The 230,686-nt window shown below is 51.9% G+C and carries 207 protein-coding genes, 1 pseudogene, 1 riboswitch and 1 other annotated feature (1 of these 210 cut by a window edge); of the genes and pseudogenes, 122 read left to right on the top strand and 86 right to left on the bottom strand.

Going from position 1 to position 230,686, the window contains the following annotated elements; genetic code table 11:
- Window positions 1-370, top strand: partial view of a multifunctional transcriptional regulator/nicotinamide-nucleotide adenylyltransferase/ribosylnicotinamide kinase NadR gene (gene nadR / locus FEK46_RS12295; RefSeq protein ID WP_130204790.1) — the 3' portion only. The gene continues 863 nt to the left of window position 1, outside the view; 370 of the gene's 1,233 nt are visible here — the last part of the coding sequence; its start codon lies beyond the left edge, outside the window; its stop codon occupies window positions 368-370.
- 235 nt (window positions 371-605) lie between these two features.
- On the opposite strand, the gene ettA is transcribed toward nadR, so the two are convergent.
- Window positions 606-2,273 (bottom strand): energy-dependent translational throttle protein EttA, encoded by a 1,668-nt coding sequence (gene ettA / locus FEK46_RS12290; RefSeq protein WP_135560102.1) that lies wholly within the window; start codon window positions 2,271-2,273, stop codon window positions 606-608.
- Between the two features lie 335 nt (window positions 2,274-2,608).
- Between ettA and sltY the strand changes: the two genes are divergently transcribed.
- Both sltY and trpR read left to right on the top strand, forming a co-directional pair.
- Window positions 2,609-4,546, top strand: a complete 1,938-nt coding sequence (gene sltY / locus FEK46_RS12285; protein WP_135560101.1) for a murein transglycosylase — start codon at window positions 2,609-2,611, stop codon at window positions 4,544-4,546.
- A gap of 89 nt (window positions 4,547-4,635) precedes the next feature.
- The gene (gene trpR, locus FEK46_RS12280; protein WP_064530383.1) at window positions 4,636-4,962 is read left to right on the top strand and encodes a trp operon repressor; all 327 of its coding nucleotides are present in this window, start codon (window positions 4,636-4,638) and stop codon (window positions 4,960-4,962) included.
- Window positions 4,963-5,046: 84 nt separating this feature from the next.
- On the opposite strand, the gene yjjX is transcribed toward trpR, so the two are convergent.
- Entirely contained in the window at window positions 5,047-5,568 is a 522-nt protein-coding gene (gene yjjX, locus FEK46_RS12275) for an inosine/xanthosine triphosphatase (protein ID WP_135408859.1), read from the bottom strand.
- Between the two features lie 50 nt (window positions 5,569-5,618).
- Between yjjX and gpmB the strand changes: the two genes are divergently transcribed.
- A complete protein-coding gene (gene gpmB, locus FEK46_RS12270) occupies window positions 5,619-6,266 on the top strand; it encodes a 2,3-diphosphoglycerate-dependent phosphoglycerate mutase GpmB (RefSeq protein WP_059216559.1) in 648 nt (215 codons plus the stop codon).
- Here the strand turns inward: gpmB and robA are convergent.
- A complete protein-coding gene (robA, locus tag FEK46_RS12265) occupies window positions 6,263-7,132 on the bottom strand; it encodes an MDR efflux pump AcrAB transcriptional activator RobA (RefSeq protein ID WP_130204798.1) in 870 nt (289 codons plus the stop codon). The genes gpmB and robA overlap by 4 nt on opposite strands.
- A 210-nt stretch (window positions 7,133-7,342) precedes the next feature.
- Here robA and creA point away from each other — a divergent pair, with 210 nt between their 5' ends.
- From creA to creD, 4 genes are read left to right on the top strand one after another with little or no spacing between them, the layout of a single operon-like run.
- Entirely contained in the window at window positions 7,343-7,816 is a 474-nt protein-coding gene (gene creA / locus FEK46_RS12260; protein WP_000875488.1) for a protein CreA, read from the top strand.
- Window positions 7,817-7,828: 12 nt separating this feature from the next.
- Window positions 7,829-8,518, top strand: a complete 690-nt coding sequence (gene creB / locus FEK46_RS12255; protein ID WP_130204800.1) for a two-component system response regulator CreB — start codon at window positions 7,829-7,831, stop codon at window positions 8,516-8,518.
- Entirely contained in the window at window positions 8,518-9,942 is a 1,425-nt protein-coding gene (gene creC / locus FEK46_RS12250) for a two-component system sensor histidine kinase CreC (RefSeq protein ID WP_130204802.1), read from the top strand. The genes creB and creC overlap by 1 nt, the downstream gene beginning before the upstream one ends.
- A 57-nt stretch (window positions 9,943-9,999) precedes the next feature.
- The gene (gene creD, locus FEK46_RS12245; RefSeq protein ID WP_135560100.1) at window positions 10,000-11,352 is read left to right on the top strand and encodes a cell envelope integrity protein CreD; all 1,353 of its coding nucleotides are present in this window, start codon (window positions 10,000-10,002) and stop codon (window positions 11,350-11,352) included.
- A gap of 48 nt (window positions 11,353-11,400) precedes the next feature.
- Here the strand turns inward: creD and arcA are convergent, their stop codons facing one another.
- Window positions 11,401-12,117: a two-component system response regulator ArcA gene (gene arcA / locus FEK46_RS12240; protein WP_001194358.1), complete on the bottom strand. Its 717-nt coding sequence runs from the start codon at window positions 12,115-12,117 to the stop codon at window positions 11,401-11,403.
- A gap of 95 nt (window positions 12,118-12,212) precedes the next feature.
- Between arcA and yjjY the strand changes: the two genes are divergently transcribed.
- From yjjY to FEK46_RS12205, 7 genes are all read left to right on the top strand, one after another.
- Window positions 12,213-12,353 (top strand): protein YjjY, encoded by a 141-nt coding sequence (yjjY, locus tag FEK46_RS12235; RefSeq protein WP_057696375.1) that lies wholly within the window; start codon window positions 12,213-12,215, stop codon window positions 12,351-12,353.
- A gap of 399 nt (window positions 12,354-12,752) precedes the next feature.
- Window positions 12,753-13,439, top strand: a complete 687-nt coding sequence (locus FEK46_RS12230) for a tRNA/rRNA methyltransferase (RefSeq protein ID WP_130204806.1) — start codon at window positions 12,753-12,755, stop codon at window positions 13,437-13,439.
- A 213-nt stretch (window positions 13,440-13,652) separates the two neighbouring features.
- On the top strand, window positions 13,653-13,718 hold the full coding sequence (thrL, locus tag FEK46_RS12225) for a thr operon leader peptide (protein WP_001386572.1): 66 nt from the start codon (window positions 13,653-13,655) through the stop codon (window positions 13,716-13,718).
- Window positions 13,654-13,773, top strand: a sequence feature (Thr leader region). (Overlaps the previous gene by 65 nt.)
- Before the next feature lie 25 nt (window positions 13,774-13,798).
- Window positions 13,799-16,261: a bifunctional aspartate kinase/homoserine dehydrogenase I gene (gene thrA / locus FEK46_RS12220; protein WP_135560099.1), complete on the top strand. Its 2,463-nt coding sequence runs from the start codon at window positions 13,799-13,801 to the stop codon at window positions 16,259-16,261.
- A gap of 1 nt (window position 16,262) precedes the next feature.
- Entirely contained in the window at window positions 16,263-17,195 is a 933-nt protein-coding gene (thrB, locus tag FEK46_RS12215; protein ID WP_131161271.1) for a homoserine kinase, read from the top strand.
- Window positions 17,196-18,482, top strand: a complete 1,287-nt coding sequence (gene thrC / locus FEK46_RS12210; RefSeq protein ID WP_135560098.1) for a threonine synthase — start codon at window positions 17,196-17,198, stop codon at window positions 18,480-18,482.
- 205 nt (window positions 18,483-18,687) lie between these two features.
- On the top strand, window positions 18,688-19,002 hold the full coding sequence (locus FEK46_RS12205; protein WP_130217502.1) for a DUF2502 domain-containing protein: 315 nt from the start codon (window positions 18,688-18,690) through the stop codon (window positions 19,000-19,002).
- A 38-nt stretch (window positions 19,003-19,040) separates the two neighbouring features.
- On the opposite strand, the gene yaaA is transcribed toward FEK46_RS12205, so the two are convergent.
- The gene (yaaA, locus tag FEK46_RS12200) at window positions 19,041-19,817 is read right to left on the bottom strand and encodes a peroxide stress protein YaaA (protein ID WP_131161269.1); all 777 of its coding nucleotides are present in this window, start codon (window positions 19,815-19,817) and stop codon (window positions 19,041-19,043) included.
- Between the two features lie 69 nt (window positions 19,818-19,886).
- Entirely contained in the window at window positions 19,887-21,317 is a 1,431-nt protein-coding gene (locus FEK46_RS12195; protein WP_130204819.1) for a sodium:alanine symporter family protein, read from the bottom strand.
- 279 nt (window positions 21,318-21,596) lie between these two features.
- On the opposite strand from FEK46_RS12195, the gene tal reads away from it, so the two are divergent.
- Both tal and mog read left to right on the top strand, forming a co-directional pair.
- Window positions 21,597-22,550, top strand: coding sequence for a transaldolase (gene tal / locus FEK46_RS12190; RefSeq protein WP_000130187.1), 954 nt, complete (start codon window positions 21,597-21,599; stop codon window positions 22,548-22,550).
- A 114-nt stretch (window positions 22,551-22,664) separates the two neighbouring features.
- A complete protein-coding gene (gene mog, locus FEK46_RS12185) occupies window positions 22,665-23,252 on the top strand; it encodes a molybdopterin adenylyltransferase (protein WP_130204821.1) in 588 nt (195 codons plus the stop codon).
- 204 nt (window positions 23,253-23,456) lie between these two features.
- On the opposite strand, the gene satP is transcribed toward mog, so the two are convergent.
- From satP to FEK46_RS12170, 3 genes and pseudogenes are all read right to left on the bottom strand, one after another.
- On the bottom strand, window positions 23,457-24,023 hold the full coding sequence (gene satP / locus FEK46_RS12180; RefSeq protein ID WP_064530367.1) for an acetate uptake transporter: 567 nt from the start codon (window positions 24,021-24,023) through the stop codon (window positions 23,457-23,459).
- A gap of 148 nt (window positions 24,024-24,171) precedes the next feature.
- Window positions 24,172-24,885 (bottom strand): annotated as a pseudogene (gene msyB / locus FEK46_RS12175) (acidic protein MsyB).
- A 25-nt stretch (window positions 24,886-24,910) separates the two neighbouring features.
- Window positions 24,911-25,315 (bottom strand): DUF2541 family protein, encoded by a 405-nt coding sequence (locus tag FEK46_RS12170; RefSeq protein ID WP_130259604.1) that lies wholly within the window; start codon window positions 25,313-25,315, stop codon window positions 24,911-24,913.
- 375 nt (window positions 25,316-25,690) lie between these two features.
- On the opposite strand from FEK46_RS12170, the gene dnaK reads away from it, so the two are divergent.
- Window positions 25,691-27,607 (top strand): molecular chaperone DnaK, encoded by a 1,917-nt coding sequence (gene dnaK / locus FEK46_RS12165; RefSeq protein ID WP_000516137.1) that lies wholly within the window; start codon window positions 25,691-25,693, stop codon window positions 27,605-27,607.
- 88 nt (window positions 27,608-27,695) lie between these two features.
- Entirely contained in the window at window positions 27,696-28,826 is a 1,131-nt protein-coding gene (dnaJ, locus tag FEK46_RS12160) for a molecular chaperone DnaJ (RefSeq protein ID WP_001118464.1), read from the top strand.
- Between the two features lie 104 nt (window positions 28,827-28,930).
- Here dnaJ and mokC read toward each other — a convergent pair whose 3' ends face one another.
- On the bottom strand, window positions 28,931-29,083 hold the full coding sequence (mokC, locus tag FEK46_RS12155; RefSeq protein WP_000809168.1) for a type I toxin-antitoxin system toxin MokC: 153 nt from the start codon (window positions 29,081-29,083) through the stop codon (window positions 28,931-28,933).
- 584 nt (window positions 29,084-29,667) lie between these two features.
- On the opposite strand from mokC, the gene nhaA reads away from it, so the two are divergent.
- Together nhaA and nhaR are read left to right on the top strand one after the other, a co-directional pair.
- Window positions 29,668-30,834, top strand: a complete 1,167-nt coding sequence (gene nhaA, locus FEK46_RS12150; RefSeq protein ID WP_130204827.1) for a Na+/H+ antiporter NhaA — start codon at window positions 29,668-29,670, stop codon at window positions 30,832-30,834.
- A gap of 59 nt (window positions 30,835-30,893) precedes the next feature.
- The gene (gene nhaR, locus FEK46_RS12145; protein WP_130204829.1) at window positions 30,894-31,799 is read left to right on the top strand and encodes a transcriptional activator NhaR; all 906 of its coding nucleotides are present in this window, start codon (window positions 30,894-30,896) and stop codon (window positions 31,797-31,799) included.
- Window positions 31,800-31,895: 96 nt separating this feature from the next.
- On the opposite strand, the gene rpsT is transcribed toward nhaR, so the two are convergent.
- Window positions 31,896-32,159 (bottom strand): 30S ribosomal protein S20, encoded by a 264-nt coding sequence (gene rpsT, locus FEK46_RS12140; protein WP_001274019.1) that lies wholly within the window; start codon window positions 32,157-32,159, stop codon window positions 31,896-31,898.
- A gap of 102 nt (window positions 32,160-32,261) precedes the next feature.
- Between rpsT and FEK46_RS12135 the strand changes: the two genes are divergently transcribed.
- From FEK46_RS12135 to caiF, 12 genes are all read left to right on the top strand, one after another.
- Window positions 32,262-32,480 (top strand): DUF2575 family protein, encoded by a 219-nt coding sequence (locus tag FEK46_RS12135; protein ID WP_064525381.1) that lies wholly within the window; start codon window positions 32,262-32,264, stop codon window positions 32,478-32,480.
- Window positions 32,481-32,487: 7 nt separating this feature from the next.
- Window positions 32,488-33,429 carry a bifunctional riboflavin kinase/FAD synthetase gene (gene ribF, locus FEK46_RS12130; protein ID WP_130204831.1) on the top strand — a complete coding sequence of 314 codons (942 nt, stop codon included), beginning with the start codon at window positions 32,488-32,490 and terminating at the stop codon, window positions 33,427-33,429.
- A 42-nt stretch (window positions 33,430-33,471) separates the two neighbouring features.
- Complete coding sequence (gene ileS, locus FEK46_RS12125) at window positions 33,472-36,300, top strand: isoleucine--tRNA ligase (protein WP_135560097.1); 2,829 nt, start codon at window positions 33,472-33,474, stop codon at window positions 36,298-36,300.
- Window positions 36,300-36,794 (top strand): signal peptidase II, encoded by a 495-nt coding sequence (gene lspA / locus FEK46_RS12120; RefSeq protein ID WP_000083381.1) that lies wholly within the window; start codon window positions 36,300-36,302, stop codon window positions 36,792-36,794. The genes ileS and lspA overlap by 1 nt, the downstream gene beginning before the upstream one ends.
- A gap of 106 nt (window positions 36,795-36,900) precedes the next feature.
- Window positions 36,901-37,350, top strand: a complete 450-nt coding sequence (gene fkpB, locus FEK46_RS12115; RefSeq protein ID WP_000004655.1) for an FKBP-type peptidyl-prolyl cis-trans isomerase — start codon at window positions 36,901-36,903, stop codon at window positions 37,348-37,350.
- Between the two features lies 1 nt (window position 37,351).
- Window positions 37,352-38,302, top strand: a complete 951-nt coding sequence (gene ispH, locus FEK46_RS12110; protein ID WP_130204835.1) for a 4-hydroxy-3-methylbut-2-enyl diphosphate reductase — start codon at window positions 37,352-37,354, stop codon at window positions 38,300-38,302.
- Window positions 38,303-38,367: 65 nt separating this feature from the next.
- Window positions 38,368-39,282, top strand: a complete 915-nt coding sequence (gene rihC / locus FEK46_RS12105) for a ribonucleoside hydrolase RihC (protein WP_135560096.1) — start codon at window positions 38,368-38,370, stop codon at window positions 39,280-39,282.
- Window positions 39,283-39,304: 22 nt separating this feature from the next.
- Complete coding sequence (locus FEK46_RS12100; protein WP_130204839.1) at window positions 39,305-39,670, top strand: DUF805 domain-containing protein; 366 nt, start codon at window positions 39,305-39,307, stop codon at window positions 39,668-39,670.
- A gap of 160 nt (window positions 39,671-39,830) precedes the next feature.
- Window positions 39,831-40,652, top strand: a complete 822-nt coding sequence (dapB, locus tag FEK46_RS12095) for a 4-hydroxy-tetrahydrodipicolinate reductase (protein WP_135560095.1) — start codon at window positions 39,831-39,833, stop codon at window positions 40,650-40,652.
- A gap of 455 nt (window positions 40,653-41,107) precedes the next feature.
- Window positions 41,108-42,256: a glutamine-hydrolyzing carbamoyl-phosphate synthase small subunit gene (carA, locus tag FEK46_RS12090; RefSeq protein ID WP_001589662.1), complete on the top strand. Its 1,149-nt coding sequence runs from the start codon at window positions 41,108-41,110 to the stop codon at window positions 42,254-42,256.
- A gap of 17 nt (window positions 42,257-42,273) precedes the next feature.
- Window positions 42,274-45,495, top strand: coding sequence for a carbamoyl-phosphate synthase large subunit (carB, locus tag FEK46_RS12085; RefSeq protein ID WP_130204843.1), 3,222 nt, complete (start codon window positions 42,274-42,276; stop codon window positions 45,493-45,495).
- Window positions 45,496-45,754: 259 nt separating this feature from the next.
- Window positions 45,755-46,150 (top strand): carnitine metabolism transcriptional regulator CaiF, encoded by a 396-nt coding sequence (caiF, locus tag FEK46_RS12080; protein WP_135560094.1) that lies wholly within the window; start codon window positions 45,755-45,757, stop codon window positions 46,148-46,150.
- 208 nt (window positions 46,151-46,358) lie between these two features.
- Here caiF and caiE read toward each other — a convergent pair whose 3' ends face one another.
- The 6 genes from caiE to caiT all read right to left on the bottom strand — a co-directional run bounded on the left by caiE (window position 46,359) and on the right by caiT (window position 53,508).
- The gene (gene caiE, locus FEK46_RS12075; RefSeq protein ID WP_131161266.1) at window positions 46,359-46,949 is read right to left on the bottom strand and encodes a carnitine operon protein CaiE; all 591 of its coding nucleotides are present in this window, start codon (window positions 46,947-46,949) and stop codon (window positions 46,359-46,361) included.
- Window positions 46,950-46,954: 5 nt separating this feature from the next.
- Window positions 46,955-47,740, bottom strand: coding sequence for a crotonobetainyl-CoA hydratase (gene caiD / locus FEK46_RS12070; protein ID WP_130259614.1), 786 nt, complete (start codon window positions 47,738-47,740; stop codon window positions 46,955-46,957).
- A gap of 109 nt (window positions 47,741-47,849) precedes the next feature.
- Window positions 47,850-49,403 (bottom strand): crotonobetaine/carnitine-CoA ligase, encoded by a 1,554-nt coding sequence (caiC, locus tag FEK46_RS12065; protein ID WP_135560125.1) that lies wholly within the window; start codon window positions 49,401-49,403, stop codon window positions 47,850-47,852.
- 72 nt (window positions 49,404-49,475) lie between these two features.
- Complete coding sequence (gene caiB / locus FEK46_RS12060; RefSeq protein WP_130204851.1) at window positions 49,476-50,693, bottom strand: L-carnitine CoA-transferase; 1,218 nt, start codon at window positions 50,691-50,693, stop codon at window positions 49,476-49,478.
- 127 nt (window positions 50,694-50,820) lie between these two features.
- Entirely contained in the window at window positions 50,821-51,963 is a 1,143-nt protein-coding gene (gene caiA, locus FEK46_RS12055; protein ID WP_130217474.1) for a crotonobetainyl-CoA dehydrogenase, read from the bottom strand.
- Between the two features lie 30 nt (window positions 51,964-51,993).
- Window positions 51,994-53,508 carry an L-carnitine/gamma-butyrobetaine antiporter gene (caiT, locus tag FEK46_RS12050; RefSeq protein WP_130221654.1) on the bottom strand — a complete coding sequence of 505 codons (1,515 nt, stop codon included), beginning with the start codon at window positions 53,506-53,508 and terminating at the stop codon, window positions 51,994-51,996.
- A gap of 472 nt (window positions 53,509-53,980) precedes the next feature.
- Here caiT and FEK46_RS12045 point away from each other — a divergent pair, with 472 nt between their 5' ends.
- From FEK46_RS12045 to folA, 8 genes are all read left to right on the top strand, one after another.
- A complete protein-coding gene (locus tag FEK46_RS12045) occupies window positions 53,981-54,751 on the top strand; it encodes an electron transfer flavoprotein FixA (protein WP_135493444.1) in 771 nt (256 codons plus the stop codon).
- Window positions 54,752-54,765: 14 nt separating this feature from the next.
- Window positions 54,766-55,707: an electron transfer flavoprotein subunit alpha/FixB family protein gene (locus FEK46_RS12040; RefSeq protein WP_135560093.1), complete on the top strand. Its 942-nt coding sequence runs from the start codon at window positions 54,766-54,768 to the stop codon at window positions 55,705-55,707.
- A 50-nt stretch (window positions 55,708-55,757) separates the two neighbouring features.
- Complete coding sequence (locus FEK46_RS12035) at window positions 55,758-57,044, top strand: FAD-dependent oxidoreductase (protein ID WP_135560092.1); 1,287 nt, start codon at window positions 55,758-55,760, stop codon at window positions 57,042-57,044.
- Window positions 57,041-57,328, top strand: a complete 288-nt coding sequence (gene fixX, locus FEK46_RS12030; protein ID WP_000203741.1) for a ferredoxin-like protein FixX — start codon at window positions 57,041-57,043, stop codon at window positions 57,326-57,328. The genes FEK46_RS12035 and fixX overlap by 4 nt, the downstream gene beginning before the upstream one ends.
- A gap of 58 nt (window positions 57,329-57,386) precedes the next feature.
- Window positions 57,387-58,718 (top strand): MFS transporter, encoded by a 1,332-nt coding sequence (locus FEK46_RS12025; protein WP_130204863.1) that lies wholly within the window; start codon window positions 57,387-57,389, stop codon window positions 58,716-58,718.
- Window positions 58,719-58,828: 110 nt separating this feature from the next.
- Window positions 58,829-59,359, top strand: a complete 531-nt coding sequence (kefF, locus tag FEK46_RS12020) for a glutathione-regulated potassium-efflux system oxidoreductase KefF (protein ID WP_000600725.1) — start codon at window positions 58,829-58,831, stop codon at window positions 59,357-59,359.
- Window positions 59,352-61,211: a glutathione-regulated potassium-efflux system protein KefC gene (gene kefC / locus FEK46_RS12015; protein ID WP_135409455.1), complete on the top strand. Its 1,860-nt coding sequence runs from the start codon at window positions 59,352-59,354 to the stop codon at window positions 61,209-61,211. The genes kefF and kefC overlap by 8 nt, the downstream gene beginning before the upstream one ends.
- A gap of 193 nt (window positions 61,212-61,404) precedes the next feature.
- A complete protein-coding gene (folA, locus tag FEK46_RS12010) occupies window positions 61,405-61,884 on the top strand; it encodes a type 3 dihydrofolate reductase (protein ID WP_135409456.1) in 480 nt (159 codons plus the stop codon).
- Between the two features lie 77 nt (window positions 61,885-61,961).
- Here folA and apaH read toward each other — a convergent pair whose 3' ends face one another.
- Genes apaH through lptD form a run of 6 tightly spaced genes read right to left on the bottom strand, consistent with a single transcriptional unit; the run spans window position 61,962 to window position 68,694 of the window.
- The gene (apaH, locus tag FEK46_RS12005) at window positions 61,962-62,804 is read right to left on the bottom strand and encodes a bis(5'-nucleosyl)-tetraphosphatase (symmetrical) ApaH (RefSeq protein WP_130204871.1); all 843 of its coding nucleotides are present in this window, start codon (window positions 62,802-62,804) and stop codon (window positions 61,962-61,964) included.
- A 6-nt stretch (window positions 62,805-62,810) separates the two neighbouring features.
- Entirely contained in the window at window positions 62,811-63,188 is a 378-nt protein-coding gene (gene apaG / locus FEK46_RS12000) for a Co2+/Mg2+ efflux protein ApaG (protein ID WP_130204873.1), read from the bottom strand.
- A 2-nt stretch (window positions 63,189-63,190) separates the two neighbouring features.
- Entirely contained in the window at window positions 63,191-64,012 is an 822-nt protein-coding gene (rsmA, locus tag FEK46_RS11995; protein ID WP_135560091.1) for a 16S rRNA (adenine(1518)-N(6)/adenine(1519)-N(6))-dimethyltransferase RsmA, read from the bottom strand.
- On the bottom strand, window positions 64,009-64,998 hold the full coding sequence (pdxA, locus tag FEK46_RS11990; RefSeq protein WP_135560090.1) for a 4-hydroxythreonine-4-phosphate dehydrogenase PdxA: 990 nt from the start codon (window positions 64,996-64,998) through the stop codon (window positions 64,009-64,011). The genes rsmA and pdxA overlap by 4 nt, the downstream gene beginning before the upstream one ends.
- On the bottom strand, window positions 64,998-66,284 hold the full coding sequence (gene surA, locus FEK46_RS11985; protein ID WP_105289210.1) for a peptidylprolyl isomerase SurA: 1,287 nt from the start codon (window positions 66,282-66,284) through the stop codon (window positions 64,998-65,000). The genes pdxA and surA overlap by 1 nt, the downstream gene beginning before the upstream one ends.
- A 52-nt stretch (window positions 66,285-66,336) precedes the next feature.
- Complete coding sequence (gene lptD / locus FEK46_RS11980) at window positions 66,337-68,694, bottom strand: LPS assembly protein LptD (RefSeq protein WP_130204879.1); 2,358 nt, start codon at window positions 68,692-68,694, stop codon at window positions 66,337-66,339.
- A 254-nt stretch (window positions 68,695-68,948) separates the two neighbouring features.
- On the opposite strand from lptD, the gene djlA reads away from it, so the two are divergent.
- Complete coding sequence (djlA, locus tag FEK46_RS11975) at window positions 68,949-69,764, top strand: co-chaperone DjlA (protein WP_130204881.1); 816 nt, start codon at window positions 68,949-68,951, stop codon at window positions 69,762-69,764.
- Window positions 69,765-69,881: 117 nt separating this feature from the next.
- On the opposite strand, the gene rluA is transcribed toward djlA, so the two are convergent.
- From rluA to araB, 6 genes are all read right to left on the bottom strand, one after another.
- Window positions 69,882-70,541, bottom strand: coding sequence for a bifunctional tRNA pseudouridine(32) synthase/23S rRNA pseudouridine(746) synthase RluA (gene rluA / locus FEK46_RS11970; protein ID WP_000525176.1), 660 nt, complete (start codon window positions 70,539-70,541; stop codon window positions 69,882-69,884).
- 11 nt (window positions 70,542-70,552) lie between these two features.
- Window positions 70,553-73,459: an RNA polymerase-associated protein RapA gene (gene rapA, locus FEK46_RS11965; protein ID WP_135560089.1), complete on the bottom strand. Its 2,907-nt coding sequence runs from the start codon at window positions 73,457-73,459 to the stop codon at window positions 70,553-70,555.
- Between the two features lie 163 nt (window positions 73,460-73,622).
- On the bottom strand, window positions 73,623-75,974 hold the full coding sequence (polB, locus tag FEK46_RS11960; RefSeq protein ID WP_135560088.1) for a DNA polymerase II: 2,352 nt from the start codon (window positions 75,972-75,974) through the stop codon (window positions 73,623-73,625).
- Window positions 75,975-76,048: 74 nt separating this feature from the next.
- A complete protein-coding gene (gene araD / locus FEK46_RS11955; RefSeq protein ID WP_130204885.1) occupies window positions 76,049-76,744 on the bottom strand; it encodes an L-ribulose-5-phosphate 4-epimerase in 696 nt (231 codons plus the stop codon).
- 114 nt (window positions 76,745-76,858) lie between these two features.
- A complete protein-coding gene (araA, locus tag FEK46_RS11950) occupies window positions 76,859-78,361 on the bottom strand; it encodes an L-arabinose isomerase (protein ID WP_000151750.1) in 1,503 nt (500 codons plus the stop codon).
- A gap of 10 nt (window positions 78,362-78,371) precedes the next feature.
- On the bottom strand, window positions 78,372-80,072 hold the full coding sequence (araB, locus tag FEK46_RS11945; protein ID WP_135560087.1) for a ribulokinase: 1,701 nt from the start codon (window positions 80,070-80,072) through the stop codon (window positions 78,372-78,374).
- A 338-nt stretch (window positions 80,073-80,410) separates the two neighbouring features.
- On the opposite strand from araB, the gene araC reads away from it, so the two are divergent.
- Window positions 80,411-81,289 (top strand): arabinose operon transcriptional regulator AraC, encoded by an 879-nt coding sequence (araC, locus tag FEK46_RS11940; protein WP_130205064.1) that lies wholly within the window; start codon window positions 80,411-80,413, stop codon window positions 81,287-81,289.
- An 85-nt stretch (window positions 81,290-81,374) separates the two neighbouring features.
- Window positions 81,375-82,139, top strand: a complete 765-nt coding sequence (locus tag FEK46_RS11935) for a DedA family protein (RefSeq protein ID WP_135493451.1) — start codon at window positions 81,375-81,377, stop codon at window positions 82,137-82,139.
- Between the two features lie 76 nt (window positions 82,140-82,215).
- Here the strand turns inward: FEK46_RS11935 and thiQ are convergent, their stop codons facing one another.
- From thiQ to sgrR, 4 genes are all read right to left on the bottom strand, one after another.
- Complete coding sequence (gene thiQ, locus FEK46_RS11930; protein WP_135560086.1) at window positions 82,216-82,914, bottom strand: thiamine ABC transporter ATP-binding protein ThiQ; 699 nt, start codon at window positions 82,912-82,914, stop codon at window positions 82,216-82,218.
- Window positions 82,898-84,508: a thiamine/thiamine pyrophosphate ABC transporter permease ThiP gene (thiP, locus tag FEK46_RS11925; protein ID WP_135560085.1), complete on the bottom strand. Its 1,611-nt coding sequence runs from the start codon at window positions 84,506-84,508 to the stop codon at window positions 82,898-82,900. Before thiP ends, thiQ begins: the two co-directional genes overlap by 17 nt.
- A complete protein-coding gene (gene thiB, locus FEK46_RS11920; protein ID WP_135493453.1) occupies window positions 84,484-85,467 on the bottom strand; it encodes a thiamine ABC transporter substrate binding subunit in 984 nt (327 codons plus the stop codon). Before thiB ends, thiP begins: the two co-directional genes overlap by 25 nt.
- Window positions 85,468-85,497: 30 nt before the next feature.
- Window positions 85,498-85,597: riboswitch (TPP riboswitch) on the bottom strand.
- 33 nt (window positions 85,598-85,630) lie between these two features.
- Window positions 85,631-87,286, bottom strand: coding sequence for a DNA-binding transcriptional regulator SgrR (gene sgrR, locus FEK46_RS11915; protein ID WP_135560084.1), 1,656 nt, complete (start codon window positions 87,284-87,286; stop codon window positions 85,631-85,633).
- Window positions 87,287-87,374: 88 nt separating this feature from the next.
- Between sgrR and sgrT the strand changes: the two genes are divergently transcribed.
- Window positions 87,375-87,506: a glucose uptake inhibitor SgrT gene (gene sgrT / locus FEK46_RS11910; RefSeq protein WP_130204898.1), complete on the top strand. Its 132-nt coding sequence runs from the start codon at window positions 87,375-87,377 to the stop codon at window positions 87,504-87,506.
- Window positions 87,507-87,613: 107 nt separating this feature from the next.
- On the opposite strand, the gene leuD is transcribed toward sgrT, so the two are convergent.
- The 5 genes from leuD to leuL all read right to left on the bottom strand — a co-directional run bounded on the left by leuD (window position 87,614) and on the right by leuL (window position 92,472).
- Window positions 87,614-88,219 carry a 3-isopropylmalate dehydratase small subunit gene (leuD, locus tag FEK46_RS11905; protein WP_135560083.1) on the bottom strand — a complete coding sequence of 202 codons (606 nt, stop codon included), beginning with the start codon at window positions 88,217-88,219 and terminating at the stop codon, window positions 87,614-87,616.
- 10 nt (window positions 88,220-88,229) lie between these two features.
- Window positions 88,230-89,630 (bottom strand): 3-isopropylmalate dehydratase large subunit, encoded by a 1,401-nt coding sequence (gene leuC, locus FEK46_RS11900; RefSeq protein ID WP_131161252.1) that lies wholly within the window; start codon window positions 89,628-89,630, stop codon window positions 88,230-88,232.
- Between the two features lie 2 nt (window positions 89,631-89,632).
- Window positions 89,633-90,724, bottom strand: coding sequence for a 3-isopropylmalate dehydrogenase (gene leuB, locus FEK46_RS11895; protein ID WP_135560082.1), 1,092 nt, complete (start codon window positions 90,722-90,724; stop codon window positions 89,633-89,635).
- Window positions 90,724-92,295 carry a 2-isopropylmalate synthase gene (gene leuA / locus FEK46_RS11890; RefSeq protein ID WP_097291249.1) on the bottom strand — a complete coding sequence of 524 codons (1,572 nt, stop codon included), beginning with the start codon at window positions 92,293-92,295 and terminating at the stop codon, window positions 90,724-90,726. Before leuA ends, leuB begins: the two co-directional genes overlap by 1 nt.
- 90 nt (window positions 92,296-92,385) lie before the next feature.
- Window positions 92,386-92,472 (bottom strand): leu operon leader peptide, encoded by an 87-nt coding sequence (gene leuL / locus FEK46_RS11885; protein WP_001300467.1) that lies wholly within the window; start codon window positions 92,470-92,472, stop codon window positions 92,386-92,388.
- Window positions 92,473-93,132: 660 nt separating this feature from the next.
- Between leuL and leuO the strand changes: the two genes are divergently transcribed.
- The 24 genes from leuO (at window position 93,133) to mutT (ending at window position 120,205) form a co-directional block, all read left to right on the top strand.
- Window positions 93,133-94,077 (top strand): transcriptional regulator LeuO, encoded by a 945-nt coding sequence (gene leuO, locus FEK46_RS11880; protein ID WP_130204908.1) that lies wholly within the window; start codon window positions 93,133-93,135, stop codon window positions 94,075-94,077.
- Between the two features lie 317 nt (window positions 94,078-94,394).
- Window positions 94,395-96,119: an acetolactate synthase 3 large subunit gene (gene ilvI / locus FEK46_RS11875; RefSeq protein WP_135560081.1), complete on the top strand. Its 1,725-nt coding sequence runs from the start codon at window positions 94,395-94,397 to the stop codon at window positions 96,117-96,119.
- A 2-nt stretch (window positions 96,120-96,121) separates the two neighbouring features.
- On the top strand, window positions 96,122-96,613 hold the full coding sequence (gene ilvN / locus FEK46_RS11870; RefSeq protein WP_001252744.1) for an acetolactate synthase small subunit: 492 nt from the start codon (window positions 96,122-96,124) through the stop codon (window positions 96,611-96,613).
- A gap of 11 nt (window positions 96,614-96,624) precedes the next feature.
- Window positions 96,625-96,711, top strand: a complete 87-nt coding sequence (locus tag FEK46_RS11865; protein ID WP_032160836.1) for a hypothetical protein — start codon at window positions 96,625-96,627, stop codon at window positions 96,709-96,711.
- Window positions 96,712-96,792: 81 nt separating this feature from the next.
- Window positions 96,793-97,797 (top strand): catabolite repressor/activator, encoded by a 1,005-nt coding sequence (gene cra / locus FEK46_RS11860; RefSeq protein ID WP_064525210.1) that lies wholly within the window; start codon window positions 96,793-96,795, stop codon window positions 97,795-97,797.
- A gap of 599 nt (window positions 97,798-98,396) precedes the next feature.
- Window positions 98,397-98,855: a division/cell wall cluster transcriptional repressor MraZ gene (gene mraZ, locus FEK46_RS11855; protein ID WP_064525207.1), complete on the top strand. Its 459-nt coding sequence runs from the start codon at window positions 98,397-98,399 to the stop codon at window positions 98,853-98,855.
- A 1-nt stretch (window position 98,856) separates the two neighbouring features.
- Window positions 98,857-99,798, top strand: a complete 942-nt coding sequence (rsmH, locus tag FEK46_RS11850) for a 16S rRNA (cytosine(1402)-N(4))-methyltransferase RsmH (RefSeq protein ID WP_064525204.1) — start codon at window positions 98,857-98,859, stop codon at window positions 99,796-99,798.
- On the top strand, window positions 99,795-100,160 hold the full coding sequence (gene ftsL, locus FEK46_RS11845; RefSeq protein WP_000625658.1) for a cell division protein FtsL: 366 nt from the start codon (window positions 99,795-99,797) through the stop codon (window positions 100,158-100,160). Before rsmH ends, ftsL begins: the two co-directional genes overlap by 4 nt.
- Window positions 100,161-100,175: 15 nt before the next feature.
- Window positions 100,176-101,942 carry a peptidoglycan glycosyltransferase FtsI gene (gene ftsI, locus FEK46_RS11840; RefSeq protein WP_000642222.1) on the top strand — a complete coding sequence of 589 codons (1,767 nt, stop codon included), beginning with the start codon at window positions 100,176-100,178 and terminating at the stop codon, window positions 101,940-101,942.
- Window positions 101,929-103,416, top strand: a complete 1,488-nt coding sequence (gene murE, locus FEK46_RS11835) for a UDP-N-acetylmuramoyl-L-alanyl-D-glutamate--2,6-diaminopimelate ligase (protein ID WP_130204912.1) — start codon at window positions 101,929-101,931, stop codon at window positions 103,414-103,416. The genes ftsI and murE overlap by 14 nt, the downstream gene beginning before the upstream one ends.
- Entirely contained in the window at window positions 103,413-104,771 is a 1,359-nt protein-coding gene (gene murF, locus FEK46_RS11830) for a UDP-N-acetylmuramoyl-tripeptide--D-alanyl-D-alanine ligase (protein WP_138194685.1), read from the top strand. Before murE ends, murF begins: the two co-directional genes overlap by 4 nt.
- Entirely contained in the window at window positions 104,765-105,847 is a 1,083-nt protein-coding gene (gene mraY / locus FEK46_RS11825; RefSeq protein WP_094337176.1) for a phospho-N-acetylmuramoyl-pentapeptide-transferase, read from the top strand. The genes murF and mraY overlap by 7 nt, the downstream gene beginning before the upstream one ends.
- Window positions 105,848-105,849: 2 nt before the next feature.
- Window positions 105,850-107,166: a UDP-N-acetylmuramoyl-L-alanine--D-glutamate ligase gene (gene murD, locus FEK46_RS11820; protein ID WP_131161247.1), complete on the top strand. Its 1,317-nt coding sequence runs from the start codon at window positions 105,850-105,852 to the stop codon at window positions 107,164-107,166.
- A complete protein-coding gene (gene ftsW / locus FEK46_RS11815; RefSeq protein WP_130204918.1) occupies window positions 107,166-108,410 on the top strand; it encodes a cell division protein FtsW in 1,245 nt (414 codons plus the stop codon). The genes murD and ftsW overlap by 1 nt, the downstream gene beginning before the upstream one ends.
- The gene (murG, locus tag FEK46_RS11810; RefSeq protein ID WP_130259634.1) at window positions 108,407-109,474 is read left to right on the top strand and encodes an undecaprenyldiphospho-muramoylpentapeptide beta-N-acetylglucosaminyltransferase; all 1,068 of its coding nucleotides are present in this window, start codon (window positions 108,407-108,409) and stop codon (window positions 109,472-109,474) included. The genes ftsW and murG overlap by 4 nt, the downstream gene beginning before the upstream one ends.
- A 53-nt stretch (window positions 109,475-109,527) precedes the next feature.
- Entirely contained in the window at window positions 109,528-111,003 is a 1,476-nt protein-coding gene (gene murC / locus FEK46_RS11805; RefSeq protein ID WP_130204922.1) for a UDP-N-acetylmuramate--L-alanine ligase, read from the top strand.
- Window positions 110,996-111,916: a D-alanine--D-alanine ligase gene (gene ddlB / locus FEK46_RS11800; protein WP_130204924.1), complete on the top strand. Its 921-nt coding sequence runs from the start codon at window positions 110,996-110,998 to the stop codon at window positions 111,914-111,916. The genes murC and ddlB overlap by 8 nt, the downstream gene beginning before the upstream one ends.
- Window position 111,917: 1 nt before the next feature.
- Window positions 111,918-112,748, top strand: coding sequence for a cell division protein FtsQ (ftsQ, locus tag FEK46_RS11795; protein WP_000075731.1), 831 nt, complete (start codon window positions 111,918-111,920; stop codon window positions 112,746-112,748).
- A complete protein-coding gene (ftsA, locus tag FEK46_RS11790; RefSeq protein ID WP_000588474.1) occupies window positions 112,745-114,007 on the top strand; it encodes a cell division protein FtsA in 1,263 nt (420 codons plus the stop codon). Before ftsQ ends, ftsA begins: the two co-directional genes overlap by 4 nt.
- Window positions 114,008-114,067: 60 nt before the next feature.
- Complete coding sequence (ftsZ, locus tag FEK46_RS11785; RefSeq protein WP_064525175.1) at window positions 114,068-115,219, top strand: cell division protein FtsZ; 1,152 nt, start codon at window positions 114,068-114,070, stop codon at window positions 115,217-115,219.
- Between the two features lie 100 nt (window positions 115,220-115,319).
- Window positions 115,320-116,237: a UDP-3-O-acyl-N-acetylglucosamine deacetylase gene (gene lpxC, locus FEK46_RS11780; protein ID WP_000595482.1), complete on the top strand. Its 918-nt coding sequence runs from the start codon at window positions 115,320-115,322 to the stop codon at window positions 116,235-116,237.
- A gap of 230 nt (window positions 116,238-116,467) precedes the next feature.
- A complete protein-coding gene (secM, locus tag FEK46_RS11775; protein WP_135560080.1) occupies window positions 116,468-116,980 on the top strand; it encodes a secA translation cis-regulator SecM in 513 nt (170 codons plus the stop codon).
- Window positions 116,981-117,041: 61 nt separating this feature from the next.
- Window positions 117,042-119,747, top strand: a complete 2,706-nt coding sequence (gene secA, locus FEK46_RS11770; protein WP_130204928.1) for a preprotein translocase subunit SecA — start codon at window positions 117,042-117,044, stop codon at window positions 119,745-119,747.
- 59 nt (window positions 119,748-119,806) lie between these two features.
- Complete coding sequence (mutT, locus tag FEK46_RS11765; RefSeq protein ID WP_130204930.1) at window positions 119,807-120,205, top strand: 8-oxo-dGTP diphosphatase MutT; 399 nt, start codon at window positions 119,807-119,809, stop codon at window positions 120,203-120,205.
- A gap of 437 nt (window positions 120,206-120,642) precedes the next feature.
- Here mutT and yacG read toward each other — a convergent pair whose 3' ends face one another.
- The 3 genes from yacG to coaE are packed head-to-tail and all read right to left on the bottom strand — an operon-like array spanning window position 120,643 to window position 122,213.
- Window positions 120,643-120,840 (bottom strand): DNA gyrase inhibitor YacG, encoded by a 198-nt coding sequence (gene yacG / locus FEK46_RS11760; protein ID WP_000005046.1) that lies wholly within the window; start codon window positions 120,838-120,840, stop codon window positions 120,643-120,645.
- 9 nt (window positions 120,841-120,849) lie between these two features.
- Complete coding sequence (zapD, locus tag FEK46_RS11755; RefSeq protein ID WP_130217398.1) at window positions 120,850-121,593, bottom strand: cell division protein ZapD; 744 nt, start codon at window positions 121,591-121,593, stop codon at window positions 120,850-120,852.
- The gene (gene coaE / locus FEK46_RS11750) at window positions 121,593-122,213 is read right to left on the bottom strand and encodes a dephospho-CoA kinase (protein WP_130221628.1); all 621 of its coding nucleotides are present in this window, start codon (window positions 122,211-122,213) and stop codon (window positions 121,593-121,595) included. Before coaE ends, zapD begins: the two co-directional genes overlap by 1 nt.
- Window positions 122,214-122,437: 224 nt before the next feature.
- Here coaE and guaC point away from each other — a divergent pair, with 224 nt between their 5' ends.
- A complete protein-coding gene (gene guaC, locus FEK46_RS11745; protein ID WP_130204936.1) occupies window positions 122,438-123,481 on the top strand; it encodes a GMP reductase in 1,044 nt (347 codons plus the stop codon).
- Between the two features lie 34 nt (window positions 123,482-123,515).
- Here guaC and hofC read toward each other — a convergent pair whose 3' ends face one another.
- From hofC to nadC, 4 genes are all read right to left on the bottom strand, one after another.
- Window positions 123,516-124,718, bottom strand: coding sequence for a protein transport protein HofC (gene hofC, locus FEK46_RS11740; protein WP_135560079.1), 1,203 nt, complete (start codon window positions 124,716-124,718; stop codon window positions 123,516-123,518).
- On the bottom strand, window positions 124,708-126,093 hold the full coding sequence (gene gspE, locus FEK46_RS11735) for a type II secretion system protein GspE (protein ID WP_135493461.1): 1,386 nt from the start codon (window positions 126,091-126,093) through the stop codon (window positions 124,708-124,710). Before gspE ends, hofC begins: the two co-directional genes overlap by 11 nt.
- 9 nt (window positions 126,094-126,102) lie before the next feature.
- On the bottom strand, window positions 126,103-126,543 hold the full coding sequence (ppdD, locus tag FEK46_RS11730; protein WP_135560078.1) for a prepilin peptidase-dependent pilin: 441 nt from the start codon (window positions 126,541-126,543) through the stop codon (window positions 126,103-126,105).
- 202 nt (window positions 126,544-126,745) lie between these two features.
- Window positions 126,746-127,639, bottom strand: coding sequence for a carboxylating nicotinate-nucleotide diphosphorylase (gene nadC, locus FEK46_RS11725; RefSeq protein ID WP_130204942.1), 894 nt, complete (start codon window positions 127,637-127,639; stop codon window positions 126,746-126,748).
- Window positions 127,640-127,726: 87 nt separating this feature from the next.
- Here nadC and ampD point away from each other — a divergent pair, with 87 nt between their 5' ends.
- Both ampD and ampE read left to right on the top strand, forming a co-directional pair.
- On the top strand, window positions 127,727-128,278 hold the full coding sequence (gene ampD / locus FEK46_RS11720) for a 1,6-anhydro-N-acetylmuramyl-L-alanine amidase AmpD (RefSeq protein ID WP_135560077.1): 552 nt from the start codon (window positions 127,727-127,729) through the stop codon (window positions 128,276-128,278).
- The gene (gene ampE, locus FEK46_RS11715) at window positions 128,275-129,129 is read left to right on the top strand and encodes a beta-lactamase regulator AmpE (protein ID WP_000171986.1); all 855 of its coding nucleotides are present in this window, start codon (window positions 128,275-128,277) and stop codon (window positions 129,127-129,129) included. The genes ampD and ampE overlap by 4 nt, the downstream gene beginning before the upstream one ends.
- Before the next feature lie 42 nt (window positions 129,130-129,171).
- Here ampE and aroP read toward each other — a convergent pair whose 3' ends face one another.
- On the bottom strand, window positions 129,172-130,545 hold the full coding sequence (aroP, locus tag FEK46_RS11710; RefSeq protein WP_165383261.1) for an aromatic amino acid transporter AroP: 1,374 nt from the start codon (window positions 130,543-130,545) through the stop codon (window positions 129,172-129,174).
- A 540-nt stretch (window positions 130,546-131,085) separates the two neighbouring features.
- Here aroP and pdhR point away from each other — a divergent pair.
- The 4 genes from pdhR (at window position 131,086) to lpdA (ending at window position 138,030) form a co-directional block, all read left to right on the top strand.
- On the top strand, window positions 131,086-131,850 hold the full coding sequence (gene pdhR / locus FEK46_RS11705) for a pyruvate dehydrogenase complex transcriptional repressor PdhR (RefSeq protein WP_062892733.1): 765 nt from the start codon (window positions 131,086-131,088) through the stop codon (window positions 131,848-131,850).
- 160 nt (window positions 131,851-132,010) lie between these two features.
- On the top strand, window positions 132,011-134,674 hold the full coding sequence (aceE, locus tag FEK46_RS11700) for a pyruvate dehydrogenase (acetyl-transferring), homodimeric type (RefSeq protein ID WP_130204947.1): 2,664 nt from the start codon (window positions 132,011-132,013) through the stop codon (window positions 134,672-134,674).
- A 14-nt stretch (window positions 134,675-134,688) separates the two neighbouring features.
- On the top strand, window positions 134,689-136,281 hold the full coding sequence (gene aceF / locus FEK46_RS11695) for a pyruvate dehydrogenase complex dihydrolipoyllysine-residue acetyltransferase (RefSeq protein ID WP_135560076.1): 1,593 nt from the start codon (window positions 134,689-134,691) through the stop codon (window positions 136,279-136,281).
- Window positions 136,282-136,605: 324 nt separating this feature from the next.
- Window positions 136,606-138,030: a dihydrolipoyl dehydrogenase gene (lpdA, locus tag FEK46_RS11690; RefSeq protein WP_135560124.1), complete on the top strand. Its 1,425-nt coding sequence runs from the start codon at window positions 136,606-136,608 to the stop codon at window positions 138,028-138,030.
- A 242-nt stretch (window positions 138,031-138,272) separates the two neighbouring features.
- Here lpdA and FEK46_RS11685 read toward each other — a convergent pair whose 3' ends face one another.
- Window positions 138,273-140,126, bottom strand: coding sequence for a DUF3300 domain-containing protein (locus tag FEK46_RS11685; protein ID WP_135383397.1), 1,854 nt, complete (start codon window positions 140,124-140,126; stop codon window positions 138,273-138,275).
- 354 nt (window positions 140,127-140,480) lie between these two features.
- Between FEK46_RS11685 and acnB the strand changes: the two genes are divergently transcribed.
- Both acnB and yacL read left to right on the top strand, forming a co-directional pair.
- Window positions 140,481-143,078 (top strand): bifunctional aconitate hydratase 2/2-methylisocitrate dehydratase, encoded by a 2,598-nt coding sequence (gene acnB / locus FEK46_RS11680; RefSeq protein ID WP_135560075.1) that lies wholly within the window; start codon window positions 140,481-140,483, stop codon window positions 143,076-143,078.
- Window positions 143,079-143,253: 175 nt separating this feature from the next.
- Window positions 143,254-143,616, top strand: a complete 363-nt coding sequence (gene yacL / locus FEK46_RS11675) for a protein YacL (protein ID WP_000384304.1) — start codon at window positions 143,254-143,256, stop codon at window positions 143,614-143,616.
- 37 nt (window positions 143,617-143,653) lie between these two features.
- Here the strand turns inward: yacL and speD are convergent, their stop codons facing one another.
- The 3 genes from speD to FEK46_RS11660 form a co-directional block, all read right to left on the bottom strand.
- Window positions 143,654-144,448 carry an adenosylmethionine decarboxylase gene (gene speD, locus FEK46_RS11670; protein ID WP_000734287.1) on the bottom strand — a complete coding sequence of 265 codons (795 nt, stop codon included), beginning with the start codon at window positions 144,446-144,448 and terminating at the stop codon, window positions 143,654-143,656.
- A 15-nt stretch (window positions 144,449-144,463) separates the two neighbouring features.
- Window positions 144,464-145,330 carry a polyamine aminopropyltransferase gene (speE, locus tag FEK46_RS11665; RefSeq protein WP_130204953.1) on the bottom strand — a complete coding sequence of 289 codons (867 nt, stop codon included), beginning with the start codon at window positions 145,328-145,330 and terminating at the stop codon, window positions 144,464-144,466.
- Window positions 145,331-145,435: 105 nt separating this feature from the next.
- Entirely contained in the window at window positions 145,436-145,783 is a 348-nt protein-coding gene (locus tag FEK46_RS11660) for a YacC family pilotin-like protein (RefSeq protein WP_014639061.1), read from the bottom strand.
- Window positions 145,784-145,947: 164 nt separating this feature from the next.
- Here FEK46_RS11660 and cueO point away from each other — a divergent pair, with 164 nt between their 5' ends.
- Window positions 145,948-147,498, top strand: a complete 1,551-nt coding sequence (cueO, locus tag FEK46_RS11655) for a multicopper oxidase CueO (protein WP_135560074.1) — start codon at window positions 145,948-145,950, stop codon at window positions 147,496-147,498.
- 46 nt (window positions 147,499-147,544) lie between these two features.
- Here cueO and gcd read toward each other — a convergent pair whose 3' ends face one another.
- Window positions 147,545-149,935, bottom strand: a complete 2,391-nt coding sequence (gene gcd, locus FEK46_RS11650; RefSeq protein WP_135560073.1) for a quinoprotein glucose dehydrogenase — start codon at window positions 149,933-149,935, stop codon at window positions 147,545-147,547.
- A gap of 205 nt (window positions 149,936-150,140) precedes the next feature.
- On the opposite strand from gcd, the gene hpt reads away from it, so the two are divergent.
- A complete protein-coding gene (gene hpt, locus FEK46_RS11645) occupies window positions 150,141-150,677 on the top strand; it encodes a hypoxanthine phosphoribosyltransferase (protein WP_000683335.1) in 537 nt (178 codons plus the stop codon).
- 40 nt (window positions 150,678-150,717) lie between these two features.
- Here hpt and can read toward each other — a convergent pair whose 3' ends face one another.
- Window positions 150,718-151,380 (bottom strand): carbonate dehydratase, encoded by a 663-nt coding sequence (gene can / locus FEK46_RS11640; RefSeq protein ID WP_130204959.1) that lies wholly within the window; start codon window positions 151,378-151,380, stop codon window positions 150,718-150,720.
- A gap of 108 nt (window positions 151,381-151,488) precedes the next feature.
- On the opposite strand from can, the gene FEK46_RS11635 reads away from it, so the two are divergent.
- The 4 genes from FEK46_RS11635 (at window position 151,489) to FEK46_RS11620 (ending at window position 155,010) form a co-directional block, all read left to right on the top strand.
- Window positions 151,489-152,415: an ABC transporter ATP-binding protein gene (locus FEK46_RS11635; RefSeq protein ID WP_000150638.1), complete on the top strand. Its 927-nt coding sequence runs from the start codon at window positions 151,489-151,491 to the stop codon at window positions 152,413-152,415.
- A complete protein-coding gene (locus FEK46_RS11630) occupies window positions 152,412-153,182 on the top strand; it encodes an ABC transporter permease (protein WP_064525104.1) in 771 nt (256 codons plus the stop codon). The genes FEK46_RS11635 and FEK46_RS11630 overlap by 4 nt, the downstream gene beginning before the upstream one ends.
- Window positions 153,183-153,286: 104 nt before the next feature.
- Entirely contained in the window at window positions 153,287-153,727 is a 441-nt protein-coding gene (locus FEK46_RS11625; protein ID WP_130260735.1) for a PTS sugar transporter subunit IIA, read from the top strand.
- A gap of 56 nt (window positions 153,728-153,783) precedes the next feature.
- Window positions 153,784-155,010 (top strand): polysaccharide deacetylase family protein, encoded by a 1,227-nt coding sequence (locus FEK46_RS11620; protein ID WP_130260736.1) that lies wholly within the window; start codon window positions 153,784-153,786, stop codon window positions 155,008-155,010.
- Window positions 155,011-155,013: 3 nt separating this feature from the next.
- On the opposite strand, the gene panD is transcribed toward FEK46_RS11620, so the two are convergent.
- Window positions 155,014-155,394 carry an aspartate 1-decarboxylase gene (gene panD, locus FEK46_RS11615; protein WP_000621508.1) on the bottom strand — a complete coding sequence of 127 codons (381 nt, stop codon included), beginning with the start codon at window positions 155,392-155,394 and terminating at the stop codon, window positions 155,014-155,016.
- A gap of 273 nt (window positions 155,395-155,667) precedes the next feature.
- Between panD and FEK46_RS11610 the strand changes: the two genes are divergently transcribed.
- Window positions 155,668-156,600 carry an Rpn family recombination-promoting nuclease/putative transposase gene (locus tag FEK46_RS11610; protein ID WP_135560072.1) on the top strand — a complete coding sequence of 311 codons (933 nt, stop codon included), beginning with the start codon at window positions 155,668-155,670 and terminating at the stop codon, window positions 156,598-156,600.
- Window positions 156,601-156,681: 81 nt separating this feature from the next.
- Here FEK46_RS11610 and panC read toward each other — a convergent pair whose 3' ends face one another.
- The 15 genes from panC to thpR form a co-directional block, all read right to left on the bottom strand.
- Window positions 156,682-157,533 carry a pantoate--beta-alanine ligase gene (panC, locus tag FEK46_RS11605; protein WP_001561429.1) on the bottom strand — a complete coding sequence of 284 codons (852 nt, stop codon included), beginning with the start codon at window positions 157,531-157,533 and terminating at the stop codon, window positions 156,682-156,684.
- An 11-nt stretch (window positions 157,534-157,544) separates the two neighbouring features.
- The gene (gene panB, locus FEK46_RS11600) at window positions 157,545-158,339 is read right to left on the bottom strand and encodes a 3-methyl-2-oxobutanoate hydroxymethyltransferase (RefSeq protein WP_135406063.1); all 795 of its coding nucleotides are present in this window, start codon (window positions 158,337-158,339) and stop codon (window positions 157,545-157,547) included.
- A gap of 112 nt (window positions 158,340-158,451) precedes the next feature.
- Entirely contained in the window at window positions 158,452-159,735 is a 1,284-nt protein-coding gene (locus FEK46_RS11595) for a fimbrial-like adhesin (protein WP_276608985.1), read from the bottom strand.
- A gap of 22 nt (window positions 159,736-159,757) precedes the next feature.
- Window positions 159,758-160,354, bottom strand: a complete 597-nt coding sequence (locus tag FEK46_RS11590) for a fimbrial-like protein (RefSeq protein ID WP_135560071.1) — start codon at window positions 160,352-160,354, stop codon at window positions 159,758-159,760.
- A gap of 26 nt (window positions 160,355-160,380) precedes the next feature.
- Window positions 160,381-160,986, bottom strand: coding sequence for a fimbrial-like protein YadL (yadL, locus tag FEK46_RS11585; RefSeq protein ID WP_130204973.1), 606 nt, complete (start codon window positions 160,984-160,986; stop codon window positions 160,381-160,383).
- 14 nt (window positions 160,987-161,000) lie between these two features.
- Entirely contained in the window at window positions 161,001-161,570 is a 570-nt protein-coding gene (locus tag FEK46_RS11580; protein WP_135560070.1) for a fimbrial protein, read from the bottom strand.
- Between the two features lie 16 nt (window positions 161,571-161,586).
- Entirely contained in the window at window positions 161,587-164,187 is a 2,601-nt protein-coding gene (gene htrE / locus FEK46_RS11575) for a Yad fimbria usher protein HtrE (protein WP_135560069.1), read from the bottom strand.
- A 34-nt stretch (window positions 164,188-164,221) separates the two neighbouring features.
- The gene (locus FEK46_RS11570; RefSeq protein ID WP_130204979.1) at window positions 164,222-164,962 is read right to left on the bottom strand and encodes a fimbrial chaperone; all 741 of its coding nucleotides are present in this window, start codon (window positions 164,960-164,962) and stop codon (window positions 164,222-164,224) included.
- A gap of 104 nt (window positions 164,963-165,066) precedes the next feature.
- Window positions 165,067-165,651, bottom strand: coding sequence for a fimbrial protein (locus tag FEK46_RS11565; RefSeq protein ID WP_135560068.1), 585 nt, complete (start codon window positions 165,649-165,651; stop codon window positions 165,067-165,069).
- A gap of 346 nt (window positions 165,652-165,997) precedes the next feature.
- The gene (folK, locus tag FEK46_RS11560; RefSeq protein ID WP_130204983.1) at window positions 165,998-166,477 is read right to left on the bottom strand and encodes a 2-amino-4-hydroxy-6-hydroxymethyldihydropteridine diphosphokinase; all 480 of its coding nucleotides are present in this window, start codon (window positions 166,475-166,477) and stop codon (window positions 165,998-166,000) included.
- Window positions 166,474-167,871, bottom strand: a complete 1,398-nt coding sequence (pcnB, locus tag FEK46_RS11555; RefSeq protein ID WP_205712810.1) for a polynucleotide adenylyltransferase PcnB — start codon at window positions 167,869-167,871, stop codon at window positions 166,474-166,476. Before pcnB ends, folK begins: the two co-directional genes overlap by 4 nt.
- A 59-nt stretch (window positions 167,872-167,930) precedes the next feature.
- The gene (gene gluQRS / locus FEK46_RS11550; protein WP_135409481.1) at window positions 167,931-168,827 is read right to left on the bottom strand and encodes a tRNA glutamyl-Q(34) synthetase GluQRS; all 897 of its coding nucleotides are present in this window, start codon (window positions 168,825-168,827) and stop codon (window positions 167,931-167,933) included.
- Window positions 168,828-168,893: 66 nt separating this feature from the next.
- A complete protein-coding gene (gene dksA, locus FEK46_RS11545) occupies window positions 168,894-169,349 on the bottom strand; it encodes an RNA polymerase-binding protein DksA (protein ID WP_001155227.1) in 456 nt (151 codons plus the stop codon).
- A gap of 177 nt (window positions 169,350-169,526) precedes the next feature.
- Window positions 169,527-170,231 carry a DNA/RNA nuclease SfsA gene (gene sfsA, locus FEK46_RS11540; RefSeq protein ID WP_130204989.1) on the bottom strand — a complete coding sequence of 235 codons (705 nt, stop codon included), beginning with the start codon at window positions 170,229-170,231 and terminating at the stop codon, window positions 169,527-169,529.
- 14 nt (window positions 170,232-170,245) lie between these two features.
- The gene (thpR, locus tag FEK46_RS11535) at window positions 170,246-170,776 is read right to left on the bottom strand and encodes an RNA 2',3'-cyclic phosphodiesterase (RefSeq protein ID WP_135560066.1); all 531 of its coding nucleotides are present in this window, start codon (window positions 170,774-170,776) and stop codon (window positions 170,246-170,248) included.
- 73 nt (window positions 170,777-170,849) lie between these two features.
- Here thpR and hrpB point away from each other — a divergent pair, with 73 nt between their 5' ends.
- The 6 genes from hrpB (at window position 170,850) to fhuB (ending at window position 182,143) form a co-directional block, all read left to right on the top strand.
- Entirely contained in the window at window positions 170,850-173,279 is a 2,430-nt protein-coding gene (gene hrpB, locus FEK46_RS11530) for an ATP-dependent helicase HrpB (RefSeq protein WP_135560065.1), read from the top strand.
- 162 nt (window positions 173,280-173,441) lie between these two features.
- Entirely contained in the window at window positions 173,442-175,964 is a 2,523-nt protein-coding gene (gene mrcB, locus FEK46_RS11525) for a bifunctional glycosyl transferase/transpeptidase (RefSeq protein ID WP_130257830.1), read from the top strand.
- A 218-nt stretch (window positions 175,965-176,182) separates the two neighbouring features.
- On the top strand, window positions 176,183-178,426 hold the full coding sequence (gene fhuA / locus FEK46_RS11520) for a ferrichrome porin FhuA (protein WP_135406072.1): 2,244 nt from the start codon (window positions 176,183-176,185) through the stop codon (window positions 178,424-178,426).
- A gap of 50 nt (window positions 178,427-178,476) precedes the next feature.
- Complete coding sequence (gene fhuC, locus FEK46_RS11515; RefSeq protein ID WP_135560064.1) at window positions 178,477-179,274, top strand: Fe3+-hydroxamate ABC transporter ATP-binding protein FhuC; 798 nt, start codon at window positions 178,477-178,479, stop codon at window positions 179,272-179,274.
- Window positions 179,274-180,164, top strand: a complete 891-nt coding sequence (gene fhuD / locus FEK46_RS11510) for a Fe(3+)-hydroxamate ABC transporter substrate-binding protein FhuD (RefSeq protein WP_130204999.1) — start codon at window positions 179,274-179,276, stop codon at window positions 180,162-180,164. Before fhuC ends, fhuD begins: the two co-directional genes overlap by 1 nt.
- On the top strand, window positions 180,161-182,143 hold the full coding sequence (fhuB, locus tag FEK46_RS11505) for a Fe(3+)-hydroxamate ABC transporter permease FhuB (RefSeq protein WP_135560063.1): 1,983 nt from the start codon (window positions 180,161-180,163) through the stop codon (window positions 182,141-182,143). Before fhuD ends, fhuB begins: the two co-directional genes overlap by 4 nt.
- A 235-nt stretch (window positions 182,144-182,378) precedes the next feature.
- Here fhuB and hemL read toward each other — a convergent pair whose 3' ends face one another.
- The gene (gene hemL / locus FEK46_RS11500) at window positions 182,379-183,659 is read right to left on the bottom strand and encodes a glutamate-1-semialdehyde 2,1-aminomutase (protein ID WP_130260753.1); all 1,281 of its coding nucleotides are present in this window, start codon (window positions 183,657-183,659) and stop codon (window positions 182,379-182,381) included.
- A gap of 162 nt (window positions 183,660-183,821) precedes the next feature.
- On the opposite strand from hemL, the gene FEK46_RS23685 reads away from it, so the two are divergent.
- The 4 genes from FEK46_RS23685 to erpA are packed head-to-tail and all read left to right on the top strand — an operon-like array spanning window position 183,822 to window position 185,728.
- Complete coding sequence (locus tag FEK46_RS23685; protein ID WP_214251109.1) at window positions 183,822-183,884, top strand: hypothetical protein; 63 nt, start codon at window positions 183,822-183,824, stop codon at window positions 183,882-183,884.
- A complete protein-coding gene (gene clcA, locus FEK46_RS11495) occupies window positions 183,881-185,302 on the top strand; it encodes a H(+)/Cl(-) exchange transporter ClcA (RefSeq protein WP_135560062.1) in 1,422 nt (473 codons plus the stop codon). Before FEK46_RS23685 ends, clcA begins: the two co-directional genes overlap by 4 nt.
- Before the next feature lie 23 nt (window positions 185,303-185,325).
- Window positions 185,326-185,391: a small protein YadW gene (gene yadW / locus FEK46_RS11490; RefSeq protein WP_120795373.1), complete on the top strand. Its 66-nt coding sequence runs from the start codon at window positions 185,326-185,328 to the stop codon at window positions 185,389-185,391.
- Window positions 185,384-185,728, top strand: a complete 345-nt coding sequence (gene erpA, locus FEK46_RS11485; RefSeq protein ID WP_001295564.1) for an iron-sulfur cluster insertion protein ErpA — start codon at window positions 185,384-185,386, stop codon at window positions 185,726-185,728. Before yadW ends, erpA begins: the two co-directional genes overlap by 8 nt.
- A gap of 46 nt (window positions 185,729-185,774) precedes the next feature.
- On the opposite strand, the gene FEK46_RS11480 is transcribed toward erpA, so the two are convergent.
- Genes FEK46_RS11480 through mtnN form a run of 3 tightly spaced genes read right to left on the bottom strand, consistent with a single transcriptional unit; the run spans window position 185,775 to window position 187,927 of the window.
- Complete coding sequence (locus FEK46_RS11480; RefSeq protein ID WP_064525034.1) at window positions 185,775-186,398, bottom strand: TRIC cation channel family protein; 624 nt, start codon at window positions 186,396-186,398, stop codon at window positions 185,775-185,777.
- 37 nt (window positions 186,399-186,435) lie between these two features.
- Window positions 186,436-187,236, bottom strand: a complete 801-nt coding sequence (btuF, locus tag FEK46_RS11475; protein ID WP_130205008.1) for a vitamin B12 ABC transporter substrate-binding protein BtuF — start codon at window positions 187,234-187,236, stop codon at window positions 186,436-186,438.
- Entirely contained in the window at window positions 187,229-187,927 is a 699-nt protein-coding gene (mtnN, locus tag FEK46_RS11470; RefSeq protein ID WP_135560061.1) for a 5'-methylthioadenosine/S-adenosylhomocysteine nucleosidase, read from the bottom strand. The genes btuF and mtnN overlap by 8 nt, the downstream gene beginning before the upstream one ends.
- 83 nt (window positions 187,928-188,010) lie before the next feature.
- Here mtnN and dgt point away from each other — a divergent pair, with 83 nt between their 5' ends.
- The 3 genes from dgt to cdaR all read left to right on the top strand — a co-directional run bounded on the left by dgt (window position 188,011) and on the right by cdaR (window position 192,397).
- Window positions 188,011-189,528, top strand: coding sequence for a dGTPase (gene dgt / locus FEK46_RS11465; RefSeq protein WP_130205010.1), 1,518 nt, complete (start codon window positions 188,011-188,013; stop codon window positions 189,526-189,528).
- Window positions 189,529-189,657: 129 nt separating this feature from the next.
- Window positions 189,658-191,085 carry a serine endoprotease DegP gene (gene degP, locus FEK46_RS11460; protein ID WP_130205012.1) on the top strand — a complete coding sequence of 476 codons (1,428 nt, stop codon included), beginning with the start codon at window positions 189,658-189,660 and terminating at the stop codon, window positions 191,083-191,085.
- Between the two features lie 154 nt (window positions 191,086-191,239).
- Complete coding sequence (gene cdaR / locus FEK46_RS11455; RefSeq protein ID WP_130235962.1) at window positions 191,240-192,397, top strand: DNA-binding transcriptional regulator CdaR; 1,158 nt, start codon at window positions 191,240-191,242, stop codon at window positions 192,395-192,397.
- Window positions 192,398-192,459: 62 nt separating this feature from the next.
- Here cdaR and FEK46_RS11450 read toward each other — a convergent pair whose 3' ends face one another.
- The 5 genes from FEK46_RS11450 to map all read right to left on the bottom strand — a co-directional run bounded on the left by FEK46_RS11450 (window position 192,460) and on the right by map (window position 198,373).
- Entirely contained in the window at window positions 192,460-192,846 is a 387-nt protein-coding gene (locus tag FEK46_RS11450) for a DUF3461 family protein (protein WP_000272188.1), read from the bottom strand.
- Window positions 192,847-193,005: 159 nt separating this feature from the next.
- Window positions 193,006-193,818: a phosphodiesterase YaeI gene (gene yaeI, locus FEK46_RS11445; protein WP_130205018.1), complete on the bottom strand. Its 813-nt coding sequence runs from the start codon at window positions 193,816-193,818 to the stop codon at window positions 193,006-193,008.
- 53 nt (window positions 193,819-193,871) lie between these two features.
- Entirely contained in the window at window positions 193,872-194,696 is an 825-nt protein-coding gene (gene dapD / locus FEK46_RS11440; protein ID WP_001186656.1) for a 2,3,4,5-tetrahydropyridine-2,6-dicarboxylate N-succinyltransferase, read from the bottom strand.
- Window positions 194,697-194,726: 30 nt separating this feature from the next.
- A complete protein-coding gene (gene glnD, locus FEK46_RS11435; RefSeq protein ID WP_135560060.1) occupies window positions 194,727-197,399 on the bottom strand; it encodes a bifunctional uridylyltransferase/uridylyl-removing protein GlnD in 2,673 nt (890 codons plus the stop codon).
- A 179-nt stretch (window positions 197,400-197,578) separates the two neighbouring features.
- A complete protein-coding gene (map, locus tag FEK46_RS11430; protein WP_001018190.1) occupies window positions 197,579-198,373 on the bottom strand; it encodes a type I methionyl aminopeptidase in 795 nt (264 codons plus the stop codon).
- A gap of 367 nt (window positions 198,374-198,740) precedes the next feature.
- Between map and rpsB the strand changes: the two genes are divergently transcribed.
- The 20 genes from rpsB to tilS all read left to right on the top strand — a co-directional run bounded on the left by rpsB (window position 198,741) and on the right by tilS (window position 220,845).
- Window positions 198,741-199,466, top strand: coding sequence for a 30S ribosomal protein S2 (gene rpsB / locus FEK46_RS11425; RefSeq protein ID WP_000246884.1), 726 nt, complete (start codon window positions 198,741-198,743; stop codon window positions 199,464-199,466).
- 258 nt (window positions 199,467-199,724) lie between these two features.
- On the top strand, window positions 199,725-200,576 hold the full coding sequence (tsf, locus tag FEK46_RS11420) for a translation elongation factor Ts (protein WP_000818112.1): 852 nt from the start codon (window positions 199,725-199,727) through the stop codon (window positions 200,574-200,576).
- A 146-nt stretch (window positions 200,577-200,722) separates the two neighbouring features.
- A complete protein-coding gene (gene pyrH, locus FEK46_RS11415; RefSeq protein ID WP_000224573.1) occupies window positions 200,723-201,448 on the top strand; it encodes a UMP kinase in 726 nt (241 codons plus the stop codon).
- Window positions 201,449-201,739: 291 nt separating this feature from the next.
- Window positions 201,740-202,297 carry a ribosome recycling factor gene (gene frr / locus FEK46_RS11410; RefSeq protein ID WP_000622419.1) on the top strand — a complete coding sequence of 186 codons (558 nt, stop codon included), beginning with the start codon at window positions 201,740-201,742 and terminating at the stop codon, window positions 202,295-202,297.
- A gap of 92 nt (window positions 202,298-202,389) precedes the next feature.
- A complete protein-coding gene (ispC, locus tag FEK46_RS11405) occupies window positions 202,390-203,586 on the top strand; it encodes a 1-deoxy-D-xylulose-5-phosphate reductoisomerase (RefSeq protein WP_131161218.1) in 1,197 nt (398 codons plus the stop codon).
- A gap of 188 nt (window positions 203,587-203,774) precedes the next feature.
- Window positions 203,775-204,533: a (2E,6E)-farnesyl-diphosphate-specific ditrans,polycis-undecaprenyl-diphosphate synthase gene (gene ispU / locus FEK46_RS11400; protein ID WP_112014149.1), complete on the top strand. Its 759-nt coding sequence runs from the start codon at window positions 203,775-203,777 to the stop codon at window positions 204,531-204,533.
- A gap of 12 nt (window positions 204,534-204,545) precedes the next feature.
- Window positions 204,546-205,403, top strand: coding sequence for a phosphatidate cytidylyltransferase (gene cdsA / locus FEK46_RS11395; protein ID WP_130205024.1), 858 nt, complete (start codon window positions 204,546-204,548; stop codon window positions 205,401-205,403).
- A gap of 11 nt (window positions 205,404-205,414) precedes the next feature.
- A complete protein-coding gene (gene rseP / locus FEK46_RS11390) occupies window positions 205,415-206,767 on the top strand; it encodes a sigma E protease regulator RseP (RefSeq protein WP_135560059.1) in 1,353 nt (450 codons plus the stop codon).
- A gap of 29 nt (window positions 206,768-206,796) precedes the next feature.
- Complete coding sequence (bamA, locus tag FEK46_RS11385) at window positions 206,797-209,229, top strand: outer membrane protein assembly factor BamA (protein ID WP_130205028.1); 2,433 nt, start codon at window positions 206,797-206,799, stop codon at window positions 209,227-209,229.
- Between the two features lie 121 nt (window positions 209,230-209,350).
- The gene (gene skp / locus FEK46_RS11380; RefSeq protein WP_000758958.1) at window positions 209,351-209,836 is read left to right on the top strand and encodes a molecular chaperone Skp; all 486 of its coding nucleotides are present in this window, start codon (window positions 209,351-209,353) and stop codon (window positions 209,834-209,836) included.
- Between the two features lie 3 nt (window positions 209,837-209,839).
- Window positions 209,840-210,865, top strand: a complete 1,026-nt coding sequence (gene lpxD, locus FEK46_RS11375) for a UDP-3-O-(3-hydroxymyristoyl)glucosamine N-acyltransferase (protein ID WP_064524990.1) — start codon at window positions 209,840-209,842, stop codon at window positions 210,863-210,865.
- 104 nt (window positions 210,866-210,969) lie between these two features.
- Complete coding sequence (gene fabZ / locus FEK46_RS11370) at window positions 210,970-211,425, top strand: 3-hydroxyacyl-ACP dehydratase FabZ (protein ID WP_000210739.1); 456 nt, start codon at window positions 210,970-210,972, stop codon at window positions 211,423-211,425.
- Between the two features lie 3 nt (window positions 211,426-211,428).
- Window positions 211,429-212,217: an acyl-ACP--UDP-N-acetylglucosamine O-acyltransferase gene (gene lpxA, locus FEK46_RS11365; protein ID WP_000565966.1), complete on the top strand. Its 789-nt coding sequence runs from the start codon at window positions 211,429-211,431 to the stop codon at window positions 212,215-212,217.
- Window positions 212,217-213,365 carry a lipid-A-disaccharide synthase gene (lpxB, locus tag FEK46_RS11360; RefSeq protein WP_130205030.1) on the top strand — a complete coding sequence of 383 codons (1,149 nt, stop codon included), beginning with the start codon at window positions 212,217-212,219 and terminating at the stop codon, window positions 213,363-213,365. Before lpxA ends, lpxB begins: the two co-directional genes overlap by 1 nt.
- Window positions 213,362-213,958: a ribonuclease HII gene (rnhB, locus tag FEK46_RS11355; RefSeq protein ID WP_135560058.1), complete on the top strand. Its 597-nt coding sequence runs from the start codon at window positions 213,362-213,364 to the stop codon at window positions 213,956-213,958. Before lpxB ends, rnhB begins: the two co-directional genes overlap by 4 nt.
- A gap of 36 nt (window positions 213,959-213,994) precedes the next feature.
- Entirely contained in the window at window positions 213,995-217,477 is a 3,483-nt protein-coding gene (gene dnaE / locus FEK46_RS11350) for a DNA polymerase III subunit alpha (RefSeq protein WP_130205034.1), read from the top strand.
- Window positions 217,478-217,489: 12 nt separating this feature from the next.
- The gene (gene accA / locus FEK46_RS11345) at window positions 217,490-218,449 is read left to right on the top strand and encodes an acetyl-CoA carboxylase carboxyl transferase subunit alpha (RefSeq protein ID WP_000055746.1); all 960 of its coding nucleotides are present in this window, start codon (window positions 217,490-217,492) and stop codon (window positions 218,447-218,449) included.
- A gap of 224 nt (window positions 218,450-218,673) precedes the next feature.
- Window positions 218,674-218,928: a DUF4282 domain-containing protein gene (locus FEK46_RS11340; RefSeq protein WP_130205036.1), complete on the top strand. Its 255-nt coding sequence runs from the start codon at window positions 218,674-218,676 to the stop codon at window positions 218,926-218,928.
- Between the two features lie 164 nt (window positions 218,929-219,092).
- The gene (locus tag FEK46_RS11335; protein WP_130205038.1) at window positions 219,093-219,482 is read left to right on the top strand and encodes a VOC family protein; all 390 of its coding nucleotides are present in this window, start codon (window positions 219,093-219,095) and stop codon (window positions 219,480-219,482) included.
- A gap of 64 nt (window positions 219,483-219,546) precedes the next feature.
- A complete protein-coding gene (gene tilS / locus FEK46_RS11330) occupies window positions 219,547-220,845 on the top strand; it encodes a tRNA lysidine(34) synthetase TilS (RefSeq protein ID WP_135560057.1) in 1,299 nt (432 codons plus the stop codon).
- A gap of 48 nt (window positions 220,846-220,893) precedes the next feature.
- On the opposite strand, the gene rof is transcribed toward tilS, so the two are convergent.
- Together rof and FEK46_RS11320 are read right to left on the bottom strand one after the other, a co-directional pair.
- Window positions 220,894-221,154, bottom strand: coding sequence for a Rho-binding antiterminator (gene rof / locus FEK46_RS11325; protein ID WP_000062312.1), 261 nt, complete (start codon window positions 221,152-221,154; stop codon window positions 220,894-220,896).
- The gene (locus FEK46_RS11320) at window positions 221,141-221,341 is read right to left on the bottom strand and encodes a YaeP family protein (RefSeq protein ID WP_000417058.1); all 201 of its coding nucleotides are present in this window, start codon (window positions 221,339-221,341) and stop codon (window positions 221,141-221,143) included. Before FEK46_RS11320 ends, rof begins: the two co-directional genes overlap by 14 nt.
- Window positions 221,342-221,506: 165 nt before the next feature.
- On the opposite strand from FEK46_RS11320, the gene FEK46_RS11315 reads away from it, so the two are divergent.
- From FEK46_RS11315 to nlpE, 3 genes are read left to right on the top strand one after another with little or no spacing between them, the layout of a single operon-like run.
- Window positions 221,507-222,052 (top strand): YaeQ family protein, encoded by a 546-nt coding sequence (locus FEK46_RS11315; RefSeq protein ID WP_001185282.1) that lies wholly within the window; start codon window positions 221,507-221,509, stop codon window positions 222,050-222,052.
- Window positions 222,049-222,471 (top strand): alternative ribosome rescue aminoacyl-tRNA hydrolase ArfB, encoded by a 423-nt coding sequence (gene arfB / locus FEK46_RS11310; RefSeq protein ID WP_130205042.1) that lies wholly within the window; start codon window positions 222,049-222,051, stop codon window positions 222,469-222,471. The genes FEK46_RS11315 and arfB overlap by 4 nt, the downstream gene beginning before the upstream one ends.
- Window positions 222,472-222,484: 13 nt before the next feature.
- Window positions 222,485-223,195, top strand: coding sequence for an envelope stress response activation lipoprotein NlpE (gene nlpE, locus FEK46_RS11305; RefSeq protein WP_135560056.1), 711 nt, complete (start codon window positions 222,485-222,487; stop codon window positions 223,193-223,195).
- 154 nt (window positions 223,196-223,349) lie between these two features.
- Here nlpE and FEK46_RS11300 read toward each other — a convergent pair whose 3' ends face one another.
- From FEK46_RS11300 to metN, 7 genes are all read right to left on the bottom strand, one after another.
- Window positions 223,350-224,174, bottom strand: a complete 825-nt coding sequence (locus FEK46_RS11300; RefSeq protein ID WP_135560055.1) for a YaeF family permuted papain-like enzyme — start codon at window positions 224,172-224,174, stop codon at window positions 223,350-223,352.
- A 52-nt stretch (window positions 224,175-224,226) separates the two neighbouring features.
- A complete protein-coding gene (proS, locus tag FEK46_RS11295; RefSeq protein WP_001260707.1) occupies window positions 224,227-225,945 on the bottom strand; it encodes a proline--tRNA ligase in 1,719 nt (572 codons plus the stop codon).
- Between the two features lie 110 nt (window positions 225,946-226,055).
- Window positions 226,056-226,763 carry a tRNA (N6-threonylcarbamoyladenosine(37)-N6)-methyltransferase TrmO gene (gene tsaA / locus FEK46_RS11290; RefSeq protein ID WP_130205048.1) on the bottom strand — a complete coding sequence of 236 codons (708 nt, stop codon included), beginning with the start codon at window positions 226,761-226,763 and terminating at the stop codon, window positions 226,056-226,058.
- Window positions 226,760-227,164, bottom strand: a complete 405-nt coding sequence (gene rcsF, locus FEK46_RS11285) for an Rcs stress response system protein RcsF (RefSeq protein ID WP_001202329.1) — start codon at window positions 227,162-227,164, stop codon at window positions 226,760-226,762. The genes tsaA and rcsF overlap by 4 nt, the downstream gene beginning before the upstream one ends.
- A 117-nt stretch (window positions 227,165-227,281) precedes the next feature.
- Entirely contained in the window at window positions 227,282-228,097 is an 816-nt protein-coding gene (metQ, locus tag FEK46_RS11280; protein ID WP_000874224.1) for a methionine ABC transporter substrate-binding lipoprotein MetQ, read from the bottom strand.
- Between the two features lie 39 nt (window positions 228,098-228,136).
- Entirely contained in the window at window positions 228,137-228,790 is a 654-nt protein-coding gene (locus FEK46_RS11275; RefSeq protein WP_135560054.1) for a methionine ABC transporter permease MetI, read from the bottom strand.
- Window positions 228,783-229,814, bottom strand: coding sequence for a methionine ABC transporter ATP-binding protein MetN (gene metN / locus FEK46_RS11270; protein WP_000593990.1), 1,032 nt, complete (start codon window positions 229,812-229,814; stop codon window positions 228,783-228,785). The genes FEK46_RS11275 and metN overlap by 8 nt, the downstream gene beginning before the upstream one ends.
- A gap of 187 nt (window positions 229,815-230,001) precedes the next feature.
- On the opposite strand from metN, the gene gmhB reads away from it, so the two are divergent.
- Window positions 230,002-230,574, top strand: a complete 573-nt coding sequence (gmhB, locus tag FEK46_RS11265) for a D-glycero-beta-D-manno-heptose 1,7-bisphosphate 7-phosphatase (protein WP_130205052.1) — start codon at window positions 230,002-230,004, stop codon at window positions 230,572-230,574.
- Window positions 230,575-230,686 lie beyond the last annotated feature (112 nt).

The following is a 230,686-nucleotide window of genomic DNA, read 5'->3' as shown; positions in this document are numbered from 1 at the left end:
GCTGGGACACGCACAATATATTGATTTTGCAGTAAAATATGCCAATAAAGTGGCGTTTATCGACACTGATTTTGTGACTACTCAGGCGTTCTGCAAAAAGTACGAAGGACGCGAGCATCCGTTCGTGCAGGCGCTGATCGATGAATACCGTTTTGATCTGGTGATCCTGCTGGAGAACAACACTCCGTGGGTGGCGGATGGTTTACGCAGCCTCGGCAGTTCGGTGGATCGCAAAGAGTTCCAGAACTTGCTGGTGGAGATGCTGGAAGAGAACAATATCGAATTCGTGCGGGTTGAAGAGGACGATTACGACAGCCGTTTCCTGCGCTGCGTGGAGCTGGTGCGGGAGATGATGGGGGAGCAGGGATAAGACCCTATGCCTGATGCGACGCTTACCGCGTCTTATCAGGCCTACTGTTTCGCAACGTATTGAAATCGCTGAGTTTGTAGGCCGGAAAAGGCGTTTACATCGCATCCGGCATTCGGTGCTCAATGCCTGATGCGACGCTGGCGCGTCTTATCAGGCCTACTGTTTCGCAACGTATTGGAATCGCTGGTTTTGTAGGCCGGATAAGGCGTTTACGCCGCACCCGGCATTTTACGCATTACTTCGCAATACGCTTGTACTTGATACGCTTCGGCTCCAGCGCGTCTGCGCCCAGCGTGCGTTTTTTGTACTCTTCGTATTCGGTAAAGTTACCTTCGAAGAACTCAACTTTACCTTCATCCTGGTAGTCCAGGATGTGCGTGGCGATACGGTCGAGGAACCAACGGTCGTGCGAGATAACCATCGCGCAGCCCGGGAACTCCAGCAGGGCGTTTTCCAGCGCGCGCAGGGTTTCGATATCCAGGTCGTTGGTTGGTTCGTCGAGCAGCAGCATGTTGCCGCCAACCTGCAGCAGCTTCGCCAGATGCAGACGACCGCGCTCACCACCGGAAAGTTCACCAACGCGTTTACCCTGATCAACCCCTTTAAAGTTAAAGCGGCCAACGTAGGCGCGGCTTGGCATCTCGGTGTTACCGATCTTCATGATATCCAGCCCGCCGGAAACTTCTTCCCAAACGGTTTTGCTGTTATCCATTGAGTCACGGAACTGATCAACAGACGCCAGTTTCACCGTTTCACCTAAAGTGATGGTGCCGCTGTCCGGCTGTTCCTGACCGGAGAGCATACGGAACAGGGTCGATTTACCCGCGCCGTTCGGACCGATGATCCCGACGATTGCCCCTTTCGGGATCGAGAAGCTCAGGGAGTCAATCAGCAGGCGATCGCCATAGGATTTACGCAGGTTACTGACTTCCAGCACTTTATCGCCCAGACGCGGTCCAGGTGGAATAAACAGTTCGTTGGTTTCGTTACGTTTCTGATATTCGGTGCTGTTCAGCTCTTCAAAGCGTGCCAGACGTGCTTTACCTTTCGACTGACGGCCTTTAGTACCCTGACGTACCCACTCCAGCTCTTTCTCGATCGACTTACGACGCGCCGCTTCTTGAGAAGCTTCCTGCGCCAGACGCTGATCTTTTTGCTCCAGCCAGGAGGAGTAGTTGCCTTCCCACGGAATACCTTCACCGCGGTCCAGTTCGAGGATCCAGCCCGCAACGTTATCGAGGAAGTAACGGTCGTGGGTAATCGCCACAACGGTGCCTTCGAAGTCGTGCAGGAAGCGTTCCAGCCAGGCCACGGATTCGGCATCCAGGTGGTTGGTCGGTTCGTCGAGCAGCAGCATGTCTGGTTTTTCCAGCAGCAGACGGCACAACGCCACGCGACGACGCTCACCACCGGAGAGGTTAGCGATTTTCGCGTCCCAGTCCGGCAGACGCAGCGCATCCGCCGCACGCTCCAGCTGTACGTTCAGGTTATGACCGTCGTGAGCCTGAATGATCTCTTCCAGACGGCCCTGTTCAGCGGCCAGTTTGTCAAAATCGGCATCTGGATCGGCATACAGCGCGTACACTTCATCCAGACGTTTCAGGGCGTTAACCACTTCAGAAACGGCTTCTTCAATGGATTCACGCACGGTGTGTTCCGGGTTCAGCTGCGGCTCTTGCGGCAGGTAACCAATCTTGATGTCTGGCTGCGGACGCGCTTCACCTTCGATGTCTTTATCAATGCCCGCCATAATGCGCAGCAGGGTGGACTTACCGGCGCCGTTCAGGCCCAGGACACCAATTTTTGCCCCAGGGAAGAAACTCAGAGAGATGTTTTTCAAAATATGACGTTTCGGCGGAACAACTTTGCCGACACGATGCATGGTATAAACGAATTGAGCCACGTTGGACTTCGCCTCTATGTTTATCGTGATGATGAGTTTTCAAAGCCGAAGTGTAGCCTTTTTCCCCGCCTAATCCCAGTTGGTCGATCACCTTCGCAGTATACTCGTCATACTTCAAGTTGCATGTGCTGCGCTTACGCTCGCTCACCCCAGTCACTTACTTCTGTAAGCTCCTGGGGACTCACTCACTTATCGCCTTCCTGCAACTCGAATTATTTAGAGTATAAAAGTAAAAAAGTGTCCGTAACGTGGCGTAAACGGCAATGACTGGTTAGCATAAATCTATTACGCGGCATGATGCTGCATTGATGTATTTACACTTAGAGGGTGCGCTTGTGGAAAAAGCCAAACAAGTTACCTGGCGGCTGTTGGCTGCCGGTGTCTGTCTGCTGACGGTCAGCAGCGTGGCGCGAGCCGACTCACTGGATGAGCAGCGTAGCCGTTACGCGCAAATCAAGCAGGCCTGGGATAACCGACAAATGGATGTGGTCGAACAAATGATGCCATCCCTGAAGGATTACCCGTTATACCCCTACCTGGAATATCGCCAGATCACCGATGACCTGATGAATCAACCGGCGGTGACGGTCACTAACTTTGTTCGCGCTAACCCCACGCTTCCTCCCGCTCGCACGCTGCAATCTCGTTTCGTCAATGAACTGGCGCGGCGTGAAGACTGGCGTGGCTTGTTAGCCTTTAGCCCGGAAAAGCCAGGCACAACCGAAGCCCAGTGTAATTACTACTATGCAAAATGGAACACCGGGCAGAGTGAAGAAGCCTGGCAGGGGGCGAAAGAGCTGTGGCTAACCGGAAAGAGCCAGCCTAACGCTTGTGACAAGTTATTTAGCGTCTGGCGAGCGTCCGGCAAACAAGAATCCCTGGCTTATTTAGAGCGTATCCGCCTTGCGATGAAAGCAGGCAATACCGGGCTGGTGACGGTGCTGGCAGGGCAAATGCCTGCCGATTACCAGACTATTGCTTCGGCAATTATTTCGTTGGCGAATGATCCTAATACTGTGCTGACCTTCGCGCGTTCCACCGGCGCGACCGATTTTACCCGTCAGATGGCGGCGGTGGCATTTGCCAGCGTGGCGCGTCAGGATGCTGAAAACGCACGACTGATGATCCCTTTACTTGCCCAGGCACAGCAGCTTAATGAGGATCAGATTCAGGAGCTGCGTGATATCGTCGCCTGGCGTCTGATGGGCAACGATGTTACCGACGAACAGGCGAAATGGCGTGATGACGCGATTATGCGTTCGCAATCCACGTCGTTAATTGAACGCCGCGTGCGGATGGCGCTTGGCACTGGCGATCGCCGTGGTCTGAATACCTGGCTGGCGCGTCTGCCAATAGAGGCGAAAGATAAAGATGAATGGCGCTACTGGCAGGCGGATATACTGCTGGAACGCGGGCGTGAAGCTGAAGCAAAAGAGATTTTGCATCAACTCATGCAACAGCGTGGATTTTACCCGATGGTCGCTGCGCAACGTATTGGCGAAGAGTATCAACTAAAGATTGATAAAGCGCCGCAGAACGTTGACAGCGCCCTGATCCAGGGGCCGGAGATGGCGCGCGTGCGCGAGTTGATGTACTGGAATATGGATAACACCGCACGTAGCGAGTGGGCCAATCTGGTGAAGAGCAAGTCAAAAACAGAGCAGGCGCAATTGGCACGCTATGCCTTTAATAATCACTGGTGGGATCTCAGTGTTCAGGCGACGATCGCCGGGAAATTGTGGGATCATCTGGAAGAACGATTCCCCCTGGCCTACAACGATCTCTTCGAACGTTACACCAACGGCAAAGATATCCCACAAAGCTATGCAATGGCGATTGCCCGTCAGGAGAGCGCCTGGAATCCGAAAGTGAAATCACCGGTAGGAGCCAGCGGCCTGATGCAGATTATGCCCGGTACGGCGACTCAGACGGTGAAGATGTTCTCTATTCCTGGTTATAGCAGCCCTGGGCAATTGCTGGATCCGGAAACGAACATCAACATTGGCACCAGTTACCTGCAATATGTTTATCAGCAATTTGGCAATAACCGCATTTTCTCCTCGGCAGCTTATAACGCCGGTCCAGGGCGGGTGCGCACGTGGCTTGGTAACAGCGCCGGGCGTATCGACGCGGTGGCGTTTGTCGAGAGTATTCCGTTTTCCGAGACGCGCGGTTATGTGAAAAATGTGCTGGCTTATGACGCTTACTATCGCTATTTCATGGGCGATAAACCCACGCTTTTGAGCGCTACGGAATGGGGACGTCGTTACTGATTTGAACCTTTATGATATGCTATCGTACTCTTTAGCGAGTACAACCGGGGGAGGCATTTTGCTTCCCCCGCTAACAATGGCGACACACTATGGCCCAACAATCACCCTATTCAGCAGCGATGGCAGAACAGCGTCACCAGGAGTGGTTACGTTTTGTCGACCTGCTTAAGAATGCCTACGAAAACGATCTCCATTTACCGTTGTTAAATCTGATGCTGACGCCAGATGAGCGCGAAGCATTGGGGACTCGCGTGCGTATCGTCGAAGAGTTGCTGCGTGGTGAAATGAGCCAGCGCGAGTTAAAAAATGAACTCGGCGCGGGCATCGCGACCATTACGCGTGGATCTAACAGTCTGAAAGCCGCCCCCGTCGAGCTGCGCCAGTGGCTGGAAGACGTGTTGCTGAAAAGCGATTGATTTTGTAGGCCAGATAAGACGCGTCAGCGTCGCATCAGGCATTGTGCACCGAATGCCGGATGCGGCGTGAACGCCTTATCTGGTTTACAATGGCTGATACACGGCATTATGAAACGGACTTAGCGCCAGAATCACCGCCTGATGATAAACGCTGGCGCGAGTGAGTTTCCCGGCGGTAAACACGCCGATGGCTCCTTCCTTACGACCAATCTCATCAATACCGGTATAACGCGACATCACGGGGCCGAGCGCCTCGCCTTCACGCACTTTCTCCAGAATTACCGCAGGCAACGGCAAAGTAGCCGAACGCGCCTCGCCGCGCTGGCTGGCGTTTTCAATGACCACCCAACTGAAGGTGCTGTCACCATCAATGCCCGCTTCAATCGCCACCCAAAAATCGGCCTCTGGATGTAAACGGCGGGCATTTTCTACCCGATTTCGTGCGCCAGCGCGCGTTTCCTCACTGCCAAAGGGTTGTTCCGGTACGCCGCTCTCGACGGCAACGGACTCAATGTGGCAGGATCCTTCGCCGAAGATCTCGTGAAATGCCTGCAGAATGGCCTGAATTTTAGCGGGATTGGTGGTCGCACAGACAACATGGTGCATAATCAGGATTACTCAAAAATTAACGTTACAGCAGTATACGGAAAAAAAGCATGTTACAGGTATACCTAGTCCGCCACGGTGAAACGCAGTGGAACGCCGAGCGACGTATTCAGGGTCAGTCTGATAGCCCACTGACTGCCAAAGGTGAGCAACAAGCAATGCAGGTGGCGGCACGTGCCAAAGAGCTTGGAATCACACATATCATCAGTAGCGATTTAGGTCGCACCCGGCGCACGGCGGAAATCATCGCTCAGGCTTGCGGCTGTGACATAATCTTTGATTCCCGCCTGCGTGAATTAAATATGGGCGTGCTGGAAAAAAGACATATCGACTCTCTGACCGAAGAAGAAGAGAACTGGCGTCGCCAACTGGTAAATGGCACTGTTGACGGGCGTATTCCTGAAGGCGAGTCAATGCAGGAACTGAGTGAGCGCGTCAATGCTGCACTGGAATCTTGTCGGGATTTGCCGCAGGGAAGTCGACCGCTACTGGTGAGCCACGGTATCGCGCTGGGATGCCTGGTGAGTACTATTCTGGGCCTACCTGCATGGGCAGAACGCCGCTTACGTCTGCGTAACTGTTCTATTTCGCGCGTGGATTATCAGGAAAGCCTGTGGCTGGCGTCTGGTTGGGTCGTTGAAACCGCAGGGGATATCTCGCATCTGGACGCCCCTGCATTAGACGAGCTGCAGCGTTAACGACGTACTGGAATCAGCAGTTCGCAGCGCAGATTAATTGGGCGATCTCCCGCTTTGGCATCTTCTGCCGGATAGTATCGCTCAATATCCTGACCTTTACGGCGCGTCAGGTTCAGCATCGGCATACAGGTTCCGTACACCGTCAGGATAAATTCCTGTACGCCTGTCCCCAGCCCTTCATAGGTAAACATCACATATTCGCCGCCCTGCAACAGCACCGGATGCCCCGTCAGTACATAGCCGTCTGCTTGCTCCTGAGCCAACGCAGTCGTGTAGAACACCTCTTGCTCGTCGTCTTTATCCTGGCTTGGACGCGTTTCATTCAGGCCGTAAAGTACTGGCGGAATAGTCGGCGCATTACCGAGAAAATCGTGCCAGAACTGATAACGCATTTCATGGCGGAAATCAGAGATTTGCTCCAGTGAACAGGAGTAACTCTGAGTTACGCCAATCAGCGGCGTGTCTTCCAGCGTGACAAATTTGTGCTCTGGCATGGTGAATTCACCCAGACGCAGCGGTGGGCGAATACCAAAGGCGCTCCATTCAGGAGAACGGCGGTAAAGTGCGGGAGTCTGGGCAAACTGCTTCTTGAATGCACGAGTAAATGTCTGTTGAGAGTCGAAACGGTATTGCAGCGCAATATCCAGAATTGGGCGCGCGGTCAGGCGTAGTGCAACCGCCGATTTCGACAAACGACGAGCACGAATATACGCGCCAATAGCATGGCCAGTGACATCTTTAAACATTCTCTGTAAGTGCCACTTGGAATAACCTGCTTTCGCCGCTACATTGTCGAGCGACAGTGGCTGATCCAGATGACCTTCCAACCAGATTAAAAGGTCGCGAATAATGCCGGCCTGATCCATAAAATATCCTCATCCTTTCACAACGAGCACCTGACATCAGGTAATTGGATAATAGCATTTTTTGCTGTTTTAGCATTCAGTGTTTTTTTCTTAGTAGAGTATGTTTTAGGTCTTGACGGAAATAAAAGTGTTGAGATTTTGTTCTTAATCAATATGTTATTTACCGTGACGAACTAATTGCTCTGTGTAACTTATAAAAATGGTAACAATATGAAATACAAGCATTTGATCCTGTCTTTAAGCCTGATAATGCTGGGGCCATTGGCACATGCGGAAGAAATTGGTTCGGTCGATACCGTATTTAAAATGATCGGCCCGGATCACAAAATTGTCGTAGAAGCCTTTGACGATCCCGATGTGAAAAATGTCACCTGTTATGTGAGTCGGGCAAAAACCGGCGGTATTAAAGGGGGATTGGGCCTGGCGGAAGATACTTCCGATGCGGCTATTTCCTGCCAGCAAGTCGGGCCGATTGAACTGTCAGAGCGCATTAAAAACGGCAAAGCTCAGGGCGAAGTGGTATTCAAAAAACGTACGTCGCTGGTCTTTAAGTCGTTACAGGTCGTACGCTTCTATGACGCCAAACGCAACGCGCTCGCTTACCTGGCCTACTCCGACAAAGTTGTAGATGGGTCGCCGAAAAACGCGATTAGCGCGGTGCCTGTCATGCCTTGGCGGCAATAACAGAGGCGATATATGCAACGGGAAACGGTCTGGTTAGTGGAAGACGAGCAAGGGATAGCCGACACGCTGGTCTACATGTTGCAGCAGGAAGGTTTTGCCGTCGAGGTCTTTGAGCGAGGCTTGCCGGTGCTGGATAAAGCACGCCAGCAGGTTCCCGACGTCATTATTCTCGATGTAGGTCTGCCGGATATCAGCGGCTTTGAATTGTGCCGTCAGTTGCTGGTGATCCATCCGGCGCTACCTGTACTGTTCCTGACAGCCCGTAGTGAAGAGGTGGATCGCCTGCTTGGACTGGAAATTGGCGCTGACGACTACGTGGCTAAACCGTTTTCACCCCGCGAAGTGTGCGCCAGAGTGCGCACTTTACTGCGTCGGGTGAAGAAGTTCTCAACGCCGTCTCCCGTCATCCGTATTGGTCATTTTGAATTGAATGAACCCGCGGCGCAGATCAGCTGGTTTGACACGCCGTTAACGCTAACACGGTATGAGTTTTTGTTGCTGAAAACGTTACTCAAGTCGCCGGGCCGCGTCTGGTCCCGTCAGCAACTGATGGATAGCGTCTGGGAAGATGCGCAGGACACCTACGATCGCACTGTCGATACTCACATTAAAACGCTGCGTGCCAAACTGCGCGCTATTAATCCCGAGCTTTCGCCGATCAATACCCATCGCGGCATGGGATACAGCCTGAGGAGCCTGTAATGCGTATCGGCATGCGGCTGTTGCTGGGGTATTTTTTACTGGTGGCGGTAGCCGCCTGGTTCGTACTGGCTATTTTTGTCAAAGAAGTTAAACCGGGCGTGCGAAGGGCGACGGAAGGGACGTTGATCGATACGGCAACGTTGCTGGCGGAGCTGGCGCGTGCCGATTTGCTCTCTGGTGACCCAACGCATGGGCAGTTGGCGCAGGCATTTAACCAGCTACAAAATCGCCCGTTTCGCGCCAATATCAGCGGCATCAACAAAGTGCGCAATGAATATCATGTCTATATGACTGATGCGCAGGGCAAAGTATTGTTTGATTCGGCCAATAAAGCCGTCGGGCAGGATTATTCGCGCTGGAATGACGTATGGCTAACGTTGCGTGGTCAGTATGGTGCGCGCAGTACGTTGCAAAATCCTGCCGATCCCGAAAGTTCTGTGATGTATGTTGCCGCACCTATTATGGACGGCACGCGGCTGGTTGGCGTTTTGAGCGTAGGCAAACCGAACGCGGCGATGGCGCCGGTGATTAAACGCAGCGAGCGGCGAATTTTATGGGCGAGCGCCATTTTGCTGGGAATTGCGCTGGTAATCGGCGCAGGAATGGTTTGGTGGATCAACCACTCCATTGCCCGACTCACTCGTTATGCTGATTCCGTTACCGACAATAAGCCCGTTCCGCTTCCTGAACTCGGCAGTAGCGAGCTGCGTAAGTTAGCGCAGGCGCTGGAAAGTATGCGCGTGAAGCTGGAAGGGAAAAACTATATTGAGCAGTATGTCTACGCGTTAACTCATGAGTTGAAAAGTCCGCTGGCGGCAATTCGTGGCGCGGCGGAAATTTTACGCGAAGGTCCGCCACCGGAAGTGGTAGCCCGTTTTACCGACAATATTCTGACGCAAAATGCGCGAATGCAGGCGCTGGTGGAAACGCTATTACGCCAGGCAAGACTGGAGAATCGCCAGGAGGTCGTTCTTTCTGCGGTTGCTGTGGCGGCTTTATTTCGCCGCGTCAGCGAAGCGCGCACCGTGCAGTTGGCAGAAAAGAATATCACTCTTAATGTTATGCCCACCGAGGTTAACGTTGCTGCTGAACCTGCGTTGCTGGAACAGGCACTGGGGAATTTACTGGATAATGCTATCGATTTTACTCCCGAGAATGGCCGCATAACGCTTAGCGCTGGGGTGGAGCAGGAACACGTTACGCTTAATGTGCAGGATACCGGCAGCGGTATTCCTGACTACGCACTGTCACGTATTTTTGAGCGTTTCTACTCTTTGCCGCGTGCGAATGGGCAAAAAAGCAGTGGTCTGGGGCTGGCGTTTGTCAGTGAAGTTGCCCGTTTGCTTAATGGCGAAGTCACGTTGCGCAACGTGCCGGAAGGCGGCGTATTGGCCTCGCTTCGACTTCACCGTCACTTCACATAACTTCAAATTCTTCCCACATAGCCTTCATATCCTGTCGCCATTGCAAAGGAGAAGACTATGTTGAAATCCCCCCTGTTCTGGAAAATGACCACCCTGTTTGGTGCAGTATTGCTGTTGTTGATTCCGATAATGCTGATTCGGCAGGTGATTGTCGAACGTGCCGATTACCGTAGCGATGTGGAAGATGCGATTCGCCAAAGTACCAGCGGGCCGCAAAAACTCGTTGGGCCGCTCATCGCTATTCCTGTGACCGAGCTTTATACGGTGCAGGAAGAGGATAAAACCGTGGAGCGGAAACGAAGTTTTATCCATTTCTGGTTACCTGAGTCGTTGATGGTTGATGGTAATCAGAATGTGGAAGAACGCAAGATTGGTATTTATACCGGTCAGGTCTGGCACAGTGATTTAACGCTAAAAGCCGATTTCGATGTTTCGCGTCTTAACGAACTCGACGCACCAAATATCACCTTAGGCAAGCCATTTATTGTGATTAGCGTCGGGGATGCGCGTGGTATTGGCGTGGTGAAAGCGCCTGAAGTTAACGGAACAGCGCTGACCATTGAACCCGGTACCGGGTTGGAGCAAGGCGGGCAGGGCGTGCATATCCCTTTACCCGAAGGGGACTGGCGGAAGAAGAACCTGAAGCTGAATATGGCACTGAATTTAAGCGGTACCGGCGATCTTTCTGTGGTGCCTGCCGGGCGTAATAGCGAAATGACCTTAACCAGCAACTGGCCGCATCCCAGTTTTTTAGGTGATTTTTTGCCAGCGAAACGAGAAATAAGTGCATCCGGTTTTCAGGCGCAATGGCAAAGTAGCTGGTTTGCCAATAATCTCGGTGAGCGTTTTGCTTCAGGCAATGATACCGGCTGGGAAAACTTCCCGGCGTTTAGCGTCGCAGTCACTACGCCTGCCGATCAGTATCAATTAACGGACCGGGCGACTAAGTACGCTATTTTGCTGATTGCCCTGACTTTTATGGCCTTCTTTGTTTTTGAAACGCTCACCGCGCAACGTTTGCACCCGATGCAATATTTGCTGGTGGGGCTGTCATTGGTGATGTTTTATTTGCTCTTGCTGGCGCTTTCTGAACACACCGGTTTTACCGTGGCATGGGTAATTGCCAGCTTGATAGGGGCATTAATGAACGGTATTTACTTGCAGGCGGTATTAAAAGGTTGGCGCAATAGCATGTTGTTTACCCTCGCGCTGTTGTTGCTGGATGGTGTGATGTGGGGACTGCTCAACTCTGCCGATAGCGCACTGTTGTTGGGAACCAGTGTGCTGGTGGTGGCGCTGGCAGGCATGATGTTTGTGACGCGGAATATCGACTGGTATGCATTTTCACTGCCAAAAATGAAAACCAGTAAAGAAGTCACAACGGACGATGAGTTACGTATCTGGAAATAAAAAAACGGCGCTAAAAAGCGCCGTTTTTTTTGACGGAGGTAAAGCCGATTAATCTTCCAGATCACCGCAGAAGCGATAACCTTCACCGTGAATGGTGGCGATGATTTCCGGCGTATCCGGCGTAGATTCGAAGTGTTTACGAATACGACGGATCGTCACGTCTACAGTACGGTCGTGCGGTTTCAGCTCACGGCCGGTCATTTTCTTCAGCAGTTCAGCACGAGACTGAATTTTGCCTGGGTTTTCACAGAAGTGAAGCATGGCGCGGAACTCGCTACGCGGCAGTTTGTACTGCTCGCCATCAGGGCCGATCAATGAACGGCTGTTGATGTCCAGTTCCCAACCATTGAACTTGTAGCTTTCAACGCTACGACGTTCTTCGCTGACAGTACCCAGATTCATGGTACGAGACAGCAGGTTGCGCGCACGGATAGTCAGTTCACGCGGGTTGAACGGTTTGGTGATGTAGTCATCTGCGCCAATTTCGAGGCCGAGAATTTTATCGACTTCGTTGTCACGGCCAGTCAGGAACATCAACGCAACATTTGCCTGCTCACGCAGTTCACGCGCTAACAGAAGACCGTTCTTACCCGGCAGATTGATATCCATGATCACCAGGTTGATGTCATATTCAGAGAGGATCTGATGCATTTCCGCGCCATCTGTCGCTTCGAAAACATCATAGCCTTCCGCTTCGAAAATACTTTTCAACGTGTTGCGTGTTACCAACTCGTCTTCAACGATAAGAATGTGCGGGGTCTGCATGTTTGCTACCTAAATTGCCAACTAAATCGAAACAGGAAGTACAAAAGTCCCTGACCTGCCTGATGCATGCTGCAAATTAACATGATCGGCGTAACATGACTAAAGTACGTAATTGCGTTCTTGATGCACTTTCCATCAACGTCAACAACATCATTAGCTTGGTCGTGGGTACTTTCCCTCAGGACCCGACAGTGTCAAAAACGGCTGCCATCCTAACCATTTTAACAGCAACATAACAGGCTAAGACGTGCCGGACACCCAATAAAACTACGCTTCGTTGACATATATCAAGTTCAATTGTAGCACGTTAACAGTTTGATGAAATCATCGTATCTAAATGCTAGCTTTCGTCACATTATTTTAATAATACAACTAGTTGCCTTATACAACTAATAAACGTGGTGAATCCAATTGTCGAGATTTATTTTTTATAAAATTATCCTAAGTAAACAGAAAGATATGTAGCAATTTTTAACAATTGCACCGTTAGTATAGTCAAGAAATAGTTTAGCTTTTTTTAAGTTAAGTGAAGGGCTTTTTCTGCGACTTACGTTACGAATTTGTAAATTCTCTCCGCGTAATAAGTTGACATTCATCACCCTGTGCGCGGTTATTTGATCAAGAAGAGTGGCAACATGCGTATAACGATCATTCTGGTAGCACCTGCCAGAGCTGAAAATATTGGTGCAGCGGCCCGGGCGATGAAAACAATGGGATTTAGCGAGCTGCGCATTGTCGATAGCCTGGCACACCTGGAACCAGCTACCCGCTGGGTGGCACATGGTTCTGGTGATATTATTGATAATATTAAAGTTTTTCCAACGCTGGCTGAATCACTACACGACGTTGATTTTACCGTTGCCACCACTGCGCGCAGTCGGGCGAAATACCATTACTACGCCACGCCGATAGAACTGGTGCCACTACTGGAGGAAAAATCGACATGGATGAACCACGCGGCGCTGGTCTTTGGTCGCGAAGATTCCGGCTTGACTAACGAAGAGTTGGCGCTTGCTGATGTCCTCACCGGCGTGCCAATGGTGGCGGATTATCCATCACTGAATTTGGGACAGGCGGTGATGGTCTATTGCTATCAATTAGCAACATTAATACAACAACCGGTGGAATCTGCCGCAACGGCGGACCCATTTCAACTGCAGGCTTTACGTGAACGTGCCATGTCATTGTTAACGACTCTGGCGGTGGCAGATGACACCAAACTGGTCGACTGGTTACAACAACGCATCGGGCTGTTGGAGCAACGAGACACGGCCATGTTGCATCGTTTATTGCATGATATTGAAAAAAATATCACCAAATAAAAAACGACAAGGAAGAGCGTTTTCAGATTTTTATTCTGACTGCAATGGGCAATATGTCTCTGTGTGGATTAAAAAAAGAGCATCTACCAGCACTCTATGAACTGGTAACTTGCCGTGAGCAAATTAAAATTTTATTGACTTAGGTCACTAAATACTTTAACCAATATAGGCATAGCGCACAGACAGATAAAAATTACAGAGTACACAACATCCATGAAACGCATCAGCACCACCATTACCACCACCATCACCATTACCACAGGTAACGGTGCGGGCTGACGCGTACAGGAAACACAGAAAAAAGCCCGCACCTGACAGTGCGGGCTTTTTTTTCGACCAAAGGTAACGAGGTAACAACCATGCGAGTGTTGAAGTTCGGCGGTACATCAGTGGCAAATGCAGAACGTTTTCTGCGGGTTGCCGATATTCTGGAGAGCAATGCCAGGCAGGGGCAGGTGGCCACCGTCCTCTCTGCCCCCGCCAAAATTACCAACCATCTGGTCGCAATGATAGAAAAAACCATTAGCGGTCAGGATGCTTTACCCAATATCAGCGATGCCGAACGTATTTTTGCCGAACTTCTGACAGGACTCGCCGCCGCCCAACCGGGATTTCCACTGGCGCAATTGAAAGCGTTCGTTGATCAAGAATTTGCCCAAATCAAACATGTCCTGCATGGCATTAGCTTGTTGGGGCAATGCCCGGACAGCATCAACGCCGCGCTGATTTGCCGTGGTGAAAAAATGTCGATCGCCATTATGGCCGGGGTACTGGAAGCGCGTGGTCACAACGTTACCGTTATCGACCCGGTCGAAAAGTTGCTGGCAATCGGTCATTACCTCGAATCTACGGTTGATATTGCTGAGTCCACCCGCCGTATTGCGGCAAGCCGCATTCCGGCTGACCATATGGTGCTGATGGCTGGTTTTACCGCCGGTAATGAAAAAGGTGAGCTGGTGGTGCTGGGACGTAACGGTTCTGACTACTCCGCCGCGGTACTGGCCGCCTGTTTACGCGCCGATTGTTGCGAGATCTGGACGGATGTCGACGGTGTCTATACCTGCGACCCGCGTCAGGTGCCCGATGCGAGGCTGTTGAAGTCGATGTCGTACCAGGAAGCGATGGAGCTTTCCTACTTCGGCGCTAAAGTTCTTCACCCTCGCACCATTACCCCTATCGCTCAGTTCCAAATCCCTTGCCTGATTAAAAATACCGGAAATCCTCAAGCACCAGGTACGCTCATTGGCGCCAGCCGTGATGAGGACGAATTACCGGTCAAGGGCATTTCCAATCTGAATAACATGGCAATGTTCAGCGTTTCTGGTCCGGGGATGAAAGGAATGGTCGGCATGGCGGCGCGCGTCTTTGCGGCAATGTCACGCGCCCGCATTTCAGTGGTGCTGATTACGCAATCATCTTCCGAATACAGTATCAGTTTCTGCGTACCACAAAGCGACTGTGCGCGTGCTGAACGCGCGATGCAGGAAGAGTTCTACCTGGAACTGAAAGAAGGTTTGCTGGAGCCGCTGGCGGTCACTGAACGGCTGGCCATTATCTCGGTGGTGGGCGATGGTATGCGTACCTTACGTGGGATCTCGGCGAAATTCTTTGCTGCGCTGGCCCGCGCCAATATCAACATTGTCGCCATTGCTCAAGGGTCTTCTGAACGCTCAATCTCTGTCGTGGTAAATAACGATGATGCGACCACTGGCGTACGCGTTACCCACCAGATGCTGTTCAATACCGATCAGGTTATCGAAGTGTTTGTGATTGGCGTCGGTGGCGTTGGCGGCGCGCTGCTGGAGCAACTAAAGCGTCAGCAAAGCTGGCTGAAGAACAAACACATCGATTTACGCGTTTGCGGCGTTGCTAACTCGAAGGCGCTGCTGACTAATGTGCATGGCCTTAACCTGGATAACTGGCAGGAAGAACTGGCGCAGGCCAAAGAGCCGTTCAACCTTGGGCGCTTAATTCGCCTGGTGAAAGAATATCATTTGCTGAATCCGGTGATTGTCGATTGCACTTCCAGCCAGGCGGTGGCGGATCAATATGCCGACTTCCTGCGCGAAGGTTTCCATGTGGTGACCCCGAACAAAAAGGCCAACACCTCGTCGATGGATTTCTACCATCAGCTGCGTTACGCGGCGGAAAAATCACGGCGTAAATTCCTTTATGACACCAACGTCGGTGCGGGGTTGCCGGTCATTGAGAACTTGCAAAACCTGCTAAACGCGGGTGATGAATTGATGAAGTTCTCTGGCATTCTTTCTGGTTCGCTTTCTTTCATCTTCGGTAAGTTAGACGAAGGGATGAGCTTCTCCGAGGCCACCACGCTGGCAAGAGAAATGGGCTATACCGAACCGGACCCGCGAGATGATCTTTCTGGTATGGATGTGGCGCGCAAGCTGTTGATTCTCGCTCGTGAAACAGGACGATCACTGGAACTGGCGGATATCGAAATCGAATCTATGCTGCCCGCAGAGTTTAACGCGGAAGGCGATGTTGCGACTTTTATGGCGAATCTGTCACAGCTCGACGATCTCTTTGCCGCGCGCGTAGCGAAGGCCCGTGATGAAGGAAAAGTTTTGCGCTATGTTGGCAATATTGATGAAGATGGCGTCTGTCGCGTGAAGATTGCTGAAGTGGATGGCAACGATCCGCTGTTCAAAGTGAAAAACGGCGAAAACGCATTGGCCTTCTATAGCCACTATTATCAGCCACTGCCGCTGGTCCTGCGCGGATACGGTGCGGGTAATGACGTTACAGCTGCCGGTGTCTTTGCCGATCTGCTGCGCACCCTCTCATGGAAGTTAGGAGTCTAAAATGGTTAAGGTTTATGCTCCGGCTTCCAGTGCCAATATGAGCGTCGGGTTTGATGTGCTCGGGGCGGCGGTGGTGCCTGTTGATGGTTCCTTGCTGGGAGATGTAGTGACGGTTGAGTCAGCAGAGCGCTTCAGTCTCAACAATCTTGGACGGTTTGCAGGCAAGCTGCCGTCAGAACCGCAGGAAAATATCGTTTATCAGTGCTGGGAGCGTTTTTGCCAGGAAGTGGGTAAGCAAATTCCGGTGGCGATGACCCTGGAAAAGAATATGCCGATCGGTTCTGGCTTAGGTTCCAGCGCCTGTTCGGTGGTCGCGGCGCTGGTGGCGATGAATGAACACTGTGGTAAGCCGCTCAATGATACCCGCCTGCTGGCCTTGATGGGCGAACTGGAAGGGCGTATCTCCGGCAGCATTCATTACGACAACGTAGCACCGTGTTTTCTTGGCGGCATGCAGTTGATGATCGAAGAAAACGGCATCATCAGCCAGCAGGTACCAGGATTTGATGAGTGGTTATGGGTGTTAGCGTATCCGGGGATTAAAGTCTCGACGGCAGAAGCACGGGCTATTTTACCGGCGCAGTATCGCCGCCAGGATTGCATTGCTCACGGGCGACACTTGGCGGGCTTCATTCATGCCTGCTATTCCCGCCAGCCTGATCTGGCCGCAAAGCTGATGAAAGATGTTATCGCCGAGCCGTATCGTGAACGTTTACTGCCAGGTTTCAGACAGGCACGACAGGCGGTCGCGGAAATCGGTGCGCTAGCGAGCGGTATCTCTGGCTCGGGGCCGACCTTGTTCGCCCTGTGCGATAAACAGGATACCGCCCAGCGAGTTGCCGACTGGTTAGGTAAGAATTACCTGCAAAATCAGGAAGGTTTTGTTCATATTTGCCGGCTGGATACGGCGGGCGCACGAGTACTGGAAAACTAAATGAAACTCTACAATCTGAAAGATCACAATGAGCAGGTCAGTTTTGCGCAAGCCGTAACGCAGGGATTGGGCAAAAATCAGGGGTTGTTTTTCCCTCATGAGCTACCGGAATTCAGCCTGACCGAAATTGATGAGATGCTGAAACTGGATTTCGTCACTCGCAGCGCGAAGATCCTCTCGGCGTTTATTGGTGATGAGATCCCACAGGAAGTTCTGGAAGAGCGCGTGCGCGCGGCATTCGCTTTCCCGGCTCCGGTTGCCAAAGTTGAAAATGACGTCGGTTGTCTGGAGTTGTTCCACGGGCCAACGCTGGCATTTAAAGATTTCGGCGGTCGCTTTATGGCGCAAATGCTGACCCATATTGCGGGCGATAAGCCAGTGACTATTCTGACTGCGACTTCCGGCGACACCGGAGCGGCTGTGGCTCACGCTTTCTACGGTTTACCGAACGTTAAAGTGGTCATCCTTTACCCGCACGGCAAAATCAGTCCACTGCAAGAAAAACTGTTCTGTACGCTGGGTGGCAATATTGAAACCGTCGCCATCGACGGCGATTTTGATGCCTGCCAAGCTCTTGTTAAACAGGCATTCGATGATGAAGAACTAAAAGTGGCGTTGGGACTGAACTCTGCTAACTCTATTAACATCAGTCGTTTGCTGGCGCAGATTTGCTATTACTTTGAAGCCGTGGCGCAGTTGCCGCAGGAAGCGCGTAACCAGCTCGTTGTTTCAGTGCCGAGCGGAAACTTCGGCGATTTGACGGCAGGATTGCTGGCGAAATCACTCGGTCTGCCGGTGAAACGTTTTATCGCTGCTACTAACGTTAACGATACGGTGCCGCGTTTCCTGCACGACGGGCACTGGGCGCCTAAAGCTACCCAGGCGACATTATCTAATGCGATGGATGTCAGCCAGCCAAACAACTGGCCGCGAGTGGAAGAGTTGTTCCGCCGTAAAATCTGGCAACTGAAGGAGCTGGGTTATGCGGCGGTGGATGATGAAACCACCCGGCAGACAATGCGTGAGTTAAAAGCACTGGGCTATACCTCGGAACCGCATGCTGCCGTGGCTTACCGTGCGCTGCGTGACCAGCTTCATCCGGGAGAATATGGTCTGTTCCTCGGCACCGCGCACCCGGCGAAGTTTAAAGAGAGCGTGGAAGTGATTCTTAGTGAAACGCTGGAATTGCCAAAAGAGCTGGCAGAACGTGCTGATTTACCCTTACTTTCACATAGTTTGCCTGCCGATTTTGCTGCGCTGCGCAAACTCATGATGAATCATAATTAATATCTATTAAATTCCGAAAAAATAGCCGGGCTTGTGTTTATACAGCTCGGCTTTTTTGTGGAGAAAATATGAGAAAAATCGACAGAAAAAAAGGAGAAATTTTCAATAAATGCGGTGACTTAGATTGGATAATGACAACGAGGATTCTTTTACCGTAAGCTCCTTATATCGGCCCATAACTGGCAATGATAATAAGGAGTCACCTGTGAAAAAGATGCAATCTCTCTTACTCGCATTTTCCCTGATTCTGGTTGCTCCTATGGCAGCGCAGGCTGAGGAAATAATGCTGGTGCCATCAGTAAAGTTACAGATTGGCGATCGTGATTATCGCGGTTTCTACTGGGATGGCGGTTACTGGCGTGACCACGACTGGTGGCACAGAAATTATGAATGGCGAGGCAATCGCTGGCACCCATACGGACTGCAGCCGCACTATAATAATCATCGCGATCATCGTGACGATCATCGTCATGATCACCGGGATGATCATTATCCGGGGCCTGGCAGACATCACCGCTAAATATAAATGCCGGATGACCTCCGGCATTTACCGCAAACTTAACGCAGTTCGTAGCGTTTAAACACCAGTTCGCCATTGCTGGAAGAGGCTTCATCGAAGAAGTAACCTTCACTGTTAAAACCTGTCAGTTGCTCTGGCTTGGTCAGGCGATTTTTAATGATAAACCGACTCATCAGGCCACGCGCTTTTTTAGCATGGAAGCTGATGACCTTAAACTTGCCGTTCTTCTCATCGAGGAATATCGGCTTGATTATCTCGGCATTCAATTTCTTCGGCTTCACTGATTTAAAATACTCATCTGACGCCAGGTTAATCACCACCTGATCGCCTTGTGCTTCGAGCGCTTCGTTTAGCTTGTTGGTGATCACATCCCCCCAGAACTGGTACAGGTCTTTACCCCGCGCATTCTCAAGACGGATCCCCATCTCCAGACGGTATGGCTGCATTAAATCGAGCGGGCGCAGTACGCCGTACAAACCGGAAAGCATACGTAAATGCTGCTGGGCAAAAGCAAAATCTTCTTCACTAAAGGTTTCGGCTTGCAAGCCGGTATAGACATCGCCTTTAAATGCCAGAATTGCCTGCCGGGCATTCTCTGGCGTGAAATCTGGCTGCCAGTCATGAAAGCGGGTAGCGTTGAGATCGGCCAGCTTGTCACTGATTTTCATCAGTTTGCCAATCTGCGGTGCCGTTAGTTTTCGCGCTTCATGGATAAGCTGTTGGGAGTTGTCTAACAGCTCCGGCAGCGTGTAGCGTGTGGTGGCCAAAGGGCTTTGATAATCAAGTGTTTTAGCAGGTGAAATCAGAATCAACATATCCAGTCCTTGCAGGAAATTTACTGCGACTGTAGCAAAAAAAGTGGATGAGTTGATCGATAGTTGTGATTACTCCTGCGACAAATCATCCCACGCGTCAGGGGAAAGTTGCTGACTGATATCCGGGTAGCGCAGCGGATCAAACACCGGACGTACGCCGAGTTTACGCTGGCGCAGATAATCGCTGGCAATGATATGCACCACAGGGGAAAGCAGCAAAATCGCTGTCAAATTGGTGATTGCCATGCAGGCCATAATAATATCGGCCAGTTGCCACATCATCGGAAGGCTCAGTAGGGTGCCGCCAATGACTGTAACAAAGATACAGATACGCAGACTCCAGATAGCTTTCCGGTTGTTCAGCCGTAAAAAGAAGAGATTATTTTCGGCATAAATGTAGTTGGCGACGATCGAGCTGAAGGCAAATAGAATCACTACTATCGTGACAAATTCTGCCCCCCAGGAACCCATTAATACACGCATCGCTTTCTGAATGAGTTGGATACCTTCCAGTGGCAAATAGGTGGTGCCGTTACCAGCCAGCAATATCAGCATGGCGCTTGCCGTACAAATCACCATCGTGTCGATAAAGATGCCGATCATCTGGACAATACCTTGCGCTGCCGGATGCGGTGGCCATGATGCCGCCGCCGCCGCTGCGTTCGGTGTTGATCCCATCCCCGCCTCATTGGAAAACATACTGCGCTGAAAGCCGTTAGTAATCGCCTGACTCAGGGTATAACCCGCCGCGCCGCCTGCCGCTTCCTGCCAGCCAAAGGCGCTTTCAAAAATAGACCAAATAACGTGTGGAAGTTGCCCGATATTCATTGCGCAAATGACCAGGCTGGCGAGTACCCAGATTAACGCCATAATAGGGACAAACCATTGCATTAACCGGGCGACGCCATGAATGCCGTGAGTTATCGCCAACAAGGTAAAAATGGCGAGAATGACACCCGTTACTAACGGAGGGAAATCAAATGCAAAACTCATCGCGCGAGCGACAGCATTTGCCTGAACACCGCTGAAAATCAGTCCGTAGGCGATGAGCAAAAAGACGGCGAACAGAACGCCCATCCAGCGCATCCCTAACCCACGCGCCATATACCATGCCGGTCCGCCGCGAAACTGCCCATTGACGTCACGTTCTTTATAAAGCTGGGCAAGGGAACATTCAGCAAAAGAGGTCGCCATGCCAATAAACGCGGCAACCCACATCCAGAAAACAGCACCCGGTCCACCGGCGGTGATAGCCAGCGCAACGCCTGCCAGGTTGCCGCTGCCGACGCGCGCGGCGAGACTGGTACACAATGATTGAAAAGAAGTTAAACCGCCTCGTTGCGGATGAATGCTATTTTTAAGACTTTTGCCAAACTGACGAATATAGCGAAATTGAACGAACCCAGAACGAAAAGTGAACCAACAGCCTGCGCCGAAGAGCAGGTAGATCATCACTGATCCCCATAGTACGTTGTTAATAAAAGAGAAAAAATCAGGCATTCGTATCCCTCTTGTCGCCGGCGCGCGGTTACATTCCTGTGTAAACGTTACCAATTGATTAAGAATTATATACGATGTGCATTGGTTGATAACGTCTGTGTAGCATACATGAGGTTTTGTTTAAAAATGGCGGGTGATATCAACGCCATGTCAGAAATCCGAAACAGTCTTGCCTGGTGATAACCCTTTTGTCTGCGGTTGCGCTGTCGTTACGTCGTGATATCATCAGGGCAGACCGGTTACATCCCCCTAACAAGCTGTTTAAAGAGAAATACTATCATGACGGACAAATTGACCTCCCTTCGTCAGTACACCACCGTAGTGGCCGACACTGGGGACATCGCGGCAATGAAGCTGTATCAACCGCAGGATGCCACAACCAACCCTTCTCTCATTCTTAACGCAGCGCAAATTCCGGAATACCGTAAGTTGATTGATGATGCTGTCGCCTGGGCGAAACAGCAGAGCAACGATCGCGCGCAGCAGATCGTGGACGCGACCGACAAACTGGCAGTAAATATTGGTCTGGAAATCCTGAAACTGGTTCCGGGCCGTATCTCAACTGAAGTTGATGCGCGTCTTTCCTATGACACCGAAGCGTCAATTGCGAAAGCAAAACGCCTGATTAAGCTCTACAACGATGCAGGTATTAGCAACGATCGTATTCTGATCAAACTGGCTTCTACCTGGCAGGGTATCCGTGCTGCAGAACAGCTGGAAAAAGAAGGTATCAACTGTAACCTGACTCTGCTGTTCTCCTTCGCTCAGGCACGTGCTTGTGCGGAAGCGGGCGTGTTCCTGATTTCTCCGTTTGTTGGCCGTATTCTTGACTGGTACAAAGCCAATACCGATAAGAAAGAGTACGCTCCGGCAGAAGATCCGGGTGTCGTTTCTGTATCTGAAATCTACCAGTACTACAAAGAACACGGTTATGAAACCGTGGTTATGGGCGCAAGCTTCCGTAACATCGGCGAAATTCTGGAACTGGCAGGCTGCGACCGTCTGACCATCGCACCGGCACTGTTGAAAGAGCTGGCTGAGAGCGAAGGGGCTATCGAACGTAAACTGTCTTACACTGGTGAAGTGAAAGCGCGTCCGGCGCGTATCACCGAGTCTGAGTTCCTGTGGCAGCACAACCAGGACCCAATGGCAGTTGATAAACTGGCGGAAGGTATCCGTAAGTTTGCTGTTGACCAGGAAAAACTGGAAAAAATGATCGGCGATCTGCTGTAATCATTCTTAGCGTGACCGGGAAGTCGGTCACGCTACCTCTTCTGAAGCCTGTCTGTCACTCCCTTCGCAGTGTATCATTCTGTTTAACGAGACTGTTTAAACGGAAAAATCTTGATGAATACTTTACGTATCGGCTTAGTTTCCATCTCTGATCGCGCGTCCAGCGGCGTTTATCAGGATAAAGGCATCCCTGCGCTGGAAGAATGGCTGACATCGGCGCTAACCACGCCGTTTGAACTGGAAACTCGCTTAATCCCCGATGAGCAGGCGATCATTGAGCAAACGTTGTGTGAGCTGGTGGATGAAATGAGTTGCCATCTGGTGCTGACAACCGGCGGTACTGGCCCGGCGCGCCGTGACGTAACGCCCGATGCGACGCTGGCAGTAGCGGACCGCGAGATGCCAGGCTTTGGTGAACAGATGCGCCAGATTAGCCTGCATTTTGTGCCAACTGCGATCCTTTCGCGCCAGGTGGGGGTGATTCGTAAGCAGGCACTGATCCTTAACTTACCCGGTCAGCCGAAGTCCATCAAAGAGACACTAGAAGGCGTGAAGGATGCCGAGGGTAAGGTCGTGGTACATGGCATTTTCGCCAGCGTACCGTACTGCATTCAGTTGCTGGAAGGACCTTACGTTGAAACTGCACCGGAAGTGGTGGCAGCATTCAGACCGAAGAGTGCAAGACGCGAAGTTAGCGAATAAAAAAATCCCCCCAGGCGGGGGATGAGACTGATGACAAACGCAAAACTGCCTGATGCGCTACGCTTATCAGGCCTACGAGTTTCCTGCAATATATTGAATTTGCACGATTTTTTAGGCCGGGTAAGGCGTTCACGCCGCATCCGGCATAAACAAAGCGCACGTTGTCAACAAACTGATATCCCCCGAGCGGGGGATATCAAGCAATTAGTGGGATTCACCAATCGGCAGAACGGTGCGACCAAACTGCTCGTTCAGCACTTCACCCATTGCCAGATAAATTGCGCTGGCACCGCAGATCAGGCCAATCCAGCCTGCGAAGTGGATGATTGCTTCGTTACCGGCAATGTTACCGATCGCCAGCAGGGCAAACAGCACGGTCAGGCTAAAGAATACGAATTGCAGAACGCGTGCGCCTTTCAGCGTGCCGAAGAACATAAACAGCGTAAACACGCCCCACAGACCCAGGTAGACACCAAGGAACTGCGCATTTGGCGCATCGGTCAGGCCCAGTTTCGGCATCAGCAGAATCGCAACCAGCGTCAGCCAGAAAGAACCGTAAGAGGTGAAGGCAGTTAAACCGAAAGTGTTGCCTTTTTTATACTCCAGCAGACCGGCAAAAATTTGCGCGATACCGCCGTAGAAGATGCCCATAGCGAGAATAATACCGTCCAGAGCGAAATAACCCACGTTGTGCAGGTTAAGCAGAATGGTGGTCATGCCGAAGCCCATCAGGCCCAGCGGTGCCGGATTAGCCAACTTAGTGTTGCCCATAATTCCTCAAAAATCATCATTGAATGAATGGTGAAATAATTTCCCTGAATAACTGTAGTGTTTTCAGGGCGCGGCATAATAATCAGCCAATGGAGTAGTGTCCATGATCTTTTGAGGGGAAAATGAAAATTTTCCCCGATGTGAGGGATTAGGCCTGAGTGGCGCTGACAATTCGACGCAGGCAGGCAATTTGCAGGACCGCCGGAATAGTAACGCGATAGGCGCTACCGCTGACGGCTTTAACTCCGTTTAATGCCGCGCCCACCGGGCCACCAAGCCCCGCACCACGTAGTAGGCCATGCCCGAGAACGCTCATTGCTGCGTGGGTACGTAAAATGCGGGTAAGCTGGCTGGAAAGCAGATGCGACACGCCTTTTGCCAATAATTTGTCTTTCATCAGCAGCGGTAATAGCTCTTCCAGCTCGTTGACTCTGGCATCGACCGCCTTGAGAAATTCCTGCTTATGTTCCTCGTCCATTTTCTTCCAGGTATTACGCAGAAATTGTTCCAGTAATTGTTGCTCAATTTCAAACGTAGACATCTCTTTGTCGGCTTTTAGCTTCAGCCGTTTTGAGACGTCGAGCAAAATGGCCCGGTACAGTTTACCGTGTCCGCGAAGTTTGTTAGCGATACTATCGCCGCCAAAATGCTGTAATTCTCAGGCAATTAGCTGCCAGTTGCGGCGATGTTGCTCGGGATGCCCTTCCATCGATTTGAACAGTTCATTACGCATCAGAACGCTGGAGAGGCGAGTTTTGCCTTTTTCGTTATGGGTGAGCAAACGGGCGAAATTGGTCAGTTGCTCCTCACTACAATGCTGGAGAAAATCCAGATCTGAATCATTCAGGTAATTAACATTCATTTATTGTGGCTTCTCTGTTCAAGCGTTAATCGTCGCCGATAATTTTCAGCGTGGCCATATCGGACGAGTTCACTGTATGACCGGAAAAGGTGATTTTTGACACGCAGCGTTTGTTGTCGTTATCGCTGTTAATGTTGATCCAGCTGGTGGTTTGCCCTTCTTTAATTTCGGCGGGAACATTCAGGCTTTGACTGGCGCTACGGGCGGCTTTGAAATAAACCGACGCGCCGCTCAACTGTAAATCGCCGTGGTCGGCGGTGAGTTGGATACGTTTTACGATGCGGCAAACGGGGAGTTTCAGTGCCAGATCGTTGGTTTCGTTACGCGGCATCGCAATGACGCCGAGGATTTTATGGTCGTTAGCTTGCGCCGTGCAGCACAGCATAAGGCTAAGTACCAGGCTGGCGGAAATCGTAAAAACGGATTTCATAAAGATTCTCTTAGCGGGGGAGCAGTAGGGGATGAATAGCCACTAGTTTACTGCTGGCGAAAAGAAGATTCAGGTATGTAATCTTTTCTTTTTATTACAATTTTTTGGTGAATCTCTTGTGTTGGATTCATTCTTTATATGAATGAAATTGCCGTCTGTTTCATGTCTTCTTACGGCATATCACGAAATTTCTGCGCAAAAGCACAAAAAATTTTTGCATCTCCCCCTTGATGACGTGGGTTACGACCCCATTTAGTAGTCAGCCGCAGTGAGTGAGTCTGCAAAAAAATGAAATTGGGCAGTTGAAACCAGACGTTTCGCCCCTATTACAGACTCATACCACATGATGACCGAATATATAGTGGAGACGTTTAGATGGGTAAAATTATTGGTATCGACCTGGGTACTACCAACTCTTGTGTAGCGATTATGGATGGCACCACTCCTCGTGTGCTGGAGAACGCCGAAGGCGATCGCACCACGCCTTCTATCATTGCCTATACCCAGGATGGTGAAACTCTGGTTGGTCAGCCGGCTAAACGTCAGGCAGTGACGAACCCGCAAAACACCCTGTTTGCGATTAAACGCCTGATTGGCCGCCGCTTCCAGGACGAAGAAGTACAGCGTGATGTTTCCATCATGCCGTTCAAAATTATTGCTGCTGATAACGGCGACGCATGGGTCGAAGTTAAAGGCCAGAAAATGGCACCGCCGCAGATTTCTGCTGAAGTGCTGAAAAAAATGAAGAAAACCGCGGAAGATTACTTGGGCGAACCGGTAACTGAAGCTGTTATCACTGTACCGGCATACTTTAACGATGCTCAGCGTCAGGCAACCAAAGACGCAGGCCGTATCGCTGGTCTGGAAGTAAAACGTATCATCAACGAACCGACCGCAGCTGCGCTGGCTTACGGTCTGGACAAAGGTACTGGTAACCGTACTATCGCGGTTTATGACCTGGGTGGTGGTACTTTCGATATTTCCATTATCGAAATCGACGAAGTTGACGGCGAAAAAACCTTCGAAGTTCTGGCTACCAACGGTGATACCCACTTGGGTGGTGAAGACTTTGACAGCCGCCTGATCAACTACCTGGTTGAAGAATTCAAGAAAGATCAGGGCATTGACCTGCGCAACGACCCGCTGGCAATGCAGCGTCTGAAAGAAGCGGCAGAAAAAGCGAAAATCGAGCTGTCTTCCGCTCAGCAGACCGACGTTAACCTGCCGTACATCACTGCAGACGCGACCGGTCCGAAACACATGAACATCAAAGTGACTCGTGCGAAACTGGAAAGCTTGGTTGAAGACCTGGTAAACCGTTCCATCGAGCCGCTGAAAGTTGCACTGCAGGACGCTGGCCTGTCCGTATCTGATATCGACGACGTTATCCTCGTTGGTGGTCAGACTCGTATGCCAATGGTTCAGAAGAAAGTTGCTGAATTCTTTGGTAAAGAACCGCGTAAAGACGTTAACCCGGACGAAGCTGTAGCAATCGGTGCTGCTGTTCAGGGTGGTGTTCTGACTGGTGACGTAAAAGACGTACTGCTGCTGGACGTTACCCCGCTGTCTCTGGGTATCGAAACCATGGGCGGTGTGATGACGACGCTGATCGCGAAAAACACCACTATTCCGACCAAGCACAGCCAGGTGTTCTCTACCGCTGAAGACAACCAGTCAGCGGTAACCATCCACGTGCTGCAGGGTGAACGTAAACGTGCGGCTGATAACAAATCTCTGGGTCAGTTCAACCTGGATGGTATCAACCCGGCACCGCGCGGTATGCCGCAGATCGAAGTTACCTTCGATATCGATGCTGACGGTATCCTGCACGTTTCCGCGAAAGACAAAAACAGCGGTAAAGAGCAGAAGATCACCATCAAGGCTTCTTCTGGTCTGAACGAAGATGAAATCCAGAAAATGGTACGCGACGCAGAAGCGAACGCCGAAGCAGACCGTAAGTTTGAAGAGCTGGTACAGACCCGCAACCAGGGCGACCATCTGCTGCACAGCACCCGTAAGCAGGTTGAAGAAGCAGGCGACAAACTGCCGGCTGACGACAAAACTGCTATCGAGTCTGCGCTGACTGCACTGGAAACTGCTCTGAAAGGTGAAGACAAAGCCGCTATCGAAGCGAAAATGCAGGAGCTGGCACAGGTTTCCCAGAAACTGATGGAAATCGCCCAGCAACAACATGCCCAGCAGCAGACTGCCGGTGCTGATACTTCTGCAAACAACGCGAAAGATGACGATGTTGTCGACGCTGAATTTGAAGAAGTCAAAGACAAAAAATAATCGCCCTATAAACGGGTAATTATACTGACACGGGCGAAGGGGAATTTCCTCTCCGCCCGTGCATTCATCTAGGGGCAAATCAAAAAAGATGGCTAAGCAAGATTATTACGAGATTTTAGGCGTTTCCAAAACAGCGGAAGAGCGTGAAATCAAAAAGGCCTACAAACGCCTGGCCATGAAATACCACCCGGACCGTAACCAGGGTGACAAAGAGGCCGAAGCGAAATTTAAAGAGATCAAGGAAGCTTATGAAGTTCTGACCGACTCGCAAAAACGTGCGGCATACGATCAGTATGGCCATGCGGCGTTTGAGCAAGGCGGCATGGGCGGCGGCGGTTTTGGCGGCGGCGCAGACTTCAGCGATATTTTTGGTGACGTTTTCGGCGATATTTTTGGCGGCGGACGTGGTCGTCAACGTGCGGCGCGTGGTGCTGATTTACGCTATAACATGGAGCTCACCCTCGAAGAAGCTGTACGTGGCGTGACCAAAGAGATCCGCATTCCGACTCTGGAAGAGTGTGACGTTTGCCACGGTAGCGGTGCAAAACCAGGTACGCAGCCGCAGACCTGTCCGACCTGTCATGGTTCTGGTCAGGTGCAGATGCGCCAGGGCTTCTTCGCCGTACAACAGACCTGTCCACACTGTCAGGGCCGCGGTACGCTGATCAAAGATCCGTGCAACAAATGTCATGGTCATGGTCGTGTTGAGCGCAGCAAAACGCTGTCCGTTAAAATCCCGGCAGGGGTGGATACCGGAGACCGCATCCGTCTTGCGGGCGAAGGTGAAGCGGGCGAACACGGCGCACCGGCAGGCGATCTGTACGTTCAGGTTCAGGTTAAACAGCACCCGATTTTCGAGCGTGAAGGCAACAACCTGTATTGCGAAGTCCCGATCAACTTCGCTATGGCGGCGCTGGGCGGTGAAATCGAAGTGCCGACCCTCGATGGTCGCGTCAAACTGAAAGTGCCTGGCGAAACCCAGACCGGTAAGCTGTTCCGTATGCGCGGTAAAGGCGTCAAGTCTGTCCGCGGCGGTGCGCAAGGTGACTTGCTGTGCCGCGTAGTGGTCGAAACACCGGTAGGTCTGAACGAGAAGCAGAAACAACTACTGCAAGAGCTGCAGGAAAGCTTCGGTGGCCCAACCGGCGAGCACAACAGTCCGCGTTCGAAGAGTTTCTTTGATGGCGTGAAGAAGTTTTTCGACGACCTGACTCGCTAACCTCCCCAAAAGCCTGCCCGTGGGCAGGCCTGGGTAAAAACCAGGGTGCGTTGAAGATATGCGAGCACCTGTAAAGTGGCGGGGATCACTCCCCGCCGTTGCTCTTACTCGGATTCGTAAGCCGTGAAAACAGCAACCTCCGTCTGGCCAGTTCGGATGTGAACCTCACAGAGGTCTTTTCTCGTTACCAGCGCCGCCACTACGGCGGTGATACAGATGACGATCAGGGCGACAATCATCGCCTTATGCTGCTTCATTGCTCTCTTCTCCTTGACCTTACGGTCAGTAAGAGGCACTCTACATGTGTTCTGCATATAGGGGGCCTCGGGTTGATGGTAAAATATCACTCGGGGCTTTTCTCTATCTGCCATCCAGCTAATGCCTGAGACAGATAGCCTCAAGCACCCGCCGCTATTATACCGCTCTCTTTAACCCACTCTGTTTTATCGATTCTAATCCTGAAGACGCCTCGCATTTTTATGGCGTAATTTTTTAAGGATTTAATTATTTAACTTTAATTTATCTCTTTATCGCAATTATTGACGACAAGCTGGATTATTTTTGAAATATTGTCCTAACAAACGACGCCGACTTACAACAAATTAATTATTACTTTTCCGAATTAATCCCTCAGAAATCCAGACCTTAAGCTATGATTATCAGGGCTTGAGGTCATCAGCCACCGCTTTCGAGCGCCAAAAACACTTCCTCTGCTGGTGACTTAATCTTCTTTATAGATCGTAAAAAACGAATTATTCCTACACTATAATCTGATTTTAACGATGATTCGTGCAGAGTAAAATAGTAAAAACGATCTATTCACCTGAAAGAGAAATAAAAAGTGAAACATCTGCATCGATTCTTTAGCAGTGATGCCTCGGGAGGCATTATTCTCATCATTGCCGCTGTTCTGGCGATGATTATGGCCAACAGCGGCGCAACCAGTGGATGGTATCACGACTTTCTTGAGACGCCGGTTCAGCTCCGGGTTGGTTCTCTTGAGATCAATAAAAACATGCTGTTATGGATAAATGACGCGTTAATGGCGGTATTTTTCCTGTTGGTTGGTCTGGAAGTTAAACGCGAGCTGATGCAAGGATCGCTGGCCAGTTTGCGCCAGGCGGCATTTCCAGTTATTGCCGCAATCGGCGGGATGATTGTCCCGGCATTGCTCTATTTGGCCTTTAACTACGCCGATCCTGTTACTCGTGAAGGGTGGGCGATCCCGGCGGCAACTGACATTGCTTTTGCGCTGGGGGTTCTGGCGTTATTGGGAAGTCGTGTACCGTTGGCGCTGAAGATCTTTTTGATGGCGCTGGCTATTATCGATGATCTTGGGGCCATCATAATCATTGCCTTGTTTTACACTAATGATTTGTCGATGACCTCTCTTGGCGTTGCAGCTGTAGCAATTGCGGTGCTCGCGGTGCTGAACATTTGTGGTGTTCGCCGTACGGGAGTTTATATTCTGGTCGGCGTGGTGCTGTGGACCGCAGTGTTGAAATCAGGTGTCCACGCAACGCTGGCAGGTGTCATTGTCGGTTTCTTTATTCCATTGAAAGAGAAGCATGGCCGTTCTCCGGCGAAGCGCCTGGAGCATGTATTGCATCCATGGGTGGCTTATCTGATTTTGCCGCTGTTTGCTTTTGCCAATGCCGGCGTTTCTCTGCAAGGCGTGACGTTGGATGGCCTGACCTCCATCCTGCCATTAGGGATCATCGCCGGTTTGCTGATTGGCAAGCCGTTGGGTATTAGTTTGTTCTGCTGGTTGGCGCTGCGTTTGAAACTGGCTCATTTGCCAGAGGGAACCACTTATCAGCAAATTATGGCGGTTGGGATCTTGTGCGGTATCGGTTTTACTATGTCTATCTTTATTGCCAGCCTGGCTTTTGGTAGCGTAGATCCAGAACTGATTAACTGGGCGAAATTGGGCATTCTGGTTGGCTCAATCTCTTCGGCAGTAATTGGATATAGCTGGTTACGCATTCGTTTACGTCCATCAGTTTGACAGGACGATGTACCGGGGAGCCATAAATGGCTCCCTTTTCATTCTTATCAGGGAGAGAAATGAGCATGTCTCATATCAATTACAACCACTTGTATTACTTCTGGCATGTCTATAAAGAAGGTTCTGTGGTTGGCGCAGCGGAGGCGCTTTATTTAACACCACAAACCATTACTGGGCAGATCCGGGCGCTGGAAGAGCGCCTGCAAGGGAAACTATTTAAGCGTAAAGGACGTGGTCTGGAACCCAGCGAACTGGGGGAACTGGTCTATCGCTACGCCGATAAAATGTTCACCTTGAGCCAGGAAATGCTGGACATTGTGAACTATCGCAAAGAGTCCAATTTGTTGTTTGATGTTGGCGTGGCAGATGCTCTTTCCAAACGCCTGGTCAGTAGTGTTTTGAATGCCGCAGTGGTGGAAGACGAGCAGATCCATTTACGCTGTTTTGAATCGACGCACGAGATGCTGTTGGAGCAACTGAGTCAGCATAAGCTGGATATGATCATCTCTGACTGCCCGATAGACTCCACCCAGCAGGAAGGGCTGTTTTCCATAAAAATTGGCGAGTGTGGTGTCAGTTTCTGGTGCACTAACCCGCTGCCAGAAAAGCCGTTTCCTGCCTGTCTGGAAGAGCGTCGCTTACTTATTCCGGGGCGTCGCTCAATGTTGGGACGCAAGCTATTAAACTGGTTTAACTCTCAGGGCTTAAACGTTGAAATTCTGGGGGAGTTTGATGATGCGGCGTTGATGAAAGCTTTTGGAGCGACGCATAACGCTATTTTCGTTGCACCTTCGCTTTACGCTAATGATTTCTATAACGATGACTCGGTTATGGAGATAGGCCGCGTTGAGAACGTCATGGAAGAGTACCACGCGATTTTCGCCGAAAGGATGATTCAACATCCTGCGGTACAGCGTATTTGCAACACAGATTACTCTGCGTTGTTTACTTCAGCTTCAAAATAACCATTTGTACTCTGCAGGCTGTAGTTTTGGCCTGCAGATGGGCATAAAAAAACCCGCTTGCGCGGGCTTTTTTACAAAGCTGACAACAAAAGGCGATTAAGCCAGTTTGTTGATCTGTGCAGTCAGGTTAGCCTTATGACGTGCAGCTTTGTTTTTGTGGATCAGACCTTTAGCAGCCTGACGGTCCACGATCGGTTGCATTTCGTTAAATGCTTTCAGTGCAGCAGCTTTGTCGCCAGCTTCGATAGCTGCGTATACTTTCTTGATGAAAGTACGCATCATAGAGCGACGGCTTGCGTTGTGCTTACGAGCCTTTTCAGACTGAATGGCGCGCTTCTTAGCTGATTTGATATTAGCCAAGGTCCAACTCCCAAATGTGTTCTATATGGACAATTCAAAGGCCGAGGAATATGCCCTTTTAGCCTTCTTTTGTCAATGGATTTGTGCAAATAAGCGCCGTTAATGTGCCGGCGCTCGTTACGTAGTGATGGCGCAGGATTCTACCAGCTTGCGGGGTGTGAATACAGCTTTTCCGCGATAAAAATTGCATCAGGCCGTGAGTTTCTGCCCGTGATTTGCGCCATGGCAATGAAAAGCCACTTCTTTCTGATTTCGGTACTCAATCGCCGGTTAACCTTGACCGCTGTACAAGGTATACTCGGACGATTTTCACTGTTTTGAGCCAGACATGAAGCTGATACGCGGCATACATAATCTCAGCCAGGCCCCGCAAGAAGGGTGTGTGCTGACTATTGGTAATTTCGACGGCGTGCATCGCGGTCATCGCGCGCTGTTGCAGGGCTTGCAGGAAGAAGGGCGCAGGCGAAACTTACCGGTGATGGTGATGCTTTTTGAACCTCAACCACTGGAACTGTTTGCTACCGATAAAGCCCCGGCACGACTGACCCGGCTGCGGGAAAAACTGCGTTACCTTGCAGAGTGTGGCGTTGATTACGTGCTGTGCGTACGTTTCGACAGGCGCTTTGCGGCGCTGACTGCGCAAAACTTCATCAGCGATCTACTGGTGAAGCATTTGCGGGTAAAATTCCTCGCCGTGGGTGATGATTTCCGCTTTGGCGCTGGTCGTGAAGGCGATTTCTTGTTATTACAGAAAGCTGGCGTGGAATACGGCTTTGACATTACCAGTACGCAAACTTTTTGCGAAGGTGGCGTGCGTATCAGCAGTACCGCTGTGCGTCAGGCGCTGGCAGACGATAATCTGGCTCTGGCAGAAAGTTTACTGGGGCACCCGTTTGCCATCTCCGGGCGTGTGGTCCACGGTGATGAATTAGGGCGCACGATAGGTTTCCCGACGGCGAATGTACCGCTACGCCGTCAGGTTTCCCCGGTGAAAGGGGTTTATGCGGTGGAAGTGCTGGGCCTCGGCGAAAAGCCGTTACCCGGCGTGGCAAACATCGGAACACGCCCAACGGTTGCCGGTATTCGCCAGCAGTTGGAAGTGCATTTGTTAGATGTTGCAATGGACCTTTACGGTCGCCATATACAAGTAGTGCTGCGTAAAAAAATACGCAATGAGCAGCGATTTGCGTCGCTGGACGAACTGAAAGCGCAGATTGCGCGTGATGAATTAACCGCCCGCGAATTTTTTGGGCTAACAAAACCGGCTTAAGCCTGTTATGTAATCAAACCGAAATACGGAACCGAGAATCTGATGAGTGACTATAAATCAACCCTGAATTTGCCGGAAACAGGGTTCCCGATGCGTGGCGATCTCGCCAAACGCGAACCGGGAATGCTGGCGCGTTGGACTGATGATGACCTGTACGGCATCATTCGTGCGGCTAAAAAAGGCAAAAAAACCTTCATTCTGCATGATGGCCCTCCTTATGCGAATGGCAGCATTCATATTGGTCACTCGGTTAACAAGATTCTGAAAGACATTATCGTGAAGTCCAAAGGACTTTCCGGTTATGACTCGCCGTATGTGCCTGGCTGGGACTGCCACGGTCTGCCGATCGAGCTGAAAGTAGAGCAAGAATACGGTAAGCCGGGTGAGAAATTCACTGCTGCCGAGTTCCGCGCCAAGTGCCGCGAATACGCTGCGACCCAGGTTGACGGTCAGCGCAAAGACTTTATCCGTCTGGGCGTGCTGGGCGACTGGTCGCACCCGTACCTGACCATGGACTTCAAAACTGAAGCCAATATCATCCGCGCGCTGGGCAAAATCATCGGCAACGGTCACCTGCACAAAGGCGCGAAGCCGGTGCACTGGTGCGTTGACTGCCGTTCTGCACTGGCAGAAGCGGAAGTTGAGTATTACGACAAAACGTCTCCGTCCATCGACGTTGCTTTCCAGGCGGTCGATCAGGATGCGCTGAAAGCAAAATTTGGCGTCAGCAACGTTAACGGCCCAATCTCGCTGGTAATCTGGACCACTACGCCGTGGACTCTGCCTGCAAACCGCGCAATCTCTATTGCACCGGATTTCGACTATGCGCTGGTGCAGATCGACGGTCAGGCCGTGATTCTGGCGAAAGATCTGGTTGAAAGCGTAATGCAGCGTATCGGCGTGACCGATTACACCATTCTCGGCACGGTAAAAGGTGCGGAGCTTGAGCTGCTGCGCTTTACCCATCCGTTTATGGGTTTCGACGTTCCGGCAATCCTCGGCGATCACGTTACCCTGGATGCTGGTACCGGTGCCGTTCACACCGCGCCTGGCCACGGTCCGGACGACTATGTGATTGGCCAGAAATACGGTCTGGAAACCGCTAACCCGGTTGGCCCGGACGGCACTTATCTGCCGGGTACTTACCCGACGCTGGATGGCGTGAATGTCTTCAAAGCGAACGACATCGTCGTTGCGCTGCTGCAGGAAAAAGGCGCGCTGCTGCACGTTGAGAAAATGCAGCACAGCTATCCGTGCTGCTGGCGTCACAAAACGCCGATCATCTTCCGCGCGACACCGCAGTGGTTCGTCAGCATGGACAAAGAAGGTTTGCGCGCGCAGTCGCTGAAAGAGATCAAAGGCGTGCAGTGGATCCCAGATTGGGGCCAGGCGCGTATCGAGTCGATGGTCGCTAACCGTCCTGACTGGTGTATCTCCCGTCAGCGCACCTGGGGCGTACCGATGTCACTGTTCGTGCATAAAGACACGGAAGAACTGCATCCGCGTACCCTTGAACTGATAGAAGAAGTGGCAAAACGCGTTGAAGTTGACGGCATCCAGGCGTGGTGGGATCTCGATGCGAAAGAGATCCTCGGCGACGAAGCTGACCAGTATGTGAAAGTGCCGGATACGCTGGATGTATGGTTTGATTCCGGATCTACCCACTCTTCCGTTGTTGACGTGCGTCCTGAATTTGCTGGTCACGCAGCGGACATGTATCTGGAAGGTTCTGACCAACACCGCGGCTGGTTCATGTCTTCTCTGATGATCTCTACCGCGATGAAGGGCAAAGCGCCGTATCGTCAGGTACTGACCCACGGCTTTACCGTGGATGGTCAGGGTCGCAAGATGTCTAAATCCATCGGCAACACCGTTTCGCCGCAGGATGTGATGAATAAACTGGGCGCGGATATTCTGCGTCTGTGGGTGGCATCTACCGACTACACCGGTGAAATGGCCGTTTCTGACGAGATCCTGAAACGTGCTGCCGACAGCTATCGTCGTATCCGTAACACCGCACGCTTCCTGCTGGCAAACCTCAATGGTTTTGATCCGGCAAAAGATATGGTGAAACCGGAAGAGATGGTGGTACTGGATCGCTGGGCCGTAGGTTGTGCGAAAGCGGCACAGGAAGACATCCTCAAGGCGTACGAAGCATACGATTTCCACGAAGTGGTACAGCGTCTGATGCGCTTCTGTTCCGTTGAGATGGGTTCCTTCTACCTCGACATCATCAAAGACCGTCAGTACACCGCCAAAGCGGACAGTGTGGCGCGTCGTAGCTGCCAGACTGCGCTGTATCACATCGCAGAAGCGCTGGTTCGCTGGATGGCACCTATCCTCTCCTTCACCGCTGATGAAGTGTGGGGCTACCTGCCGGGCGAGCGTGAAAAATACGTCTTCACCGGCGAGTGGTACGAAGGCCTGTTTGGCTTGGCAGATGATGAGGAATTTAATGATTCCTTCTGGGACGATGTTCGTTACATCAAAGATCAGGTAAACAAAGAACTGGAAAATCAGAAGGCGAATGGCATCAAGTCTAATCTGGAAGCTAAAGTTACGCTGAAATATGCTGACGATGATCTGGGGACTATTGCGAAGCTAAAACGTCTGGGCGAAGAGGCGAGATTCATTTTCATTACGTCTCAATTCGTCATTTCTGATGAGGCTGGCGGTATCAATGATGAAAATATCCAGTATAACCCTGGTAATACAACCGTTCAGGCAGTTGTAACTCGTGCCGAAGGTGAGAAGTGTCCACGCTGCTGGCACTACACCCTGGATGTCGGCAAGGTGGCGGAACACGCAGAAATCTGCGGCCGCTGTGTCAGCAACGTCGCCGGTGACGGTGAAAAACGTAAGTTTGCCTGATGAGTCAATCGATCTGTTCAACAGGGCTACGCTGGCTGTGGCTGGTGGTAGTCGTGCTGATTATCGATCTGGGCAGCAAATACCTGATCCTCCAGAACTTTGCTCTGGGGGATACGGTCCCGCTGTTCCCGTCGCTTAATCTGCATTATGCGCGTAACTATGGCGCGGCGTTTAGTTTCCTTGCCGATAGCGGCGGCTGGCAGCGTTGGTTCTTTGCCGGTATAGCGATTGGTATTAGCGTGATTCTGGTAGTGATGATGTATCGCTCAAAAGCCACGCAGAAGCTAAACAATATCGCTTACGCGCTGATTATTGGCGGCGCGCTGGGCAATCTGTTCGACCGCCTGTGGCACGGCTTCGTTGTCGATATGATCGACTTCTACGTCGGCGACTGGCACTTCGCCACCTTCAACCTTGCCGATACTGCAATCTGTGTCGGTGCGGCACTGATTGTGCTGGAAGGTTTTTTGCCTTCTAAAGCGAAAAAACAATAATAAACCCTGCCGGATGCGATGCTAACGCATCTTATCCGGCCTACAGATTGCTGCGAAATCGTAGGCGCATCCGGCAAAAATCCTCAAAATATAAGAGCAAACCTGCATGTCTGAATCTGTACAGAGCAATAGCGCCGTCCTGGTGCACTTCACGCTAAAACTCGACGATGGCACCACCGCCGAGTCTACCCGCAACAACGGTAAACCGGCGCTATTCCGCCTGGGTGATGCTTCTCTTTCCGAAGGTCTGGAGCAACACCTTCTGGGGCTGAAAGTGGGCGATAAAACCACCTTCTCGCTGGAGCCAGATGCGGCGTTTGGCGTGCCGTCACCGGACCTGATTCAGTACTTCTCCCGCCGTGAGTTTATGGATGCAGGCGAGCCAGAAATTGGCGCAATCATGCTTTTTACCGCAATGGATGGCAGTGAGATGCCTGGCGTGATCCGCGAAATTAACGGTGACTCCATTACCGTCGATTTCAACCATCCACTGGCCGGGCAGACCGTTCATTTTGATATTGAAGTGCTGGAAATCGATCCGGCACTGGAGGCGTAACATGCAGATCCTGTTGGCCAACCCACGTGGTTTTTGTGCCGGGGTAGACCGCGCTATCAGCATTGTTGAAAACGCGCTGGCCATTTACGGCGCACCGATTTATGTCCGTCACGAAGTGGTGCATAACCGCTACGTGGTCGATAGCCTGCGCGAGCGCGGGGCTATCTTTATTGAGCAGATCAGCGAAGTGCCGGACGGCGCGATCCTGATTTTCTCCGCACATGGTGTTTCCCAGGCAGTCCGCAACGAAGCGAAAAGTCGCGATTTGACGGTATTTGACGCGACCTGTCCGCTGGTGACCAAAGTGCATATGGAAGTCGCGCGCGCCAGCCGTCGTGGCGAAGAGTCGATTCTCATCGGCCACGCCGGGCATCCGGAAGTGGAAGGTACGATGGGCCAGTACAGTAACCCGGAAGGGGGAATGTATTTGGTCGAATCGCCGGACGATGTGTGGAAACTGACGGTCAAAAACGAAGAGAAACTCTCCTTTATGACCCAAACCACGCTGTCGGTGGATGACACGTCTGATGTGATCGACGCGCTGCGTAAACGCTTCCCGAAAATTGTCGGGCCGCGCAAAGATGATATCTGCTACGCCACCACCAACCGTCAGGAAGCGGTACGCGCCCTGGCAGAGCAGGCAGAAGTGGTGCTGGTGGTCGGATCGAAAAATTCCTCCAACTCCAACCGTCTGGCGGAACTGGCCCAGCGCATGGGCAAACGGGCGTTTTTGATTGACGATGCGACAGATATCCAGGAAGAGTGGGTAAAAGAGGTGAAATGCGTCGGTGTGACTGCTGGCGCATCGGCTCCGGATATTCTGGTACAGAACGTAGTCGCACGTTTACAGCAGCTTGGCGGTGGCGAAGCCATTCCGCTGGAAGGCCGCGAAGAAAATATCGTTTTCGAAGTGCCGAAAGAGTTGCGTGTCGATATTCGTGAAGTTGATTAAGTCATTAGCAGCCTAAGTTATGCGAAAATGCCGGTCTTGTTACCGGCATTTTTTATGGAGAAAACATGCGTTTACCTATTTTCCTCGATACAGACCCCGGCATTGACGATGCCGTCGCCATTGCCGCCGCGATTTTTGCCCCCGAGCTCGACCTGCAACTGATGACCACCGTCGCAGGTAATGTCTCGGTTGAGAAAACTACCCGCAACGCCCTGCAACTGCTGCATTTCTGGAATGCGGAGATTCCGCTTGCCCAGGGAGCTGCCGTGCCGCTGGTACGCGCACCGCGTAATGCAGCATCTGTGCACGGTGAATCGGGAATGGCTGGCTACGACTTTGTCGAGCACAACAGAAGCCCACTGGACAAACCCGCATTTCTGGCTATTCGGGATGCCCTGCTGCGTGCGCCTGAGCCTGTTACTCTGGTAGCCATCGGCCCGTTAACCAATATTGCGCTGTTACTTTCACAATGCCCGGAATGCAAACCGCATATTCGCCGTCTGGTGATCATGGGTGGTTCTGCCGGACGCGGCAACTGCACACCAAACGCCGAGTTTAATATCGCTGCCGATCCAGAAGCGGCTGCATGTGTCTTCCGTAGCGGCATCGAAATCGTCATGTGCGGTCTGGATGTCACCAATCAGGCGGTGTTAACTCCTGATTATCTTGCTACATTGCCGGAGTTGAATCGTACCGGAAAAATGCTGCACGCCTTGTTTAGTCACTACCGTAGCGGCAGTATGCAAAGCGGCCTGCGTATGCACGATCTCTGCGCCATCGCCTGGCTGGTGCGCCCGGACTTATTCACTCTCAAGCCGTGTTTTGTGGCAGTGGAAACGCAGGGCGAATTTACCTCAGGTACTACGGTTGTTGATATCGACGGTTGCCTGAGTAAACCTGCAAACGTGCAGGTGGCACTGGATCTGGATGTGAAAGGCTTTCAGCAGTGGGTGGCGGAAGTGCTGGCCCTGGCGAACTAATCAGAAAACAAGGAAGTGTTCTATGACGTATGGAGAAGCGTATTTGGAAGGGTGGAAAAACATCTTTAATTATGAAGGTGTCGCCACCCGTTTTGAGTTCTGGTCGTTTATGATCGGTAGTGTCGTTATCTGTCTGCTACCGCTTTTATGCTGGTGGTTTGCGGAAACAATGAACAATGACTATGGTGTTTTCATTTTTTTTGCGCTGCCCGCGTCATTTATTTTAACGTTGATTTTTGCCGTACCGGCGATGGCGCTAGCCGTCAGAAGGATGCACGATATCGGATATCCAGGGTGGTGGGTCATTATTGTCGTGTTGATCCCTGTTACGGGCGTAATTCTGCTTATACTTTGCTGCCTGCCGTCAAAGTCACAAGACCAGGCATAATGACAGATGGTATGACGCATCACTTTCTGCGTCATGCCTTTCACTGATATCCCTCCCTGTTTATCATTAATTTCTAATTATCAGCGTTTTTGGCTGGCGGCGTAGCGATGCGCTGGTTACTCTGAAAACGGTCTATGCAAATTAACAAAAGAGAATAGCTATGCATGATGCAAACATCCGCGTTGCCATCGCGGGAGCCGGGGGGCGTATGGGCCGCCAGTTGATTCAGGCGGCGCTGGCATTAGAAGGCGTGCAGCTGGGCGCGGCGCTGGAGCGCGAAGGATCTTCTTTACTGGGCAGCGACGCTGGTGAACTGGCCGGCGTCGGAAAAACAGGCGTTACCGTGCAAAGCAGCCTCGACGCGGTAAAAGATGATTTTGATGTGTTTATCGATTTTACCCGTCCGGAAGGTACGCTGAACCATCTCGCTTTTTGTCGCCAGCATGGCAAAGGGATGGTGATTGGTACAACGGGTTTTGATGACGCTGGCAAACAAGCGATTCGTGACGCTGCCACAGATATTGCGATTGTCTTTGCCGCTAATTTTAGCGTTGGCGTTAACGTCATGCTTAAGCTGCTGGAGAAAGCCACTCAGGTAATGGGTGACTACACCGATATTGAAATTATCGAAGCACATCATAGACATAAAGTCGATGCGCCGTCAGGCACTGCGCTGGCGATGGGGGAGGCGATTGCCCACGCTCTTGATAAAGACCTGAAAGATTGCGCGGTCTACAGTCGTGAAGGCCATACTGGTGAACGTGTTCCTGGCACCATTGGTTTTGCCACTGTACGTGCGGGTGACATTGTGGGTGAACATACCGCCATGTTTGCTGATATCGGCGAACGTCTGGAGATTACCCATAAGGCGTCCAGCCGCATGACATTTGCTAACGGTGCGGTAAGATCGGCATTGTGGCTAAATGGCAAGGAAAATGGTCTTTTTGATATGCGAGATGTGCTGGATCTCAATAGATTATAACCACAAAACATTTCTATTGATGCAAAAGTAACATATCTAATTTATTGATTGTAAAGGGCTTTAATTTTTAGCCCTTTTATTTTGTGGTTTTTTCTTAATTGTTGATACAAATTGCTAAAAATATAAAGTTTTGTCTGTGATTTTTGTTGTTTTAATGTAAATTCTGACCATCTGGTCCACTTTTTTCCGAGTGAATTTTGTTTTTACATTCTTCTCGCTGTGCAAGCGTTTTCCTGACTACGTTAGGTGATCTTTTTGTCGCTTAATGCCATAAAAATATGCATGACGCATAAAATCATATAATAAATACCGCGATTGAGTTGACTTTTAGCGCCCATATCTCCAGAATGCCGCCGTTTGCCAGAAATTCGTCGGTAAGCAGATTTGCATTGATTTGCGTCATCATTGTGAATTAATATGCAAATAAAGTGAGTGAATATTCTCTGGAGGGTGTTTTGATTAAGTCAGCGCTATTGGTTCTGGAAGACGGAACCCAGTTTCACGGTCGGGCCATAGGGGCAACAGGTTCGGCGGTTGGGGAAGTCGTTTTCAATACTTCAATGACCGGTTATCAAGAAATCCTCACTGATCCTTCCTATTCTCGTCAAATCGTTACTCTTACTTATCCCCATATTGGCAATGTCGGCACTAATGACGCCGATGAAGAATCTTCTCAGGTACATGCGCAAGGTCTGGTGATTCGCGACCTGCCGCTGATTGCCAGCAACTTCCGCAACACCGAAGACCTCTCTTCTTACCTGAAACGCCATAACATCGTGGCGATTGCCGATATCGATACCCGTAAGCTGACGCGTTTACTGCGCGAGAAAGGCGCACAGAATGGCTGCATTATCGCGGGCGATAACCCGGATGCGGCGCTGGCATTAGAAAAAGCCCGCGCGTTCCCAGGTCTGAACGGCATGGATCTGGCAAAAGAAGTGACCACCGCAGAAGCCTATAGCTGGACACAAGGGAGCTGGACGCTGACCGGCGGCCTGCCAGAAGCGAAAAAAGAAGACGAGCTGCCGTTCCATGTTGTGGCTTATGATTTTGGTGCCAAGCGCAACATCCTGCGGATGCTGGTGGACAGAGGTTGTCGCCTGACCATCGTTCCGGCGCAAACTTCTGCGGAAGATGTGCTGAAAATGAATCCAGACGGCATCTTCCTCTCCAACGGTCCTGGCGACCCGGCCCCGTGCGATTACGCTATTACTGCCATCCAGAAATTCCTCGAAACCGATATTCCGGTATTCGGCATCTGCCTCGGCCATCAGTTGCTGGCGCTGGCGAGCGGTGCGAAGACCATTAAGATGAAGTTCGGACACCACGGCGGCAACCATCCGGTGAAAGATGTTGAGAAAAACGTGGTGATGATCACCGCCCAGAACCACGGTTTTGCGGTGGATGAAGCAACATTACCTGCAAACCTGCGTGTCACGCATAAATCCCTGTTCGACGGTACGTTACAGGGGATTCATCGCACCGATAAACCGGCGTTCAGCTTCCAGGGTCACCCGGAAGCCAGCCCTGGTCCGCACGACGCAGCGCCGTTGTTCGACCACTTTATCGAGTTAATTGAGCAGTACCGTAAAACCGCTAAGTAATCAGGAGTAAAAGAGTCATGCCAAAACGTACAGATATAAAAAGTATCCTGATTCTGGGTGCGGGCCCGATTGTTATCGGTCAGGCGTGTGAGTTTGACTACTCTGGCGCGCAAGCATGTAAAGCCCTGCGCGAAGAAGGTTACCGCGTCATTCTGGTGAACTCCAACCCGGCGACCATCATGACCGACCCGGAAATGGCTGATGCGACCTACATCGAGCCGATTCACTGGGAAGTGGTACGCAAGATTATTGAAAAAGAGCGCCCGGACGCAGTGCTGCCAACGATGGGCGGTCAGACGGCGTTGAACTGCGCGCTGGAGCTGGAGCGTCAGGGGGTGCTGGAAGAGTTCGGTGTCACCATGATTGGTGCTACCGCCGATGCGATTGATAAAGCAGAAGACCGCCGCCGTTTCGACGTAGCGATGAAGAAAATCGGTCTGGAAACTGCGCGTTCCGGTATTGCACACACGATGGAAGAAGCGCTGGCGGTTGCCGCTGACGTGGGCTTCCCGTGCATTATTCGCCCATCCTTTACCATGGGCGGTAGCGGTGGCGGTATCGCTTATAACCGCGAAGAGTTTGAAGAAATCTGCGCCCGCGGTCTGGATCTCTCCCCGACCAAAGAGCTGCTGATTGATGAGTCGCTGATCGGCTGGAAAGAGTACGAGATGGAAGTGGTGCGTGATAAAAACGACAACTGCATCATCGTCTGCTCTATCGAAAACTTCGATGCAATGGGCATCCACACCGGTGACTCCATCACTGTCGCGCCAGCCCAAACGCTGACCGACAAAGAATATCAAATCATGCGTAACGCCTCGATGGCGGTGCTGCGTGAAATCGGCGTTGAAACCGGTGGTTCCAACGTCCAGTTTGCGGTGAACCCGAAAAACGGTCGCCTGATTGTTATCGAAATGAACCCGCGCGTGTCGCGTTCTTCGGCGCTGGCGTCGAAGGCGACCGGCTTCCCGATTGCTAAAGTAGCGGCGAAACTGGCGGTGGGTTACACCCTCGACGAACTGATGAACGACATCACTGGCGGGCGTACTCCGGCGTCCTTCGAGCCGTCTATCGACTACGTGGTTACCAAAATTCCTCGCTTCAACTTCGAGAAATTCGCTGGTGCGAACGACCGTCTGACCACTCAGATGAAATCGGTTGGCGAAGTGATGGCGATTGGTCGCACGCAGCAGGAGTCCCTGCAAAAAGCGCTGCGCGGCCTGGAAGTGGGCGCAACTGGCTTCGACCCGAAAGTGAGCCTGGATGACCCGGAAGCGTTAACCAAAATCCGTCGCGAACTGAAAGATGCAGGCGCAGAGCGTATCTGGTACATCGCCGATGCTTTCCGTGCGGGCCTGTCTGTGGACGGCGTCTTCAACCTGACCAACATTGACCGCTGGTTCCTGGTACAGATTGAAGAGCTGGTGCGTCTGGAAGAGAAAGTCGCAGAAGTGGGCATCACTGGCCTGAACGCTGACTTCCTGCGCCAGCTGAAACGCAAAGGCTTTGCCGATGCGCGTCTGGCTAAACTGGCGGGCGTTCGCGAAGCGGAAATCCGCAAGCTGCGCGACCAGTATGATCTGCACCCGGTTTATAAGCGCGTGGATACCTGTGCGGCAGAATTTGCCACCGACACCGCTTATATGTACTCCACTTATGAAGAAGAGTGCGAATCGAATCCGTCTACCGACCGTGAAAAAATCATGGTGCTTGGCGGCGGCCCGAACCGTATCGGTCAGGGTATCGAATTCGACTACTGCTGCGTACACGCCTCGCTGGCGCTGCGTGAAGACGGTTACGAAACCATTATGGTGAACTGTAACCCGGAAACCGTCTCCACCGACTACGACACTTCCGACCGCCTCTACTTCGAGCCGGTAACCCTGGAAGATGTACTGGAAATCGTGCGTATCGAGAAGCCGAAAGGCGTTATCGTCCAGTACGGTGGTCAGACTCCGCTGAAACTGGCGCGCGCGCTGGAAGCCGCTGGCGTCCCGGTTATCGGTACCAGCCCGGATGCTATCGACCGTGCGGAAGACCGTGAACGCTTCCAGCATGCGGTTGACCGTCTGAAACTGAAACAACCGGCGAACGCCACCGTTACCGCTATTGAAATGGCGGTTGAGAAGGCAAAAGAGATTGGCTACCCGCTGGTGGTGCGCCCGTCTTACGTTCTCGGCGGTCGGGCGATGGAAATCGTCTACGACGAAGCTGACCTGCGTCGCTACTTCCAGACGGCGGTCAGCGTGTCTAACGATGCGCCAGTGTTGCTGGATCACTTCCTTGATGACGCGGTAGAAGTTGACGTGGACGCCATCTGCGATGGCGAAATGGTGCTGATTGGCGGCATTATGGAGCACATCGAGCAGGCGGGCGTGCACTCCGGTGACTCCGCATGTTCTCTGCCAGCCTACACCTTAAGTCAGGAAATTCAGGATGTGATGCGCCAACAGGTGCAGAAACTGGCCTTCGAATTGCAGGTGCGCGGCCTGATGAACGTGCAGTTTGCGGTGAAAAACAACGAAGTCTACCTGATTGAAGTTAACCCGCGAGCGGCGCGTACCGTCCCGTTCGTTTCCAAAGCCACCGGCGTACCGCTGGCAAAAGTGGCGGCGCGCGTGATGGCAGGCAAATCGCTGGCTGAGCAGGGCGTGACTAAAGAAGTCATCCCGCCGTACTACTCGGTGAAAGAAGTGGTGCTGCCGTTCAACAAATTCCCGGGCGTTGACCCGCTGTTAGGGCCAGAAATGCGCTCCACCGGGGAAGTGATGGGCGTGGGTCGCACCTTCGCTGAAGCGTTCGCCAAAGCGCAGCTGGGCAGTAACTCCACCATGAAGAAACAGGGCCGTGCGCTGCTCTCCGTGCGTGAAGGCGACAAAGAACGCGTGGTGGACCTGGCGGCAAAACTGCTGAAACAGGGCTTCGAGCTGGATGCGACCCACGGCACGGCGATTGTGCTGGGCGAAGCGGGCATTAATCCGCGTCTGGTAAACAAGGTGCATGAAGGTCGTCCGCACATTCAGGACCGTATCAAGAATGGCGAATACACCTACATCATCAACACCACCTCAGGTCGTCGCGCGATTGAAGACTCCCGCGTGATTCGTCGCAGTGCGCTGCAATATAAAGTGCATTATGACACCACCCTGAACGGTGGTTTCGCTACCGCGATGGCGCTGAATGCCGATGCGACCGAAAAAGTTATTTCGGTGCAGGAAATGCACGCACAGATCAAATAATAGCGTGTGATGGCGGATATGTTTTATTCGCCAATTTGATCGAATAACTAATACGGTTCTCGAAAGAGGACCGTTTTTTTATCTGTAAGACAAAACTTTGTTGGAATTCATATTTTTGATGGCGTAAGCAGGATTTTGCTCACACTAATCCTTCGTTAGGTTGCATACTATCGATATATCCACAATTTTAATATGGCCTTGTTTAATTGCTGCAAAACGAGTCATAGCCAGTCTTTTAATTTGTGAAACTGGAGTTCGTATGTGTGAAGGATGTGTTGAAAAACCACTCTATTTGTTAATCGCCGAATGGATGATGGCTGAAAACCGGTGGGTGATAGCAAGAGAGATCTCTATTCATTTCGATATTGAACACAGCAAGGCGGTTAATACCCTGACTTATATTCTGTCGGAAGTCGCAGAAATAAGCTGCGAAGTTAAGATGATCCCTAATAAGCTGGAAGGGCGGGGATGCCAGTGCCAGCGACTGGTAAAAGTGGTCGATATCGATGAGCAAATTTACGCGCGCCTGCGCAATAACGGCCGGGATAAATTAGTCGGCGTAAGAAAGACGCCGCGTATTCCTGCCGTTCCGCTCACGGAACTTAACCGCGAGCAGAAGTGGCAGATGATGTTGTCAAAGAGTATGCGTCGTTAATGTCATTTCGTTGATACCGTGCGACCTGGTCGCCGGATGCGATGCTGGCGCATCTTATCCGGCCTACGGTTGCTCTCCAGCAGGGTTGGATAAGGCGTTTATGCCGCATCCGACAGCTATCGCCGGATGCGATGCTGGCGCATCTTATCCTGCCTACGGGGGCTTTCCTGCCGGGTTGGATAAGGCGTTTATGCCGCATCTGACGATGTTACCGTTTCGGCGTCACATCCGTCGTCCCCTGCAAACGGGGGCGATTTTCCTCCATTTGCCTCAACGGCTGCGTTTCATGTAACGATGCATGACAACGCCCGACAAGATCATGATATTCTTTGGTATTTAACCGCTTCCAGTGTAACTCGTCGTCACTCACACTGCGTACAGCGCGGGCTGGCGTCCCCATCAACAACTGGCGTTTCTCGCCGCTAAAGCCTGCTTTGACAAAACTCATGGCGGCAACAATGCTCTCTTCGCCAATGACCGCGCCATCCATAATCACGCTGTTCATCCCGACCAATGCATCGCGACCAATCACACAACCATGCAGGATCGCTCCGTGCCCGATATGGCCGTTTTCTCCAACGATGGTGTCAGTGTCGCAGTAGCCATGCATAATGCAGCCATCCTGAATATTGGCTCCCGCTTGCACGATCAAACGCCCGTAGTCACCACGCAGCGAGGCGAGGGGGCCGATGTAGACTCCGGCCCCCACAATCACATCGCCAATCAATACTGCGCTGGGATGGACAAACGCCGTCGGGTGAACCACTGGAATTAACCCTTCAAAGGCGTAATAGCTCACGGTTGTTAACGTCCTTTCCACACCGGATCGCGCTTCTCGGCAAACGCCAGCGGCCCTTCAAGGGCATCTTCCGAATGCAGAACTGATGGGTAGTGTTTCAACACGCCGCTGCGAATATAGCGATACGCTTCTTCTACTGGCATTTCGCTGGTGGTGCGGTAGATCTCTTTCAGCGCCGCGATCGCCAGCGGGGCGCTGTCAACCAGTTGCTGCGCCAGTTCGCGGGCGTTATCCATCAGTTCCGTCTGGCTAACTACGCGGTTGACTATCCCCCAACGCAGCGCCTCTTCTGCGCCCATTCTTCTGCCGGTCATCACCATTTCATTGACGATGGCAGGCGGCAGGATCTTCGGCAGACGCAGCACACCGCCGCTGTCAGGAACGATGCCCAGTTTGGCTTCCGGCAGGGCGAAGCTGGCGTTATCGGCACAAACAATAAAATCTGCCGCCAGCGCCAGTTCGAAACCGCCGCCAAAGGCGTATCCGTTCACGGCTGCGATGACCGGTTTATCCAGATTGAAAATTTCGGTTAAGCCCGCAAAACCACCCGGACCAAAGTCAGCATCCGGTGCTTCGCCTTCTGCTGCTGCTTTTAAATCCCAGCCTGCGGAAAAGAATTTCTCTCCGGCACCGGTAATAATGGCGACACGTAATTGCGGATCGTCACGGAAATTTAGAAATACTTCGCCCATTTCAAAGCTGGTTTTCGCATCAATAGCATTCGCTTTTGGGCGATCTAGGGTAATTTCCAGAATTGATCCGTTGCGGGTCAGATGTAATGATTCGCTCATTCCTTTTCTCCATTTTTGCTTTTTCAGGGACGACAACGGCCCTGCAAAAAAATGCATATTATTGTTGAACGTGATTATTACCAGACAGAGTAGTACCCTGCTGTAGTGTTTATTTCAGCGCCTTTCTGATTATTTTCCCCGAGCAATTACGTGGCAGATCTTTTCTGATCTCCAGATAAGAGGGCACTTTAAATTTCGCCATATTCTGTTCGCAAAAGTAGAAGAATTCCTCTTCGCTCAATATTTCACCTTCATTCAGCACCACAAACGCTTTGATGGCTTCATCGCGAATCGAATCTTTAATACCAACAACCACTATGTCCTGAATTTTCGGGTGCGCGGCGATAATATTTTCCAGCTCTACGCAAGAGACATTCTCCCCACCGCGTTTGATCATATTGCAGCGACGATCGACGAAATAAAAAAAGCCCTCTTCGTCGCAGTATCCGGTATCGCCAGTATGCAGCCAGCCATCAGCTTCCAGCACTTTCGCAGTGGCTTGCGGGTTGAGAAAGTACTCTTTGAAGATGGTTTTTCCCGGTACGCCTTTAATGCAGATTTCACCGATCTCACCAGCCGGGAGCGGACGATTGTGATCGTCGCGAATCTCCGCTTCGTAGCAAAACCCCGCCCGACCAATCGACGGCCAGCGTCGTTTATCGCCAGGGCGATCGCCGATAATGCCAACAATGGTTTCCGTCATCCCATAAGAGGTCAGCAAGCGAACGCCGAAGCGTTCACAAAACGCATCTTTTTCCTGCTCCGACAGGTTGAGATAAAACATTACTTCCCGCAGATGGTGTTGCTGATCGCTCGCTGAAGGCGGTCGCACCATCAACGTACGGATCATCATCGGAATACATTCGGTAACGGTGGCGCGATACTTCTGTACCTGTCCCCAGAAGGCGCGGGCGCTGTATTTCTCGACCAGCACAAAGGTGGCTCCGGCAGAAAACGCCGCCATCGCCGCAGTACACTGGCAATCGATATGAAACGCAGGCATTACCGTCAGGTAGACGTCATCGTCACGCAGTGCGCACTGCCAGGCAGAGTAATATCCAGCGAAGCGCAGGTTGTAATGGGTAATCACCACCCCTTTCGGTCGGGAAGTGGTACCGGAGGTAAAGAGAATTTCCGCCGTATCGTCGGTCGTTAGCGGCGGTGCATAGCACAAGGTGGCAGGTTGTTGATTTTTCAGTTGAGTAAACGAACTCACACCATCATCAGCGGGAAGCGCCACATCTGTCAGGCAAATGTGCCGCAACTGCGTGGCATCTTCCTGCTGAATCTGTTGATACATAGGATAGAATTGCGCACTGGTCACCAGCAGGCACGCCTGGCTATTTTGCAGGATCCACGCGCTTTCCTCGCGCAACAGGCGGGCGTTAATCGGCACCATAATCGCGCCAATTTTTGCCAGCCCGAACCAGCAAAAGATAAATTCCGGGCAGTTGTCGAGATGTAGAGCAACCTTGTCGCCTTTGCGAATCCCCAGCGTATAAAACAGGTTTGCCGTGCGGTTAATCTCCTGATTTAACTCAAGATAACTATACCGGTTAACGACTCCGCCGCTGGATTCACAAATCAGCGCCGTTTTATGACCGTAAACGTCCGCCAGATCGTCCCACATTTGACGTAGATGTTGTCCGCCAATGATATCCATTGCACCTCTATCCATTTTGTTCGTTTGTTATTGGGCGGGCGCTAGTCAGGCAAGCCGACTGGCGCCACGCGTTTAGTCCTCAACTTTGGCCAGACCTTTGCTGACCAACTCCTGAATGTCGTTTTCGCTGTAGCCGATAGTTTTCAAAATGGCAGCCGTATCCATGCCATGTGATGGCATTCCGCGCCAGATTTGGCCTGGGTTATTTTTGAATTTCGGCATCACGTTTGGCCCTTTGCAGGTGCGACCATCCATCGTTTGCCACTGGGTGATTGATTCACGAGCCACATACTGTGGATTGCTTTCCAGTTCCGGTACGGTCAGCACTTTGGCGCAGGCGATATTCAGTTCAGCAAAGCGTTCTTTAACTTCCGCGATGGTGTGCGCCGCCAGCCAGGCATCGAGTTTCTCTTCTACCAGTGGTCCGTAAGGGCATTCGATACGGTGGATAAGCTGGGTGCCTTCCGGGATTTCCGGCGTGCCGAGCAGATGTGCGAGGCCGATATCTTTAAAGCATTCTGCAATCTGAGTAATGCCCACCAGTTCCATCACAATGTAGCCGTCGGCGCATTTGTACAGACCGCAACCGGCGTAGTAGGGATCTTTACCTTTGGTCATGCGCGGGCACATTTCGCCGCCATTGAAGTAATCCATCATGAAGTACTGGCCCATACGCAGCATCACTTCATACATGGCGATGTCGATGCTTTCGCCTTTACCGGTTTCACGCACTTTATGCAGTGCTGCCAGCGCCGCCGTGGTGGCGGTCAGGCCAGAAAAGTAATCGGCGGTATACGGGAAGGCAGGCATTGGCTGGTCAACATCACCGTTCTGAATCAGGTAACCACTGAAGGCCTGGGCGATGGTGTTATAGGCCGGAAGATTGGTGTACTCCTCGGTGCCGTACTGACCAAAACCGGACAGGTGAGCGATAACCAGTTTCGGGTTGTGCTGCCACAGGACTTCATCGGTAATGCCACGACGGGCAAAGGCCGGACCTTTACTGGCTTCGATGAAGATATCGGTGGTTTCCATTAATTTCAGAAACGCTTCGCGGCCTTCATCTTTGAAAATATTTAACGACAGCGCGTGCAAATTGCGACGAGAGAGCTGCGGGTAGTTAGGTTGAACGCGAATGGTGTCGGCCCAGGCGACGTTCTCGATCCAGATAACTTCCGCCCCCCATTCTGCGAACATTTGCCCGGCGAACGGCCCGGCGATTTCGATACCGGAGAAGACAACGCGCAATCCGGCCAGCGGCCCGAATTTCGGCATGGGTAGATGATCCATTATTAGCTCCTGAAAAATTGTGTAGCGCATGACTGCCGGATGCGGCGTAAACGCCTTATCCGGCCGACATTCGTGCTCCCGTAGGCCTGATAAGACGCGGCCGCGTCGCATCAGGCAGCGCACGGACTTAGCGGTATTGCTTCAGCACCGCACGACCCAGCGTCAGGATCTGCATTTCGTCAGATCCGCCAGAGACGCGGTCTACACGCAGATCACGCCAGAAGCGGCTGATGCGGTGGTTGCCCGCAATCCCGACACCGCCCAGCACCTGCATTGCGCTATCCACCACTTCAAATGCCGCATTAGCGCAGAAGTATTTGCACATCGCTGCATCACCAGAGGTGATGGTGCCGTTGTCTGCTTTCCACGCTGCTTCATACAGCATGTTTTTCATGGAGTTTAATTTGATCGCCATGTGGGCGAATTTTTCCTGAATCAACTGGAAACGACCAATAGCCTCGCCAAACTGCACGCGCTGGTTGGCGTAGCGCGCCGCATCTTCAAAGGCGCACATCGCCGTACCGTAGTTGGTCAGGGCTACCAGGAAACGTTCATGGTCGAACTCTTCTTTGACGCGGTTAAAGCCGTTACCTTCCCGACCGAACATGTCTTTCTCGTCCAGTTCCACATCGTCAAAGGTGATTTCACAGCAGCTATCCATACGCAGACCGAGCTTCTCAAGTTTGGTCACTTTGATGCCCGGTTTGCTCATATCGACAAACCATTCGGTGTAGACAGGTTTGTCCGGAGAAGCCCCGTCGCGCGCCATCACCACGATGTACGGGGTGTAGGCGCTGCTGGTAATAAAACACTTACTGCCATTAAGATAAATCTTACCATCTCTACGGGTATAAGTCGTTTTCAGGCTACCCACGTCGGAGCCCGCGCCCGGTTCGGTAATCGCTGAGTTCCACATCTGCTTACCGGTACCACGAAACGCCATAATCTTGTCGATCTGCTCTTGTGTGCCTTCACGCAGGATGGTGTTAAACCCGCCAGGCAACTGATACAACACGTAGGTTGGCGCCCCCAAACGACCCAGTTCCATCCACACGGCGGCGAGGGTAACAAACCCCGCATCCAGACCACCGTGCTCTTCCGGGATCAGCAGGCTGTCGATATCCATATCCGCCAGTGCTTTGACAAAACGTTCCGGGTAGACGCTGTCACGGTCGCACTCGGCAAAATAGGCCTCCCAGTTTTCGCTGGCCATCAGTTCGCGGATACCGGCGACAAACAGTTCCTGCTCATCATTTAAATTAAAATCCATCTTTCAACCTCTTGATATTTTGGGGGTTAATTAATCTTTCCAGTTCTGTTTCGCGTCTTTAATAAAGGAGAGCGTCACCATAATGTTGACGAAGAACAGCGGGCATCCTCCGGCGATGATGGCGGTTTGAATCGGTTTCAGGCCGCCGAGCGCCAGCAGAACAATGCCGATAACACCAACCAACACTGACCAGCCGATACGCACCAGCAGCGGCGGCTCTTCGCCGTCGCGTACTTCGCGGCAGGTGGACATCGCCAGGGTGTAAGAGCAGGCGTTAATCAGGGTAACGGTGGCAATAAAGCAGAGAATGAAGAAGCCCCACATGGTGGCAGTGCTGAGCGGCAGAGCGGCCCATGTTTCGATGATGGCGCGCGCCACACCGTACTGTTCGATCAGGTTTGGAATGTTGATGATGTTTTTATCCATCAACAGCAGAGTGTTACTACCAAGTACGGTCCACAGGATCCAGGTGGATGCTGTCAGCCCCATCACCATACCGAAGCACAGTTCACGCACGGTACGACCACGGGAAATACGCGCGAGGAAGATACTCATCTGGATGGCGTAAATCACCCACCATGCCCAGTAGAACACGGTCCAGCCCTGCGGGAAGCCGCCTTTGCCAACGGCATCGGTATAGAACAACATGCGCGGCAGATACATCAGCAACATCCCCACCGAGTCGGTGAAGTAGTTCATGATGAAGCTGGCGCCGCTGACGATGAATACCCAGCCGAGCATCAGGAAACTCAGATAGCTGCGCACATCGCTGGCGATTTTCACCCCTTTTTGCAGACCACAGGCGACGCAGATAGCGTTGAGGATGATCCAGCAGGTAATGATGATAGCGTCCAGTTGCAGGGTATGCGGAATACCAAACAGGTACTGCATACACTCGGTCACCAGCGGCGTGGCAAGACCCAGACTGGTGCCCATTGCGAAGATCAGCGCCACCAGATAGAAGTTATCGACGATAGTGCCAAACAAGCCTTTGGCATGTTTTTCACCGACCAGCGGCACCAGAGTGGAGCTGGGGCGAATCACATCCATTTTGCGGACAAAGAAGAAGTACGCGAAGGCGACGGAAAGGAAGCTGTAAGTGGCCCACGGTAGCGGTCCCCAGTGGAACAAACTGTAGGCCAGCCCCAGTTCTTTCGCGCCAGTAGAGTTTGGCGCTAAAGCAAATGGCGGTGTGGAGATGTAGTAGTAGATCTCAATCGATCCCCAGAACAGTACGGCGGCTGACGTACAGGAGGCGAACATCATAAAGATCCAACTGGCGGTGCTAAACTCTGGCGGCTCGTTACCTAAACGCTTTTTGGCATACGGGCCAAACACCAGCCAGAACCAGCCGAAAAGCATCACCACCATATACCATTCAAATGCCCATCCCCATACATTGGTGACGTAACTGAATACAGCATTAATAACGACATTCGCCGCATCCAGATCCCTTACGGTAAGCCAACAAAGTATGCCAACGATTATTAATGGCGGAAAGAACACCTTCGGTTCTATTCCCGTTTTACTCTTTTCTTTTGTCATGAGTTAATTCCACTGTGAAAACGAATATTTATTTTGCGTTCCCGTTTGTTTTATTTTTGTTAACATTTAATATAATTATTATTAACCTCGTGGACGCGTTAATGGCTAACTCATAATGGGTATTCAATTGGCTGCATTCTGTGATGTAAATCACAGTTTTTCATCGGGTAAAAACAGAGTGTCTTTGTGTAAATATCCATTATTAATCAATATGATGGATTTGATTGTGAGTAAAAAAATAGCATCTGACTTTCAATATTGGTGATCCATAAAACAATATTGAAAATTTCTCTTTGCTACGCCATGTTTTCAATATTGGTGAGGCGCTTAACAATATTGAAAGTTGGATTTATCTGCGTGTGACATTTTCAATATTGGTGATTAAAGTTTTATTCCTGAATTAAAGGACGTGCTATCTGTAATTAACACCACCGATATGAACGACGTTTCCTTCATGATTTCTGGAGATGCAATGAAGATTATTACTTGCTATAAGTGCGTGCCTGATGAACAGGATATTGCGGTCAATAATGCTGATGGTTCGTTAGACTTCAGTAAAGCCGATGCGAAAATAAGCCAATACGATTTGAACGCTATTGAAGCGGCTTGCCAGTTAAAACAGCAGGCGGCAGAGGCGCAGGTGACGGCCTTAAGTGTGGGCGGTAAAGCCCTGACCAACGCCAAAGGGCGTAAAGATGTGCTATCGCGCGGCCCGGATGAACTGATTGTGGTGATTGATGACCAGTTCGAGCAGGCACTGCCGCAACAAACGGCGGCTGCATTGGCTGCCGCGGCACAGAAAGCTGGCTTTGATCTGATCCTGTGCGGCGACGGTTCTTCCGACCTTTATGCCCAGCAGGTTGGTCTGCTGGTGGGCGAAATCCTCAATATTCCGGCAGTTAACGGCGTCAGCAAAATTATCTCCCTGACGGCAGATACCCTCACCGTTGAGCGCGAACTGGAAGATGAAACAGAAACCTTAAGCATTCCGCTGCCTGCGGTTGTTGCTGTTTCCACTGATATCAACTCCCCACAAATTCCTTCGATGAAATCCATTCTCGGCGCGGCGAAAAAGCCAGTCCAGGTGTGGTCGGCGGCGGATATCGGTTTTAACGCGGAGGTTGCGTGGTCTGAACAACAGGTTGCCGCGCCGAAACAGCGCGAGCGTCAGCGCATCGTGATTGAAGGCGACGGCGAAGAACAGATCGCCGCATTTGCTGAAAATCTTCGCAAAGTCATTTAATTACAGGGGATGCTATGAACACGTTTTCTCAAGTCTGGGTATTCAGCGATACCCCTTCTCGTCTGCCGGAACTGATGAACGGTGCGCAGGCTTTAGCTAATCAAATCAACACCTTTGTCCTCAATGATGCCGATGGCGTACAGGCAATCCAGCTCGGCGCTAATCATGTCTGGAAATTAAACGGCAAACCGGACGATCGGATGATCGAAGATTACGCCAGTGTTATGGCTGACACTATTCGCCAGCACGGCGCAGACGGCCTGGTACTGCTGCCAAACACCCGTCGCGGCAAATTACTGGCGGCAAAACTGGGTTATCGCCTTAAAGCGGCGGTGTCTAACGATGCCAGCACCGTCAGCGTACAGGACGGTAAAGCGACGGTGAAACACATGGTTTACGGCGGCCTGGCAATTGGCGAAGAACGCATTGCCACGGCGTATGCGGTACTGACCATCAGCAGCGGCACGTTCGATGCGGCTCAGCCAGACGCGTCACGCACTGGCGAAACGCACACCGTGGAGTGGCAGGCTCCGGCTGTGGCGATTACCCGCACGGCAACGCAGGCGCGCCAGAGCAACAGCGTCGATCTCGACAAAGCCCGTCTGGTGGTCAGCGTCGGTCGCGGCATTGGCAGCAAAGAGAACATTGCGCTGGCAGAACAGCTTTGCAAGGCGATAGGTGCGGAGCTGGCCTGTTCTCGTCCGGTGGCGGAAAACGAAAAATGGATGGAGCACGAACGCTATGTCGGTATCTCCAACCTGATGCTGAAACCTGAACTGTATCTGGCGGTGGGGATCTCCGGGCAGATCCAGCACATGGTTGGCGCTAACGCGTCGCAAACCATTTTCGCCATCAATAAAGATAAAAATGCGCCGATCTTCCAGTATGCGGATTACGGCATTGTTGGCGACGCCGTGAAGATCCTTCCGGCGCTGACCGCAGCTTTAGCGCGTTGATCCACTCTGGCAGGGCTGCATTTCGGCCCTGCCGCTGACAGGGAGTTCTTATGTCCGAAGATATCTTTGACGCCATCATCGTCGGTGCTGGGCTTGCCGGTTCGGTTGCCGCACTGGTGCTCGCCCGCGAAGGGGCGCAAGTGTTAGTTATCGAGCGTGGCAATTCCGCAGGTGCCAAGAACGTCACTGGCGGGCGTCTCTATGCCCACAGTCTGGAACACATTATTCCTGGTTTCGCCGAATCCGCCCCCGTAGAACGCCTGATCACCCATGAAAAACTCGCGTTTATGACGGAAAAGTCAGCGATGACCATGGACTACTGCAATGGTGATGAAACCTCGCCATCCCAGCGTTCTTACTCCGTTTTGCGCAGTAAATTTGATGCCTGGTTGATGGAGCAGGCCGAAGACGCGGGCGCGCAGTTAATTACCGGGATTCGCGTCGATAACCTCGTACAGCGCGATGGCAAAGTTGTCGGCGTAGAAGCCGATGGCGATGTGATTGAAGCGAAAACAGTGATCCTTGCTGATGGGGTGAATTCCATCCTTGCCGAAAAGCTGGGGATGGCAAAACGCGTTAAACCGACGGATGTGGCGGTTGGCGTGAAGGAACTGATCGAGTTACCGAAGTCGGTTATCGAAGACCGTTTTCAGTTGCAGGGTAATCAGGGTGCGGCTTGCCTGTTTGCGGGATCACCCACCGATGGCCTGATGGGCGGCGGCTTCCTTTATACCAATGAAAATACCCTGTCGCTGGGGCTGGTTTGTGGTCTGCATCATCTGCATGACGCAAAAAAATCGGTGCCGCAAATGCTGGAAGATTTCAAACAACATCCGGCCGTTGCACCGCTGATCGCGGGCGGCAAGCTGGTGGAATATTCCGCTCACGTAGTGCCGGAAGCAGGTATCAACATGCTGCCGGAGTTGGTTGGTGACGGCGTATTGATTGCCGGTGATGCCGCCGGAATGTGTATGAACCTCGGTTTTACCATTCGCGGTATGGATCTGGCGATTGCCGCCGGAGAAGCAGCAGCAAAAACCGTGCTTTCAGCGATGAAAAGCGACGATTTCAGTAAGCAAAAACTGGCGGAATATTGTCAGCGTCTGGAGAGTGGCCCGCTACGCGATATGCGCATGTACCAGAAACTACCGGCGTTCCTTGATAATCCACGCATGTTTAACGGCTACCCGGAACTGGCGGTGGGCGTGGCGCGTGACCTGTTCACCATTGACGGCAGCGCGCCGGAATTGATGCGCAAGAAAATCCTCCGCCACGGCAAGAAAGTGGGCTTCATCAATCTAATCAAGGATGGCATGAAAGGAGTGACTGTTTTATGACTTCTCCCGTCAATGTGGACGTCAAACTGGGCGTCAATAAATTCAATGTTGATGAAGAGCATCCGCACATTGTTGTGAAGGCCGATGCCGATAAACAGGCGCTGGAGCTGCTGGTGAAAGCGTGCCCCGCAGGTCTGTACAAGAAGCAGGATGACGGCAGTGTGCGCTTTGATTACGCCGGATGTCTGGAGTGTGGCACCTGCCGCATTCTGGGGCTGGGGTCGGCGCTGGAACAGTGGGAATACCCGCGCGGCACCTTTGGTGTGGAGTTTCGTTACGGCTGATGTTGGTTTGATACGTAACGCCGTACTGACTCTCATTGCAAAAAAACAGGAATAACCCATGCAACCGTCCAGAAACTTTGACGATCTTAAATTTTCCTCTATTCACCGCCGCATTTTGCTGTGGGGAAGCGGGGGGCCGTTTCTGGATGGTTATGTACTGGTAATGATTGGCGTGGCACTGGAGCAACTGACTCCGGCGCTGAAGCTGGACGCTGACTGGATTGGCTTGCTGGGCGCGGGAACGCTCGCCGGGCTGTTCGTTGGCACATCGCTGTTTGGCTATATCTCCGATAAAGTCGGACGGCGCAAAATGTTCCTCATTGATATCATCGCCATCGGCGTGATATCGGTGGCGACGATGTTTGTCTCATCCCCCGTCGAACTGTTGGTGATGCGGGTACTCATCGGCATTGTTATCGGCGCAGATTATCCCATCGCCACCTCAATGATCACCGAGTTCTCCAGTACCCGTCAGCGGGCGTTTTCCATCAGCTTTATCGCCGCCATGTGGTATGTCGGCGCGACCTGCGCCGATCTGGTCGGCTACTGGCTTTATGATGTGGAAGGCGGCTGGCGCTGGATGCTGGGCAGCGCAGCGATCCCCTGTTTGTTGATTTTGATTGGTCGATTCGAACTGCCTGAATCTCCCCGCTGGTTGTTACGCAAAGGGCGAGTGAAAGAGTGCGAAGAGATGATGATCAAACTGTTTGGCGAACCGGTGGCTTTCGAGGAAGAGCAGCCGCAGCAAACCCGTTTTCGCGATCTGTTTAATCGCCGCCATTTTCCTTTTGTTCTGTTTGTTGCCGCCATCTGGACCTGCCAGGTGATCCCAATGTTCGCCATTTACACCTTTGGCCCGCAAATCGTTGGTTTGTTGGGATTGGGTGTTGGCAAAAACGCGGCGCTGGGGAATGTGGTGATTAGCCTGTTCTTTATGCTCGGCTGTATTCCGCCGATGCTGTGGTTAAACACTGCCGGACGGCGTCCATTGTTGATTGGCAGCTTTGCCATGATGACGCTGGCGCTGGCGGTTTTGGGGCTGATCCCGGATATGGGGATCTGGCTGGTAGTAATGGCTTTTGCGGTGTATGCCTTTTTCTCTGGCGGGCCAGGTAATTTGCAGTGGCTCTATCCTAATGAACTCTTCCCGACGGATATTCGTGCTTCAGCCGTGGGCGTGATTATGTCATTAAGCCGTATTGGCACCATTGTTTCGACCTGGGCGCTGCCAATCTTTATCAATAATTACGGTATCAGTAGCACCATGCTGATGGGGGCGGGGATCTCGCTATTTGGCTTGTTGATTTCCGTAGCGTTTGCCCCGGAAACACGTGGGATGTCACTGGCGCAGACCAGCAATATGACGATTCGCAGGCAGCGAGCGGGGTAATTTATTCAGATTTCTCTCTTTTCTGAATCAATATTATTGACTATAAGCCGCGTGAATATATGACTACACTTTGTGGGAAAACAAAGGCGTAAACACGCGGGCTAATAACTATGATCCTCATAATTTATGCGCATCCGTATCCGCATCATTCCCATGCGAATAAACGGATGCTTGAACAGGCAAGGACGCTGGAAGGCGTCGAAATTCGCTCTCTTTATCAACTCTATCCTGACTTCAATATCGATATTGCCGCCGAGCAGGAGGCGCTGTCTCGCGCCGATCTGATCGTCTGGCAGCACCCGATGCAGTGGTACAGCATTCCACCGCTCCTTAAACTTTGGATCGATAAAGTCTTCTCGCACGGCTGGGCTTACGGTCATGGCGGCACGGCGCTGCATGGCAAACATTTGCTGTGGGCGGTGACGACCGGCGGCGGGGAAAGCCATTTTGAGATTGGTGCGCATCCGGGCTTTGATGTGCTGTCGCAGCCGCTACAGGCGACGGCAATCTACTGCGGGCTGAACTGGCTGCCACCGTTTGCCATGCACTGCACCTTTATTTGTGATGACGAAACCCTCGAAGGGCAGGCGCGTCACTATAAGCAACGTCTGCTGGAATGGCAGGAGGCACATCATGGATAGCCATACGCTGATTCAGGCGCTGATTTATCTCGGTTCGGCGGCGCTGATTGTCCCCATTGCGGTACGTCTTGGTCTGGGATCGGTACTTGGCTACCTGATCGCGGGTTGTATTATTGGCCCGTGGGGGCTGCGACTGGTGACCGATGCCGAATCTATTCTGCACTTTGCTGAAATCGGCGTGGTGCTGATGTTGTTTATTATCGGCCTCGAACTCGATCCACAAAGGCTGTGGAAGCTGCGTGCGGCAGTGTTCGGTGGTGGCGCATTACAGATGGTGATTTGTGGCGGCCTGCTGGGGCTGTTCTGCATGTTACTTGGACTGCGCTGGCAGGTAGCGGAACTGATCGGCATGACGCTGGCGCTCTCATCAACGGCGATTGCCATGCAGGCGATGAATGAACGCAATCTGATGATGACGCAGATGGGCCGCAGTGCCTTTGCGGTGCTGCTGTTCCAGGATATCGCGGCGATCCCGTTGGTGGCGATGATCCCGCTACTGGCGGCGAGCAGTGCCTCAACGACGATGGGCGCATTTGCCCTGTCGGCGTTAAAAGTGGCGGGCGCGCTGGTGCTGGTGGTACTGCTGGGGCGCTATGTCACGCGTCCGGCGCTGCGTTTTGTTGCCCGCTCTGGCTTGCGGGAAGTGTTCAGCGCCGTAGCTTTATTCCTCGTGTTTGGCTTTGGTTTGCTGCTGGAAGAGGTCGGCTTGTCGATGGCGATGGGCGCGTTTCTGGCGGGCGTACTGCTGGCAAGCTCGGAATATCGTCATGCGCTGGAAAGCGATATCGAACCATTTAAAGGTTTGCTGTTGGGGCTGTTTTTCATCGGTGTTGGCATGTCGATAGACTTTGGCACGCTGATTGAAAACCCATTGCGCATTGTCATTTTGCTGCTTGGTTTCCTCATCATCAAAATTGCCATGCTGTGGCTGATTGCCCGACCGTTGCAGGTGCCAAATAAACAGCGTCGCTGGTTTGCGGTGCTGTTAGGGCAGGGCAGTGAGTTTGCCTTTGTGGTATTTGGTGCAGCGCAAATGGCGAATGTGCTGGAGCCGGAGTGGGCGAAATCGCTGACCCTTGCGGTGGCGCTGTCGATGGCGGCAACGCCGATCCTGCTGGTGATCCTCAATCGCCTTGAGCAATCTTCTACTGAAGAGGCGCGTGAAGCCGATGAGATCGACGAAGAACAGCCGCGGGTAATCATTGCCGGATTCGGTCGTTTTGGGCAGATCACCGGACGTTTACTGCTCTCCAGCGGGGTGAAAATGGTGGTGCTCGATCACGACCCGGACCATATCGAAACGCTGCGTAAATTCGGCATGAAAGTGTTTTACGGCGACGCCACGCGGATGGATTTACTGGAATCTGCCGGAGCGGCGAAAGCGGAAGTGCTGATTAACGCTATTGATGATCCGCAAACCAACCTGCAACTGACGGAGATGGTGAAAGAACATTTCCCGCATTTGCAGATTATTGCCCGCGCCCGTGATGTCGACCACTACATTCGTTTGCGTCAGGCAGGCGTTGAAAAGCCGGAGCGTGAAACCTTTGAAGGTGCGCTGAAAACCGGGCGTCTGGCACTGGAAAGTTTAGGTCTGGGGCCGTATGAAGCGCGAGAACGCGCCGATGTGTTCCGCCGCTTTAATATTGAAATGGTGGAAGAGATGGCAATGGGCGAAAACGATACCAAAGCCCGCGCGGCGGTCTATAAACGCACCAGCGCGATGTTAAGTGAGATCATTACCGAGGACCGGGAACATCTGTCACTCATCCAACGGCATGGCTGGCAGGGTACTGAAGAGGGGAAACATACCGGTAATATGGCGGATGAACCGGAAACTAAGCCATCGTAATCAGAAAGTGTGATGTAGCACACGCTTTACAGCTAACTATTTGTTTTTATTTCATTGTAATGCGGCGAGTCCACGAACAGATTATGGACTCGCCAGCAAAATAAAAATTTTCCTCAACATCATCCTCTCGCCAGTCGACGAAGGTTTACGCTTTACGTATAGTGACGACAATTTTTTTTATCGGGAAATTTCAATGATCAGTTTGATTGCGGCGCTAGCGGTAGATCGCGTTATTGGCATGGAAAACGCCATGCCGTGGAATCTGCCTGCCGATCTCGCCTGGTTTAAACGCAACACCTTAAATAAACCTGTGATTATGGGCCGCCATACCTGGGAATCCATCGGTCGCCCGCTACCTGGACGCAAAAATATTGTCATCAGCAGCCAGCCGGGTACGGACGAGCGCGTAACGTGGGTGAAATCGGTGGATGAAGCCATTGCGGCGTGTGGTGACGTACCAGAAATTATGGTGATTGGCGGCGGTCGCGTTTATGAGCAGTTCCTGCCGAAAGCGCAAAAACTGTATCTGACGCATATCGACGCAGAAGTGGAAGGCGACACCCATTTCCCGGATTACGAGCCGGATGACTGGGAATCGGTATTCAGCGAATTCCACGACGCCGATGCGCAGAACTCTCACAGCTATTGCTTTGAGATTCTGGAGCGGCGGTAATTTTGTATAGAATTTACGGCTAGTGCCGGATTCGACGCCGGTCGCGTCTTATCCGGCCTTCCTGTATCAGGCTGTGTTTAAGACGCCGCCGCTTCGCCCAAATCCTTATGCCGGTTCGACGGCTGGACAAAATACTGTTTATCTTCCCAGCGCAGGCAGGTTAATGTACCACCCCAGCAGCAGCCGGTATCCAGCGCGTAAATACCTTCCGGCGTACCTTTGCCTTCCAGCGATGCCCAGTGACCAAAGGCGATGCTGTACTCTTCAGCGACAGGGCCAGGAATCGCAAACCACGGTTTCAGCGGGGCAGGGGCTTCTTCCGGCGATTCTTTGCTGTACATATCCAGTTGACCGTTTGGAAAGCAAAAGCGCATACGGGTAAAGGCGTTGGTGATAAAACGTAATCGCGCCAGACCACGCAAATCTGGTGACCAGTTGTTCGGCATATCGCCGTACATGGCATCGAGGAAGAAGGGGTAAGAGTCGCTTGACAGTACCGCTTCTACGTCACGTGCGCACTCTTTCGCGGTCGGTAAGTCCCACTGCGGCGTGATCCCCGCGTGGGCCATCACCAGCTTTTTCTCTTCATCGATTTGCAACAAAGGCTGACGACGTAGCCAGTTAAGCAGTTCATCGGCATCAGGCGCTTCCAGTAGCGGCGTGAGACGATCTTTGGGTTTGTTGCGGCTTATGCCTGAAAACACGGCCAGCAGATGCAGATCGTGATTGCCCAGCACCAGACGGACGCTGTCGCCTAAGGATTTCACATAGCGCAGAACATCAAGCGAACCAGGACCGCGCGCAACCAGATCGCCCGTCAGCCAGAGAGTATCTTTCCCAGGGGTAAATTCCACTTTATGCAGCAATGCGATCAGTTCATCGTAACAGCCATGAACATCGCCAATAAGGTATGTCGCCATAATTTTTTAATGAATGAATATTGGAACGGCGAGTCGGAATACGGGAATGTCGATGATAAAGGGAACGCCGTTCTCATCAATCATTTCGTAGTGACCCTGCATGGTGCCCAGCGGCGTTTCGATAATCGCGCCGCTGGTATACTGGTACTCTTCGCCAGGCGCGATATGCGGTTGGACGCCCACCACACCTTCGCCCTGGACTTCTGTTTCACGGCCATTACCGTTAGTGATCAGCCAGTAACGCCCCAACAACTGCACTGGCGCTCGCCCCAGATTGCGTATGGTTACGGTATAAGAAAAAACGTAACGTTCGTTATCAGGTGAAGATTGTGCCTCAATATAGACGCTTTGAACCTGAATACACACTCGGGGCGAATTGATCATCGTTAACTCTCCTGCAAAGGCGCGTTCTCCGCCAGATAGTTCGCCATCTGGCAATATTGCGCGACAGAGATATTTTCCGCTCGCATCGCTGGGTTGATCCCCATTCCCGTTAACACATCGGCGCTAAACAAGTTGCCGAGGCTATTACGAATGGTTTTACGACGCTGGTTAAAGGCTTCAGTGGTGATACGACTCAGCACGCGAATATCTTTAACCGGATAAGGCATCGTCGTGTGCGGAACCAGACGTACGACGGCGGAATCCACTTTGGGTGGTGGTGTAAAGGCTGATGGCGGCACTTCCAGCACCGGGATCACGTTGCAATAGTATTGCGCCATGACGCTTAATCGACCATACGCCTTGCTGTTCGGTCCTGCAACCAGACGATTCACCACCTCTTTTTGCAACATAAAGTGCATGTCGGCAATGGCATCAGTATAGCTAAACAGATGGAACATTAACGGCGTGGAAATGTTATACGGCAGGTTGCCGAAAACACGCAGCGGCTGGCCCATTTTCTCTGCCAGTTCACCGAAGTTGAAGGTCATCGCATCCTGCTGATAAATCGTCAGTTTCGGGCCTAAGAACGGATGCGTTTGCAGGCGCGCTGCCAGATCACGGTCAAGTTCGATGACTGTCAGCTGGTCCAGTCGTTCGCCAACCGGTTCGGTTAAAGCTGCCAGACCGGGGCCGATTTCGACCATTGCCTGGCCCTTTTGCGGGTTAATGGCAGAAACAATACTGTCGATCACGAACTGATCGTTGAGAAAGTTTTGCCCGAAGCGTTTACGGGCTAAATGGCCCTGGTGGACTCGATTATTCATTGGGTATTAACAATCATTTTGATGGCGAGATTAAGCGCCGTAATAAAACTGCCGACATCGGCTTTGCCACGTCCCGCCAGTTCAAGCGCGGTGCCGTGGTCCACTGATGTGCGAATAAAGGGCAGGCCCAGCGTAATGTTCACACCGCGCCCGAAGCCCTGGTATTTTAGCACGGGAAGACCCTGATCGTGGTACATCGCCAGCACGGCGTCGGCGTTGTCGAGATATTTCGGCTGAAACAGGGTATCGGCAGGCAACGGCCCGTTGAGTTTCATCCCCTGCGACCGCAGTTCGTCGAGAACGGGAATGATGGTGTCTATCTCTTCCGTGCCTATATGACCGCCTTCGCCCGCGTGCGGATTCAGGCCACAGACCAGAATGCGCGGTTCGGCAATACCAAATTTGGTTCGCAAATCGTGATGCAAAATAGCAATCACTTCGTGCAGAAGCGCAGGGGTGATGGCGTCAGCAATATCGCGCAGCGGTAAATGCGTTGTTGCCAGCGCCACGCGAAGTTCTTCGGTTGCCAGCATCATCACCACTTTTTTCGCCTGCGAACGCTCTTCGAAAAACTCGGTATGACCGCTAAACGGAATGCCTGCGTCGTTGATAACGCCTTTATGCACCGGACCTGTGATCAGCGCGGCAAATTCGCCGTTAAGGCAACCGTCGCACGCGCGTGCCAGCGTCTCCACCACATAATGCCCATTCTCAACTGCTAATTGTCCCGCTGTGGCAGGTACACGTAGTGCAATGGGAAGTAGCGTCAGCGTTCCCGCAGTTTGCGGTTGCGCAGGGGAGTTGGGGGAATAAGGGCGGAGGTTAAGCGGCAAACCGAGCATCGCTGCCCGGTCGGTAAGGAGAGTGGCATCGGCACAAACAACCAGTTCTACCGGCCACTCTCGTTGTGCAAGCTGGACAACTAAGTCCGGGCCAATCCCGGCGGGTTCGCCGGGAGTGATCACAACACGTTGGGGTTTAACCATTAGTTGCTCAAAATTTTCACATAAGCGCTGGCGCGTTGTTCCTGCATCCAGCTTGCTGCTTCTTCCGAGAACTTACGGTTCATCAGCATGCGGTATGCACGATCTTTTTGCGCCGCATCGGTTTTATCGACGTTACGGGTGTCCAGCAGTTCGATTAAATGCCAGCCGAATGAAGAGTGAACCGGTGCACTCATTTGACCTTTATTCATGCGGGTCAACGCATCACGGAAGGCTGGATCGAAAATATCTGGCGTAGCCCAACCGAGATCGCCGCCCTGATTTGCAGAGCCAGGATCCTGAGAGAACTCTTTTGCTGCGGCAGCAAATGTGGTTTTACCGCTCTTGATATCCGCAGCAATTTGTTCCAGTTTCACGCGGGCCTGTTCGTCAGTCATGATAGGCGACGGTTTCAGCAGAATATGGCGAGCATGAACTTCGGTCACCGAGATATTTTTGCTTTCGCCGCGCAGGTCGTTAACTTTCAGAATGTGGAAGCCAACGCCGGAACGAATAGGGCCAACAATGTCGCCTTTCTTCGCGGTGCTTAATGCCTGGGCGAAGATCCCCGGCAGCTCCTGAATGCGACCCCAGCCCATTTGGCCGCCGTTCAGCGCTTGCTGATCGGCAGAGTGAGCGATAGCCAGTTTGCCGAAGTCTGCACCGTTACGTGCCTGATCGACAATGGCACGCGCCTGAGTTTCCGCCTCATTCACTTGTTCAGAAGACGGGTTTTCCGGCAGTGGGATCAGGATGTGGCTTAAGTTCAGTTCAGTGCTGGCATCATTTTGATTACCGACTTGCTGCGCCAGAGCTTCAACTTCCTGTGGCAGGATAGTGATGCGACGACGCACTTCGTTGTTGCGCACTTCCGAGATAATCATCTCTTTGCGGATCTGATTACGATAGGTGTTGTAGTTCAAACCATCGTAAGCCAGACGGCTGCGCATCTGATCCAGCGTCATGTTGTTCTGTTTGGCAATGTTGGCAATCGCCTGATCAAGCTGCTCATCGGAGATTTTAACCCCCATTTTCTGCCCCATCTGCAGGAGGATTTGATCCATGATCAAACGTTCCATGATTTGGTGGCGCAGCGTAGCGTCATCAGGAAGTTGCTGCCTTGCCTGGGCAGCGTTCATTTTTACCGACTGCATTAATCCATCAACGTCGCTTTCCAGCACGACGCCGTTATTGACGACGGCTGCGACTTTATCGACTACCTGGGGGGCAGCGAAACTGGTATTCGCAATCATGGCGATACCGAGAAGCAGCGTTTTCCAGTTCTTCATACTTTTTCCATTTCAATTAACCGCACTGCGGATTACGTGGTAAATCAACAAATCACAAAGAGTTTTGATACGGCAGAATGTTCGAACGCAGCATCTCTTGCGTACCCAGACCGTAGTTGGAACTCAGGCCGCGAAGTTCGATGTTAAAGCCGATTGCGTTGTCATATATCGCATGTTGTTTATCGTTATCCCAACCGTTCAGCTTACGCTCATAACCGACGCGGATCGCATAGCAGCAGGAGCTGTATTGCACACCTAACATTGAGTCGGCTTGCTTGTTCGCGTTGGTGTCGTAGTAGTACGCCCCGACAATCGACCAACGATCGGCGATTGGCCAGCTAGCGACTGCACCCACCTGCGAAATGCCATTCTTATACTGCTCGGCAGTGGAATAGTATTTAGGCAGCGTAGCCTGAATATATTCCGGGCTGGCGTAGCGGTAGTTCAGCTGTACCAGACGGTCTTCATCCCGACGGTATTCAATGCTGGTGTTGCTGGTGGCTACGTTATCCAGACGAGTATCGTACTGAATGCCGCCACGCAATCCCCAGCGTTCGGAGATGCGCCAGTAGGTATCGCCTGCCCATACCAGTGAGCCCGTTTTGTCGTCATTCTCCCATGTTATGTTGTCATCGCCGGTGCGAGACTCCGTGAAATAGTAGATTTGACCAACGGAAATATTAAAACGTTCAACGGCTGCATCATCATATACGCGAGTTGTGATACCGGTCGTGACCTGGTTCGCGGAAGCAATACGGTCAAGACCGCCATAAGTCCGGTCCCGGAACAGGCCCGAGTAGTCGGATTGCAGCAATGAGGAGTCATAGTTATAGATGTCGCTCTGATCGCGATACGGCACATACAGGTATTGTGCGCGCGGCTCCAGCGTCTGGGTGTAACCCGGCGCCAGCATTTCCATATCACGTTCGAAGACCATTTTGCCGTCAACTTTAAATTGCGGCATTACGCGGTTAACAGAATCTGCCAACTTATTGTTTTGTGGGTTGCTGTTATACCAGTCGAGATTGGTCTGCTGATAATGGGTCGCCAGCAGCTTCGCTTCGGTATTGATACTGCCCCAGGTGTTGGATAACGGCAGGTTGATCGTCGGCTCCAGATGAACGCGAGTAGCCTCCGGCATATTGCTGTTTGTATTAACAAAATGCACTGCCTGACCATAAATACGGGTATCAAACGGGCCGAGATCGTTATGGTAGTAGTTGACGTCTAACTGCGGTTCCGCGGCATAGCTGTTGCCACTGGTATCATCAAAAACTTGGAATTGTTTCGTCGAAAGCGTGGCGTCAAAGTTCTGCACCGCATAGCCCACGCTGAATTTTTGCGTGGCATAACCATCGGTACTGGAACCATATTTATTGTCAAAATCATTGAAATAGGTCGGGTCGCTGACTTTGGTGTAGTCGATGTTAAAGCGCCAAACCTGATCCATCACTCCGGAGTGTTGCCAGTAGAACAACCAACGGCGTGAATTGCTATCTTCTGGATGTTCATCTTCATAGACTTTATCCGAAGGCAGATAGTCCAGTTCCATCAAGCCTGCGCCGGCCTGGGTGAGATAACGGAATTCGTTTTCCCACATAATGTTGCCACGACGATGCATATAATGCGGCGTGATGGTGGCATCCATATTTGGCGCGATGTTCCAGTAATACGGCAGGTAGAACTCAAAGTAGTTGGTGGTGGTGTACTTGGCGTTCGGGATCAAGAAACCAGAACGGCGTTTGTCACCCACCGGCAACTGTAAATAGGGGCTGTAAAAGATCGGAACCGGACCCACTTTAAAACGGGCGTTCCAGATCTCTGCAACTTGTTCTTCGCGGTCATGAATAATTTCGCTACCCACCACGCTCCAGGTATCAGAACCTGGCAGACAGGAGGTAAAAGTACCGTTATCCAGAATGGTGTAGCGGTTTTCGCCACGCTGTTTCATCAGGTCTGCTTTACCGCGCCCCTGACGCCCCACCATCTGATAATCACCTTCCCAGACGTTGGTGTCTTTGGTGTTCAGATTCGTCCAGCCTTTTGGCCCTTTGAGGATCACCTGGTTATCGTCGTAATGGACATTACCGAGCGCATCGACGGTACGTATCGGCTCCGGTTGTCCTGGCGCCTCTTTTTGATGAAGCTGTACTTCATCGGCCTGCAGACGGCTGTTACCCTGCATGATATCCACGCTGCCGCTAAACACGGCGTCATCGGGGTAGTTCCCCTTTGCATGGTCAGCATTAATCGTCACGGGTAAGTCATTGGTATCGCCCTGTACCAGAGGACGGTCATAGCTTGGCACGCCCAACATGCACTGTGAGGCGAGGTCGGCTGCCAGTCCCTGTTGACTATAAAGGGCGGTGGCAATCATGGTGGCCAGGAGAGTGGGGATACGTTTTTTCATACGTTGATTTTATTGTTCCATCATCGGTAACGTTGCGCGTGACAAACGGTCAGAGACTAACGTACTCGTCATCTCTACGCTAGTGTTAATCCTGTCCGAATAGCGTCTGTGGTGTTAGGCACGGCATTGAATGACAGGTATGATAATGCAAATTATAGGCGATGTCCCACAATTGACCGTAGCCGGAAAACGGTAAAAGCACCTTTATATTGTGGGAGATAGCGCTGGTTTCCGTAAGTCCATTTGGGGAATATATGCAGTATTGGGGAAAAATCATTGGCGTGGCCGTGGCCTTACTGATGGGCGGCGGCTTTTGGGGCGTAGTGTTAGGCCTGTTAATTGGCCATATGTTTGATAAAGCCCGTAGCCGCAAGATGGCGTGGTTCGCCAACCAGCGCGAGCGTCAGGCGCTGTTTTTTGCCACCACTTTTGAAGTGATGGGGCATTTAACCAAATCCAAAGGTCGCGTTACCGAGGCTGATATTCATATCGCCAGCCAGCTGATGGAGCGAATGAATCTGCATGGTGCTTCCCGTACTGCGGCGCAAAATGCGTTCCGGGTGGGAAAATCAGACAATTACCCACTGCGCGAAAAGATGCGTCAGTTCCGCAGTGTCTGCTTCGGGCGTTTTGATTTAATTCGTATGTTTCTGGAGATCCAGATTCAGGCGGCGTTTGCTGATGGTTCGCTGCATCCAAATGAGCGAGCGGTGCTGTATGTCATTGCTGAAGAATTAGGGATCTCCCGCGCCCAGTTTGATCAGTTTCTGCGCATGATGCAGGGCGGTGCACAGTTTGGCGGCGGTTATCAGCAGCAATCTGGCGGTGGTAACTGGCAGCAAGCGCAGCGTGGCCCGACGCTGGAAGATGCCTGTAATGTGCTGGGCGTGAAGCCAACGGATGAGGCGACCACCATTAAACGCGCCTACCGTAAGCTGATGAGTGAACACCATCCGGATAAGCTGGTGGCGAAAGGTTTGCCGCCTGAGATGATGGAGATGGCGAAGCAGAAAGCACAGGAAATTCAGCAGGCGTATGAGCTGATTAAGCAGCAGAAAGGATTTAAATAAGTTTCAAAGTGTAGACCTGATAAGACGCGGCCCGCGTCGCATCAGGCAATCGGCGCAAAATTGCCGGATGTGGCGTGAGCGCCTTCTCCGGCCTACCGAACTTCGCCAGCGTGACGATTAAAAATCCGCTGGCGCTTTAAACGTCATACTATTGCCATATGCCGGATGGGTAATCGTCAACATCTCTGCATGTAGCAACAAACGCGGTGCCATTGCTCTCGCTTCTGGTGAAGCATAAAAACGATCGCCGAGAATCGGATGACCCAGCGCCAGCATATGCACACGCAATTGATGTGAACGCCCGGTAATCGGCTTTAACACCACTCTTGCCGTGTTATCCGCCGCATACTCCACCACTTCATACTCCGTCTGCGCAGGTTTACCCGTTTCGTAACAGACTTTCTGTTTCGGGCGGTTTGGCCAGTCGCAAATCAGCGGCAGATCCACCAGACCTTCTGCGGGGGATGGATGCCCCCAGACGCGGGCCACATACTGCTTTTTCGGCTCGCGCTCGCGGAACTGGCGTTTTAATTCCCGCTCCGCGGCTTTGGTCAGCGCCACTACAATCACCCCGCTGGTAGCCATATCCAGACGATGCACCGATTCTGCCTGCGGATAATCACGCTGAATGCGCGTCATCACGCTGTCTTTGTGTTCTTCCAGACGACCCGGTACAGACAACAAACCGCTCGGCTTGTTGACCACCATAATGTGGTCATCCTGATACAGGATAACCAGCCAGGGTTCCTGCGGTGGATTGTAGTTTTCCATCCCCATTTTCGGCTCCGTTACTGATGCGTCACAACGATCAAACGCAGGGCATCCAGACGCCAGCCTGCCTGATCCAGGCTTTCCATTACCTGCTGACGGTTGCTTTCAATGGCGGTCAGTTCGTCGTCACGAATGTTCGGGTTCACCGCACGCAGCGCTTCCAGACGAGACAGCTCGGCAGACAGTTTTTCGTCGGCTTCGTTACGCGCCGCATCAATCAATGCACGGGCAGATTTCTCGATCTGCGCTTCACCCAGCTGAAGGATAGCGTGAACATCCTGCTGCACGGCGTTAACCAGTTTGCTGCCGGTGTGACGGTTAACCGCGTTAAGCTGACGGTTAAAGGTTTCAAACTCAACCTGCGCTGCCAGGTTGTTGCCGTTTTTATCCAGCAGCATACGTACCGGTGTCGGCGGCAGGAAGCGGTTAAGCTGCAACTGCTTCGGCGCCTGGGCTTCAACCACGTAAATCAGCTCTACCAACAGTGTACCTACCGGCAATGCTTTGTTTTTCAACAGTGAAATCGTGCTGCTACCAGTATCGCCAGAGAGGATCAGATCCAGACCGTTGCGGATCAGCGGATGCTCCCAGGTAATAAACTGCGCATCTTCACGCGCCAGCGCCACTTCACGATCAAAGGTGATGGTGATGCCATCTTCCGACAGACCAGGGAAGTCCGGCACCAGCATATGATCGGACGGCGTCAGCACGATCATGTTGTCGCCGCGATCGTCCTGATTGATACCGATAATATCGAACAGGTTCATGGCGAAGGCGATCAGGTTGGTATCGTCATCCTGCTCTTCAATGCTTTCTGCCAGTGCCTGGGCTTTTTCGCCACCGTTGGAATGGATTTCCAGCAGGCGGTCACGACCCTGTTCCAGCTGTGCTTTCAGCGCTTCATGCTGCTCGCGGCAGTTTTTGATCAGATCGTCAAAGCCTTCGGTTTGATCCGGTGAAGCCAGATAGTTAATCAGATCGTTGTATACGCTATCGTAAATAGTGCGTCCGGTCGGGCAGGTGTGCTCGAATGCATCCAGACCTTCGTGATACCAGCGCACCAGTACCGACTGAGCGGTTTTTTCCAGATAAGGCACATGGATCTGAATATCGTGCGCCTGGCCGATACGATCCAGACGACCAATGCGCTGCTCCAGCAGATCCGGGTTGAACGGCAGATCGAACATTACCATGTGGCTGGCGAACTGGAAGTTACGTCCTTCAGAGCCGATTTCCGAGCACAGCAGTACCTGCGCACCGGTGTCTTCTTCAGCAAACCAGGCGGCAGCGCGGTCACGTTCGATAATCGACATGCCTTCGTGGAACACCGCGGCGCGAATACCTTCACGTTCGCGCAGTACTTGCTCCAGTTGCAGCGCAGTGGCCGCTTTGGCGCAGATCACCAGCACTTTCTGAGAGCGATGGCTGGTCAGGTAGCCCATCAGCCACTCAACGCGCGGATCGAAGTTCCACCAGGTGGCGTTATCACCTTCAAATTCCTGATAAATACGCTCCGGGTAGAGCATATCGCGAGCGCGATCTTCTGCACTTTTACGTGCGCCCATAATGCCGGAGACTTTAATAGCCGTCTGATACTGCGTCGGCAGCGGCAGCTTAATAGTGTGCAGCTCGCGTTTCGGGAAGCCTTTCACACCGTTACGCGTGTTACGGAACAGCACGCGGCTGGTGCCGTGGCGATCCATCAGCATCGAAACCAGTTCCTGACGGGCGCTCTGTGCATCTTCGCTGTCGCTGTTTGCTGCTTGCAACAGCGGCTCGATATCCTGCTCGCCGATCATCTCGCCAAGCATGTTCAGTTCGTCATTGCTCAGTTTGTTACCTGCCAGCAGCATGGCAACGGCGTCTGCAACCGGACGATAATTTTTCTGCTCTTCAACGAACTGCGCGAAATCGTGGAAACGGTTCGGGTCCAGCAGACGCAGACGGGCGAAGTGGCTTTCCATTCCCAGCTGTTCCGGGGTTGCGGTCAGCAGCAGAACGCCCGGCACGTGCTCTGCCAGTTGTTCAATAGCCTGATATTCGCGGCTCGGCGCGTCTTCGCTCCACACCAGGTGATGCGCTTCATCGACCACCAGCAGGTCCCATTCGGCTTCACAGAGGTGTTCCAGACGCTGTTTGCTACGACGGGCAAAATCCAGCGAGCAAATCACCAGCTGTTCGGTGTCGAACGGGTTGTAAGCATCGTGCTGAGCTTCGGCATAACGCTCATCATCAAATAGCGCAAAGCGCAGGTTGAAACGGCGCAGCATTTCCACCAGCCACTGATGCTGTAAAGTTTCCGGTACGATAATCAGCACACGTTCAGCAGCGCCAGAGAGCAACTGCTGATGCAGGATCATCCCGGCTTCAATGGTTTTCCCTAAACCCACTTCGTCAGCCAGCAGAACGCGCGGCGCATGGCGGCGACCAACATCATGAGCGATGTTGAGCTGGTGCGGGATCAGACTGGTACGCTGACCGCGCAGGCCGCTGTACGGCATACGGAACTGTTCGCTGGAATACTTACGCGCGCGATAACGCAGCGCAAAGCGGTCCATACGGTCAATCTGCCCGGCAAACAAACGGTCCTGCGGTTTGCTGAACACCAGTTTGCTATCAAGGAAAACTTCACGCAGGGCCACGCCGGACTCTTCAGTATCCAGGCGAGTACCGATATAGGTCAGCAAGCCATTTTCTTCTTTTACTTCTTCGACTAGCATCTGCCAGCCGTCATGGCTGGTAATGGTATCACCAGGGTTGAACATCACGCGGGTCACGGGGGAATCACTGCGTGCGTACAGACGGTTTTCACCAGTAGATGGGAAAAGTAATGTGACAGTTCGCGCATCCACCGCGACAACGGTTCCAAGTCCTAATTCGCTTTCTGTATCGCTGATCCAGCGTTGACCAAGTGTAAAAGGCATATGTGTTTGGCTCTATATCTTTAATTGCAGGCAATAACTACCCGCTACCAGGCTAATGTGGTAGTGGTGTTATTCAGGTCCAGGAATGGAAAGGGCGCTATGGTACTGGATGGCAAGGCATTCGTCACGCATCAAAATGGTATCTGACGAACTCTTTTTTTGCTCAAAATAGCCCAAGTTGCCCGGTCATAAGTGTAGCAAAATTATCCTCAATAAAGGGGAGTATTCCTTCCGCCACAGGTTGAAGCTGGCGGGTCAGATAGTGTTCGTAATCCAGCGGCGAACGTCGATAGTCCAGCGGCTCCGGGCCGTTGGTGGTCCATACGTACTTAATGGTGCCACGGTTCTGGTATTGCAAGGGGCGACCACGTTTTTGGTTTTCTTCATCGGCAAGGCGTGCAGCGCGTACATGTGGCGGTACATTACGCTGATATTCGCTCAGCGGACGGCGAAGCCGTTTACGGTAAACCAGTTGCGCATCCAGTTCGCCCGCCATCAGTTTGTCGATAGTTTCACGCACGTACTCCTGATATGGCTCGTTGCGAAAGATGCGCAAGTACAGCTCCTGCTGAAACTGCTGGGCCAGCGGCGTCCAGTCGGTACGCACGGTTTCCAGCCCTTTAAACACCATCCGCTGTTTGTCGCCCTCCTGAATCAGCCCGGCGTAGCGTTTTTTGCTGCCGGTATCGGCTCCACGAATGGTCGGCATCAGAAAACGGCAGTAATGGGTTTCATACTCCAGTTCCAGCGCACTGGTCAGCCGTTGTTTTTGCAGCGTTTCCGCCCACCAGGCGTTAACGTGCTGCACCAGTGCACGACCGATTTTCGCCGCCTCTTCTTCCGAATGTGCGCCTTTCAGCCAAACAAACGTTGAGTCGGTATCTCCGTAGATCACGTCGTAGCCCTGCGCTTCAATCAATGCTTTGGTTTGCCGCATGATCTGATGACCACGCATGGTGATCGACGACGCCAGGCGCGGATCGAAGAAGCGGCAGGCAGTAGTGCCAAGCACGCCATAAAAGGCATTCATAATGATCTTCAGCGCCTGCGACAGCGGCTTGTTGCCCTGACGTTTGGCTTCATCGCGCCCGTGCCAGATGTTAGTCACAATCTCCGGCAGGCAATGTTTTTCCCGCGAGAACCAGGCATCGAGAAAACCTTCGGTGCTGTGCTCTGGATCAGGCTGCGCCATGCCTTCTACCAGCCCGACGGGATCAATCAGAAAAGTGCAGATGATTGACGGGTACAGGCTTTTGTAGTCCAGTACCAGCACCGAATCATAAAGCCCTGGCCGCGAATCCATCACGTAGCCGCCAGGGCTGGCGTGCGGCGGCACTTCGCCGAGATTAGGCGCGACATAACCAGCGCGGTGCATACGGGGAAAATAGAGATGACCAAACGCCGCCACCGATCCCCCGTGCCGATCTACTGGCAGGCCGTTCACCGTTGCTCGTTCGAGCAAAAACGGCATGATTTCTGTTTTATGGAAAATCTGAGTCACCAGTTCGCAATCTTTCAGGTTATAAGTCGCCAGCGCGGGCTTATCTTCGGCGAAACGACGGTCAATTTCGTCCATTCGATCCCACGGGTTATCGATAGATTTTCCTTCGCCTAATAGCTCCTGAGCGACAGTTTCCAGCGAGAATGAAGAGAAATTCCAGAACGCGGATTTCAGCGCCTCGATACCGTCGATAATTAGCCGGCCTTTGGCCTGGGCGAAAAAGACGCCGTCTTTAAAGCCGTGCTCGCGCCACTCCAGCTCGCTGTTATCGCGCCCCAGACGCAGCGGAATACGGTAACGCTCGGCATGTTTTTGCAGCATTCGCAGATCGAACTGCACCACGTTCCAGCCGATGATCACATCGGGATCGTGATTTGCAAACCAGGCGTTAAGTTTTTCCAGCAGCTGCGGGCGGCTGGCGACGTATTCCAGTTCGAAATCGAGCGCGGAGTCATCGCCATTCTCTGGCCCCAGCATATAAACAATGCGCTGCCCGCAACCTTCCAGGCCGATGCAGTACAGCTCACCGTGGCGAGTGGTTTCAATATCAATAGAAACCCACTTGAGTGGCGGACGATAGTCGGGATTCGGTTTCAGACGGGCATTAACGATAGCGCCATTGCGCATATCTCCCTCGACCCACACCGGAGCGGTGATGAAGCGCTCCATCAGATAGCGTTCTGGCGGGCGCACATCGGCCTCGTAGACGGTAACGCCACCTTCACGCAGGCGCTTTTCGTAACTCATCAACTGGCGATGGGCGCGACAGTAAAGGCCATACACCGGCTGACGGTGAAAATCCTTTAACGCCAGCGGTGTCAGGCGAAAGCCTTGTTCACCCTGCAAAATATGCTGAGCACGGGGAACCTGATCGGCGGGAATAAACGCCACGGACTCTTGCGGCGCAAGCGTAACGTGCAACGGCCCGTTGTCCGTTGCCAGCCAGAAAGAAACTTCGGTCCCTTGAGGGGTATCCCGCCAGTGTCGGGTTAAGATAAAACCTGCCTGCGCCACGCTGAAAATCCAATAAAAAACCAGGCTTGAGTATAGCCTGGTTTCGTTTGACCGGCTGTGGTTTTATACAGTCGTTACTGCCCGTAATACGCCTTTGCACCATGCTTACGCAGATAGTGTTTATCCAGCAAGGTTTGCTGCATATCAGGGAGCTGCGGGGCCAGCTGGCGGCAGAAAATCCCCATATAAGCGACCTCTTCCAGCACGATAGCGTTATGCACCGCATCTTCGGCGTTTTTACCCCACGCAAACGGACCGTGAGAATGGACCAGAACGCCGGGCATTTGCGCTGCATCGATACCCTGTTTTTCGAAGGTTTCTACGATGACGTTACCGGTTTCCCACTCATATTCGCCGTTGATTTCTGCGTCGGTCATTTTGCGGGTGCAGGGAATGGGACCGTAGAAATAGTCGGCGTGGGTGGTACCGGTTGCCGGAATTGACTGGCCCGCCTGCGCCCAGATGGTGGCGTGGCGCGAGTGCGTGTGCACAATGCCGCCAATGGACGGGAATGCCTGATAGAGCAGTCGGTGAGTTGGCGTGTCGGAGGAGGGCTTTTTCGTACCTTCAACCACTTCACCGGTTTCGATGCTGACCACGACCATATCGTCGGCGGTCATGATGTTGTAATCGACGCCGGAAGGTTTGATCACAAAGACGCCGCGCTCGCGATCAACGGCGCTGACGTTGCCCCAGGTCAGAGTGACCAGGTTGTGTTTTGGGAGCGCCAGGTTGGCTTCTAAAACCTGACGTTTGAGATCTTCTAACATGTTGACTCCTTCGTGCCGGATGCGCTTTGCTTATCCGGCCTACAAAATCGCAGCGCGCAGGCCTGATAAGACGCGGCAGCGTCGCATCAGGCGCTGAATGCCGGATGCGGCTACTTAGCGACGAAATCCGTAATACACTTCGTTCCAGCGCAGCGCGTCTTTAAACGCTGGCAGGCGGGTGTCGTTATCAATCACCGTGATTTCAATGTCGTGCATCTCGGCGAACTGGCGCATATCGTTAAGGTTCAGCGCATGGCTGAAGACGGTGTGGTGCGCACCACCAGCAAGGATCCACGCTTCGGAAGCGGTTGGCAGATCCGGTTGCGCTTTCCACAGCGCATTCGCCACCGGCAGTTTTGGCAGGGAGTGCGGTGTTTTCACCGTGTCGATGCAGTTAACCAGCAGACGATAACGATCGCCGAGATCAATCAGGCTGGCGACAATCGCCGGACCGGTTTGGGTATTGAAGATCAGGCGGGCAGGATCATCTTTACCACCAATACCGAGGTGCTGAACGTCGAGGATCGGTTTCTCTTCTACGGCGATCGACGGGCAGACTTCCAGCATGTGGGAGCCGAGCACCAGGTCATTACCTTTCTCGAAGTGGTAGGTGTAGTCCTCCATAAAGGAGGTGCCGCCCTGCAGACCGGTTGACATCACCTTCATGATGCGAAGCAGGGCGGCAGTTTTCCAGTCGCCTTCGCCCGCAAAGCCGTAGCCTTGCTGCATCAGACGCTGTACGGCCAGGCCAGGAAGCTGTTTCAGACCGTGCAAATCTTCAAAGGTGGTGGTGAACGCGTGGAAGCCACCTTGTTCCAGGAAACGCTTCATCCCCAGCTCAATACGCGCCGCTTCCAGCACGTTCTGTCGTTTTTCGCCGTGGATTTGTGTGGCAGGTGTCATGGTGTAGCTGCTTTCGTACTCATCGACCAGCGCGTTAACATCGCCGTCGCTGATGGAGTTCACCACCTGCACCAGATCGCCAACTGCCCAGGTATTGACGGAGAAACCGAACTTGATCTGTGCGGCAACTTTATCGCCATCAGTGACCGCCACTTCACGCATGTTATCGCCAAAACGGCAGACTTTCAGATGACGGGTATCCTGTTTAGATACCGCCTGACGCATCCAGGAGCCGATACGCTCATGTGCTTGTTTATCCTGCCAGTGACCGGTAACGACGGCATGTTGCTGACGCATACGCGCGCCGATGAAACCGAACTCGCGACCGCCATGTGCAGTCTGGTTCAGGTTCATAAAGTCCATGTCGATGCTGTCCCACGGTAGCGCCGCGTTAAACTGGGTGTGGAATTGCAGCAACGGTTTGTTGAGCATGGTCAGGCCGTTGATCCACATTTTGGCCGGGGAGAAGGTGTGCAGCCATACCACCAGACCCGCGCAACGATCGTCGTAATTGGCATCGCGGCAAATTGCGGTGATTTCGTCCGGCGTGGTACCCAGCGGTTTCAGCACCAGTTTGCAGGGCAGTTTCGCTTCCGTATTCAGCGCATTAACGACGTGCTCGGCATGTTGGGTGACCTGACGCAGGGTTTCCGGGCCATACAAATGCTGGCTGCCAATTACAAACCACACTTCATAATTATCAAAAATCGTCATTGTCGTGTCCTTATAGAGTCGGAACGGCCTGGGCAGCCTGTGCCGGGGCGGAAGTTGGAAGATAATGTTGTTCGGCGCTTATCGCCCATTGCTGATAGCGGCGATAAAGCTGTTCAAAGCGTTGTGCCTGTTCGGTACGTGGTTGCAGGGTTTTCTCTACCGCACTGGCCATTTTTTGCTGGGCTGATGGGATGTCGGCATGCACTTTTGCGGCGACGGCAGCAAAAATCGCCGCACCGAGCGCGCAACACTGATCAGAGGCAACAATTTGCAGCGGGCGATTCAGCACGTCGCAGCAGGCTTGCATAATCACCTGGTTTTTCCGTGCAATGCCGCCCAGCGCCATCACGTTGTTTACGGCGATTCCCTGGTTAGTGAAGCACTCCTGAATTGCGCGCGCGCCAAAAGCGGTAGCGGCAATTAAACCGCCGAACAATAGCGGAGCGTCGGTAGCGAGGTTCAGGTCGGTAATCACCCCTTTCAGGCGTTGGTTAGCGTTTGGCGTGCGACGACCATTAAACCAGTCGAGTACCACTGGCAGGTGATCCAGAGACGGGTTTTGAGCCCATGCTTCGGTCAGCGCCGGAAGCAGTTGTTTCTGGCTGGCTTTGATTTGCTCTTTCAGTTCCGGATGCTGGGCGGCAAGCTGTTCCAGCGGCCAGCCGAGTACGCGACCAAACCAGGCGTAGATATCACCAAACGCCGACTGACCTGCTTCCAGACCGATAAATCCAGGAACCACGCTGCCATCAACCTGACCGCAAATGCCTTTAACTGCACGCTCGCCAACGCTCTGTTTGTCGGCAATCAGAATGTCGCAGGTGGAAGTACCGATAACTTTTACCAGCGCGTTAGGCTGTGCGCCCGCGCCGACTGCGCCCATATGGCAGTCAAACGCGCCGCCGGAAATCACCACGCTTTCAGGCAGACCGAGACGCTGCGCCCATTCCGGGCATAAGGTGCCCACCGGAATATCGGCAGTCCAGGTGTCAGTAAACAGCGGGGAAGGCAAATGGCGATTGAGGATCGGGTCCAGCTCATCAAAGAAACTGGCTGGCGGTAAACCGCCCCAGCTTTCGTGCCACAGAGATTTATGCCCGGCGCTACAGCGTCCGCGGCGAATATCCTGCGGGCGTGTGGTGCCGGAGAGCAGGGCGGGTACCCAGTCGCACAGTTCAATCCACGATGCGGCAGATTGCGCCACGGCGCTATCCTGGCGAGTCACATGCAGGATTTTTGCCCAGAACCATTCGCTGGAATAAATACCGCCAATATAGCGAGAGTAGTCAGTTTTGCCCGGTGTATGACACAAGCGGGTGATCTCTTCCGCTTCTTCAACCGCCGTGTGGTCTTTCCACAAAACGAACATCGCGTTCGGGTTTTCGGCAAACTCCGGGCGCAGCGCAAGCACGTTGCCGTCGGCGTCGATTGGTGCAGGCGTGGAGCCGGTGGTGTCCACGCCAATCCCGACCACCGCTGCGCGCTGTTCGGCGCTAAGTTCTGCCAGCACGGTTTTCAGCGCCGCTTCCATTGACTCAATGTAGTCACGCGGGTGATGACGGAACTGGTTATTCGGGGCGTCACAAAATTGCCCTTCCTGCCAACGGGGATACCACTCTACGCTGGTGGCGATCTCTTCACCGGTGGCGCATTCCACCGCCAAAGCTCGCACAGAATCACTGCCAAAATCGAGGCCAATTGCAATCGCCATCGTTTCACTCCATCCAAAAAAACGGGTATGGAGAAACAGTAGAGAGTTGCGAAAAAAAGCGTCAGGCAGGATCCGCTAATCTTATGGATAAAAATGCTATTGCATAGCAAAGTGTGACGCCGTGCAAATAATCAATGTGGACTTTTCTGCCGTGATTATAGACACTTTTGTTACGCGTTTTTGTTATGGCTATTGCCCCCCTTTGTTACAAAATGCTTTTCACAAGCGGGGTTGCCGGTTGGATTAGCGAGAAGAGCCAGTAAAAGACGCAGTGACGGCAATGTCTGATGCAATATGGACAATTGGTTTCTTCTCTGAATGGCGGGAGTATGAAAAGTATGGCTGAAGCGCAAAATGATCCCTTGCTGCCGGGTTACTCGTTCAACGCCCATCTGGTGGCGGGTTTAACGCCGATTGAGGCCAACGGTTATCTCGATTTTTTTATCGACCGACCGCTGGGAATGAAAGGCTATATTCTCAATCTCACCATTCGCGGACAGGGCATAGTGAAAAACCAGGGGCGAGAATTTGTCTGCCGACCAGGCGATATTTTGCTATTCCCGCCGGGAGAAATTCATCACTACGGTCGTCATCCGGAGGCCCGCGAATGGTATCACCAGTGGGTTTACTTTCGCCCCCGCGCTTACTGGCACGAATGGCTTAACTGGCCGTCGATATTTGCCAATACCGGTTTCTTTCGCCCGAACGAAGCGCATCAGCCGCATTTCAGCGATTTGTTCGGGCAAATTATCAATGCCGGACAAGTGGAAGGGCGCTATTCGGAGTTGCTGGCGATAAATCTTCTTGAGCAATTGTTACTGCGGCGCATGGAAGTCATTAATGAGTCGCTACATCCGCCAATGGATAATCGGGTACGCGAGGCTTGTCAGTACATCAGCGATCACCTTGCGGACAGCAATTTTGATATCGCCAGTGTCGCACAGCATGTCTGCTTGTCTCCGTCGCGTCTGTCGCATCTGTTCCGCCAGCAATTAGGGATTAGTGTCTTAAGCTGGCGCGAAGATCAACGCATCAGTCAGGCGAAGCTGCTATTGAGCACGACTCGTATGCCTATCGCCACTGTCGGACGCAATGTTGGCTTTGACGATCAGCTCTATTTCTCGCGGGTATTTAAAAAATGTACAGGCGCCAGCCCGAGCGAGTTTCGTGCCGGTTGTGAAGAAAAAGTGAATGATGTAGCTCTCAGGTTGTCATAATTGGTAACGAATCAGACGATTGACGGCTTGACGGAGTAGCATTGGGTTTGCAGAATCCCTGCTTCGTCCATTTGACAGGCACATTATGCAAGCATTGCTGGAACACTTTATTACCCAATCCACTGTGTATTCATTGATGGCGGTGGTGTTGGTGGCCTTTCTGGAGTCACTGGCGCTGGTCGGTTTGATTCTGCCCGGTACGGTGCTGATGGCGGGGCTGGGGGCGCTGATAGGTAGCGGCGAGTTAAGTTTCTGGCACGCCTGGCTGGCGGGGATTGTTGGCTGCCTGATGGGCGACTGGATCTCCTTCTGGCTGGGCTGGCGGTTTAAAAAGCCGCTGCATCGCTGGTCATTTCTGAAGAAAAACAAAGCGTTACTCGATAAAACCGAGCATGCGCTGCATCAACACAGCATGTTTACCATTCTGGTCGGACGTTTTGTCGGGCCGACGCGCCCGCTAGTGCCAATGGTGGCGGGGATGCTGGATCTGCCTGTGGCGAAATTTATCACGCCAAATATTATCGGCTGCCTGTTATGGCCTCCGTTTTACTTCCTGCCGGGGATTCTGGCGGGCGCGGCGATCGATATTCCTGCCGGAATGCAGAGTGGCGAGTTTAAATGGTTGCTGCTGGCGACGGCGGTGTTTTTGTGGGTTGGCGGTTGGTTGTGCTGGCGATTATGGCGCAGCGGCAAGGTAACCGATCGTTTAAGTCATTATTTGTCGCGTGGTCATTTGTTGTGGCTGGCGCCGTTGATTTCTGCCATTGGCGTGGTGGCGCTGGTGGTGTTAATTCGCCATCCGTTGATGCCGATGTATATCGAGATTTTGCGTAAAGTGGTTGGGGTTTAGAGGATAGTCTTGTGCGGGGCGCCTGATGCGGACAAAACGTCGGATAAGGCGTTCACGCCGCATCCGACAGTGCATATTAACCTGTAATTCCCAACAGCGCCGAAGCACTCGCCTTACCACTCAACAACTCATCGGTCATACCCTGCCAGGCGATGCGCCCGTCGGCGACCACCACCGAGCGCGTGGCTATCCGCGCCGCATCTTCCACACTGTGCGACACCATCAATAACGTCATTTTTTGCTGCTGGCAGCTTGTACTGACCAGCGTCAACATCTCCTGACGTAACGCCGGATCGAGCGCCGAGAACGGTTCATCGAGCAATAAAATCGGCTGTTCGCGCACCAGACAACGCGCTAACGCCACGCGCTGCCGCTGACCGCCGGAAAGCTCGCCCGGTAACCGCGTTATTAAATTATCAATCCCCATCTGGCGTGCGATAGCATGCATTTTCTCCTGCTGTGCCGCGTTCAGCTTCAGTCCTGGATTAAGCCCCAGCCCGATGTTCTGCGCGACCGTCAGGTGACTGAACAGGTTGTTCTCCTGAAACAGCATCGATACCGGACGGCGTGACGGCGGCGTCGTGGTGTGATCAACGCCGTCGATAGTCAGCGAACCGCTGGCTGGCGTCAGAAAACCGGCGATCAAATTCAGTAGGGTACTTTTACCCGCGCCGCTTGGCCCGAGGATCGCCACCTGCTCGCCGTGCTCCACCGTTAAGCTAAAACGCATTGGCAAATGGTGATAAAGCCAGGTGATATCAGTCAGTTTTAACATTTCGCCCCGGTAGTTTTTCAATCACGGTAAACAGCATAAAACAGAGCAGCAGCAGAAGTAACGCGGTAACCGCGCCGTCCTGGCTGCGATAAGAGCCAATTTGCTGGTAGAGATAAAACGGCAGGGTACGGAAATCATCGTTACCGAACAACGCCACCACGCCAAAATCACCAATCGACAACACGCAGGCAAAGGCCAGCGCCTGCGCCAGCGGACGTTTCAGAGCGCGCAGCTCCACCACTTTTAAGCGCGACCAGCCTTCAATGCCCAGCGACTGACACAACATGCTGTAGCGGGCGGTGATATCGCGCATTGGGTTTTCCAGCACCTTCAGCGCGTAAGGGATCGCCATTAACGCATTGGTGAAAATCACAATGCCGTCAGCAGATTGTGGCAGGCCAATAGTGTTGTTGAGCAGCAAAAAGAAGCCCGTTGCCAGCACAATCCCCGGCATGGCGAGGATCAACATGCCGCTCATCTCCAGCGCCTGACCCGCCAGCATTTTTTGCCGCGCCCGCAGTTCGCGACTGCTCCATAGCAGCATCATGGTCAGCACTACGCACAATACACCTGCCGCCAGCGCAATACGCAACGAGGTCCACAGCGCCTGCCACAGCACCGGTTGTGCCAGCACTTCCGGCAACTGGCGATTTACCCCATCGACAATCACCGCCAGTAACGGTGGCAGCAACAGCAGCAGCGCCAGCACGATCAATACCGTATCGCAAATGCGGCTATGCAGACGATCGTCCGGGTCGCGCCAGCCTTGCAGCAGCGTGGTGCCGGGCGCAATGGCCTTACTTAGTCGCTGACTCAACAGCACCAGCCCAAGACAACACACCATCTGGATCAGCGCCAGCATCGCCGCGCGGGTGGGATCGTAGTCGTAACTCAGTGCCTGATAGATTGCCAGCTCGATAGTGGTCGCCTGCGGACCGCCCCCCAGCGATAGCACGGTGGCGAAGCTGGCGAAACAGAGCATAAAGATAAGTGCAGCAACCGGCGGAATTTGTCGCCGTAACCACGGCCATTCGACGAAACGAAAGAAGTGCCAGCCGCGCATCCCAAGCTGGGCAGCAAGCTGGCGCTGCTCGCCGGGAATGTTTTCCAGCGCCTGGAGTAATAAGCGGCTCGCCATCGGCAGATTAAAAAATACGTGCGCCAGCAAAATGCCTTGCAGGCCGTAGGGCGAAAAGGTCCACTCCAGACCAAGCGATTGCCAGAGCGATGCCAGCCAGCCCTGGCGACCATAGACGCTAAGAATGCCGAAAACGGCGACCAGCACCGGGAGGATCAAGGTCATTGCGCACAGACGCAACAGCGCCTGCCGCCCCAGAAAGCGCCTGCGGTAGAGGGCGCGGGCGAGGAAAATCGCAGGAACGACAGAGAGCAGCGCCGAAAGAAACGCCTGCCAGAAGGAGAAACGCACCACATGCCACAGGTAGCTGTCCTGCCAGATTGTTGCCCAGTCACCCTGCGGCGCGTTCCACCACAGGGCGAGAAACGCCGCCAGTGCAACCGCCACCACAAGCGTAGCAGCGCTTACACCTGGAATTAACCAGCCGGGAATTAACGGCTGACGGCGCGTTGCCATTCGCTAATCCAGGTCTGACGTTGTGCCGCCACTTCGGCTGGCGTGAACTCCAGCGTGGTTGCTGGTTTGGTCAATTGTTCAAACCCGGCAGGCAGCGTGACGTTTGCTACCGGATACATCCAGTTGCCAGTTGGAATCGCATTCTGGAAAGCCGGAGAAACCATAAACTGGAGGAATTTTTGCGCCAGCTCCGGCTGCTTGCTGGCAGCGGTGCGAGCGGCAACTTCCACCTGCAGATAGTGACCTTCGCTGAAGTTCGCAGCGGCGTAGTTATCTTTCTTCTCTTCGAGAATGTGATAAGCCGGAGAGGTGGTGTAGCTCAGTACCAGATCGCTTTCGCCTTTTAAAAACAGGCCGTAGGCTTCGCTCCAGCCTTTGGTGACCGTGACAGTTTTCTTCGCCAGCTTCTGCCAGGCTTGTGGGGCGTCATCGCCATAGACTTTTTGCATCCACAACAGCAGACCCAGCCCCGGCGTACTGGTACGCGGATCCTGATAAATCACTCGCCAGTTTTGATCGCTCTCAACCAGCTCCTTCAGGCTTTGCGGCGGATTTTTCAGTTTGTTTTTGTCATAGACGAAGGCGAAGTAGCCGTAATCAAACGGTACGAAAGTGTCATTATTCCAGCCGCCGGGAATGTTTACTGCATCCGTTGCCACACCGCTTTTGGCAAACAGTCCGGTTTTACTGGCGGCGTCTAACAGATTGTTATCCAGCCCCAGCACCACATCGGCTTTGCTGTTTTTGCCTTCCATCCGTAGACGGTTGAGAAGCGAAACGCCATCTTCCAGCGCCACCAGTTTCAGTTCGCAATTACAGTCGGCTTCAAAGGCTTTTTTGACCACCGGACCAGGCCCCCAGTCGGCGGCGAAGGAATCGTAGGTATAAACAGTCAGAACGGGTTTAGCGAAAACAGGCGCTGTGCACAGCAACAGCAGGGGAAGACATTTTTTTAACACTTTGCACCTCAAAAAAGAGTGGCAAAGGACTTGAGAAGGAGCCTCAAATCCCTTCGCCGGCGTTATCCGGATCAGGTTCGACGGGTATTTTCTCAGCGCACGCGTCTGCGTGGCACCCCGTTGAGAACGGCGTTAGTGTAGTGATTTTGTTATCAACCAGCAATCATGGATCCGGTGGCGCAAACCACGCTGATTTAAAATCGAACCAGCCGAGGGTGTTCATGCGCAGGCCGCGCATACTGCGTTGCCCCTGAATAATCAGCCAGTGGTGGATCAGCGGCACCATCGCTTTGCTGGCTACTAACCGCTGGCACCAGTTCGCCAGGTTCATCTCGCCGTTGCGCCAGCGCGTGGCGTCGGCTTGCCAGTCGAGAGGAATACAGTGTTGTAGCAGCGGTACTTCGTACAAATGCGCAAACAGCGAAAAATCCAGCGGCAGCGTAAAGTTGGCGCTGTTAAGCCAGATGTCGCTTTCGATCTCACCTTCGTGCCACTGATCGTAGCTGATCTCTTTGATTTCCAGGGTGACCTGGTGACTTGCCAGAATCTGCTGCATGATCCTGGCAATCACCCGATGTTCAATGTGATCCTGATAAAAGGTCAGGGTGAGATGTTCCAGTCCGGCAGGTTTTTCGCAATGTGTTGGGCGGGCGTGGTGCCAGCGGGGGAGCAGCCCATAGGCCGGAAACCACAGTTGCTGGTACTGTTCCTCGGCGAAATAAACCAGATTGGTCGGCGAAAGCACATAGCTTATCCAGTCTCTGACTTGCTGATTCGCTCCGCGATGGGTGCGACTGTCGAACAGTAGATAGTAGCAACCTTCTTCAAGGCGACTTTCAATCTCTTTTTCCTCGTCCTGCGGCCCTTTCAGCATCAGGCCTCCTGCGGGGTCATCGGCAATTTCCGGCAAGACCCAGACGTTAACTTCGTCGATTAATGCCCGATAACCGAAGAAATCATCGAATGCCTGAATTTTCAGTTGGTTAGTGCTGTTACGCATTACCGCATACGGACCGGTACCGATAGGGTGGCTGGCAAAATTGCTGAGGGTTTCCCATTCACGCGGCAGGATCATCGCCGGAACTTGCGCCAGCAGTAACGGCAACCAGCGATCTGGCTGAGTGAGATGAATATCCAGCGTCCAGGGCGTCGGCGACACAATTTCAGCGATGTGGGAATAGAGCGGCAGCGTATTGATCCGCTTCAACGAGGCGATCACATCGTCTATTTCCAGTTCACGACCATGATGAAAATGGACCCCGGGGCGCAAAAAGAAGCGCCAGTGGAGTGGGGAAATTTGCTGCCAGTGGTGGGCGATGTCCGCCTCCAGTTCCCCATTTTCCTCATTTATGCGGGTTAACGCGCTGAAGATTTGCCGGGCGATATGCGTTTCGGAACGGCGTAATGCGCTGCCAGGCAGCAGATTACGCAACGGGCGATAGTAGAGCACGCGCAGGATGTGCCGCCCCTGGCGGAAGCTGCGGCCCAGATGAGAAACCAGCATTTGCCGCACGGCAGTTTTATCACCGACTAACTGCACCAACTGGTCGATGCGATCCTGTTCAAGCAAATCTTCTGCCCGCTGTTGCTGAAGCGCCAGCCCGGTATACAGGAAGGTCAAACGTGAACGTTTACCGCGCCCAACTTCAGCTTCCCATGTTAACCAGCCGCGATCCTGCATGGTGTTGAGCAGGGTGCGCATATGACGACGGGAGCAGCTCAATAACTCCGCCAGTTCGTTGAGCGTCGTGTCCTGCGATTTACCCTCGCAGCATTGCCACAGGCGGATGAATTGTTGTTGCAGACGAGCTGATGGCATAAAAGGGGAACTCCTGCGCAAAAGTCAGCAATTTTATTTTCCCTATATTAAGTCAATAATTCTTAACGATGAAGCAAGGAGGTGTCCCATGCGTCAGTTTTATCAGCACTACTTTACCGCGACAGCGACGTTGTGCTGGCTGCGTTGGTTAAGCGTTCCACAACGATTAACCATGCTTGAAGAGCTGATGCAGTGGGAGGGGAGTGATTCTGAATACTGATTTGCGGACATCATGTGTGACTGAGTATTGGTGTTAATCGCCACGCCAGCAGTGATTATCTGCTGGCTTTTTTCTTTTTGGCGATTGAGTGCCGGACGGCGTACAAACTAACGCATAAATGCTGGTTGCTTCTCTTCATAAGTGGCAATAGCGTCGTCGTGCTGCAGCGTCAGACCGATGCTGTCCAGCCCATTCATCATGCAGTGGCGGCGGAAGGCATCGATGCTAAACCGATAGGTTTTCTCACCCGCTTTCACCTCTTGCGCTTCCAGGTCCACGTCGAAATGAATCCCCGGATTGGCTTTCACCAGCGCAAACAGCTCATCCACTTCGTCATCATTTAATTTCACCGGCAGCAGCTGGTTGTTGAAGCTGTTGCCGTAGAAGATGTCAGCGAAACTCGGCGCAATCACCACTTTAAAACCGTAATCGGTCAATGCCCACGGCGCGTGCTCACGCGAGGAGCCGCAGCCGAAGTTTTCCCGCGCCAGCAAAATGGAAGCGCCCTGATACTGCGGGAAGTTCAGCACGAAGTCCGGGTTTGGCTGTTGGCCTTTTTCATCCAGAAAACGCCAGTTGTTAAACAGATGCGCGCCAAAACCTGTACGCGTCACTTTCTGCAAAAACTGTTTCGGGATAATCGCATCGGTATCGACATTGGCGGCATCCAGCGGAACCACCAGGCCTGTATGTTTGATAAATTTCTCTGCCATGGTCTGCTCCTTATTTAATGTTGCGAATGTCGGCGAAATGTCCGGTCACAGCAGCGGCGGCAGCCATTGCCGGGCTGACCAGATGCGTGCGCCCGCCGCGCCCCTGGCGGCCTTCAAAGTTACGGTTGCTGGTGGAGGCACAACGTTCGCCCGGATTCAGACGGTCGTTATTCATCGCCAGACACATTGAGCAACCAGGCAAGCGCCATTCAAAACCGGCTTCAATAAAGATTTTGTCCAGACCTTCCGCTTCCGCCTGAGCTTTTACCGGGCCAGAGCCGGGAACCACCAGTGCCTGTACACCTGGCGCGACTTTTCGCCCTTTGGCGATTTCCGCCGCCGCGCGTAAATCTTCAATACGTGAGTTGGTACAAGAACCGATAAACACTTTATCGATAGCGACTTCGGTCAATGGAATACCCGGTTTCAGCCCCATATAGGCCAACGCTTTTTCTGCCGACGCGCGCTCAACCGGATCGGTAAACGAAGCCGGATCGGGAATATTGTCATTCACGGAGATCACCTGACCGGGGTTAGTTCCCCAGGTGACCTGCGGGGCGATCTCTTCTGCTTGCAGAGTCACAACAGTATCGAAAGTTGCACCTTCGTCGGTTTGCAGGGTTTTCCAGTAGGCGACGGCATCGTCAAAATCTTTGCCTTTCGGCGCATGCAGGCGGCCTTTGACATAGTTAAAGGTGGTTTCGTCAGGTGCAACCAGACCGGCTTTCGCGCCCATTTCGATTGCCATATTGCACAGGGTCATACGACCTTCCATGCTTAAATCACGGATTGCTTCGCCGCAAAACTCCACCACATGCCCGGTGCCGCCAGCGCTGCCGGTTTTACCGATAATTGCCAGCACGATATCTTTCGCGGTAATGCCCGGCGCGGCTTTGCCCTGGACTTCAATTTTCATGGTCTTCGCGCGGCCCTGTTTCAGGGTTTGCGTTGCCAGCACGTGTTCAACTTCAGAAGTACCGATACCAAACGCCAGTGCGCCAAAAGCGCCGTGGGTGGCGGTATGCGAGTCGCCGCAGACAATGGTCATCCCTGGTAAGGTGACGCCCTGTTCCGGCCCCATCACGTGGACGATCCCCTGATACGGGTGATTCAGGTCATACAGCTCGACGCCAAATTCTTTGCAGTTTTTGATCAGCTCCTGCATCTGGATCCGTGCCATTTCACCGCAGGCATTAATGTCTTTGGTCTGGGTGGAGACGTTGTGATCCATGGTGGCGAAGGTTTTCCCCGGCTGACGCACCGGGCGACCATGGGCGCGCAGGCCATCGAACGCCTGCGGTGAGGTCACTTCATGCACCAGGTGGCGGTCGATATATAACAGCGGGGTTTCGTTTTCGGCTTCGTACACTACGTGAGCGTCGAACAATTTTTCGTATAACGTCTTAGCCATGATTACACCCCTTCTGCCGCATAGCGGGCAATGATATCGCCCATTTCATCGGTACTAACGGCGGCAGCGCCACGGGCTAAATCCCCGGTGCGAATGCCTTCTTCTAATGCGCGGTTAATGGCGCGTTCAATGGCGCAAGCCGCATCATCGGCATCCAGGCTGTAGCGCAGCAGCAGCGCCAGCGACAGAATTTGCGCAATCGGGTTGGCGATGTTTTTGCCTGCGATATCTGGTGCCGAGCCGCCCGCCGGTTCATACAGACCAAAACCTTGCTCGTTCAGGCTAGCGGAAGGCAACATCCCCATCGAGCCAGTGATCATCGCACACTCATCAGACAGAATGTCGCCAAACAGGTTGGAGCACAGCAGAACGTCAAACTGTGATGGATCTTTAATCAGCTGCATGGTGGCGTTGTCGATGTACATATGCGCCAGTTCGACATCCGGATATTCAATGGCGATCTCATTAACAATTTCCCGCCATAAAATAGAGGATTGCAGCACATTGGCTTTGTCGATTGAGGTGACTTTGCGACGACGCTTGCGGGCAGATTCAAACGCGATACGGGCGATACGTTCGATCTCAAAACGGTGATACACCTCGGTATCAAACGCTTTTTCATATTGTCCGCTACCTTCGCGGCCTTTTGGCTGACCAAAATAGATGCCGCCGGTCAGTTCGCGCACGCACAGGATGTCGAAGCCGTTAGCGGCAATGTCAGCACGCAGTGGACAGAATGCTTCCAGCCCCTGATACAGTTTTGCCGGACGCAGATTGCTGAATAATTTGAAGTGCTTACGCAAAGGCAACAGCGCGCCGCGTTCTGGTTGCTGGTCTGGTGGTAAATGTTCCCACTTCGGGCCGCCTACCGAGCCAAACAGCACGGCATCGGCTTGCTCGCAACCTTCAACCGTCGCAGGCGGTAGCGGCTGTCCGTGGTTATCAATGGCTGCGCCGCCTACATCGTAATGGCTGGTGGTGATGCGCATCGCAAAGCGGTTGCGCACGGCATCCAGCACTTTCAGCGCCTGGGTCATCACTTCCGGCCCGATCCCATCTCCGGGCAAAACGGCAATATGGTAATTCTTCGACATCACACGGTTTCCTTGTTGTTTTCGTTGTGTTGAGCTTTGCGTTGCAACTCTTTTTCGACTTCTGCGGCGCGCCAGATATTGTTCAGTACGTGCACCATGGCTTTGGCGGAGGACTCGACAATATCGGTGGCCAGGCCGACGCCGTGGAAGCGGCGACCGTTGTAGTTGGCGACGATATCCACCTGACCCAGCGCATCTTTACCGTGACCTTTGGCGGTCAGGCTGTATTTCACCAGTTCGACGTTATAGTCAGTGATACGGTTAATGGCCTGATAGACGGCATCGACCGGACCGTTACCGTTGGCGGCTTCCGCTTTGACTTCTTCGCCACAGACCAGTTTGACGGCGGCAGTGGCGATATCGTTAGAACCAGACTGCACGCTGAAGTAATCCAGACGGAAATGCTCCGGCTCTTCTTGTTGCTTACCGATAAAGGCCAGCGCTTCCAGGTCATAATCAAACACCTGACCTTTTTTATCTGCCAGCTTCAGGAAGGCGTCGTACAGATTGTCTAAATTATATTCACTTTCTTTATATCCCATCTCATCCATACGGTGTTTCACTGCCGCACGGCCTGAACGAGAGGTCAGATTCAGCTGGATTTGGTTCAGACCAATAGATTCTGGTGTCATGATTTCGTAGTTTTCGCGGTTTTTCAGCACGCCATCCTGGTGGATACCGGAGGAGTGTGCGAATGCGCCGCTACCAACAATGGCTTTGTTTGCCGGGATCGGCATATTACAAATCTGGCTAACTAACTGGCTGGTGCGCCATATCTCCTGGTGATTAATGGCGGTGTGGACGTTGAGGATATCCTTACGAACTTTGATCGCCATGATCACTTCTTCCAGCGAACAGTTTCCGGCGCGTTCGCCGATCCCGTTCATTGCGCCTTCTACCTGCCGCGCTCCGGCATGTACCGCCGCCAGTGAGTTACCTACTGCCAGGCCTAAATCGTCGTGGGTGTGTACGGAAATAATGGCTTTGTCGATGTTAGGCACGCGTTCATACAGGCCGCTGATGATTCCGGCGAACTCAAACGGCATGGTGTAGCCCACGGTGTCCGGAATGTTGATGGTGGTGGCACCGGCGTTAATCGCCGCTTCGACCACTCGCGCCAGATCGGCAATCGGGGTACGCCCGGCATCTTCGCAAGAAAATTCAACGTCATCGGTGTAATTACGGGCGCGCTTCACCATATAGATAGCGCGTTCGATCACTTCATCCAGCGTGCTGCGCAGCTTGGTGGCGATGTGCATTGGGGAGGTAGCAATAAAGGTATGAATACGGAAGGCTTCGGCGACTTTCAGAGATTCAGCCGCCACATCGATATCTTTTTCCACGCATCGAGCTAACGCACATACGCGGCTATTTTTGACCTGGCGAGCGATGGTTTGCACCGATTCAAAATCGCCCGGCGAAGAGACGGGGAAACCAACTTCCATTACGTCAACACCCATACGCTCAAGGGCCAGCGCAATTTGCAGTTTTTCTTTCGCACTCAGACTTGCCTGTAACGCCTGTTCACCGTCGCGTAATGTGGTATCGAAAATAATAACTTGCTGGCTCATGGTTTAGGTCCTTGTCTCTTTTAGAGCGCCTCGCTTCGGGCATAAAAAAACCCGCGCAATGGCGCGGGTTGTTTTTGACTGCGTGCTGGCTTAATGCTGGATGCCGCTCACTCGTCTACCGCGCAAAGAAGATGCGTTTAGTAGTAGTAGACCGATAAAGCGAACGATGTGAGTCATTAAATCAGCTCCAGATGAATGCGATATGCTTTTAGAGTTACTGGATACAAAAACGGATGTCAACCCTGTAGTAAGAAAAGCGGCTTTTCAGCGGTAATTTTGCATGTATCAAATTAGCTAATTGTGCTGTGTATACATAAACCAACAATATTAATTTCTGTCAGCCAGATCACACTTTTCATTAATTGACATACTTCAGCATAATTTATTGCATTTAATCAATAAGTGATATGCATATAGATAGTATCAATTACCTAACCCATCCTGATGATTTTTCTGTAATTATTTATTTGATGAATGTTTAATTATTGATGATGCTTATATTATTGATAAGTTAATAAGGAAGATATGGGTGATTAATATATAAATTTTTAATTAAAGTGGCGATTTTATACATATCATGGATGATTGAGCATTCATGGTGATTATGATTATATTGTTTGTGTGACAAAAACATTATAGATAATCATGCTGTGGTGGATGACTCTCTGCGCGGCGGTGGGTTTTGTTTTAAACAGAACTCTTATCTTTATGTTTTCCTAATTTTACTCATTTTCCTTTTTCTTATTTTATATGTATGGTAAATCATATTTTTCAGGATTATTTTTTTTCTGCATTCCGGTAAGGAAAAGGGAGTTAAGTGTGACAGTGGAGTTAAGTATGCCAGAGGTAAAAACAGATCATCCAGAACCAGCAGATTTTAGTAAGCCACAGCTGCGCATGGTCGATCTAAACTTATTAACTGTTTTCGATGCCGTGATGCAGGAGCAGAATATTACTCGTGCCGCTCATGTTCTGGGAATGTCGCAACCTGCGGTCAGTAACGCTGTTGCACGCCTGAAAGTGATGTTTAATGACGAGTTGTTTGTTCGTTATGGTCGTGGTATCCAACCGACTGCCCGCGCATTTCAGCTTTTTGGCTCTGTGCGCCAGGCGCTGCAATTAGTGCAAAACGAATTACCGGGTTCAGGTTTTGAGCCTGCCAGTAGCGAGCGGGTATTCCATCTCTGTGTTTGCAGCCCGTTAGACAGCATTCTGACCTCGCAGATTTATAATCACATTGAGCAGATTGCGCCAAATATACATGTTATGTTCAAGTCTTCATTAAATCAGAACACTGAACATCAGTTGCGCTATCAGGAAACGGAGTTCGTTATAAGTTATGAAGATTTCCACCGCCCTGAATTTACTAGTGTGCCGTTATTTAAAGATGAAATGGTGCTGGTAGCCAGTAAGAACCATCCGCATATTAAAGGTCCATTACTGAAACATGATGTTTATAACGAACAACATGCGGCGGTTTCGCTCGATCGTTTCGCCTCATTTAGTCAACCGTGGTACGACACAGTAGATAAGCAAGCCAGTATTGCTTATCAGGGCATGGCAATGATGAGCGTCCTTAGCGTGGTGTCGCAAACTCACCTGGTCGCTATTGCGCCTCGTTGGCTGGCTGAAGAGTTCGCCGAATCTTTAGAATTACAGATATTACCGCTGCCGTTAAAACAGAATAGCAGAACCTGTTATCTCTCCTGGCATGAGGCTGCCGGGCGCGATAAAGGCCATCAGTGGATGGAAGAGCAATTAGTCTCTATATGTAAACGCTAAACAAAAGCAGAATAAATCAGGCATTCCTTTCTGGTTTATTCTGCTTTTTTTATTAAATGTAGAATTTTGTTCTAAATGCATGTGCGCCAGATTTCATGAAAAATTAAAAAAATAGAGAAATTGCTGTAAGTAGCCGAATCTAGCCAATTTATTATCAATTTACGCCTTCATTCTGGAGTATTTTATCGTTTCTTTTCTCCTTTCCTCCTGTTTATTCTTATTTCTTCACGTTTGTGACTCTGTCTGCCAATTGCTTAAGCAAGATCGGACGGTTAATGTGTTTTACACATTTTTTCCGCCAAACAGTGAGGCAGGCCATGGAGATGTTGTCTGGAGCCGAGATGGTCGTCCGATCGCTTATCGATCAGGGCGTTAAACAAGTATTCGGTTATCCCGGAGGCGCGGTCCTTGATATTTACGATGCATTGCATACCGTGGGGGGTATCGATCACGTATTAGTTCGTCATGAGCAAGCGGCTGTGCATATGGCCGATGGCCTGGCACGTGCAACCGGGGAAGTGGGGGTCGTGCTGGTGACGTCGGGTCCTGGGGCGACTAACGCGATTACCGGTATCGCTACTGCTTATATGGACTCCATTCCCTTGGTTGTCCTTTCTGGTCAGGTAGCGACCTCGCTGATAGGCTACGATGCCTTTCAGGAGTGCGACATGGTGGGAATTTCCCGCCCGGTGGTAAAACACAGTTTCCTGGTTAAGCAAATGGAAGATATTCCTCAGGTGCTGAAAAAAGCATTCTGGCTGGCGGCAAGTGGTCGTCCTGGGCCAGTGGTGGTTGATTTACCGAAAGATATTCTTAATCCGGCGAACAAATTACCCTACGTCTGGCCGGAGTCGGTCAGTATGCGCTCTTATAACCCGACCACACTGGGTCATAAGGGGCAGATTAAACGCGCATTGCAGACACTGGCGGCAGCGAAAAAACCGGTAGTTTACGTTGGCGGCGGCGCCGTGACTGCGAGTTGCCATCAACAACTCAAACAGATTATTGAGCAGCTTAATCTTCCCGTCGTCTCTTCATTAATGGGACTGGGGGCGTTTCCGGCAACGCATCGTCAGGCGCTGGGGATGCTGGGAATGCACGGCACCTACGAAGCCAATATGACCATGCATAATGCCGATGTTATTTTTGCGGTCGGCGTGCGCTTTGACGATCGCACCACTAACAATCTGGCCAAGTACTGCCCGAATGCAACGGTTTTACATATTGATATCGATCCTACGTCGATCTCAAAAACCGTTACCGCCGACATTCCGATCGTTGGTGACGCGCGGTTGGTGCTGGATCAAATGCTGGAGTTGCTGGCACAAGAAACGGCTCACCAACCGTTGGATGAAATTCGTGACTGGTGGCAACAGATTGAACAGTGGCGCGCTCGCCAGTGCCTTAAATACGATACTCAGAGCGAAAAGATTAAACCGCAAGCGGTGATTGAGACACTCTGGCGGCTGACGAAAGGCGATGCATATGTCACGTCCGACGTCGGGCAGCACCAGATGTTCGCCGCGCTTTATTATCCTTTCGACAAACCGCGCCGCTGGATCAACTCCGGTGGCCTTGGCACTATGGGCTTTGGTTTGCCTGCGGCGCTGGGTGTCAAAATGGCATTGCCAGAAGAAACCGTGGTCTGTGTCACTGGCGACGGCAGCATTCAGATGAACATTCAGGAACTGTCTACCGCTTTGCAATATGAACTGCCGGTGCTGGTGGTGAATCTCAATAACCGCTATCTGGGGATGGTGAAGCAGTGGCAGGACATGATCTATTCTGGCCGCCATTCACAATCTTATATGCAGTCGCTACCGGATTTCGTTCGTCTGGCGGAAGCCTATGGCCATGTTGGGATCCAGATCTCTCATCCGCAAGAGCTGGAAAACAAACTTAGCGAGGCACTGGAACAAGTCCGCAATAATCGCCTGGTGTTTGTTGATGTCACTGTTGATGGCAGCGAGCACGTCTACCCGATGCAGATTCGTGGCGGCGGAATGGATGAAATGTGGTTAAGCAAAACGGAGAGAACCTGATTATGCGCCGGATATTATCCGTATTACTCGAAAATGAATCAGGCGCGTTATCCCGCGTGATCGGCCTCTTTTCCCAACGGGGCTATAACATTGAAAGCCTGACCGTTGCGCCAACCGACGATCCGACATTATCGCGTATGACTATCCAGACCGTGGGCGATGAAAAAGTGTTGGAGCAGATTGAAAAGCAATTACACAAGCTGGTCGATGTGCTGCGTGTTAGCGAACTGGGGCAGGGGGCGCATGTTGAGCGGGAAATCATGCTGGTGAAAATTCAGGCCAGTGGCTACGGACGTGATGAAGTGAAGCGAAATACGGAAATATTCCGTGGGCAAATCATTGATGTCACGCCATCGCTTTATACCGTTCAATTGGCGGGAACCAGCGATAAGCTTGATGCATTTTTAGCATCGATTCGCGATGTGGCGAAAATTGTGGAGGTCGCTCGTTCCGGCGTAGTAGGACTTTCGCGCGGCGATAAAATAATGCGTTGAGAATGATCTCAATGCGCAATTTACAGCCCAACATGTCACGTTGGGCTTTTTTTGCGAATTCAGTGGGAACCTGGAATAAAAGCAGTTGCCGCAGTTAATTTTCTGCGCTTAGATGTTAATGAATTTAACCCATGCCAGTACAATGGGTATGGTTTTTACATTTTACTCAAGGGGCAATTGTGAAACTGGATGAAATCGCTCGGCTGGCGGGAGTGTCGCGGACCACTGCAAGCTATGTTATTAACGGCAAAGCGAAGCAATACCGTGTGAGCGACAAAACCGTTGAAAAAGTCATGGCAGTGGTGCGTGAGCACAATTACCACCCAAATGCCGTGGCTGCTGGGCTTCGTGCTGGACGCACACGTTCGATTGGTCTTGTGATCCCCGATCTGGAGAACACAAGTTACACCCGTATCGCTAATTATCTTGAACGTCAGGCGCGGCAACGGGGTTATCAACTACTGATTGCTTGTTCCGAAGATCAGCCAGACAACGAAATGCGCTGTATTGAGCATCTTTTGCAGCGCCAGGTCGATGCCATCATTGTTTCGACGTCGCTGCCGCCGGAGCATCCTTTTTATCAACGCTGGGCTAACGACCCGTTCCCGATTGTCGCGCTGGACCGCGCCCTCGATCGTGAACACTTCACCAGCGTTGTGGGTGCCGACCAGGATGATGCAGAAATGCTGGCCGAAGAGTTACGTAAGTTTCCTGCTGAAACGGTGCTTTATCTTGGCGCGTTGCCGGAGCTTTCTGTCAGCTTCCTGCGCGAGCAGGGTTTCCGTACCGCCTGGAAAGATGATCCACGCGAAGTGCATTTCCTTTATGCCAACAGTTATGAGCGGGAAACCGCTGCCCAGTTATTCGAAAAATGGCTGGAAACGCATCCGATGCCGCAGGCGCTGTTCACCACCTCATTTGCGTTGTTGCAAGGCGTTATGGATGTCACGCTGCGCCGCGATGGCAAACTGCCTTCTGATTTGGCAATTGCGACCTTTGGTGACAACGAATTGCTCGACTTCTTACAGTGTCCGGTACTGGCGGTAGCCCAGCGTCATCGCGATGTTGCGGAACGCGTACTGGAGATTGTGCTCGCCAGTCTGGACGAACCGCGCAAACCAAAACCAGGCTTAACACGCATTAAACGTAATCTCTATCGTCGTGGTGTACTAAGCCGTAGATAAACATTACGAAAAGATGCGCCAGTGGATTTTACCTCTGGCGCATTGAGTACGTAATTGGACATCGATATCCATAATGTAAATAAGACTATTCTGGACAATTATCCATAAGCCCTCCTGAATATCCTGCCAATTAACTCCATTCGCTGCGTTGAATGATAATTAACTCGTAACGGTAGATTGCAATTGCATTATTTTGTTACAAGCAAATCGGCAATTGCCGATTAAACAAACACTTTTCTAAACTTTTGTTCAAAGTCGCTGGCATCAGGCATGGCGCACGTGCAACAGGGACTGTTATCCGGGGGAGATATGTCCTAAAATGCCGCTCGCGTCGCAAACTGACACTTTATATTTCCATTAAGGAAAATTGAGTCGTTTTTAAAACGGTAATGATGAATGGGATTTTTTCTTACAACTATTCATGACGTTAATTTGCTTCGTTTGTTGGGCGATTTTTAAACAATGCAGATATTAGCCGTAAACATTGGGTTTTTTGCTTCGGTAAGGAATGTTCCTGGCTTGACAAGCTTTTCCTCCGCTCCGTAAACTCCTTTTAGTGGGAATTTGTGGGATAAAGTGGTAATCGGGGGGAGACTGGCATGTTCCGGGGAGCAACGTTAGTCAATCTCGACAGTAAAGGGCGCTTATCGGTGCCTACCCGTTATCGGGAAGAACTGCTCGGGAGCGCTGCCGGTCAAATGGTGTGTACCATTGACATTCATCACCCGTGCCTGCTGCTTTACCCCCTTCCTGAATGGGAAATTATCGAGCACAAATTATCGCGTCTTTCGAGCATGAACCCTGTTGAACGTCGTGTTCAACGCCTTCTGTTAGGGCATGCCAGTGAGTGTCAGCTGGATAGCGCAGGTCGATTATTAATCGCGCCTGTGTTGCGGCAGCATGCCGGGCTGACGAAAGAAGTGATGCTGGTCGGGCAGTTCAATAAGTTCGAACTGTGGGATGAAACGACCTGGCATCAACAGGTCAGGGAAGATATCGACGCTGAACAGTCTGTTACCGAAAACTTGTCGGAGCGACTGCAGGACTTGTCTCTATAAAATGATGGAAAACTATAAACATACCACGGTACTGCTGGACGAAGCCGTAAATGGCCTCAATATCCGTCCTGACGGTATCTACATTGATGGAACTTTTGGTCGCGGTGGTCACTCACGTCTGATTCTTTCGCAACTTGGCGAAACGGGACGCTTGTTGGCAATCGATCGCGACCCGCAGGCTATTGCCGTCGCGAAGACTATTGATGATCCGCGCTTCTCCATCATTCATGGACCTTTCTCTGCGCTGGGCGAATATGTCGCCGAGCGCGATCTTATCGGTAAGATCGACGGCATTCTGCTCGATCTTGGCGTCTCTTCACCGCAACTCGATGATGCTGAACGCGGTTTTTCCTTTATGCGCGATGGCCCGTTGGACATGCGTATGGACCCGACACGCGGTCAGTCTGCCGCCGAATGGCTACAAACCGCAGAAGAATCCGATATTGCCTGGGTATTAAAAACCTATGGCGAAGAGCGTTTTGCTAAACGTATTGCACGCGCCATTGTCGAGCGTAACCGCGAACAGCCGATGACCCGCACTAAAGAACTGGCAGAAGTCGTTGCTGCCGCAACGCCGGTGAAAGACAAATTCAAACATCCCGCGACCCGTACCTTCCAGGCGGTGCGCATTTGGGTGAACAGTGAACTGGAGGAGATAGAGCAGGCGCTAAAAAGCTCGCTTAACGTGCTGGCCCCAGGCGGGCGGCTTTCGATCATCAGTTTTCATTCGCTGGAAGATCGTATTGTGAAACGCTTTATGCGTGAAAACAGTCGCGGTCCACAAGTTCCGGCAGGGTTACCGATGACTGAAGAGCAGCTCAAAAAACTGGGTGGCCGTCAGTTGCGGGCACTAGGTAAGTTGATGCCGGGCGAAGAAGAGGTGGCTGAGAACCCTCGTGCCCGTAGTTCAGTTCTGCGTATTGCAGAGAGGACGAACGCATGATCAGCAGAGTGACAGAAGCCCTCAGCAAAGTTAAAGGATCGATGGGAAGCCACGAGCGCCATGCCTTGCCTGGCGTTATCGGTGACGATCTTTTGCGGTTTGGGAAGCTGCCGCTCTGCCTGTTCATTTGCATTATTTTGACGGCGGTGACTGTGGTGACCACGGCGCACCATACCCGTTTGCTCACCGCTCAGCGCGAACAACTGGTGCTGGAGCGAGACGCTTTAGACATTGAATGGCGCAACCTCATTCTTGAAGAGAATGCGCTCGGCGACCATAGCCGGGTGGAACGGATCGCCACGGAGAAGCTGCAAATGCAGCATGTTGATCCATCACAAGAAAATATCGTAGTGCAAAAATAAGGATAAACGCGACGCATGAAAGCAGCGGCGAAAACGCAGAAACCAAAACGTCAGGAAGAACATGCCAACTTTATCAGTTGGCGTTTTGCGTTGTTATGCGGCTGTATTTTATTGGCACTGGCTTTCCTGCTGGGGCGCGTTGCCTGGTTGCAGGTAATCTCCCCGGATATGCTGGTGAAAGAGGGCGACATGCGCTCTCTTCGCGTTCAGCAAGTCTCCACCTCCCGCGGCATGATTACCGACCGTTCTGGTCGCCCGTTAGCAGTGAGTGTGCCAGTAAAAGCGATCTGGGCCGACCCGAAAGAAGTGCATGAAGCTGGTGGCATCAGCGTCGGCGACCGTTGGAAGGCGCTGGCTAACGCGCTCAATATTCCGCTGGATCAACTTTCCGCCCGCATTAATGCCAACCCGAAAGGGCGCTTTATCTATCTGGCGCGTCAGGTTAACCCTGACATGGCTGAATACATCAAAAAACTGAAGCTGCCAGGGATTCATCTGCGCGAAGAATCTCGCCGTTACTACCCGTCTGGCGAAGTGACCGCTCACCTCATTGGCTTTACCAACGTCGATAGCCAGGGGATTGAGGGCGTCGAGAAAAGTTTTGATAAATGGCTTACCGGGCAACCGGGCGAACGTATTGTGCGTAAAGACCGCTATGGACGTGTAATCGAAGATATTTCTTCTACCGACAGCCAGGCGGCGCACAACCTGGCGTTGAGTATTGATGAACGCCTGCAGGCGCTGGTTTATCGCGAACTGAACAACGCCGTGGCCTTTAACAAGGCTGAATCCGGCAGCGCCGTGCTGGTGGATGTCAACACCGGCGAAGTGCTGGCGATGGCCAACAGCCCGTCTTACAACCCCAACAATCTGAGTGGCACGCCAAAAGAGGCGATGCGTAACCGTACCATTACCGACGTGTTTGAACCGGGCTCTACTGTCAAACCGATGGTGGTGATGACCGCGTTGCAACGTGGTGTGGTGCGGGAAAACTCGGTGCTTAATACCGTGCCTTATCGAATTAACGGCCACGAAATTAAAGACGTGGCGCGCTATAGCGAATTAACCCTGACCGGGGTATTACAGAAGTCGAGTAACGTCGGTGTTTCCAAGCTGGCGTTAGCGATGCCGTCCTCAGCGTTAGTAGATACTTACTCACGTTTTGGGTTGGGAAAAGCGACCAATTTGGGGTTGGTCGGAGAACGCAGTGGCTTATATCCTCAAAAACAACGGTGGTCTGACATAGAGAGGGCCACCTTCTCTTTCGGCTACGGGCTAATGGTAACACCGTTACAGTTAGCGCGAGTCTACGCAACCATCGGCAGCTATGGCATCTATCGCCCGCTGTCGATTACCAAGGTTGACCCCCCGGTTCCTGGTGAACGTGTCTTCCCGGAATCCATTGTTCGCACCGTGGTGCATATGATGGAAAGCGTGGCGCTACCGGGCGGGGGTGGCGTGAAGGCGGCGATTAAAGGCTATCGTATCGCCATTAAAACCGGTACCGCGAAAAAGGTCGGGCCGGATGGTCGCTACATCAATAAATATATTGCTTATACCGCAGGCGTTGCGCCTGCGAGTCAGCCGCGCTTCGCGCTGGTAGTTGTTATCAACGATCCGCAGGCGGGTAAATACTACGGCGGCGCCGTTTCCGCGCCGGTCTTTGGTGCCATCATGGGCGGCGTATTGCGCACCATGAACATCGAACCGGATGCGCTGACAACGGGTGATAAAAACGAATTTGTGATTAATCAAGGCGAGGGGACAGGTGGCAGATCGTAATTTGCGCGACCTTCTTGCTCCGTGGGTGCCAAACGCACCTTCGCGAGCACTGCGAGAGATGACACTCGACAGCCGTGTGGCTGCGTCGGGCGATCTTTTTGTAGCTGTAGTAGGTCATCAGGCGGACGGGCGTCGATATATCCCGCAGGCGATAGCGCAAGGTGTGGCTGCCATTATTGCAGAGGCAAAAGATGAGGCGACCGATGGTGAAATCCGTGAAATGCACGGCGTACCGGTCATCTATCTCAGCCAGCTCAATGAGCGTTTATCAGCGCTGGCGGGCCGCTTTTACCATGAACCCTCTGACAATTTACGTCTCGTGGGCGTAACGGGCACCAACGGCAAAACCACCACTACCCAGCTTCTGGCGCAGTGGAGTCAGTTGCTTGGTGAAACCAGCGCGGTGATGGGGACCGTAGGTAACGGCCTGCTGGGTAAAGTTATTCCGACGGAAAACACGACCGGTTCGGCAGTCGACGTTCAGCATGAACTGGCGGGGCTGGTGGATCAGGGCGCGACTTTTTGCGCAATGGAAGTTTCCTCCCACGGGCTGGTACAGCACCGTGTGGCGGCATTGAAATTTGCGGCGTCGGTCTTTACCAACTTAAGCCGCGATCACCTTGATTATCATGGTGATATGGAACATTACGAAGCCGCAAAATGGCTGCTTTATTCTGAACATCATTGCGGTCAGGCGATAGTCAACGCCGATGACGAAGTAGGTCGTCGCTGGCTGGCAAAACTGCCGGATGCAGTTGCGGTGTCGATGGAAGACCATATCAATCTGAACTGTCATGGCCGCTGGTTGAAAGCGACCGACGTGAACTATCACGACAGCGGCGCAACCATTCGCTTTAGCTCAAGCTGGGGCGATGGGGAAATTGAAAGTCGCCTGATGGGCGCTTTTAACGTCAGCAACTTGCTGCTCGCGCTGGCGACGCTGTTGGCACTGGGGTATCCGCTGGCTGACCTGCTTAAAACCGCCGCGCGTCTGCAGCCGGTTTGCGGACGTATGGAAGTGTTTACTGCACCGGGCAAACCGACGGTGGTTGTGGATTACGCTCACACCCCGGATGCACTGGAAAAAGCCTTGCAGGCTGCACGACTTCACTGTGCAGGCAAGCTGTGGTGCGTCTTCGGCTGTGGCGGCGATCGTGATAAAGGCAAGCGTCCACTGATGGGGGCGATTGCTGAAGAGTTTGCCGACGTGGCGGTAGTAACTGACGATAACCCGCGTACCGAAGAACCGCGCGCCATCATCAACGATATTCTGGCGGGAATGTTAGATGCCGGACATGCCAAAGTGATGGAAGGTCGTGCCGAAGCGGTGACTTGCGCCGTTATGCAGGCTAAAGAGAACGATGTGGTGCTGGTCGCGGGCAAAGGCCATGAAGATTACCAGATTGTTGGCAATCAGCGCCTGGACTACTCCGATCGCGTCACGGTGGCGCGTTTGCTGGGGGTGATCGCATGATTAGCGTAACCCTTAGCCAACTTACCGATATTCTCAACGGTGAACTAAAAGGGGCAGATATCACCCTGGATGCCGTAACGACTGACACGCGGAAACTGACGCCAGGCTGTCTGTTTGTTGCCCTGAAAGGCGAACGTTTCGATGCCCACGATTTTGCCGACCAGGCGAAAGCTGGGGGCGCAGGCGCGCTCCTGGTCAGCCGTCCACTGGATATCGACCTGCCGCAGTTAATCGTTAAAGACACGCGTCTGGCATTTGGTGAACTGGCTGCATGGGTTCGCCAGCAAGTTCCGGCGCGCGTGGTTGCTCTGACCGGTTCCTCCGGTAAAACCTCCGTTAAAGAGATGACTGCGGCGATTTTAAGCCAGTGCGGCAATACGCTTTATACCGCGGGCAATCTCAACAACGACATCGGCGTGCCAATGACGCTGCTGCGCTTAACGCCGGAATACGATTACGCAGTTATTGAACTTGGCGCGAACCATCAGGGCGAAATTGCCTGGACTGTGAGTCTGACTCGCCCGGAAGCGGCGCTGGTCAACAACCTGGCGGCGGCGCATCTGGAAGGTTTCGGCTCGCTTGCTGGTGTCGCGAAAGCGAAAGGCGAAATCTTTACCGGCCTGCCGGAAAACGGTATCGCCATTATGAATGCCGACAACAACGACTGGCTGAACTGGCAGAGCGTAATTGGCTCACGCAAAGTGTGGCGTTTCTCACCGAATGCCGCCAATAGCGATTTCACCTCCACCAATATCCATGTGACTTCGCACGGTACGGCATTTACGCTACAAACCCCAACGGGTAGCGTCGATGTTCTGCTGCCGTTGCCGGGGCGTCACAATATTGCGAATGCGCTGGCAGCCGCCGCGCTCTCCATGTCCGTGGGCGCAACGCTTGATGCTATCAAAGCGGGGCTGGCGAATCTGAAAGCCGTTCCCGGGCGTCTGTTCCCCATTCAACTGGCGGAAAACCAGTTGCTGCTCGACGACTCCTACAACGCCAATGTCGGTTCAATGACCGCAGCAGTCCAGGTACTGGCTGAAATGCCTGGCTACCGCGTGCTGGTGGTGGGCGATATGGCGGAACTGGGCGCTGAAAGCGAAGCCTGCCATGTACAGGTGGGCGAAGCGGCGAAGGCGGCTGGTATTGACCGCGTGTTAAGCGTGGGTAAACAAAGCCATGTTATCAGCACCGCCAGCGGCGTTGGCGAACATTTTGCTGATAAATCCGCGTTAATTGCGCGTCTTAAATCACTGATTGCAGAGCAACAGGTGATTACGATTTTAGTTAAGGGTTCACGTAGTGCCGCCATGGAAGAGGTGGTACGCGCTTTACAGGAGAATGGGACATGCTAGTTTGGCTGGCCGAACATTTGGTCAAATATTATTCCGGCTTTAACGTCTTTTCCTATCTGACGTTTCGCGCCATCGTCAGCCTGCTGACCGCGCTGTTTATCTCATTGTGGATGGGCCCGCGTATGATTGCCCATTTGCAAAAACTCTCCTTTGGTCAGGTCGTTCGTAACGATGGCCCGGAATCGCACTTTAGTAAGCGCGGTACGCCGACCATGGGCGGGATTATGATCCTGACAGCGATTGTGATCTCCGTACTGCTGTGGGCTTATCCCGCTAACCCATATGTCTGGTGCGTACTTGTGGTGCTGGTGGGTTACGGCATCATTGGTTTTGTCGACGACTATCGCAAAGTGGTGCGTAAAGACACCAAGGGCCTGATTGCGCGCTGGAAGTATTTCTGGATGTCGGTGATCGCGCTGGGCGTCGCCTTTGCGCTGTATCTTGCGGGGAAAGACACGCCAGCAACGCAGCTGGTGGTGCCGTTCTTTAAAGATGTGATGCCGCAGCTGGGGCTGTTCTACATCCTGCTGGCTTACTTCGTCATTGTTGGTACCGGTAATGCGGTAAACCTGACCGATGGCCTCGACGGGCTGGCGATTATGCCGACCGTATTTGTCGCCGGTGGTTTTGCGCTGGTGGCGTGGGCAACCGGCAATATGAACTTTGCCAGCTACTTGCATATACCGTATCTGCGGCACGCCGGGGAACTGGTTATTGTCTGCACCGCGATAGTCGGGGCAGGGCTGGGCTTCTTGTGGTTTAACACCTATCCGGCGCAGGTCTTTATGGGCGATGTCGGTTCGCTGGCATTAGGCGGCGCGCTGGGCATTATCGCTGTGCTGCTGCGTCAGGAATTCCTGCTGGTGATTATGGGCGGTGTGTTTGTGGTTGAAACCCTGTCGGTTATTTTGCAGGTCGGCTCCTTTAAACTGCGCGGGCAACGTATTTTCCGCATGGCGCCGATTCATCACCACTATGAACTGAAAGGTTGGCCGGAACCGCGCGTCATTGTGCGCTTCTGGATTATTTCGCTGATGCTGGTCCTGATTGGCCTGGCAACGCTGAAGGTACGTTAATCATGGCTGATTACCAGGGTAAAAATGTCGTTATTATCGGCCTGGGCCTCACCGGGCTTTCCTGCGTGGACTTTTTCCTTGCTCGCGGCGTGACGCCGCGCGTTATGGATACACGTATGACACCGCCTGGCCTGGATAAATTACCCGAAGCGGTGGAACGTCACACTGGCGGTCTTAATGACGCGTGGCTGATGGCAGCCGATCTGATCGTCGCCAGCCCCGGTATTGCGCTGGCGCATCCATCTTTAAGCGCCGCTGCCGATGCCGGAATTGAAATTGTTGGCGATATCGAACTGTTCTGCCGCGAAGCGCAGGCACCGATTGTGGCGATCACCGGTTCTAACGGCAAAAGCACTGTCACCACCTTAGTGGGCGAAATGGCGAAAGCGGCAGGTGTTAACGTCGGCGTGGGGGGTAACATTGGCCTGCCTGCGTTGATGTTGCTGGATGCCGAGTGCGAACTGTACGTGCTGGAACTATCGAGCTTCCAGCTGGAAACCACCTCCAGCTTACAGGCGGTGGCGGCGACCATTCTGAACGTGACTGAAGATCATATGGATCGCTATCCGTTTGGATTGCAGCAATATCGTGCGGCAAAACTGCGCATTTACGAAAATGCGAAAGTTTGTGTCGTCAATGCCGATGATGCCTTAACGATGCCGGTTCGCGGTGCGGATGAACGCTGCGTCAGCTTTGGCGTCAACATGGGTGACTATCACCTGAATCATCAGCAGGGCGAAACCTGGCTGCGGGTGAAAGGCGAGAAAGTGTTGAACGTGAAAGAGATGAAACTTTCCGGGCAACACAACTATACCAATGCGCTGGCAGCGCTGGCGCTGGCTGATGCCGCAGGGTTACCGCGCGCCAGCAGCCTGAAAGCGTTAACCACGTTCACTGGTCTGCCGCATCGTTTTGAAGTGGTGCTGGAGCATAACGGCGTGCGCTGGATTAACGATTCGAAAGCCACCAACGTCGGGAGTACAGAGGCGGCGCTGAACGGCTTGCAGGTAGACGGTACGCTGCATTTATTGCTGGGCGGTGATGGCAAATCGGCGGATTTCAGTCCACTGGCGCGCTATCTGAATGGCGACAACGTGCGTTTGTACTGTTTTGGTCGTGATGGCGCCCAGTTAGCGGCGCTGCGCCCGGAAGTGGCAGAGCAAACCGAAACCATGGAGCAGGCGATGCTCTTGCTGGCGCCACGCGTGCAGCCAGGGGATATGGTGCTGTTGTCACCAGCCTGTGCCAGCCTCGATCAGTTCAAGAACTTTGAACAACGGGGCAATGAGTTCGCCCGTCTGGCGAAGGAGTTAGGTTGATGCGTTTATCTCTCCCTCGCCTGAAAATGCCGCGCCTGCCAGGACTCAGTATCCTGGTCTGGATCTCCACGGCGCTTAAAGGCTGGGTGATGGGCTCGCGGGAAAAAGATACCGACAGCCTGATCATGTACGATCGCACCTTGCTGTGGCTGACCTTCGGCCTCGCGGCGATCGGCTTTATCATGGTGACTTCGGCGTCAATGCCCATTGGGCAGCGCTTAACCAACGATCCGTTTTTCTTCGCGAAGCGTGATGGCGTCTATCTGATCCTGGCATTCATTCTGGCGATCATTACGCTGCGTCTGCCGATGGAGTTCTGGCAACGTTACAGCGCCACGATGCTGCTTGGATCAATCATCCTGCTGATGATCGTGCTGGTGGTAGGTAGCTCAGTTAAAGGGGCATCACGTTGGATCGATCTCGGCCTGCTGCGTATTCAGCCTGCGGAGTTGACCAAGCTGTCGCTGTTTTGTTACATCGCCAACTATCTGGTGCGCAAAGGCGACGAAGTACGTAACAACCTGCGCGGCTTCCTGAAACCGATGGGCGTGATTCTGGTGCTGGCAGTGTTACTGCTGGCACAGCCAGACCTTGGTACAGTAGTCGTATTGTTCGTCACCACACTGGCGATGCTGTTCCTGGCGGGGGCAAAATTGTGGCAGTTCATTGCCATTATCGGCATGGGGATTTCAGCTGTCGTGCTGCTGATCCTCGCCGAACCGTACCGTATCCGCCGTGTTACTGCGTTCTGGAACCCGTGGGAAGATCCCTTCGGAAGCGGCTATCAGTTAACGCAATCCCTGATGGCCTTTGGTCGTGGCGAATTGTGGGGGCAAGGTTTAGGCAATTCGGTACAAAAACTGGAGTATCTGCCAGAAGCTCACACTGACTTCATTTTCGCCATTATCGGCGAAGAACTGGGGTATATCGGTGTGGTGCTGGCGCTTTTAATGGTATTCTTCGTCGCTTTTCGCGCGATGTCGATTGGCCGTAAAGCGTTAGAAATTGACCACCGTTTTTCCGGTTTTCTCGCCTGTTCAATTGGTATCTGGTTTAGCTTCCAGGCGCTGGTTAACGTAGGCGCGGCAGCGGGGATGTTGCCAACTAAAGGTCTGACATTGCCGCTGATCAGTTACGGTGGTTCGAGCTTACTGATTATGTCGACAGCCATCATGATGCTGTTACGTATTGATTATGAAACACGTCTGGAGAAAGCGCAGGCGTTTGTACGAGGTTCTCGATGAGTGGTAAAGGGAAGCGATTAATGGTGATGGCAGGCGGTACTGGCGGGCACGTGTTCCCGGGACTGGCTGTTGCGCACCATTTAATGGCCCAGGGGTGGCAAGTTCGCTGGCTGGGTACTGCCGATCGTATGGAAGCGGACTTAGTGCCGAAGCACGGTATCGAGATCGACTTTATTCGTATTTCTGGTCTGCGCGGCAAGGGTATTAAAGCGTTGCTCGCGGCTCCGCTGCGGATCTTTAACGCCTGGCGTCAGGCGCGGGCGATTATGAAAGCTTACAAGCCCGATGTGGTGCTCGGTATGGGCGGCTATGTTTCCGGGCCTGGTGGTCTGGCAGCATGGTCGTTAGGCATTCCGGTCGTACTTCACGAACAAAACGGCATTGCTGGCTTGACCAATAAATGGCTGGCGAAAATTGCTACCAAAGTGATGCAGGCGTTTCCGGGGGCTTTCCCTGATGCCGAAGTTGTTGGTAACCCGGTGCGTACTGATGTGCTGGCGCTGCCGTTGCCACAGCAGCGTATGGCTGGTCGTGAAGGTCCGGTTCGTGTTCTGGTTGTGGGTGGTTCCCAGGGAGCGCGCATCCTTAACCAGACAATGCCGCAGGTTGCAGCAAAGCTGGGTGATTCAGTCACTATCTGGCATCAGAGCGGCAAAGGTTCGCAACAAACCGTTGAACAGGCTTATGCCGAAGCGGGGCAACCGCAGCATAAAGTGACGGAATTTATTGATGATATGGCGGCGGCCTATGCGTGGGCGGATGTCGTCGTTTGCCGTTCTGGCGCGTTGACGGTGAGTGAAATCGCTGCGGCAGGGCTACCTGCGTTGTTTGTGCCGTTTCAACATAAAGACCGCCAACAGTACTGGAATGCGCTGCCGCTGGAAAAAGCGGGCGCAGCCAAAATTATCGAGCAGCCGCAGCTTACTGTGGATGCCATCGCCAACACCCTGGCCGGGTGGCCGCGAGAAACCTTATTAACCATGGCAGAACGCGCCCGAGCTGCATCCATTCCGGATGCCACCGAGCGAGTGGCAAATGAAGTGAGCCGGGCTGCCCGGGCGTAATCGTAGCGATGCCTTTTGCATCGTATGAATTTGAGAAGTTAATGGCGTAAAGAATGAATACACAACAATTGGCAAAACTGCGTTCCATCGTGCCTGAAATGCGTCGCGTTCGGCACATACACTTTGTCGGCATCGGTGGTGCCGGTATGGGCGGTATTGCCGAAGTTCTGGCCAATGAAGGGTATCAGATCAGTGGTTCCGATTTAGCGCCAAACCCAGTCACGCAACAGCTAACGAACTTGGGAGCGACGATTTACTTCAACCATCGCCCGGAAAACGTGCGTGATGCCAGTGTGGTCGTAGTTTCCAGCGCGATTTCCGCCGATAACCCGGAAATTGTTGCCGCTCATGAGGCACGTATTCCGGTTATTCGTCGTGCTGAAATGCTGGCTGAGTTAATGCGTTTTCGTCATGGCATCGCCATTGCCGGGACGCATGGCAAAACCACAACCACCGCGATGGTTTCCAGCATCTACGCAGAAGCGGGCCTCGACCCGACCTTCGTGAACGGTGGGCTGGTAAAAGCGGCGGGTGTTCATGCACGTTTAGGCCACGGTCGTTACCTGATTGCTGAAGCTGATGAAAGCGATGCGTCGTTCCTGCATCTGCAACCGATGGTAGCGATTGTCACTAATATCGAAGCCGACCATATGGATACCTACCAGGGCGACTTTGAGAATTTAAAACAGACTTTTATTAATTTTCTGCACAACCTGCCGTTTTACGGTCGTGCGGTGATGTGTGTTGACGATCCGGTAATTCGCGAATTGTTACCGCGTGTAGGCCGTCAAACCACCACTTACGGCTTCAGCGAAGATGCTGACGTGCGTGTGGAAGATTATCAGCAGATTGGCCCGCAGGGACACTTTACGCTGCTGCGTCAGGACAAAGAGCCAATGCGCGTTACACTGAATGCGCCAGGTCGTCACAATGCCCTGAATGCTGCCGCTGCCGTTGCGGTCGCCACGGAAGAGGGGATTGAAGACGAGGCTATTTTGCGTGCGCTGGAGAGTTTCCAGGGAACCGGACGCCGCTTTGATTTCCTTGGTGAATTTCCATTGGAACCTGTGAATGGTAAAAGCGGTACGGCAATGCTGGTTGATGACTATGGTCACCACCCGACCGAGGTGGACGCCACTATTAAAGCGGCGCGAGCAGGTTGGCCGGATAAAAACCTGGTGATGCTGTTTCAGCCGCACCGTTTCACCCGCACGCGCGACCTGTATGATGATTTTGCCAATGTGCTGACTCAGGTGGATACCCTGCTGATGCTGGAAGTGTATCCGGCAGGCGAAGCGCCTATTCCGGGAGCGGACAGTCGTTCGTTGTGTCGTACAATCCGTGGCCGTGGGAAAATTGATCCGATTCTGGTGCCGGACCCGGCGCAGGTGGCCGAGATGTTAGCACCAGTATTAACTGGTAACGACCTGATCCTCGTTCAGGGGGCAGGAAATATCGGAAAAATTGCCCGATCTTTAGCTGAAATCAAACTGAAGCCGCAAACTACAGAGGAAGAGCGACATGACTGATAAAATCGCGGTCCTGTTGGGCGGGACCTCCGCAGAGCGGGAAGTTTCTCTGAATTCTGGCGCGGCAGTGTTAGCTGGGCTGCGTGAAGGCGGTATTGACGCGTATCCTGTCGACCCGAAAGAAATCGACGTAACGCAACTGAAGTCGATGGGCTTTCAGAAAGTGTTTATCGCTCTGCACGGTCGCGGTGGTGAAGATGGCACGCTGCAGGGTATGCTCGAGCTGATGGGCTTGCCTTATACCGGCAGTGGAGTGATGGCATCTGCGCTTTCAATGGATAAACTACGCAGCAAACTGCTTTGGCAGGGGGCTGGTTTACCGGTAGCGCCGTGGGTAGCATTAACCCGCGCAGAGTTTGAAAAAGGCATTAGTGATAAGCAGTTAGCAGAAATTTCTGCCTTAGGTTTGCCGCTTATCGTCAAGCCGAGCCGCGAAGGTTCCAGTGTGGGAATGTCAAAAGTAGTAGCAGAAAATGCTCTGCAAGATGCATTAAGATTGGCATTTCAGCACGATGAAGAAGTATTGATTGAAAAATGGCTAAGTGGGCCGGAGTTCACGGTTGCGATACTCGGTGAAGAAATTTTACCGTCAATACGTATTCAACCCGCTGGAACCTTCTATGATTATGAGGCGAAGTATCTCTCTGATGAGACACAGTATTTCTGCCCGGCAGGTTTAGAAGTGGCTCAAGAGGCAAATTTGCAGGCATTAGTGCTGAAAGCATGGACGACTTTAGGATGCAAAGGATGGGGACGTATAGACGTCATGCTGGACAGCGATGGACAGTTTTATCTGCTGGAAGCTAATACCTCACCGGGTATGACCAGTCACAGTCTGGTGCCGATGGCGGCACGTCAGGCGGGTATGAGCTTCTCGCAGTTGGTAGTACGAATTCTGGAACTGGCGGACTAATATGTCGCAGGCTGCTCTGAACACGCGAAACAGTGAAGAAGAGATTTCTTCTCACCGCAATAATGGAACGCGTCTGGCGGGGATCCTTTTCCTGCTGACCGTTTTAACGACAGTGTTGGTGAGCGGCTGGGTCGTGTTGGGCTGGATGGAAGATGCGCAACGCCTGCCGCTCTCAAAGCTGGTGTTGACCGGTGAACGCCATTACACGCGTAATGACGATATCCGGCAGTCGATCCTGGCATTGGGTGAGCCAGGTACCTTTATGACCCAGGATGTAAATATCATCCAGACGCAAATTGAACAACGCCTGCCGTGGATTAAGCAGGTGAGCGTCAGAAAGCAGTGGCCTGATGAATTGAAGATTCATCTGGTTGAATATGTGCCGATTGCGCGTTGGAATGATCAGCATATGGTTGACGCTGAAGGAAACACCTTCAGCGTTCCGCCAGATCGCACCAGCAAGCAGGTGCTCCCAATGTTGTATGGTCCGGAAGGCAGCGCAAATGAAGTGTTGCAGGGCTATCGCGAAATGGGGCAGATGCTGGCAAAGGACAGATTTACTCTGAAGGAAGCGGCGATGACCGCGCGGCGCTCCTGGCAGTTGACGCTGAATAACGATATTAAGCTCAATCTTGGCCGGGGCGATACGATGAAACGTTTGGCTCGCTTTGTAGAACTTTATCCGGTTTTACAGCAGCAGGCGCAAACCGATGGCAAACGGATTAGCTACGTTGATTTGCGTTATGACTCTGGTGCGGCAGTCGGCTGGGCGCCCTTGCCGCCAGAGGAATCTACTCAGCAACAAAATCAGGCACAGGCAGAACAACAATGATCAAGGCGACGGACAGAAAACTGGTAGTAGGACTGGAGATTGGTACCGCGAAGGTTGCCGCTTTAGTAGGGGAAGTTCTGCCCGACGGTATGGTCAATATCATTGGTGTGGGCAGCTGCCCGTCACGTGGTATGGATAAAGGCGGGGTGAACGACCTCGAATCCGTGGTCAAGTGCGTACAGCGCGCCATTGACCAGGCAGAATTGATGGCAGATTGTCAGATCTCTTCGGTATATCTGGCGCTTTCTGGTAAGCACATCAGCTGCCAGAATGAAATTGGTATGGTGCCTATTTCTGAAGAAGAAGTGACACAAGAAGATGTAGAAAATGTCGTCCATACCGCGAAATCGGTGCGCGTGCGTGATGAACATCGTGTGCTGCATGTGATCCCGCAAGAGTATGCGATTGACTATCAGGAAGGGATCAAAAATCCGGTAGGACTTTCTGGCGTGCGTATGCAGGCAAAAGTGCACCTGATCACATGTCACAACGATATGGCAAAAAACATTGTGAAAGCCGTTGAACGTTGTGGCCTGAAAGTTGACCAACTGATATTTGCCGGACTGGCATCAAGTTATTCGGTATTGACGGAAGACGAACGAGAACTGGGCGTCTGCGTCGTCGATATCGGTGGTGGTACAATGGATATCGCCGTTTATACTGGCGGGGCATTGCGTCACACCAAGGTAATTCCTTATGCTGGCAATGTCGTGACCAGTGATATCGCTTATGCCTTTGGCACACCGCCAAGCGACGCCGAAGCGATTAAAGTTCGTCATGGCTGCGCGCTGGGTTCCATCGTCGGTAAAGACGAGAGCGTGGAAGTGCCGAGTGTAGGTGGTCGTCCGCCGCGTAGTCTGCAACGTCAGACGCTGGCGGAGGTGATTGAGCCGCGCTATACCGAGCTGCTCAACCTGGTCAACGAAGAGATATTGCAGCTGCAGGAAAAGCTTCGCCAACAAGGCGTAAAGCATCACCTGGCTGCGGGTATTGTATTAACCGGTGGCGCGGCGCAGATCGAAGGTCTTGCCGCCTGCGCTCAACGCGTGTTTCATACGCAGGTGCGTATCGGCGCGCCGCTGAATATCACCGGTTTAACGGATTACGCTCAGGAGCCGTATTATTCAACGGCAGTGGGATTGCTTCATTACGGGAAAGAGTCACATCTTAACGGTGAAGCGGAAGTTGAAAAACGTGTTACAGCATCTGTTGGCTCGTGGATCAAGCGACTCAATAGTTGGCTGCGAAAAGAATTTTAATTTTTATGAGGCCGGCGGTGATTACGGCCTCAGGCGACAGGCACATATCGGAGAGAAACTATGTTTGAACCAATGGAACTTACCAACGACGCGGTGATTAAAGTCATCGGCGTCGGCGGCGGCGGCGGTAATGCTGTTGAACACATGGTGCGTGAGCGCATTGAAGGTGTTGAATTTTTCGCGGTAAATACCGATGCACAGGCGCTGCGTAAAACAGCGGTTGGGCAGACGATTCAGATCGGTAGTGGTATCACCAAAGGACTGGGAGCTGGCGCTAATCCAGAAGTTGGCCGTAATGCGGCTGATGAGGATCGTGATGCACTGCGTGCGGCGCTGGAAGGTGCAGACATGGTCTTTATTGCAGCGGGCATGGGCGGTGGTACCGGTACAGGTGCTGCGCCGGTTGTTGCTGAAGTGGCTAAAGATTTAGGTATTCTGACCGTTGCTGTTGTGACCAAGCCTTTCAACTTTGAAGGCAAGAAGCGTATGGCATTTGCGGAGCAGGGGATCACTGAATTATCCAAACATGTAGACTCACTGATCACAATCCCGAACGACAAACTGCTGAAAGTTCTTGGCCGCGGTATCTCCCTGCTGGACGCGTTTGGCGCAGCTAACGATGTGCTGAAAGGCGCTGTTCAGGGTATCGCCGAACTGATTACTCGTCCGGGTCTGATGAACGTGGACTTTGCAGACGTACGTACTGTGATGTCTGAAATGGGCTACGCAATGATGGGTTCTGGCGTGGCGAGCGGTGAAGACCGTGCGGAAGAAGCGGCTGAAATGGCTATCTCTTCTCCGCTGCTGGAAGATATCGACCTGTCTGGCGCGCGCGGCGTGCTGGTTAACATCACTGCGGGCTTCGACCTGCGTCTGGATGAGTTCGAAACCGTAGGTAACACCATCCGTGCATTTGCTTCGGACAACGCGACTGTGGTTATCGGTACTTCTCTTGACCCGGATATGAACGATGAACTGCGTGTAACCGTGGTTGCTACAGGTATCGGTATGGATAAACGTCCTGAAATCACCCTCGTGACCAATAAGCAAGTTCAACAGCCAGTGATGGATCGCTACCAGCAGCATGGTATGGCGCCGCTGACGCAAGAGCAGAAGCCCGTGGCCAAAGTGGTGAACGACAATACGCCACAAACCGTGAAAGAGCCGGATTATCTGGATATCCCGGCATTCCTGCGTAAGCAAGCTGACTAAGAATTAGCTGGAATTTGGGTTGCGAGGCTCTTTGTGCTAAACTGGCCTGCCGAATGTATAGTACACTTCGGTTGGATAGATAATTTGGCGAGATAATACGATGATCAAACAAAGGACACTTAAACGTATCGTTCAGGCGACGGGTGTCGGTTTACATACCGGCAAGAAAGTCACCCTGACCTTACGCCCTGCGCCGGCCAACACCGGGGTCATCTATCGTCGCACCGACTTGAATCCACCGGTAGATTTCCCGGCCGATGCCAAATCTGTGCGTGATACCATGCTCTGTACGTGTCTGGTCAACGAGCATGATGTACGGATTTCAACTGTTGAGCACCTGAACGCAGCGCTCGCGGGCTTAGGCATCGATAACATTGTTATCGAAGTTAACGCGCCGGAAATCCCAATCATGGACGGCAGTGCCGCTCCGTTTGTTTACCTGCTGCTTGATGCTGGTATCGACGAGCTGAACTGCGCCAAGAAATTTGTTCGCATCAAAGAGACTGTTCGCGTCGAAGATGGCGATAAGTGGGCTGAATTTAAGCCGTACAATGGTTTTTCGCTGGACTTCACCATCGATTTCAACCATCCGGCAATCGATTCCAGCAATCAACGCTATGCGATGAACTTCTCTGCTGATGCGTTTATGCGCCAGATCAGCCGTGCGCGTACGTTTGGTTTCATGCGTGATATCGAATATCTGCAGTCCCGTGGCCTGTGCCTGGGCGGCAGCTTCGATTGTGCCATCGTTGTTGACGATTATCGCGTACTGAACGAAGACGGCCTGCGTTTTGAAGACGAGTTTGTGCGTCACAAAATGCTCGACGCGATCGGTGATTTGTTCATGTGTGGTCACAACATTATCGGCGCATTTACCGCTTATAAATCCGGTCATGCACTGAATAACAAACTGTTGCAGGCTGTACTGGCGAAACAGGAAGCCTGGGAATATGTGACCTTCCAGGACGACGCAGAACTGCCGTTGGCCTTCAAAGCGCCTTCAGCCGTACTGGCATAACGACATCTATACTGTCGTATAAAATTCGACTGGCAAATCTGGCACTCTCTCCGGCCAGGTGACCCAGTCGTTTTTTTTTGAGTTTTTACAGCGTCGTAAGAAATCGGTGCGAACGCTGTTTTCTTAAGCACTTTTACGTGTTACTTATCTTGAATACTGCTGTGGACTTCTGGCTTTAATGATAAGATTTGTGCGCTAAAAACGTTGAATACGATCGGGATGGCAATAACGTGAGTGGAATACTGACGCGCTGGCGACAGTTAGGTAGACGCTACTTCTGGCCGCATCTCTTATTAGGGATGGTCGCGGCGAGTTTAGGTTTGCCTGCGCTCAGCAACGCCGCCGAGCCAAACGCGCCCGCAAAAGCGACAACGCGCAATCACGAGCCTTCCGCCAAAGTTAACTTTAGTCAGTTGGCCTTGCTGGAAGCAAACACACGCCGCCCGAACACGAACTATTCCGTTGATTACTGGCATCAACATGCTATTCGCACGGTAATCCGCCATCTCTCCTTTGCAATGGCGCCGCAAACGCTGCCCGTTGCCGAGGAATCTTTACCGCTTCAGGCGCAACATCTTGCTTTACTGGATACGCTCAGCGCGCTGCTGACCCAGGAAGGCACGCGGTCTGAAAATGGTTATCGCATTGATTATGCGCATTTTACCCCTCAAGCAAACTTCAGCACGCCCGTCTGGATAAGCCAGGCGCAGGGCATCCGTGCTGGCCCTCAACGCCTCAGCTAACAACGAGAAACCTTTACTTCATTTTATTTACTCCGCAATGCGGGGTGTTTGAGATTTTATTATGCTAATCAAATTATTAACTAAAGTTTTCGGTAGTCGTAACGATCGTACCCTGCGCCGGATGCGCAAAGTCGTCAACATTATCAATGCCATGGAACCGGAGATTGAAAAACTCTCCGACGAAGAACTGAAAGGAAAAACGGCAGAGTTCCGCGCGCGTCTGGAAAAAGGCGAAGTGCTGGAAAACTTGATTCCGGAAGCCTTCGCTGTCGTGCGTGAAGCCAGTAAGCGTGTTTTTGGCATGCGCCACTTCGACGTACAGCTGCTCGGCGGTATGGTTCTTAATGAACGTTGCATCGCGGAAATGCGTACAGGTGAAGGTAAAACCCTGACCGCAACGCTGCCTGCTTACCTGAACGCATTAACCGGTAAAGGCGTGCACGTTGTTACCGTCAACGATTACCTGGCGCAACGTGACGCCGAAAACAACCGTCCGCTGTTTGAATTCCTCGGCTTGACCGTCGGCATCAACCTGCCGGGCATGCCAGCACCGGCAAAGCGTGAAGCTTACGCGGCTGACATTACTTACGGTACGAACAACGAATACGGCTTTGACTACCTGCGCGACAACATGGCGTTCAGCCCTGAAGAACGTGTACAGCGTAAACTGCACTATGCGCTGGTGGACGAAGTGGACTCCATCCTGATCGATGAAGCGCGTACACCGCTGATCATTTCCGGCCCGGCGGAAGACAGTTCGGAAATGTATAAGCGTGTAAACAAAATCATTCCGTACCTGATCCGTCAGGAAAAAGAAGACTCCGAAACCTTCCAGGGCGAAGGCCACTTCTCGGTGGATGAAAAATCTCGCCAGGTGAACCTGACCGAACGTGGTCTGGTGCTTATTGAAGAGCTGCTGGTGAAAGAAGGCATTATGGATGAAGGTGAGTCGCTGTACTCTCCGGCCAATATTATGCTGATGCACCACGTAACGGCGGCGCTGCGTGCTCACGCGCTGTTTACTCGCGATGTCGATTACATCGTTAAAGATGGTGAAGTTATCATCGTTGACGAACATACCGGTCGTACCATGCAGGGTCGTCGCTGGTCTGATGGTCTGCACCAGGCTGTGGAAGCAAAAGAGGGTGTACAGATTCAGAACGAAAACCAGACACTGGCTTCGATCACCTTCCAGAACTACTTCCGTCTATATGAAAAACTGGCGGGGATGACCGGTACGGCTGATACCGAAGCCTTCGAATTCAGTTCCATCTACAAACTGGATACTGTAGTCGTTCCGACCAACCGCCCGATGATTCGTAAAGATCTGCCGGATCTGGTCTACATGACCGAAGCGGAAAAAATTCAGGCGATCATTGAAGATATCAAAGAACGTACTGCGAAAGGCCAGCCAGTGCTGGTGGGTACTATTTCAATCGAGAAATCGGAACTGGTATCAAACGAGCTGACCAAAGCCGGTATCAAACACAACGTTCTGAACGCTAAATTCCACGCCAACGAAGCGGCAATCGTTGCTCAGGCGGGCTATCCGGCTGCAGTGACCATCGCGACCAACATGGCGGGTCGTGGTACTGACATCGTGCTTGGTGGTAGCTGGCAGGCAGAAGTTGCCGCGCTGGAAAACCCGACCGCTGAGCAAATTGAAAAAATTAAAGCCGACTGGCAGGTGCGTCACGACGCGGTACTGGAAGCAGGTGGCCTGCATATCATCGGTACCGAGCGTCACGAATCTCGTCGTATCGATAACCAGCTGCGTGGCCGTTCTGGTCGTCAGGGTGATGCCGGTTCTTCCCGTTTCTACCTGTCGATGGAAGATGCGCTGATGCGTATTTTTGCCTCTGACCGCGTATCAGGCATGATGCGTAAACTGGGTATGAAACCCGGCGAAGCCATTGAGCATCCGTGGGTAACTAAAGCAATTGCCAATGCTCAGCGTAAAGTTGAAAGCCGTAACTTCGACATTCGTAAACAGCTGCTGGAATACGATGACGTAGCTAACGATCAGCGTCGTGCCATATACTCTCAGCGTAACGAACTGCTGGATGTCAGCGATGTGAGCGAAACCATCAACAGCATTCGTGAAGATGTGTTCAAAGCAACCATCGATGCCTACATTCCGCCACAGTCACTGGAAGAAATGTGGGACATTCCAGGTTTGCAAGAACGTCTGAAAAACGACTTCGACCTTGATTTGCCGATTGCCGAGTGGCTGGACAAAGAGCCAGAACTGCATGAAGAGACGCTGCGTGAGCGTATCCTGGAGCAGTCCATCGAAGTGTATCACCGTAAAGAAGAAGTGGTTGGCGCTGAGATGATGCGTCACTTCGAGAAAGGGGTGATGCTGCAAACGCTGGACTCCCTGTGGAAAGAGCACCTGGCGGCGATGGACTATCTGCGTCAGGGTATCCACCTGCGTGGCTATGCACAGAAAGATCCGAAGCAGGAATACAAACGTGAATCGTTCTCCATGTTTGCGGCGATGCTGGAATCGTTGAAATATGAAGTCATCAGCACGTTAAGCAAAGTACAAGTACGCATGCCGGAAGAAGTTGAAGAGCTGGAGCAGCAGCGTCGTATGGAAGCTGAGCGTTTAGCGCAAATGCAGCAGCTTAGCCATCAGGATGACGACTCTGCAGCTGCGGCTGCGCTGGCAGCGCAAACCGGCGATCGTAAAGTTGGACGTAACGATCCTTGCCCATGCGGTTCTGGTAAAAAATACAAGCAGTGCCATGGTCGCCTGCAATAAAAGCTAAGTGTTGAAATAAAAGGCGCAGGATTCTGCGCCTTTTTTATAGGCTTAAGACAATGAAAAAACTGCAAATCGCGGTAGGTATTATTCGCAACGAAAACAACGAAATCTTTATAACCCGTCGCGCCGCAGATGCGCACATGGCAAATAAGCTGGAGTTTCCGGGCGGTAAAATAGAAACGGGAGAAACGGCAGAACAAGCGATGGTACGGGAGCTTCAGGAAGAAGTCGGGGTTACCCCGCAACGTTTTTCGCTGTTTGAAAAGCTGGAATATCAGTTCTCTGACAGGCATATCACACTGTGGTTCTGGTTGGTCGAAAGCTGGGAAGGAGAACCGTGGGGGAAAGAGGGACAGCCCGGTGAGTGGATGGCGCTGGCCAGCCTCGATGCAGAAGATTTTCCGCCAGCCAATGAACCGGTAATTGCGAAGCTTAAGTGTCTGGAGGTCGGATAAGGCGTTTACGCCGCATCCGACATTTACACAAGATGCCTGATGCGACGCTGGCGCGTCTTATCAGGCCTACATGGTTTATTAACTCGTTGATAAATCAGATTTTGTAGGTCGGATAAGGCGTTTGCGCCGCATCCGACATTTACACACGATGCCTGATGCGACGCTGGCGCGTCTTATCAGGCCTACGTGGTTTATTAACTCGTTGATAAATCAGATTTTGTAGGTCGGATAAGGCGTTTGCGCCGCATCCGACATTTACACACGATGCCTGATGCGACGCTGGCGCGTCTTATCAGGCCTATGAGGTTTATTAACTCGTTGATAAATCAGGTTTTGTAGGTCGGATAAGGCGTTTGCGCCGCATCCGACATTTGCACAAGATGCCTGATGCGACGCTGGCGCGTCTTATCAGGCCTACGTGCGGCATCGGACAAATGTCACTGCTTTGGCTCTTCGCTCCAGTCATCGCTCTCAGAAAGATCGCCACTGCTGGGGATTCGTTTTTCTTCAGCAGCCCATTCTCCGAGGTCGATCAACTGGCAGCGTTTGGAACAAAATGGCCGAAATGGGCTGACTTCACCCCACACCACCGTTTTCCCGCAGGTGGGGCAATTCACCGTAATAGTTTCTGACATTTTTACTCCTTAGCAACAAGCCAGTTCGAAATCCAGACGTTCCGGTACTTGTCCATTTTCACTGTCCAGCGGCATAAAGCGAATGGCAAAACGGCTCTTATGACCGGATATTTGCGGGTAAAGCTGTGAATCGAGTGCCAGATTCAGGCGTAACAAATCGGCGTCTTCGCCGTTATCCTGATAAAAACCGTTCAGACTGGTCAGTTTGCGGAACGGTGCCGACTGACGAATCAAATCCAACACCATTGTAAGTGCCTGTGTCAGCGGGCTCAGGCTGGCAATCCAGGTTTCTACCTGACTGTCGCGCTGCGACTGGGGTAAATGCAACCAGATATGCAACGTAGGTAAATCAAAGCTGCAACAACCGCCGGGAATGCTCAGACGCTGGCGCACCAGGGCAATCATCCTGTCTTCACGCAGAAATTGCCCGATACGCGGCGCGGAAATCAGCACGCTACCTGCGGCCTTCAACTGCTGAATTAATGCTTCAATACGGGTCTGGTCCACGCCAGGCACACCAATCCAGGTCTGGAGTTTACGCTGTTGACGTTCTAGCTCTTTCAGTAGTTCGGTACGAACTTCTCCACGCTCGAACACATCCAGCAATTCACTAACATTACGGAAGAAATGCAGAGCACCAGCGTAGTCAGCAATAGGCAAATTTACGGTGAGTTGTTGAATTAAAAACTCAATGCGCAGCCATGTACGCATTTTTTCATTTAGTGGATGTTCAAAAAGGACCTGGGTCTGCATTAAGTTTTTTCCTGTGAGACAAACTGCGACGCGAGCTGCAAATAGTGTGCGTGCAGGCGGGCAACATCTGATGCAATAGCATCCGGTGTGCCGTTATTATCAATGACGTCATCTGCCACCGCAAGACGGGCTTCGCGCGTAGCCTGGGCAGCAAGAATTTGTTCGACATGCTCGCGAGTAACATCATCGCGCTGCATGGTGCGCTTAAGCTGCGTTTCTGGGCTGACATCCACCACCAGCACTCGATTCGCTTTTTTATACAGTGAGTTTTCTACCAGCAATGGCACAACCCATAACACATAAGGTGAAGTTGCTTGCTGGATCTGGCGTTGCGTCTCCTGCTGAATCAGAGGATGCAGCAGGGCATTAAGCCAGTTTTTCTCTTCCGGATAGGCAAAGATCCGCTCGCGCAAGGCGCGACGTTGCAATGTTCCATCAGCAGCAATCATATCCGCGCCAAAGTGTTCAGCAATGGCACGCAGTGCAGGTGTACCCGGTTCAACCACCTGACGCGCAATAATATCGGCATCAATGACATTAATTCCGAGGTCAGCAAATGCATTTGCAACGGTACTCTTGCCACTGCCAATGCCGCCTGTTAAGGCAACTGTATACCTCATAATATATATTCCTGGGAATTCATCATGATTATCAAAATGTTAATAAAGAGCGCGCGAAAGCGAAATTGATGAAACGTTCGCCCACTATTTACCAGGTAAATTTATGGGATTGTAGCGTAAAAAAAGACAATTTCGCAGTCTTGCGCCATATCGATTAGTGCGTATGATAGCGTCACTGGAGTTGCGCTCTTACCCTTATAGCCATTAACCCCAGGAATCTGCACATGCGTATCGAAGAAGATCTGAAGTTAGGTTTTAAAGACGTCCTCATCCGCCCTAAACGCTCTACTCTTAAAAGCCGTTCCGATGTTGAACTGGAACGTCAATTCACCTTCAAACATTCAGGTCAAAGCTGGTCCGGTGTGCCGATTATCGCCGCAAATATGGACACCGTAGGCACTTTTAGTATGGCTACGGCACTGGCTTCTTTCGATATTTTGACCGCTGTACATAAACATTACTCTGTTGAAGAGTGGCAAGCGTTTATCAACAATTCTTCTGCTGATGTGCTGAAACATGTGATGGTTTCTACCGGCACGTCGGATGCCGATTTCGAAAAAACTAAACAAATTCTTGACCTGAACCCGGCATTAAACTTCGTTTGTATTGATGTTGCAAATGGATATTCCGAGCACTTCGTGCAGTTTGTGGCGAAGGCGCGTGAAGCGTGGCCGACCAAAACTATTTGTGCAGGCAATGTGGTAACTGGCGAAATGTGTGAGGAGCTTATCCTCTCCGGTGCCGATATCGTTAAAGTTGGCATTGGTCCTGGCTCTGTTTGTACAACTCGCGTGAAAACGGGCGTCGGTTATCCGCAGCTTTCTGCGGTGATCGAATGCGCCGATGCCGCGCACGGTCTGGGCGGGATGATCGTCAGCGATGGCGGCTGTACCACACCGGGCGATGTGGCTAAAGCTTTTGGTGGCGGTGCCGATTTCGTAATGCTTGGCGGAATGCTGGCTGGTCACGAAGAGAGCGGCGGCCGTATTGTTGAAGAGAACGGTGAGAAATTTATGCTGTTCTACGGTATGAGCTCCGAGTCTGCGATGAAACGTCACGTTGGCGGCGTTGCGGAATATCGCGCTGCAGAAGGTAAAACCGTTAAGCTTCCTCTGCGCGGTCCGGTTGAAAATACCGCGCGTGATATTTTAGGCGGTCTGCGTTCAGCCTGCACTTACGTTGGGGCTTCACGCCTGAAAGAGCTGACCAAACGCACCACGTTTATCCGCGTACTGGAACAAGAAAACCGCATCTTCAATAATCTGTAATCACCTAATGCTGGCGTGGAGCAACACGCCAGCATTATCCCACTCCACTCATCGCATCGCCCAGATGGAAAATTGGCAGATACATTGCCACCACCAACGTACCGATAATTCCTCCAGTAATGACCAGCAACGCCGGTTCCAGTAAGGCGGCAAGGTTATCTGCCAGCGCCAGCGTGTTATCCCGATGATGATGGGCAAGATTCCCCAGCATGAGATCCAGCGACCCGGATGTCTCTCCTGTCCTCACTAACTGCAAACAGAGCGGGCTAAACTCCCCCGCATTTTTTAGCGCCAGCCAGATGGGGTGACCGTTACTGATATCATGCTGAATTTGTGTCAGAAGTTGCGCCCAGTACGGGCAGCGCATCGTCTCCCTGACGCTCTCCACTCCCTGCAAAAAAGTAATCCCTGCACTTTGTGTCAGCGCCAGAATCGTAAAGATCTGCGTGAGTTTTTGTCCCCGCATCAGGGCTCCCATTATTGGGATGCGTAATAACCATTTCTGCCGCGCAATAAGCCAGGTAGGGCGACGCATCAGCAGTTTGTTGGCTATCGCCAGCAGAAAGCCGAGCACTATCAGCAGCCAGCCCCATTTGCCACTAAAGTCTGCCAGCGTCATGATCCCCTGCGTTAGTGCCGGTAGTGGGGTGTTAAAGGTTTTATAGATAGCGGCAAACTCCGGCAGAACAAAATGCAGCATTGCCACAACCACCATGATTGCCATCGCTAAAATGATGATGGGATAACGCAACGCTGATTTCACTTTGTCGGCCAACTGGCGCTGGGCTTTTTGTTGACGCGCCAGTTCAAAACAGCATTCATCCAGCTTACCGGTCACTTCCCCCGTGCGGATCATCGCCTGATAGAGCGGCGGAAATACCTCTGACCAGGGTAATAAGGCACTGGAAAAGGCAATGCCCTGTTCGAGATCGTGCGCCAGCGATTGCAACAATGCCTGCCATTGCTTACTTGGATGCTGTTCAGCCAGCAGTGCCAGCCCTTCAGAAAGCGTTAACCCGGCTTTAAGTAGCGTCGCCAGTTGATGAATGACTTCCGCGCTTTTATCTCCTCGCCAATGCGCAGAATTGATGGCGATTCGCTTCAGGCTTAGTGGGGTAACCCTTTGCTGCTGTAGAGCCAAAAGCAGCAAAGCACGGCTCTCTGACCATTGCATCCCATCTTGCGCATTGCCGTCGCCGGTTATGCCATGCCATCGCCAGAGTTGCTTATTCGCCATGTGGCATCCCCAGCACGCGGATTAACTCTTCAAAGGTGGTTAAGCCTTGTTCAACGGCCAGGCAGCCGTTTTCAAAAAGTGTGCGCATACCTGTCCGCCTGGCGTGCGTTTCCAGCGATTCAACTTCAATATTAGAGGAAATAAGCTGGCGTATGGCTGGTGTAATGGGCAGGACTTCAAACAAGGCGGTACGACCATAAAAACCGTGGTAGCAATGTTCACAACCCGGTGCCTGCCAGCGGGACAGCGGAGATGACCATACATTGTCCGGAAGGCGGATCGGTTCCCCTTGCTGCTGGCGGCAATGCGGACAAAGTTTACGTACCAGGCGCTGGGCTATTACCAGAGTGAGGGCCGACGAGAGCATCCAGCGAGCAACGCCCATTTGCTGTAAACGCACCAGCGTTTCACAGGTGGAGTTGGTGTGTAGCGTGGACAATACCAGATGACCCGTTTGCGCGGCTTTAATGGCAATTTCTGCCGTTTCGCCATCGCGGATCTCTCCGATCATGATGACGTCAGGATCCTGGCGCAATAACGCACGCAAAACGCCCTGAAAGGTGAGTCCGGCACGCGGATGTATTTGTGTCTGGTTTAGCCCGGCGATGGGGATCTCAACCGGATCTTCCACGCTGCAAATATTAATATCGGCGGTATTCAGCGTTTGCAGTGCGCTATACAGCGTGACTGTTTTGCCGCTGCCGGTAGGGCCAGTTACCAGCACCAGTCCCTGTGGTTGCTGCAAGGCGTGGGTAAAGTCCGTCAGTTGTGACGGTTGCATCCCTAGCGTGTTGACATCAAGCGCCTGGTCCACCTGCTGTAACAACCGTAATACCACCTTTTCACCGCCGCGACATGGCAAGGTAGCAATACGAAATGAGACGGCGTTCCCGGCCAGTTCGACAGTGAATTGCCCGTCCTGCGGCAGGCGATGTTCCGCAATATCCAGGCTTCCCAGCACTTTTAACCTGGCGGTTAAAGCGACTCCGGCATCCAGTGAAACATCAGGTAAAGGATGCAGCACGCCGTCGATACGCAAGCGGATACGATAGCTATTGTCCGCTGGTTCGATATGAATATCTGACGCGCGTTGTTCCAGTGCAGATTGCAACGTATGAGCCAGCAATTCTGCTTTAGGCTGATGTTTCTCCTGAACGGCTACGGGCAATGTCTGTTGTGTGCGACTGGCGTGACCTTCCATCTGTTGGCGCGTCCAGCAGGTGAGCTCAATACGTTTGGTGGTAGCGAAATGCAATGCGTCCAGCAACTCATGTGAGGGGGCATCGACCACCGCAATATGAACCACTTCTTCGCTGGCATCCAGTAAGACCCCCTGGTAACGCAAACACAGGGCGGTGAGCTGTGAAATATTCATCGCCGCTCCTTAGTTGGCGTCATCAAAGCGGAAGACATCTTCGCAGGTTTGCTGCAATGCGCTGTCACTTTGAATATTGCAGTTGCGCGTCCAGCCGGTGACACCATTAGCGTTATCCCAACCGGGTGTCATAACGATGCTTAGCCCATTGAGACTCTCTTGCCCGGTCAGCGACACCACGCCCTTTGCCACACTCATGGCTGAAACATAGCGGGTGGTGGTAGGCGAGGGGATGCCATTGCTGCCGCCGTCGCAGGTGTCCAGTCCGCCATGTTCCAGCGCGCACAATTCTACGGCGGTACGGTAAGGCACAAAGGTTTGTAGCATGTTGGTAAGTGCGGCTTTGCGCAGGTAGTTTTGATAAGCGGGAATACCAATGGCGCTTAAAATGGCAATGATGCCAATAACCACCATCAGTTCGATAAGTGTAAAACCGCGTTGCTTGTCCATCTGTTTCGCTCCTTGATTTGGTTGGCGCTACTTTGGCAAACGCCATCAGCACAGGCGAGGGGCAAAAAACGAAACGGGAAGGCGGCTTCCGAGGTTTTTTATTACGTTGCAGCGAAAGACAAGAAATTTGCGAGGCGTTACGAAGAAAGTTGGGGAAGGGGAGATTATCCGCCCGCGATGGAGCGGATAAATCTGTCAGCAATTAGCGAAAACGCATTGAAAGATCGAGTGCCTGTACGTGTTTAGTTAGCGCACCGACGGAGATAAAGTCCACGCCCGTTTCAGCAAACTCGCGTAGCGTTTTGTCGGTGACGTTGCCAGACACTTCCAGCAGCGCCTTGCCGTTGGTGCGTTTAACGGCTTTGCGCATCTGTTCTGTGTCGAAGTTATCCAGCATGATGATATCGGCACCTGCTTTCAGTGCTTCATCAAGTTCTTCCAGATTCTCGACTTCAACTTCTACTGGCGCATCCGGGTGCAGCCAAGACGCTTTTTCGACCGCCTGGCGCACTGAGCCGGAGGCAATAATATGGTTTTCTTTGATCAGGAAGGCGTCAGAAAGCCCCAGACGATGGTTAGCCCCGCCGCCGCAAAGTACCGCGTATTTCAGGGCAGAACGCAGGCCGGGTAAGGTTTTTCGCGTATCCAGCAACTGCGTATCGGTGCCTTCCAGTAACTCAACATAGTGGCGAACCTTACTTGCTACGCCAGAAAGAGTTTGTACAAAATTAAGCGCAGTACGTTCGCCGGTTAACAGCACGCGAGATGGGCCTTCGAGTTCGAAAAGGAGTTGATTGGCGTTAATGACATCACCGTCATCCACATGCCAGGTAATGGTGACATCGTCGCCTGCCAGTTGAATAAACACTTCTTCAACCCAGCGTTTACCACAAAATACGCCTTCTTCGCGGGTGATCACCGTGGCATGAGAGCGTGAATTTTCCGGTAAAAGTTTTGCCGTAATGTCGTTGTTGGCATCGACTGTTCCGCCTAAATCTTCTCGCAGCGCCTGGGCCACCGCGCCGGGGATATCGAGATTAATGCGTTCCAGCAGCTCGTCACGTCGGGTGTCAGGGTTATAGCGGCGAGGCGGCATGTTAAAACTCCAGATAGCTAACGAATCATAAGGTAGAAACATGCTACTCTGAACCGGGTATTAGCACCACATATAAGGAGATCCTGCATGTTGTTAGAACAGGGGTGGCTGGTCGGCGCGCGCCGCGTTCCCTCACCATATTACGATTGTCGCCCGGATGACGAAACTCCCACCTTGCTGGTGGTGCACAATATTAGCCTGCCGCCAGGCGAGTTTGGCGGTCCGTGGATTGATGCATTATTCACCGGAACTATTGATCCGCAGGCTCATCCCTTCTTTGCAGAGATTGCCCATTTACGCGTCTCCGCTCACTGTTTGATTCGCCGTGATGGTGAAATTGTCCAGTATGTTCCTTTCGATAAACGCGCCTGGCATGCGGGTGTTTCCGTGTATCAGGGGCGCGAACGCTGTAATGATTTCTCTATTGGGATTGAGCTGGAAGGCACTGATACGCTGGCTTATACCGATGCGCAGTATCAGCAACTGGCGGCGGTCACGCGGGCATTGATTCATCGCTATCCAGCCATTGCCAATAATATGACGGGCCATTGTGATATTGCGCCGGAGCGTAAAACCGATCCCGGCCCTGCCTTTGATTGGGCACGGTTTCGCGCCCTGGTCAGCAAGGAGACAACATGACGCTGTTTACAACCTTACTGGTGTTAATTTTCGAGCGCCTGTTTAAGTTGGGCGAGCACTGGCAGCTTGATCACCGCCTCGAGGCGTTTTTCCGTCGGGTGAAACATTTTTCGCTGGGGCGCACATTAGGGATGACCATTATCGCGATGGGGGCGACCTTTTTACTGTTGCGCGCGTTGCATGGGCTATTGTTCAACGTCCCGACGCTGGTGGTGTGGCTGTTGATTGGTTTGTTGTGTATTGGCGCAGGAAAAGTTCGTCTCCATTATCATGCTTATCTGACCGCAGCTTCTCGTAACGACAGCCATGCCCGTTCCACGATGGCTGGCGAGTTAACCATGATTCATGGCGTCCCCGCAGGCTGCGATGAGCGTGAGTTTTTGCGTGAACTGCAAAATGCCCTGTTGTGGATTAACTTTCGTTTTTACCTTGCGCCACTGTTCTGGCTAATTGTAGGCGGTATCTGGGGACCCGTTACCCTGATGGGCTATGCATTCTTGCGTGCATGGCAATACTGGCTGGCGCGCTACCAGACGCCGCATCATCGCTTACAGTCGGGGGTTGATGCCGTGCTTCATGTAGTGGATTGGGTGCCAGTTCGCCTTGCGGGCGTAGTTTATGCCTTGATTGGTCACGGTGAGAAAGCGTTACCAGCCTGGTTTGCGTCACTGACCGATTTCCACACATCGCAATACCAGGTACTAACGCGTCTGGCACAGTTCTCTCTGGCGCGTGAACCGCATGTCGATAAGGTTGAGACACCGAAAGCAGCGGTTTCAATGGCGAAGAAAACCTCGTTCGTGGTTGTGGTGGTGATTGCGCTACTGACGATTTACGGGACATTGGTGTAAATATTGCTGCCCTCACCCAGAACGGGTGAGGGCGTAGAGAGATTAATGTGCTTTTACGGCTTTTGCGGTTTTCTCTTTGAACAGATAACCGATACCTAACACAACCAGCCATACCGGGATCAGGTAAACCGAAATCGCCATCCCCGGCGTCATCAGCATTATCACCAGTACCGCCGCCATAAACAGCAGGCAGATCCAGTTACCCAGCGGATAGAGCAGGGCAGGGAAACGAGTTACCACACCTTGTTCTTGCTTAGCGCGACGGAACTTCATATGTGCCAGGCTAATCATCGCCCAGTTAATAACCAGTGCAGAAACCACCAGCGCCATTAACAGTCCGAAAGCGGACTCTGGGGCAAGGTAGTTAATCAGTACGCACAATGCCGTAACCAGCGCAGATACCAGAATGGTATTTACTGGTACGCCGCGTTTATCGACGGAAGCGAGCATTTTCGGTGCGTTACCCTGTTGTGCCAGACCGAACAGCATACGGCTGTTGCAATATACGCAGCTGTTGTACACGGAGAGCGCAGCCGTCAGTACCACGATGTTCAGCGCATTTGCCACAAAGGTATCGCCTAACTCGTGGAAGATCAGCACAAACGGGCTGGTGTCAGCGGTAACGCGTGTCCACGGCATCAGTGAGAGCAGAACGGCTAACGAACCAATGTAGAAAATCAGGATGCGGTAGATAACCTGATTAGTTGCTTTCGGGATGCTTTGCTCCGGGTTATCAGCTTCTGCAGCGGTGATCCCCACCAGTTCCAGACCACCGAACGAGAACATGATAATCGCCATCATCATCACCAGCCCGGTGAAGCCGTGCGGCAGGAAGCCACCTTGAGCCCACAGGTTGCTAACGGTCGCCTGCGGGCCGCCGTTGCCGCTGAACAGCAGCCAGCCGCCGAAGATGATCATCGCCACCACCGCGATAACTTTGATAATGGCAAACCAGAACTCCATCTCGCCAAACACTTTTACGTTGGTCAGGTTGATGGCGTTGATCACCACAAAGAATACGGCGGCAGAAGCCCAGGTGGGGATTTCCGGATACCAGAACTGAATGTATTTGCCGACAGCTGTAAGTTCTGCCATGGCAACTAAAACGTACAGTACCCAATAGTTCCAGCCAGAAGCGAATCCGGCAAAGCTGCCCCAGTATTTATAAGCAAAGTGGCTGAAGGAGCCTGCGACAGGTTCTTCGACCACCATTTCACCTAGCTGACGCATGATCAGAAAGGCGATAAAACCTGCAATGGCATAACCCAGGATAATCCCTGGCCCTGCGGACTGTATTACGGAGGCGCTTCCCAGGAATAGCCCGGTTCCTATTGCGCCACCCAGCGCGATAAGCTGAATATGGCGGTTTTTAAGGCCGCGCTTTAGCTGCTCGCCGTGCTGTTGACCTTCCATCATGAAACCTCGTGCGGTGATTGTTTTTTTGATCTACGCAATGATGCGTGTGTAAGTTTGCAATTCCGTTTGTTGTATTAATTTGTTTACATTAATGGCGTTTGAATTGTTACAAAAAGACTTCCGTCAGATCAAGAATAATGGTATGCGGCAGCGAATGCACCAGCTTTATGCATGGTTGAAGATGAGTTGCTTAAAAAGGAACCGTTTGTAAAGATCAGCCTCAAATCCGCTCAATATATAAAATGAATATAAATTCATTTTAATTGAATTAAAAATCGAAAAATTGGTAAGTGAATCGGTTCAATTCGGATTTTTATAGTTTAATAATCGTTAAAAAATCACTTTCCTACGTAAAGTCTACATTTGTGCATAGTTACAACTTTGAAACGTTATATATGTCAAATTGTTAAAATGTGCGCAGTTTCATGATTTCAATCAAAACCTGTATGGACATAAGGTGAATACTTTGTTACTTTAGCGTCACAGACATGAAATTGGTAAGACCAATTGACTTCGGCAAGTGGCTTAAGACAGGAACTCATGGCCTACAGCAAAATCCGCCAACCAAAACTCTCCGATGTGATTGAGCAGCAACTGGAGTTTTTGATCCTCGAAGGCACTCTCCGCCCGGGTGAAAAACTCCCACCGGAACGCGAACTGGCAAAACAGTTCGATGTATCCCGTCCCTCATTGCGTGAGGCGATTCAACGTCTCGAAGCGAAGGGCTTGTTGCTTCGTCGCCAGGGTGGCGGCACGTTTGTTCAGAGCAGCCTCTGGCAAAGCTTCAGCGATCCGCTGGTGGAGCTGCTCTCCGACCATCCTGAATCACAGTATGACTTGCTCGAAACACGACACGCCCTGGAAGGTATCGCCGCTTATTACGCCGCGCTGCGTAGTACCGATGAAGACAAGGAACGCATCCGTGAACTCCACCACGCCATAGAACTGGCGCAGCAGTCTGGCGATCTGGACGCGGAATCAAACGCCGTACTCCAGTATCAGATTGCCGTCACCGAAGCGGCCCACAATGTGGTTTTGCTTCATCTGCTAAGGTGTATGGAGCCGATGTTGGCCCAGAATGTCCGTCAGAACTTCGAATTGCTCTATGCGCGTCGCGAGATGCTGCCGCTGGTGAGTAGTCACCGCACCCGCATATTCGAAGCGATTATGGCCGGTAAGCCGGAAGAAGCGCGCGAAGCATCGCATCGCCATCTGGCCTTTATCGAAGAAATTTTGCTCGACAGAAGCCGTGAAGAGAGTCGCCGTGAGCGTTCTCTGCGTCGTTTGGAGCAACGAAAGAATTAGTGATTTTTCTGGTAAAAATTATCCAGAAGATGTTGTAAATCAAGCGCATATAAAAGCGCGGCAACTAAACGTAGAACCTGTCTTATTGGGCTTTCCGGCGAGAGTTCAATGGGACAGGTTCCAGAAAACTCAACGTTATTAGATAGATAAGGAATAACCCATGTCAGAACGTTTCCCAAATGACGTGGATCCGATCGAAACTCGCGACTGGCTCCAGGCGATCGAATCGGTCATCCGTGAAGAAGGTGTTGAGCGTGCTCAGTATCTGATCGACCAACTGCTTGCTGAAGCCCGCAAAGGCGGAGTCAACGTAGCCGCAGGCACCGGTATCAGCAACTACATCAACACCATCCCCGTTGAAGAACAACCGGAGTATCCGGGTAATCTGGAACTGGAACGCCGTATTCGTTCAGCTATCCGCTGGAACGCCATCATGACGGTTCTGCGTGCGTCGAAAAAAGACCTCGAACTGGGCGGCCACATGGCGTCCTTCCAGTCTTCCGCAACCATTTATGATGTGTGCTTTAACCACTTCTTCCGTGCACGTAACGAGCAGGATGGCGGCGACCTGGTTTACTTCCAGGGCCACATCTCCCCGGGCGTTTACGCACGTGCTTTCCTGGAAGGTCGTCTGACTCAAGAGCAGCTGGATAACTTCCGTCAGGAAGTTCACGGCAATGGCCTCTCTTCCTATCCGCACCCGAAACTGATGCCGGAATTCTGGCAGTTCCCGACCGTATCTATGGGTCTGGGTCCGATTGGTGCTATTTACCAGGCTAAATTCCTGAAATATCTGGAACACCGTGGCCTGAAAGATACCTCTAAACAGACCGTTTACGCGTTCCTCGGCGACGGTGAAATGGACGAACCGGAATCCAAAGGTGCGATCACCATCGCTACCCGTGAAAAACTGGATAACCTGGTCTTCGTTATCAACTGTAACCTGCAGCGTCTTGACGGCCCGGTCACCGGTAACGGCAAAATCATCAACGAACTGGAAGGCATCTTCGAAGGTGCTGGCTGGAACGTGATCAAAGTGATGTGGGGTAGCCGTTGGGATGAACTGCTGCGTAAAGATACCAGCGGTAAACTGATCCAGCTGATGAACGAAACCGTTGACGGCGACTACCAGACCTTCAAATCGAAAGATGGCGCGTACGTTCGTGAACACTTCTTCGGTAAATATCCTGAAACCGCAGCCCTGGTTGCAGACTGGACTGACGAGCAGATCTGGGCGCTGAACCGTGGTGGTCACGATCCGAAGAAAATCTACGCTGCATTCAAGAAAGCGCAGGAAACCAAAGGCAAAGCGACAGTAATCCTTGCTCATACCATTAAAGGTTACGGCATGGGCGACGCGGCTGAAGGTAAAAACATCGCGCACCAGGTTAAGAAAATGAACATGGACGGCGTGCGTCACATCCGCGACCGTTTCAATGTGCCGGTGTCTGATGCAGATATCGAAAAACTGCCGTACATCACCTTCCCGGAAGGTTCTGAAGAGCATACCTATCTGCACGCACAGCGTCAGAAACTGCACGGTTATCTGCCAAGCCGCCAGCCGAACTTCACCGAGAAGCTGGAGCTGCCGAGCCTGCAAGACTTCGGTGCGCTGCTGGAAGAGCAGAGCAAAGAGATCTCTACCACTATCGCTTTCGTTCGCGCCCTGAACGTGATGCTGAAGAACAAGTCGATCAAAGACAGGCTTGTGCCGATCATCGCCGACGAAGCGCGTACTTTCGGTATGGAAGGTCTGTTCCGTCAGATTGGTATTTACAGCCCGAACGGCCAGCAGTACACCCCGCAGGACCGCGAGCAGGTTGCTTACTATAAAGAAGACGAGAAAGGTCAGATTCTGCAGGAAGGGATCAACGAGCTGGGCGCAGGTTGTTCCTGGCTGGCAGCGGCGACCTCTTACAGCACCAACAATCTGCCGATGATTCCGTTCTACATCTATTACTCGATGTTCGGCTTCCAGCGTATCGGCGATTTGTGCTGGGCGGCTGGCGACCAGCAAGCGCGTGGCTTCCTGATCGGCGGTACTTCCGGTCGTACCACCCTGAACGGCGAAGGTCTGCAGCACGAAGATGGTCACAGCCACATTCAGTCGCTGACTATCCCGAACTGTATCTCTTACGACCCGGCTTACGCTTACGAAGTTGCTGTCATCATGCATGACGGTCTGGAGCGTATGTACGGTGAAAAACAAGAGAACGTTTACTACTACATCACCACGCTGAACGAAAACTACCATATGCCGGCAATGCCGGAAGGTGCTGAGGAAGGTATCCGTAAAGGTATCTACAAACTCGAAACCATTGAAGGTAGCAAAGGTAAAGTTCAGCTGCTGGGCTCCGGTTCTATCCTGCGTCACGTCCGTGAAGCAGCACAGATCCTGGCGAAAGAGTACGGCGTAGGTTCTGACGTTTATAGCGTGACCTCCTTCACCGAACTGGCGCGTGATGGTCAGGATTGTGAACGCTGGAACATGCTGCACCCGCTGGAAACTCCGCGCGTTCCGTATATCGCTCAGGTGATGAACGACGCTCCGGCAGTGGCATCTACCGACTATATGAAACTGTTCGCTGAGCAGGTCCGTACTTACGTACCGGCTGACGACTACCGCGTACTGGGTACTGATGGCTTCGGTCGTTCCGACAGCCGTGAGAACCTGCGTCACCACTTCGAAGTTGATGCTTCCTATGTGGTTGTAGCGGCGCTGGGCGAACTGGCTAAACGTGGCGAAATCGATAAGAAAGTGGTTGCTGACGCAATCGCCAAATTCAACATCGATGCAGATAAAGTTAACCCGCGTCTGGCGTAAGAGGTAAAAGAATAATGGCTATCGAAATCAAAGTACCGGACATCGGGGCTGATGAAGTTGAAATCACCGAGATCCTGGTCAAAGTGGGCGACAAAGTTGAAGCCGAACAGTCGCTGATCACCGTAGAAGGCGACAAAGCCTCTATGGAAGTTCCGTCTCCGCAGGCGGGTATCGTTAAAGAGATCAAAGTCTCTGTTGGCGATAAAACCCAGACCGGCGCACTGATTATGATTTTCGATTCCGCCGACGGTGCAGCAGACGCTGCACCTGCTCAGGCAGAAGAGAAGAAAGAAGCAGCTCCGGCAGCAGTACCCGCGGCTGCAGCTGGCGTGAAAGAAGTTAACGTTCCGGATATCGGCGGTGACGAAGTTGAAGTGACCGAAGTGATGGTGAAAGTGGGCGACAAAGTTGTCGCTGAACAGTCACTGATCACCGTAGAAGGCGACAAAGCTTCTATGGAAGTTCCGGCTCCGTTTGCTGGCGTCGTGAAGGAACTGAAAGTCAACGTTGGCGATAAAGTGAAAACTGGTTCGCTGATTATGATCTTCGAAGTTGAAGGCGCAGCGCCTGCGGCAGCTCCAGCGAAACAGGAAGCGGCAGCGCCGGCTCCGGCAGCAAAAGCTGAAGCCCCGGCAGCAGCACCGGCTGCGAAAGCCGAAGGCAAATCTGAATTTGCTGAAAACGACGCTTACGTTCACGCGACTCCGCTGATCCGCCGTCTGGCACGCGAATTCGGCGTTAACCTGGCGAAAGTGAAGGGCACTGGCCGTAAAGGTCGTATTCTGCGCGAAGACGTTCAGGCTTACGTGAAAGAAGCTATCAAACGTGCAGAAGCGGCTCCGGCAGCGACTGGCGGCGGTATCCCTGGCATGTTGCCGTGGCCGAAGGTGGACTTCAGCAAGTTTGGTGAAATCGAAGAAGTGGAACTGGGCCGCATTCAGAAAATTTCTGGTGCTAACCTGAGCCGTAACTGGGTGATGATCCCGCACGTTACCCACTTCGACAAAACCGATATCACCGAGCTGGAAGCGTTCCGTAAACAGCAGAACGAAGAAGCAGCGAAACGTAAGCTGGATGTGAAGATAACCCCAGTTGTCTTCATCATGAAAGCCGTTGCTGCAGCTCTTGAGCAGATGCCTCGCTTCAACAGTTCGCTGTCGGAAGACGGTCAGCGTCTGACCCTGAAGAAATACATCAACATCGGTGTGGCGGTGGATACCCCGAACGGTCTGGTAGTTCCGGTATTCAAAGACGTCAACAAGAAAGGCATCATCGAGCTGTCTCGCGAGCTGATGACTATTTCTAAGAAAGCGCGTGACGGTAAGCTGACTGCGGGCGAAATGCAGGGCGGTTGCTTTACCATCTCCAGCATCGGCGGCCTGGGTACTACCCACTTCGCGCCGATTGTGAATGCGCCGGAAGTGGCTATCCTCGGCGTTTCCAAGTCCGCGATGGAGCCGGTGTGGAATGGTAAAGAGTTCGTGCCGCGTCTGATGCTGCCGATTTCTCTCTCCTTCGACCACCGCGTGATCGACGGTGCTGATGGTGCCCGTTTCATTACCATCATTAACAACACGCTGTCTGATATTCGCCGTCTGGTGATGTAAATAAAAGAGCCGGCCCAACGGCCGGCTTTTTTCTGGTAATCTCATGAATGTATTGAGATTATTAGCGAATAGACAAATCGGGTGCCGTTTGTTGTTTAAAAATTGTTAACAATTTTGTAAAATACCGACGGATAGAACGACCCGGTGGTGGTTAGGGTATTACTTCACATACCCTATGGATTTCTGGGTGCAGCAAGGTAGCAAGCGCCAGAATCCCCAGGAGCTTACATAAGTAAGTGACTGGGGTGAGGGCGTGAAGCTAACGCCGCTGCGGCCTGAAAGACGACGGGTATGACCGCCGGAGATAAATATATAGAGGTCATGATGAGTACTGAAATCAAAACTCAGGTCGTGGTACTTGGGGCAGGCCCCGCAGGTTACTCCGCTGCCTTCCGTTGCGCTGATTTAGGTCTGGAAACCGTAATCGTAGAACGTTACAACACCCTTGGTGGTGTTTGCCTGAACGTCGGCTGTATCCCTTCTAAAGCACTGCTGCACGTAGCAAAAGTTATCGAAGAAGCCAAAGCGCTGGCTGAACACGGTATCGTCTTCGGCGAACCGAAAACCGATATCGACAAGATTCGTACCTGGAAAGAGAAAGTGATCAATCAGCTGACCGGTGGTCTGGCTGGTATGGCGAAAGGCCGCAAAGTCAAAGTGGTCAACGGTCTGGGTAAATTTATCGGGGCTAACACCCTGGAAGTTGAAGGTGAGAACGGCAAAACCGTGATCAACTTCGACAACGCGATCATCGCGGCGGGTTCTCGCCCGATCCAACTGCCGTTTATTCCGCATGAAGATCCGCGTATCTGGGACTCCACTGACGCGCTGGAACTGAAAGAAGTACCAGAACGCCTGCTGGTAATGGGTGGCGGTATCATCGGTCTGGAAATGGGTACCGTATACCACGCGCTGGGTTCACAGATTGACGTGGTTGAAATGTTCGACCAGGTTATCCCGGCGGCGGACAAAGACATCGTTAAAGTCTTCACCAAGCGTATCAGCAAGAAATTCAACCTGATGCTGGAAACCAAAGTTACCGCCGTTGAAGCGAAAGAAGACGGTATTTATGTGACGATGGAAGGCAAAAAAGCACCCGCTGAACCGCAGCGTTACGACGCCGTGCTGGTAGCGATTGGTCGTGTGCCGAACGGTAAAAACCTCGACGCAGGCAAAGCTGGCGTGGAAGTGGACGACCGTGGTTTCATCCGCGTTGACAAACAGCTGCGCACTAACGTGCCGCACATCTTTGCTATCGGCGATATCGTCGGTCAGCCGATGCTGGCACACAAAGGTGTTCACGAAGGTCACGTTGCCGCTGAAGTTATCGCCGGTCAAAAACACTACTTCGATCCGAAAGTTATCCCGTCCATCGCCTATACCGAACCAGAAGTTGCATGGGTGGGTCTGACTGAGAAAGAAGCAAAAGAGAAAGGCATCAGCTACGAAACCGCCACCTTCCCGTGGGCTGCTTCTGGTCGTGCTATCGCTTCCGACTGCGCAGACGGTATGACCAAGCTGATTTTCGACAAAGAATCTCACCGTGTGATCGGTGGCGCGATTGTCGGTACCAACGGCGGCGAGCTGCTGGGTGAAATCGGTCTGGCGATCGAAATGGGTTGTGACGCTGAAGACATCGCGCTGACCATCCACGCGCACCCGACTCTGCACGAGTCTGTGGGCCTGGCAGCAGAAGTATTCGAAGGTAGCATCACCGACCTGCCGAACCCGAAAGCGAAGAAGAAGTAATTCTTCTTGTGCCGGAACATCCGGTAAATTAAGAAGCGGCTGACCAGGCCGCTTCAGATTGTTGATAAAGTGCTCGTTGTTGATGCCGGATGCGGCGTGAACGCCTTATTCGACCTACAAAATCATGCAAATTCAATATATTGCAGGAGCTATGTAGGCCCGATAAACTTGCGTATCGGGAAATTCGATGTTTGTCATCAGTCTTAAGCGGCTAACTACGCCGCTTTTTTTATGCCTGCAATTTACCTTTCCAGTCTCCTTGTTCCACGCTCAGACAACCGTTCGCGTACCGCTGACCGTTGCTCATTATTCAATCGGGCAGTATGGTTATTGTCGTTCAGACGTTGCGGGCGGCTCTCCTGAATTTTCTCCCGCGCAACTTGACGCTGCTCAGGCGAGGCAGACTGGATACGCTGACGTGCTGCATCTCTTTGCTGTTGATTCTGCGGGCTAGTCTGCATTTTCTCACGGGCCGCCTGACGCTGCTCAGGCGAGGCCGACTGGATACGCTGACGCGCCGCCTCTCTTCGCTGCTGGTTCTGCGGGTTAGTCTGCATTTTCTCGCGAGCCGCCTGGCGCTGTTCAGGCGAGGCAGATTGATAACGCTGACGCGCCGCCTCTCTTCGCTGCTGGTTCTGCGGGTTAGTCTGCATTTTCTCGCGGGCCGCCTGGCGCTGCTCAGGCGAGGCAGGCTGATAACGCTGGCGAGCGGTGTCCTTTTGCTGCTGGGTCAGTGGTTGGTGGCGGCTGAACTCGCGGAAGTCGTCATAATTGCCATAGTGTTCCGCTTCATTAAACCGCTGTGCCGCAGCCTGACGCTGGGTATCTCGCGTAGTGACTGGTGCTGCGTGTGTTCGTTGCTGAAACTGACTTGCTGCCGCCTGGCGCTGGCTGTCGCGCGTTGGGGCAGGTAACTGTGTGGCACTCATGCCGCCTTTAACATCGGTTTGGTGAAACCGTTTTGCCATATCCTGATCATGATAAGGCACACCATCGCGGTAGTTTGGATTGTGCCGCCATGCCATATTCTTGTCAGTAAGATGCTCACCAGTAATACGGTTGAAATTGTTGACGTCGATATTGATGTTGTCGCCGTTGTGTTGCCAGCCATTACCGTCACGATGACCGCCATCGTGGTGATTATAATCATCATCGTCATGATGATGATGGTCATGATCGTCATCGTCCCAGTCGATGCTGCTGAATAGTGCATACGTGGTAGCAACGCCCATGCTGTAGCCAAATCCGCGCACGAAGCTGTCAACAAACGGTTCTCCGGCTGGCGGCGGCAGGTAAACCGGCGGATAAGCGGTATTGGCCCAACTGCCGTAAACCACGGTTGGGTTGTAGTTGGGAATATAAACTACATCCGGATTGGCGGGCTCAATGGTTATTACGGTCGGCGCAGGTTCAGCGACGACGGGGCTGGATGTAGAAACGGTATTTGATTGTGTGACAGGGGCGCTGGCGGGCTGATTTGCCGGTACGACTTTTTTCGTTGTCGTGATGACCTTTTGTTCAGTTGATGACTTCAGTGACCCGGTTTGTTGCGCCAGTTGCCGCAAACGTTGTACCGAGTCCATCACATCCTGCGGCTGCGCCAGAAACGCGTCGCCAAGATTTTGTACCCATTGCGGGTTTTCCCCCATCAACGCCATCAATTGCGGAAAAGCCACAAGTGATTTGACGCTGGCATCCCACGGCTGGTCGGACACTGCCTGAATAGCGGCATCACCTTGCTTGAGCGGGTTGTCGTGCGACCACTGCACGGCCTGGGCGACATTTGCCGGATAGGTCGATGCCATCAGCACCTGCGAAAGCAGAGCGTCGGGATATAGCGCGACGGGCGCGACCCATTGATCGATTTGTGCAGTGCTGAATGTAGATTTGACGACGGCAGGCGTTACGGGGGGCGCGGAAACCGTTGCAGGAAGCGTAACCGCGGCAGCGTCAGACACAGCCAGTTGTGTCGATTGCGCTTCCACAGGTGCTTCCACTGTGCGGCTTTTTATATATAGCCCGGCAGAGGCGGCACAAAGCCCGGCACTGCAAATTAGCGCCAGCACATGGGGTTTAAACGGCAAAATCATTTTCATAATTCGGATCTCAAGGAAATCGCAATGGTCGGCGAACTGCCACCCGCAGGTGCTGTGAATCCGAGTATAAAGAGGCAGTAGTTTAAATTTTGACTAATCTTGGGATTCGTTGAGAAAGGTGATTATCACAATGCAAATTAACGAAGTTTTTACGGAGGGAAACAATCTCTAGACCATCCTTAACGATTCAGCCACTTTTTTATGTTGCTTTTTTGTAAACAGATTAACACATCGTCAAAATCCTGCTATTCTGCCCGTTGCGGTACTGGGCATTTACCCTACAAACTGCTGTCTCACAGGAGCGTGAAGAGAATCGCCTGCCGCACTATGACAATGAGAGCGAGGAGAACCGTCGTGCTAGAAGAATACCGTAAGCACGTAGCTGAGCGTGCCGCTGAGGGGATTGCGCCCAAACCCCTGGATGCAAACCAAATGGCCGCGCTTGTAGAGCTGCTGAAAAACCCGCCCGCGGGCGAAGAAGAATTCCTGTTAGATCTGTTAACCAACCGTGTTCCCCCTGGCGTCGATGAAGCCGCCTATGTAAAAGCAGGCTTCCTGGCTGCTGTCGCCAAAGGCGAAGCCAAATCCCCACTGCTGACTCCGGAAAAAGCCATCGAACTGCTGGGCACCATGCAGGGTGGTTACAACATTCATCCGCTGATCGACGCGCTGGATGATGCCAAACTGGCACCGATCGCTGCCAAAGCACTGTCCCACACGCTGCTGATGTTCGATAACTTCTATGACGTAGAAGAGAAAGCCAAAGCAGGCAACAAATACGCGAAGCAGGTAATGCAGTCCTGGGCGGATGCCGAATGGTTCCTGAATCGCCCGGCGCTGGCTGAAAAACTGACCGTTACCGTCTTCAAAGTAACTGGCGAAACCAACACCGATGACCTTTCTCCGGCACCGGATGCGTGGTCGCGCCCGGACATCCCATTGCACGCGCTGGCGATGCTGAAAAACGCCCGTGAAGGCATTGAGCCAGACCAGCCAGGCGCTGTTGGTCCGATCAAGCAAATCGAAGCTCTGCAACAGAAAGGTTTCCCGCTGGCGTATGTCGGTGACGTTGTGGGTACGGGTTCTTCGCGTAAATCCGCCACTAACTCCTTACTGTGGTTTATGGGCGATGATATTCCGCATGTGCCGAACAAACGCGGCGGTGGTCTGTGCCTCGGCGGTAAAATTGCACCAATCTTCTTTAACACGATGGAAGACGCGGGTGCACTGCCAATTGAAGTGGACGTCTCTAACCTGAATATGGGCGATGTGATTGACGTTTACCCGTACAAAGGCGAAGTGCGTAACCACGAAACCAACGAGCTGCTGGCGACCTTCGAACTGAAAACCGACGTGCTGATTGATGAAGTGCGTGCTGGTGGTCGTATTCCGCTGATTATCGGGCGTGGCCTGACCACCAAAGCGCGTGAAGCACTTGGTCTGCCGCAGAGCGATGTGTTCCGTCAGGCGAAAGATGTCGCTGAAAGCGACCGTGGCTTCTCGCTGGCGCAGAAAATGGTAGGTCGCGCCTGTGGTGTGAAAGGTATTCGTCCAGGCGCGTACTGTGAACCGAAAATGACTTCTGTAGGTTCCCAGGACACCACCGGCCCGATGACCCGTGATGAACTGAAAGACCTGGCGTGCCTGGGCTTCTCGGCTGACCTGGTGATGCAGTCTTTCTGTCACACAGCGGCATATCCGAAGCCGGTTGACGTTAACACGCACCACACGCTGCCGGACTTCATTATGAACCGTGGCGGTGTGTCGCTGCGTCCGGGTGACGGCGTAATCCACTCCTGGCTAAACCGTATGCTGCTGCCGGATACCGTCGGTACCGGTGGTGACTCCCATACCCGTTTCCCGATCGGCATCTCTTTCCCTGCGGGTTCTGGTCTGGTGGCATTTGCTGCCGCAACAGGCGTAATGCCGCTGGATATGCCGGAATCTGTTCTGGTGCGCTTCAAAGGCAAGATGCAGCCGGGTATCACCCTGCGCGATCTGGTACACGCCATTCCTCTGTATGCGATCAAACAAGGTCTGCTGACCGTTGAGAAGAAAGGTAAGAAAAACATCTTCTCTGGCCGCATTCTGGAAATTGAAGGTCTGCCGGATCTGAAAGTTGAGCAGGCCTTTGAGCTGACCGATGCGTCCGCCGAGCGTTCTGCCGCTGGTTGTACTATCAAGCTGAACAAAGAACCGATCATCGAATACCTGAACTCCAACATCGTCCTGCTGAAGTGGATGATCGCGGAAGGTTACGGCGATCGTCGTACTCTGGAACGCCGTATTCAGGGCATGGAAAAATGGCTGGCGAATCCTGAGCTGCTGGAAGCCGATGCAGATGCGGAATACGCGGCAGTGATCGACATCGATCTGGCGGATATTAAAGAGCCAATCCTCTGTGCACCGAACGATCCGGACGACGCGCGTCCGCTGTCTGCGGTACAGGGCGAGAAGATCGACGAAGTGTTTATCGGTTCTTGCATGACTAACATCGGTCACTTCCGTGCTGCGGGTAAACTGCTGGATGCGCACAAAGGCCAGTTGCCGACCCGCCTGTGGGTGGCACCGCCAACGCGTATGGACGCCGCGCAGCTGACAGAAGAAGGCTACTACAGCGTCTTCGGTAAGAGCGGTGCGCGTATCGAGATCCCTGGCTGTTCCCTGTGTATGGGTAACCAGGCGCGTGTAGCAGACGGTGCGACGGTGGTTTCCACCTCTACCCGTAACTTCCCGAACCGTCTGGGGACTGGCGCGAACGTCTTCCTGGCTTCTGCGGAACTGGCTGCTGTTGCGGCGCTGATTGGCAAACTGCCGACGCCGGAAGAGTACCAGACCTACGTTGCGCAGGTGGATAAAACTGCCGTTGATACTTACCGTTATCTGAACTTCAACCAGCTTTCTCAGTACACCGAAAAAGCGGACGGGGTGATTTTCCAGACTGCGGTTTAATAAGTAAGCGCACGCGCTGCGCATAAACGACACAATGCCCGGTGAATGTGATTCCCGGGCATTTTTTTATCTCTAAACCACCGTCGCTCCGCTGTTTTTCTCCGATAAGGCTGCGATAATTACATCAATGGCGCAATGCGATTTCGGCGCATTGCCGGGAGCAGAGGAACACACTATGGATTACGAATTTCTGCGCGATATTACCGGAGTGGTAAAGGTGCGCATGTCCATGGGGCATGAAGTGGTCGGGCACTGGTTTAATGAAGAGGTGAAAGAAAACCTGGCCTTGCTTGATGAAGTGGAAGACGCCGCGCGCACGCTCAAAGGTAGCGAACGTTCCTGGCAGCGGGCAGGGCATGAGTACACGCTATGGATGGACGGCGAAGAGGTGATGGTTCGCGCCAATCAACTGGAATTCGCTGGCGATGAAATGGAAGAGGGGATGAACTACTACGACGAAGAGAGCTTGTCGCTGTGCGGCGTTGAGGATTTTCTTCAGGTGGTGGCGGCGTACCGTAATTTCGTGCAGCAGAAGTAGGTAAATCAGGCGGAGCCTCCGTGCTCCGCCAGGGCCGTTAAACGGCAGGCATATTGCGCCCGTAATAAATCTCGCGCATTTCTTTCCACAGCGCAGCGGTAATTTCCTGGCGCTCGCTGTCGGTTAAATCTTCCGGTTTGGTGTGGAACATGTAGTGCTTAAGGTCGAACTCTTTAAGCAACATCTTGGTATGGAAGATATTTTCCTGATAGACGTTTACATCCACCATGTCATACAGCGCCTTCATATCGTCAGACATAAAGTTCTGAATCGAATTAATCTCATGGTCGATAAAGTGCTTCATACCGTTAATGTCGCGGGTAAAGCCGCGCACGCGATAATCAATGGTTACGATATCGGACTCAAGCTGGTGGATCAGGTAATTCAGCGCCTTCAGCGGAGAAATCACGCCGCAGGTAGAGACTTCAATATCGGCGCGGAAGGTACATAAACCGCCTTCAGGATGGCTTTCCGGGTAGGTATGTACGCAAATATGACTTTTATCGAGATGGGCAACCACGGTTTCTGGCAGTGGGCCGGGGTGTTCTGTTTTGTCGATAAGTTTTGGGTCGACCGGTTCTTCACTCACCAGAATAGTGACGCTGGCACCTTGTGGTTCGTAATCCTGGCGGGCGATGTTAAGAATATTGGCCCCGATAATGGAACAGGTTTCTGACAGGATTTCGGTCAGACGGTTGGCATTATAGAGTTCATCGATATAAGCAATATAACCGTCGCGTTCTTCGGCAGTTTTGGCGTAGCAGATATCGTAAATACAAAAACTCAGACTTTTGGTCAGATTATTAAAGCCATGCAGTTTCAGTTTTTTCAATTTCTTATCTTCTCCTTAGAGCGCCTGTGAAGCCAGTGCGTCTTGCAGATACTGAGGTAAGGCAAAAGCTGCCGAATGGACTGCCGGATTGTAATAACGGCATTTCAGGCCAGAGGCGAGAAAACGCGCCTGAATAATTTCGGTAGAGAGATGGCGTAAGGCGTCGTTATCTGTCGCCCATGCAAAGGTCATGATGCCGCCGTAATAGGTCGGGATCGCCGCCTGATAAAAGCCAACATCACTGAAGTAATGGCTGAGTTTACGATGGCTGCCGATGGCCTCTTCCTGCTGTAAAAAGCAGACACCGTTTTGTGCGACGAATATACCGCCAGGATTCAGGCAACGTTTGCAGCCTTCATAAAATGCTGAGGTGAACAGACTTTCGCCGGGGCCGATAGGATCGGTGCAGTCGGAGATAATGACATCAAAGGTCTGGCTGGTTTGATTCACGAAATTGACGCCATCGTCGATCACCAGCTTAAAGCGCGGATCGTCGTAGCTACCGGCGTTATGGTTGGGCAAATACTGACGGCAGAACGACACCACGCCCGCGTCGATTTCCACCATCGTGATTGACTCAACGTTTTTATGTCGGGTCACTTCACGCAGCATTGCGCCGTCACCGCCGCCGATAATCAGCACATGTTTCGCGTGACCGTGGGCCAGTAGCGGAACGTGGGTCATCATCTCATGATAGATAAACTCATCGCGCTCGGTGGTTTGTACTACGCCATCCAGCGCCATTACGCGACCAAATGCGGCGTTCTCAAAAATGATCAGATCCTGGTGATCGGTCTTTTCATGATACAGAACGTTATCTACCGCAAAGTACTGCCCAAACTGGTCGTGTAGCGTTTCATGCCACAGTTTATTTTCGGCCATGGGTTGATACCTCCTTTGTTAACACTCGTAAAAAAAGAGCGCAACATAATAGCTAACATTGACCGTGGTTGCACGGTCAATGTTTCTACAAAAAGGTATCAGGGATTATTTGACGTAGGCAAGCAGGCTTAAGGAATCGCGGGCCAGGGCTTTGCACTTTTTCGCGACGGGAATACCGATACCGCTGAGATCGCGGTAGCTGTCTTCACCGAGGGTTTTCATGTCGAAGGTGTCGTAGTTGCTGAGATCCCACTGGTTTTGCTGGGCGAAAAAGACCAGTGCGCGACGAATTTGCCCGTTAGGTAAGTTTTGGTAACCACAATCGTTCTTCAGAAAAACAAAAACTGCCGTTAAATCGGCCATATCTTCGGCTTCAGACTCGCTGAGCGCGTAACTGTTTGCGCAAACGGCCATCAGGCTGCCGAATAACACTGTTCTGAAAAACGTCTTCATTGCTTCTACCAGGACTTAAAGAAGATAAACGTTAGCACACTGTGAGCGAGGCGACGACCATTATTGTCGATTAAATTGTGTCTGCGGCTTGACCTTCCCGTAAGGGGAAGGGCTATGCTCAACGTTTGATTTTGTTTCGCCTGCTTGAGAATAAGGAAATAACTATGCAACGCCGTGATTTCTTAAAATATTCCGTCGCGCTGGGCGTGGCTTCGGCTTTGCCGCTGTGGAGTCGAACAGTTTTTGCCGCAGAACGTCCAACACTGCCGATCCCCGAACTCCTCACTTCTGATGTTCGTGGCCGCATAAGATTATCGATCATGCCAGGTCAGTCCACCTTTGCCGGGAAAACGGCGACCACCTGGGGCTATAACGGTAATCTGTTAGGGCCTGCGGTGAAGTTACAGCGCGGTAAAGCGGTAACGGTTGATATCTATAACCAACTGACGGAAGAGACGACGTTGCACTGGCACGGGCTGGAAGTACCGGGAGAAGTGGACGGCGGCCCGCAGGGAATTATTCCGCCAGGCGGTCAACGCACGGTGACGCTGAACGTCGATCAACCTGCCGCTACTTGCTGGTTCCATCCGCATCAGCACGGCAAAACCGGGCGTCAGGTGGCGATGGGGCTGGCAGGTCTGGTGGTGATTGAAGATGACGAGATCCTGAAATTAATGCTGCCAAAACAGTGGGGTATCGATGATGTTCCGGTGATCGTTCAGGATAAAAAATTTAACGCCGACGGACAGATTGATTATCAACTGGATGTGATGACCGCCGCCGTGGGCTGGTTTGGTGATACGTTGCTGACCAACGGTGCAATCTACCCGCAACACGCAGCACCGCGCGGCTGGCTGCGCCTGCGTTTACTCAATGGCTGTAACGCCCGCTCGCTCAATTTCGCCACCAGCGACAATCGCCCGCTGTATGTGATTGCCAGCGATGGTGGTCTGCTGCCCGAACCGGTGAAGGTGAACGAGCTTCCCGTGCTGATGGGCGAGCGTTTCGAAGTGCTGGTGGAGGTTAACGACAACAAACCGTTTGACCTGGTGACGCTGCCAGTCAGCCAGATGGGGATGGCGATCGCGCCGTTTGATAAGCCGCATCCGGTAATGCGGATTCAGCCGATTGCCATTAGTGCTTCAGGTGCCTTACCTGACGCGTTAAGTAGCCTGCCTGCGTTACCTTCGCTGGAAGGGCTGACGGTACGCAAGCTGCAACTTTCCATGGACCCGATGCTCGATATGATGGGGATGCAGATGCTGATGGAGAAATATGGCGATCAGGCGATGGCCGGGATGGATCACAGCCAGATGATGGGCCATATGGGGCATGGCAATATGAATCATATGAACCACGGCGGGAAGTTCGATTTCCACCATGCCAATAAAATCAACGGTCAGGCGTTTGATATGAACAAGCCGATGTTTGCGGCGGCGAAAGGGCAGTACGAACGTTGGGTTATCTCTGGCGTGGGTGACATGATGCTGCATCCGTTCCATATTCACGGCACGCAGTTCCGTATCTTGTCAGAAAATGGCAAACCGCCAGCGACGCATCGCGCAGGCTGGAAAGATACCGTTAAGGTAGAAGGTAATGTCAGCGAAGTACTGGTGAAGTTTAATCACGATGCACCGAAAGAGCATGCTTATATGGCGCACTGCCATCTGCTGGAGCATGAAGATACGGGGATGATGTTAGGGTTTACGGTATAAAAAGACCGTATTCGGAAATATGCCCGGATCTCTCCGGGCATTATGGTTACTTCACATCATCCGGCAACGCATAAGCCACAATATAGTCGCCCATCTTCGTACCAAATGAACCGTGACCGCCCGCGGAGATCACCACATATTGCTTACCATTCACTTCATAGGTCATCGGCGTTGCCTGACCACCCGCTGGTAAACGGCCCTGCCACAGTTTTTCACCGTTGCTCATGTTGTAAGCGCGCAGGTAGTTATCTGCCGTAGCGGCGATAAACAGCACGTTACCCGCCGTGGAGATTGGCCCGCCCAGCATCGGCATACCCATATTGAATGGCACCGGAACAGGCATCGGGAACGGCATGCTGTCCTGCGGCGTACCAATACGTTTCTTCCACACCACTTCGTTGGTTTTCAGATCCAGCGCCGAGATATAGCCCCATGCTGGCTGTTTACACGGCAGACCAAACGGTGAAAGGAATGGATTGAGCGTGACGCCATACGGTACACCGTACTGCGGCTGAATGCCGGATTCCGTACCCGTACCTTTGGCATCTTTCGGCTGTTCCATCGGATTACCCGGACCGCGCGGGATCAGTTTCGAAACAAACGGCAGTGCCATTGGGTTGGCAATCGCCACTTCACGATTCGGATCAACGGAAATCCCGCCCCATTCGAACATCCCCAGGTTACCCGGGAAGACCAGCGTACCCTGTTCAGATGGCGGGGTGAAAATGCCTTCATAGCGCATCTGGTGGAACATCACGCGGCACACCAGCTGGTCAAACATGGTGGCGCCCCACATATCCGCACCGCTCAAATCTTTCGTCGGACGGAAGCTCAGTTCCGAGAATGGTTGAGTAGGGGTAACGTAATCGCCTTTCGCTGCACCTTGTGGCACTGGTTTTTCCGGGGCCGGAACCACCAGTTCACCATTACGACGATCGAGCACAAAAATGTTGCCGGTTTTCGCCGGAGCGTAAATAACTGGCACTTTCTGACCATTAACGGTGATGTCCGCCAGCGTTGGCTGTGCCGGAAGGTCCATATCCCACAGGTCATGGTGAACGGTCTGGTAACTCCACGCCAGTTTCCCGGTGGTGGCATTCAGCGCCAGAATCGAGCTGGCATAACGCTCCTGTTCCGGTGTGCGATTACCGCCCCAGATATCTGGCGTAGTCACGCCCATCGGCAGATAAACCAGATCCAGCTTCGCGTCATAGGCCGCAGGCGCCCAGGAGTTTGGCGAGTTAAAGGTAAAGGTGTGCTCGTCAGACGGGATTGCGTTCGGATCTTTCGCGCCCGGATCAAAAGCCCATAACAGCTCCCCGGTGTTGACATCAAAACCACGGATCACGCCAGACGTTTCGCGGGTTGAGAAGTTGTCGGTAACTGAACCGGCCATCACGATGGTTTTATCGGTGATAATCGGCGGAGAAGTCGGCTCATACAGACCCGGTTTGGTGTCCGGCATATTGCTTTGCAGATTGAGCACGCCTTTATTGGCGAAGGTTTCGCACAGCTTGCCGTTTTCAGCGTTGAGTGCAATCAGGCGACCATCATTGACCGGAAGAATGATACGACGCGGGCAATCCGCCATCACTTCCGGCGAAGCAGTTTCAGCTTTGGCTTCATGATAAGAGACGCCACGGCAGGTTACGTGCTGGAAAGACTCGTTGGTTTTCAGCTCAGGATCGTAATGCCATTTCTCTTTACCGCTGGCGGCATCGAGCGCAAACAGGCGCTGGTGAGCGGTACACAGGTAAAGGGTGTCGCCCACTTTAATTGGCGTCACTTCATTGGTGATTTCGCCCGGATCGTTCGGCTGTTTCACATCGCCTGTACGGAACACCCAGGCTTCTTTCAGGTTGTGGACGTTATCGGCGTTAATTTGTTTCAGTGGTGAAAAGCGTTGACCTTCCTGATTGCGGCCATAGGCAGGCCAGTCCTGATCGGCAACGGGAGAAATGGCTTCTGCTGGTGTGGTATCGACGCTTAAAGTGCCGTTGATTTCTTGCGGATCGTGAAATCCGGCCCAGGTGAGGATACCGCCGCTAATCAACAGTGCGACTAACAGCGCAGCAACTGCGCCGCCAGAAGGAATGACCAGGCGACGCCAGACAAACGGCAGGATCAGCCAGATGCCGAAGAAGACCAGAATGTCACTGCGCGGAGTCAGCGCCCAGAAGTCGAAACCAACTTCCCAGACGCCCCAAATCATGGTGCCGAGCAGCAGAGCGGCATACAGCCAAAGCGCGGCGCGTTTACTGCGCCACAGCATCCAGGCGACGCCGAGCATCACAAGGCCTGCGATAGGGTAGTACCAGGAGCCGCCAATGGTGACCAGCCAGCCTCCGCCAATGAGAAGATACAGCCCGCAAAGCGCTGCAAATAGGGCGGTTAGCGTGACGAGTAATCGTCGCGAGCCGGGATTGTTAATTGCCATAAAGAAACACCATTTCAATTCATTAATATTTTAGTAGCAATTAATTATAGGTTTTAACATGTGTGATCGTCATCACAATTTGAGCTTTATTAACAGATTCCGCGAATGAATAGTTTTACTGGTATACTGCATGTCTTGCGCTTTGTTGCGGTGCTGAATCCCGCCCGTGCGAAGTGATTTGTTTTTAAATCATATGGTTAGAGATATGAAACATACTGTAGAAGTAATGATCCCCGAAGCGGAGATTAAAGCGCGTATCGCCGAACTGGGTCGTCAGATTACTGAGCGTTACAAAGACAGCGGCAGCGATATGGTGCTGGTAGGTCTGCTGCGTGGCTCATTTATGTTTATGGCGGACCTGTGCCGTGAAGTTCAGGTATCTCATGAAGTCGATTTTATGACCGCCTCCAGCTACGGTAGCGGCATGTCCACCACCCGTGATGTGAAAATCCTCAAAGATCTGGATGAAGATATCCGTGGCAAGGACGTGCTGATTGTTGAAGATATCATCGACTCGGGGAATACACTGTCGAAAGTGCGTGAAATCTTAAGCCTGCGTGAACCGAAGTCGCTGGCGATTTGTACGCTGCTGGATAAACCGTCCCGTCGTGAAGTGAACGTCCCGGTAGAATTTATCGGTTTCTCGATCCCGGATGAGTTTGTGGTGGGTTACGGCATTGATTACGCACAGCGTTACCGTCATCTGCCATATATCGGCAAAGTGATTCTGCTGGACGAGTAAGTGTGAAGTTGCCGGATGTGTTGCATCCGGCATGGCATATTTATTTGTGGTTGGCGTGTTTCAGCTTGAGGTTGGAAATCCCGTGACGGTAACGTTGCTCAAGGGTTTCGCGGTTGGTGGCAGTAACATCCAGATCACGCAGCAAGCCGTCGTGAATGCCGTAGGCCCAGCCGTGAATGGTCACTTTCTGCCCGCGTTTCCACGCTGATTGCATAATGGTGGAGTGGCCCAGGTTATACACCTGTTCCATGACGTTCAGTTCACACAAGGTATCCAGACGGCGCTCTGGCGGCATTTCGCCGAGCAATGAGCTATGTTTGAACCAGATATCGCGGATGTGCAGCAGCCAGTTGTTGATAAGCCCCAGTTCCGGGTTTTCAACTGCGGCTTGTACGCCGCCGCAACCGTAGTGGCCACAGATAATAATGTGTTCAACTTCGAGAACATCCACTGCATACTGAACCACGGAAAGGCAGTTCAGGTCGGTGTGAATGACCAGGTTAGCAACATTACGGTGAACAAAGAGTTCGCCCGGCTCAAGACCGGTTAAACGTTCTGCAGGAACGCGACTGTCGGAACATCCAATCCATAGAAAGCGCGGTTTTTGCGCTTGTGCCAGTTTCTCAAAAAACCCGGGATCCTCTTCCACCAGCATTTTTGACCATAGTGCATTATTGCTGATGAGTGTATCTATGTCTTTCATGGAGGTTAACGACCTGTAACCAAATAATTACGTTTGGCTAATATAGGGCAACTCCGGGACGATTTAAACCACAGATAAAGTGTAAGAACGTAAGGTAAGTAAAAATTTATGACCATTGCACTGGAACTTCAACAGCTTAAAAAAACCTATCCAGGCGGCGTTCAGGCGCTTCGTGGGATAGATTTGCAAGTCGAAGCGGGTGATTTTTATGCGCTTCTCGGGCCGAACGGGGCCGGAAAATCAACCACTATCGGTATTATCAGCTCTCTGGTAAATAAAACCTCCGGGCGGGTCAGCGTATTTGGTTACGATCTTGAAAAAGATGTCGTCAACGCTAAACGTCAGTTGGGACTGGTGCCACAGGAATTTAACTTCAACCCGTTTGAAACCGTACAGCAAATTGTGGTGAATCAGGCGGGGTACTACGGTGTAGAGCGCAAAGAAGCGTACATCCGCAGCGAAAAGTATCTTAAGCAACTCGATTTGTGGGGAAAGCGTAACGAACGTGCGCGCATGTTATCTGGCGGGATGAAACGTCGTTTAATGATCGCCCGTGCGTTAATGCATGAACCTAAACTACTGATTCTGGACGAACCGACCGCAGGCGTAGATATTGAACTTCGCCGCTCAATGTGGGGCTTTTTGAAGGATTTAAACGACAAAGGCACCACCATTATTCTTACCACGCATTACCTGGAAGAAGCAGAAATGCTGTGCCGCAATATCGGCATTATTCAACACGGCGAACTGGTGGAAAATACCTCGATGAAGGCGCTGCTGGCGAAGCTGAAATCAGAAACCTTTATTCTCGATCTCGCACCGAAAAGCCCGTTACCGAAACTCGATGGCTATCAGTATCGACTGGTGGATACCGCGACGCTGGAAGTTGAAGTGCTGCGTGAGCAGGGGATCAACAGCGTATTCACGCAGTTAAGTGAGCAGGGCATTCAGGTATTAAGTATGCGTAACAAAGCTAACCGTCTGGAAGAGTTGTTTGTTTCACTGGTTAATGAAAAACAAGGAGATCGCACATGATGCATCTTTACTGGGTGGCGTTAAAAAGCATCTGGGCGAAAGAGATCCATCGCTTTATGCGTATCTGGATACAGACGCTGGTGCCACCGGTTATCACCATGACCCTTTACTTTATCATCTTCGGTAACCTGATTGGTTCGCGTATTGGCGATATGCATGGCTTCAGCTATATGCAGTTCATTGTTCCGGGGCTGATCATGATGTCGGTAATCACCAATGCCTACGCCAACGTCGCTTCATCATTTTTTGGCGCCAAGTTCCAGCGTAATATTGAAGAACTGCTGGTCGCTCCGGTTCCGACTCACGTCATTATTGCCGGATATGTCGGCGGTGGCGTAGCGCGCGGACTGCTTGTTGGTATGCTGGTGACAGCAATTTCGCTGTTCTTTGTACCGTTTCAGGTGCATTCGTGGGTATTTGTCGCTTTAACGCTGGTGCTCACGGCGGTGTTGTTCTCTCTTGCCGGATTGCTTAATGGTGTGTTTGCCAAAACGTTTGATGACATCAGCCTGGTACCAACCTTTGTGTTAACGCCACTCACGTATTTGGGCGGGGTGTTTTACTCACTGACCTTGCTGCCACCGTTCTGGCAGGGGCTGTCGCATCTCAACCCAATCGTTTATATGATCAGTGGATTCCGCTACGGCTTCCTCGGCATTAATGATGTGCCGCTGGTTACTACTTTTGGTGTGCTGGTTATTTTTATTATTGCGTTTTATCTGATCTGCTGGTCGCTGATCCAGCGCGGACGCGGTCTGCGCAGCTAAGGCTAGTTCCTCTCCTCTGGATTCGGGGGAGAGGAGTTTTGACGACTATCACCCTTTATCAACAATGGTCAGGGTAGACTGATTTTCAGCTAAGGAGGAAGGTAATGTTAGGTTGGGTAATTACCTGTCACGACGACCGGGCGCAAGAGATGTTGGATGCGCTGGAAAAAAAACATGGCGCACTTATCCAGTGCCGGGCGGTGAATTTCTGGCGCGGATTAAGTTCCAATATGCTCAGCCGCATGATGTGCGATGCTCTGCATGAAACAGATTCTGGCGATGGGGTTATCTTTTTAACCGATATTGCAGGTGCTGCGCCTTATCGTGTTGCATCGTTATTAAGCCACAAACATTCCCGTTGCGAAGTGATTTCTGGTGTCACGTTACTGTTAATTGAGCAGATGCTGGCCTACCGTGAAACGTTATCCAGTGCGGAGTTTCGCGAGCGAATTGTCGAACTGGGTGGGCCTGAAGTCAGTAGTCTCTGGCACCAACAACAAAAAAATCCCCCCTTTGTCCTCAAGCATAATTGGTTCGAGTATTAAATCGCATTCCGATTTTGCTACACTAACGGCGCTGTTTCTCGCCTGGTAGTTTTCTCATGATTAAAAAGATTATTTTTTTACTGCTGCTGGTTTCATCTGGTGTCGGCGCAGCGCTTCCCGCGCGTTATATGCAAACCACTCAGGATGCAGCTATCTGGGGAAAAATTGGCGACAAAACGGTAACCGTCGGCAACATTCGCGCCGGGCAGATTATTTCGGTCATCCCAACCGCTGCCGATTATTATGAATTCAATTTTGGTTTTGCTACGGGGTATATTGATAAAGGGCATCTGGAACCTGTACAAGGGCGGCAAAAAGTTGAAGATGGTCTGGGGGATCTGAATAAGCCACTGAGTAACCAAAATCTTATTACATGGAAAGATACTCCGATATACAACGCGCCTGATGCGGGTAGTGCGCCATTTGGCGTGTTGGCCGATAATTTGCGTTATCCCATTATTAATAAATTAAAAGATCGCCTGAATCAAACCTGGTATCAAATTCGTATTGGCGAACGACTGGCCTATATCAGTGCACTGGATGCGCAGCAGGATAACGGTATTCCTGTATTGACCTACCATCATATTTTACGCGATGAAGAGAACACCCGTTTTCGTCATACTTCGACCACGACGTCGGTGCGAGCTTTCAATAACCAGATGACCTGGTTACGCGATCGTGGATATACCACGTTAACCTTGTATCAACTGGAAGGGTATCTGCGTAATTCGTTGAATCTTCCGGCTCGCGCGGTGGTGCTGACGTTTGATGATGGCTTGAAATCAGTGAGTCGTTATGCATATCCCATTCTGAAAGAATACGGTATGAAGGCGACGGCATTTATTATTACCTCTCGCATCAAACGTCATCCACAGAAATGGAATCCGCAGTCATTACAGTTTATGAGTGTTTCTGAACTGCTTGATGTCAGCGATGTTTTTGATTTCCAGTCACATACTCATTTTTTGCATCGGGTAGATGGATATCGCCGACCCATATTACTCAGCCGCAGTGAGCATAATATTCTGTTTGATTTCGAACGCTCTCGCCGGGCGCTAAACCAATTTAATCCTCGAGTCTTGTATCTTTCGTATCCATTTGGTGGATTTAATGACAAAGCGGTAAAGGCGGCAAATGATGCCGGATTTCATCTGGCGGTGACGACCATGAAAGGTAAAGTAAAACCGGGGGATAATCCGTATTTATTAAAGCGGCTGTATATTTTAAGGACAGATTCGCTGGAGACAATGTCGCGGCTGGTGAGTAACCAGCCGCAGGGGTGATTATCAGGCAACCTGTACCGGAATCGCTTTCGCGGTACGTTTCATTTCATTGTCGCCTTCAAAGTAGGCAACGTTGGGGCGCCAGGTACGGGCTTCTGCATCTGGCATAGTGACGAAGCTGGCGATGATGACAATATCGCCGACGCTGGCACAGTGGGCCGCCGCACCGTTGACAGAAATGATTCTCGAACCGCGTTCTGCCGCGATGGCATAGGTGGAGAAACGCTTGCCGTTGGTAACATTCCAGATATCAATGGCTTCGTTTTCGAGAATACCGGCTGCGTCAAGAAAATCCTGGTCAATGGCGCAAGAACCTTCATAGTGCAGGTCCGCATGAGTCACTTTCACGCGGTGGAGTTTGCCCTGCAGCATCGTGCGAATCATAACTTCTACCTTTCTACCCTGTCGTTAACGAAGCAGGCGATGCCTGCTTTGAGGAAATTCTCACGCAGTATTGCCCGATTTTTGATAAGTGTCTACTGATCTGGTGGCATTTGCACCAGCAGTTTGCGTACCGCGCCGAAGCTTGCCATGTAACGCCTGTAACCAATTGAAATTTCTCTGAACGCTGCTCGGTAAACAATAAAGAGGTGGCTGACGACGGCACGCCTTGACTGGATACTGCCTTCACTCAGGGCCACACGGAAGGCAGGGAAGATGGACGCACCGAGTACCACACCGCATGACGCGGTATTTAAACAATTTTTAATGCATGCGGAAACGGCTCGCGACTTCCTGGATATCCATTTGCCAGTGGAATTACACGAACTTTGTGACCTCAACACGCTTCATTTAGAGTCGGGGAGTTTCATTGAAGAGAGCCTGAAAGGACACAGCACGGACGTGCTCTATTCCGTGCAAATGCAGGGCAATCCCGGTTATCTGCATGTTGTGATTGAACACCAAAGCAAGCCGGATAAGAAAATGGCCTTTCGCATGATGCGCTATTCCATTGCTGCCATGCACCGACATCTGGAGGCGGATCACGATAAGCTGCCGCTGGTGGTGCCAATTCTGTTTTATCAGGGCGAGGCCACACCTTATCCGCTCTCAATGTGCTGGTTTGATATGTTTTACTCGCCGGAGCTGGCGCGACGCGTCTATAACAGTCCATTCCCGCTGGTGGATATCACTATCACGCCGGATGACGAAATCATGCAACATCGGCGGATTGCGATTCTCGAACTACTGCAAAAACATATTCGCCAGCGCGACTTAATGTTATTGCTGGAGCAACTGGTCACGCTGATTGACGAAGGGTACACTAGCGGAAGTCAGTTAGTTGCCATGCAAAACTATATGCTGCAACGCGGTCATACTGAACAAGCGGATTTGTTTTACGGTGTGGTGAGAGACAGGGAAACAGGAGGGGAGTCTATGATGACGTTGGCGCAGTGGTTTGAAGAGAAAGGGATTGAGAAGGGAATTGAGAAAGGGATTCAGCTGGGAAGACAGGAAGGGAGACAGGAGGCAAGACAAGAAGAAAGGCAGGAATTCGCCCAGCGTCTTTTGAGTAAAGGGATGTCTCGAGAAGACGTTGCAGAGATGGCAAATTTACCTCTTGCTGAGGTTGATAAGCTGATTAACTAAGTTGTCTACGATATGAACAATCGCTTACAAATATCGTGGCAATGAATAATTGGCGCCATCAGTCGTAGCGCCAGTTAAGTATTACGCCAGCTCGACGATTTTGTTGTCGATCAGGCGAGCATCGCCAAGCCAGGCGGCTACCAGAATTACTGCCCGTTTGCTGTTTTCAGAGACTTCCAGCAGCGTGTCGGCATCGCGAATCTGAATATCATCAGCGCGGAAGCCTTTTTCATTCAGTTCTTGCCCTGCAATGGTAATAATTTCATCGAGATCCCGCTCGCCAGCCTGCAATTTGTCGGCAATCGAACTTAAAACTTTGTACAGACCGGGCGCAATTTTGCGTTGTTCTGCCGTCAGATAACCGTTACGGGAACTCAGCGCCAGACCGTCTTTCGCACGCATAATCGGTACGCCGACAATCTCAATATCGAAGCCCATATCGGCAACCATTTTGCGGATCAGCGCCAGTTGCTGAAAGTCCTTTTCACCGAAGCAGGCGATATCCGGCTGGACCAGGTTAAACAGCTTGCTGACGATGGTCGACACGCCGCGAAAATGTCCCGGACGGCTGGCACCTTCCAGCATGGTCGAAAGGCCAGGAACATCAACATAGGTGTGGGTTTCAGTACCGTTCGGGTAGATCTCTTTTACCGAGGGCGCGAAAACCAGATCGACTTTGCGCTTGTTCAGTTTTTCGCAGTCTTCTTGCAAAGTGCGTGGATAGCGAGCCAGATCTTCCGGGCGGTCGAACTGCATCGGGTTAACGAAAATGCTGACGACTACCACATCGGCGCGGGCTTTGGCTTCGTCGACCAGTTTCATATGGCCATCGTGCAGGTTACCCATGGTTGGCACCAGCGCCACGCGCTTACCTTCCATACGCAGGCGGCGAATTTGCTGACGCAGCAGCGGCAGGGTTTCGATAATTAACACAACGTGACTCCTTAATGGAAACTGTGTTCTTCGCCCGGATAAACGCCGGACTCCACTTCAGCCATATACTGCCGCACAGCCGCGCGGATGTCGCCCGTTTCAGCGAGGAAATTTTTAGCGAATTTAGGAATGTGACCGCCGGTAATGCCAAAGGCGTCGTGCATCACGAGGATCTGCCCGTCGGTGACGTTGCCTGCGCCAATACCAATAACCGGGATCGCCAGTGCATCGGTAATGCGTTTTGCCAGCTCAACCGGCACACATTCCAGCACCAGCAGTTGTGCACCAGCGGCTTCTAAGGCTAATGCATCGCTGAGCAGTCGATCGCCCGCTTCATCGCCGCGCCCCTGTACTTTGTAGCCGCCGAAAATATTCACTGACTGCGGCGTTAAACCTAAGTGACCACATACAGGAACTGCGCGCTCGGTAAGCATTTGTACCGTTTCAACAAGCCACTCACCGCCTTCAATTTTGACCATATTGGCACCGGCACGCATAACCGTTGCGGCGTTTTCAAAGGCTTGTTCCGGCGTGGCATACGCCATAAACGGCAGGTCAGCCAACAGCAGGCAGTTTGGCGCGCCGCGACGTACCGCAGCGGTATGGTAGGCGATATCAGCAACGGTAACTGGCAGGGTGGAGTCATGCCCCTGAACCGTCATGCCCAGTGAGTCGCCTACCAGCATGACGTTAAGTCCTTCATCAGCAAAAAGTTTCGCGAAGCTGTAGTCGTAAGCGGTAATGGTCGCGAAACGTTTTTTTTCCTGTTTGTACTTCTGCAGTAAGGAGATGGTGGTCGGTTTCATAACGTATCCTGATAAATGATGTTGTGCTGTCTGGCATTTTATCAGTCACATTGGTGGGGGCAATGATTTCTCTATTGTGGCACCGCCATTACCAGACGGTGCCACAATGTTATCAGGGATAGGTTACCTGGAATGTACTGGTGGCTTTAAATTCACCGGGTTCGATAGCAATATTCCCGTCTTGCTTTAACGTCGCCTGGAAGTGAAGTGGTTGTGTCGTTCCATTGCCTTTATCTGGGTAAATTCCGTCAGTATTATCATCTTCCTCTTCATAATCTTTATATACAGAGGTTGCGTCATTAGGCTTCAGAGTCATTAAGGCGCTTCTGCTAGTGGCTAATCCTTCAATAAGTACACCGACACCTTTTGCCCCCCCCGTTCCTGTGAGGGTGTTTCCAAGAAGCTGTTTGTCTTCTATGCCGATTTTTGTTGAAACTAATTTTGTTTCGATATTACGAACACGAATACAGTTCTGTAACGAAATGTCAAAAAGAACCGGAGTTGCGCCATTTTTAATTTGTCCAGGACCATATTCTCCCATTTTTACTGTAGAGCCGCTTACATTGGTGCCGCTTAATACTGAAGTAAAACAAGTAGGTAAAGTGATTTTTATATTGACTAAATCAAAATTTATATAAAGGTGATTGCTGTGTTGATTAATACCATCACCAACACCATAAGCCTTGAAAGCATAAAGATAGTCGGATGAGCTTAACAACTGAACCTGTTGGTTTTGTGTCGGGTTGAAAGATGAATCAGTATAAAATTCAACGGTGAGACTCTGCATTAAACCACCAATAGCCCAATATTTACTGGTTGTATTTGCTCTGTCGCAACCTCTTGTCTGAAGATCCACATCATCTATGTAGAATGAAAAGTATTGGTCTGCGCTATCTCCAATATAAATACTATCTCCACTGATATTTGATTTGACCCAGGCTGACCAAATGTTGGAAATTGATAGCGTATAATAGAGTCCCTGAACAGACGTTGAAAATAACTTATGACCCGCGTAAGTTAAATGAGAGTCAATCATTGCATTTTCAATTTTCATCGGTGCCCCACTGGCATTTCCACTGGTATTACAGTAAAGAGTCCCTGTCCCCCCACTCCCTCCCAAACTATCTAGTTGAGACCAAAACAGTTTTACATCAGTTTTGTTAATGCCATCACCGGGAGGTGGTTTATAAAACACCAGATTGTTAGTAATAGTCGCATAACGAAATATTGCTTTTCCGCTTGAAGATGGACCACTAAAGGCATCAACGCCAGCATTATTACCTACAATGAAACTTGTATTGTTTGCGTAAGCTGAGATGCAGAATAGTGTAGTTAGAATTATATAGAAAAATTTAAATAATACGTGCATATAATATGTGGTGGTCTGTGTGTGCATATTGTTTTTTCTTACATTAGAGTTACTCATAATAAATATCAACCAGTACGGTGCTTTTGACTTGGCCAGAAGTAACATCCAGTGTGGAATCAATTTTTTGCATTCTGGCATAAAATTTCCATGATGAATTATCCATTACTGATGTCATCACGGGATAGACTGAGCGTGATATACCTGCTGTATTTAATACATTGAACGTATTTGCAGAATCCTGGATAGAAAAAATAACTACGCCAACATTTTTAGCGCCTGTTGCTTCGTCATTGGCAAATATTTGCCTGGAGCCAGCAGCCATGACACCGCTAAGGGCTCTAAAATCAATATGTAACTGATTTAGCACATCGCCAGTTCCCTGTAATGCACAGTCGGATACACTGACAGTGAACTCTTTTCCACCTGGTTGATAACTTTCAGGAGTCACATTACCTGAAAAATATCCCACCCCAACGACGCCAAGATCAATATTACCCTGGTTACTGATTCCGCTTTTGCAAGTGCTGTTTTTTACATTGGCAACAAGGTCGATATCCTGTCCAGTGATGGCTGGACAGGTAATGGGAAACAGTAATGACAGAAACAGAATTATTCTATTCATCAGCTTACGTTGAGTGGGATGCATATATAGTTCCTGAATCTGTCAGTCTGTTAGTTATAGGTGATAGTAAATGTTGCAGGGGCGAAAAAATCACCTGCCGTAACATTATTGACAGTTTTATCCTTATCTACCACAAGGACTGCACTCATATCAAAGTCCACAACATTAGTACCTGTTGCACCCACAATACTCTTTTCTTTCGCTTGAGGAGTAGCGCAGCTAAATTGTTTATTTTTGTCTGCTCGATCTGGTGTGATGGCACCCCAGACTTCAACCACAACCGCATTTGCTTTTTCTGTGGATGTAGATGCATTGGCAAATCCATCACCATTATTGGCATTTCCTTCACATGTGCCAACTTTGGTTAATGTTATATATGCTTTCTTTCCTGGAATTCCTGCACAATCTTTAAACTGTAGTTTGAATGTTTTAATTTTGGTTTTAGCATTGACTTCAGATATATATACATCACCAAAATTAACCGTGGAGATTTTATTATTACCATCCATAAGTGTTGCTGTGCAGGTACCCATTTCCACAGTGGTAATAACAGTCAGTCCAATGCTGTCTGTTGCAGCATAAGACGGGACACTGAATAGTGAGGCTACCAGAACCAGACTGCTGGATAATCCATAACGTAAATTTTTAAATGTCATCTTAATTATCCTTCTTATTGATAGATGAAATTAAACGTCGCCAGAGCGCGGAAGTTCCCCGGCACACCAGCGCCTTGAGATGTTTCACGTAGCGCAACAGTCATTTCAAGACCTTTGTCGGACGGTATTTCGCCTGTGTCCCAGCGTATCTTTTCCGCACTGTTGGGTTTAAGAAAAGTGGCATCATCAGTATTCCGTCTCTTGAAACCTATACCGATATAACTTGTCGTAGAATTTGTATCACCAGACAGCGGTATAATAAGCTTGGGTGAACTTGATGAGGCGTTTCCGGTCAGAGTGGTATCGATCCAGCTAATGCCACTGCTGCACCCACTGGCAACCAGTTTAAAATCAGCCTGAGCTTCTGTCGTTTTATTCGCGATCTTATCCAGCCCCATCTTAGGGATTTTTAATGTGTAGTTATTATTACCATCATTCGTGACATTATTACCAGTAAGTGTGATGTTACAGGTTGTCGCTTTGACAGTGGCTGTAAACTCTACATTAATATCCGTTGCAAATGCTGAGGGTGATAATAATATTCCCATCAGTATCGCTATTTTATGTGGCGTTGTTTTTATCATTTGACGTCCCTTGTAGTTACTGAATCTGACACCGAATTCCATTCAGAATAAAAGATTGCGCTATTTTTTCTGCTTCTGAACTTTGTTGATAATGCGCAAGACAACTTACAGGTTTACTTTCTTCGAGCCATTTAATGCTGATATTTCCTTGCTGCTCAATACCACGAACAAAAGCCTGTCCACCCTGTCCAACATTACCAATTACATTACCCTGCTCATCATAAATATCTGCAGCAAATGGAATATTTTTACCATCACTTCGAGTGATGTTCATAATCGCTGATTGCCCTTGCACAGTTTCAAAATCAGCAAAGACGACTGAACCCTGACGCGGCACAGCAACAGCACTGGTACTTTTTAATTCAACATCGTTCTCAAGATCGTTGATATCCAGCGCGATACGGTTTTCATGATAAGGAGAAAGGGCACTGGTGACACCATAACCCCACCGATCGATAGTGCTGTTGCCATAATTTATTCGAGCCCCTTTGGCACCAGGAGCCTGAACTACCGCCAGTGTATCGGAGTCGCTAAAACTGTCATTACTGAAGGTCAGGCCGCCGCTATGTAATACAAAACCACCGTCAGTGCTGAGAGAAACTTGACGACTGTTATCGCTATTCGCAGAAACTGAACCGGCCAGGGTTCCCCACGGTGACTCATAGCTGGCATATCCACCAACATAACTCATATCTTTACTGGCTTTATTCATCGTATAGCCTGTATTCACGCTATAACTGACGCGAGCGTTATCGCTATAGCCACTGCTACTGACGTTGAGTTGATTATTGCCCTTAAAGTCACTGCTCATTTGAGTATCAATACTCTGGAAACCTGAAGTACGCTGTTCAGTGCCAAGTAATTTTTCAATAGGAATGGTGAAACTGAGATAAATGCTATCGTCAGTGTCGCCGTTTTCATTCCATGAACGCTGTGCACTGACACTGTAGCTGCCCCAGGATGTACTGTTACTGTAGCCAATAGAGTAATTGCTACGATTTTGTCCTGAAGCCCAGTAATCGGACCAACTTCCGGAAAGATAAAATGAACCGTAATCTTTTTTCTCAAATTTCAACGGTTGGTTAATACTGACCGTAACCTGATTTTTCATGCGCGAGTAATTACGCATGTTTTGCGGCTCAAGATCTTGTTCGGGATGTTTCACTTCATCAATTAGAGTTAGTGCATCATTAAGACCAAGGTAATTTTGTGTTGAATAGCGATAGGCCGCGATATTCAGTGAAGTACTTGTTTCTTCGAATAATTTGTTCCAGGAAACACGATAACTTTGCCCCTGGTATGTTTTATCATCCGGGATACGGACATTGGAGTGAGTCACATCGAAAGAAAATGCACCGACTGAGGTATTCAGGCCAAGACCTAACAAACCGGCGGTATAGTTATTATCGGTAATCTGAATACCAGTATAACCCGTCAGATAGTTATTCAGACCGTAGTAGTAGCTGGCCTGAAATAAATTAGGTTCATCCTGAATATCATCTTTTAAGACCTGGCCACCGCTAATATCCCAACGTCCAACGCCAGGGCGTAACATTTGAACAACCGATGAAAAAGGTTGCGAGAATGTCCTTTTTGAGCCATCGGATTCTTCGATGGTCACAATAAGATCACTGCCGTACCCTGACGGGCTAAGATCATCAATGACGAAAGCGCCTGGAGGCACAGTCGTTTCATAAATCTTATAGCCGCCTTGCGTAATAGAGACTTTGGCATTGGTATTGGCGACGCCATGTATGATAGGTGCAAAGCTGGCTAATGTCGGAGGCAACATTCTGCTGTCACTGTATACGCGAATGCCTCGGATACTGACGGAATCAAAGGTTTCGCCCGTAGTATAAGATTCACCAATAATTAATTGAGAGCGTAGTGAGGCGATATCTCGTTGTACATACCGATTCTTAAAATCATAATTACTGCCAGAATCGGTCATCCAGTTGTAGTTGCCGGAGGCTCGCAGTCGCCATGCACCTAAATTCATCCCACCGTTAAAAGCAGCATAAATGCTGTCATTTCTTCGACCAGGGGTTTCACTATGATATCCGTTGAGGTTATATGACAACATAGCCGCATTAATGCCGTTTTCCCATAATGATGGATCAACATAGTTTTGGTAATTTTTCATTACCCAGGCTTGAGGAACGTCTATATCCAGACGTTGATCGTTAACGTCATAACGAACGGAAGCCTGAGGGATAATTTCCGTCAAATTGAGGCAATCCCCGAGCGTTTCATCCCGGGCAAGCAGAACGGCTTTTTCGTTATTTATATCGGGGGAATTAATATGAAACTGCAATAAATTCTTTAATGTGATACAGGCCTGGGCGTTCTTTTTTCCTTCAATTGCTACAAATGTAATACTTTGGTTAATGATTGGTTGATCGTTGACATAAACACTGACGTCGTAAACACCCGGTATAGCGGGGTTACCTTCGCTGTATCGACTGAGATCAATATTAGATGCATTCTGCCCCATCAGGAAGGTAGGGTCATATTCAACGAGTTCAGCACTGAAAGCACTATTGCAATACAGCAGCGCGCATAACGTGGCGATACGGGTCAGATGATGATGATAATTTTTAGTATATTTTATAGTCACGCTATGCTTCCTGCGGAATTATATCCTTGCCTGATTACAGTCGGGCATTACCTTCAATGGCGCCACCAAAGTCATTAATGGCGTAAAAGTGCACTTTTGAAGAATTTGCTTTGCCATTAAGGCCATTGACTTTCATGACTTCATCACTGAATGGTGCAATCATTTTCACATCAATCGGATAGCGTTTACCGCTGGCTTCTAAATCGCCACTGCTAAAAGAGACGTAGTAAGGCGTTGGATTAGTGACTTGTAATGCCGTTTTACCGTCTGAACCTGACCAAGACCATTTCAGGGCTAATGGGGCTTCAGAGGGATTTCCCTTCAATCCATCCGGGCGATAGAACAGTTTTATACGTGTGCGAAATGCCAGTTGCAGCAGGCTTTGATTCGCGACCTTTTCTGCATCTGGTTTTGGTGGAACTTCCAGTACGTTAAACCAGAATACGCTCTCCCTGTCTTTAGGCAGTGAGGTACTGGCGGTGTACATCAGTTTGATTGTTTGCCCACGTTTGGCATCAATACGCGATACTGGCGGTGTGGCGGTAAAGGGGACTGTAATACTGCCAGGTTCAGCGTTGTCATCGCCAGTATCTAACCAACTCTGGACAAGTAACGGGTTATTCCCTTTATTTTCCAGACGTACGCTGACACTTTTTTGATCGCTTTTATATATTACGCGAGTACCCGAAATGACAATATCCGCAATAGACGATGAGCTAAAAGCCATACAGGTTACGAAGCATAAAGCTGCTGTATGTTTGGTGTTAAAAAACATAAACCATCCCTGACAGAGTTAATTAAAACAGGGAATAATATAAAAATAGTAATTATTAATACTATTCCCTGTATATTCATTCAATCAATTTAATTGGTGAATACTTACTGATAAGTAATGGTGTATGCAGTGTTAGTTTTTACATAACCAGCAGTCGCTGTCTGATTTGCGTCAGCACGAACGTAAGATGCTTTAAAATCATAAATTGCAGATTTTGTCGTTGCATCCATGGTTTTAGTATACACATCGCCGGGGTTGTTAATTTGAACCTGTTTGATAGTGGAACCATCAATATTGTGCAGAGCGATATTTACGCCATCAGACGGGTTGTTAATAGACATGTCGTTGTTCAGCGTTCCTTTGCTATTACCAAAGAAAACAGAACCGAAGGTCATTTTAGCTGTGCTACCTGGATTCGGGTTCGCTTTGCTACAGTCAACGGTGATGCTGAAAGGTTTAGCTTTAGCACCAACGGTATCATTCAGTACGCCGTCAGTGATTTCACCAACAGTTGCAGTTTGCAGCAGGATTAGACCATCTTTGTTACCACCGTCTACACGGGTTTCACAGGTGTTATCAACAACCAGACCGCTGATATTTAACTGACCACCGTCCATATCTGCAGAAGCAGTACCTGCAATCATTGCCAGCATAAGACCAGACAGGGCAAAACCTAATTTTTTAGACATAAAAATCCTTGAATTATATTCCATGAGTTTAACTTCAATCGGGAGTCCGCACATGGGGAGGCCCGATAGACTAGAAAGATTGGTTTGTTAATGATGAGGACTTGAATTTACCGAATGTTACATCTGCTCATCATTAGGGGGGATATTGTGCATAATAAAAATTATATATCCACTTAATTCATCTTTAAGTAAAACTAAATATCTAAAGTTGAAAAAATAGTGTATGGGGTGGGAAGGTTAAGAGGGTGGAATATATTATTAATTGTGGTTGTAGCTTAAAGGAAGCATTGATTGCAATTGTTGGGAAGTATTTTCAGAATTTATTTATATTCAAGAGATTATTGTATTACCACTTATTTAATTCATCGTATTTATTTATTCGTAATAAGTTGTCTAATGTTGTTCCATCAGGAAAAACCAGCTCCGGCGCAATCTCAAACAGCGGCCACAGCATAAATCCACGATTTTTCATATCGTAGTGCGGAACGGTGAGTCGTTCGGTATTAATCGTTTCATTACCGAATAACATAATGTCGAGGTCCAGCGTGCGTGGCCCCCAGCGTTCAGCTTTGCGGACGCGACCTTGCTGCAACTCAATACGCTGTGTGTGATTGAGTAACTCTTCAGGGGCAAGAGCGGTTTCCAGCGCTACGGCTGCGTTTAAGTAATCGGGTTGATCTTGCGGCCCCAGCGGTGGGGTACGGTAAAACGAAGAAACGGCAAGAATGCGGCTTTCCGGAATGTCACCTAATGCTTTCACGGCAGCATTGACCTGCTCCAGCGGAGAGGCCAGATTGCTGCCTATGGCAATATACGCCACCGTCATGCGGTACCCTCGCGACGCGGCGCGCGTTTGCGCGGACGGCGAGTACGACGGCGCGGTGTTGGATCTTCATCCAGCTCGTTGAGCATCCCTTTTTGGTCTGGTGGCGCAGAAACCTGGAACTCACCCCACCATTTCGCCAGACGTTGCAGCTCGGCGTTGCGTTCCACTTCAGCACGCAGGGACAGCAGGTCGTAGGCGGCGCGGAATTTCGGATGCTCCAGCAGTTTCCATGCCCGTTTGCCCTGACGACGGGACATACGCAGCTGCAACTGCCAGATATCGCGAGTTAGCGTAGTCAGACGTTTCGGGATTGCCAGTGAACGGCAGGCTTCGTCCAGCACGTCGTTCATCGCCAGCGCGAAAGCGTCGTGATAGGTCAGGCCGCTTTCCTGAGCAATTTTCTGCGCTGTTTCCAGCAGTGGATACCAGAACATGGCGGCAAACAAAAACGCCGGGTTAACGCGCATATCGTTATGAATACGCGTATCGGTATTCTTCAGTACCTGCTCAATGATCCGCTCCATTGGGCTGTCGCCATTTTCCGTGAAGTAACGGGTAATGGTCGGGAACAGCGGCTGGAACAGATTATATTCACACAGCAGTTTATAGGTTTCGTAACCGTAGCCCGCTTGCAACAGTTTAAGAGACTCTTCAAACAGGCGTGCTGGCGGAATATCGTTGAGCAGAGTAGCAAGGCGTGGGATCGGCTCGGCAGTTTCTGGGCTGATGCGCATCCCCAGTTTCGCGGCAAAACGTACTGCGCGCAGCATACGTACCGGATCTTCACGGTAGCGCGTTTCCGGGTTCCCAATCAGGCGGATAACACCGTCTTTCAGATCCTGCATGCCACCAACGTAATCACGGACGGTAAAATCCGCGACGCTGTAATACAGACTATTAATAGTGAAATCGCGGCGCTGGGCGTCTTCTTCGATGGAGCCGAAAATGTTGTCGCGTAGCAACATGCCGTTTTGTCCGCGCTGAGAAGTCGTGCGGTCGCTGACATTGCCTTCGTGGTGACCTCGGAAGGTGGCGACTTCGATAATTTCCGGGCCAAACATCACATGAGCTAGACGGAAACGGCGACCTACCAGGCGGCAATTACGGAACAATTTGCGCACCTGCTCAGGCGTGGCGTTGGTGGTCACGTCAAAATCTTTCGGCTTTTTGCCAAGTAACAGGTCGCGTACGCCGCCGCCAACCAGCCAGGCTTCGTATCCCGCTTTATTGAGCCTGTACATTACCTTCAGGGCATTTTCACTGATATCTTTGCGGGAAATAGCATGCTGCTCGCGCGGGATCACCGTCACCTGTGGACGGGCGACTGCCTGTTCAGCTTCGCTCTCCTCGCGGCTCAACACCTTGCGGCAAAAATTAGCGACTCGGGTAAAAATAATACACCTCGGTAGTGTCAAACATCATTCAGGACAAAAAAATAGCGGCTAATCATAGCTCAGCATGACGCATTTGAGAATGTTGAATTTACAATTGCCGACTCTGGCACGGCGGTCAGCGTCCAGTTTTTGACGGCTGACTGAAGGATTTGCTCTACGCTGTAATCCTGCCAGTGCGCTTCTGCCTGCTGACCCAGAAAATGAAGTGCCGCCATTAGCACAGGGCGCGGATCGCCTTTCGGTAACGCAGGCGCATGATTCTGCTTGGAAAGTTTAGTGCCTTGTGCGTTTAGCGCCAGCGGTAAATGAATGTAATCTGGCACCTGCCAGCCAAAAAGCTGGTACAGCGAGATTTGCCGCACTGTCGGTTCAATTAAATCTGCCCCACGAACAATTTCTGTGACGCCCTGGAAGTGATCATCGACCACCACCGCCAGGTTATAGGCAAACAAACCATCACGACGATGAATAATAAAATCTTCTCGCGCCAGTTTTTCGTCGGCGTGAATAATTCCGCGTAGTTGATCAGTAAACTGCGTGACCGGATACAACTGCCGAATACGCACAGCCGCGTTGTCTGGTCCATGATGTAATGTTCGGCAATGACCGTCGTAAATACCGCCAATGCTTTGGATACGCGCACGCGTGCAGGTGCAGTAATAACTTAGCTCTTGCTCATGTAACCAGGCGAGTGCTTCGCGATAGGCGTCGTGACGTTGGGATTGCCAAAGAACATCGCCGTCCCAGTGCAGGCCGTAATGTTCCAGCTGGCGCAGGATAGTTTCTGCGGCACCGGGAACTTCACGAGGCGGGTCGATATCTTCAATGCGTACCAGCCAGCGACCTTGCCGGGCGCGAGCCTGCAAATAGCTGCCAAGCGCAGCAATCAGAGAACCAAAATGAAGCTCGCCGGAAGGAGAGGGGGCGAAGCGACCAATATACTGTGTGTCTGTCATCTCTTTGAACAAAAAATAAGGCGGGAGTATTTCCCGCCTGTGGTAAACGTGATGGAACGGCTGTAATTAGCCAGCCATCTGTTTTTCGCGAATTTCAGCCAGCGTTTTGCAGTCGATGCACAGATCGGCTGTCGGGCGCGCTTCCAGACGACGAATACCAATTTCAACACCGCAAGATTCGCAGTAGCCGAAATCTTCGTCTTCCACTTTTTTCAGCGTCTTCTCGATCTTTTTGATCAGCTTACGCTCGCGATCGCGGTTACGCAGTTCGAGGCTGAACTCTTCTTCCTGGGCTGCACGGTCTACCGGGTCCGGGAAGTTGGCTGCTTCATCCTGCATATGTGTAACGGTGCGATCGACTTCATCCCTGAGTTGATTACGCCATGCTTCCAGAATACGACGGAAGTGCGCCAGCTGGGCTTCGTTCATATACTCTTCGCCCGGCTTCTCCTGATATGGCTCCACCCCAGCGATGGCGAGAATACTCAGGGACGATGTTTTACGGTTTTGCCCTTCTTGCATGTTGCTTCTCCTTAACACGCACTATCGATCCCCATGTTCGGGGGAAAAATGAGGCCGCTATAAATAGCAGATGCTTTTCCGGATAGCAATTATCTAAACGTAACACTTGACAACTGTGTGAGGAAAAGCGTATTTGCGCACGCGACCAGAATGTAAATTAACCAGTTACTTACACTACTACAATGTAACAGGCAGTGATTTTTTAAGAGCCATACCTTCAGCAGAAAGTTCCGCTTTATAAGCCAGAATTTCTACTCCCCTCTGTTGTGCTTCTGACAATAGTTGCGCGTATTTCTCATCGATGTGGCGCGCGGGTGAAAACCGTGTAATGGCTGAATGCAGTACAGCGAAAAAAATCACCGCTCGTTGGCCTTCAGCCGCTACGCTCATCAACTCCCGAAGATGTTTCTGCCCACGTTGGGTAACGGCATCGGGAAAGTAACCTTGCTCATTTTCCGCTAACGTAACCGATTTCACTTCAATATAGCAGTCAGGTCGAAACCTCGCCTGTAACATGAGGTCAATACGACTGCGCTCGGCACCGTATTTTACTTCGCTTTTCAGCGAGCTATAGCCTGATAGCTCCGAAATTTCCCCATTAAGGATAGCCTCTTTCGTCAATCTATTCGCCCAAAGCGTATTAACGCAAATAAATGCGCCGCTTTGGCTTTGGGTTAATTCCCAGGTGTGCGGGTATTTCCGTTTTGTATTGTCGGAAGTCGAATACCAGACGGTATCGCCAGGCGTTGCACAACCGGTCATCGCGCCAGTGTTGGGGCAGTGTAGCGTCAATTCACGACCATCAGGTGTGATCACATCGGCTAAAAAGCGTTTATAACGCTGAATTAGCGTGGCGCGCTGTAAAGGAGGAGAAAATTCCATTATGACAATCCTTTTTATTGCGTCAGCGTCCAGCGTTTGAGCGGTGTGTAGCGTGTACGCCCACGGGCAAACGAGGAAGCATAAAGAGTGAACTCCTTCACCTCATATGACCAATTAAAACCAGGCGGTGGGATTGTTACCGCCTCGCTGGCGTCGCGCAATAAGGTGATATGCGGATGAAATGGTCGATTGCTTTGAAAACAACCACTGCGTGCTGCCTGAGAACGAAGCATATTCGCCAGTTGGATTAAGCCGCGCGGCGGCTGGCGCATACCCAACCATACCACGCGTGAACGCGGCCACTGACCTGCGTCATCAAGCGTGAGTGTAAAACCGGGTTGACGAATTCGCCCGGCCAGCAGTGAGAGCGCCTTCTCTTTGTCTGCGCTTACTTCGCCTAAAAACGCCAACGTCAGATGCAAATTCTCAGCAGCAACCGGGCGGCCCGCTTCAGGTGGAAACTGTGCGGCGCGCCAGTGAATAATCTGTTCGCGGATTTCAGCAGGTAGGTCAATGGCAAAGAACAGCCGTTGCGGTTCAGACATGTCAGGCACTCGGTTATGAATTACCGCGATGCTACAATGTGGCGCGAAGAATGTTAACCCTCTGGAGCGTTTTGTGTCGTCGTTACCCGTTGCAGCCGTCTTACCTGAATTACTTGCCGCCCTCGATTATGCGCCGCAGGTGTTATTAAGTGCGCCGACCGGAGCCGGAAAATCGACCTGGCTACCGCTGCAACTGCTGGCGCATTCAGGGATTCACGGGAAAATCATCCTGTTGGAGCCACGTCGACTGGCGGCGCGTAACGTTGCGCAACGCCTGGCGGAGCTGCTGAACGAAAAGCCTGGCGACACAGTTGGCTACCGGATGCGTGCGCAAAACTGCGTCGGGCCGAATACTCGTCTGGAAGTGGTCACCGAAGGCGTGTTGACGCGCATGATCCAGCGCGACCCGGAACTGAACGGCGTGGGGCTGGTGATCCTCGATGAATTTCATGAACGCAGTTTGCAGGCGGATTTGGCGCTGGCGTTGTTACTCGATGTGCAACAAGGTCTGCGCGATGACTTAAAGCTGCTAATTATGTCGGCTACGCTGGATAACGATCGCTTGCAGCAGATGCTGCCAGAAGCGCCCGTTGTTGTTTCCGAAGGGCGCTCGTATCCGGTGGAGCGCCGCTATTTGCCGTTGCCTGCACACCAACGCTTTGACGAAGCAGTAGCTGCCGCTACCGCCGAATTGCTGCGCCAGGAAACTGGGTCATTACTGTTATTTTTACCTGGTGTCGGAGAAATTCAGCGCGTGCAGGAGCAATTGGCGTCACGTATCGGCAGTGATGTGTTGCTCTGCCCGCTGTATGGCGCGTTGTCGCTGAACGATCAGCGAAAAGCTATCCTCCCTGCGCCGCAAGGAATGCGCAAAGTGGTGCTGGCGACCAACATCGCTGAAACCAGTCTAACCATCGAAGGTATCCGTCTGGTGGTGGATTGCGCCCAGGAAAGGGTAGCGCGCTTTGATCCGCGTACGGGTCTTACTCGGTTGATCACTCAGCGCGTTAGCCAGGCGTCGATGACCCAACGTGCCGGGCGCGCCGGGCGTCTGGAGCCAGGTATTTGCCTGCATTTAATCGCTAAAGAGCAGGCGGAACGCGCCGCAGCGCAAAGTGAACCGGAGATCTTACAAAGCGATCTCTCCGGTTTGTTGATGGAATTACTGCAATGGGGATGTAGCGATCCGGCACAGATGAACTGGCTGGATCACCCGCCAGCGGTGAATCTACAGGCGGCGAAACGTCTGTTACACATGTTGGGGGCGCTGGACGGTGAAAGGCTTAGTGCGCAAGGGCAAAAAATGGCGGCGCTGGGTAACGATCCGCGTTTAGCGGCAATGCTGGTGAGCGCGAAGAGTGACGATGAAGCGGCTACCGCCGCAAAAATTGCCGCCATACTCGAAGAACCGCCACGGATGGGGAATGGCGATCTTGGCGTGGCGTTCTCGCGTAATCAACCAGCCTGGCAGCAACGTAGTCAGCAACTGTTGAAACGCTTAAACGTTCGCGGCGGTGAGGAGGACAGTTCGCTTATTGCGCCGCTACTCACCCGAGCGTTTGCCGATCGTATTGCTCGTCGGCGTGGGCAAGATGGTCGCTATCAACTGGCGAACGGCATGGGGGCGATGCTGGATGCCGACGACGCGTTAAACCGCCACGAATGGCTGATCGCACCGTTATTATTGCAGGGCAGCGCCTCGCCGGATGCGCGGATTTTGCTGGCGCTGCCGGTCGATATTGATACGTTAGTAGAACGTTGCCCGCAACTGGTGCAGCAGTCTGACACTGTGGAGTGGGACGATGCTCAAGGCACGCTGAAAGCCTGGCGTCGGCTGCAAATTGGCCAGCTCACGGTAAAAGTGCAGCCACTAGCGAAACCTTCGGAAGAAGAATTACATCAGGCGATGCTTAACGGTATACGCGATAAAGGATTAAACGTCCTCAACTGGACGCCAGAAGCGGAACAGCTACGCCTGCGTTTACTGTGCGCTGCGAAGTGGTTACCAGAGTATGACTGGCCAGCGGTCGATGACGCGAGTTTATTGGCGACGCTTGAAACGTGGTTGTTGCCGCATATGAGCGGTGTACATTCGCTACGTGGCCTGAAATCAGTCGATATTTACCAGGCGCTGCATGGATTACTCGATTGGGGAATGCAGCAACGTCTGGTGAGTTCCCTGCCTGCGCATTACACTGTGCCGACGGGAAGTCGGATCGCCATTCGTTATCATGAAGATAACCCACCTGCGCTGGCAGTAAGAATGCAGGAGATGTTTGGCGAAGCCACCAATCCGACAATCGCCCAGGGGCGTGTGCCGCTGGTGCTGGAGTTGCTTTCACCCGCCCAAAGGCCGCTGCAAATCACCCGTGATTTGGGGGCCTTCTGGAAAGGGGCGTATCGTGAGGTGCAAAAGGAGATGAAAGGGCGTTATCCCAAACACGTCTGGCCGGACGACCCGGCGAATACCGCACCAACGCGGCGGACGAAAAAGTATTCGTAAGGTTGGTAAACGGGCATAGGGGCAATGTGCGCGCTGATGCCCTCACCCCGGCCCTCTCCCACAGGGAGAGGGAGAAAAGCATTTTGAGAGATATCTTCTTCTGTATTGCAACAGAAGAACAGAAAATCGGGCTTTTGCGCCTGAATATTGCGGAGAAAAAGCATGGCCGGGAATGACCGCGAGCCAATTGGACGCAAAGGGAAACCGACGCGTCCAGTCAAACAAAAGGTAAGCCGTCGTCGTTACGAAGACGACGATGATTACGACGATTATGATGACTATGAGGACGAAGAACCGATGCCGCGCAAAGGAAAGGGCAAAGGAAAAGGGCGTAAGCCTCGTGGCAAACGCGGCTGGTTATGGCTGCTGCTAAAACTGGCTATCGTTTTTGCCGTGCTGATCGCCATTTACGGCGTTTATCTCGATCAAAAAATTCGTAGCCGTATTGATGGCAAGGTCTGGCAGTTGCCAGCGGCGGTCTATGGCCGAATGGTTAACCTTGAACCAGATATGACCATCAGCAAGAACGAGATGGTGAAACTGCTGGAGGCGACTCAGTATCGTCAGGTGTCGAAGATGACCCGTCCTGGCGAATTTACCGTGCAGGCCAACAGCATTGAAATGATCCGCCGTCCGTTTGATTTCCCGGACAGTAAAGAAGGGCAGGTGCGTGCGCGTCTGACTTTTGATGGTGATCATCTGGCGACCATCGTCAATATGGAGAACAACCGTCAGTTCGGTTTCTTCCGTCTTGATCCGCGCCTGATCACCATGATCTCCTCACCAAATGGTGAGCAGCGTCTGTTTGTGCCGCGCAGTGGTTTCCCGGACTTGCTGGTAGATACCTTGCTGGCGACAGAAGACCGTCATTTCTACGAGCATGATGGCATCAGCCTCTACTCCATTGGACGTGCGGTGCTGGCGAACCTGACAGCCGGACGCACGGTGCAGGGGGCGAGTACACTGACGCAACAGTTAGTGAAAAACCTGTTCCTCTCCAGCGAACGTTCTTACTGGCGTAAAGCGAACGAAGCCTATATGGCGTTGATCATGGATGCACGTTACAGCAAAGATCGCATTCTTGAGCTGTATATGAACGAGGTGTATCTCGGTCAGAGCGGCGACAACGAAATTCGTGGCTTCCCGCTGGCGAGCCTGTACTACTTTGGTCGCCCGGTAGAAGAGTTGAGCCTTGACCAGCAGGCGCTGTTAGTTGGCATGGTGAAAGGCGCGTCGATCTACAACCCGTGGCGTAATCCGAAACTGGCGCTGGAGCGACGTAACCTGGTGCTGCGTTTGCTGCAACAACAGCAGATTATCGACGGCGAACTGTATGAAATGCTGAGTGCGCGACCGCTGGGCGTACAGCCACGCGGCGGAGTAATCTCTCCTCAGCCAGCCTTTATGCAGCTGGTGCGTCAGGAGTTGCAGGCGAAACTGGGCGATAAGGTGAAAGATCTCTCTGGTGTGAAGATCTTCACTACTTTTGACTCAGTGGCTCAGGATGCGGCAGAAAAAGCTGCCGTAGAAGGCATTCCTGCACTGAAGAAACAGCGTAAGTTGAGCGATCTGGAAACGGCGATTGTCGTCGTTGACCGCTTTAGTGGCGAAGTCCGTGCGATGGTCGGGGGGGCTGAACCGCAGTTCGCGGGCTACAACCGTGCGATGCAGGCGCGTCGTTCGATTGGTTCACTGGCAAAACCAGCGACTTACCTTACGGCGTTAAGCCAGCCGAAAATCTATCGCCTGAACACGTGGATTGCTGATGCGCCAATCGCGCTGCGTCAGCCGAACGGTCAGGTCTGGTCACCGCAGAACGATGATCGTCGCTATAGCGAAAGCGGCAGAGTGATGCTGGTGGATGCGTTGACCCGTTCGATGAACGTGCCGACGGTGAATCTGGGGATGGCGCTGGGGCTGCCTGCGGTTACGGATACCTGGATCAAACTGGGCGTGCCGAAAGACCAGTTGAATCCAGTTCCGGCAATGTTGCTGGGAGCGCTGAACTTAACGCCAATCGAAGTGGCGCAGGCGTTCCAGACTATCGCCAGCGGCGGTAACCGCGCGCCGCTTTCTGCGCTGCGTTCGGTAATCGCGGAAGATGGTAAGGTGCTGTATCAGAGCTTCCCGCAGGCGGAACGCGCAGTTCCGGCGCAGGCGGCGTATCTGACGCTGTGGACCATGCAGCAAGTGGTGCAACGTGGTACAGGGCGTCAGCTTGGGGCGAAATATCCAAATCTGCATCTGGCAGGGAAAACGGGGACTACCAACAACAACGTTGATACCTGGTTTGCGGGCATTGACGGCAGCACGGTGACTATCACCTGGGTCGGCCGCGATAACAACCAGCCGACTAAGCTGTACGGTGCCAGCGGGGCGATGTCGATTTACCAGCGTTATCTGGCTAATCAGACACCAACGCCGCTGAATCTTGTACCGCCGGAAGATATCGTGGATATGGGCGTGGATTACGATGGTAACTTTGTTTGCAGCGGTGGTATGCGTACTTTGCCGGTCTGGACCAGCGATCCGCAATCGCTGTGCCAGCAGAGTGAGGTACAGCAGCAGCCGTCAGGCAATCCATTTGATCAGTCTTCACAGCCGCAACAGCAACCTGCTCAACAGCAGCAGAAAGACAGCGACGGCGTGGCAGGCTGGATCAAGGATATGTTTGGTAGTAATTAACGTCTAAGCGTGACATACCGGATGGCGAGTAGCCATCCGGTAAAATAACATCCCTCCAAAAGCATTAACCCTTTCTTTTCATCTGGTTATTTATTGACCCTTTGGTTGGATCTCTGATGGGTACTGCTTGCTATCGTCTCGCCGTTTCGAATATTATTTTATCTTTATAATAATCATTCTCGTTTACATTATCATTCACTTTCATCAGAGATATACCAATGGCGCGTTCCAAAACTGCTCAGCCAAAACACTCGCTGCGTAAAATCGCAGTTGTAGTAGCCACAGCGGTTAGCGGCATGTCTGTTTATGCACAGGCAGCGGTTGAACCGAAAGAAGACACTATCACCGTTACCGCTGCACCTGCGCCGCAAGAAAGCGCATGGGGGCCGGCTGCAACTATTGCGGCGCGACAGTCCGCCACCGGCACCAAAACAGATACGCCGATTCAAAAAGTGCCACAGTCTATTTCTGTTGTGACCGCCGAAGAGATGGCGCTGCATCAGCCGAAGTCAGTTAAAGAGGCGCTTAGCTACACCCCTGGCGTTGCCGTGGGAACCCGTGGCGCATCCAACACTTACGATTACCTGATCATCCGTGGTTTCGCAGCTGACGGTCAAAGCCAGAACAACTATCTGAATGGCCTGAAGATGCAGGGCAACTTCTATAACGATGCGGTCATCGACCCGTATATGCTGGAGCGCGCTGAAATCATGCGTGGTCCGGTATCTGTGCTGTACGGAAAAAGCAGCCCTGGCGGCTTGCTGAATATGGTCAGCAAGCGCCCGACCACCGAACCGCTGAAAGAAATTCAGTTTAAAGCAGGGACTGATAGCCTGTTCCAGACCGGTTTTGATTTCAGCGATGCGCTGGATGATGATGGCGTTTACTCTTATCGTCTGACCGGACTTGCGCGCTCTGCCAATGCCCAGCAAAAGGGCGCGGAAGAGCAGCGTTATGCTATTGCTCCAGCGTTCACCTGGCGTCCGGACGATAAAACCAATTTCACCTTCCTTTCTTACTTCCAGAATGAACCGGAAACCGGTTATTACGGCTGGTTGCCGAAAGAAGGGACCGTCGATACGCTGCCAAACGGTAAGCGTCTGCCGACTGACTTTAACGAAGGGGCGAAGAACAACACCTATTCTCGTAATGAGAAGATGATTGGCTACAGCTTCGACCACGAATTTAACGACACCTTTACTGTGCGTCAGAACCTGCGCTTTGCTGAAAACAAAACCTCGCAAAACAGCGTTTATGGTTACGGCGTCTGCTCCGATCCGGCGAATGCTTACAGCCAGCAGTGTGCATCTTTAGCGCCAGCGGATAAAGGCCATTATCTGGCGCGTAAATACGTCGTTGATGATGAGAAGCTGCAAAACTTCTCTGTTGATACCCAGTTGCAAAGCAAATTCGCCACTGGCGATATCGACCACACCCTGCTGACCGGTGTCGACTTTATGCGTATGCGTAATGACATCAACGCCTGGTTTGGTTACGACGACTCTGTGCCACTGCTCGATCTGTACAATCCGGTGAATACCGATTTCGATTTCAATGCCAAAGATCCGGCAAACTCCGGCCCGTACCGCATTCTGAATAAGCAGAAGCAAACGGGTATTTACGTTCAGGATCAGGCGCAGTGGGATAAAGTGCTGGTCACTCTGGGCGGTCGTTACGACTGGGCGGATCAAGAATCTCTTAACCGCGTAGCGGGAACGACAGACAAGCGTGATGACAAACAGTTCACCTGGCGTGGTGGCGTTAACTACCTGTTTGATAACGGCGTAACACCGTACTTCAGCTATAGCGAATCGTTTGAACCTTCTTCACAGGTCGGGAAGGATGGTAATATTTTCGCACCGTCTAAAGGTAAGCAGTACGAAGTCGGCGTGAAATACGTACCGGAAGATCGCCCAATTGTGGTGACTGGCGCGCTGTATAATCTCACCAAAACCAACAACCTGATGGCGGATCCTGAGGGTTCCTTCTTCTCGGTTGAAGGTGGCGAGATCCGTGCGCGTGGCGTAGAGATCGAAGCAAAAGCGGCGCTGTCGGCGAGTGTTAACGTGGTCGGTTCTTATACCTATACCGACGCGGAATACACCACCGATACCACCTACAAAGGCAATACGCCTGCGCAGGTGCCAAAACACATGGCTTCTCTGTGGGCTGATTACACCTTCTTTGACGGTCCACTTTCAGGTCTGACGCTGGGTACTGGCGGTCGTTATACTGGCTCCAGCTACGGCGATCCGGCGAACTCCTTTAAAGTGGGAAGTTATACGGTCGTGGATGCGTTAGTGCGTTATGATCTGGCGCGAGTCGGTATGGCTGGCTCCAACGTAGCGCTGCATGTTAACAACCTGTTCGATCGTGAATACGTCGCCAGCTGCTTTAACACCTATGGCTGCTTCTGGGGCGCAGAACGTCAGGTCGTTGCAACCGCAACCTTCCGTTTCTAATTTTCTCTTTGGGGCACGGATTTCCGTGCCCGCTTCACAAGTTGGCTGTTATGCAGGAATACACGAATCATTCCGATACCACTTTTGCACTGCGTAATATCTCCTTTCGTGTGCCAGGGCGCACGCTTTTGCATCCGCTGTCGTTAACCTTTCCTGCCGGGAAAGTGACCGGTCTGATTGGTCACAACGGTTCTGGTAAATCCACTCTGCTCAAAATGCTTGGCCGTCATCAGCCACCGTCGGAAGGCGAAATCCTTCTTGATACCCAGCAGCTGGAAAGCTGGAGTAGCAAAGCATTCGCCCGCAAAGTGGCTTATTTGCCGCAGCAACTTCCTCCGGCAGAAGGGATGACCGTGCGTGAACTGGTGGCGATTGGTCGTTACCCGTGGCATGGTGCGCTGGGGCGCTTTGGCGCGGCAGATCGCGAAAAGGTCGAAGAGGCGATTTCGCTGGTTGGCTTAAAACCGCTGGCGCATCGGCTGGTCGATAGTCTCTCCGGCGGCGAGCGTCAGCGAGCGTGGATCGCCATGCTGGTGGCGCAGGACAGCCGTTGCCTGCTGCTGGATGAACCGACCTCGGCGCTGGATATCGCCCACCAGGTTGACGTGCTGGCGCTGGTGCATCGTTTAAGTCAGGAACGTGGTCTGACGGTCATTGCTGTGCTGCACGATATCAATATGGCGGCGCGCTATTGTGATTATCTGGTCGCCCTGCGCGGTGGTGAAATGATTGCTCAGGGAACGCCTGCGGAAATTATGCGCGGCGAAACCCTCGAAATGATTTATGGCATCCCGATGGGGATTTTGCCGCATCCGGCGGGTGCTGCACCTGTGAGTTTTGTTTATTGATGAGCGGTTTACCTCTTATTTCGCGCCGCCGACTGTTAACGGCGATGGCGCTTTCTCCGTTGCTATGGCAGATGAATACCGCCCGTGCGGCGGCTATTGATCCACATCGCGTTGTGGCGCTGGAGTGGTTGCCGGTGGAATTACTGCTGGCGCTCGGCATCGTACCTTACGGTGTGGCAGACACCATTAACTATCGCCTGTGGGTCAGCGAACCGCCATTGCCAGATTCGGTGATTGACGTTGGTTTGCGTACAGAACCTAACCTTGAACTGCTGACCGAAATGAAACCGTCGTTTATGGTCTGGTCGGCGGGATATGGCCCTTCGCCAGAAATGTTGGCACGCATTGCGCCGGGACGCGGATTTAACTTCAGCGACGGCAAACAGCCGCTGGCGATGGCGCGTAAATCGCTGACGGAAATGGCGGATTTACTTAATCTACAAAGCGCAGCAGAAACGCATTTAGCGCAATATGAAGACTTTATCCGCAGCATGAAACCCCGCTTTGTGAAGCGTGGAGCGCGCCCGTTATTGCTGACGTCGCTTCTCGATCCGCGCCATATGCTGGTCTTCGGTCCAAACAGCCTGTTCCAGGAAATTCTCGATGAATACGGCATTGTGAATGCCTGGCAGGGAGAAACCAATTTCTGGGGCAGTACTACCGTCAGTATCGATCGTCTGGCGGCGTATAAAGATGTTGATGTGCTCTGTTTTGATCACGACAACAGCAAAGACATGGATGCGCTAATGGCAACCCCGCTGTGGCAGGCCATGCCGTTTGTCCGCGCCGGACGCTTTCAGCGCGTACCCGCAGTCTGGTTTTATGGTGCGACGCTTTCGGCAATGCACTTTGTACGTATTCTGGATAACGCCATCGGAGGTAAAGCGTGAGTAAACGAATTGCGCTTTTCCCGGCGTTATTGCTGGCGCTGTTGGTGATTGTCGCTACGGCGTTGACCTGGATGAACTTTTCGCAGGCGCTGCCGCGTAGCCAATGGGCGCAGGCTGCCTGGTCGCCGGATATCGATGTCATCGAGCAGATGATTTTTCACTACAGCTTGCTGCCGCGTCTGGCGATTTCGCTACTGGTGGGCGCGGGCCTGGGGCTGGTGGGCGTGCTGTTTCAGCAAGTGCTGCGTAACCCGCTGGCGGAACCGACGACGTTGGGCGTTGCTACAGGCGCGCAACTGGGGATTACCGTCACGACGCTCTGGGCGATCCCCGGTGCGATGGCGAGCCAGTTTGCTGCGCTGGCGGGCGCTTGTGTCGTTGGCTTAATCGTTTTTGGCGTCGCGTGGGGGAAACGGCTTTCGCCGGTAACGCTGATCCTCGCGGGGCTGGTGGTGAGCCTTTATTGCGGGGCAATTAATCAGCTACTGGTTATCTTCCATCACGACCAGCTGCAAAGCATGTTCCTGTGGAGCACCGGAACGCTGACGCAAACCGACTGGGGCGGCGTTGAGCGTTTATGGCCGCAGCTGCTGGGCGGCGTGATGCTGACGTTACTGCTACTTCGCCCGTTAACCCTGATGGGGCTTGATGATGGCGTGGCGCGCAATCTGGGGCTGGCCTTGTCGCTGGCGCGTCTGGCGGCACTGTCGCTGGCGATTGTCATCAGTGCGTTGCTGGTGAACGCGGTGGGGATTATCGGCTTTATCGGCTTGTTCGCGCCGCTGCTGGCAAAAATGCTGGGCGCGCGGCGTCTGCTGCCGCGACTGATGCTGGCGTCGCTGATTGGGGCGCTGATCCTCTGGCTTTCCGATCAAATCATCCTCTGGCTGACTCGCGTGTGGATGGAAGTTTCTACCGGCTCGGTCACTGCGTTGATCGGTGCGCCGCTGCTGCTGTGGCTGCTGCCGCGTTTACGCAGCATTAGCGCGCCGGATATGAAGGTCAACGATCGTGTCGCGGCTGAACGCCAACACGTGCTGGCGTTTGCCCTCGCGGGCGGCGTGCTGCTGTTGATTGCTGTGGCGGTGGCGCTGTCGTTTGGTCGTGATGCGCACGGCTGGACGTGGGCGAGCGGGGCGTTGCTCGAGGATTTGATGCCCTGGCGCTGGCCGCGAATTATGGCGGCGTTGTTTGCGGGCGTCATGCTGGCGGTGGCGGGCTGTATTATTCAGCGGCTGACCGGAAACCCGATGGCAAGCCCAGAAGTGCTGGGGATAAGCTCTGGCGCGGCGTTTGGCGTGGTGTTGATGTTGTTTCTGGTACCGGGTAATGCCTTTGGCTGGCTGTTACCCGCGGGAAGTCTCGGCGCGGCGGTGACGCTGTTGATCATTATGATTGCCGCCGGACGCGGTGGATTTTCCCCACACCGCATGTTACTGGCGGGGATGGCGTTAAGCACCGCGTTCACCATGCTTTTGATGATGTTGCAGGCGAGCGGTGACCCGCGAATGGCGCAAGTGCTGACCTGGATTTCTGGTTCGACCTACAACGCGACCGATGCGCAGGTCTGGCGCACGGGGATTGTGATGGTGATTTTGCTGGCGATTACCCCGCTGTGCCGCCGCTGGCTGACCATTTTACCGCTGGGTGGTGATACCGCGCGGGCCGTGGGGATGGCGCTAACGCCGACGCGAATTGCATTGCTGATGCTAGCGGCTTGCCTTACGGCGACCGCGACAATGACCATTGGACCGTTGAGTTTTGTCGGTTTAATGGCACCGCATATTGCGCGGATGATGGGCTTTCGACGGACGATGCCACATATTGTGATTTCGGCGTTGGTGGGTGGGTTGCTGCTGGTGTTCGCTGACTGGTGTGGGCGGATGGTGCTGTTTCCGTTCCAGATCCCGGCGGGGCTGCTGTCGACCTTTATCGGCGCGCCATATTTTATCTATTTGCTGAGAAAGCAGAGCCGTTAATTTGCCCATATAACGGCGCTGAACCCCAGGTCGGATAGGGCGTTCACGCCGCATTCGACAAACAATGCCCGATGCGACGCTGGCGCGTCTTATCGGGCCTACAAACGGTCCTGAATTCCAGGTCGGATAAAGCGTTCACGTTGCATCCGACAAATAATGCCCGATGCGACGCTGACGCGTCTTATCGGGCCTACAAACGAAGGCGTTCACGCCGCATCCGGCAAACAATGTTGGATCACAACTTCGCAAACACCCGACGTGCAGCATCGATGGTGTTATTGATATCTTCCATGCTGTGCGCCACGGACATAAAGCCCGCTTCAAACGCTGACGGTGCCAGGTAAACACCTTCGTCCAGCATCATATGGAAGAAACGCTTGAAGCGCTCGACGTCACAGGACATCACATCCTGGTAGCATGTTACGGACTCGGCGTCGGTAAAGAAAATACCGAACATGCCGCCAACGTGGTTAACGACCAGCGGAATTCCCGCTTCTTCCGCCGCTTCCAGCAGACCTTCTGCCAGACGTGTTGTCAGCTCATTCAGTGTCTCGTGAACGCCCGGCTGCGCGACTTCATTCAGACAGGCGAAACCGGCGGCCATCGCAATCGGGTTACCGGAAAGCGTACCCGCCTGATACACCGGGCCAGTCGGAGCCAGCGCATCCATCACATCACGACGACCGCCGAAGGCACCTACCGGCATTCCGCCGCCGATGATTTTGCCCAGACAGGTGAGATCTGGCACCACGCCGTAATAATCCTGTGCGCCAGCTAGCGCCACGCGGAAGCCAGTCATTACTTCATCGATGATCAGCAACGCGCCAAATTCGTCGCACAGCGCGCGCAGACCTGGCAGGAACTCTGGCAGCGGTGGAACACAGTTCATATTGCCTGCCACCGGCTCGACGATAATACAGGCAATCTCTTGCGGGTACTGTTCGAACGCGGCGCGTACAGAGGCCAGATCGTTATAAGTACAAGTTAAGGTATGTTTAGCGAAATCCGCCGGAACGCCCGGTGAGTTTGGCTGCCCTAAAGTGAGCGCGCCAGAACCGGCTTTCACCAGCAGGCAGTCAGCGTGACCGTGGTAGCAACCTTCGAATTTAATGATCTTGTCACGGCCAGTAAAACCACGGGCCAGGCGGATGGCGCTCATTGTCGCTTCGGTGCCGGAGTTCACCATGCGCACCATATCCATCGTCGGCACCAGTTCGGTCACCAGTTGCGCCATTTTCACTTCCATTTCGGTCGGTGCACCAAAGCTCAGACCGCGCTCGGCGGCTTCAATCACTGCGTTACGGATCGCCGGATGATTATGGCCCAGCACCATCGGCCCCCAGGAACCGACATAATCTATATACGCTTTGCCATCAACATCATACAGATAAGCGCCGTCCGCTTTTTCGATAAACAGTGGAGTGCCGCCCACGCCAGTAAAGGCGCGAACAGGAGAGTTCACACCGCCAGGGATCAGCTCACGCGCTGCGCTGTAAAGATTTTCAGACTTACTCATGGAGGGGTTCCTGATTCGTAGAAAAAGTGAATGGCTGCTATTCTAGGTTATTCATAACAAGTTAAATACTCGTCAACAAGTTGCTTTTACTACTGCAACTTTGACTTCGTAGAGTATAAAAGTTTTGTGCATTTGAAACATTACGCTTTGCAAAGGATTTTCATTGAATGTGCGAGTAAAATGCCGTCATCTTATTTGTATGACCAATATGTGATCATTGGATGAAAACTGATACTCCCTCTTATGAAATACCGCAGGCTGCGCGTCTGCGACGCAGACAACTCATTCGCCAGCTTCTTGAGCGTGATAAAACGCCATTAGCTATTTTGTTTATGGCGGCGGTCGTCGGTACCCTTGTCGGGCTGGCAGCGGTTGCTTTTGACAAAGGTGTCGCCTGGTTGCAGAACCAACGAATGGGCGCGCTGGTACATACTGCCGATAATTACCCACTTCTGTTAACCGTTGCTTTTCTCTGTTCGGCAGCGCTGGCGATGTTCGGTTATTTCTTGGTGCGCAAATACGCGCCGGAAGCGGGTGGTTCGGGTATCCCGGAAATTGAAGGGGCGCTGGAAGATCAACGTCCCGTTCGCTGGTGGCGTGTATTGCCAGTGAAATTCTTTGGTGGTCTGGGGACGCTGGGCGGCGGTATGGTCCTGGGGCGCGAAGGGCCAACCGTGCAGATTGGCGGTAATATTGGCCGGATGGTGCTTGATATTTTCCGCATGAAAGGTGACGAAGCTCGCCATACGTTACTGGCAACCGGTGCGGCGGCGGGTCTGGCGGCGGCTTTTAATGCGCCGCTGGCGGGTATTCTTTTTATTATTGAAGAGATGCGTCCGCAGTTTCGCTATACGCTAATTTCGATTAAAGCGGTATTTATTGGCGTCATTATGTCGACCATTATGTACCGGGTATTTAACCACGAAGTTGCACTTATTGATGTCGGTAAACTTTCTGACGCCCCGCTCAATACGCTTTGGCTTTATCTGATCCTCGGTATTATTTTTGGTATCTTCGGCCCTATTTTTAATAAATGGGTGCTGGGGATGCAGGATTTGCTGCATCGCGTGCACGGCGGCAATATTACCAAATGGGTACTGATGGGCGGTGCGATTGGAGGTCTGTGTGGATTGCTGGGGTTTGTGGCACCAGCAACGTCGGGCGGCGGTTTTAACCTGATTCCTATCGCTACCGCGGGGAATTTCAGCATGGGAATGCTGGTGTTTATCTTCGTCGCGCGGGTCATTACCACCTTACTCTGCTTCTCTTCCGGCGCGCCGGGCGGTATTTTTGCCCCGATGCTGGCGCTGGGTACTGTGCTGGGAACCGCTTTCGGAATGGTTGCCGTTGAGCTGTTTCCGCAATATCACCTTGAGGCGGGGACGTTTGCTATTGCCGGAATGGGGGCATTACTGGCGGCATCTATTCGCGCGCCGTTAACGGGGATCATTCTGGTTCTGGAGATGACCGATAACTACCAGCTCATTTTGCCAATGATTATTACCGGTCTTGGCGCAACACTATTAGCGCAATTTACCGGCGGGAAACCGCTATACTCGGCGATTCTTGCGCGCACGCTGGCGAAACAGGAAGCGGAGCAACTGGCGCGAGCCAAGGCCGCACCAGCCAGCGAGAATACTTGAACGAAATACCAGGGTATTAGATAATGGCGATTATTATTGGGTTAGAATTTGCCCAATTGCCGATGTCGTTTGGAGCAAAATATGAGTGATGACGTAGCACTGCCGCTGGAGTTTACCGACGCAGCAGCCAACAAAGTTAAAAGCCTGATCGCTGACGAAGATAACCCGAATCTGAAATTACGCGTGTATATCACCGGTGGCGGTTGCAGCGGCTTCCAGTATGGTTTCACCTTTGATGATCAGGTGAACGAAGGCGATATGACCATCGAAAAACAGGGCGTTGGCCTGGTCGTTGACCCAATGAGCCTGCAATATCTGGTTGGTGGTTCCGTTGATTATACTGAAGGACTGGAAGGTTCGCGTTTCATCGTGACCAACCCGAACGCGAAAAGCACCTGTGGTTGCGGTTCTTCCTTCAGCATCTAATCTGCTGCTAATGTGCCGGATAAACTATCCGGCACATCTACTCTCTTTAACGCCCATTCTCATCCAGCGCAAACGTCGGCAGTTTAAGATGCCAACGGATAGCTGCCAGTCGAATCAATAGCGTTACCACCATCCCCATCATACTGGCCGTTTCTAACGGGACGGAAAACGTATAATAAGCCGTAGCGTGGACAATACCGCCGATAATACAGGCTGTTGCGTAGATTTCTGTACGTAAAATCATGGGGATTTCGCGCGCCAGTACATCGCGAATGATCCCGCCGCCAACGCCCGTAATAACACCCATACATACCGCAATCAATGGACCCGCATCCGCATTAAAGGCTTTGTTGACGCCAATGCCAACAAAGACTGCCAACCCAACAGCATCCAGCACCGGCAGCATCCATTTCGGCAAGCGTCTTGGCTGGCGTACCAGGACGATCGTCAGCATGCTGGTTACCATTGCAACGACCAGATCGGTGGGATCTTTCACCCAAAATACCGGACCGTGATCCAGCGCCATGTCGCGAATGGTTCCACCGCCTACCGCGGTAACCACGCCTAATACCAGGACGCCAAAAGGGTCCATACGCAATTTTCCGGCAAGTAAAACGCCGGAGATGGCAAATACCGCTGTGCCGACTATATCCAGCCAATAGACGAGCATTGTTCAATCCCCACTGAGCACCTGAAAAGGTCAGGCGCTAATCCACTTGTGAAAGCGCATTACAGAGTTGTTGTGCAGCGAGGATAATACGTGGGCTTGCACGTTCAAACCAGTCACTTGTGAGAGGAATAATGGGAATTTTGAGCTGTTCACCCCAGTATTGCTCGATTTTAGGAGTTTGGTCCGATCCGCCAGTGATGACAATAGCCTGTGGCGCGCGTGCTAATACCTGTTCGCGGCTAACCTGCGGCCAGGGAACATGGCTGTTTTTAAAGATGTTTTCTCCACCGCAAACTTCCAGTACCTGGTTCTGAATCGACTCTTTTCCGCTGGTGAACGGCGGATTAATGCCGAATTGTAAGAAAACACGTTTTTTAGGCTTATCGGCGAATTTAGCTTTGAGTTGCGCATACTGTTCCAGCAAGGTTTGCGCGGCTTTCTCGGCCTTGTCAGGTTGCGGGCTCCACGGGGCCAGTTGACGTAACGCATCGGCAATTTGTTCAATGCTTGTCGCATCGACCCACATCACTTTTATTCCCAGCGAAGCAAGCTGGTCAACTTGCCGCTCGGCGTTACCCCCGCGCCAGGCTACGACCAGATCGGGTTTTAGCGCCACAATACGTTCCAGATTCATCCCTTGCCAGGTGGAAACCTGCTCTATTTTTTGTGCTTCTGGCGGATAGTCGGAATAACTGCTGACCGCTACCGGCGTGATCCCGGCGGCAAATGCGAGTTCGGTGTTAGCGGGGGAAAGTGTGATGACACGCGGCGCGGCGTTGAGCCACAGTGGCGCAAGAAAAGACAGGGCGACCAGCGCCCTGAAGAGTGACTTAGCCATGAGCCAGTTTCTGCACCAGTGACTCAACCATCAGGCTGGACTGTTTGGCAGCAACGGCCAGGAACTCGTCGAAGCTAAGGTGAGACTGTTGATCGGCGACGTCAGAGATGGCGCGCACCACCACAAACGGGACGTTAAAATTGTGGCAAACGTGAGCGATAGCCGTCGCTTCCATTTCTACTGCAATGGCCTGCGGGAAATTGTGGCGGATTTTCGCCAGACCAACAGAGCCGTTGATGAAAGCGTCGCCGCTAACAATCAGGCCACGTACAGCGTTAAGATTCAGTTCGGCAATGCAGGACTCGGCGGCAGCGATCAGTTTATCGTCAGCTTTGAAGCCTGCAGGGCAGCCAGGCAGTTGACCGTATTCATAGCCAAACGCCGTGACATCCGCGTCGTGATAACGTGCTTCGTCCGAGACAACGATATCGCCCACTTTCAGCGTTGGCGCCAGGCCACCCGCGGAACCGGTGTTAATAATCACATCAGGCTTGCAGTGTTCCAGCAGCAGAGTTGCACCCAGCGCCGCTGCGACTTTACCAATGCCTGATTTCAGAAGCGCAACCTCGGTTCCGTTCAGTTGGCCGGTATACATTTCGCAACCGCCCAGGCTGATAGTTTGACGGTTTTCGATTTTGTCACGCAGCAGCGTAACTTCTTCTTCCATTGCACCAATGATGCCGATTTTCATAGATTTACTCGCGATAAGCTCGATTTGAAGGCATAGTTTATCATGCGCTTGAGGGGAAGCGTATTTCTCACGCGGGAGAGGACATGGCACAGATTGATTTCCGAAATAAAATAAACTGGCATCGTCGTTATCGTTCACCGCAGGGCGTTAAAACTGAACATGAGATCCTGCGGATCTTCGAGAGCGATCGCGGGCGTATTATCAACTCCCCGGCGATTCGCCGTCTGCAACAAAAGACCCAGGTCTTCCCACTTGAGCGCAATGCTGCCGTGCGCACGCGTCTTACCCATTCTATGGAAGTTCAGCAGGTGGGGCGTTATATCGCTAAAGAGATTTTAAGCCGCCTGAAAGAGCTTAAATTGCTGGAGGCTTACGGTCTGGACGAGTTGACCGGGCCGTTTGAAAGCATTGTCGAAATGTCGTGTCTGATGCATGACATAGGAAATCCGCCGTTTGGTCATTTTGGCGAGGCAGCTATTAATGACTGGTTCCGTCAGCGTTTGTACCCGGCGGATGCCGAAAGCCAGCCATTAACCGACGATCGCTGTAGCGTGGCGGCGTTGCGATTGAGGGAAGGGGAGGAGTCACTTAACGACCTGCGGCGAAAAATTCGTCAGGACTTATGTCATTTTGAAGGTAACGCACAGGGTATTCGTCTGGTGCATACATTGATGCGGATGAATCTTACCTGGGCTCAGGTCGGCGGTATTTTAAAATATACCCGTCCGGCGTGGTGGCGCGGCGAAACGCCCGAGACTCACGATTATTTAATGAAAAAGCCGGGCTACTACCTTTCTGAAGAATTCTATATTGCGCGTTTACGTAAAGAACTTAATTTAGCACTTTACAGTCGCTTCCCATTAACGTGGATTATGGAAGCTGCCGACGATATATCTTATTGTGTGGCTGACCTTGAAGATGCGGTAGAAAAAAGAATATTTACCGTTGAACAGCTTTATCATCATCTGCATGAAGCGTGGGGCCAGCATGAGAACGGTTCTCTGTTTGCGCAGGTGGTAGAAAATGCCTGGGAAAAGTCGCGCTCAAATAGCTTAAGTCGTAGCACGGAAGATCAGTTTTTTATGTATTTACGCGTAAATACCTTAAATAAACTGGTGCCGTATGCGGCACAACGATTTATTGATAACTTACCTGCAATTTTTGCCGGAACCTTTAATCATGCACTGTTAGAGGATGCCAGCGAATGTAGCCAGTTGCTGAAGTTATATAAAAATGTCGCTGTAAAACATGTGTTTAGCCATCCAGATGTCGAGCAGCTTGAATTGCAGGGCTACCGGGTGATTAGCGGTTTATTAGAGATATATCGACCGTTGTTAAACATGTCGTTATCAGACTTTACCGAACTTGTTGAAAAAGAACGTGTGAAACGTTTCCCTATTGAAACGCGTTTATTCCATAAGCTCTCAACGCGTCATCGGTTGGCCTATGTTGAGGCTGTCAGTAAATTATCGTCAGATTCACCTGAGTTCCCGCTATGGGAATATTATTACCGCTGCCGGCTGTTACAGGATTATATCAGCGGTATGACAGACCTTTATGCGTGGGATGAATACCGCCGTCTGATGGCCGTAGAACAATAACCAGGCTTTTGTAAAGACGGACAATAAATTTTTACTTTTTGCAGAAACTTTAGTTCGGAACTTCGCGCTATAAAACGAATCTGAAGAACACAGCAATTTTGCGTTATCTGTTAATCGAGACTGAAATACATGAAAAAAACCACATTAGCACTGAGTGCACTGGCTCTGAGTTTAGGTTTGGCGTTATCTCCGCTCTCTGCAACGGCGGCTGAGACTTCTTCAGCAACGACAGCCCAGCAGATGCCAAGCCTTGCACCGATGCTCGAAAAGGTGATGCCTTCAGTGGTCAGCATTAACGTAGAAGGTAGCACAACCGTTAATACGCCGCGTATGCCGCGTAATTTCCAGCAGTTCTTCGGTGATGATTCCCCGTTCTGCCAGGAAGGTTCTCCGTTCCAGAGCTCCCCGTTCTGTCAGGGTGGTGGACAAGGTGGTAACGGCGGTGGCCAGCAACAAAAATTCATGGCGCTGGGGTCTGGCGTCATCATTGATGCCGATAAAGGCTATGTCGTGACTAACAACCACGTTGTCGATAATGCGACGGTCATTAAAGTTCAACTGAGCGATGGCCGTAAGTTCGACGCGAAGATGGTCGGCAAAGATCCGCGCTCTGATATCGCGCTGATCCAGATCCAGAACCCGAAAAACCTGACCGCGATTAAGATGGCGGATTCCGATGCGCTGCGCGTGGGTGATTACACCGTCGCAATTGGTAACCCGTTTGGTCTGGGCGAGACGGTAACTTCCGGGATTGTCTCTGCGCTGGGGCGTAGCGGTTTGAACGCCGAAAACTACGAAAACTTCATCCAGACGGACGCAGCAATCAACCGGGGTAACTCCGGTGGTGCGCTAGTTAACCTAAACGGTGAACTGATCGGTATCAACACCGCGATCCTTGCACCGGATGGCGGTAACATCGGTATCGGTTTTGCTATCCCGAGCAACATGGTGAAAAACCTGACCTCGCAGATGGTGGAATACGGCCAGGTGAAACGCGGCGAGTTGGGCATTATGGGGACCGAGCTGAACTCTGAGCTGGCGAAAGCAATGAAAGTTGACGCCCAGCGTGGCGCTTTCGTAAGCCAGGTTCTGCCGAACTCTTCTGCTGCAAAAGCGGGTATTAAAGCGGGTGATGTGATCACCTCACTGAACGGTAAGCCGATCAGCAGCTTTGCCGCGCTGCGTGCTCAGGTGGGTACTATGCCGGTGGGCAGCAAACTGACCCTGGGCTTGCTGCGCGATGGTAAGCAGGTCAACGTGAATCTGGAACTGCAGCAGAGCAGCCAGAATCAAGTTGATTCCAGCTCTATCTTCAACGGCATTGAAGGCGCTGAAATGAGCAACAAAGGCAAAGATCAGGGCGTGGTCGTGAACAACGTGAAAACCGGTACTCCGGCTGCGCAGATTGGCCTGAAAAAAGGTGATGTGATTATTGGCGCGAACCAGCAGACAGTGAAAAACATCGCTGAACTGCGTAAAGTTCTCGACAGCAAGCCGTCAGTGCTGGCGCTGAACATTCAGCGCGGCGATAGCACCATCTACCTGTTAATGCAGTAATCTCCCTCAACCCCTTCCTGCAAACGGGAAGGGGTTCTCTTTTCAATTTGTGACCCCCTCCACAACTCCATATTTCTCCGTCGTCCTTTGTGCATTTGCACAATGCTGTGGGTTGCGTACTTCCTTATGCTAAACCGTGCACAACGGAGGGCTTATGGCTGGCTGGCATCTTGATACCAAAATGGCGCAGGATATCGTGGCGCGTACCATGCGCATCATCGATACCAATATCAACGTAATGGATGCTCGCGGGCGAATTATCGGCAGCGGCGATCGTGAGCGTATTGGTGAATTGCACGAAGGTGCATTACTGGTACTGTCGCAAGGGCGGGTGGTCGATATCGATGATGCGGTAGCGCGCCATCTGCACGGTGTACGTCAGGGGATTAACCTGCCGTTACGGCTGGAAGGCGAGATTGTCGGCGTTATCGGCCTGACCGGTGAACCGGAGCATTTGCGCAAATATGGTGAACTGGTCTGTATGACGGCGGAGATGATGCTGGAACAGTCGCGGTTGATGCACTTGCTGGCGCAGGATAGCCGACTGCGTGAAGAGTTAGTCATGCATCTGATTCAGGCTGAAGAAAATACACCAGCGTTAACCGAATGGGCGCAACGACTGGGTATCGATCTCAATCAACCCCGCGTGGTGGCCATTGTCGAGGTCGATAGCGGCCAGCTTGGCGTGGACAGCGCGATGGCGGAACTACAGCAACTGCAAAATGCACTCACCACGCCGGAACGCAATAATCTGGTGGCGATAGTCTCGCTAACCGAAATGGTAGTGCTGAAACCGGCGTTGAATACGTTTGGGCGCTGGGATGCTGAGGACCATCGTAAGCGAGTAGAGCAACTTATTACTCGTATGAAGGAGTACGGTCAGCTGCGTTTTCGCGTGTCACTGGGCAATTATTTTACCGGCGCAGGCAGTATTGCGCGTTCTTATCGTACGGCGAAAACAACGATGGTCGTGGGTAAACAGCGAATGCCGGAGAATCGCTGCTATTTTTATCAGGATCTGATGCTGCCAGTATTACTCGACAGTTTACGTGGCGACTGGCAAGCCAACGAACTGGCGCGTCCTCTGGCACGGCTAAAAGCGATGGATAATAATGGCTTGCTGCGGCGGACGCTGGCAGCGTGGTTTCGCCATAATGTGCAGCCGCTGGCAACGTCAAAGGCGCTGTTTATCCATCGCAATACTCTGGAGTATAGGCTTAATCGTATATCGGAACTGACCGGGCTGGATTTGGGCAATTTTGATGACAGGTTGCTGCTGTATGTTGCGTTGCAACTGGATGAAGAACGGTAGGAGCATGATAAATTAAAGCCGGGCGATACTTTACCCGGCCATACAGAATGGCATCAGTATTATTATTTACGCGTCAGTTTTTCCAGATCGGCTTCAATCTCGCTGATCTTATTGGTTACTACTGACTCCAGGTGACGTAAGTCGTCGAGGATCTTACGTTTAAGATCAACTTCGCTGCGGTCACGCTGGCAGATTTGATCAAGCTCATCAATGATATAACGCAGATTCGGGCTGATCTCCTGCACTTCTTTATAACCCTGACCCACACCATCGGCGACGACCGTTTTGCGCTGGCGCGGATATTTAAACTTCACGCTCTTAGCGAAAAACTCGCCTTTGTCTTTCTGAAAATAGATTTTCAGAATATCGTTGTTGGCTTCCTGCCGGAGGCTGTAACGATCAATTTCTTCAGGATTGGTAATACCCAGACTTTTCAGATTGTCGTACATAGCGTTACCTCAAAATGAGTCAGTAAATTGTGCTTATCTTAGCATTTGGCCTGGCCCGCCCGGCTCGACTGTGATCGCAGAAAGCCTTTTTTCCAGACTTCTATCATGGCGTAAAAATCAAAAAATTACCTGCTTTATTCTGGCGATATCATTCATGTTCTACACCAGTTCCAGCATTGTCACTTCCGGACGGCAGTTCAGACGCAAGCCATACAAACTTCCCACACCTCGAGTCGTGTAGATGTGTCGTTCGCCAAAAGCGTTTAACCCTGCGACATAGCGTTTATCTTTAACTGGCGCAAAAGGTTCGCCAACTAATGGCACGTGTAACTGACCGCCGTGAGTGTGACCACAAAGCATCAGATCCCACTTTTCATTACGCATGACTTCTTTGCTGTCGGGATTATGCGCCAACACCAGTCGTGGCAGATTGGCTTCGCTGGCGGGAGGCGGTTTGCATTGTCCGGCCCATAAATCACCAGTGCCTACCAGTTCGAATTGCCTGTTCGGCGTGGCGATCACGGTTGCCTGGTTAACCAACACCGTGATGCCCGCCGATTGCAACGCCTCGCCAATTAAGCGATTTTTCTCTGTACCAACAGGGCGATCGTGGTTGCCGAAGCAGGCAAACGTCGGCGCACATTCGGCAAGGGGGGAGAGTACGTCAGCAAACGCCGGAAAATTCAGCGGCATATCAAATAATACGTAATCGCCGCCCAGCAATATCAAATCGGGCTTTTGTGCTACGCCAAGAGCAATCGCGTCAGAAATCAGGCTTAGAGGAACAAAACGAGAGTAATGGAGATCTGCCAGAAAAAGGATTTTGAAAGGTGGAACGTTGTCTTTAAAAAAGGCGAGGCGGTGACGGATTAATTCAAGCCAGCCAGGTTCCCAGTAATGCATATAACCGAAACCTGAGCCCGCGGCTAACGTCGCGGCGGCAGCCTGCAAAAATCGTCGGCGTGAAATCATCGCTCATCCCTGCAAAAAAATCGGGCAGCGTCGTGCTGCCCGTGTGCATACTTTTAGTCGATGGTACGCAGCAGTTCGTTAATACCAACTTTACCGCGAGTTTTCGCGTCAACTTTCTTAACGATAACCGCACAGTAGAGGCTGTATTTGCCATCTTTCGACGGCAGGTTGCCGGATACCACCACAGAACCTGCCGGTACGCGACCGTAATGGATTTCGCCGGTTTCACGGTCGTAAATACGGGTGCTCTGACCGATGTATACGCCCATGGAAATGACGGAACCTTCTTCGACAATCACGCCCTCAACGACTTCAGAACGTGCGCCGATGAAGCAGTTATCTTCAATAATGGTCGGGTTAGCCTGCAACGGCTCCAGTACACCGCCGATGCCTACACCGCCAGACAGGTGGACGTTTTTACCAATCTGCGCACAGGAACCGACAGTGGCCCAGGTATCAACCATCGTACCTTCATCAACGTATGCGCCGATGTTGACGTAAGATGGCATCAGCACGGTATTACGGGCGATAAATGCGCCCTGACGCACTGCCGCTGGTGGCACTACGCGGAAGCCTTCTTTCTGGAAACGCGCTTCATCGTAGTTAGCGAATTTCATCGGCACTTTATCGAAGTAGCGGCTTTCTGCCCCTTCGATCACCTGATTATCATTAATACGGAAAGAGAGCAGCACCGCTTTTTTCAACCACTGATGCGTCACCCACTGACCGTCAATTTTTTCCGCTACACGCAGTGCGCCGGAATCCAGCAGGGCGATCACCTGATTTACCGCTTCGCGGGTAACGGTGTCTGCATTGGCTGGCGTGATCTCGGCACGGCGTTCAAAAGCGGTTTCAATAATGTTCTGTAACTGCTGCATTGTTAAACTCTTTTCATATCAGTAAACACATCACCCTTTATCGTTTGGATTGAGGGCCTCTGTCAACCGCTGATGCACTTCCTGCTGCAACTCGTTATTAAGTGCGCGCCGATCAGCGGTGGCGATTATGAATAAATCTTCTACTCGCTCGCCAATGGTTGTAATTCGAGCGCCATGAAGCGAAATTCCCAGATCGGCAAAAATTTTCCCAACTCGGGCCAGTAGTCCAGGTTGGTCGAGAGCGATCAGTTCGAGGAATGATTTTCGGTCGGTATGGGTAGGCAAAAACGTCACTTCGGTTTCAACAGTAAAGTGACGTAGTTTTGCCGGTTGACGACGCGGCTGTGGTGGCTGCCAGCTACTTTGCGTCAGTACCTGCTCAAGTCCAAAACGAATGACTTCATGGCGATCAGCGGACAGCGGGCTGCCATCTGGTTCCAGCACGATGAAGGTATCCATCGCCATACCGTCGCGAGTGGTGAAAATTTGTGCGTCGTGAACGCTTAAATTGCGGCGGTCTAATTCGGCACAGACGGCAGCAAACAGATAGGGGCGGTCCGGACTCCAGATAAATATCTCCGTTCCGCCGCGTGTGGCTTGCGGACTAAGCAATACCAGCGGCTTGCTTAAATCATGCTGTAATAAATGGCGCGCATGCCAGGCCAGTTGATTTGGGCTATGGCGGACAAAATAGTTGGCGCGACAACGTGACCAAATCTGGTGTAACGCCTCTTCGTCGATATTGTCCATGCGCAGCAGCGCCAGCGCCTGAAGCTGGTGATGGCGAACCCGTTCGCGCATATCCGGCGTGTTTTGCATCCCGCGTCGTAGCTGTTTTTCGGTGGCGAAATAGAGTTCGCGCAGCAGGCTTTGCTTCCAGCTATTCCATAGTGTTTCGTTGGTGGCGCAAATATCGGCCACTGTCAGGCATACCAGATAGCGCAGCCGGGTTTCCGTTTGCACTTCTTCGGCAAATTGCTTGATGACTTCCGGGTCCTGAATATCGCGGCGTTGGGCGGTGACCGACATCAGCAAGTGCTGGCGAACCAGCCAGGCTACCAGTTGCGTTTCGCGCGAGTTCAGCCCGTGGAGCTCGGCAAAATGCACTACGTCTTGTGCGCCGAGTATAGAGTGGTCGCCGCCGCGCCCTTTGGCGATATCGTGAAACAGTGCGGCGATAAAGATAAGCTCAGGTGACGGCAATCGCGGCCAGACATCCACACACAACGGATGGCGCTGGCGCGTTTCTTCACTGGCAAAACTCTCCAGTTTCAACATCACGCGAATAGTATGTTCATCCACCGTGTAGGCGTGGAACAGGTCAAACTGCATCTGCCCGACGATATGCGACCATTGCGGCATATAGGCACCGAGCACGCTATGGCGATGCATCGGTAACAGTCCACGACGCACCGAACCAGGGTGACGCAGAATGCTCAAAAATAGCTTTCGCGCTTGCGGAATATTGCACAGCGGTTGTTGCAGATGGCGACGGGCATGACGTAACTGGCGCAGCGTGGTGGAGTAAATGCCGGTGATCGCACTGTTGCGCACCATGGTATAGAACATGCGTAATATCGCTTCTGGTTGGCGCATAAACAGCGTTTCATCGCGCAGATCGATAAGCGTGCCGCGTAGCTGAAATTCATCGTCTATTGGTCGCGGTTTTTCGTCGGCAGGGAGGGCGAGGATAGCCTCGTCGAACAGTTGCAATAGCATATGGTTAAGTTCGCTAACGCGGCGCGTAACGCGAAAATAATCCTTCATCATCTGTTCGACTGGCTCGTTACCTTCACCACCGTAATTCAGACGCTGGGCAACGCTAAGCTGGCGATCAAATAACAGGCGATTATCGTAACGATTGACCACCAAATGCAGGGCGAAGCGAATTCGCCAGAGAATATGCAAACACTCATTTAGCTCTGCACGTTCCGCAGACGTTAAGAAGCTAAATCCGACCATTTCATCGAGTGATGTTGCGCCAAAATGGCGGCGGGCCACCCATTGCAGAGTGTGGATATCGCGCAAGCCGCCGGGGCTGCTTTTGATGTCTGGTTCAAGATTGTAGCTGGTGCCGTGGTAACGCTGGTGGCGCTGGTTTTGTTCTTCAACTTTCGCCGCGTAAAACTTATCGGACGGCCAGAATCCTTCGCTGAAAATATGCTTTTGCAGTTCGAGAAATAGCGCTACATCGCCAATTAACAAGCGGGATTCGATCAGGTTGGTTGCGACGGTTAAATCTGATAATCCTTCCAGTAAGCACTCTTCAAGCGTGCGCACGCTATGACCGACTTCCAGCTTCACATCCCAGAGCAGCGTTAACAGCTCGCCCACTTTTTGCGCCTGATCGTCCGGAAGTTTTTTACGGCTTAAGATCAGTAAATCGACGTCTGAAAGCGGATGCAGCTCGCCACGACCATAACCACCGACGGCAACCAGCGCCAGATCGGCGATCTGGCTGAATCCTGCTTCAATCCATAACCGTTGCAGGAGCTGGTCGATAAATTCAGTGCGGGCTTCAATCAATTGTTCAGCGGAGATCCCACTATCAAAGGCATCACCCAGCCAACGCTGGAAGATATCAATATGGGCTTTTATCCCACAGACAGTTAATTCATCACGGGGCCAGGCGCATGGATTTTGCGGTTGACCGGGCAGGGTGGGGAGAGCGGTATTTGCGTACTGTTCTGGAAGGGTATTCATCGTGCGCCACCCATAAGATTACATTATCACATTAAAAAAGCCGGCATTCGCCGGCTTCAGATTGTTGACAAAGTGCGCTTTGTTCATGCCGGATGCGGCGTGAACGCCTTATTCGGCCTACAACTCCTTGCAAATGGAGAAGGTAGGACGCATCAGGCATTTTTGCGTTTGTCTTCCTCTTATTCGTCGTGCGAGATTATCGCCGGGATGGTGTCATCCTTGCGTAACGTCAGAATTTCGCAGCCGTTATCAGTCACCACAATAGTATGCTCGTATTGTGCAGACAAGCTGCGATCTTTGGTTTTTACCGTCCAGCCATCTTTCATGGTGCGGATCTCTTTTTTACCCGCGTTGACCATTGGCTCGATAGTGAATGTCATCCCTGGTTTCAGCACGACGTTGGTTTCAGGGGAGTCATAGTGCAGCACCTGCGGTTCTTCATGGAAGCCGCGACCAATACCGTGCCCGCAATATTCACGAACGACAGAGAAGCCTTCTGCTTCGACAAATTTCTGAATCGCTGCACCGATTTCGCGCAGATTGATGCCTGGTTTCACCATACGCAGCGCCAGGTACAGGCTCTCTTGCGTGATGCGGCACAGGCGTTCGCCCATGATGGTCGGCTTACCGACGATAAACATTTTCGAGGTATCGCCGTGGAAACCATCCTTAATAACGGTGACATCGATGTTAACGATGTCGCCATCTTTCAGCAGCTTGGCATCGTCCGGAATACCGTGGCACACCACTTCATTAATAGAGATGCAAACAGATTTCGGATAACCATGATAGCCGAGGCAGGCAGAAACCGCGTGTTGTTCATTAACAATGTAATCATTACAGATGCGATCCAGCTCGCCGGTGCTGACGCCCGGTTTAACATACGGTTCGATCATCTCCAGCACTTCGGCAGCCAGGCGGCCAGCGACGCGCATTTTTTCGATATCTTCAGGGGTCTTGATTGAGATAGCCATTAATTCTGTCCATCAGCGTCGGTGATACCGACAATATATATGTAAGTGCTGTCAATGGTATCACACCCGGGCAAATTGAGAATCATTCTGAATTTCGCCAAACGTGCCACTGAACGTTTTCTATAATAGAAAATTCATCGTCTGGTGCTGTACACAGCGCCAACAATTATTGGTGTCCGCAACGTATTTGTGGTATAAAGCGCGCCGGACTTCCGATCCATTTCGTATACACAGACTGGACGGAAGCGACAATCTCACTTTGTGTAACAACACACACGTATCGGCACATATTCCGGGGTGCCCTTTGGGGTCGGTAATATGGGATACGTGGAGGCATAACCCCAACTTTTATATAGAGGTTTTAATCATGGCAACTGTTTCCATGCGCGACATGCTCAAGGCTGGTGTTCACTTCGGTCACCAGACCCGTTACTGGAACCCGAAAATGAAGCCGTTCATCTTCGGTGCGCGTAACAAAGTTCACATCATCAACCTTGAGAAAACTGTACCGATGTTCAACGAAGCTCTGGCTGAACTGAACAAGATTGCTTCTCGCAAAGGTAAAATCCTTTTCGTTGGTACTAAACGCGCTGCAAGCGAAGCGGTGAAAGACGCTGCTCTGAGCTGCGACCAGTTCTTCGTGAACCATCGCTGGCTGGGCGGTATGCTGACTAACTGGAAAACCGTTCGTCAGTCCATCAAACGTCTGAAAGACCTGGAAACTCAGTCTCAGGACGGTACTTTCGAAAAGCTGACCAAGAAAGAAGCGCTGATGCGCACTCGTGAGCTGGAGAAACTGGAAAACAGCCTGGGCGGTATCAAAGACATGGGCGGTCTGCCGGACGCTCTGTTTGTAATCGATGCTGACCACGAACACATTGCTATCAAAGAAGCAAACAACCTGGGTATTCCGGTATTTGCTATCGTTGATACCAACTCTGATCCGGACGGTGTTGACTTCGTTATCCCGGGTAACGACGACGCAATCCGTGCTGTGACCCTGTACCTGGGCGCTGTTGCTGCAACCGTACGTGAAGGCCGTTCTCAGGATCTGGCTTCCCAGGCGGAAGAAAGCTTCGTAGAAGCTGAGTAATAAGGCTTGATAACTCCCCCAAAATAGTTCGAGTTGCAGAAAGGCGGCAAGCTCGAGAATTCCCGGGAGCTTACATCAGTAAGTGACCGGGATGAGCGAGCGAAGACAACGCATCTACGGCGCGAAATATGAAGGGGGGAGAGCCCTTATAGACCAGGTAGTACACGTTTGGTTAGGGGGCCTGCATATGGCCCCCTTTTTCACTTTTATATCTGTGCGGTTTAACGCCGGGCAGATCACATCTCCGAGGATTTTAGAATGGCTGAAATTACCGCATCCCTGGTAAAAGAGCTGCGTGAGCGTACTGGCGCAGGCATGATGGATTGCAAAAAAGCACTGACTGAAGCTAACGGCGACATCGAGCTGGCAATCGAAAACATGCGTAAGTCCGGTGCTATTAAAGCAGCGAAAAAAGCAGGCAACGTTGCTGCTGACGGCGTGATCAAAACCAAAATCGACGGCAACTACGGCATCATTCTGGAAGTTAACTGCCAGACTGACTTCGTAGCGAAAGACGCTGGTTTCCAGGCGTTCGCAGACAAAGTTCTGGACGCAGCTGTAGCTGGCAAAATCACTGACGTTGAAGTTCTGAAAGCACAGTTCGAAGAAGAACGTGTTGCGCTGGTAGCGAAAATTGGTGAAAACATCAACATTCGCCGCGTTGCTGCACTGGAAGGCGACGTTCTGGGTTCTTATCAGCACGGTGCGCGTATTGGCGTTCTGGTTGCTGCTAAAGGCGCTGACGAAGAGCTGGTTAAACACATCGCTATGCACGTTGCTGCAAGCAAACCAGAATTCATCAAACCAGAAGACGTATCCGCTGAAGTGGTAGAGAAAGAATACCAGGTACAGCTGGACATCGCGATGCAGTCTGGTAAGCCGAAAGAAATCGCAGAGAAAATGGTTGAAGGCCGCATGAAGAAATTCACCGGCGAAGTTTCTCTGACCGGTCAGCCGTTCGTTATGGAACCGGCAAAAACTGTTGGTCAGCTGCTGAAAGAGCATAACGCTGAAGTGACTGGCTTCATCCGCTTCGAAGTAGGTGAAGGCATCGAGAAAGTTGAGACTGACTTTGCAGCAGAAGTTGCTGCGATGTCCAAGCAGTCTTAATTATCGAAAAGGAGCCGCCTGAGGGCGGCTTCTTTTTGCGCCCATCTTGTAAATTCAGCTAACCCTTATGGGGCTGCGCTGAAAAGCGACGTACAATGTCGCTGGTATTAATTCATTTCAATCGTTGACAGTCTCAGGAAAGAAACATGGCTACCAATGCAAAACCCGTCTATAAACGCATTCTGCTTAAGTTGAGTGGCGAAGCTCTGCAGGGCACGGAAGGCTTCGGTATTGATGCAAGCATACTGGATCGCATGGCTCAGGAAATTAAAGAGCTGGTTGAACTGGGTATTCAGGTTGGTGTGGTGATTGGTGGGGGTAACCTGTTCCGTGGCGCTGGTCTGGCGAAAGCGGGTATGAACCGCGTTGTGGGCGACCACATGGGGATGCTGGCTACCGTAATGAACGGCCTGGCAATGCGTGATGCACTGCACCGCGCCTATGTGAACGCTCGTCTGATGTCCGCTATTCCGTTGAATGGCGTGTGCGACAGTTACAGCTGGGCAGAAGCAATCAGCCTGTTGCGTAACAACCGTGTGGTGATCCTCTCCGCCGGTACGGGTAATCCATTCTTCACCACTGACTCCGCAGCTTGCCTGCGCGGTATCGAAATTGAAGCCGATGTGGTGCTGAAAGCGACCAAAGTTGATGGTGTGTTTACCGCTGATCCAGCAAAAGATCCAACTGCAACTATGTATGAGCAGCTGACTTACAGCGAAGTGCTGGAAAAAGAGCTGAAAGTCATGGACCTGGCGGCCTTTACGCTGGCTCGTGACCACAAATTACCGATTCGTGTTTTCAACATGAACAAACCGGGTGCACTGCGCCGTGTGGTAATGGGTGAAAAAGAAGGAACATTAATCACGGAATAATTCCCGTGATGGATAAATAAGGGTAAGATTCCGCATAAGTATCGCGGGGGCGTAAGTCTGGTTATAAGGCGTTATTGTTGCAGGCAGTCTGGTCACGGCCAGCGCGCAGCAACCGGAGCGTACATAAGTACGTGAGGATGGCGAGCACTGCCCGGGGCCAAAATGGCAAATAAAATAGCCTAATAATCCAGACAATTACCCGTAATATGTTTAATCAGGGCTATACTTAGCACACTTCCACTGTGTGTGACTGTCTGGTCTGACTGAGACAAGTTTTCAAGGATTCGTAACGTGATTAGCGATATCAGAAAAGATGCTGAAGTACGCATGGACAAATGCGTTGAAGCGTTCAAAACCCAAATCAGCAAAATACGCACGGGTCGTGCTTCTCCCAGCCTGCTGGATGGCATTGTCGTGGAATATTACGGCACGCCAACGCCGCTGCGTCAGCTGGCAAGCGTAACGGTAGAAGATTCCCGTACTCTGAAAATCAACGTGTTTGACCGTTCAATGTCTCCGGCCGTTGAAAAAGCGATTATGGCGTCCGATCTCGGCCTGAACCCGAACTCTGCGGGTAGCGACATTCGTGTTCCGCTGCCGCCGCTGACGGAAGAGCGTCGTAAAGATCTGACCAAAATCGTTCGTGGCGAAGCTGAACAGGCGCGTGTTGCAGTACGTAACGTGCGTCGTGATGCGAACGACAAAGTGAAAGCACTGTTGAAAGAAAAAGAGATCAGCGAAGACGACGATCGCCGTTCTCAGGACGATGTACAGAAACTGACTGATGCTGCAATCAAGAAAATTGAAGCGGCGCTGGCAGACAAAGAAGCAGAACTGATGCAGTTCTGATTTCTTGAACGACAAAAAACGCCGCTCAGTAGATCCTTGCGGATCGGCTGGCGGCGTTTTGCTTTTTATTCTGTCTCAACTCTGGATGTTTCATGAAGCAACTCACCATTCTGGGCTCGACCGGCTCGATTGGTTGCAGCACGCTGGACGTGGTGCGCCATAATCCCGAACACTTCCGCGTAGTTGCGCTGGTGGCAGGCAAAAATGTCACTCGCATGGTAGAACAGTGCCTGGAGTTCTCTCCCCGCTATGCCGTTATGGACGATGAAGCGAGTGCGAAACTTCTTAAAACGATGCTACAGCAACAGGGTAGCCGCACCGAAGTCTTAAGCGGGCAACAAGCTGCCTGCGATATGGCGGCGCTTGAAGATGTTGATCAGGTGATGGCGGCGATTGTGGGCGCTGCTGGCCTGTTACCTACCCTTGCCGCGATCCGCGCCGGTAAAACCATCCTGCTGGCAAACAAAGAATCACTGGTCACCTGCGGACGTCTGTTTATGGACGCAGTAAAGCAGAGTAAAGCACAGTTATTACCGGTCGATAGCGAACACAACGCCATTTTTCAGAGTTTACCGCAACCTATTCAGCATAATCTGGGATACGCTGACCTTGAGCAAAATGGCGTGGTGTCCATTTTACTTACCGGGTCTGGTGGCCCTTTCCGTGAGACGCCCTTGCGCGATTTGGCAACAATGACGCCCGATCAAGCATGCCGTCATCCGAACTGGTCGATGGGACGTAAAATTTCTGTCGATTCGGCTACCATGATGAACAAAGGTCTGGAATACATTGAAGCTCGCTGGTTGTTTAACGCCAGCGCCAGCCAGATGGAAGTGCTGATTCACCCGCAGTCAGTGATTCACTCGATGGTGCGTTATCAGGACGGCAGCGTTCTGGCGCAACTGGGCGAACCCGACATGCGTACGCCAATTGCCCACACCATGGCATGGCCGAATCGCGTGAACTCTGGCGTGAAGCCGCTCGATTTTTGCAAACTAAGTGCGTTGACATTTGCCGCACCAGATTATGAGCGTTATCCATGCCTGAAACTGGCGATGAAGGCGTTCGAACAGGGCCAGGCAGCGACGACCGCATTGAATGCTGCAAACGAAATCACTGTTGCAGCCTTTCTTGCGCAACAAATCCGCTTTACGGATATCGCCGCGTTGAATTTATCCGTGCTGGAAAAAATGGATATGCGCGAACCACAATGTGTGGACGATGTGTTGTCTGTTGATGCCAATGCGCGTGAGGTCGCCAGAAAAGAGGTGATGCGTCTCGCAAGCTGAGGATAATCCGGCTACAGAGAGTCGTGCTATTTGTTAGCGTAGGGCTTCAGTGATATAGTCTGCGCCATCTGATCGTCAGTAGTTGGCTTTGTAAGGTCAGATATGCCGTGGTTTTACACGGCTTTTTTTTGTATAGGCTTCAGTATTCCTGAGTACCGTAAACCCTATCAGGGAATAAAAAACGCGTGATGTTGTCTGCTACTCAACCACTTAGCGAAAAATTGCCAGCACATGGCTGTCGCCATGTTGCGATCATTATGGACGGCAATGGTCGCTGGGCAAAAAAGCAAGGGAAGATTCGTGCCTTTGGGCATAAAGCCGGGGCAAAATCCGTCCGCCGGGCTGTCTCTTTTGCGGCCAACAACGGTATTGAGGCGTTAACGCTGTATGCCTTTAGTAGTGAAAACTGGAACCGACCAGCGCAGGAAGTCAGTGCGTTAATGGAACTGTTTGTGTGGGCGCTTGATAGCGAAGTAAAAAGCCTGCACCGACATAACGTGCGTCTGCGTATTATTGGCGATACCAGTCGCTTTAACTCGCGTTTGCAAGAACGTATTCGTAAATCTGAAGCGTTAACTGCCGGGAATACCGGTCTGACGCTAAATATTGCGGCGAACTACGGTGGACGTTGGGATATTGCCCAGGGAGTCAGGCAACTGGCTGAAAAGGTGCAGCAAGGAAACCTGCAACCGGATCAGATAGATGAAGAGATGCTTAACCAGCATGTCTGTATGCATGAACTGGCCCCTGTAGATTTAGTAATTAGGACTGGGGGGGAGCATCGCATTAGTAACTTTTTGCTTTGGCAAATTGCCTATGCCGAACTTTACTTTACAGATGTTCTTTGGCCCGATTTCGATGAACAAGACTTTGAAGGGGCGTTAAATGCCTTTGCTAATCGTGAGCGTCGTTTCGGCGGCACCGAGCCCGGTGATGAAACAGCCTGATGGGGGTCGCTTTTGCTGAAGTATCGCCTGATATCTGCTTTTGTTTTAATACCCGTAGTCATCGCGGCGCTGTTTTTGTTGCCGCCGGTGGGGTTCGCCATTGTAACGCTGGTAGTTTGTATGCTGGCGGCGTGGGAATGGGGACAGCTTAGCGGTTTTACCACTCGCTCGCAGCGGGTATGGCTGGCGGTGCTGTGCGGGTTATTGCTGGCGCTGATGCTTTTTCTATTGCCGGAATATCATCGGAATATTCATCAACCACTGGTTGAAGTCTCACTTTGGGCTTCGCTTGGTTGGTGGGGTGTTGCGTTATTATTGGTGCTATTTTACCCCGGTTCGGCGGCAATCTGGCGCAACTCTAAAACGTTACGCATTATTTTCGGTGTATTAACCATTGTGCCTTTCTTTTGGGGCATGCTGACGTTACGTGCCTGGCACTATGACGAGAATCATTACAGTGGCGCGATATGGCTGCTCTATGTCATGATCCTTGTCTGGGGAGCTGACTCAGGGGCATATATGTTTGGCAAATTATTTGGCAAACATAAGCTGGCGCCGAAGGTTTCTCCGGGTAAAACCTGGCAAGGTTTTATTGGCGGACTCGCGACCGCAGCAGTAATCTCATGGGGTTATGGTATGTGGGCGAATCTCGACGTCGCACCCGTCACCTTACTCATTTGCTCCATTGTCGCAGCGTTAGCTTCTGTGCTCGGCGACTTAACTGAGAGCATGTTTAAGCGCGAAGCAGGAATTAAGGACAGCGGTCATTTAATTCCAGGACACGGTGGTATTTTAGATCGTATTGATAGCCTGACGGCTGCGGTGCCGGTCTTTGCTTGCCTGTTGTTGCTGGTATTCAGGACGCTTTAACGGAAGGTATTATGCTGAGTTTTCTCTGGGATTTGGCTTCGTTCATTGTTGCACTGGGTGTGCTTATCACCGTGCATGAATTTGGTCATTTCTGGGTTGCCCGGCGCTGTGGTGTTCGCGTTGAGCGTTTCTCAATAGGTTTTGGTAAGGCGCTCTGGCGCCGCACTGACAAACTCGGCACCGAATATGTCATCGCCCTGATCCCCCTGGGCGGTTATGTCAAAATGCTGGATGAACGCGCAGAACCGGTTGTTCCGGAACTTCGCCACCATGCCTTCAACAATAAAACTGTTGGCCAGCGTGCAGCGATAATCGCCGCAGGTCCGGTTGCAAACTTCATTTTTGCTATCTTTGCTTACTGGCTGGTTTTTATCATTGGTGTTCCCGGCGTTCGTCCTGTTGTTGGTGAAATATCAGCCAACTCGATTGCCGGACAAGCACAAATTGTACCTGGCACGGAACTAAAAGCTGTAGATGGTATCGAAACGCCTGATTGGGATGCCGTGCGCTTACAACTGGTTGACAAAATCGGCGACGAAAGCACCACCCTTACGGTGGCACCTTTTGGCAGCGATCAACGACGAGATGTAAAGCTTGATTTGCGAAACTGGGCGTTTGAGCCTGATAAGGAAGATCCGGTATCTTCTTTGGGAATTCGCCCTCGTGGTCCGCAAATTGAACCTGTACTGGAAAATGTGTCACCAAACTCAGCGGCAAGTAAGGCGGGTTTGCAAGCAGGCGACAGGATCGTTAAAGTCGATGGTCAGCCATTAACGCAATGGCTGACGTTTGTGATGCTTGTCCGGGATAACCCGGATAAACCATTAGCGTTAGATATCGAAAGACAGGGGAGTCCCTTGTCTTTGACATTAATCCCGGAGAGCAAACCGGGTAAGGGTAAAGCGATTGGTTTTGCCGGCATTGAGCCGAAAGTCATTCCTTTGCCAGATGAGTATAAAGTTGTACGCCAGTATGGACCGTTCAACGCCATCGTTGAGGCCACGGACAAAACGTGGCAATTGATGAAGCTGACGGTCAGTATGCTGGGAAAATTGATCACCGGTGATGTGAAACTGAACAACCTCAGTGGGCCGATCTCTATCGCCAAGGGGGCTGGGATGACAGCGGAACTCGGGGTTGTTTATTACCTGCCGTTCCTTGCGCTTATTAGCGTGAACTTAGGGATAATTAACCTGTTTCCGTTGCCCGTACTTGACGGGGGGCATCTGCTGTTCCTTGCGATCGAAAAGATCAAGGGCGGACCGGTATCCGAGCGGGTTCAAGACTTTTGTTATCGCATTGGCTCGATTCTGCTGGTGCTGTTAATGGGGCTTGCACTTTTCAATGATTTCTCTCGGTTATGAGAGTTAGTTAGGAAGAACGCATAATAACGATGGCGATGAAAAAGTTGCTCATAGCGTCGCTGCTGTTTAGCAGCGCCACCGTATACGGTGCTGAAGGGTTCGTAGTGAAAGACATTCATTTCGAAGGCCTTCAGCGTGTCGCCGTTGGTGCGGCCCTCCTCAGTATGCCGGTGCGCACAGGCGACACGGTTAATGATGAAGATATCAGTAATACCATTCGCGCTCTGTTTGCTACCGGCAACTTTGAGGATGTTCGCGTCCTTCGTGATGGTGATACCCTTCTGGTTCAGGTAAAAGAACGTCCGACCATTGCCAGCATCACTTTCTCCGGTAACAAATCGGTGAAAGATGACATGCTGAAGCAAAACCTCGAGGCTTCTGGCGTGCGAGTGGGGGAATCCCTCGATCGCACCACCATTGCCGATATCGAGAAAGGTTTGGAAGACTTCTACTACAGCGTCGGTAAATACAGCGCCAGCGTAAAAGCTGTCGTGACCCCACTGCCGCGTAACCGTGTTGACCTAAAACTGGTGTTCCAGGAAGGTGTGTCAGCTGAAATCCAGCAAATCAACATTGTTGGTAATCATGCTTTCACCACCGACGAACTGATCTCTCATTTCCAACTGCGTGACGAAGTGCCGTGGTGGAACGTGGTAGGCGATCGTAAATACCAGAAACAGAAACTGGCGGGCGACCTTGAAACCCTGCGCAGCTACTATCTGGATCGCGGTTATGCCCGTTTCAACATCGACTCTACCCAGGTCAGTCTGACTCCAGATAAAAAAGGTATCTACGTCACGGTAAACATCACCGAAGGCGATCAGTACAAACTCTCTGGCGTTGAAGTGAGCGGTAACCTTGCCGGGCACTCTGCGGAAATCGAACAGTTGACTAAGATCGAGCCGGGTGAGCTGTATAACGGCACCAAAGTGACCAAAATGGAAGATGACATTAAAAAACTTCTCGGTCGCTACGGTTATGCCTATCCGCGCGTGCAGTCGATGCCTGAAATCAACGACGCCGACAAAACCGTTAAATTACGTGTGAACGTTGATGCGGGTAACCGTTTCTACGTACGTAAGATCCGTTTTGAAGGTAACGACACCTCGAAAGATGCCGTCCTGCGCCGCGAAATGCGCCAGATGGAAGGTGCCTGGTTAGGCAGCGATCTGGTCGATCAGGGTAAAGAACGTCTGAATCGTCTGGGCTTCTTTGAAACGGTTGATACCGATACCCAACGTGTTCCGGGTAGCCCGGACCAGGTTGACGTGGTCTACAAGGTAAAAGAGCGCAACACCGGTAGCTTCAACTTTGGTATCGGTTACGGTACTGAAAGTGGTGTGAGCTTCCAGGCTGGCGTGCAGCAGGATAACTGGTTAGGTACCGGTTATGCTGTTGGTATCAACGGGACCAAAAACGATTACCAGACCTATGCTGAATTGTCGGTAACCAACCCGTACTTCACTGTAGATGGTGTAAGCCTTGGCGGTCGTGTCTTCTATAATGACTTCCAGGCAGATGACGCTGACCTGTCCGACTATACCAACAAGAGTTATGGTACAGACGTGACGTTGGGCTTCCCGATCAACGAATATAACTCGCTGCGTGCGGGTTTGGGTTATGTCCATAACTCCCTGTCCAACATGCAGCCGCAGGTTGCGATGTGGCGTTATCTCTACTCTATGGGTGAGCATCCAAACACCTCTGATCAGGATAACAGCTTCAAAACGGACGACTTCACGTTTAACTATGGTTGGACCTATAACAAGCTCGACCGTGGTTACTTCCCGACGGATGGTTCCCGTGTCAACCTGACCGGTAAAGTGACCATTCCGGGATCGGATAACGAATACTATAAAGTGACGTTAGACACGGCGACCTATGTGCCGATCGACGACGATCACAAATGGGTTGTTCTGGGTCGTACTCGTTGGGGCTACGGTGATGGTTTAGGCGGCAAAGAAATGCCGTTCTATGAAAACTTCTATGCAGGTGGTTCCAGCACCGTGCGTGGCTTCCAGTCCAATACCATCGGTCCGAAAGCGGTTTACTTCCCGCATCAGGCCAGTGATTATAATCCGGACTACGATTATGAATGTGCAACTCAGGACGGTGCAACCGACCTGTGTAAATCGGATGATGCAATCGGGGGGAACGCTATGGCGGTTGCCAGCCTGGAACTCATCACTCCGACGCCGTTCATTAGCGACAAGTATGCCAACTCGGTCCGTACCTCCTTCTTCTGGGATATGGGTACCGTTTGGGATACTAACTGGGATTCAAGTCAGTACTCTGGATATCCGGACTATAGTGATCCAAGCAATATCCGTATGTCTGCGGGTATCGCATTACAATGGATGTCCCCATTGGGGCCGTTGGTGTTCTCCTACGCCCAGCCGTTCAAAAAGTACGATGGAGACAAGGCTGAACAGTTCCAGTTTAACATTGGTAAAACCTGGTAAGTGTTCTCCACAAAGGAATGTAGTGGTAGTGTAGCGATGACTTTAGGCGATCTCGATAAGATCGCCGGGCCACGCAAAGAACTGCACCTTCCGGTGCAAATGGGATGGTAAGGAGTTTATTGTGAAAAAGTGGTTATTAGCGGCAGGTCTCGGTTTAGCACTGGCAACTTCTGCTCAGGCGGCTGACAAAATTGCAATCGTCAATATGGGCAGCCTGTTTCAGCAGGTAGCACAGAAAACCGGTGTTTCTAACACGCTGGAAAATGAGTTCAAAGGCCGTGCCAGCGAACTGCAGCGTATGGAAACTGATCTGCAAGCTAAAATGAAAAAGCTGCAGTCCATGAAAGCCGGCAGCGATCGCACTAAGCTGGAAAAAGACGTGATGGCTCAGCGCCAGACTTTTGCTCAGAAAGCGCAGGCTTTTGAGCAGGATCGTGCACGTCGTTCCAACGAAGAACGCGGTAAACTGGTTACTCGTATCCAGACTGCTGTGAAATCCGTTGCCAGCAGCCAGAGCATCGATCTGGTTGTTGACGCAAACGCCGTTGCTTACAACAGCAGCGATGTAAAAGACATCACTGCTGACGTACTGAAACAGGTTAAATAAGTAATGCCTTCAATTCGACTGGCTGATTTAGCGCAGCAGTTGGATGCAGAACTACACGGTGATGGCGATATCGTCATCACCGGCGTTGCGTCCATGCAATCTGCACAAACAGGTCACATCACGTTCATGGTTAACCCTAAATACCGTGAACATTTAGGCTTGTGCCAGGCGTCCGCGGTTGTCATGACTCAGGACGATCTCCCTTTCGCGAAAAGTGCCGCGCTGGTAGTGAAGAATCCCTACCTGACTTACGCGCGCATGGCGCAAATTTTAGATACCACGCCACAGCCCGCGCAAAACATTGCACCGAGTGCAGTGATCGACGCGACGGCGAAGCTGGGTAACAACGTATCAATTGGCGCTAACGCGGTGATTGAGTCCGGCGTTGAACTGGGCGATAACGTGGTTATCGGTGCCGGTTGCTTCGTTGGTAAAAACAGCAAAATCGGTGCAGGTTCGCGTCTTTGGGCGAACGTGACGATTTACCATGAGATCCAGATTGGTCAGAATTGCCTGATCCAATCCGGAACTGTGGTAGGCGCAGACGGATTTGGCTATGCCAACGATCGTGGTAACTGGGTGAAGATCCCGCAGATTGGTCGCGTAATTATTGGCGATCGCGTGGAGATCGGCGCATGTACCACCATCGATCGCGGTGCGCTGGACGACACCGTTATTGGCAATGGCGTGATCATTGATAACCAGTGCCAGATTGCACATAACGTCGTGATTGGCGACAATACGGCGGTTGCCGGTGGCGTCATTATGGCGGGCAGCCTGAAAATTGGTCGTTACTGCATGATCGGCGGTGCCAGCGTAATCAACGGGCATATGGAAATATGCGATAAAGTGACGGTTACGGGCATGGGTATGGTGATGCGTCCCATCACTGAACCAGGCGTCTATTCCTCAGGCATTCCGCTGCAACCCAACAAAGTCTGGCGCAAAACCGCTGCACTGGTGATGAACATTGATGACATGAGCAAGCGTCTGAAGTCGCTTGAGCGCAAGGTTAATCAACAAGACTAACGTTCCATCTTTTGTTCGCCAAACTTTACGGCCTGTCTCATTCTTACGATTGCGGCAGGCCGTGTTATTATTGTCGTTTCTTATATTTTGACAGGAAGAGTATCTTGACTACTAACACTCATACTCTGCAGATTGAAGAGATTTTAGAACTTCTGCCGCACCGTTTTCCGTTCTTACTGGTGGATCGCGTGCTGGATTTTGAAGAAGGTCGTTTTCTGCGCGCAGTAAAAAATGTCTCTGTCAATGAGCCATTCTTCCAGGGCCATTTCCCTGGAAAACCGATTTTCCCGGGTGTGCTGATTCTGGAAGCTATGGCACAGGCAACAGGTATTCTGGCGTTTAAAAGCGTAGGAAAACTGGAACCGGGTGAGCTGTACTACTTCGCCGGTATTGACGAAGCGCGCTTCAAGCGCCCGGTCGTGCCAGGCGATCAAATGATCATGGAAGTCACTTTCGAAAAAACGCGCCGCGGCCTGACCCGTTTTAAAGGGGTTGCTCTGGTCGACGGTAAAGTAGTTTGCGAAGCAACGATGATGTGTGCTCGTAGCCGGGAGGCCTGATACGTGATTGATAAATCCGCCTTTGTGCATCCAACTGCCATTGTGGAAGAGGGCGCGTCGATTGGCGCTAACGCCCACATTGGTCCTTTTTGTATCGTTGGACCCCATGTCGAAATTGGTGAGGGTACCGTACTGAAATCTCACGTTGTCGTGAATGGTCATACTAAAATTGGCCGCGACAATGAGATTTATCAGTTCGCCTCCATCGGTGAAGTTAACCAGGATCTGAAATATGCTGGCGAACCGACCCGCGTGGAAATCGGCGATCGTAACCGCATTCGCGAAAGCGTCACCATTCATCGTGGCACGGTCCAGGGCGGTGGATTGACGAAGGTGGGCAGCGACAACTTACTGATGATCAACGCGCACATTGCGCACGATTGTACGGTAGGTAACCGCTGCATTCTCGCCAACAACGCAACGCTGGCGGGTCACGTATCGGTAGACGACTTCGCGATCATCGGCGGCATGACCGCAGTCCATCAGTTCTGCATCATTGGTGCGCACGTGATGGTAGGCGGTTGCTCTGGTGTGGCGCAGGACGTCCCTCCTTATGTCATTGCGCAGGGTAACCATGCAACACCGTTCGGTGTCAATATCGAAGGGCTGAAGCGCCGCGGATTCAGCCGTGAGGCGATTACCGCTATCCGCAATGCGTATAAGCTGATTTATCGCAGCGGTAAAACGCTCGATGAAGTGAAACCGGAAATTGCTGAACTGGCGGAAACATATCCGGAAGTGAAAGCGTTTACCGATTTCTTTGCACGCTCAACGCGCGGTCTGATTCGTTAATGACTGAACAGCGTCCATTAACGATTGCCCTGGTCGCCGGAGAAACCTCCGGCGATATCCTGGGGGCCGGTTTAATCCGTGCTCTGAAAGAACGTGTGCCCAATGCCCGCTTTGTTGGTGTTGCCGGGCCACGAATGCAAGGCGAAGGTTGCGAAGCCTGGTACGAAATGGAAGAGCTGGCGGTGATGGGCATTGTTGAAGTGCTCGGGCGTCTGCGTCGCTTACTGCATATTCGTGCCGATCTGACAAAGCGTTTTGGCGAACTGAAGCCAGATGTTTTTGTCGGTATTGATGCGCCTGACTTCAATATTACCCTTGAAGGTAACCTTAAAAAGCAGGGTATCAAAACCATTCATTATGTCAGTCCGTCCGTCTGGGCGTGGCGACAGAAACGCGTTTTCAAAATAGGCAGAGCCACCGATCTGGTGCTCGCATTTCTGCCTTTCGAAAAAGCGTTTTATGACAAATATAACGTGCCGTGCCGTTTTATCGGTCACACCATGGCTGATGCCATGCCGTTAGATCCAGATAAAAACGCCGCGCGTGATGTGCTGGGGATCCCTCACGATGCCCACTGTCTGGCGCTGTTGCCGGGAAGTCGTGGCGCGGAAGTTGAGATGCTTAGCGCCGATTTCCTGAAAACTGCCCAGCTTTTGCGCCAGACGTACCCTGAGCTGGAGATCGTGGTGCCGCTGGTAAATGCCAAACGCCGTGAGCAGTTTGAACGCATCAAAGCTGAAGTCGCGCCAGACCTGTCGGTTCATATGCTGGATGGAATGGGCCGTGAGGCGATGGTCGCCAGCGATGCGGCGCTATTGGCATCGGGTACGGCTGCACTGGAGTGCATGCTGGCGAAATGCCCGATGGTGGTGGGGTATCGCATGAAGCCTTTCACCTTCTGGTTGGCGAAGCGGCTGGTGAAAACCGATTATGTCTCGCTGCCAAACCTGCTGGCGGGCAGAGAGTTAGTTAAAGAATTATTGCAGGAAGAGTGTGAGCCGCAAAAACTGGCTGAGTCGCTGTTACCGCTGTTGGCGAACGGGAAAACCAGCCACGCGATGCACGACACCTTCCGCGAGTTGCATCAGCAGATCCGCTGCAATGCCGATGAGCAGGCGGCACAAGCCGTTCTGGAGTTAGCACAATGATCGAATTTGTCTATCCGCACACGAATCTGGTTGCAGGTGTGGATGAAGTTGGGCGCGGGCCGTTGGTTGGCGCGGTCGTTACCGCTGCCGTGATCCTCGATCCGGCGCGCCCGATTGTCGGGTTGAATGATTCCAAAAAGCTAAGTGAAAAACGTCGTCTTACGCTCTGTGAAGAGATCAAAGAGAAAGCGTTAAGCTGGAGCCTGGGCCGTGCGGAACCTCATGAAATCGACGAACTGAATATTTTACACGCGACCATGCTGGCGATGCAGCGTGCCGTCGCTGGGCTGCATATTGCGCCGGAATATGTGTTGGTTGATGGTAACCGCTGCCCGAAATTACCGATGCCGTCGATGGCTGTAGTTAAAGGCGATAGCCGCGTACCGGAAATCAGTGCTGCGTCTATCCTGGCGAAAGTGACGCGCGACGCTGAAATGGCGGCGCTGGACATCGTTTATCCACAATATGGCTTTGCCCAACACAAAGGGTATCCAACCGCTTTTCATCTGGAAAAACTGGCTGAATATGGCGCGACTGAACATCATCGTCGCAGCTTTGGGCCTGTCAAACGCGCACTGGGACTTGCGTCCTGATTCTTGTGTCGAGATTAAGTAAACCGGAATCTGAAGATGTCTGAACCACGTTTCGTACACCTGCGGGTGCACAGCGACTACTCGATGATCGATGGCCTGGCCAAAACCGCGCCGCTGGTAAAAAAGGCGGCGGCGTTGGGTATGCCTGCGCTGGCGATCACCGATTTCACCAACCTTTGCGGTCTGGTGAAGTTCTACGGAGCGGGACATGGCGCAGGGATTAAGCCCATCGTCGGGGCGGATTTTAATGTCCAGTGCGACTTATTGGGTGATGAGTTAACCCACCTGACGGTGCTGGCGGCGAACAATACCGGCTATCAGAATCTGACGTTGCTGATCTCAAAAGCGTATCAGCGCGGTTACGGTGCCGCCGGACCGATCATCGATCGCGACTGGCTTATCGAATTAAACGAAGGGTTGATCCTTCTTTCCGGCGGGCGCATGGGCGACGTCGGACGCAGTCTTTTGCGTGGTAACAGCGCACTGGTGGACGAGTGTGTCGCGTTTTATGAAGAACACTTCCCGGATCGCTATTTTCTCGAACTGATTCGCACCGGCAGACCGGACGAAGAAAGCTATTTGCACGCGGCGGTGGAACTGGCGGAAGCGCGCGGTTTGCCCGTCGTGGCGACCAACGACGTGCGCTTTATCGACAGCAGCGACTTTGATGCACACGAAATCCGCGTCGCGATCCACGACGGCTTTACCCTCGACGATCCTAAACGCCCGCGTAACTATTCGCCGCAGCAATATATGCGTAGCGAAGAGGAGATGTGCGAGCTGTTTGCTGACATCCCCGAAGCCCTTGCCAACACCGTTGAGATCGCCAAACGTTGTAACGTGACTGTGCGTCTTGGTGAATACTTCCTGCCGCAGTTCCCGACCGGGGACATGAGTACTGAAGATTATCTGGTCAAGCGTGCAAAAGAGGGGCTGGAAGAGCGTCTGGCATTTTTATTCCCTGATGAAGAAGAACGTGTTAAGCGCCGCCCGGAATATGACGAGCGTCTGGAGACTGAACTTCAGGTTATCAACCAGATGGGCTTCCCGGGCTACTTCCTCATCGTTATGGAATTTATCCAGTGGTCGAAAGATAACGGCGTACCGGTAGGGCCGGGCCGTGGATCCGGTGCAGGGTCACTGGTGGCCTACGCGCTGAAAATCACCGACCTCGATCCGCTGGAATTTGACCTGCTGTTCGAACGTTTCCTTAACCCGGAACGTGTCTCCATGCCTGACTTTGACGTTGACTTCTGTATGGAGAAACGCGATCAGGTGATCGAACACGTGGCAGACATGTACGGTCGTGATGCGGTATCGCAGATCATCACCTTCGGTACGATGGCGGCGAAAGCGGTGATCCGCGACGTAGGCCGCGTGCTGGGGCATCCGTACGGCTTTGTCGACCGTATCTCGAAACTGATCCCGCCCGATCCGGGGATGACGCTGGCAAAAGCGTTTGAAGCTGAGCCACAGCTGCCGGAAATCTACGAAGCGGATGAAGAAGTTAAGGCGCTGATCGACATGGCGCGCAAACTGGAAGGGGTCACCCGTAACGCCGGTAAGCACGCCGGTGGGGTGGTTATCGCGCCGACAAAAATTACTGATTTTGCGCCACTTTATTGCGATGAAGAGGGCAAACATCCGGTCACCCAGTTTGATAAAAGCGACGTTGAATACGCCGGGTTGGTGAAGTTCGACTTCCTCGGCCTGCGTACGCTCACCATCATCAACTGGGCGCTGGAGATGATCAACAAGCGGCGAGCGAAGAATGGCGAGCCGCCGCTGGATATCGCCGCGATCCCGCTGGATGATAAGAAAAGCTTCGACATGCTGCAACGCTCGGAAACCACGGCGGTATTCCAGCTTGAATCGCGCGGCATGAAGGACCTGATCAAGCGTCTGCAACCTGACTGCTTCGAAGATATGATCGCACTGGTGGCACTGTTCCGCCCCGGCCCGTTGCAATCAGGGATGGTGGATAACTTTATCGACCGTAAACATGGTCGCGAAGAGATTTCCTACCCGGACGTGCAGTGGCAGCATGAAAGCCTGAAACCGGTACTGGAGCCAACCTACGGCATCATCCTGTATCAGGAACAGGTCATGCAGATTGCCCAGGTGCTCTCTGGTTATACCCTCGGTGGCGCGGATATGCTGCGTCGTGCGATGGGTAAGAAAAAGCCGGAAGAGATGGCTAAGCAGCGTTCTGTATTTGCTGAAGGTGCAGAAAAGAACGGGATCAACGCCGAACTGGCGATGAAAATCTTCGATCTGGTGGAGAAATTCGCCGGTTACGGATTTAACAAATCGCACTCTGCGGCCTATGCTTTGGTGTCATATCAAACGTTATGGCTGAAAGCGCACTATCCGGCGGAGTTTATGGCGGCGGTAATGACCGCCGATATGGACAATACCGAGAAGGTGGTGGGCCTGGTGGATGAGTGCTGGCGGATGGGGCTGAAAATCCTGCCACCAGATATAAACTCCGGTCTTTACCATTTCCACGTCAACGACGACGGCGAAATCGTGTATGGTATTGGCGCGATCAAAGGGGTAGGTGAAGGTCCGATTGAGGCCATCATCGAAGCCCGAAATAAAGGCGGCTATTTCCGCGAACTGTTTGATCTCTGCGCTCGTACCGACACCAAAAAGTTAAACCGGCGAGTGCTGGAAAAACTGATCATGTCCGGGGCGTTTGACCGTCTGGGTCCACACCGCGCGGCGCTGATGAACTCGCTGGGCGATGCGTTAAAAGCGGCAGATCAACACGCGAAAGCGGAAGCCATCGGTCAGGCCGATATGTTCGGCGTGCTGGCCGAAGAGCCGGAACAAATTGAACAATCCTACGCCAGCTGCCAGCCTTGGCCGGAGCAGGTGGTATTAGATGGGGAACGTGAAACGTTAGGTCTGTACCTGACGGGACATCCTATCAATCAGTATTTAAAAGAGATTGAGCGTTATGTCGGAGGCGTAAGGCTGAAAGACATGCACCCGACAGAACGTGGTAAAGTCACCACGGCTGCGGGGCTCGTTGTTGCCGCGCGGGTTATGGTCACCAAGCGCGGCAATCGTATCGGTATCTGCACGCTGGATGACCGTTCCGGGCGCCTGGAAGTGATGTTGTTTACAGACGCCCTGGATAAATACCAGCAATTGCTGGAAAAAGACCGCATACTTATCGTCAGCGGACAGGTCAGCTTTGATGACTTCAGCGGTGGGCTTAAAATGACCGCTCGCGAAGTGATGGATATTGACGAAGCCCGGGAAAAATATGCTCGCGGGCTTGCTATCTCGCTGACGGACAGGCAAATTGATGACCAGCTTTTAAACCGACTCCGTCAGTCTCTGGAACCCCACCGCTCTGGGACAATTCCAGTACATCTCTACTATCAGAGGGCGGATGCACGCGCGCGGTTGCGTTTTGGCGCGACGTGGCGTGTCTCTCCGAGCGATCGTTTGTTAAACGATCTCCGTGGCCTCATTGGTTCGGAGCAGGTGGAACTGGAGTTTGACTAATACAGGAATACTATGAGTCTGAATTTCCTTGATTTTGAACAGCCGATTGCAGAGCTGGAAGCGAAAATCGATTCTCTGACTGCGGTTAGCCGTCAGGACGAGAAACTGGATATTAACATCGATGAAGAAGTGCATCGTCTGCGTGAAAAAAGCGTAGAACTGACACGTAAAATCTTCGCCGATCTCGGCGCATGGCAGATTGCCCAACTGGCACGCCATCCACAGCGCCCTTATACCCTGGATTACGTTCGCCTGGCATTTGATGAATTTGACGAACTGGCTGGTGATCGTGCGTATGCAGATGACAAAGCTATCGTCGGTGGTATCGCACGTCTTGACGGTCGTCCGGTGATGATCATTGGCCATCAGAAAGGTCGTGAAACCAAAGAAAAAATTCGCCGTAACTTTGGTATGCCAGCACCAGAAGGTTACCGCAAAGCTCTGCGTCTGATGCAAATGGCTGAACGCTTTAAGATGCCAATCATCACCTTTATCGACACTCCTGGAGCTTATCCGGGCGTGGGCGCAGAAGAACGCGGTCAGTCTGAAGCCATCGCGCGCAACCTGCGTGAAATGTCTCGCCTTAGTGTACCGACTATTTGTACCGTTATCGGTGAAGGTGGTTCTGGCGGCGCGCTGGCGATTGGCGTGGGCGATAAAGTGAATATGCTGCAATACAGCACCTATTCCGTTATCTCGCCGGAAGGTTGTGCGTCCATTCTGTGGAAGAGCGCCGACAAAGCGCCGCTGGCGGCTGAAGCGATGGGTATCATCGCTCCGCGCCTGAAAGAACTGAAACTGATCGACTCCATCATCCCGGAACCGCTGGGTGGCGCTCACCGTAACCCGGAAGCGATGGCGGCGTCTTTGAAAGCGCAACTGCTGGCGGATCTGGCCGATCTCGACGTGTTAAGCACTGAAGATTTAAAAAATCGTCGTTATCAGCGCCTGATGAGCTACGGTTACGCGTAATTCGCAAAAGTTCTGAAAAAGGGTCACTTCGGTGGCCTTTTTTTCTATGTAGTTTATTTAGTCATATTATAAATTACATTTAGATAATCTTACTTTCGTTTTCTCCTGCCATAAAATTCTTGAACTCCTGTTGATAACTCCGATTTCGGAGGCATATACCAATATACACAGTGGTCAAAAATAATATAAATTTATCAATCTCATAGAATTTTTAAGGATAAAATATGAAAGCAATTTTAGGATTTGATCATCTTCTTATGCCGCGTGTTCTGGTGTTTTTTTACTGGCTGGCTATGGTGCTGACACTGATAGGCGGCGTCTTCTCCATATTTAGCGGAAACATTATTTTAGGGTTAGCTTATACCGTCATTGGTCTTATAAGCTGTCGTATGACTTTCGAATTAATTATGATAGCGTTTAAGAATAACGAATATTTGCGCCGCATTGCCGAGAGTGTTAGCAAGAATAGCGCAGAGTAATCTCCCGCAAAGCGCTTCACCAAACCGCATCTCAACCGCTATTACAGGCGTTTGAGATGTTGTTTTAAAGTCAGTGTAAATGTCTGATTCATCTTTCCTGTAATTTGTGCGTATTATCAATATATAGCGATGCACGTGCGTATCATATCAATGCAGGAGATTCTATGTTGGGGTTAAAACAGGTTCACCATATTGCGATTATTGCGACGGATTATGCGGTGAGCAAAGCTTTTTACTGCGACATTCTCGGCTTCACGTTGCAAAGCGAAGTCTATCGTGAAGCGCGAGATTCGTGGAAAGGGGATTTGGCACTTAACGGGCAGTACGTGATTGAGCTTTTCTCATTTCCGTTTCCGCCGCAACGACCCAGTCGACCGGAAGCCTGCGGCCTGCGCCATCTGGCTTTTAGCGTTGATGATATCGATACGGCAGTGGCGCACCTGGAAAGCAATAACGTGAAATGTGAAGCGATACGTGTCGATCCATACACGCAAAAACGCTTCACGTTCTTTAACGACCCTGACGGACTGCCGCTGGAACTGTATGAGCAGTAAGGCTTGTCATTACTGCATTTGCCCGGTAACGTGCCGGGCATCGCTACTGTAAAATCGCGCTATCATGACACTCACACTGAATACACAATTTCTCACCTCACGCCAGATTCTGGCGGCCTTTAGCGGCGGGCTTGACTCTACCGTTCTGCTGCATCAACTGGTGCAGTGGCGGGCGGAAAATCCGGGCGTCGCTTTGCGCGCTATCCATGTGCATCATGGGTTAAGTGCCAATGCTGATGCCTGGGTTACGCATTGCGAAAACATCTGCCAGCAGTGGCAGGTGCCGCTGGTGGTCGAGCGTGTGCAGCTTGCGCAAGAGGGGTTAGGCATTGAGGCCCAGGCGCGGCAGGCGCGTTATCAGGCATTTGCCCGCACCTTGTTACCTGGCGAAGTGCTGGTCACAGCGCAACATCTTGACGATCAATGTGAAACCTTTCTGCTGGCGCTAAAACGCGGAAGCGGCCCCGCCGGGCTTTCGGCTATGGGGGAAGTCTCGGAGTTTGCCGGAACGCGGCTTATCCGTCCGTTGCTCGCCCGTACGCGGGGAGAACTGGCGCAGTGGGCATTGGCGCATGGTTTACGCTGGATTGAAGACGAAAGTAATCAGGACGATTCCTACGATCGTAACTTCCTGCGCCTGCGCGTGGTGCCGTTATTGCAGCAGCGTTGGCCACATTTTGCCGAAGCGACGGCCCGAAGTGCCGCACTTTGCGCCGAACAAGAGAGCCTGCTGGATGAACTGCTGGCGGATGATTTAGCGCACTGCCAAACGCCGCAAAGGACGCTGCAGATTGCGCCAATGCTGGCGATGAGTGATGCCCGTCGCGCCGCGATTATCCGCCGCTGGCTGGCAGGGCTGAATGCCCCAATGCCTTCCCGCGACGCGCTGGGGCGGATCTGGCAGGAAGTGGCGCTGGCGCGGGAAGATGCTTCCCCCTGTTTACGTTTTGGCGCGTTTGAAATCCGCCGCTATCAGTCGCAATTGTGGTGGATTAAATCCATCGCCGGGCAAAGCGAAACCATTGTGCCGTGGCAGACGTGGCTACAACCGCTGGAATTACCGGCGGGGCTAGGCTGCGTGCAGCTTACTGCGGGCGGGGAAATTCGCCCTCCACGTGCAGACGAAGCGGTCAGCGTGCGTTTTAAAGCGCCAGGATTGCTGCATATTGTCGGGCGCAACGGCGGACGTAAGCTGAAGAAAATCTGGCAAGAGCTGGGCGTGCCGCCGTGGCTACGTGACACCACGCCACTGCTGTTTTATGGCGAAACGCTGATTGCGGCGGCAGGGGTATTTGTGACGCAAGAAGGTGTGGCTGAAGGTGAGAAGGGCGTAAGTTTTATCTGGCAGAAAACACTTAGTTAAGTGAAAGCCGGATAAGACGCTTCAAACGTCGCATCCGGCGAAAGTCAATCAGGACTCGCTCACCACCACCGTACCGATTTCCGGGTGGCTAAAGCTGGTAATTTTATCCAGACGTAGCTCGCGGGTTTCGCCAGCGGCCTCGACGACCAGATACTCCACATTTTTGCGGGAGACTAAATCGCTGGCCTTCGCCTGCAATTTTTCGCCATCTTTCAGCTCAAGTGTCAGCATTAAATGATGCTGGCAGGCGAGCTCAAGATTATCGTAATCATCACAATTGATTGGTTGATACGTATCATTCATTGACATAATCGCTCACCAGTAAGTTTGCCGCAGCGTATGCTGCTTTTTCCCTGACAGCCTCAGAAAGGGCGTCGTCGGCAGCCATTTCATTCAGCACTTTCAAAACGCAGCCCAGCGCGTCCGGAACGTATCCTAAGTCTCCGCTGGCGATTTCCGCGTACCGCTTGCGTATTAACTCACAATATTTTTCCACATGCCCTCCTGTCAGCACTCTGACTTAACCGTGGATGCAAGTCTAAGCCTACGAAGATAAACTCTGTTTCGCAAGGTGACTATACCACACTCATTTCTGCAATATCAGCGCCGCAACTGCACGTATTCCGTTACAATGGCCTCCTGATTCGAAAGGAGTTTTCTTATGGCGCTTAAAGCGACAATTTATAAAGCGACGGTTAATGTGGCCGATCTCGACCGCAACCAGTTTCTCGATGCCTCTCTGACGCTGGCGCGCCATCCTTCAGAAACCCAGGAGCGCATGATGCTGCGCCTGCTGGCGTGGCTGAAATATGCTGATGAACGTCTGCAATTTACCCGAGGTTTGTGTGCCGATGATGAGCCGGAAGCGTGGCTGCGTAACGATCACCTGGGCATTGATTTGTGGATTGAACTGGGGCTGCCGGATGAGCGACGGATTAAGAAAGCCTGCACCCAGGCCGCAGAAGTGGCGCTGTTTGCCTATAATAGTCGGGCGGCGCAAATCTGGTGGCAGCAAAATCAGAGCAAATGTGCGCAGTTTGCCAATCTTTCCGTCTGGTATCTGGACGACGAGCAGCTGGCGAAAGTGAGTGCCTTTGCCGATCGTACCATGACGCTGCAGGCAACGATTCAGGATGGCGTGATCTGGTTATCGGATGATAAGAATAATCTGGAAGTGAACTTAACCGCCTGGCAACAACCTTCATGATTGTGATTTCCCGACATGTTGCTATCCCCGATGACGAGCTTGAGATCACTGCTATTCGTGCACAGGGCGCGGGTGGGCAGCATGTCAATAAGACCTCAACGGCCATTCATCTGCGTTTTGACATTCGGGCGTCCAGCCTGCCAGAGTATTACAAAGAGCGCCTGCTCGCCGCCAGCCATCATTTAATCAGCAGCGATGGCGTGATTGTCATTAAGGCGCAGGAATACCGTAGTCAGGAGCTCAACCGCGAAGCGGCGCTGGCCCGGTTGGTGGCAGTGATTAAAGAATTAACAACAGAACAAAAAGCCCGACGACCCACGCGGCCCACCCGCGCATCAAAAGAGCGCAGGCTGGCATCGAAGGCACAAAAATCAAGCGTGAAGGCGATGCGCGGCAAAGTGCGCAGCGGTCGGGAGTAAAAAGAAGGAATGGATGGTGAGAAAAGCGATAGTGACAGCGATGGCTGTAATCAGCCTCTTTACTCTGATGGGATGTAACAATCGGGCCGAAGTCGATACGCTTTCTCCGGCGCAGGCTGCCGAACTGAAACCGATGCCGCAAAGTTGGCGCGGCGTGCTGCCGTGTGCCGATTGCGAAGGGATCGAAACCTCTCTGTTCCTCGAAAAAGATGGAACCTGGGTGATGAACGAACGCTATCTTGGCGCTCGTGAAGAGCCTTCATCCTTTGCCTCCTACGGTACATGGGCGCGAACTGCCGACAAGCTGGTATTAACCGACAGCAAAGGTGAAAAGTCATATTATCGAGCGAAAGGGGATGCACTGGAGATGCTCGATCGTGAAGGTAATCCCATTGAATCGCAGTTCAACTACACGCTGGAACCGGCAAAATCGAGCATGCCAATGACGCCGATGACCCTGCGTGGCATGTATTTCTATATGGCAGACGCAGCAACTTTTACTGATTGTGCGACCGGAAAACGATTCGTGGTGGCAAATAACGCAGAGCTGGAACGTGGCTATCTGGCGGCTCGCGGCAGCAGTGAAAAACCGGTGTTACTGTCAGTTGAAGGTCACTTTACGCTTGAGGCAAACCCTGATACCGGTGCGCCGACCAAAGTATTAGCGCCCGATACGGCGGGTAAATTTTACCCGAACAAGGATTGCGGCAGTTTGGGGCTGTAACCCGTCTTGAGACAGAAACAAACGAAAAAATGCCTGATGCGCTGCGCTTATCAGGCCTACAGCATATAATTCAATATTTTGAATTGGCACGATTTGTTGGCCGGATAAGGCGTTCACGCCGCATCCGGCATTTTGCACACGAGGCTGGCTTTTATCACTTGGTCAGCCCAACAAAGCGACCCGCCTTGATATAAATCCCAGGCTTCAGGTGCCCAACATACTGTAACTGCGTTTCTGGCTTAAACGCAGAGACATCACCAGTACGCATATGCATCAGATCGGCAGGGCTAATCCAACCTGACTGCGCCAGCGTAAGCGGATGCCCGGATTTGGCAAATGCATCAGTGACAAATTCCGAACAAAACCACGACTTTTTGCCTCCTTCGCCCACACTGCTTAACTGTGCTTTTGCCAGGCCGCTGACGCACTGTTGGCGAAAATCCTCGGAAAAAGGATTTAGTGAGCACATCTGGCGGGTCACCATAAATGGAATGAACTCGACAATGCCGCGATAGTTATACCCGCTATCTTTGATTTTATTGGCGAACGCGGTGATTTCTGTAGCTTGTTGCGGGGTAAGGTCCGGGACTCGTAAAACGAAAAGCTTATCACTGTGCTTCATCGCTTTTTTAAGGGAAACAATCTGGACGCCAGCGCCTGTCGCTTCTGCAACGTTATTATCACCCAGATAGATTGCAACGTGACTCACAGAGGAAGTGCTGAAAACGCGGATCCCAAATGAGGTTACCCCCAGGCTTGAGGAGAAAAGCAAATCGCCGGGTTTGAGATCTGGTTCCGTTATTTCTTTTATTGATTGTTCGGTGAAAGAGCTTTGATGCTGGAATTTAACTGCCCATGTTTTTGCCTCGGCATCCACCGCTGTGGCTGATGAACCCGGCTGGCTGATATCAACGGTACAGGCTGAAAGCAAAATAAAGCAGGGGAGAAGCAGGCGGTAGTGCGCCTTTGGTTTATCCATTTTATACAATCCATGTAAAAAAGGGTCCTGAAATTCAGGACCCTTTCTGGCATCAGCCTTTAATCTGTTTCACCAGATAATCGACGATGTCACCAGTCTTAATTAACTGTTTCTCGCCGTTACGACGATATTTATATTCGATATCGTCGTTGTCGAGGTTACGGTCGCCCAGCACAATAGTGTGCGGAATACCGATCAGTTCCATATCAGCAAACATCACGCCTGGACGCTCTTTGCGGTCATCCAGCAGCACTTCGATACCTTGTGCACGCAGTTCGCTGTACAGTTTCTCAGCAAGTTCTTGTACGCGGAAGGATTTGTGCATGTTCATCGGCAGAATCGCCACCTGGAACGGCGCGATAGCGTCAGGCCATACGATGCCGCGTTCGTCGTAGTTCTGCTCAATCGCCGCAGCTACCACACGCGTTACCCCGATACCGTAGCAACCCATCGTCAGGATTTGGTTACGGCCATCTTCACCCTGTACGGAGGCTTTCAGTGCTTCGGAGTACTTAGTACCCAGCTGGAAGATGTGACCGACTTCGATACCACGTTTGATCAGCAGCGTACCCTGACCATCCGGGCTTGGATCGCCAGCCACCACGTTGCGGATATCCGCAATTTCCGGGGTAGCGACATCGCGATCCCAGTTGATACCGAAGTAGTGTTTACCATCGATGTTAGCACCAGCAGCGAAATCACTCATCGCCGCAACGGTACGGTCAATCACTACCGGAATCGGCATGTTTACCGGACCCAGTGAACCCGGGCCGGCTTTAACCACGGCACGAATTTCTTCTTCAGTCGCAAAAGTCAGCGGGCTGGCAACCTGCGGCAGTTTTTCTGCTTTAACTTCGTTCAGTTCGTGGTCACCGCGCACCAGCAGCGCAACCAGCGGGAAGCTACTGCCTTCAACCGCTTTAACCAGCAGAGTCTTAACCGTTTTCTCAATCGGCAGATTGAACTGTTCAACCAGTTCCGCGATGGTTTTCGCGTTCGGCGTATCAACCAGCGTCATCTCCTGGGTAGCAGCAGCGCGCGGTTCTTTCGGCGCGATAGCTTCTGCCAGTTCAATGTTCGCTGCATAGTCAGAGGTGTCGGAGAAGACCACATCGTCTTCACCGCTCTGCGCCAGCACCTGGAATTCGTGAGAGGCGCTGCCGCCGATAGAACCGGTGTCGGCCTGTACGGCGCGGAAATCCAGCCCCATGCGGCTGAAGATTTTGCTGTAGGCCGCATACATTGCATCGTAGGTTTCCTGTAGGGATTCCTGAGAAGTATGGAAAGAGTAAGCATCTTTCATCAGGAATTCGCGGGAACGCATGACGCCGAAACGCGGACGCACTTCATCGCGGAACTTGGTCTGGATCTGATAGAAGTTCAGCGGCAGCTGTTTGTAAGAGCTAAGCTCGTTACGAATCAGGTCAGTGATAACTTCTTCATGAGTTGGGCCGAGTACGAACGGACGCTCGCCACGGTCAACAAAACGCAGCAGTTCCGGACCGTACTGTTCCCAACGACCACTCTCTTGCCACAAATCGGCTGGCTGAACCACCGGCATCGACACCTCGATCGCACCGGCGTTGTTCATCTCTTCACGCACGATGTTTTCGACTTTTTTCAGAACGCGCACGCCGGTCGGCAGCCAGGTATATAACCCGGAGGCCAGCTTGCGGATCATCCCGGCGCGCAGCATCAGCTGATGGCTGATCACCTCGGCGTCGGCTGGTGTCTCCTTGAGAGTGGAGAGCAGGTATTGGCTAGTACGCATGTTGTTACGGTTCCAGTTGGAAGGTAGAACAGGCTCAAGGCGAGCCTGGGACAAAAAAAGTGATTTAGTTTACCAGTGCAAAAGAAATGTCAAAAGAGAAGGGCGTGAATTTAACGCGGTTCCAGCGCAAAGACTTCAAAACCTGCGTCGGTGACGCGCCAGCGAACGTTAAAATCATGCAGCCAGACGGCATAGGTTTTGCCCGTTTCCTCACCTTTACGATAGGCCGGGCGCGGGTCCTGCGCCAGTACTTCGCGGATAAACAGCGTTAACTGCGGATAACGCTTCTCCAGTGTCAAAAGCTGCTTTTCGACCTCTGCGGTAAAGCTCACCGCCATTTCTGCCGCTGGCGCATTTTGCGCATAGCTGGCGCTGGCATCGGGAAGCGATTCGGCAAAGGGGAGATACGGTTTGATATCCACCACTGGCGTCCCATCGACCAGATCCAGACTGCCAAGCTTCAGAATCACGCTGTCTTTATGGCAAACAACCTCTTTCAGCTCTACCAGCGACATACCAATCGGATTAGGACGGAAAGTAGAGCGTGTGGCGAAAACGCCCATTCTGGCATTACCACCAAGACGAGGCGGACGCACAGTTGGGCGCCAGCCGCCTTCCATCGTTTGATGAAAGACGAAAAGGATCCATAAATGGCTGAACGCTTCCAGGCCGCGCACGGCGTCGGCCTGGTTGTAGGGAGCAATGAGATGCAGTTCGCCGTTGGCGCTTTTTACCAGACCTGGCTGGCGCGGAACGGCGAATTTTTCTTTATAGGGCGAGCGAATAACGCCTATTTGCTCGAACTGGAAACTGCTCATTTCGCCGTAATGTTAAGCGCAGAACCGATACATACAGCCTGACGATAGCAGCCTGGCGTACCGCTGGTGACTTCGCAGCTATGCAGTAATACCGCATTGGCTTTCATTTTAGAGGCGTTGATTTGCATCCGCTTACGCGCGGTTGGAATGCTTGGCGGAGAGTCCTGATTAGAGGCCTGGCAAGAGTCGCCACTGACTTCACCGAGATCGCGGAACGGTTTGCCGACTAATTCTTCTGCATTGGTATAAATTCGGACCGGTGTGGCGCGCGGCGCTTTCGGTTTTGCTGGCTCCGCTTTCGGCTGGGGTGCAGTGCTTTGAACGGGTTCGACAGGGGATCTGCTTAACATGGAACAGCCGCTTAGCATGAGTGCTACTAAACAGATCGGTAAAGCACGCATAGTATTTCCTCAATGTATGATCAAAACGTCAATATTGAATCAGGAGCTTGTAAAAATGACAAGACGGGCAAGCGCCCGTCCTGAATGATATTACAAATTGTGGAAACAGCCTAAAAATTACCAGCCTTTAACAGCGCCGCCGTTAAACACTTTGTTTGCTGCTTCGTAAACTTCGTCAGACTGATAGGCCTGGACGAATTTCTTCACGTTCTCTGCGTCTTTGTTATCTTCACGCGTCACGATCAGGTTTACGTACGGGGAGTCTTTATCTTCGACAAAGATACCGTCTTTCGCTGGAGTCAGGCCAATCTGGCTGGCATAGGTGGTATTGATAACTGCCAGAGCGATTTGCGCGTCGTCCAGAGAGCGAGGCAGCTGCGGTGCTTCCAGCTCAACAATTTTCAGATTTTTGGGGTTCTCAACAACATCAAGAACGGTCGGCAGCAGGCCAACGCCATCTTTCAGTTTGATCAAGCCCACTTTTTGCAGCAGCAGCAGTGAACGACCAAGGTTAGTTGGGTCGTTTGGCACGGCAACCTGCGAACCATCCTGCAGTTCATCCAGTGATTTGATTTTCTTGGAGTAACCAGCAATCGGATAAACAAAAGTGTTGCCTACTGCGACCAGTTTGTAGCCACGATCTTTCAGTTGCTGATCAAGATACGGTTTGTGCTGGAAGGCGTTGGCGTCGATATCGCCTTTGCTCAATGCTTCGTTTGGCAGAACATAGTCGTTGAAGGTTACCAGCTCAACGTCCAGGCCATATTTGTCTTTCGCAACTTTCTGCGCGACTTCTGCAACCTGTTGTTCGGCACCAACAATCACGCCGACTTTAATGTGGTTTGGATCTTTTTCATCCTGACCGCAGCCTACCAGTGCCAGTGATCCAATCAGGGCTCCCACTGCCGCAAAGGTTTTGAATTTGAACGCCATACCTTATTCCTTCTTCAATTATTTATGTTGTGTTGAACGTTACTTGCGAGTGACAGCCCGGACGATGCGGTCGCCTGCGAACTGAATTAAATAAACCAGAATGACCAGCAATACCAGTACCGTGTTCATGACAGTCGCGTTATAGCCGATGTAACCATATTGATAGCCAATCTGACCCAACCCACCGGCACCGACTGCACCACCCATCGCGGAATAACCGACCAGGGTAATCAGGGTAATAGTTGCCGCATTTACCAGACCTGGCAACGCTTCCGGTAACAGCACTTTGCGCACGATCTGCATTGGCGTGGCACCCATTGCGCGGGAAGCTTCAATTAATCCGGTTGGGATCTCCAGCAGGGCGTTCTCGACCATACGGGCAATAAACGGTGCTGCACCAACGGTTAACGGAACAATCGCTGCCTGCAAACCAATCGATGTACCGACAATAACGCGGGTAAATGGAATCATCCATACCAGCAAGATAATGAACGGGATGGAACGGAAAATGTTCACAATCGCAGAAACGGTACGATACAGTTTCGCGTTAGCAATAATTTGCCCCGGACGCGTGACATAAAGCAGAACGCCAACCGGCAGACCAATCACAAACCCAAAAAAACCGGATACGAAGGTCATTGCCAGCGTTTCCCATACGCCACGAACCATCAGCCACATCATCGGCTCAGACATAACCCAGTACCTCTACTTTTACATGGTGTTCCTGCAGCCAGGCAATGGCGGCTTGCGTATCTTGTTGTGTGCCGTGCATTTCAGTCAGCATGATGCCGAACTTAACGCCACCGGCGTAATCCATCTGCGCGCTAATAATGTTGTTATTAACGTTGAAACGACGCGCGGTTTCGGAGAGCAGTGGGGCATCGACCGACTGACCGGTAAACTCCAGACGCAGCATAGGCACGCAGTCAGTGAACGGCTCCGCTTGCAGACGTTCCTGGTAATCTTCCGGGATATCCAGATGCAGAGTCGACTGAATAAATTTTTGCGCCAGCGGCGTTTTCGGATGCGAGAACACTTCACTTACCTTGTCCTGCTCGATCAGTTCGCCATTGCTGATGACCGCCACGCAATCACAAATGCGCTTCACAACGTCCATTTCGTGGGTGATCAACAGAATCGTCAAACCCAGACGGCGGTTGATATCTTTCAGCAGTTCGAGAATAGAACGTGTCGTTGCCGGGTCCAGCGCGCTGGTGGCTTCATCACACAGCAATACTTTGGGATTGCTGGCTAATGCACGGGCAATCGCCACACGCTGTTTCTGCCCACCGGAAAGGTTCGACGGATAGCTATCATGCTTATCACCAAGACCAACCAATGACAGCAATTCCGTCACGCGACGTTTGATCTCGTCTTTCGGCGTATTGTCCAGCTCCAGCGGCAGAGCCACGTTGCCAAAAACAGTACGCGAAGAGAGCAGGTTAAAATGCTGGAAAATCATACCAATCTGGCGGCGAGCTTTAGTCAACTCAGATTCTGACAGCGTGGTCAGCTCCTGGCCATCGACCAGCACGCTACCCTCGGTTGGGCGCTCCAGCAGGTTTACACAACGTATAAGCGTACTCTTACCCGCGCCTGAGGCACCGATAACGCCATAAATTTGTCCAGCTGGCACATGCAGGCTGACGTTGTTCAACGCCTGGATGGTGCGGGTGCCCTGGTGGAACACTTTGGTGATATTCGAAAGTTTTATCATTGATTATTTATTATCGTCATTAAGTTAGTCGTGGCATTTCGAATGCCTGGAACGGGCAACGCCGTCAATGAAATGGATGTTAAGGCATCCAGACGTCTAAATCAATCAGGTTTATGCGAAGAGCACTTTCTTGCTGGTCGAAACATGCGATACTAGCGTCACATGCCTTATTAAGGAGCTATAAAAGGTGGCGAAGAGCGTACCCGCAATTTTTCTTGACCGTGATGGCACCATTAATGTCGATCACGGCTATGTCCATGAGATCGACAACTTTGAATTTATCGACGGTGTTATTGACGCCATGCGCGAGCTAAAAAAAATGGGCTTCGCGCTGGTGGTAGTAACCAACCAGTCTGGCATTGCTCGCGGTAAATTTACTGAAGCACAGTTTGAAACGCTGACCGAGTGGATGGACTGGTCGCTGGCGGACCGCGATGTTGATCTGGATGGCATCTATTATTGCCCGCATCATCCGCAGGGTAGTGTTGAAGAGTTTCGCCAGGTCTGCGACTGCCGCAAACCACATCCGGGGATGCTTTTGTCGGCACGCGATTATTTGCATATTGATATGGCCGCTTCTTATATGGTGGGCGATAAATTAGAAGATATGCAGGCAGCGGCTGCGGCGAACGTGGGAACAAAAGTGCTGGTGCGTACGGGTAAACCTATTACCCCTGAAGCAGAAACGGCGGCGGATTGGGTGTTAAATAGCCTGGCAGACCTGCCGCAAGCGATAAAAAAGCAGCAAAAATCGGTGTAATGACTAAAAGATGAGCGGTTGAAATAAAAATGCATTTTTCCGCTTGTCTTCCTGAGCTGACTCCCTATAATGCGCCTCCATCGACACGGCAGATGTGAATCACTTCACACAA

It is taken from the genome of Escherichia sp. E4736 (assembly GCF_005781225.1).
In the GTDB taxonomy this organism is placed as follows: Bacteria; Pseudomonadota; Gammaproteobacteria; order Enterobacterales; family Enterobacteriaceae; genus Escherichia.
This window is presented reverse-complemented; position numbering and strand designations above follow the sequence as displayed.

Excerpts from the sequence above, each read along its gene's own strand:
- pdhR (WP_062892733.1), top strand. The coding sequence starts at position 131,086 with ATGGCCTACAGCAAAATCCGCCAACCAAAACTCTCCGATGTGATTGAG.
- secA (WP_130204928.1), top strand. The coding sequence starts at position 117,042 with ATGCTAATCAAATTATTAACTAAAGTTTTCGGTAGTCGTAACGATCGT.
- lpxD (WP_064524990.1), top strand. The coding sequence starts at position 209,840 with ATGCCTTCAATTCGACTGGCTGATTTAGCGCAGCAGTTGGATGCAGAA.
- yjjY (WP_057696375.1), top strand. The coding sequence starts at position 12,213 with ATGACTAAAGTACGTAATTGCGTTCTTGATGCACTTTCCATCAACGTC.
- tsaA (WP_130205048.1), bottom strand. The coding sequence starts at position 226,763 with ATGAGCAGTTTCCAGTTCGAGCAAATAGGCGTTATTCGCTCGCCCTAT.
- map (WP_001018190.1), bottom strand. The coding sequence starts at position 198,373 with ATGGCTATCTCAATCAAGACCCCTGAAGATATCGAAAAAATGCGCGTC.
- ampE (WP_000171986.1), top strand. The coding sequence starts at position 128,275 with ATGACGCTGTTTACAACCTTACTGGTGTTAATTTTCGAGCGCCTGTTT.
- gluQRS (WP_135409481.1), bottom strand. The coding sequence starts at position 168,827 with ATGACAGACACACAGTATATTGGTCGCTTCGCCCCCTCTCCTTCCGGC.
- hofC (WP_135560079.1), bottom strand. The coding sequence starts at position 124,718 with ATGGCGAATAAGCAACTCTGGCGATGGCATGGCATAACCGGCGACGGC.
- ileS (WP_135560097.1), top strand. The coding sequence starts at position 33,472 with ATGAGTGACTATAAATCAACCCTGAATTTGCCGGAAACAGGGTTCCCG.
- dnaE (WP_130205034.1), top strand. The coding sequence starts at position 213,995 with ATGTCTGAACCACGTTTCGTACACCTGCGGGTGCACAGCGACTACTCG.
- fhuD (WP_130204999.1), top strand. The coding sequence starts at position 179,274 with ATGAGCGGTTTACCTCTTATTTCGCGCCGCCGACTGTTAACGGCGATG.
- thrC (WP_135560098.1), top strand. The coding sequence starts at position 17,196 with ATGAAACTCTACAATCTGAAAGATCACAATGAGCAGGTCAGTTTTGCG.
- leuA (WP_097291249.1), bottom strand. The coding sequence starts at position 92,295 with ATGAGCCAGCAAGTTATTATTTTCGATACCACATTACGCGACGGTGAA.
- bamA (WP_130205028.1), top strand. The coding sequence starts at position 206,797 with ATGGCGATGAAAAAGTTGCTCATAGCGTCGCTGCTGTTTAGCAGCGCC.
- ilvN (WP_001252744.1), top strand. The coding sequence starts at position 96,122 with ATGCGCCGGATATTATCCGTATTACTCGAAAATGAATCAGGCGCGTTA.
- panD (WP_000621508.1), bottom strand. The coding sequence starts at position 155,394 with ATGATTCGCACGATGCTGCAGGGCAAACTCCACCGCGTGAAAGTGACT.
- ftsW (WP_130204918.1), top strand. The coding sequence starts at position 107,166 with ATGCGTTTATCTCTCCCTCGCCTGAAAATGCCGCGCCTGCCAGGACTC.
- leuL (WP_001300467.1), bottom strand. The coding sequence starts at position 92,472 with ATGACTCACATCGTTCGCTTTATCGGTCTACTACTACTAAACGCATCT.
- carB (WP_130204843.1), top strand. The coding sequence starts at position 42,274 with ATGCCAAAACGTACAGATATAAAAAGTATCCTGATTCTGGGTGCGGGC.
- proS (WP_001260707.1), bottom strand. The coding sequence starts at position 225,945 with ATGCGTACTAGCCAATACCTGCTCTCCACTCTCAAGGAGACACCAGCC.
- araA (WP_000151750.1), bottom strand. The coding sequence starts at position 78,361 with ATGACGATTTTTGATAATTATGAAGTGTGGTTTGTAATTGGCAGCCAG.
- accA (WP_000055746.1), top strand. The coding sequence starts at position 217,490 with ATGAGTCTGAATTTCCTTGATTTTGAACAGCCGATTGCAGAGCTGGAA.
- araC (WP_130205064.1), top strand. The coding sequence starts at position 80,411 with ATGGCTGAAGCGCAAAATGATCCCTTGCTGCCGGGTTACTCGTTCAAC.
- cueO (WP_135560074.1), top strand. The coding sequence starts at position 145,948 with ATGCAACGCCGTGATTTCTTAAAATATTCCGTCGCGCTGGGCGTGGCT.
- thiP (WP_135560085.1), bottom strand. The coding sequence starts at position 84,508 with ATGGCAACGCGCCGTCAGCCGTTAATTCCCGGCTGGTTAATTCCAGGT.
- rihC (WP_135560096.1), top strand. The coding sequence starts at position 38,368 with ATGCGTTTACCTATTTTCCTCGATACAGACCCCGGCATTGACGATGCC.
- fhuC (WP_135560064.1), top strand. The coding sequence starts at position 178,477 with ATGCAGGAATACACGAATCATTCCGATACCACTTTTGCACTGCGTAAT.
- leuC (WP_131161252.1), bottom strand. The coding sequence starts at position 89,630 with ATGGCTAAGACGTTATACGAAAAATTGTTCGACGCTCACGTAGTGTAC.
- arcA (WP_001194358.1), bottom strand. The coding sequence starts at position 12,117 with ATGCAGACCCCGCACATTCTTATCGTTGAAGACGAGTTGGTAACACGC.
- ftsQ (WP_000075731.1), top strand. The coding sequence starts at position 111,918 with ATGTCGCAGGCTGCTCTGAACACGCGAAACAGTGAAGAAGAGATTTCT.
- tilS (WP_135560057.1), top strand. The coding sequence starts at position 219,547 with ATGACACTCACACTGAATACACAATTTCTCACCTCACGCCAGATTCTG.
- murF (WP_138194685.1), top strand. The coding sequence starts at position 103,413 with ATGATTAGCGTAACCCTTAGCCAACTTACCGATATTCTCAACGGTGAA.
- dapD (WP_001186656.1), bottom strand. The coding sequence starts at position 194,696 with ATGCAGCAGTTACAGAACATTATTGAAACCGCTTTTGAACGCCGTGCC.
- lpdA (WP_135560124.1), top strand. The coding sequence starts at position 136,606 with ATGAGTACTGAAATCAAAACTCAGGTCGTGGTACTTGGGGCAGGCCCC.
- murG (WP_130259634.1), top strand. The coding sequence starts at position 108,407 with ATGAGTGGTAAAGGGAAGCGATTAATGGTGATGGCAGGCGGTACTGGC.
- fkpB (WP_000004655.1), top strand. The coding sequence starts at position 36,901 with ATGTCTGAATCTGTACAGAGCAATAGCGCCGTCCTGGTGCACTTCACG.
- yjjX (WP_135408859.1), bottom strand. The coding sequence starts at position 5,568 with ATGCACCATGTTGTCTGTGCGACCACCAATCCCGCTAAAATTCAGGCC.
- cdaR (WP_130235962.1), top strand. The coding sequence starts at position 191,240 with ATGGCTGGCTGGCATCTTGATACCAAAATGGCGCAGGATATCGTGGCG.
- ispC (WP_131161218.1), top strand. The coding sequence starts at position 202,390 with ATGAAGCAACTCACCATTCTGGGCTCGACCGGCTCGATTGGTTGCAGC.
- tsf (WP_000818112.1), top strand. The coding sequence starts at position 199,725 with ATGGCTGAAATTACCGCATCCCTGGTAAAAGAGCTGCGTGAGCGTACT.
- gcd (WP_135560073.1), bottom strand. The coding sequence starts at position 149,935 with ATGGCAATTAACAATCCCGGCTCGCGACGATTACTCGTCACGCTAACC.
- FEK46_RS12045 (WP_135493444.1), top strand. The coding sequence starts at position 53,981 with ATGAAGATTATTACTTGCTATAAGTGCGTGCCTGATGAACAGGATATT.
- FEK46_RS11450 (WP_000272188.1), bottom strand. The coding sequence starts at position 192,846 with ATGTACGACAATCTGAAAAGTCTGGGTATTACCAATCCTGAAGAAATT.
- mog (WP_130204821.1), top strand. The coding sequence starts at position 22,665 with ATGAATACTTTACGTATCGGCTTAGTTTCCATCTCTGATCGCGCGTCC.
- rluA (WP_000525176.1), bottom strand. The coding sequence starts at position 70,541 with ATGGGGATGGAAAACTACAATCCACCGCAGGAACCCTGGCTGGTTATC.
- can (WP_130204959.1), bottom strand. The coding sequence starts at position 151,380 with ATGAAAGACATAGATACACTCATCAGCAATAATGCACTATGGTCAAAA.
- murD (WP_131161247.1), top strand. The coding sequence starts at position 105,850 with ATGGCTGATTACCAGGGTAAAAATGTCGTTATTATCGGCCTGGGCCTC.
- panB (WP_135406063.1), bottom strand. The coding sequence starts at position 158,339 with ATGAAACCGACCACCATCTCCTTACTGCAGAAGTACAAACAGGAAAAA.
- ftsA (WP_000588474.1), top strand. The coding sequence starts at position 112,745 with ATGATCAAGGCGACGGACAGAAAACTGGTAGTAGGACTGGAGATTGGT.
- yacG (WP_000005046.1), bottom strand. The coding sequence starts at position 120,840 with ATGTCAGAAACTATTACGGTGAATTGCCCCACCTGCGGGAAAACGGTG.
- sfsA (WP_130204989.1), bottom strand. The coding sequence starts at position 170,231 with ATGGAATTTTCTCCTCCTTTACAGCGCGCCACGCTAATTCAGCGTTAT.
- FEK46_RS11590 (WP_135560071.1), bottom strand. The coding sequence starts at position 160,354 with ATGCATCCCACTCAACGTAAGCTGATGAATAGAATAATTCTGTTTCTG.
- mokC (WP_000809168.1), bottom strand. The coding sequence starts at position 29,083 with ATGAAGCAGCATAAGGCGATGATTGTCGCCCTGATCGTCATCTGTATC.
- rsmH (WP_064525204.1), top strand. The coding sequence starts at position 98,857 with ATGATGGAAAACTATAAACATACCACGGTACTGCTGGACGAAGCCGTA.
- caiD (WP_130259614.1), bottom strand. The coding sequence starts at position 47,740 with ATGAGCGAATCATTACATCTGACCCGCAACGGATCAATTCTGGAAATT.
- nadC (WP_130204942.1), bottom strand. The coding sequence starts at position 127,639 with ATGCCGCCTCGCCGCTATAACCCTGACACCCGACGTGACGAGCTGCTG.
- rseP (WP_135560059.1), top strand. The coding sequence starts at position 205,415 with ATGCTGAGTTTTCTCTGGGATTTGGCTTCGTTCATTGTTGCACTGGGT.
- rapA (WP_135560089.1), bottom strand. The coding sequence starts at position 73,459 with ATGCCTTTTACACTTGGTCAACGCTGGATCAGCGATACAGAAAGCGAA.
- mutT (WP_130204930.1), top strand. The coding sequence starts at position 119,807 with ATGAAAAAACTGCAAATCGCGGTAGGTATTATTCGCAACGAAAACAAC.
- ribF (WP_130204831.1), top strand. The coding sequence starts at position 32,488 with ATGAAGCTGATACGCGGCATACATAATCTCAGCCAGGCCCCGCAAGAA.
- erpA (WP_001295564.1), top strand. The coding sequence starts at position 185,384 with ATGAGTGATGACGTAGCACTGCCGCTGGAGTTTACCGACGCAGCAGCC.
- glnD (WP_135560060.1), bottom strand. The coding sequence starts at position 197,399 with ATGAATACCCTTCCAGAACAGTACGCAAATACCGCTCTCCCCACCCTG.
- gspE (WP_135493461.1), bottom strand. The coding sequence starts at position 126,093 with ATGAATATTTCACAGCTCACCGCCCTGTGTTTGCGTTACCAGGGGGTC.
- tal (WP_000130187.1), top strand. The coding sequence starts at position 21,597 with ATGACGGACAAATTGACCTCCCTTCGTCAGTACACCACCGTAGTGGCC.
- metQ (WP_000874224.1), bottom strand. The coding sequence starts at position 228,097 with ATGGCGTTCAAATTCAAAACCTTTGCGGCAGTGGGAGCCCTGATTGGA.
- dgt (WP_130205010.1), top strand. The coding sequence starts at position 188,011 with ATGGCACAGATTGATTTCCGAAATAAAATAAACTGGCATCGTCGTTAT.
- FEK46_RS11480 (WP_064525034.1), bottom strand. The coding sequence starts at position 186,398 with ATGCTCGTCTATTGGCTGGATATAGTCGGCACAGCGGTATTTGCCATC.
- caiC (WP_135560125.1), bottom strand. The coding sequence starts at position 49,403 with ATGGATATCATTGGCGGACAACATCTACGTCAAATGTGGGACGATCTG.
- FEK46_RS12040 (WP_135560093.1), top strand. The coding sequence starts at position 54,766 with ATGAACACGTTTTCTCAAGTCTGGGTATTCAGCGATACCCCTTCTCGT.
- leuO (WP_130204908.1), top strand. The coding sequence starts at position 93,133 with ATGCCAGAGGTAAAAACAGATCATCCAGAACCAGCAGATTTTAGTAAG.
- FEK46_RS12170 (WP_130259604.1), bottom strand. The coding sequence starts at position 25,315 with ATGAAATCCGTTTTTACGATTTCCGCCAGCCTGGTACTTAGCCTTATG.
- ftsZ (WP_064525175.1), top strand. The coding sequence starts at position 114,068 with ATGTTTGAACCAATGGAACTTACCAACGACGCGGTGATTAAAGTCATC.
- lptD (WP_130204879.1), bottom strand. The coding sequence starts at position 68,694 with ATGAAAAAACGTATCCCCACTCTCCTGGCCACCATGATTGCCACCGCC.
- FEK46_RS12035 (WP_135560092.1), top strand. The coding sequence starts at position 55,758 with ATGTCCGAAGATATCTTTGACGCCATCATCGTCGGTGCTGGGCTTGCC.
- FEK46_RS11335 (WP_130205038.1), top strand. The coding sequence starts at position 219,093 with ATGTTGGGGTTAAAACAGGTTCACCATATTGCGATTATTGCGACGGAT.
- speE (WP_130204953.1), bottom strand. The coding sequence starts at position 145,330 with ATGGCCGAAAATAAACTGTGGCATGAAACGCTACACGACCAGTTTGGG.
- ppdD (WP_135560078.1), bottom strand. The coding sequence starts at position 126,543 with ATGGACAAGCAACGCGGTTTTACACTTATCGAACTGATGGTGGTTATT.
- FEK46_RS11620 (WP_130260736.1), top strand. The coding sequence starts at position 153,784 with ATGATTAAAAAGATTATTTTTTTACTGCTGCTGGTTTCATCTGGTGTC.
- creB (WP_130204800.1), top strand. The coding sequence starts at position 7,829 with ATGCAACGGGAAACGGTCTGGTTAGTGGAAGACGAGCAAGGGATAGCC.
- FEK46_RS11580 (WP_135560070.1), bottom strand. The coding sequence starts at position 161,570 with ATGATAAAAACAACGCCACATAAAATAGCGATACTGATGGGAATATTA.
- folA (WP_135409456.1), top strand. The coding sequence starts at position 61,405 with ATGATCAGTTTGATTGCGGCGCTAGCGGTAGATCGCGTTATTGGCATG.
- araB (WP_135560087.1), bottom strand. The coding sequence starts at position 80,072 with ATGGCGATTGCAATTGGCCTCGATTTTGGCAGTGATTCTGTGCGAGCT.
- FEK46_RS11635 (WP_000150638.1), top strand. The coding sequence starts at position 151,489 with ATGACCATTGCACTGGAACTTCAACAGCTTAAAAAAACCTATCCAGGC.
- leuB (WP_135560082.1), bottom strand. The coding sequence starts at position 90,724 with ATGTCGAAGAATTACCATATTGCCGTTTTGCCCGGAGATGGGATCGGG.
- rpsB (WP_000246884.1), top strand. The coding sequence starts at position 198,741 with ATGGCAACTGTTTCCATGCGCGACATGCTCAAGGCTGGTGTTCACTTC.
- rcsF (WP_001202329.1), bottom strand. The coding sequence starts at position 227,164 with ATGCGTGCTTTACCGATCTGTTTAGTAGCACTCATGCTAAGCGGCTGT.
- folK (WP_130204983.1), bottom strand. The coding sequence starts at position 166,477 with ATGACGGTGGCGTATATTGCCATAGGCAGCAATCTGGCCTCTCCGCTG.
- caiT (WP_130221654.1), bottom strand. The coding sequence starts at position 53,508 with ATGACAAAAGAAAAGAGTAAAACGGGAATAGAACCGAAGGTGTTCTTT.
- coaE (WP_130221628.1), bottom strand. The coding sequence starts at position 122,213 with ATGAGGTATACAGTTGCCTTAACAGGCGGCATTGGCAGTGGCAAGAGT.
- dnaJ (WP_001118464.1), top strand. The coding sequence starts at position 27,696 with ATGGCTAAGCAAGATTATTACGAGATTTTAGGCGTTTCCAAAACAGCG.
- degP (WP_130205012.1), top strand. The coding sequence starts at position 189,658 with ATGAAAAAAACCACATTAGCACTGAGTGCACTGGCTCTGAGTTTAGGT.
- ftsL (WP_000625658.1), top strand. The coding sequence starts at position 99,795 with ATGATCAGCAGAGTGACAGAAGCCCTCAGCAAAGTTAAAGGATCGATG.
- dnaK (WP_000516137.1), top strand. The coding sequence starts at position 25,691 with ATGGGTAAAATTATTGGTATCGACCTGGGTACTACCAACTCTTGTGTA.
- metN (WP_000593990.1), bottom strand. The coding sequence starts at position 229,814 with ATGATAAAACTTTCGAATATCACCAAAGTGTTCCACCAGGGCACCCGC.
- ddlB (WP_130204924.1), top strand. The coding sequence starts at position 110,996 with ATGACTGATAAAATCGCGGTCCTGTTGGGCGGGACCTCCGCAGAGCGG.
- aroP (WP_165383261.1), bottom strand. The coding sequence starts at position 130,545 with ATGATGGAAGGTCAACAGCACGGCGAGCAGCTAAAGCGCGGCCTTAAA.
- surA (WP_105289210.1), bottom strand. The coding sequence starts at position 66,284 with ATGAAGAACTGGAAAACGCTGCTTCTCGGTATCGCCATGATTGCGAAT.
- clcA (WP_135560062.1), top strand. The coding sequence starts at position 183,881 with ATGAAAACTGATACTCCCTCTTATGAAATACCGCAGGCTGCGCGTCTG.
- lspA (WP_000083381.1), top strand. The coding sequence starts at position 36,300 with ATGAGTCAATCGATCTGTTCAACAGGGCTACGCTGGCTGTGGCTGGTG.
- FEK46_RS11865 (WP_032160836.1), top strand. The coding sequence starts at position 96,625 with ATGCGCAATTTACAGCCCAACATGTCACGTTGGGCTTTTTTTGCGAAT.
- thrA (WP_135560099.1), top strand. The coding sequence starts at position 13,799 with ATGCGAGTGTTGAAGTTCGGCGGTACATCAGTGGCAAATGCAGAACGT.
- yaeI (WP_130205018.1), bottom strand. The coding sequence starts at position 193,818 with ATGATTTCACGCCGACGATTTTTGCAGGCTGCCGCCGCGACGTTAGCC.
- rof (WP_000062312.1), bottom strand. The coding sequence starts at position 221,154 with ATGTCAATGAATGATACGTATCAACCAATCAATTGTGATGATTACGAT.
- rsmA (WP_135560091.1), bottom strand. The coding sequence starts at position 64,012 with ATGAATAATCGAGTCCACCAGGGCCATTTAGCCCGTAAACGCTTCGGG.
- yacL (WP_000384304.1), top strand. The coding sequence starts at position 143,254 with ATGGATTACGAATTTCTGCGCGATATTACCGGAGTGGTAAAGGTGCGC.
- creA (WP_000875488.1), top strand. The coding sequence starts at position 7,343 with ATGAAATACAAGCATTTGATCCTGTCTTTAAGCCTGATAATGCTGGGG.
- mtnN (WP_135560061.1), bottom strand. The coding sequence starts at position 187,927 with ATGAAAATCGGCATCATTGGTGCAATGGAAGAAGAAGTTACGCTGCTG.
- fhuA (WP_135406072.1), top strand. The coding sequence starts at position 176,183 with ATGGCGCGTTCCAAAACTGCTCAGCCAAAACACTCGCTGCGTAAAATC.
- caiA (WP_130217474.1), bottom strand. The coding sequence starts at position 51,963 with ATGGATTTTAATTTAAATGATGAGCAGGAACTGTTTGTCGCCGGTATC.
- mraY (WP_094337176.1), top strand. The coding sequence starts at position 104,765 with ATGCTAGTTTGGCTGGCCGAACATTTGGTCAAATATTATTCCGGCTTT.
- FEK46_RS11315 (WP_001185282.1), top strand. The coding sequence starts at position 221,507 with ATGGCGCTTAAAGCGACAATTTATAAAGCGACGGTTAATGTGGCCGAT.
- mrcB (WP_130257830.1), top strand. The coding sequence starts at position 173,442 with ATGGCCGGGAATGACCGCGAGCCAATTGGACGCAAAGGGAAACCGACG.
- FEK46_RS12195 (WP_130204819.1), bottom strand. The coding sequence starts at position 21,317 with ATGCCTGATTTTTTCTCTTTTATTAACAACGTACTATGGGGATCAGTG.
- thrB (WP_131161271.1), top strand. The coding sequence starts at position 16,263 with ATGGTTAAGGTTTATGCTCCGGCTTCCAGTGCCAATATGAGCGTCGGG.
- FEK46_RS12025 (WP_130204863.1), top strand. The coding sequence starts at position 57,387 with ATGCAACCGTCCAGAAACTTTGACGATCTTAAATTTTCCTCTATTCAC.
- mraZ (WP_064525207.1), top strand. The coding sequence starts at position 98,397 with ATGTTCCGGGGAGCAACGTTAGTCAATCTCGACAGTAAAGGGCGCTTA.
- ilvI (WP_135560081.1), top strand. The coding sequence starts at position 94,395 with ATGGAGATGTTGTCTGGAGCCGAGATGGTCGTCCGATCGCTTATCGAT.
- caiF (WP_135560094.1), top strand. The coding sequence starts at position 45,755 with ATGTGTGAAGGATGTGTTGAAAAACCACTCTATTTGTTAATCGCCGAA.
- rnhB (WP_135560058.1), top strand. The coding sequence starts at position 213,362 with ATGATCGAATTTGTCTATCCGCACACGAATCTGGTTGCAGGTGTGGAT.
- guaC (WP_130204936.1), top strand. The coding sequence starts at position 122,438 with ATGCGTATCGAAGAAGATCTGAAGTTAGGTTTTAAAGACGTCCTCATC.
- pyrH (WP_000224573.1), top strand. The coding sequence starts at position 200,723 with ATGGCTACCAATGCAAAACCCGTCTATAAACGCATTCTGCTTAAGTTG.
- kefF (WP_000600725.1), top strand. The coding sequence starts at position 58,829 with ATGATCCTCATAATTTATGCGCATCCGTATCCGCATCATTCCCATGCG.
- nhaR (WP_130204829.1), top strand. The coding sequence starts at position 30,894 with ATGAGCATGTCTCATATCAATTACAACCACTTGTATTACTTCTGGCAT.
- gpmB (WP_059216559.1), top strand. The coding sequence starts at position 5,619 with ATGTTACAGGTATACCTAGTCCGCCACGGTGAAACGCAGTGGAACGCC.
- arfB (WP_130205042.1), top strand. The coding sequence starts at position 222,049 with ATGATTGTGATTTCCCGACATGTTGCTATCCCCGATGACGAGCTTGAG.
- sgrR (WP_135560084.1), bottom strand. The coding sequence starts at position 87,286 with ATGCCATCAGCTCGTCTGCAACAACAATTCATCCGCCTGTGGCAATGC.
- sgrT (WP_130204898.1), top strand. The coding sequence starts at position 87,375 with ATGCGTCAGTTTTATCAGCACTACTTTACCGCGACAGCGACGTTGTGC.
- hpt (WP_000683335.1), top strand. The coding sequence starts at position 150,141 with ATGAAACATACTGTAGAAGTAATGATCCCCGAAGCGGAGATTAAAGCG.
- yaaA (WP_131161269.1), bottom strand. The coding sequence starts at position 19,817 with ATGTTGATTCTGATTTCACCTGCTAAAACACTTGATTATCAAAGCCCT.
- FEK46_RS11935 (WP_135493451.1), top strand. The coding sequence starts at position 81,375 with ATGCAAGCATTGCTGGAACACTTTATTACCCAATCCACTGTGTATTCA.
- pdxA (WP_135560090.1), bottom strand. The coding sequence starts at position 64,998 with ATGGTTAAACCCCAACGTGTTGTGATCACTCCCGGCGAACCCGCCGGG.
- yadL (WP_130204973.1), bottom strand. The coding sequence starts at position 160,986 with ATGACATTTAAAAATTTACGTTATGGATTATCCAGCAGTCTGGTTCTG.
- thpR (WP_135560066.1), bottom strand. The coding sequence starts at position 170,776 with ATGTCTGAACCGCAACGGCTGTTCTTTGCCATTGACCTACCTGCTGAA.
- murC (WP_130204922.1), top strand. The coding sequence starts at position 109,528 with ATGAATACACAACAATTGGCAAAACTGCGTTCCATCGTGCCTGAAATG.
- lpxB (WP_130205030.1), top strand. The coding sequence starts at position 212,217 with ATGACTGAACAGCGTCCATTAACGATTGCCCTGGTCGCCGGAGAAACC.
- dksA (WP_001155227.1), bottom strand. The coding sequence starts at position 169,349 with ATGCAAGAAGGGCAAAACCGTAAAACATCGTCCCTGAGTATTCTCGCC.
- FEK46_RS11340 (WP_130205036.1), top strand. The coding sequence starts at position 218,674 with ATGAAAGCAATTTTAGGATTTGATCATCTTCTTATGCCGCGTGTTCTG.
- btuF (WP_130205008.1), bottom strand. The coding sequence starts at position 187,236 with ATGGCTAAGTCACTCTTCAGGGCGCTGGTCGCCCTGTCTTTTCTTGCG.
- FEK46_RS11660 (WP_014639061.1), bottom strand. The coding sequence starts at position 145,783 with ATGAAGACGTTTTTCAGAACAGTGTTATTCGGCAGCCTGATGGCCGTT.
- FEK46_RS11565 (WP_135560068.1), bottom strand. The coding sequence starts at position 165,651 with ATGTCTAAAAAATTAGGTTTTGCCCTGTCTGGTCTTATGCTGGCAATG.
- ispH (WP_130204835.1), top strand. The coding sequence starts at position 37,352 with ATGCAGATCCTGTTGGCCAACCCACGTGGTTTTTGTGCCGGGGTAGAC.
- araD (WP_130204885.1), bottom strand. The coding sequence starts at position 76,744 with ATGTTAGAAGATCTCAAACGTCAGGTTTTAGAAGCCAACCTGGCGCTC.
- satP (WP_064530367.1), bottom strand. The coding sequence starts at position 24,023 with ATGGGCAACACTAAGTTGGCTAATCCGGCACCGCTGGGCCTGATGGGC.
- leuD (WP_135560083.1), bottom strand. The coding sequence starts at position 88,219 with ATGGCAGAGAAATTTATCAAACATACAGGCCTGGTGGTTCCGCTGGAT.
- creD (WP_135560100.1), top strand. The coding sequence starts at position 10,000 with ATGTTGAAATCCCCCCTGTTCTGGAAAATGACCACCCTGTTTGGTGCA.
- FEK46_RS11595 (WP_276608985.1), bottom strand. The coding sequence starts at position 159,735 with ATGCACACACAGACCACCACATATTATATGCACGTATTATTTAAATTT.
- apaH (WP_130204871.1), bottom strand. The coding sequence starts at position 62,804 with ATGGCGACATACCTTATTGGCGATGTTCATGGCTGTTACGATGAACTG.
- FEK46_RS11570 (WP_130204979.1), bottom strand. The coding sequence starts at position 164,962 with ATGTTTTTTAACACCAAACATACAGCAGCTTTATGCTTCGTAACCTGT.
- FEK46_RS11300 (WP_135560055.1), bottom strand. The coding sequence starts at position 224,174 with ATGGATAAACCAAAGGCGCACTACCGCCTGCTTCTCCCCTGCTTTATT.
- djlA (WP_130204881.1), top strand. The coding sequence starts at position 68,949 with ATGCAGTATTGGGGAAAAATCATTGGCGTGGCCGTGGCCTTACTGATG.
- nlpE (WP_135560056.1), top strand. The coding sequence starts at position 222,485 with ATGGTGAGAAAAGCGATAGTGACAGCGATGGCTGTAATCAGCCTCTTT.
- caiB (WP_130204851.1), bottom strand. The coding sequence starts at position 50,693 with ATGGATCATCTACCCATGCCGAAATTCGGGCCGCTGGCCGGATTGCGC.
- FEK46_RS11275 (WP_135560054.1), bottom strand. The coding sequence starts at position 228,790 with ATGTCTGAGCCGATGATGTGGCTGATGGTTCGTGGCGTATGGGAAACG.
- lpxC (WP_000595482.1), top strand. The coding sequence starts at position 115,320 with ATGATCAAACAAAGGACACTTAAACGTATCGTTCAGGCGACGGGTGTC.
- fixX (WP_000203741.1), top strand. The coding sequence starts at position 57,041 with ATGACTTCTCCCGTCAATGTGGACGTCAAACTGGGCGTCAATAAATTC.
- FEK46_RS11610 (WP_135560072.1), top strand. The coding sequence starts at position 155,668 with ATGGACGCACCGAGTACCACACCGCATGACGCGGTATTTAAACAATTT.
- FEK46_RS12135 (WP_064525381.1), top strand. The coding sequence starts at position 32,262 with ATGTGCCGGCGCTCGTTACGTAGTGATGGCGCAGGATTCTACCAGCTT.
- ftsI (WP_000642222.1), top strand. The coding sequence starts at position 100,176 with ATGAAAGCAGCGGCGAAAACGCAGAAACCAAAACGTCAGGAAGAACAT.
- FEK46_RS11685 (WP_135383397.1), bottom strand. The coding sequence starts at position 140,126 with ATGAAAATGATTTTGCCGTTTAAACCCCATGTGCTGGCGCTAATTTGC.
- hemL (WP_130260753.1), bottom strand. The coding sequence starts at position 183,659 with ATGAGTAAGTCTGAAAATCTTTACAGCGCAGCGCGTGAGCTGATCCCT.
- trpR (WP_064530383.1), top strand. The coding sequence starts at position 4,636 with ATGGCCCAACAATCACCCTATTCAGCAGCGATGGCAGAACAGCGTCAC.
- FEK46_RS11625 (WP_130260735.1), top strand. The coding sequence starts at position 153,287 with ATGTTAGGTTGGGTAATTACCTGTCACGACGACCGGGCGCAAGAGATG.
- kefC (WP_135409455.1), top strand. The coding sequence starts at position 59,352 with ATGGATAGCCATACGCTGATTCAGGCGCTGATTTATCTCGGTTCGGCG.
- ispU (WP_112014149.1), top strand. The coding sequence starts at position 203,775 with ATGTTGTCTGCTACTCAACCACTTAGCGAAAAATTGCCAGCACATGGC.
- FEK46_RS11630 (WP_064525104.1), top strand. The coding sequence starts at position 152,412 with ATGATGCATCTTTACTGGGTGGCGTTAAAAAGCATCTGGGCGAAAGAG.
- FEK46_RS12230 (WP_130204806.1), top strand. The coding sequence starts at position 12,753 with ATGCGTATAACGATCATTCTGGTAGCACCTGCCAGAGCTGAAAATATT.
- dapB (WP_135560095.1), top strand. The coding sequence starts at position 39,831 with ATGCATGATGCAAACATCCGCGTTGCCATCGCGGGAGCCGGGGGGCGT.
- creC (WP_130204802.1), top strand. The coding sequence starts at position 8,518 with ATGCGTATCGGCATGCGGCTGTTGCTGGGGTATTTTTTACTGGTGGCG.
- FEK46_RS12100 (WP_130204839.1), top strand. The coding sequence starts at position 39,305 with ATGACGTATGGAGAAGCGTATTTGGAAGGGTGGAAAAACATCTTTAAT.
- zapD (WP_130217398.1), bottom strand. The coding sequence starts at position 121,593 with ATGCAGACCCAGGTCCTTTTTGAACATCCACTAAATGAAAAAATGCGT.
- thiQ (WP_135560086.1), bottom strand. The coding sequence starts at position 82,914 with ATGTTAAAACTGACTGATATCACCTGGCTTTATCACCATTTGCCAATG.
- aceF (WP_135560076.1), top strand. The coding sequence starts at position 134,689 with ATGGCTATCGAAATCAAAGTACCGGACATCGGGGCTGATGAAGTTGAA.
- apaG (WP_130204873.1), bottom strand. The coding sequence starts at position 63,188 with ATGATCAATTCGCCCCGAGTGTGTATTCAGGTTCAAAGCGTCTATATT.
- robA (WP_130204798.1), bottom strand. The coding sequence starts at position 7,132 with ATGGATCAGGCCGGCATTATTCGCGACCTTTTAATCTGGTTGGAAGGT.
- ampD (WP_135560077.1), top strand. The coding sequence starts at position 127,727 with ATGTTGTTAGAACAGGGGTGGCTGGTCGGCGCGCGCCGCGTTCCCTCA.
- aceE (WP_130204947.1), top strand. The coding sequence starts at position 132,011 with ATGTCAGAACGTTTCCCAAATGACGTGGATCCGATCGAAACTCGCGAC.